Genomic DNA, 230686 nt, shown 5'->3' on the forward strand with positions numbered 1-230686 from the left:
GTCGAGACGTTCCGGTACGTGCCGGTTCCCGTCGTCGACGAGGGTCCCGCCTCGGTGGACCTCCGCGACGCGACCTGGACGAGCAGGATCGTCGTGGGTCTCCTCGCCACAGCCGTCGGCGGCCTCTTCGGAGCGATCGGCACCGTCTCGCACCAGGTCACGGCCGGAGCCTTCCCCTTGGGCATCGTCCTGGCGCTCGCTCTCGTGCTCGCGGCCCTCCTCGGCGCCCGCCTCGTGATCGACACGCGATGGGTCGCCGGTCTGCTGGCCGCCGGCCTCTACGCGGTCATCGTCCTCCTCCTCGGCACCGGAGCCGGCGGATCGGCGCTGATCCCCGCCAACCCGGCCGGCTACGCCTGGACAGTCGGCCCGGCCGTCATCGCGCTTCTCGTGATCGCCTGGCCCCGGATCCGGCGCGACCAGCGCGGTAGGATGAGAACCTCGTCGCAGGATGCCCAGGTCCTGCCCGACACGAAGGAACAAACCAGCCCGTGACGTACGTGATCGCCCTTCCCTGTGTCGACGTGAAAGACCGCGCCTGTATCGACGAGTGCCCGGTCGACTGCATCTACGAGGGTGAACGCTCGCTCTACATCCACCCCGACGAGTGCGTCGACTGCGGTGCCTGCGAGCCGGTCTGCCCCGTCGAGGCGATCTACTACGAAGACGACCTCCCCGACAAGTGGAGCGACTACTACAAGGCCAACGTCGAGTTCTTCGACGAGATCGGGTCGCCCGGAGGGGCCGCCAAGATCGGCGTCATCGCGAGGGACCACCCGGTCATCTCGGTCCTGCCCCCTCAGGCCGCAGCGCACTGACCCCGTGGCGCTGACGCTTCCCGACTTCCCCTGGGACACCCTGGCGGAGGCCGCCGCGACCGCCAGGAGCCACGACGGCGGCATCGTCGACCTCTCCGTCGGCTCGCCCGTCGACCCCACGCCGGAACTCGTCCGCGCCGCCCTCCGCGACGCCACCGACGCTCATGGCTACCCCCAGGTGGCCGGCACACCTGAGTTGCGCCGAGCGATCGCGTCGTGGTTCTCCCGTCGCCGCTCCGTCGACGGGCTGACCGACGCGAACGTCCTGCCGACCATCGGCTCCAAGGAGCTCATCGCCGGCATGGCCCTCTGGCTCGGCCTCGGCCCGGGTGACACCGTCGTCTACCCGCGGAACGCCTACCCGACCTACGCGCTCGGCGCAGCGCTCGTCGGAGCCACCGCCCTGGCCTCCGACGACCCCGACGAGTGGCCCGCCTCGACGCGACTGGTCTGGCTCAACAGCCCGGGGAACCCCGACGGGCGCGTCCTGTCCGTCGAGGAGATGCGCCGCGCCGTCGAGCGGGCCCGAGAGCTCGGGGCCGTGATCGCCGGAGACGAGTGCTACGCCGAGCTGGGCTGGGAGGGCGAGTGGGCGGACACCCCGACGCCGAGCATCCTGCACCCCTCCGTCGTCGGCGACACCCGTCGCGACGTCGTCTCGGTCTACTCCCTGTCGAAGCAGTCGAATCTCGCGGGCTACCGCGCGGGCTTCGTCGCCGGATGCTCGAGGGTCGTCGGAGAGCTGCTCGCCGTCCGCAAACACGCCGGTCTCATGCCTCCGGCCCCCGTCCAGTCGGCGATGGTCGCGGCTCTCGCCGACGACGAGCACGTCCAGGCGCAGAAGGCCGTCTACCGCTCGCGCCGCGATCGGCTCGGGGCGGCCCTCCGAGGAGCCGGCTTCCGCATCGACCGCAGTGAGGCCGGGCTCTATCTCTGGGCCACCCGCGGCGAGGACGCCTGGGCGACGGTCGCGTGGCTGGCCGAGCGGGGCATCCTCGTCGCCCCCGGCACCTTCTACGGCGACGACGGCGCCGAGCACGTGCGGATCGCCCTCACGACGACCGACGAGCGGATCGACGCGGCCGTGGAGCGACTCCGAGGCTGAGCGGGCGCCGTCGCGCTTTCCGACTCACGGGCGGCCCGGCGGCCCGTTTCGCGGGCTCAGGTGTCGGCGAGCCGTCGGAGCCGATTAGGCTGGGGAGGTGACTGACACTGCCAACGACGCCCAGAAGGCCACGCTGCAGTTCCCCGCAGGGCCGCACGGTCCGGGGGGATTGGCCGAGTTCCCCATCCACGCGAGTACGGAGGGGCCGGGGAGCGTCGACATCTCGACGTTCATGAAGCAGACGGGTCTGACGACCCTCGACGCGGGTTTCGCCAACACGGCCGCCACGCGGAGCGCCATCACCTACATCGACGGTGACGAGGGCATCCTGCGCTACCGGGGCTACCCGATCGAGCAGGTGGCCGCGAACTCCACCTACCTCGAGGTCGCCTGGCTCCTCATCTACGGCTCGCTGCCCACACCCGACGAGCTGGCGTCGTTCGACGCGCGCATCCGCCGTCACACGCTCCTCCACGAAGACCTCCGCCGCTTCTTCGACGCGCTCCCCGCGACGGCCCACCCCATGTCGGTGCTCTCGTCGGCCGTCGGAGCGCTCTCGACGTTCTACGAGTCGTCGATGGACGTCCACGACCCGGAGCAGGTCGAGCTGCAGACGGTGCGGCTCCTCGCGAAGCTCCCCGTCATCGCGGCCTACGCCCACAAGAAGAGCCTGGGGCAGGCCTTCCTCTACCCCGACAACAGCCTGTCGTTCGTCGACAACTTCCTGAAGCTCAACTTCGGCACGATGGCGGAGCCGTACGTCGTCAACCCGGTGCTCTCCAAGGCGCTCGAGCGCCTGCTGATCCTGCACGAGGACCACGAGCAGAACGCCTCGACGTCGACGGTCCGCCTCGTGGGCTCCACCGAGGCGAACATGTACTCGTCGATCTCGGCCGGCATCTCGGCGCTCTACGGTCCGCTGCACGGCGGGGCCAACGAGGCCGTTCTGAAGATGCTCGCCGACATCCGCGACTCCGGCCAGGGCGTGGCGCGCTTCGTCGAGCGCGTGAAGAACAAAGAAGAGGGCGTGAAGCTCATGGGCTTCGGCCACCGGGTCTACAAGAACTACGACCCGCGCGCCAAGCTCGTCAAGGAGAGCGCCGACGAGGTGCTCGCCGCCCTCGGGGTGAAAGACGAACTGCTCGACATCGCGCTGGAGCTCGAGCAGATCGCCCTGGCCGACGAGTACTTCATCTCGCGCCGCCTCTACCCGAACGTCGATTTCTACACGGGCATCATCTACAAGGCCATGGGCTTCCCGCCGCGGATGTTCACGGTGCTCTTCGCCATCGGCCGGCTTCCCGGCTGGATCGCGCACTGGCGGGAGATGAACCTCGACAAGGCGACCAAGATCGGCCGCCCCCAGCAGCTCTACATCGGCGAGACCGCCCGCGACTGGCCCGCGCAGGGCTGAGCCGCCCGGTCACCCGCCCGGCCGGGTGGCGCCGGGGCTGGCGCCGCCCGTCGGGCGCAACCCGACGGCCGCGTCAGGCGTGGAGCTGCTCGTTGAGCGTGACGCCGAAGCCCTTGCGCTGAAGCACCTCGACGGCTCCCGTCAGGGAGTTGCGCCGGAAGAGGAGCCCGGGACGCCCCGAGAGCTCGACGGCCTTGACCGTCTGAGGACGCCCGTCGGTGTGCGCCGCCTGGCCCACGAGGACCACCTTCGTGCCCGCCGTGACGTAGAGGCCCGCCTCCACCACGGTGTCGTCGCCGATCGAGATGCCGACGCCGGAGTTGGCGCCGAGGAGAGCCCGCTGGCCGATCTGGACGCGCTGGGTGCCGCCGCCCGAGAGCGTGCCCATGATCGACGCGCCCCCGCCGATGTCGCTGCCGTCGCCGACGACGACGCCCTGCGAGATCCGGCCCTCGACCATCGAGGCGCCGAGCGTGCCCGCGTTGTAGTTGACGAAGCCCTCGTGCATCACGGTCGTGCCCGGAGCGAGGTGCGCGCCCAGACGGACCCGCGACGCATCCGCGATGCGCACGCGCTCCGGGACGACGTAGTCGAGCAGCCGGGGGAACTTGTCGATGCCGCTGACCGCGATGCCGGCGCGCTGCAGCGTCGGTCGGAGCGCGGTGAGGTCGTCGGGGTGCACCGGGCCCGCGGTGGTCCACGCCACGATGGGCAGGGCCCCGAAGACCCCGTCGAGGTTGATGGTGTTGGGCTTGACGAGGAGGTGGCTGAGCAGGTGCAGCCGCAGGTAGGCGTCGGGGGTGGACGCAGGAGCCGCGGCCAGGTCGATCCGGACCGTCACCGGCTCGAGCCGGACCCGACGACGGGCGTCCTCCCCGGAGAGGGCGTCGACGTCGGCCGGCGCGATGTCGGGGTCGCGGTCGTCGGGAAAGGCGCCGAGGTGCGGCTCGCGGAACCAGGTGTCGAGGACGGTGCCGTCCGAGGCGATCGTCGCGAGGCCGTAGCCCCAGGCGTGCGTGGGGGCGTGGGCGGTGTCGTCGAGGCTCATGAGTACGAGGGTATCGGGGTGCGGTCCACCGTCGGATCAGCCTGTGGACAACTCCGGAACCCCCCGAGAAGCCCCGGCTAGGCTGTCGACATGCCAGCTCTCGACGTCACCGCCACCTCGATCGATCTCACCCGTCAGCTCTGCGACATCGCGTCGGTGTCGGGCGACGAGAAGACCGTCGCCGACGAGATCTGGGCGACCCTGTCGGGCCTTCCGCACCTCGATCTCTTCCGTGACGGAGACGCGATCGTGGCGCGGACGAACCTGGGGCGCGACAAGCGCGTGGTCATCGCCGGTCACATCGACACGGTGCCGATCAACGGCAACGTCCCGACCCGCTCCGAGACGATCGACGGCGTCGACTACCTCTGGGGGCGAGGCACGGTCGACATGAAGGCGGGCTGCGCCGTCGCGCTCAAGCTCGCCGTCGAGGTCACCGATCCCGTGGTCGACATCACCTGGGTCTGGTACGACCACGAGGAGGTCTCCGACGCTCTCAACGGGCTCGGCCGTCTCTCGCGACTCCACCCCGAGACCCTCGCGGCCGACTTCGCCATCCTGATGGAGCCGAGCAACTCCAGCGTCGAGGGCGGCTGCAACGGCAACCTCCGCGCCGAGATCCGCACCCGGGGCCTGCGGTCGCACAGCGCCCGCTCCTGGATCGGCGAGAACGCGATCCACAGGGCGGCGCCCATCCTCGACGCGCTGGCCGCCTACGAGCCGCGCTCCGTCGAGGTCGACGGCCTCGTGTACCGCGAGGGACTCAACGCGGTCGGTATCACCGGCGGGGTCGCGGGCAACGTGATCCCCGACGAGTGCATGGTCCACATCAACTACCGCTTCGCCCCCAGCCGGAGCGCCGAGGAGGCCGTCGCCCACATCCAGGAGCTCTTCGGCGACTACGAGGTCGAGATCGTCGACCTGGCCCAGGGGGCCCGTCCGGGTCTCGACGCCCCGCTGGCCCAGCAGTTCCTCGCGGCGGTCGGCGGCGAGGCCAAGCCGAAGTACGGCTGGACCGACGTCGCGCGCTTCGCCGGCCTCGGCATCCCGGCGGTCAACTACGGCCCGGGCGACCCTCAGAAGGCGCACGCCGACGACGAGCGGGTCGCGCTGCACCAGATCACCGACTGCGAGCGCGGACTCCGGGCGTGGCTGACGGCCTGATCACGCGAAGCCCTCCCGAGAACGCCCGGGAGGAGGGCCTCCGCGACACTCTTCCGGCGCGCATCCGACTCGGCTATCGGCTGACGCCCTGGTGGGTGCGCGTGCTCGTCGTCTTCGGGCTCTCCCGGATCGTCAGCACGGTCTTCCTCCTGGGCTTCGCGCGGGTCCAGCAGATGAACCCGTGGACCCTGTCCAGCCCCGACTACGGCTCCTACGCCAAGATCTGGGACGGCACGTGGTACGAGATCGTCGCGCAGAGCGGGTACCCGAGCATCCTGCCGTTCACCGTCGACGGTCACGTCGGGCAGAACGCGTGGGCGTTCCTCCCGCTGTACCCGGCGCTGATCCGCGGGCTCATGGTCCTCACCGGCGCGGCGTTCGCGCCGGTGGCCGTGTTCGTCTCCCTCGTGGCGGCCGCGGGAGCCGCGCTCGTGATCTACCGCCTGCTGAGGCGGTTCCTGCCCGAGGGCTCCTCGCTCTTCGCCATCCTCCTCTTCTGCGTGGCGCCCCTGTCGCCCCTGTACCAGGTGGCGTACGCCGAGTCGCTCTTCCTGCTCCTGCTCGCGACCGCGCTGCTCCTGCTCCTCCAGCGGCGCTACTGGTCGATGCTCGCGGTGATCGCCGTCGCCGCCTTCACCCGGCCCGGTGTGGTCGCCTTCGCCCTGGCCCTCGCTCTCTACGGCGTCGTTCGCTGGGTGCGGCGGGAAGACGAGCCGTTCCCGCGTCGTGAGCGTGTCACCGTCGCCGTGACCGCGGTGGCGTCCGGGCTCCTGGGGTTCGCGTGGCCCGCCATCGCCGCCCTGGCCACGGGGCGCCTGAGCGCCTACACCGACACGGAGCTCTCGTGGCGCGCCGACTACATCGGGTACGGGGAGCTGTTCCCGTTCGCCTCGTGGGTGCAGGGGGCGAACTGGTGGTTCCCGGGCGGATCGGGGCTCCTGTTCCTCGGGGTGACGCTGGTGCTCTTCGCGCTGTTCCTCGTGTCGCCGTGGGTGCGACGGATGCCCGTCGAACTCCGCCTCTGGGTCGTCGCCTACTCCGTCTACCTCCTGGCCGTGTTCTTCCCGCAGTCGAGCACGTTCCGGGTGCTGATGCCCCTCTTCCCCCTGCTGGGTGCGCTCGCCGTTCCACGGTCGAGGCTGTTCCGGGTGGGTCTCGTCCTCGTCTGCGTCGCGGGCCAGTGGATCTGGCTCTATGCCTGCTGGTGGGTGAACGGCGCCGACTGGACTCCACCGTGATCCGGCTGTCGGAGCCCGCGTTTAGGGGTTCGCGAACAAATCACGGATAATAGGAATGAGCATTCCGCGAAAGGGGACAATCATGGCAGCCATGAAGCCGAGGACCGGCGACGGACCAATGGAGGCCGTCAAGGAGGGTCGGCTCATCATCGTTCGAGTTCCGCTCGAGGGTGGAGGGCGCCTCGTGGTGTCAGTCAACGACGACGAAGCCAAGGAGCTTCACGACGCCCTCGCGGGTGTCGTGTCCGCAGCCTCCTGACGTCTCGAAACGCCCCGTCCGTGCACGCTCGTCGTGCCGGGCGGGGCGTTTCGTCTGTCCGGGGGGTACGCCCGTGACGAGACTCCACGACACGCCACTCACGTTCGCCGATAGGTGCACATCGTGGAGTCCCGGCGAGCCGAGACGCCCGATCGCGGCCGACCCGTCAGCGCTTGACGAGCTGCAGGAGCCCGTCTCCGGCCGTCGACAGCGAGCTGATCACCGCGGGCGACGTCGACACCTCCGTGAGAAGCGTGCGGAAACCCGTCGTGACCGGCTCCCGCGCCGCAGGATTCGCGACCCGACCGTTCCAGAGGGCGTGGGCGACGAGGACGACGCCGCCGGTCCGGGCCAGACGGAGCCCGTGCTCGACGTACTCGATGACGCCCTCCGGGTCGGCGTCCACCAGGACGACGTCGTAGGAGTTCTCGTTCATCCGCGGAAGGACATCGGCGGCCCGCCCGGTGATGAGGCGGACGCGGTTCGCGGGGACGCCGGCGAGGGCGAACGTCTCGCGGGCGGCCTGCTGGTGATCGATCTCGACGTCGATGGAGGTCAGCGTGGCCTCCGGCGCTCCCTGCAGGAGCCACAGGCCCGAGACACCGAGGCCCGTCCCGATCTCGATCATGCTCTTGGCCCCGATGAGGGCGGTCGTGACGGCGAGCTGCGCTCCGACGCCGGGAGACACGGTCTCGACCCCGGCTTCGAGGGAGTGCTGGCGGGCGAGACCGATGGCGTCGCTCTCGGTGACCAGTTCTTCGGCGAACTTCCAACTGGACTCTTTGTGTGGCACTCTCACTCCTCGTCGGTCAACTCTAGGGGCAGGATCGGCCCGGAACGGGTTAGTCTTCTCACGTGTTCGAATCCTTCGACAAGCTCTTCGTGGTGGCGATCATCGCCGTGCTCCTCCTGGGGCCGACGAGGCTGCCCGTCTACGCGCAGAAACTCGCCCAGCTTGTGAAGACGGTCCGCGCCATGGCGGACAGCGCCCGGGGCCGCATGCGCGAGGAGATGGGCGACGATTACGTCGACGTCGACTGGCAGAAGCTCGATCCCCGGCAGTACGACCCCCGGCGCATCATCCGAGATGCCCTCCTCGAGGATCCCGCGCCCGCGCTGGCGACCCCGGCCGCGGCCGATGCCGGTGCCGCGACAGCCGGCGCCGTGACGGTCGGCCTCGCGTCGGAGGCGACGGACGCGCCGCGCGTGCCGCTGCGGCTCGCGATCGGTGAGGCGCCCCCGTACGACAACGAGGCCACCTAGAGCGTCCCGCACGCTCCCACCCGAGGAGCGAGCCTGCCGTCGAGCCCTCAGACGGCTCCGTGGAGTGCGGCGACGCGAGACGCCTCGGCGCGGAGCGCGTCGACGACGCGGCGGACCGACGGCCGCTCCGCACGATCCGGCCGCATCAGCACCGAGAGGTGTCTGACGGCCCGGATCCCCTCGACGGGAATGACGACCATGTCGTCGCGCGCCCCCTTGGAGGTGAATCGCGGCAGGACGGCGATCCCGAGGCCCGCGCCGACGAGCGCCTCGGTGATGCGGGTGTCGCTGAAACGCTGCGCGATGCGCGGCGCCGTGCCGGTCAGCCGCTCGATCTCGCGGTAGACCCAGTCGTACGGGTACCCGGCGGGCACCCCGATCCAGGTCTCGCCCTCGAGGTCCGCGAGCGAGAGCCAGGCTCGACCCGCGAGTCGGTGGTCGGCCGGAAGCGCGATGTCGAGAGGCTCCCTCAGCAGCGGCACGGTGGTGAGCCCGCGCCCTCGCCAGCTGCGCGCACCGTCGGGCGAGTGGGCCACGACGACGTCGAAGTCGCCCGTAAGATCGGCGAACTGCAGGGTCGCAGGATCATGGTCCGTCGCGTGCACGACGAGGCCCGGGGTCTCGGCCACGGTCCTGAGGAGCCCGGGGAGGAGCATTTGCCCCGCCGTGGGGAAGATGGCCACGCTGACCTCTCCCTGGGGTGCGACGACGAAGTCGTCCCAGACGGCCTGCGCGCGCTCCAGGGCCACGGCCACATCGGTGGCGGTCTGCGCGAGGACGCGCCCCGACCCGGTGAGGGCGAGCCCGCGTCCCCGGCGCTCGGTGAGGGGCGTCCCCGCTTCGCGCTCCAGGATCTTCAGCTGCTGTGACACGGCGGAGGGGGTGCGGTGCGTGGCCTTCGCCACGGCCGCGACGCTGCCTCGCTCGGCGAGCTCCCGGAGCAGTTCCAGACGTCGAACATCCATGTAGTAAAACTACACGATCACTGAAGAAGCATGAGATTGTTCTTTGCAATGGACAGGCGGATACTGGATATCACAGCCGGTCACCACCGGTTGCGTCATCACCAGCAGAAACAGACACGACCATGATCATCGGATTCGGAATCCTCGCTCTCGCAGCCATCGCCGGCATCGCCGGCACCATCGTCAGCACCGCGCACGACGGCTACCGCCAGGTGCCCACGCGCAGCTTCGACCGCTGACAGCGCGCCGCCCCGGCGGCACCCCCGACCGGCGACCCTCGTCTCGACGAGTGGTCGCCGCCGTGCGTTAAGGCGAGTCGACGGCCCGAGACCCGAGCGGCCCGAGACCCGGGCGGGCCGTCAGCCGACGCTGAGCCCGAGCTTCCGGCCGGCCAACCCGCGGCGCCTCACGGCGAGCTTGCCCGCCAGGGCCTCGATCGCCACGGCCGCCGGGTCGTCCGGGTGTCCGACCACGATCGGGATTCCTGCGTCGCCGCCCTCTCGGAGGCCGATGCTCAGCGGGACGCTCGCGAGCAACTCGACTGGCGACTCCTGCCCGCGTGAGAGCCGGCGCGCCGCCTCGGCGCCGCCGCCGGAACCGAAGAGGTCGAGCACCGACCCGTCGGCCTGGGGAAGACCCGCCATGTTCTCGACGACGCCCAGGAGGCGCTGTCCCGTCTGCCGCGCGACGAGGCCGGAGCGCTCGGCGACATCGGCCGCGGCCGGCTGGGGCGTGGTCACGACGAGGACCTCGGCGTTCGGCAGGAGCTGGCCGACCGAGATCGCGACGTCGCCCGTGCCGGGCGGGAGGTCGAGCAGGAGCACGTCGAGGTCGCCGAAGTAGACGTCGGTGAGGAATTGCTGGATGGTCCGGTGGAGCATCGGGCCACGCCAGGCGACGGCCGTCGAGGTGTCGTCGACGAACATCCCGATGGAGATGACCTTCACGCCGTGGGCGACGGGCGGCAGGATCATGTCGTCCACCTGCGTCGGTTTCACGGCCCGGCCCTCCGCGTCCACGAGCCCCAGGAGCCCCGGGATGGAGAACCCGTAGACGTCGGCGTCGACGATGCCGACGCGCAACCCCCGACCGACGAGAGCCACGGCGAGGTTCGCCGTCACCGTCGACTTGCCCACGCCGCCCTTGCCGCTCGTCACGGCGTAGACGCGCGTGAGGGAGTCGCCGTCGAACGGCATGGTGCGTGCGGCTCGTCCGCCGCGCAGTTTCTCGGTGAGGGCGCTGCGCTCCTCGCGGGTCATCACCGTGACGTCGACGGTGACGCCGGTGACTCCTGCGACCCCCGCGGCGGCCTTGCGCACGTCGCGCTCGATGGTGTCGGCGGCGGGGCAGCCGACGATCGTGAGCTTGACACCGACGGTGGCGTGGCCGGAGGCGTCGACGCGGACGTCGCCGACCATGTCGAGCTCGGTGACGGGTTTCCGGATCTCGGGGTCGATGACGCGGTTCAGAGCGTCGCGGACGAGTGCGGCGACGTCGTCAGCCACGCGTCGACCCCCGGGAGATCGCCCCGTCGCGCGAGGTCGGGCCCGAGGGGTCGCGCCGATCGAGGTCCTCGAGGAGCGAGCGGAGCTCGTCGCGGATGAAGTCCTTCGAGGCCATGTCCTTGATGGCGAGTCGCAGCGCCACCACCTCGCGAGCGAGGTACTCGGTGTCCGCGAGGTTCCGCTCGGCCCGCTGGCGGTCCTGCTCGAACTGGACGCGGTCGCGGTCGTCCTGGCGGTTCTGGGCCAGCAGGATGAGGGGCGCGGCGTACGAGGCCTGCAGGGACAGCACCAGGGTCAGGACCGTGTAGCCGTTCGCCTGAGAGTCGAACCGGACGGCCACGGGCGCGACCGTGTTGTAGGTGATCCAGACGACGCAGAAGAGGGTGAGGGCGATGAGGAAGTACGGCGTCCCCATCCCGCGGGCGATCGCCTCGGTCGCGCGACCGAAGCTGTCGCGACTCGGCCCGGTCCGCCCGGGGAGGACGCGGACGCGGAGGCCCTTGGGGGAGTCGAGACGGACGTCGTTGCGGCTATCGCGTGCCATTGGTCGTCCTCCTTCCGGTGCTGGTCGCGGGGGCTCTTCTGATGCGGGTGCGGGTTCGGCCCAGGGGTTGCTCGGGATCCTGGCTTCGCCAGTCTTCGGGCAGCACGTGGTCGAGGACGTCGTCGATGGTCACCACCCCGACCAGTCGATGGTTGTCGTCGACGACCGGCACGGACACGAGGTTGTACGTCGCCATGACGCGCGTGACCTCGAGCGCCGAGGCACCGACGTTGACCGGTTCGAGCTGCTGGTCGAGCAGGGTGCCCAGCCGCTCGTTGGGCGGGTACCGGAGCATCCGCTGGAAGTGGACCATGCCGAGGAACCGGCCGGTCGGGGGCTCGTAGGGCGGGAGCACGACGCAGACCGCGGCGCCGAGGGCGGGGGCGATCTCGTGTCGCCGGATCATGGCGAGTCCCTCCGCGACCGTCGCGTCGCCCGACACGATGACGGGCTCGGTGGTCATCAGACCGCCGGCCGTGTCGGCGTCGTAGCTGAGGAGCATGCGGACGTCTTCGGCCTCTTCGGGCTCCATGAGGCCCAGGAGCGCCTCTCCGCGCTCCTCCGAGAGCTGGGCGATCAGGTCGGCCGCGTCGTCGGGCTGCATCTGGTCGAGGACGTCCGCCGCGCGGTCGTCCTGAAGGCGGTTCAGGATGGAGACCTGCTCGTCTTCGGGCATCTCCTCGAGGACGTCGGCGAGGCGGTCGTCGCTCAACTCCTCGGCCACCTCGTAGCGGCGCTCGGCGGAGAGATCGAGGAGCGTGTTCGCCAGGTCGGCGGGCAGGAGGTCGGCGTAGGCCGCGATGACGTGCTCGGCGCTCTGGGCCTCGCCCGCGCGAGCGGCGTCCTCGTCGACGTCGCTCCAGGCGGCGAAGATGGTGGCGCCCTTGCCGAAGGGGGAGGGGCTGGTGCGGGGCTTGCGGAGGAAGACCTGGCCGACGACCCATTCGCCGCCGTCGGTCTCCTCGATGGCGACGTCCTCGATCGTGCCGCGAGACGCGTCGTGTCGGAGGGTGACCTTCCGCCCGAGGAGCTCGGCGATCACGCGCACCTCGCCTCCGCGCTGCTCGAAGCGGCGGAGCGTGACGGTGCCGGTCGTGATGATCTGCCCGGATCCGATGCTCGTGACGCGGCCGATGCTCACGAAGACGCGGCGCTTGCCCGGAACCTCGACGACGAAGCCCACCACGCGGGGCGACTCGTCGCGGCGGTAGACCACCAGGACGTCGCGCACTTTGCCGACCCGATCGCCCGCGGGGTCGAAAACGGAGCACCCGGCAAGACGGGCGACGAAGACTCTCGTGGCGCTCACGTGATCAATTTAGCCTGTGCGGCTGACCGGCCGCGACAGCGACGGCGAGCGACGACGGCGAGCGGCGACGGCGAGCGGCGGCTACGACCGGCGGCGGCTGCAGGATCAGCGCCGACCGGCCACCCAGTCCTCGACGTCCGCTGCCGTGCGGGGGATCGCGATCGAGAGGTTCTCGGCACCGTCGGCGGTCACGAGGATGTCGTCCTCGATGCGCACGCCGATGCCGCGGAACTCCTCGGGCACGGTGAGGTCGTCCGGCTGGAAGTAGAGGCCGGGCTCGATCGTGAAGACCATGCCGGGCTCGACGACGCCGTCGAGATAGAGGTCGCGCCGGGCGGCCGCGCAGTCGTGCACGTCGAGACCGAGGTGGTGGCTGGTGCCGTGGACCATGTAGCGGCGGTGGTACTGGCGCTCCGGCTGGATCGACTCCGCGGCCGAGACGGGCAGGAAACCCCACTCGGCCGTCTTCTCGGCGATGACCGCCATGGCCGTCGCGTGGATCTCGCGGAAGCGGATGCCCGGCTTGACGATCGCGAAGGCCGCGTCGGCCGCTTCCAGCACGGCGTCGTAGACGAGTCGCTGCACGTCGCTGAAGCGACCGGAGACGGGCAGGGTGCGGGTGATGTCGGCGGTGTAGAGGCTGTCGAGCTCGATGCCGGCGTCGATCAGGATGAGGTCGCCGGGGGAGACGGTGCCGTCGTTCCTCGTCCAGTGCAGGATGCACGCGTGCTCGCCCGACGCCGCGATGGTGTCGTACCCGACCGCGTTGCCGTCCGCCCGAGCGCGTCGGTTGAACGTGCCCTCCACGAGCCGCTCGCCGCGCGGATGCGCGAGGACCTCGGGGAGGTCCGCGATCACGTCGTCGAAGCCCCGCTGCGTGGCCGCCACGGCGAGACGCATCTCGGCGATCTCGAACGGGTCCTTGACCAGGCGCAGCTCGCTGAGGTCGCGGGTCAGGGTGTCGCTGGCGGCGGCGCGGTCGGCCACGGTGTCGAGGGTCTCCGATCCGGGGCGCTCGTCGACGAGGGCGTCGACGCGCCGGGTGAGGTCGGGGTCGGCGTCGCGCACGAGGAGCGTGTCGGCGTCGGCGACGCCCACCATCGCCTCGAAGTCGGCCAGGTCGCGCGTCTCGAGGCCGAGGTCGGCGCCGACCTGGACGAGCGATGGGCGCGGTCCGATCCAGAACTCCCCGATCTCCGGGTTCGCGTAGAACTCGTCGGAGTCGCGGCCGGCGCTGGCACGGAAGTACAGGGTGGCCTCGTGGCCGTCGGCCGTGGGCTCGAGGACCAGCACCGATCCGGGCACCGTGTCGGAGCCCCATCCGGTCAGGTGCGAGAACGCCGCGTGCGCGCGGAACGGGTAGTCGGTGTCGTTCGATCGGACCTTCGTCTGCCCGGCGGGGACGACGAGGCGCTTGCCCGGGTGGAGGGCGGAGAGACGCGAACGCCGTTCCAGCGCGAAGGCGGACTGCTCCCGCGGCGTCACCGCCTCGTCGGGGCGCTCGGCCCACTGCGTGGAGATGTAGTCCTTGAAGACGTCGGAACCCGGCGTCGTGGAACGGTTGGAGGTGGCGCGGGGAGCCTGCGAATCAGCCATGCCCCCATTATCGCCCCGGAGCCTACGACGTCGGGGTCAGCTGCGCGACGACGGGGCGGTGATCGCTCCCCGCGCCGTCCTCCGACGTGATCACGCGCATCCCGCTGACCCGCCAGTCGACGGTCGCCATCACGTGATCGATCGGGGTCCCGACGAGCGTCGGGACGTTCGTCGGCCAGGTCCCGACCCCCGCGCTACCGGCCGCCTTCGCCGCGTCGCGGCACTTGCCGAGGGCGTCGCTCTTCGAGCCGAGTCCGGCCTGGTGGTCGAGAGTCGAATTGAAGTCGCCGGCCATGATCATGTTCTCGCCCGAGCAGAGCTTCGCCAGGTAGGAGAGGTCGGAGCGCCACTCGGCCATGTAGGCCTTGACGGGCGCGACCGGGTGGACGGCGACGATGACGGGTCCGGTGCCGTCCTCGGGGCGGGCGACGACGGTGGGCAGGATCTTCGTCGTCTCGGCTCCGCTCTCCATCCCGTAGCGGCCCAGCTTCGACGAGACGAGCAGCGACGTCGAGTCGGCGGGGGAGAGCTGGTCGTACGCCAGCGTCAGCACGGTCATCGTGATCCCGGACTTCTTCAAGAGCGCGGCGACCTGGTCGGCCGTCGCCTTGCGGGTCTCCGGCAGGCTGACGATGTCGGCGTGCGTCGACGCGGCCAGCTCGGCGATGGCCGCGGCTCCGGGGGCCCCGCCCTTGGTGTTCCAGGCGAGGACGGTGACGTCGCCGGCGTCTTTAGCGCGGAACTTCGTGCCGCCGAGCCCGCGCTCGACGACCACCCCGCCCGTGACGGCTGCGAACACCACGAGGAGGACGGCGACGGCCGCGAGGAAGCGCCTGAGCGGTCGGATGACGATGCCGGCGAAGAGGAACACGATCGTCAGGACGACGGCCACGGCCGCCAGAGCACCCCGGAAGGCGACCGCCTGCGCCACGACGTACTCGCGCTGGAACCCGAGGCCCTGGGGGTAGACCGCGACGAAGAGCGCCGCCGCGATGGCGAGCAGCAGGAGGAAGGAGACGAGTCGGCGAAGCACGGTGCGACGAGCATAGGGGAGAGCGGGCCACCCGTGCCTGAACGAGTCGTGACGGGCCGGGTCATACGATGGACGAATGACCTCCGGCCCCATCGACCTGCACACGCACAGCAGCGTGTCGGACGGGACCGAGACTCCCGGCGACCTGGTCGCCTCCGCCGTCCGCGCGGGGCTCGGCGTCGTCGCCCTGACCGACCACGACAGCACGACGGGCTGGCAGGAGGCGGCGGCCGCGGTCCGGGGGACGGGCTTGACGTTCGTCCCCGGGATGGAGCTCTCGACCCGGATCGGGCCGATGAGCGTCCACATGCTGGCCTACCTCTTCGATCCGACCTCGCCCTCGCTCGTCCGCGAGACGGAGCGGCTCCGGAGCGACCGGCTCCACCGTGCGGAGCGGATGGTGTCCCGGATCGCCCGCGACTACGACATCACGTGGGACGACGTCCTCGCCCAGGCGACGGTCGGGGCCACGCTCGGCCGCCCGCACATCGCCGACGCCCTCGTCGCCCGGGGGTACGCCCGAGACAGGAGCGCGGCCTTCGCGGGCATCCTGCACTGGCGGAGCGGCTACTACGAACCGCACGAGGCGCCCAGCCCCCTGACGGGCGTGCAGCTCATCCGCGAGGCCGGGGGAGTGCCGGTCCTCGCGCATCCGGCGACCCGCGGTCGGGAGCCGAGCATTCCGCAGACGCACCTGCTCGAGCTGATCGAGGCGGGGCTCGGAGGCGTCGAGGTCCACCACCGCGACAACACGGACCCCGGCAGCGCCCGCCTCGCGGAGATCGCCCGGCGCCACGACCTCATCATGACCGGATCGAGCGACTACCACGGTGCGGGCAAGCCCAACCGGCTCGCGGAGAACTCGACCGCGCCCGACCAGCTCCAGCGGATCGTCGACCAGGCGACCGGGTCCGTGATCGTCGTCGGCTGAGACCTCCCCGGTCGCTCGCCGGAGACGACGATGCGCCCCTCGCCGGGCGGCGGGGGCGCATCGAGACGGACGTCAGGAGTCGCTGGGCTGGGCCTGACCCGCTTCACCGGCGGGACGACGACGGCGGTTGCGGCTGCGCTTCCGCGGAGCGCCGGAGGCGTCGCCCTCGGCGGCGGCACCGACGGCCGGCGCTGCGGCGGCCTCGCGGGGACGCTGGTCGCCCGAGCTCTCGCCGGTTCGGCCCTCTCCCGATCGCGGGCGGTTGCGGTTGCGCGAACCGGTGCTGCCGGTGCCGCCTGCGCTGCGGCCCGCCGGAGCGGTGCTGCGCGCCGGAGCGGCCTCGCGCGACGTCGGCTTGAGGCGTCCGCGCGTGCCCTCGGGGATGTCGAGGTCGGCGAAGAGGTGCGGGCTGGACGAGTACGTCTCGACGGGCTCCGGGATGTTCATCTCGAGAGCCCGGTTGATGAGCGCCCACTTGTGCAGGTCGTCCCAATCGACGAAGGTGACCGCGATGCCGGTCTTGCCCGCGCGGCCGGTGCGGCCGGCGCGGTGCAGGTAGGTGTCGTGGTCGTCCGGCACGGTGTGGTTGATCACGTGCGTGACGTCGTTGACGTCGATGCCGCGGGCGGCGACGTCGGTCGCGATCAGGATGTCCTTCTTGCCCGCCTTGAAGGCGGCCATGGCGCGCTCGCGCTGCTCCTGGTTGAGGTCGCCGTGCACGGCGGCAGCGTTGAAGCCGCGGTCGTTGAGCTCCTCGACGAGCTTGGCGGCGGCGCGCTTCGTCCGCGTGAAGATGACGGTCCGGCCGCGACCCTCGGCCTGCAGAATGCGCGCGATGACCTCGTCTTTGTCGAGGTTGTGCGCTCGGTAGACGACGTGCTTGATGTTCGCCTGTGTGAGACCCTCGTCGGGGTCGGTCGCGCGGATGTGGATCGGCTTCGACATGAAGCGGCGGGCCAGGGCGACGATCGGCCCGGGCATCGTCGCCGAGAAGAGCATCGTGTGGCGGGTCGCCGGCGTCATGGCGAAGATCTTCTCGATGTCGCCGAGGAAGCCGAGGTCGAGCATCTTGTCGGCCTCGTCGAGGACGACCTCGGTGACCTGCTTGATGTCGAGGAGTCGCTGACCGGCGAGGTCGAGGAGGCGGCCCGGCGTTCCGACAACGATCTGCGCGCCGGCCTTGAGCTGCTCGACCTGGCCCTCGTAGGCCTTGCCCCCGTAGATCGACACGACCTTGGTGTCGGGGCGGTTGGCGGTCGCGACCTGGAGGTCCTCCGTCACCTGCACGCAGAGCTCGCGCGTCGGGACGACGACGAGCACCTTGACGCCCGGCGCCGGATGGAGGCCGATCCGCTGGATGATCGGGAGGCCGAAGCCGAAGGTCTTGCCGGTGCCGGTCTTGGCCTGGCCGATGATGTCCTGGCCGGCGAGGGCGAGGGGGATGGTCTGGTTCTGGATCGGGAAGGGTTCGATGATGCCCTTCGCCGCCAGAGCGTCGACCATGTCCTGGTCGATCGAAAGGTCGCTGAATGTCACGTATGGCCCACGTCTCGTGTATAGGGGTAAGCCGCCAGTTTAGCCGCACGGGGCGAACCGACCGCCCTGCCCCTCCCGGCGGGACCCTCTAAGGTGGTGCCGTGCTGTCATGGAGGGCCTTCCGGGCGAGACGATCCGCGCCGAAGAACCCGCGTCCGCGGGTTTCGTCTCGGCCCCTCGTGGTGAGCCGCGTCGAGCTCGGCGACTTCACGCCCGACCTCGACGTCTACCTCGGTCAGGCCGCTTACCTCCAGCTCGCACTCTTCGAATCCCTCGGTCGCGCGGCGAGCATCGCGCCCAGCACGCGCGCCAAGGCCCTCACCGGTCTCATCGCGACCTCGACCCTGGAACGGCACCGAGGGCTCCTGCGCGAGATCGAGCGCTCGGGCGGCGACCCCGCCGACCTGATGCAGCCCCACCGCTCGGTCATCGACGACTTCCAGCGGCGGACGGGCGGCGGCGACTGGTACGAGACGATCCTCGCGACCTACGTCGCGGCCGGCCTCCTCGACGACGTCTTCTCGCGCCTGACGGCGGGTCTTCCGGCCGACTACCGCGACCGCGTCGTCGAGATCCTCGAGAGCGACGCCGAGGTCGACGAGGCCGAGATCGTCGCCGAGCTGTCTCTGGCGATCGGCGCCGATCCGAGACTCGCCTCGCGGCTCGCCCTCTGGGGCAGGAGGCTCGTGGGAGACACCCTCCTCGTCGCGCGCGCCGCCATCTCGGCCTCGCACCAGTCGGCCGACGACGAGCGGTTGGAGCCCGTGTTCACCGAGCTGATCGCCGCTCACACGCGACGGATGGACGCCCTCGGCCTGACCGCCTAGCGGTCGGCGGCGTCCGTCGGGCGGCTAGGCCGTCTCGCCGCGGAGCAGCCGCTCGTAGAGGTCGCGGTCGGCGGCCTCGCGTCGACGGGACGTGATGCGGGCCACGGCGACGGCGGTGAGCCCGGCGACGGCGAGATCGATCACCCAGATCCAGCCCCCACCGGGCGTGAGACCCGCCCAGAGGAGGACCTCCCACACCACGATCGCGGCGCAGGTGGACCAGCCGGCGACCCAGAGCGCCCCGCGGGTCGGCAGACCGGGCAGGGCGAAGTGGGCGATGAGGCCGAGCAGTGCGCCGCCGAGGGCGGCGAACAGGAGCTCCACGACTAGCTGACGAAGCCGACGCGGCCGCGCTCTTCGCTGCCGACCTCGACGTAGGCGACGCCCGCGGTCGGGACGAGGAAGACCTTGCCCTTGGTGTCCTTCAAAGTGAAGTAGGACTTACCGGAGTCGAGGGCGTCGGCGACGACCTTCTCCACCTCGGCCGGCGTCTGAGCCGACTCGAACGAGATCTCACGGGGGCTGTTGGTGATACCGATGCGAATGTCCACGAGGTCGACGATAACCGACTCGACCGCCGACCGCCGACACGTTCACTCACGGCAGAAGAGGGGGGCGCCGCGCTCGATGTCGGAAGCACCCGATAGCGTCGTCGACGTGGCTCAGACAGCATCCTCCCCGTCCTCGCGACCGGGGTTCCTCCCCGTCCCCGGGCGACCCGGTGCGCATCCGGGTGTGCGCGACTCCGACGCCGGCCTCGACCCGTCGCAGCTGCGGGTCCTGGCTCTCGCCGACGGCGAGTGCGCCGCGGTCATCGGTGCTCCGGGTTCCGGCAAGACCGCCGCTCTCGTGGAGTTCGTCGTCGATCGCGTGCACCGCGAGGGATGGGGCCCGTCGTCGATCCTGGCGCTCGCGCCGACCCGGTCGACCGCCACGCGGCTCCGCGACGTCCTGGCGGCTCGTCTCGACGTGCCGACGCCCGGTCCTCTCGCTCGAACCGTCGCCTCGCTGGCCTTCGACGTCGTCGGTCACGCGGCCCGGGTGGCCCTCAGCGGCCCGCCCACCCTCCTCACCGGCGGCGAGCAGGACTCCATCATCCGAGCCCTGCTCGACGGTCACGTCGAGGAGGGCACCGGTCCCGAGTGGCCGGAGAAGCTCGGTCCGTCGGTGCGCGCCCTCCGCGGGTTCCGGACCGAGCTCCGCGAGCTCCTCATGCGGGCGACCGAGCACGGCGTCGACGCCGACGGCCTGCGACGCCTCGGCCGGCAGACCGACCGTCCCGAGTGGGTCGCCGCCGCCGACTTCTCCGACGAGTACCACCGGGTCGTCGACGACCTCGGCTCTCGCGCCCTCGACGCCGCCGAGCTGGTCGACTACGCCGTCGCGGCGCTCGACCGCGGTGAGACGGCCCCCGTGGTCGACGGGCTGCGGGTCGTGGTCGTCGACGACGCCCAGGAGGCGACCGAGTCGACCCTGTCGCTCCTGCGCGCCCTCGTCCGCCGCGGCGTCGCGGTCGTCGCGTTCGGCGACCCCGATCTCGCCACCAACGCGTTCCGCGGGGGCTCGCCCGACGTCCTCGGCCGCCTCGCGCAGCGACTCGGCATCGAAGCCGTCACGACGATCCATCTCGAGAGCGTGCATCGGCACGCTCCCCGCGTGCGCGCGCTCGTGTCGAGCATCACCGATCGCATCGGGACGGCGGGGGCGGGTCGACAGCACGCCGCGCGATCCGACGTCGCCGACGATCCGACGGTACCGCCCCTCTGGCGGATCGAATCCGACACCCCGGCCCACGAGATCGCCGCCGTCGGGCGGGCGCTCCGCGAACACCACCTCTTCTCGGGCGTGCCGTGGTCGCGCATGCTCGTCGTCGTCCGCAACGGTGCCCTGGTGCCGTCCGTCGCGCGATCGCTCCAGGTGCACGAGGTGCCCACGCGCACCCCCGTGGCAGGCCGGGCCGTCCGCGACGAGTACGGCGCGCGCCACCTCCTGCTCGCCGCCTCCGTCGCGACCGGCAGGCAGGAGCTCGCGGCCGACGTCGTCTCCGAGCTGCTCTCCGGCCCGCTCGCCGGCTTCGACGCCCTCTCCCTCCGCCGCCTCCGCCTCGCGATCCGCGCCGAGGAGCTCGCCGCGGGAGGGACGCGGTCGGCCGATGCCCTGCTCGTCGAGGCGCTCTCCGGCCCGGGCCGGTTCGCCACCATCGACTCCCGGTTCGCCGCGCGCGCCGGGCGGTTCGCGACCAGCCTCGACAGCGCCCGCGCGGAGGCGGTCGCCGGCGGGAGCATCGAGGAGGTCCTCTGGGGGCTCTGGGAGCGCAGCGGACTCGCTCGCGACTGGAGCGAGCAGTCCCGCGGCCACGGCATCCTGGCGGCCGAGGCCGACCGGCACCTCGACGGAGTGGTGGCCCTGTTCACGGCGGCCAAGCGGTTCGTCGAGCGGAGCCCGGAGGCCGACGCCCGGTCCTTCCTCGATCAGATGCTCGGCGCCGACGTGCCCGAGGACACCCTCTCGCCGCAGGCCCTGTCCGACTCCGTGCTCGTGACGACGCCGTCCGGAGCCATCGGGCTCGAGGTCGACGTCGTCGCCGTCGTCCGCCTACAGGACGGCATCTGGCCGAACCTCCGCGTCCGCGGCGGTCTGCTCGAGCCGGACGGACTCGTGGAGGCGGCGCAGGAGGCGCAGGAGGTGCTCGGTTCCGACGGAGACACCGTCACCTCCGTCGCCGACTCGGTCGATCGGCGCGCGGGCGTCCTCTCCGACGAGCTGCGCATGTTCGCCCTGGCCACCTCGCGCGCCACCCGGCAGGTGATCCTGTCCGCGACGGTCAACGACGACGAGGCGCCGTCGATGTTCCTCCGGCTCCTCCCGGCCGACCTCCCCGCAGCCGACGTCCGGCCACCGCTGTCGCTCCGCGGCCTGGTCGGCCACCTCCGACACGCCGCCGTCGCCGACCCGTCGGCGACTCGACGCGACGAGGCCGCCTCGGCGCTCGCCCGGCTCGCGACGGAGGAGGTCGCCGGAGCCTCGCCCGACGAGTGGTACGGCCTCCTGGCCCCGTCGACGGAGGAGCCCCTCGTCGACCTCACCGACCCGGAGGCCCGGGTCGCCGTGTCGCCCTCGCAGATCGGCAGCTTCGAGGAGTGCCCGCTGCACTGGTTCATCGACCGCTTCGGCGGCTCCGCCCCGAGTTCCGCGATGGGCCTCGGAACCGTCATCCACGACGCGATGGAGCACGCCGTCGACATCGATCCGGTGTCCCTCTGGGCGAGCGTCGAGGCGCGCTGGGGCGAGCTCGAGTTCGAGTCGGCCTGGATGTCCGAGGCCGAGAGGAAGCGCGCGCGCACCATGACCGACGCCCTCGCCTCCTACCTGCGCGACTTCGTCCAGGCTCAGGGCGAATTGCTCGGGGCCGAGTCGAGCTTCCAGGTCGACGTCGGACAGGCGCTCCTCCGCGGCACCGTCGACCGCGTCGAGGGTCGAGCCGACGGAGCCGTCGTCATCGTCGACCTCAAGACCGGCAAATCCGTCCCCACCGTCGCCGAGGGGGCGACCAACCCGCAGCTCGCCAGCTACCAGCTCGCGCTCGCCGAGGGCGGCCTCGAAGCGGCTCCGAGCGACTCGGCGAGAGGCGGGGCGAAGCTCCTCTTCGTGGCCAAGGGCACCCGGGGCAAGCCCTACTCCGAGCGGTGGCAGGAGGCTTTCGGCGACGACGATCTCGACGCCTTCCGCCAGCGGGTCCGCGGCGACGCGGCAGGGATGGCCGACCGCGTCTTCCTCGCGCGGGTCGACGACCACTGCACCGGTCGCTTCGGGGGATCCTGCTCCATCCACGTCGTCGGAGAGGTGACCCAGTGACCGGTATCCGCTATTCGGCGCTCGACGTGGCCGCGCGCCTCGAGCTGCCGCCGCCCACCCTCGAGCAGCAGCGCGTGATCGAGGCGCCGCTCGCGCCCGCCCTCGTCGTCGCGGGCGCCGGGAGCGGGAAGACCGAGACGATGGCGGGCCGGGTCGTCTGGCTCCTGGCGAACGGTCTCGTGACCGTTCCGCAGGTCCTCGGTCTCACCTTCACCCGCAAGGCGGCCGGCGAGCTCGCCAAGCGCATCGAGAAGCGCATCCTGCTGCTCGGCGAGAAGGGCCTCCTCGACACGGAGCTCGACCCGTTCGACGCCCCGACGGTGTCGACCTACAACGCTTTCGCCAACACCATCTTCCGCGACAACGCGCTCCTCGTGGGTCGCGAGAGCGAGTCGCAGGTGCTCGGCGAGGCGTCCGCGTGGCAGCTCGCGCGCTCCCTCGTCGTGGCGAGCTCCGACGAGCGTCTCGCGGGTCTGGGTCGGTCCGTCGACTCGCTCACCGAGGCCGTCATCGCGCTGAGCCACGCCCTCGGCGAGAACGTGGCCGAGGCGTCGCGCGTCGAGACCATGGCCGAGAGGTTCCTCGACCTGGCGTCCCTCCCGTCCGCCAAGGGCTCGTCCTACCTCAGCGTCACGACGGCGACCGCCGCCGTCGCCGCCCTGCCGCCCCTCCTCGACCTCGCCGAGCGGTTCGCGCTCGAGAAGGAGCGCCGCGGCTTCGTGGAGTTCTCCGACCAGGTCGCCCTGGCGCTGCGCGTCTGCGAGACGCAGCCCGGCGTGCTGGAGGAGCACCGGGAGCGGTTCCGCGTCGTCCTGCTCGACGAATACCAAGACACCAGCGTCGTGCAGACGCGACTGCTCGCCCGCCTCTTCGCCGGGACGGGTGTCATGGCCGTCGGCGATCCGCACCAGTCGATCTACGGGTTCCGCGGGGCCAGCGCCGCGAACCTGGGCCGGTTCCCCGACGACTTCGGTGCCGCATCCGGCTCGACGTTCACCCTGTCGACGAGCTGGCGGAACCCGGTCCGGGTGCTCGACGCGGCCAACACGGTGGTCGACGAGCTCTCGCGGGCCTCGAAGGTCGAGGTCGGGCGTCTCCGGCCCCGCGACGGCGCACCCGAGGGAGCAGTCGAGGTCGCGTTCGGCGAGACCCTCGTCGACGAGGCCGACCAGGTCGCGCTCTGGTTCCGCCGCGCGCTGGAGGTCCCCGACGCCGACGGCGAGAAGCGCACCGCCGCTCTCCTCTTCCGCTCGAAGGCGACGCTGCCGGCCTTCGTCGAGGCTTTCACGCGGGCCGGAGTGCCCCATCACGTCCTCGGCGTGGGCGGGCTGCTCCGGCGCCCCGAGATCGTCGACCTGGTGAGCTGCCTTCGGGTCCTGCACGACCCCTCCGCCGGCTCCGAGCTGATCCGGCTGCTCGCCGGCGCGCGGTGGCGCGTGGGCGTCAAAGACATCGCCGTGCTCCGCCGGGTGGCGTCGTGGCTCTTCGCCCACGATCACGCGCAGAAGAAGCTCCCCGACGACGTGACAGATCGTTTCCGGTCATCGGTGTCTCCGGGCGAGCACGGATCGATCGTCGACGCCCTCGACTTCGTCGGCACCGCACCGACCTCGCACACCCAGTTGGAGGGCTTCACCTCCGAGGGCCTCGCCCGGATGCGCCGGCTCGCGCGTCAGCTCGCCTTCCTCCGCAACCGGATCGGGCTCGACCTCGTCGACCTGGTCGCCCTGGTCACGCAGGAGATGCTGCTCGACGTCGAGGTCGCGGCCGCGTCGGGGAGCCTCCACGGAGGCGGCTACCTCCAGGCGTTCGAAGACGAACTCGCCGGCTACGTGGCGACCGACGAATCGGCCAGCCTGGCCGGATTCCTCTCCTGGCTGGCCGCGGCCGAGCGCCGAGACGACCTCGGGCCGCGCTCGGACGCGAGCGAGCGCGGTGTCGTCCAGCTCCTGACGGTCCACGGCTCCAAGGGCCTCGAGTGGCAGATCGTCGGCGTCCCCCGGCTCGTCGAGGGCGAGCTCCCGGGTACCTCGCGCGAGGGGCGGGGCTGGCTCTCCTTCGGTCAGCTCCCGTTCGAGTTCCGCGGCGATGCGGGCGAGCTTCCCGTGCTCCCGTGGCGCGGCGTCGACGACCAGAAGGAATTCGACCAGGGGCTCAAGGTCTTCGAGGCCGAGCTCAAGGAGCGTCACCTGCAGGAGGAGCGCCGTCTCGCCTACGTCGCGATGACCAGGGCGCAGGACGACCTCCTGCTCTCGGGGTCCTTCTGGGCCACGCAGACGAAGCCGCGCAACCCCAGTCCCTACCTCGTGGAGCTGGTCGAAGCGGGGATCGTCCCGCAGGAGGCCCTGCCCGACGCCCCCGACTCCGACGAGAACCCCCTGGCCGAACTCTCCCGGACGCTCACCTGGCCGTTCGACCCGCTGGGCAAGCGCCGCGCGGCCGTGGAGAGCGCCGCCGAGGCCGTGCGCCGGGCTCCCGCCGACGCCGGCCGCTGGACGGGCGACCTCGAGCTCCTGCTCCGCGAGCGTGCGGCCGGGCGGGAGCGGGCCTCCCTCGTCGGGCTGCCGCAGCGCATCCCGGCGTCTCGGTTCAGGGACTTCGTGAACGATCCCGCGGCGGTCGCCCAGGCTCTCCGTCGGCCGCTTCCCGAGCGGCCCTACCGCGCGACGCGGTTGGGGACCCTCTTCCACTCCTGGGTCGAGGAGCGCTACCGACCGACCGGTCGCGGCGAGATGCTCGATGCCGGAGCCTTCGACCTCGACGTCGACCCGGAGGAGGGGCCGCAGCAGCGGGTCGCCGCCGACGCCCCCGTCGACGCCGACGACGCCCGGAGGCTCGCCGACCTCCAGGCGACGTTCGAGAGGTCGGAGTGGGCCGAGAGGGAGCCCGTCGACGTCGAGCTCGAGATCCACCTGCCCCTGGGCACGCGCACCGTCATCTGCAAGATCGACGCCGTCTTCGAGCGCGAGGGCCGGTTCCAGGTCGTCGACTGGAAGACGGGCAAGGCGCCGCGCGATGCCGCCGACCTCGCTCAGAAGCAGCTCCAGCTCGCGCTCTACCGCGAGGCGTACTCGGCCTACCGCGGGATCGACGCGGAATCCATCGACGCCTGCTTCTACTTCGTCGCCGACGACGAGGTGCTCGAACCCGACCGCGTCAGCGACCGCGACGAGCTGGAGCGGCTGTGGGCGGCCGTCGAGAGCGGCTCCGCGGGCCGGCCGGCCTAGCCGGGCTGGCTTCGCCCGGCTGGGTCGGCCTGGCTTGCCGGGTCAGCCCGGCTAGCCGTGCCGCCGCTCGGTCGCCGAGAGGAGGTCCTCCACGCCGTCGAGGTCGAGGGCCTCCGTCGTGCCCACCACGAGCGGGCGCTCGTCGTGGTGCTGCACAGCGTCGACGAGGCGCGACATCATGGCCACGGCGTCGTCGACGACCTGGGTGTTCTTGGTGTGCGTACCGTGCAGCAGGTACCTGGCCAGATCGAGCTCGTGATAGAGCGTGGCCCGGTGCCGGAGCTGGCGATCGCTCGTGCCGCGCGCTGCGCTGTACGCGTCGAAGACGGCGTCGACGCTGTCGGGCGTCGGCGCTCCGAGAACCCAGGCGAGGTCGCGCGCCGGGTCGCCGATCTGGAGATCGTGCCAGCCGAGCAGCCCCGAGATCCGGTCGTCCTCCACCAGGAACGACGACGCCTCGAGCGACCCGTTGATGACCGTGGGCTGGAACTGCCAGAGCAGGGAATCCTGGATGGCGGTCTCCCAGCGCTCCAGCAGCGCCGCGGGCAGGAGCCCCGTGGCGGCCGCCCGGTCGACGACGCTCGCGGAGGAGCGCATCGCCTCGAAGGGAGTGTGGCTCGTGAGACCCGCGTCGGTGACGAAGCTGGTCGGCAGCGAGTGGATCGCGGCGACGGCCGCGCCCACCGACGACGGGAGCCCCGTGCCCGCGAGGACCGCGGAGGCCTCGAGCGGTGCTCCTGCGACGTAGTCGTAGACGATCGCGCGCGTCTGCGCGATGGGGGCCTGGCCCCGGTAGGTGGGGACCTCGAACGAGAGGCGGCCGCGCACTCCGGCACTCAGGGAGCGGATCGCGACGAGGTCGGCGGACTGCTGCGCTTCGGCACGCTGGGTGCGGGGAACGCGGATGACCCACTGCTCACCGGCGGCCCCTGAGAGACGTGCGGAGTCGTAGTCGCCCGCGCCGAGGGAGCCGTGCGGACCGACCGCGCGGACATCGAGGTCGGCTACGGCGGCCGTTGCCAACGCGGCTAGAGTTAGGTGGGTTCTGGCCATGCCCTCAGGGTAGGTCGCTCCAGGCGGCTTCGTGCCGCGCGCCACGCTGTTACCCAAGACGATTGGTGGTCGGATGCCTGCACTTCCGTCCGAAAGGGACGCGCAGTCCTCCTTCACCTCGAAGCTCCCCCTCTCCCGGCACCAGGTCGATCGCGACTACCTCACCCGGGAGCGCGACGACCTCTTCTCCGAGCTGCTGGCCGACGAGGCCACGCGCATCCTGCCCGTCTGGCAGGGTCGCGCGCTGTTCCACACCGAGACCCAGCTCCGGCTGGTGGCACCCGACGAGGTGCCGGCCGAGGCCGAGCTGATCTACCTGGGCCGCTCCGTCGTGTCGGAGGGGCAGGAGCCGGCCGGCACGCCGTTCCTGGCCGCCATCCTCACCGACGAGCAGGCCGAGCAGGTCGCCTCGGCCGACGACTGGGGCAACCTGCGCATGTTCGCCACGGGTCTCAGCGCCCGCGACGCCGGTCTCGCCACCGAGGCCATCGCCGTCGCCAACTGGCACGCCTCCCACCGCTACTCGCCCCGCACCGGGCGTCCGCTCCGTTCCGCCAAGGGCGGCTGGGTTCGGCAGGAGCAGGAGGACGGTCACGAGATCTTCCCGCGCACCGACCCGGCGATCATCGTCGGAGTGACCGACGCCGACGACCGACTCCTGCTCGGCTCGAACGCGATGTGGGACACCAACCGCTACTCGCTCCTCGCCGGCTTCGTGGAGCCGGGGGAGTCGCTCGAGCAGGCCGTCGAGCGTGAGATCTTCGAGGAATCGGGCATCCACGTGACGAATCCGGTCTACCTCGGCTCGCAGCCGTGGCCGTTCCCGGCGTCGCTCATGATCGGCTTCCGCGCGACCGTCGACGCCACGGACCCGGGGAGCCTCACCCCCGACGGCGCGGAGATCGTCGACCTGCGCTGGTTCACCCGCGAGGAACTCGCCTCGGCCGGCGACACCGTCATCCTGCCGGGCCGATCGTCGATCGCGCGCGCGATCATCGAGGACTGGTACGGCGCCGAGCTCGAGGACTGACGTGGAGGCCGCCGATCTCATCGCGGGCCTCGACGATCAGCAGCGCCTCGCCGCCGAGACGCTCCTCGGTCCGGTCTGCCTGCTCGCCGGCGCGGGCACGGGCAAGACCCGGGCGATCACCCACCGCATCGCCTACGGCGTCGCGAGCGGCGTCTACGCTCCCGGCCGCGTGATGGCCCTCACCTTCACCTCGCGGGCCGCCGCCGAGCTCCGCGGGCGACTCCGCGGGCTCGGTGCCGGGGGAGTCTCCGCGCGGACCTTCCACGCCGCCGCGCTCTCGCAGCTGTCGTTCTTCTGGCCACAGACCATGGGCGGCACGATGCCGCGCCTACTCGACAGCAAGGCGAAGCTGCTCGCTCACGCGGCCGAGAGCCTGCGTCTCCGACTCGACACGGCCAGCCTTCGCGATCTGTCGGCCGAGATCGAGTGGCGGAAGGTCTCCCGGTTGACCTACGAGGAGTACGCCGCCGCGCTGCCGCGTCGGAGCCTCCCGCAGAGCGTCTCGCCCGAGCAGGCCCTCGACCTGCATCGCGCGTACGAGGACCTGAAGGACCAGCGGCGGCAGCTCGACTTCGAGGACGTCCTCCTCGCGACGGCCGGGATGCTGGAACTGGAGCCGCGCGTCGCCCAGCAGGTGCGCGAGCAGTACCGCTTCTTCGTGGTCGACGAGTACCAGGACGTCTCGCCCCTCCAGCAGGATCTCCTCGACCTGTGGCTCGGCGACCGGAACGACCTCTGCGTGGTGGGCGACGCGAGCCAGACCATCTACTCGTTCGCCGGCGCGTCGGCCGAGTACCTCCTGGGCTTCGGCACGCGCTACGAGAACGCCACGGTCCTCCGCCTCGAGCAGAACTACCGCTCGGCCACCCCGATCGTCGAGACGGCGAACGAGCTGATGCGCGGGCGACCGGGGGCCCTGCACCTGCACCCGGCCACGGCCGCCCCCGGGCCCCGACCCCGCGTCGTCGACCACCACACGGACTCGTCGGAGGCGCGGGCCGTCGCGGAGAGCATCGCCGAGGAGATCCGACAGGGGGCCGCCCCCGAGAGCATCGCGGTGCTCTTCCGCGTCAACGTCCAGGCGGCGCTTCTCGAGCGCGCCCTCGAGGACGTCGGAGTGTCGACCCGCCTGCACGGCTCGACCCGCTTCTTCGACCTCCGCGAGGTGAAGCAGGCGCTGATGATGCTCAAGGGAGCCGCCGTCAGCATCGTGGGCGAACCCCTCTTCAAGTCGGTCAGCGACGTCCTGCGCTCGCTGGGCTGGACGCAGGAGCCGCCGGAGCAGCGCGGTGCGGTCCGGGAGAAGTGGGAGTCGCTCAACGCCCTGATGAGCCTGGCCGAGGCGGCGGGACCCGAGACGACCCTCCGAGCCTTCGTCGAGGAGCTCTTCGCGCGCCAGGCCGGTCAACACGAACCGACCATGTCGGCCGTGACCCTCGCCACCCTCCACTCGGCGAAGGGCCTCGAGTGGCGGAGCGTCTACATCGTCGGGCTCAGCGAGGGGCTGATGCCCATCAGCTACGCGCAGACCTTCGAGGCGGTCGACGAGGAGCGGCGACTGCTCTACGTCGGGATCACGCGAGCGCGAGAACATCTTCAGCTCTCCTGGAGCCACGCGGGACAGGGTCGCGGAGGCTCGGACCGGCGACCCAGCCGGTTCCTGGAAGAGCTGCGCATCCGCACGAGGGATGCGGTCGGCTCACCGTCGAGGTGACGCGTCCCGTCTCGTGGTCGACGGTGTCGATCACGGCGTCGCGGACGGGGTCGCCGGGCGGGTCGAGCAGCCGGTCGCGGATGCGCCGGGCGGCCCGCGCGGCGACGTCGGCGACGACGACGGGCCCCTCGACGGTCGGCCTCCGCCCCCAGAGCTGACCCGCGATCACGCCCCAGCCGGGATCGACCTCCGAGCGGTGGAGGTCGAGGCAGTGCGCGCAGGCCGTCGCCCCGGGAACGACGACGGGCCCCACGCGCGTCGACCGATCTCCCATCACGACGCAGAGGTGGGGGACGTCCCGTCGGAGCCAGGCCCCGGTCACCTGCGGATCGTGGACGTGGTGGGAGACCGCGACGCCGAGGACGGGTGGGGGACGGACGGCCACCGACTCCGCGTCGACCCGCTCGGGGGAGAGTCCGCAGCCGACGAGCATCGCCACGATCGCGTCGAGGAGCGGCGAGGAGCCCGTGACGGCGATGCGGGAGGCGGCCGGCGGCTCCTGCGAGACGAGAGCGGGAGCGACGGCGTCGACGAGCGTGGACGCCTCCTCCTCGCTGCAGCGCGCGCGGTCGGCGAGCACGCCCAGACCGGCCCTGCCGTGGCCCGACGCGATCGCGGCCACGAGTCGCTCCTGGGTCGCGGAAAGGCCCGAGAGGACGACGACGGCCCGGTCGACGCCGATCTGCAGCGTGTGCGGATCGCGCCAGACGAGGGGGAGACGGGGATCGAAACGGATGTCCATGCCCCGAGGATGCCGGAGACCGGACGGAGCCCGCAGAAGTTGTCCACAGGCTCCTGCGGTGTCAGTGCTCGGGCTCCTCGGCCGTGCCGTCGTCGGCCTCGCGGGGTCGGTCGTCGCCGACGTCGTTCAGGAGGTCCTCGATGGCACGGTCGACGTCGTCGAGCGCGGGTTCCGTCGACGTGAGGCGGGCGACGAGGGCCTTCGGGTCGTCGATGTCGTCGCTGCCGGGGACGATGTCGGGGTGGGCCCAGAGCGCATCGCGGGCCTCGGCTCCGACGGCCTCGGTGATCGTCTGCCACATCGCGGCGGCCTCGCGGAGGCGCCGAGGGCGCAGCTCGAGGCCGACGAGCGTGGCGAACGCCGACTCGGCGGGGCCTCCTGCCGCGCGACGACGGCGGACCATCTCGGCGATGGCGGTCGACTTGGGGAGGCGCGCTGTCGCCTGCGCGGTGACCACGTCGACCCAGCCCTCGATGAGGGCGAGGGTCGTCTCGAGACGGCCGAGCGCGGCGAGCTGCTCGTCGGTCTTCGGCGGGATGAGGGCACCGCTGGCCATGGCCTCGCGGAGCTGGTCCGGGTTCGCGGGGTCGAAGTCGACCGCGAGCTCCTCGAGCCTCGACGTGTCGATCGAGATGCCCTGGGCGAACTCGCGGATCGAGGAGATGAGGTGGAGTCGCAGCCATCGGGCGTGCCGGAAGAGGCGGGCGTGGGCGAGCTCGCGCACGGCGAGGTAGAGCTGGACCTGGTCGGCCTCGACGTCGAGCCCCTCGCCGAACGCGGCGACGTTCTGGGGGATGAGGGCCGCCTGCTGGTCGTCGAGCAGGGGGATGCCCACGTCGCCGCCCGAGACGACCTCGGTCGAGAGCTGGCCGACGACCTGGCCGAGCTGCATGGCGAACAGGGCGCCTCCGACGCTGCGCATGACCTGGCTGGCGCCCTTGAGCATGTCGCGCATCTCCTCGGGAGCCTGCTCGCCCAGGACGCCGGTCAGGGAGTCGGCGATGGAGTCGGCGACCGGCTCCGCGAGCTGGCTCCACACGGGCATGGAGGCGGTGGCCCACTCGGCGCGCGTCATCAGACGGGGCTCGACGGTCAGCTCCGCCACGAACGTGACGTCGTCGAGCCAGAGGGCCGCCACGTGGAACGCCTGCTCCAGCGAGCTCACCTGGGCGGGCTGCGTCGCGACGGCGGACTGGCTCGCGATACCGGTGGCCTGCTCGGTGGCGAGCGACCAGTCGATGCCCTCTCCCGATCGGTTGACGGCCGCCTGGAGCTGGCTCATCAGACGGGCCATGAACGCCGGGTCGTTCGGCAGGCCGGCCGCGCCGACGAGCTTCGACGGATCGATCTCGGAGTCGCCCGAGAGGAACTGCCGCAGCATGTCGCGGAACTCGTCTTCCGGGCCGGGCTGCGAATCATCAGACATGGCAACTACGCTAGCCGGTGGCCACTCGAACAGTCTGGGTTTCCACCGCTTCTCGGGGCTCGGCCACTGCGCCCACGGCGAACACGCCCCGTTGCGACCGCTCCAGCCCATCGAAGGAAGAACCGAGTTGGCCTATTTCGCCGCCCCCGAGGCTCCGGAACCCGCCCCCGTCCGGCGTCGAGGACGCCTCGGTCTGGGCTTGATCGGAGTCGCCCTCGTCCTGGGCGTCGTGCTGTCGCTGCTCCCCGCGCCGTACCTCATCGAGCAGCCGGGGCCGGTCTTCAACACCCTCGGCTCGAACGACTTCGACGGCAAGCCCACGCCGCTCATCACGGTCGACGGCCACGAGACCTATCCCACGACGGGAACGCTCGATCTCCTGACCGTCAGCGTCGTCGGAAACCAGACCCAGAGGCCGAGCTGGGCAGAGATCGTCGGCGCCTGGTTCGATCCCAGCAAGGCCGTCATCCCGGTCGAGGCGATCTACCCCACGGGTGTCTCGAACAAGCAGGTCGACCAGCAGAACACCCTCGACATGCAGCAGAGCCAGAAGTCCGCGATCACCGCGGCGCTCGCCCACGAGGGCTACGACGTCGGCACCGACATCGCGGTCAGTGCGGTCGAGAAGGGGAGCCCCGCCGACGGCAAGCTCGAGAAGGGCGACCAGATCGTCAGCATCAACGGGACGAAGCTGACGCAGAACAGCGATGTCGATTCCCTGCGGGCGATCATCGCCGACAACGGCGCCGCACCCGCGACCGTGGTCGTCGATCGTGCCGCGTCCGGCGGCGGCGCCTCGACGCTCGTCACGGAGCGGATCACCCCGGTGGAGCAGCAGGGCACCTTCCTCCTCGGCATCGGAGCGACCGTCGACTACTCGTTCCCCTTCACGGTGACCCTCAAACTCGCCGACGTGGGCGGTCCGAGCGCGGGCATGATGTTCGCGCTCGGTGTCATCGACAAGACGACGCCCGGTTCGCTCAACGGCGGCAAGCGCGTGGCCGGCACCGGAACCATCTCGGCCGACGGCGCCGTCGGGGCCATCGGCGGCATCCGCCAGAAGATGTACGGCGCGCGAGCGGCAGGAGCGACGGTGTTCCTGGCACCGTCGGCCAACTGCGACGAGGTCACCGGTCACGTCCCCGCCGGCCTCGACGTCTACGCGGTGAGCACTCTCGACCAGTCGGTGACGGCGCTCGAGACGATTTCGGCCAAGGGCGACACCGGCAAGCTGCCGACCTGCCCGGCGGGCTGACGTCCACCCGCTCCAGGGCTTATCCACAGCCTCGAGGAACCCGGGCTCGGCGTGGAGGTTGGCCCCATAGGATGGCCGTTCAACCTCTCCACCAGCCAGGAGCAGCCTCTTGACTTCCTCTGCATCAGCCTCCTCCGGCACGGCTCGCGCCGGTCGGAGGTCGCCCCGCGTTCCCGTCCTGATCACGATCGGCATCCTCGCCGCTCTCGTCATCCTCTTCTTCATCTTCGCGGGGCTCGCGACCGACTACCTCTGGTACCAGCAGCTGGGGTTCACCGGCGTCATCATGACCCAGTGGGTGACCGGCACCGCACTGTTCTTCATCGGGTTCCTCGGTATGGCGGTCCCGGTCTACGCGAGCATCGACATCGCGTTCCGCTTCCGTCCCGTCTACGCGAAGCTCAACTCGCAGCTCGACCGCTACCAGCAGGTCATCGAGCCGCTCCGCCGGACCGTGATGTTCGGCATGTCCGCCGTCCTCGGCCTCTTCGGCGGCATCGCCGCCTCGAGCCGCTGGTCCGTCGTGCTGCAGTGGCTCAACCGCACCCCGTTCGGCAAGACCGACCCGCAGTTCCACCTCGACATCGGGTTCTACGTCTTCTCGCTGCCCTTCTACCAGGGCGTCGTCGCCTTCGCGTCGGCCGTGATCCTCCTGTCGGCCATCGCCGCGCTCGCGACGAGCTACCTCTACGGAGCACTGCGCTTCTCGGGTCGCGAGGTGCGCATCTCCCGCGTCGCGCGGATCCAGATCGCCGTCACCGCCGCCATCTACATCGCGCTCCAGGCCGTCAGCCTGTGGCTCGACCAGTACGCCACCCTCACCGACGGCTCGAACAAGCTCCTGACGGGTGCCACCTACACCGACGTCTTCGCGGGCATCCCGGCCAAGCAGATCCTCGCTTTCGCCGCCGCGGTCGTCGCTCTCCTCTTCATCGTGACGGCGATCGTCGGCCGCTGGCGTCTTCCGATCATCGGTACCGCTCTCCTGATCGTGATCAGCCTCCTCATCGGCGCCGTCTACCCCTGGATCGTCCAGCGCTTCCAGGTCGACCCGTCGGTCAAGAGCGTGGAGTCGACCTACATCCAGCGCAACATCAACGCGACTCGAGACGCCTACGGCGTCGCCTCCGTCAAGGAGACGAACTACGACGCCAAGGTGACCGCCACGCAGGGCGCCCTCGCCAACGATGCGACGACGACGGAGAACATCCGCATCATCGACCCGGCGCTCGTCACCGACGCCTTCGCGCAGCTCCAGCAGTACCGCCAGTACTACTCGTTCCCCGACAAGCTCGACGTCGACCGCTACAACATCGACGGCAAGGTGCAGGACGTCGTCATCTCCGTCCGCGAGCTGAACCAGCAGGGCCTCGGGTCGTCCAACACCCCCTACAACTCCACCTTCGTCTACACGCACGGCTACGGCGTGGTCGCGGCCTACGGCAATCAGCGGTCGGCGGACGGCCAGCCGGTCTTCCTCGAGTCCGGCATCCCGGTCAAGGGGTCGCTCGGCAGCGGAAGCGACTACGAGCCGCGGATCTACTTCGGCGAGTCCAGCCCGCAGTACTCCATCGTGGGCGGCAACGGCGACAACAAGGTCGAGCTCGACTACCCGTCGGGCACCGACTCGAACAACAACAACGCGACGACGACCTACAGCGGCGACGGCGGGCCCAAGCTCGACAACACGTTCAAGAAGCTGATCTACGCGATCAAGTTCCAGTCGGAGCAGATCTTCCTCTCGGACGCCGTCAACTCGAAGTCGCAGATCCTCTACGACCGCGACCCCGCCACGCGGGTCCAGAAGGTCGCTCCCTACCTCACGCTCGACAGCGACCCCTACCCCGCCGTCGTCGACGGCAAGGTGGTCTGGATCATCGACGGCTACACGGCGTCGGACAACTACCCGTACTCGGCCCAGCGCAGCCTCTCGCAGACCATCGCCGACACCTACACGCAGGCCCCGGCGTACGCGACCGATCAGGTCAACTACATCCGGAACTCCGTCAAGGCCACCGTCGACGCGTACTCCGGCAAGGTGACGCTCTACGCGTGGGACAAGAGCGACCCCATCCTGCAGACCTGGCAGAAGGTCTTCCCGTCGACCGTCGAGCCGATGTCCGACATGAGCGGGACCCTGCTGAGCCACGTCCGCTACCCCGAAGACCTGTTCAAGATGCAGCGCGAGATCCTGGCGACCTATCACGTCACCGATCCGGGCTCGTTCTACAACGGCGACGACGCGTGGACGACGCCGAACGAGCCGACCAAGTCGACGGGCGACACGGCTCTGCAGCCGCCCTACTACCTGACGATGAAGCTCCCCGAGCAGGACGCCGCGTTCCAGCTCTACACGACCTTCATCCCGCAGCAGACGGGCCAGTCCAACCCGCGGAACGTCCTCACGGGCTATCTCGCCGCGAACTCCGACGCGGGCACGACGAAGGGCACCATCTCGCCGGACTACGGCAAGCTGACGCTCCTCACCCTGCCGAAGACCGACAATGTGCCCGGCCCCGGCCAGGTGCAGGCGAACTTCAATGCCGACACGACGGTCGCGAACGAGCTCAACATCCTCTCCCGCGGTGGCGACACGCAGGTCAAGCGTGGCAACCTGCTCACCCTGCCCGTCGGTGGAGGCCTGCTCTATGTCCAGCCGGTCTACATCCAGTCGACGTCGAACACGTCCTACCCGATCCTGCAGAAGATCCTCGTCTCGTTCGGTGACAAGATCGCGTTCGAGGACACCCTGAAGGCCGCCCTCGACGATCTCTTCGGAGGGAACTCGGGTGCGCCGACCGGAGACGCCGGTCTCGGTAGCGGCAGCGGCAGCGGCTCCGGCGGAAGCGGGACGGGCAGCGGCTCGGGAACGGGCACGCCGACGACCGGTACCGGCTCGGGCAGCGGATCGACGGGTTCCGGCTCGACCGGAACGCAGAGCACCGCGCTCAAGACGGCTCTCTCGCAGGCGCAGACGGCCCTCGCCGACCGCAAGGCCGCCTATGCGAAGAACGACCTCGTCGCGGCCGCCCAGGCCGACGCCGACCTCCAGAAGGCGCTCGAAGCGGCCGTTAAGGCCTCGCAGTAGAGCCGAGACGGCCTCGATTAGACCAACGCTCCACCCCGTGCTAGAGTCACTTCTTGTGCCGCGGGGTGGAGCAGTTCGGTAGCTCGCTGGGCTCATAACCCAGAGGTCGTAGGTTCAAATCCTGCCCCCGCAACAAGAACGGTTGAGGCCTGTCCAGTCATGGACAGGCCTTTTCCGTTTTGTTGCGTGCTTGTCTGGCGCCTCTCGGCGCTGGACGTCGCTGCGCTCCGTCGGGGACGACGGGGTGCGCGGCGCTTCGCGCGCGTCGGGTGGAGATGCCGGGGGCGCGGCGCTTCGCGAGCGTCGGGAGGCGCGGCGCTTCGCGCGCGGCTGCGGGCGGGGGCTGGGCGGGCATCCTGCTGGCGACGGAGGGGTGCGGGATACCCTGGCAGCATGAGCGACAGCATCCTCGTCGGAGTCGGCCAGTTCGCCCCCGGCGCCGACAGCCAGGAGAACCTCGACCAGATCGAAGCCCTCGCGGAACGAGCGAGCCGGCGCGGTGCGCGCGTGGTCGTGTTCCCCGAGTACGCGTCCTACTTCGAGAAGAACCTCGGCCCCGCGTTCGTCGCCGCCGCGCAGGCCCTCGACGGCCCCTTCGTGACCGGCCTCGGACGCCTGGCCGAGCGGCTCGGGATCTTCGTGGTGGCGGGCCTCGTCGAATCGACCGGCACCGAGCGGTTCTCGAACACGCTGGTCGCCCTCGGGCCCACGGGCGAGCTCGTCGCCACGTACCGCAAACTGCACCTCTACGACGCCTTCGGTCAGACCGAGTCCGACTGGGTGGTGCCCGGCGTCGTCGAACCGCCGCAGATTTTTGACGTCGACGGCTTCAGCGTCGGCCTCCAGACCTGCTACGACGTGCGATTCCCCGAGGTCAGCAGGATGCTCGTGGACGCCGGCGCCGAGATATTGCTGCTCCCCGCCGAGTGGGTCCGCGGTCCGCTGAAGGAACACCACTGGCGAACGCTCGTCACGGCTCGCGCCCTCGAGAACACGATCTACATCGCGGCGGCCGACCACGCGCCGCCCGTCGGCGTCGGGAACAGCCTGGTCGTGGATCCTGCCGGTGTCGTCGTCGCCGGTCTGGGCGACGAGGCGTCGGGGGTCGCCGTGGCCGAGGTGCGGCGTGACCGGCTCGAGGCCGTGCGAGAGCAGAATCCGGCGCTGCGGCTCCGTCGGTTCCGGGTCGTCGAGGGGCGGCCTTCCGCCGTGTGACTCCACGGTTTACGTCGTTCGGCGAAAGTGAGCGGCGTGTTGTGGAGTCTCGCCGGGCGCGAGGTGCGCGAGGTGCGGCTGCGGGCGAGTGACTCCACGTTTTACGTCGCTCGGCGAAGGTGAGCGGCGTGTTGTGGAGTCTCGCCGGCGGGCGGGCGGGCGGACGGGCGGGCGCGCGGGCGGGCGGCAGGCGGCGGGACGGCGCGCCGCTAGCGTGCGGCGAGCGACGCCAGCCGCGCCGACGCCTCCTCGAGCACCTCGACGCGCTTGCAGAAGGCGAAGCGCACGAGCGACGCCTGCTCGGCGGCGAGCCCGGGGTGGCAGAAGGCGCTGATCGGCACCCCCACGACCCCGGCGAGCTCCGGGAGCCGCCGGCACAGGTCGACGGCGTCCGGGAAGCCCAGCGGGGCGGCGTCCGCCACGATGAAGTAGGAGCCGCGCGGGTGCGAGACGGCGAACCCCGCCTCCCGGAGCCCGCGGCCGAGGAGATCGCGTTTGCTCTGGAGGGCGAGCGCGGCACCGGTGAAGAAGCTGTCGGGGAGCCGCAGCCCCGCGGCGATCGCCGGCTGGAACGGCGCCCCGTTCACGTAGGTCAGAAACTGCTTCACGGCCAGGATCTGTGCGACGAGCGTCGCCGGCGCGGAGAGCCAGCCGATCTTCCACCCCGTCGTCGAGAACGTCTTGCCCCCGCTCGAGATCGTGACGGTCCGCCCGCGGGCGCCCGGCAGAGTGGCCAGCGGGACGTGGGCGATCCCGTCGAAGGTCAGGTGCTCGTACACCTCGTCGCAGACGAGGATGGCGTCGTGCCGTTCGGCGAGCTCGACCAGGAGCCGCCGGGTCGCGTCGTCGAGGACGGCTCCCGTCGGGTTGTGGGGGTCGTTGACGAGGATCACCCGGGTGCGGTCGCTCACGGCGGCGCGGAGTTCGTCGTGGTCGACCGCGAAGTCCGGCCCGCGGAGGGCCACGGTCCGATGGACGCCGCGGGCGAGGCCGATGACGGCCCCGTAGGAGTCGTAGAACGGTTCGAGGGTCAGCACCTCGTCGCCCGCGTCGACGAGGGCGAGGAGCGTCGCGGCGAGGGCCTCCGTGGCTCCTGCCGTGACGAGCACCTCGCTCGCCGGGTCGACCTCGAGTCCGTAGAAGCGCTTCTGGTGCTCGGCGATCGCCTCGAGCAGCACCGGCATGCCGCGACCGGGCGGGTACTGGTTGACGCCGTCGGTGATGGCCCGGCGAGCGGCTTCGAGGACCTCCTCCGGTCCGTCCTCGTCCGGGAAGCCCTGACCGAGGTTCAGCGACCCGGTCGCCGTGGCTAGGGCCGACATCTCGGCGAAGATCGTCGGCGCGAGGCGTCCGTCGGAGCCGAGGAGCATGGCTCCGCGCGCGGCGCGCTCCCAGGGGGCGAGAGGGGTCATGGCTGTCCTCGGTCGAGCGAGCGGTGGGATTCCACCGTAGACCGCGGCGCGGGGCGACAGCGAGGACCCGCACCTAGGATGGGCCAGACCGCTCACAGCTTCGCCTTGCGATTCGCACAGGTTGCTGGTGAAAGCTGGGCGGGCTTGAAAGGAGCACTCGCGCATGACGGAGACCCCTGGCAACGACCTGCCGGAACGACACGACTCGAAAGACTCGAACGACTCGAACGGCACCTCGACCCCCGGAGACGACCGGACCAGCGCGTCCTCCCGCCCCGACGCCTGGGAGGCGCCGAGCCCCGCCGCTCGTCGGCCGGTCGACGACCGACCCGATGCGGGTGCCCCGCCGCTGCCGACCGAGACCCCCGTGCCCCTCGCGCAGACCGAGACGCAGCCGACGACGCCTCTCCCCTTCACGGGCGACGAGCACCGCGCGCCGGCCTCCGCCGACCACGGCCCCTACGCCGGTGCCCATTCGGCGGCCTACGCCTCCGTCACGAACCCTCAGGGCGCAGGATCCGAGGCGGGCGGCTCGACCCCCGGCCAGTCCTCGTCCACCGGCTACGCGGCTCCTGCGGGCCTCTGGTCGGCCCCCTCCGCGCCGCGCCCGAAGAAGCGCGGCCTCGGCGCGTTCGTCGCCGTCGCGGTCGTGGCCGCGGTGATCGGCGCCCTCGTGGCCACCGGCGGCTACGCCCTCCTCGGCCGGAACGGCTCCACCGCCGTCGCCGGCGGCGGCTCGGGCAGCCTGACGGTCAACAACTACAAGGACGCCACGGTCGTCACGGCCGTCGCGGCGAAGGCGACCCCGTCCGTCGTCACGATCAGCGTCTCCTCCGGCAGCTCCGCGGGGACCGGTTCCGGCGTGATCCTCAGCGACGACGGCTACATCCTGACGAACACGCACGTCGTCACCCTCGACGGTCAGAGCGGCAGCGGAACGGTGAGCGTCACGCTCTCCGACGGCACCATCTTCCCCGCGACGATCGTCGGCACCGACCCGGTCGTCGACCTGGCGGTCATCAAAATCAAGGCGACGGGTCTCAAGCCCATCTCGTTCGCCGACTCCTCGAAGCTCAACGTCGGAGACACGGCCGTGGCCATCGGCGCCCCGCTCGGGCTGTCGAACACGGTCACCGACGGCATCGTGTCGACGCTGAACCGGAGCATCACCGTCGCCTCGTCCGCGGCCCCCGACTCGAGCGACAGCTCGAGCGGTTCGCAGGACAACAATGGCCAGGGCCCGTTCAGCTTCGACAACGGCTCCGGGTCGACGACGACCCCGTCGACGACGATCTCCCTGCCGGTCATCCAGACCGACGCGCCGATCAACCCCGGCAACTCCGGCGGCGCGCTGCTCGACTCCAAGGGCGAGCTGATCGGCATCAACGTGGCGATCGCCGGAACGGGGAGCTCCTCCAGCTCCGACTCGCAGTCGGGCAGCATCGGCGTGGGCTTCTCCGTGCCGGCCAACCTCGCCAAGCGGGTCTCGAGCGAGATCATGGCGTCGGGCAAGGCGAGCCACGGGCTCCTGGGGGCGAGCGTGGCCGACGCCACGAGCGACACCTCGGCCCGGCACACCGGCGCGCTGATCAAGTCGATCTCCTCGGGCGGAGCCGCCGAGAAGGCGGGTCTCCGGGCCGGCGACGTGGTGACGCAGTTCGACGGCGTCGCGATCACGGGGGCGACCGACATCACGGCGCAGGTGCGGACGCTCGCGGGTAACTCGACGGCCTCCGTGACCTACATCCGCGACGGTGCGACCAAGACGACGACGGTGACCCTCGGGACCCTGTCGAGCTGACGGCTCCTGCTAAGCTCGTCCGGATTTCCGCTGGGGACACCGCGCCCCTTCGACCCCGACGGCACAGGATCACATGAGCTCTGACGACACCGCCCCCGTGGGTGTCTCCTACGTGATGCCGGTCCTCAACGAGGTCGAGGAGATCCGCTCGGCCGTCGACAGCCTGATCGCCCAGGACTACTCCGGGCCGTTCGAGGTCATCCTCGCCCTCGGGCCGAGCGTCGACGGGACGAACGAGGTCGTCGCGGAGATGTCGCTGGCCGATCCGCGGATCCGCAGCATCCCCAACCCGGTGGGCTCGACCCCCGCCGGTCTCAACGTGGCGATCCTGGCCTCGCGGTACCCCGTGACGGTCCGGGTCGACGCCCACTCGGTGCTGCCGACCGATTACACCAGGATCGCGGTCGAGACCCTCCTCGAGAGCGGGGCCGACAACGTCGGCGGCATCATGCACGCCGAGGGTCGCACCCCGTTCGAGAAGGCCGTCGCTCGCGCCTACGGGAGCCGAGTCGGGCTCGGCGGCACGCCGCACCACGTCGGCGGCAAGGAGGGCCCGGCCGAGACCGCCTACCTCGGCGTCTTCCAGAGGCACCGCCTGGTCGAGGTCGGCCTCTTCGACGAGGACATCAAGCGGGGCCAGGACTGGGAGCTCAACCGCCGGCTCCGCTCGACCGGCGGCACGGTGTGGTTCACGCCCCGCCTCACGGTCACGTACCGACCGCGACCCAGCCTCAAGAAGCTCGTCCGGCAGTTCGTCGCGACGGGGATCTGGCGGGGTGAGCTCGTCCGGCGCTTCCGCTTCGCCAACTCGCTGCGCTACCTCGTCCCGCCGGTCATGGTGACGGGTGTCGCCCTCGGCCTGGTCGCCGGTCTCGTCGGAGTCGTCGGGGCGGTCGCGCACAGCCCGCTCGCCTGGCTCCTGCTCGGCTTCGCGGTGCCGGCCGTGTACGTCGTCTTCGTGGTCGTCGCGACCTTCGCCTCCGGCCGCTCGGACGACGCCCGGACGCGCCTCTGGTTTCTCGTAGTCTTGCCCTGCATCCATTTCGGATGGGGAATCGGATTCGTCGTCGGGTTCTCGAAGCTCGCGGGCAACATCACCGCGCACGTCGGAAGGTAGGCATGACGACGCCTTCACCCCCGCGGCCCGCACGGCCCTCCTCGATCGCCGAACTCCGACGCGTGGCGCAGCCGCCCGAGGTCCGCAGCCGCGCCAACGCCGAGCACTGGACGGCCTCGCTCTACCTGCGCGACGTCTCGCCGTACCTGACCTGGATCCTGCTCCGGACGACCATCTCCGCGAACGGCGTCACGGGGCTGATGATCCTCACGGGCTGGGCCACGGCCTTCTCCCTCCTCGTTCCCGGCATCGCGGGCCCCCTCCTCGCCCTCGTCCTCGGGCAGGCGCAGATGCTCGTGGACTGCTGCGACGGAGAGGTCGCTCGCTGGCGTGGCACGTCCTCTCCCGCGGGGGTCTTCCTCGACAAGGTCGGCCACTACACGACCGAGGCGCTCATCCCGACGATGCTGGGCCTCCGGGCGGCCGGTCTCGGCGCAGGCAGCCCCCTCGACTACTTCTGGACCACGCTCGGCCTCGGCCTCGCCGTCGTCATCGTGCTCAACAAGGCGCTCAACGACATGGTCCACGTGGCCAGGGCCAACGCCGGCCTCGACAAGCTGGAGGACAAGCGCGGGGGAGTCACTGTCCCGACCGGTCGTCTGCTCGCGAGGCTCCGCAGCGCCGCCCGCTTCGTGCCCTTCCACCGGCTCTACCACTCCGTCGAGCTCACGATCGTCATCTTCGCGCTCTCTCTCGTCGGGCTCGCGATCGGCCAGGTGACGGCTGACCGCATCCTGCTGGCCGTCCTCCTGCCGCTGTCGGTGCTGGCCCTGGTCGGCCACTTCGTGGCCATCCTCGCGTCCAAGCGGGTGCGCTCCTGACCGTGCGGACGACCGGGCCGACGACAGGGCGGACGACCGTGCCGACGATCGGCGTCGTCAGCCTGACGCAGGGTCGACGGCCGGCCGACCTCGCCCGGAGTCTCACGAGCCTCCTGGCGCAGGAGGGCGTGAGTCTCGACGTGGTCTGCGTCGGGAACGGCGGCGATCCGGGAGGGCTGCCCGAGGGCGTCCGTCCGCTCGTGCTCCCCGACAACGTCGGTATCCCCGCGGGGCGCAATCGCGGTGCGGACGCGGTCGCGGGGGAGTTCGTCTTCTTCCTCGACGACGACGCCTCGCTTCCGTCGACGACGTTCCTCCGCGACGCCGTCGCCGTGCTCGATGCCGACCCCGGCATCGGGCTCCTGCAGCCGCGGGTCACCGACCCGGGGGGGCGCGGGGATCCGCGCCGCTGGATCCCTCGCCTGAACAAGGGACGTGCCGACGAGTCGAGCGACGTCTTCAGCGTCTGGGAGGGAGCGGTCCTCCTGCCCCGCGCCGTCTTCGACGCCTGCGGCGGCTGGGGCGAGCCGTACTTCTACGCGCACGAGGGCATCGAGCTCGCCTGGCGCGTCTGGGCCGCGGGGCGCAGGGTCCGCTACGACGGTCGTCTCGTGGTGAACCACCCGGCCATCGACCCCGCGCGTCACAGCCAGTACTACCGGCTCAACGCGCGCAACCGCGTCTGGTTGGCGAAGCGCAATCTGCCTCTGCCCCTGATGCCCGTCTACGTGGGGAGCTGGACGCTCGTCCAGGTGCTCCGCTGGGCGCGACGACCCGAGCGGCTCCGGCCCTGGTTCGAGGGATTCCGCGAGGGCTGGGCGCGGTCGCCGGGCGGTCGCCGTTCGATGGGGTGGCGCACGGTGTGGCGCATGACCCGCGCCGGACGCCCTCCGGTGATCTGACCAGAGACGATATATGCATAGTGCATTCAGCACCTCGTTCTATATACTCTGGCGCTTCTCGCCGTAGCGACCTATACATGAGGTGTGTCAGAACCGTCGTCTCGTGCCAATCGCCTCTTCGGCGAACGACTGCGTGACGAGCGGGTGCGGCTCGGCCTGAGCCAGAACGAGCTCGCCGACCTGGCCGGGATGAACGTCTCCAACTACGGCAAGATCGAGCGCGGTATCGGGAACCCCGTGCTGCACACGATCGTCCGCCTCGCTTCGGTGCTCGGGATCGACCCGGGCGCCCTCGTCGCCGGCCTCTCGGGCGAGGACCTCCCGCCCGTCGTCGAGACCTTCTCGGCGGCCGACTACGTGCGGGAGCGTCGGAGCCGTCGCTCGACCGGCATCGCCTCCGACTGACCGCCCCTCGCCGCTCAGAAACTGAAGCGCCACAGGTACTCGTCGCCGTCGGGCCGGAACCAACGGACCACCACGATCGAGTCGCGGCTCAGGTCGCTGCCCACGATCGTCAGGGTGAGGCGGGAGCCGGGTGCGAGGCACGTCGCCGAGACGGGCACGAGGAGCCCGGATCCGAGGAGGGTCACGCGGAGGCCGCGCACCACCTCGTCGCCCATGTTGACGAGGCGGTAGAGCCGCGGGGCGAGGCTGCGGTCGATGACGAACGGAACGGCGTAGGCCGGTGGGTGGCTGCTCATGGGCCACACGTTAGGAGGGGCGTACGACCTTTGGTCGGGCAGCCTGTGGAGAGCGCCTCGCCTGTGGACGACGACCGTTCGTCCGCGGCTGTGGGGGAGGGGTGACCGCAGGATGCCCGGGGCTCAGCGCTCCAGCTCGCCCGGGAACACCGCCGGCGCCGGGCCGAACGCCGTCCGCGAACTGGTCACCACGCGGCGACCGAGCGTGTGGTTGCCGAACCCGCCGATGACCGCGCCGATGCCGAACGGGATGGCCCGACCGAGGATAGTCGTGCCCTGCGAGCGGACGAAGCGCTTGAGGAACTGCTTCCGGACGAGATCCGAGATCCCCGACATCGTGACCTTCGGGAGGCGCTGCGCCACGAGATCGCCCCAGAAGGCGGAGCGCGCCGGGCCGGTACCGATGGCCTCGCCCGCGAGCTGGCGCACCAGCTCGGCGCCGGGTCCACCGAGCATCATGGCCATGACGATCGTGCGGGCCCGCTCGGGATCGGTGACGGCGATGCCGTGCACCTCGGTCACCGACTGGGCGTAGAGCGCGCTGGCCTCGAGGAAGTAGGCCGTCTCGGCACCGGAGAGCGCCAGGGAGACGCCGATCCCGACGCCGGGGATGACGGCGCTCGCTCCCACCGCGGCACCGCCGGTCGTCACCGCGGCGAGGTACTCGCGCTCGAGCGTCCGGAGGATCTGAGCCGGCGTGTGGTCGGGGTGACGTCGACGGAGCTGTCGGACGTGCGCCTCCACGACGGGGTGCTGCACGGTGAGCACGCGGTTGAGGGCGCGCTGCCAGCCGGGGCTGTCGAGATCGCGCCCGAGTGCGGCCCCGGTCCGCGCGAGGTCGTCGCCCTGGACGGGCAGGGCCCGCTCGAGGTCGGTGGTGGCTTCGGAAGCGGAGGTCCTCGAGTTCTTGTCGCGTCGCATCCTGCGGACTCTACGCCGACGAGGTGGGAGGAGTCCTCGCCTGCAGGTCGGCCTCGTAGCGGTCGAGGGCCTCGTCGATGGGGCCGTCGAACACGAGGCTCCCGCGGTCGAGGTAGAGGCCGCGCGTGCAGAAGCGCCGGAGGTCCTTCTCGTTGTGGGAGACGAAGAAGAGGGTGCGGCCCCCCTCGAGCATCTCCTCGATGCGGCGGTAGCACTTCTCGCGGAAGGATTTGTCGCCGACCGCGAGGACCTCGTCGACCAGGATGATCGGCTCGTCGAGCCGGGCGATGACGGCGAACGCGATGCGCACCTTCATCCCGCTGGAGAGGTGCTTGTAGGGGGTGTCGACGAAGGCGGCGATCTCGGCGAAGTCGATGATCTCGTCGAAGCTCGCGGCGATCTCGGCCCGGCTCATGCCGTGGAGCCCGGCCGTGAGGTAGACGTTCTCGCGGACCGTGAGGTCGTTCACGAAACCGCCGGTGATCTCGATGAGCGGCGCCACGCCGTCGCGGACCTGGACGCGGCCCTCGTCGGGCAGCACGACCTCGGCGACGAGCTTCAGGAGGGTCGACTTGCCCTGTCCATTCCGCCCGACGACCCCGATCGACTCGCCGCGCTTCACGTCGAAGGAGACGTTGCGGAGGGCCCAGAACTCGTCGGGCCGCGCGCGACGGCTGCTGTCGGCGAAGAGGTCTTTGAAGGAGCGACCGGCGCGGCGGTTGCGGCGGAAGCGGATGCCGACGTCGGAGACGCGGATGACGGGGTCGAGGGCGGTCGTCGCGGGCCCCGCGGTGGTGGCGGTCATCAGATCTCCTTGAGGACGGCCCGCTCGCAGGCGCGGAAGACGAGGATGCCGATCGCGAGGACGACGAAGCACATGACGGCGCCCACGACGACCTCGTAGAGGGATATCTGGTCGGGGAAGAACGCGCCGCGGTACATGCCGAAGATCCCGCTCAGGGGGTTGAACGCCGCGAAGAAGCGGAAGTCGTGGGGGAGGTTCTTCGTCCCGTAGATGATCGGCGAGGCGTAGAAGAGGAAGCGCAGGATGAGTTTGACGGCCCTCTCGAGATCGCGGAAGAACACCACCAGCGGCGCGATGATCAACCCGAGGCCCGTGATCAGGACGGCCTGCAGGAGGATCGCGATCGGGAACAGGACGACCTGCCAGTGCAGGGTCGCCCCGGCGAGGATGGCGAAGAAGGCCAGCACGGGGAGGCTGAAGAGGAATTCGATCCCCTTCGACATCACGATGCGGTTGACCCAGATGGTGCGCGGGATCTTCGTGGACCGGACGAGCTTGGCGTCGCTCGTGAACGCCTTGGTCGCGTCGGACACCGCCCCGTTGAACCACTGCCAGGCGAGCACGCCGCTGAGGAGGAAGACGATGTACGGCGTCTCGCCGACGTTGCGCTTGAAGATCTGCGTGAAGACGAAGTAGTAGATCGCGCTCATCAGGAGCGGGTCGAGGATCGACCAGACGTAGCCGAGCTTCGAGGTGGCGTAGCGGACGCGCAGGTCGCGACTCGTGAGGAGCCACAGGATCTGGCGGTATCTCGCGAGCCCGGTAGCCCGGGGCCGCGCGCTCACGGTTGTCGTCACGGGTGTCCTCTACTGTTCAGGACATCCCGGCCGAGGCCGTCGACCGGGCTCAGACGAAGAGGTTCGCCCGCTCGAGGTCTTCGGCGAAGTCGACCTCGACGGCGTAGAGGTCGGAGATGTCCACCGGCACAAAGCGTAGGCCATTCTGCTCGATACCCAGCTCGATGCCGCGCTCGAAGTAGTCCTGGTTGTCGACCCGGCCGAGCTGGCGCGTGAGGGCGGCCTTGTCGGCCTTCGAGACGAAGTTGATGCCGACGGCCTCGCCGAGCCCGTGCTTGACCTGCTTGGAGAGCTCGTCGATGAAGCCCTCCGCGTCGGTGGTGTACTTGACCTCCTCGTCGGAGACCTTCGCCGTGTTGACGGAGACGAACGACTGGTCGGACGAGATGTAAGGGAGGGCGCGCTGGAGCGCGGCCGGGTCGAAGACGACGTCGCCGTTCATCCAGAGGACGCCGCTGGAGCCGGTGGCCTTCAGAGCGCGCATGAGGCTCTTCGACGTGTTGGTCTGGTCGTACTGCTCGTTGTAGACGAAGCTCGCGGTCGGGAAGGCTTCGACGATGTGCTCGTACTTGTAGCCGACGACGACGGTGATCTTCACGTCAGCGCCGAAGGCCTGGCGGATGTTCTCCATCTGCTGCTGCATGATGGTCCGGCCGTCGGCCAGCTCGGTGAGGCACTTGGGCAGCGAGCGCCCCAGACGGGTGCCCATGCCTGCGGCCAGGATCACGATTTGGGTGCTCACGGTTGTCTCCTCATAGTGGTCTCCGCCTGCCTTCGCCGTCGACCCCTGCCATCGTCGGCTGTCGCTGCGAGGGTGGCCGCGATGCTTCGCGGACCTGCCCGTCGGGCGACCCGGGGTACGAAATCGAAGGTGTTCACCGGAATCGCTCTCGGTGTTCACGAAGGGTTTCGAGCCTTGGACACGTCACTGTGCGTTATCAGCCTACGTGATACCCCCGAATCGCGGTCGGGATTGTCAGGGAGTCGTAGTCATTTCGTGACATGGCGGAAGTCGGCGAGGTTCCGGGGAAGACGGTTGGTACGGTTGGTCGATGGGTGGTGTCCGCGGTGGTCGTGGGCGACCGACCGAGCTCGCCGCGTCGTCGCACGCACCGGCGGACCGGCCGCTCGCGACGAATTCGCGCCCCGCATCCCGCCGTGACCGGGCGGATGCCGACCGGGGTACGCCCATCCATCACACGAGCCATCAGGACAACGGGGGAATCCAGTGAGCGACCACGACACCGGCGGATCGTCCGGAGCCGAAGACGCGCCTCGCGAGGAGGCGGATCGAGCCGCTCCGCGAATGGACACGCCCGGGGCCGCTCGGGAACAGGCAGCGAAGACTCCGTCCGTCCGCCAGCCCGCCGCCGCCCGGACGACGCCGGTCCGGCGCGCGCCCGCGAAGAAGGCCGCAGGGTCGACCACCGTCGCGGCCGTGTCTCCGACGTCCGCGCCGGCCCAGGCCGACGCCGAGACGGGTGATGCCGACGAGCAGGGTTCGACGACGAAGGCTGCGCGCCCCGCGACGCCGAAGGCGTCCGCGACGCCGCGCAGCACGGCTGCGCCTCGGACCACCGCCGCGCCTCGCACCACCGCCGCGCCGCGCAGCACGGCCGCGAAGAAGCCGGCGGCGAAGGCCCCCGCGCGGAAACCGGCGACCCCCCGGAAGACCGCCGCTCAGCGGGCAGCGGAGGTCGCGGAGGCCGCCGGGACCGCAGAGGCAACCGAGGCCCCGGGGTCGGCACCGGTCGAGGCGTCCACCGCGCCGTCCGGCGCCCCCGAGGCGACGGAGCCGAGCACGACTGCACGACCGTCCACGCGACCGACGACGCGGCGTCGCACCTCGCCGAGCAAGGCGCCCGTGCAGACCGTGAGCGTCGATCCGATGCCCGTCGAGTCGGAGCCGGTCGAGTCGGAGCCGGTCCAGTCTGATCGGGACGGGACCGAGCCGACTGCCGCGGCAGCTCCGAGCGCGGCTGACAGGGACGCAGCTGATCCGAAGGCAGCCGAGACGCCTGCGGAAACGCACGACGCGGCTGAGACGGACTCCGCAGAACCGGACCCCGCCGAAGCGGAGTCCGCCGACGAGGTCGCATCACCGGCCTCGGCGCCGAGCGCCCCGGAGACCCACGCGACCTCGCGTCCGAGCGCCGGAACCGGGGCCGCACTGCAGGGTGCCGCAGCGGCGACCTCGGCGAAGGTCGCCACGTGGTGGCGGGGTGCCCGGTCGGCCGTGCGACAGCGCGTCGACGCGGCCCGCACCCCGGGCGACGCGGTGACCGGCGCGGATCCCGCGGTCGTGACTCCTGCGGTGCCCGAGGCGGCTCCCGCCTCGCCCCGCAAGGCTCCCGCCTCGCCCCGGACGGCTCCCGCCTCTGCCGCCGCCGCGCAGCAGGCAGCACCCCTGCCGACGCCGACGCCCCGGACCGACGCGCCCGACCTCGACCCGGCCGACGCCCCGGTGGTGCTGTCGATCCACGGCCTCGTGAAGCGGTACGGCAGCACCCTGGCCGTCGAGAACATCGACCTCGACGTGCGCGCGGGCTCGTTCTACGGCATCGTCGGCCCCAACGGCGCGGGCAAGACGACGACGCTCTCGATCGCCACGGGACTCCTGCGCCCGGATTCCGGCACGGTGACGATCCTCGGCACCGACATCTGGAAGGCGGACGACGCGGCCAAGGCCAAGCGCGCCCTCGGCGTGCTGCCCGATCGCCTGCGCCTGTTCGACCGGCTGACCGGCGCGCAGTTCCTCTACTACGCGGCGACGCTGCGCGGTCTCGACGGCGCGACCGCGCGGAAGCGCTCCCTCGACCTCGCCGACGCCTTCGGGCTGCACGACGCCCTCGGGCGCCTCGTGAGCGACTACTCGGTCGGCATGACGAAGAAGGTCGCCCTCGCGGCGGCGATCATCCACTCGCCGCGCGTCCTGGTGCTCGACGAGCCGTTCGAATCGGTCGACCCCGTGTCGGCCGCGACGGTCACCCAGATCCTCCAGCGCTACGTGCGCGGTGGCGGAACCGTTCTCCTGTCGAGCCACAGCATGGATCTCGTCGAGCGCATCTGCGACTCGGTCGCCGTGATCGTCGACGGGCACGTCCTGGCGCAGGGCACCGTCGAGGAGGTCCGGGCGGGACGCTCCCTGCAGGATCGGTTCGTCGAGCTGGCGGGCGGATCGGCCACGACGGAGGGGATGGAATGGTTGCACGACTTCTCCGACTGAGGCTCCTCTCGATCGCCAACACCGTCCGCTTCGGGCTTCGCCCCGCGGCCGCGGCGCTCGTGACGGTCGCCGTCGTCCTCATCGCCTCGATCGTCGTGGCCTCCCTGGTGAGCGGCCTCCGATCGGCTCCGCTGGCCGAGGTCAAGGCGCTCGTCGTCGGCGGCGGCTCGCTCGTGCTCGTCGCGTTCGCGGTGGCGCCGTTCGCCTCGTCGCGCGCCGGCTGGGGCGACCCCCGCCGCCTCTTCGGTTACGGCGCCTCGACCGACCAGGCGGCGGTCGGGCTCGCTCTGGCCGGCGCGATCGGTCTCCCCGCTCTGGCGCTCCTCATCGTCGGTCCCGGGTACGTGCGGGCGTGGGGAACCGGGTCGGGAACGGCCTGGCTCGCGACCGTCGCCGCGGTCCTCGCCGGAGTCACGGCGCTCCTGCTCGCGCTCGTCGCGACGACCCTCAACGCGCGCATCACGGCCCGACGCTCGCGCGATCTCCTCGTCGGCGGGGGGATCGTCGTCGCCCTGCTCCTCGTGCCGCTCGTGGTCGATCTGGTCCGCATCGCCCTGCCCGGAGGGTACGACGGTTCCGGCGCCCTCGCCGACGCTCTCGCCTGGACCCCGTTCGGCGCCGCTCTGGCCCTCCCGGCGCACGCCCTGGCGGGTGACGGCGGCCGCGTCGCCGCCGACCTCGTCGTCGCGCTCGCGACCATCGCCCTCCTGTGGATCGGCTGGCGCGCTCTCGTCTCCCGTGCCCTCCACCGAGCCGAAGCCCCCGAACCGGCGGGTCGGCGAGTCGGTCTCGGCTGGTTCGACCTGGCCGTCGCGAGCCCCGCGGGCGCGGTCGCCGGTCGCAGTCTCACCTACTGGACGCGCGACGCGCGATACCGCTGGTCGCTGGTCGTCCTGCCGTTCCTGCCCGTGGTGGTCGTTCCCCTGGGGATCGCCGGCATGGACTGGCGCCAGCTCGCGCTGATCCCGGTGCCGCTGATGTGCCTCCTGCTCGGCTTCATCCCGCACAACGACGTCGCCTACGACAACACGGCGCTCTGGATGCACCTGGCGAGCAACGTCCGCGGCCTGGCCGATCGGGTCGGACGCCTCGCGCCGCCCCTGGTGCTCGGGCTGCCCATCGCCGTCATCGGCTCGCTGGTCGCGGTGTTCCTGCACGGGGACGTGTCGGCGTTCCCGGCCGAGTTCGGCCTCGGCCTGGCGCTCCTGCTGTCCGGTCTGGGCCTGTCGAGCATCCTCTCCGCCGCGCTCCCGTACGCCGCGGTGCGCCCGGGCGACGACCCGTTCCAACAGCCGCAGTCGACCGGCGCCGCGTCCGGCTGGTCGCAGTCGGTGATGTTCGTGGGGACCGTCCTGGTCTCGGCCCCGACCGGGTGGCTCGCCGTGCGGGCGACGGTGGGTGGGCAGCCGGAGCTGGCGAGCACGGCCCTCGTGGCGGGTGTCGTCACCGGTCTCGTCGTGCTGGTCCTCGGCGTCGCGATCGGCTCGGCGGTCTTCTCCCGGCGGGCACCCGAGCTGCTCGCGTTCGCGCTCCGCTCCTGATCTCCCGAGTCTCGCCCCGGAGGTCCGACGGCCCATTCGGCGCCTGGTGGGTCACCCCGGGGCGGCGTACGATGGGCGCATGAGTGACACAGGTATCGCAGGCGGCGGTGCGGGCGGCGGTCTCGACGTCCTCGACCGCGAACTCGAGAAGCTCCTCAACGACGAGCAGATCGACCCCGGCGACCACGAGCGCTTCTCGCACTACGTGCCGAAGAACAAGATCATGGAGTCCGCGCTGACCGGCAAACCGGTCAAGGCGCTCTGCGGCAAGAAGTGGACCCCGGGTCGCGACCCGGAGAAGTTCCCGGTCTGCCCGACCTGCAAAGAGATCTTCGAGAAGATGAAGTCCGACTAGGCGCTTCCGCCGTTCAGCCCTTCAGGTCGTATCGCGTCTGGATGACGGGCTCGCCTCGACCGAGGCTGAAGGCCGCGCGGGGGAGTTCGCCGACGGCCGCGGCCCGGTGCTCCCGGGCGAGGCGCGTCCCCTCCGGCCCCAGCCAGCGCTGGTCGACCACGCCGTCCACGACGAGCGGTACGAGCAGGGTCCGCTCCGACGGTCCCACCTCGGTGGATCCGACACGGACGATCTCCTCCGACGCGAAACCGTTGCGCCGGGCGCGCACGGGGAACTTGCGGCCCCCGACGGTGGCCTTCTCGGCCGACTTCTTGCCGACGGAGACCCAGTCGCCGGCGTCGTTCCGGTGCGCGACGAGCTTGAAGACCATCGAGGCCGCAGGATGCCCGGACCCGGTGACCACGCTCGTCCCGACGCCGTAGCTGTCGACGGGTGCCGCGCGAAGCGCCGCGATGGTGAACTCGTCGAGGTCGTTCGTGACGGTGATCTTCGTCGAGGTGGCGCCGAACGAATCGAGCTGGGCGCGCACCTCGGCGACGAGCTGCGGGAGGTCGCCGGAGTCGATCCGGACGGACCCGAGCTCCGGCCCGGCCACGCGGACCGCCGTCGCGACGGCCTCGGGGATGTCGTAGGTGTCGACCAGGAGCGTGGTCGAGGGGCCCAGGGCGTCGACCTGCGAGCGGAACGCGGCCTCCTCCGAGTCGTGGAGGAGAGTGAAGGCGTGCGCGGCCGTGCCCATCGTGGGGATACCCCAGGTGCGCCCGGCCTCGAGGTTGCTGGTCGCATCGAACCCCGCGATGAAGGCGGCGCGGGCGGCGGCGACGGCGCTCCACTCGCCGGTGCGGCGCGAGCCCATCTCCGCGAGCGGCCGGCCGTCGGCGGCGGCGACCATGCGGGCGGCGGCGCTCGCCACGGCGGAGTCGTAGTTGAAGACGCTGAGCGCGAGGGTCTCGAGGAGGACCGCCTCGGCGAAGCTGGACTCCACGACGAGGACGGGCGAGTTGGGGAAGTAGACCTCCCCCTCCCGGTAGCCGTGGATGGTGCCGGTGAAGCGGTAGTCGGCGAGCCAGTCGACGGTGCGCTTGTCGACGACGCTCTCGGCCTCGAGCCAGGAGAGCTCGTCGTCGCCGAAGCGGAAGCGCTCCAGTTCGGCGAGGAAGCGGCCCGTGCCGGCCACGACTCCGTAGCGCCGCCCCGACGGAAGCCGCCTGGTGAAGACCTCGAAGACGCTCTCCCGGAGCGCCGTCCCGTCGCGCAGGGCCGCATCGAGCATCGTGAGTTCGTACCGGTCGGTGAGGAGCGCGCTGGTCACGGTGTCAGCCTAGGTCACGGGTAGGCTTACGCACCGTGACGGACGCAGCGATCGGAGTCTTCGACTCGGGAGTCGGCGGCCTTACCGTGTCCCGCGCGATCATCGACCAGCTGCCCCGCGAGTCGATCGTCTACGTGGGCGACACCGCGCACAGCCCCTACGGGCCGAAGCCGATCGCCGAGGTGCGCGAGTACGCGCTGGAGGTCATGGACGACCTGGTCGCGCAGGGCGTCAAGCTCCTCGTGATCGCGTGCAACACGGCGTCGGCGGCCGTGCTGCGCGACGCCCGCGAGCGGTACACGGGTCCGCACGGCATCCCCGTCGTCGAGGTCATCCAGCCGGCCGTCCGGGCGGCGATGAAGCAGACCCGGTCGTCGCGCGTCGGCGTGATCGCGACGGAGGGCACGGTGACCTCGCGAGCGTACGAGGACGCCTTCGCCGCGGCTCCGGACCTGACCCTCTTCACGCGGGCGTGCCCGCGTTTCGTGGAGTTCGTCGAGGACGGCGACACCTCGAGCGCCGAGCTCCTCGCGGTCGCCGAGACCTACCTCGCCCCTCTCCGCGACGCACGCATCGACACGCTCGTGCTCGGCTGCACCCACTACCCGCTCATGTCGGCCGCCATCCAATACGTGATGGGCCCCGACGTGACCCTGGTCTCCAGTGCCGAGGAGACGGCGAACGACGTCTATCGCACGCTCGTCGCCCACGGGCTCGAGCGGCGGAGCGTCGAGCCGCCCACCTACGACTTCCAGGCCACCGCGATCGACCAGGCCCCGTTCATCCGGCTGGCCAAGAGGTTCCTCGGACCCGAGGTCTCGCGGGTCGGGCACCTGGAGACCGGCACCATCGACCTCCCGGCCGGCTTCGGTCGGGCCTCCCGCTGACCGCGTCGCCCGACGCCGCCACCCGCTTCGACCTCAGACGCCTCACCACACCAAGGAGACACCATGACGACACGCGCCGACGGACGCGCAGCCGACCAGCTGCGCGAGGTCACCATCGAGAAGGGCTGGAGCGCCCAGGCCGAGGGCAGCGCCCTCGTCAGCTTCGGCGGCACGAAGGTCCTCTGCACCGCCTCGTTCACGAACGGCGTCCCGCGCTGGCTGACCGGCAAGGGCAAGGGCTGGGTGACGGCGGAGTACGCGATGCTCCCTCGCGCCACGAACTCGCGAAACGACCGCGAGAGCGTCAAGGGCAAGATCGGCGGCCGGACGCACGAGATCTCGCGCCTGATCGGACGGAGCCTCCGCGCCGTCGTCGACACCAAGGCCCTCGGCGAGAACACGATCGTTCTCGACTGCGACGTCCTCCAGGCCGACGGCGGCACGCGGACGGCCGCCATCACCGGCGCCTACGTGGCGCTCGCCGAGGCCATCGAGTGGGGCCGCGCGAATCGCTTCATCGGGCAGAAGGCCGTGCCCCTCATCGACAGCGTGTCGGCCGTCTCGGTCGGAATCATCGACGGCGAGCCCATGCTCGACCTCGCCTACGTCGAGGACGTCCGAGCCGAGACCGACATGAACGTCGTCGTCACGGGCCGGGGTCTCTTCGTGGAGGTGCAGGGCACGGCCGAGGGTGCGCCCTTCGACCGGTCCGAGCTGAACTCGCTGCTCGATCTCGCCCTCGCCGGCGCCGTCGACCTCAGCAGGATCCAGACCGAGACGCTCGAAGCCACCGGGGCCGACTCGTGACCCGCGTCGTCCTCGCCACGCACAACGCCCACAAGGTCGCCGAGCTCCAGCGCATCCTGGGGGCGTCGCTCGTGGGCATCGAGCTCGTGACGTACGACGGCCCCGAGCCCGTCGAGGACGGCGACACCTTCGAGGCGAACGCGCTGATCAAGGCGCGCGCGGCCTCCGAGTACACCGGCCTGCCCGCGATCGCGGACGACTCCGGGATCGCCGTCGACGCCCTCGACGGGGCTCCGGGGATCCACTCCGCCCGCTACGCCGGCACCCGCGACGACACCGACAACCTCGAGCTGCTGCTGACGAACCTCGAGGGCGTCGCCGACCGGCGCGCGTCGTTCGTCTGCGCCGCGGCCCTCGTGGTCCCGCCGCCGACCGGGGCCGTCGGACCGGACGGACCCGCCGAGATGGCCGCCAGCGACGAGCACGTCGAGCTGGCGACCTGGCCGGGGACGGTGCTGACGGAGGCGGCAGGATCCGGGGGCTTCGGGTACGACCCGATCTTCCGTCCCGACGACGAGACCCGCAGCGCCGCCGAGCTCACGGTCGCCGAGAAGGACTCGACGAGCCACCGGGCGCAGGCGTTCCAGGCTCTCGCCCCGAGGATCGCCGCGCTCGCCTGAGTCTCGGCGTGGACGATCGACCGACGCGGACCCTCGACCGGCACGGCCGCTGGCGCGAGCCGGGCGGCTACGGCTGAGCGGGCGAGGAGTCGCCGGCCCTCTCGCCGGGCGTCGCGTCGCCGTCCGCCTTCTTGGCCTTGCGGCTCGTGCGGAAGACCTGCAGGAGCGCCGGCACCACGGAGACGAGGACAGCGGCCAGCAGGATGATGTCGATGTACTTCTCGACGAAGGCCGCCACGGGAGGGATGTGCCCGATCCCGTAGCCGAGCATCGTGATGCCGAAGCCCCAGGCGAGAGCGCCGATCGCGTTGTAGAGCGAGTATTTCCGGTACGGCATGTGCGCGATGCCGGCGGCGATGGGCGTGAACGTGCGCACGACGGGTACGAAGCGGGCGAGGATGACCGCGAACGCGCCGAACTTCACGAAGAACGCGTTGGTGCGTTTGACGTTCTCGGACGAGAAGAGCCCGCTCTCCTTGCGCTCGAAGATGCGCGGGCCGACCTTGTGCCCGATCAGGTAGCCGAGCTCGCCGCCGAGGAACGCCGCGAGGGCGATCAGGAACGCGATCAGCAGGATCGGCAGCCCGAGCCCGTAGGCGTCCTTCGCCGCGATGACGCCGGCGAGGATCAGGAGCGTGTCGCCCGGGAAGATGAAGCCGATGAGCAGGCCGGTCTCGGCGAAGATGATCGCGCAGATGCCGAGCACGGCCCACGGCCCGAAGGAGTGGATGAGCTCCTCGGGGTTCAGGAAGGGAATCGTCGCCAGGGGCAGCATCAGTGGTTCTCCGTTTTCGGTTCGCACCAGGGCCGGAGGCGGCACCAGACGCGCGACCGTCGGTGGGCGATGCGCTGATCGCGGCCCGACGTGTGATCGTGGTCAGCCTATTCGACCGGCACCGGCCCCGGGGCTGCCCCCGGACGAATGGGTACCCCAGACCGAGGGAGGAACGACCTCGGGATGACGAGCCGGCGCGGCCGAGGGAGGAACGACCTCGGGATGACAGGCGGTGCGGGAGAAGGGACTTGAACCCTCACGCTCGAAAGCACAGGAACCTAAATCCTGCGTGTCTGCCGATTTCACCACTCCCGCGGCGGTATCAGCTTAGCCAGCGGCTCCTGCGTCTCAGCGTTTCAGATGCGGCTGGTGCGGGGAGTACCGCGGGACGTACCGGAGCAGGATGCCCGCGCCGACGAACCCCAGGACGCCCATGACCCCGCTGGCGAACGAGATCGTCACGAGAGCCGTGAGCCCGGCGATGAGGAGCGGCGCGGCGGCGCTGCCGAAGTCGCCGGTGAAGCGCCACGCCCCGAGGAAGGGTGCGGGGTTCTCCTTGTCGGCGAGGTCGGCGCCGAGGGTCATCAGGATGCCCGAGCCGATGCCGTTCGCGACCGACATGAACAGGGCCACGCCGATGAACCAGCCGACGTTGTCGGGCAGCGCGTGGGTGAGGGAGAGGGCGAGGTAGCTGATCCCGAGGCCGACCATGCAGGGCATGGCGCTCCACAGCCGCCCCCAGCGGTCCATGATCTGGCCGCTCGTGTAGAAGAGGGCGAAGTCGATGGCTCCGGCGATCCCGATGATGAGGGCCGTCTCGGTCGACCCGAGGGCGATGCTGACGGCCCAGAGGGGCAGGATCACCTGGCGCCCGGCCCGCATCGCCCCGATCAGGGCCGCCCCGCTGCCGAGCTTGACGAGGACGCCGCGATGGCGCCAGAGGGTCGGGAAGAGACCCTGCGCCTCGGCGGCGACCTCGCGCTCGCCGGCCGTGCGGTCATCGGGGCCGGTCGCGGCCGACTCCCGCGCGGTCCGGGCGCGGAGGGCGCGGCGTTCGTCGCCGCGGGCGGCGGCCGTCGGATCCTTCAGGACGAGGAGGACGCCGGCGGCGGCGAGGCAGCCGGCGATGTGGATCCAGAAGGCCGACTGGGTCGACCCGGTGAGGTGGATGACCGCCGCCGAGAGGAGCGGCCCGACGAAGTAGCCGAACCGGAAGACGCCGCCGAGGCTCGACAGCGCCCTGGCGCGGATCTCGGGAGGCACGAAGCTCGTCATGAAGGCGTGCCGCGCCAGCGCGAAGACGGCCGTCGAGAGCCCGATCAGGAAGACGCCCAGGGCCAGCACCCAGACGTCCGGTGCGACGACGCAGACGAGGAGGCCGACGACGCTGACGAGGGCGGCTCCGATCATGGCGGTCCGCTCGCCGATGCGCGAGACGAGCCAACCGCTCGGGATGTCGCCGATGAGCTCCCCGACGAGGATGAGGGAGGCGACGAAGGCCGAGAGAGCGAGGGTCGCTCCGAGGCTGTCGGACACGACGGGGATGATCGGGATGATGGCGCCCTCGCCGATCGCGAAGAGGGCGGCCGGCAGGAATGCCGAGAGGGCCACCGACCTCATCGAGAAGGTGGAGGAGGTCGTCGACATGGCGTCCTCCACAGTACGCTTCCCGGCCCGCGCCTAGAATCGGGGGCATGAAGGTACTGGCAGCGATGAGCGGCGGCGTCGACTCGGCCGTGGCGGCGGCGCGGGCCGTCGACGCGGGGCACGACGTCGTCGGGGTGCACCTGGCACTGAGCAGGATGCCCGGGACCCTGCGCACCGGGAGCCGCGGCTGCTGCACCATCGAGGACTCCATGGACGCCCAGCGCGCCGCCAACATGATCGGCATCCCCTACTACGTGTGGGACTTCTCCGAGCGTTTCAAGCTCGACGTCGTCGACGACTTCGTCGCGGAGTACTCCGCCGGCCGCACTCCCAACCCGTGCATGCGCTGCAACGAGCGGATCAAGTTCGCCGCCCTCCTCGAGAAGGCGATGGCGCTGGGCTTCGATGCGGTCGCGACCGGCCACTACGCCTCCATCGTCACCGATGCCGACGGCAACAAGGAGCTCCACCGGGCCGCTGCCTGGGCCAAGGACCAGTCGTACGTTCTCGGCGTGCTCACGAAGGAGCAGATCGACCACTCGATGTTCCCGCTGGGCGCGACCCCGTCGAAGGCCGAGGTGCGCGCCGAGGCGGCCGCCCGCGGTTTCACCGTGGCGCAGAAGCCCGACAGCCACGACATCTGCTTCATCCCGGACGGCGACACTCGAGGGTGGCTGGCCGAGCGCGTGGGCGCCGAGCCGGGGGAGATCCTGGACCGGGCAGGAGCCGTCGTCGGCAGCCACGAGGGCGCGCACGCCTTCACCGTGGGGCAGCGGCGCGGCCTCAGCATCGGGACTCCCGCGGCCGACGGCAAGCCGCGGTTCGTGCTCGAGGTGCGCCCGAAAGACAACACGGTGGTCGTCGGCCCGAAGGAGGCACTCGACATCGCGGAGATCGCCGGTTCCGTCTTCTCCTGGGCGGGTCTGGCGCCCGAGGACCCGACCGTCGAGTTCGCGTGCGAGGTGCAGATCCGCGCCCACGCGGATCCCGTCGCGGCACGCGCGCGCGTGTCGGTGGTCGGCGGTAGAACAGAACTGGTCATCACGCCGGAGACGCCCCTCAACGGGGTCGCCCCCGGTCAGACCGCGGTCGTCTACGTGGGCACGCGAGTGCTCGGGCAGTGCACCATCGACCGCACCGTCAGTTCCGTCCCGGTCCCCGCTGTACCAATTACCGCTGGCGCGGCCGTTTCGTAGGAGAGCCCCATGTCGACCGCCGACCAGCAGACGGAGTCCGAGGCGGCGCGCGACGGGGCGGGAGGGCTCGAGGCGGCGCGCGACGAGGCGCAGGCGCTCACCACGCGCATCCTGGAGCTCCGCGACCAGTACTACGAGTCGAACGCCTCGACCGTCTCCGACGCCGACTACGACGCGCTGATGCGCCGGCTCGAGGCGCTCGAGCGCGAGCACCCCGAGCTGCAGAAGTCCGACAGTCCCACGCAGACGGTGGGCGGTCGGGCGGAGACGACGCAGTTCGCGCCCGTCGAGCACGCCGAGCGGATGCTCAGCCTCGACAACGTGTTCAGCCTCGAGGAGCTCCAGGAGTGGGCCGCCAAGGTCGAGCGCGACGCCGGGGCCGAGCGCGTGCGCTTCCTCTCGGAGCTCAAGATCGACGGTCTGGCCATCAACCTGCGCTACGAGAACGGTGTGCTCGTGACGGCCGCGACCCGCGGAGACGGCGTCGTCGGGGAGGACGTCACGGGCAACGTGCTCACGATGGGCTCGATCCCGGCGCGACTGTCGGGCACCGGGCATCCTGCGCTCGTCGAGGTCCGGGGCGAGATCTTCTTCCCGGTCGAGGAGTTCGACCAGCTCAACGCCGCCCAGCGGGAGGCCGGGGAGCGGGTCTTCGCCAACCCGCGCAACGCCGCCGCCGGGTCCCTCCGCCAGAAGGAGGAGGGCAAGAGCCCTGAGAAGCGCGCGCTCATGATCGCGCGGCTGCGGCGGCTCCGGATGCTCGTGCACGGGATCGGCGCCTGGCCGGTCCCCGAGCTGGAGCGCGACACCGACGTGACGAGCCAGTCCGAGATCTACGGGCTCCTCGGCTCCTGGGGTCTGCCCATCTCGACCCACTTCCGCGTCTTCGACACGGTCGACGAGGTCGGCGCCTTCATCACGCGCTACGGCGAGCGACGGGCCTCCGTCGAGCACCAGATCGACGGCATCGTCGTCAAGGTCGACGACCTCGGCCTGCACGAGGAGCTCGGCGCCACGAGCCGCGCGCCGCGGTGGGCCACGGCCTTCAAGTACCCGCCCGAGGAGGTCAACACGAAGCTCCTCGACATCGTGGTGAGCGTCGGCCGCACCGGCCGCGCCACCCCGTTCGCCGTCATGCAGAAGGTGGAGGTCGCCGGGTCCGAGGTCCGCCAGGCGACGCTCCACAACCAGCAGGTCGTGAAGGCCAAGGGCGTCCTGATCGGCGACACGGTCGTCCTCCGGAAGGCCGGCGACGTGATCCCCGAGGTCCTCGGCCCGGTCGTGGAGCTCCGCGACGGCAGCGAGCGCGAGTTCGTGATGCCCACGGTCTGCCCCGAGTGCGGCACCCCGCTCGCACCGGCGAAGGAGGGCGACATCGACCTCCGCTGCCCCAACTCCGAGAGCTGCCCGGCACAGGTGCGGGGTCGGGTCGAGCACATCGCCTCCCGGGGCTCGCTCGACGTCGAAGGGCTCGGCGAGGTCGCCGCCGCCGCGCTGACGCAGCCGTTCGAGCCGGCCGAGCCGCCGCTGCGCACGGAGGCGGGCCTGTTCGACCTCACCCTCGACGACATCGTGCCGATCCGGGTCGTCGTCCGCGACGCCGAGACCGGGATGGAGAAGCTCGAGTCCGACGGGCGCCCGAAGGTGATGACGCCGTTCGGGCGCGAGGTGAAGGGGCGGGGCGACCAGGCCGGAACCGTCAGCTTCCTCCCGTCGAAGCGGGCGGAGACGGTGCTCGCGAACCTCGAGAAGGCGAAGACGAGCCCGCTCTGGCGCATCCTGGTCGGCCTGAGCATCCGGCACGTCGGCCCCGTCGCGGCCCGCGCACTCGCCGACTACTTCGGCTCTCTCGACGCCATCCGCGCCGCCAGTCGTGAGGAGCTCGCCGCGGTCGACGGGGTGGGCGGCATCATCGCCGATGCGCTCCTCGACTGGTTCGACGTCGCCTGGCACCGGGAGATCATCGAGCGCTGGACAGCAGCGGGCGTCCAGTTCACGACGCCCGGCCACCCCGGGCCCGGTGCAGCGGAGGCGGCGGGCGGCGTGCTCGCCGGGCTCACCGTCGTCGCGACGGGCTCGCTCGAGGGCTTCTCCCGCGAGGGGGCGCAGGAGGCGATCCTGGCCGCCGGCGGGAAGGCGGGCAACAGCGTCAGCAAGAAGACCGACTTCGTGGCCGCGGGCCCCGGAGCGGGATCGAAGCTCACGAAGGCGGAGACCCTCGGGGTACGCATCATCGACGCGGCTCAGTTCGCGCTCCTGGTGACCGAGGGCCCGGCCGCGCTCGAGTCCTGAGGGGGCACCCCCAATGCGGGGGTTCCCGTGTCCCCAAAAAGGGGGGCAATATCTGATGAATCCGGCTATCCCCTGGTCAGGGGTAGACACGTCTCCCTAAACTCTGTGCTAGCGCACCGATCTCGTCTGTAGGGGTACGAGACCCAGGTGCGCTACGAGGGGATCGACCCGACGTGCTGTTCTTTGCCGCAGCCATCCTGTATTCCTCCGCCCACCTCTTCGGAGTGGTCGGGGCGTCGACCCTGCCCGAAACCGCCGTGGTCCACCAGGCCGCCGCGGTCTCCGACACCACCCCGCGGCTCCAGGCCCCCGACGAGGGCGCTCCCGTGTCGTCGTCCGCGCTCGACGGCTGCGGTGCCGAGCGGGGCACGGCCACGCAGGCGACCCGGGAGGGGCGCTTCGACGCCGCGACGTGCCTGCGGGAGCTCGGCGCGGCTCCGGCCTGGCGTCTTCTGGATTTCTCCTCCTCCCTCTCGCAGGATGCGGGTCAGGACGTCGACTTCGCCACCCACCTCTCGGAGGACGGCTCCGCGTCGGCGACCCGTCACTGGTGGGCCGGGCTGCCGGACTCGACCCGCGACTCCCTGATCGCCACGATGCCCGGCGTGGTCGGCAACCTCGAGGGCGTCCCCTACACGGTGCGCGACGAGGCGAACCGGTCGGTCCTCTCGGAGACCCTGGCGACGATCCAGCACCGGGACGACCGCGCCAGCGCGGGCCTGACGGGGTTCGGCGACGAGACGGCGCGGCTCACGATGCTCCAGCAGGTCGACCTGGCTTTGACCCCGGGGCGCGGCGGCGACGACACGGCTCGCCAGCTGGTCTCTCTGGACACGGTGTTCCCGGGGCGCGCCGCGATCTCGGTGGGCGACCTCGACACCGCTCGGGACGTCAGCGTCATGGTCCCCGGCATGCTCTACACGGTGTCCAACCAGATCACCTACTGGACCGATCACGCGGCGGCCCTCCACTCCGAGCAGGACTTCTGGACCAAGACGCTGGCGACCACGACGCGCAGACCGCAGTCGTCCGCCGTCGTCGCGTGGATGGGGTATCGCACGCCCGACCTGACGAACGTCACGAGTCTGGACCTCGCCCGGCAGGGCGCCGTGCACCTCGAGGAGTCCGTCACCGGGCTCGACGCCGTCCGGGCCGTGGACCGGCCCCGGCTCACGATCCTCGCCCACTCGTACGGCAGCACGACGGCCACGATCGCCCTCTCCTCGGGACGGATGCGAGCGGACGCCTTCGTCGCGCTCGGCTCTCCCGGAAGCGTCGTGGACTCCGCCTCCGATCTCAGCGTCACCCGCGGGAACGTCTACGCGGCGGCCGCGGCGCTCGACCCCGTCGCCGGTCTCGGGTTCTTCGGCAAGGATCCGGGCGCCTCCCTCTTCGGGTCGACGCTCCTCAGCGTCGCGGCGTCGACCGATCCCTTCACCGAGCAGCACCTCACCGGCACCTGGACGCACAACAACTACTTCGACCCGGGCAGCCGATCGATGCGGAACCTCGCCCTCATCGGGATCGGTCAGGGGGCTCTCGCGGGGGGCCGCCCGCCGCAGCCGGACGTGCCCCAGGTCGTCTCGGGCCCGTCGCTGGCCCTGGTGCGCCCTCAGGATGTCTACCGCGACTGACCGAATAGACTCGTCAGGATCCCCCGACAGACCATCCGACGGAGTCGCATGTCAGAAATCACGCGTGAGCAGGTGGAGCACCTCGCCGGTCTCGCCCGCATCGCCCTCACCCCCGACGAGATCGACAAGCTGACGGGCGAGCTCGGCCACATCGTCGACAGCATCGCGAAGGTCTCCGAGGTCGCCGGCGAGGACGTCCCCGCGACGAGCCACCCGATCCCGCTCACGAACGTCTTCCGCGACGACGTCGTGGGGGAGACCCTCACGCAGGAGCAGGCGCTCCGCGGAGCTCCCGAGCACGACGGCAGCCGTTTCAAAGTCAGCGCCATCCTGGGAGAAGAGCAGTGACCGACGACCTGACCCGCCTCTCCGCCGCCGACCTCGCCGGTCGCCTGGCCGACCGCAGCGTCTCGGCCGTCGAGGCCACGACCGCCCATCTCGACCGGATCGCCGCCGTCGACGGCGACGTCCACGCTTTCCTGCACGTGAGCGCCGACGCGCTCGCGACCGCGGAGCGCATCGACCGCCGCCGCGCGGAGGGCGAGGAGCTCGGCCCCCTGGCCGGCGTCCCGATCGCCATCAAAGACGTCCTCTGCACGATCGACATGCCGTCGACCTCCGGGTCGCGCATCCTCGAGGGCTGGATCCCGCCCTACGACGCCACCGTGGTGAAGAAGCTCCGCGCCGCCGATCTGGTGCCGCTCGGCAAGACCAACATGGACGAGTTCGCCATGGGCTCCTCGACCGAGTTCTCGGCCTACGGGCCGACGCACAACCCCTGGAACCTCGACCGCATCCCCGGCGGCTCGGGCGGTGGCTCCGCGGCGGCCGTGGCGGCCTTCGAAGCGCCCCTGGCCCTCGGCAGCGATACCGGCGGCTCGATCCGTCAGCCCGGCGCCGTCACGGGCACGGTCGGCGTGAAGCCCACCTACGGCTCCGTCAGCCGCTACGGGGCGATCGCCCTCGCCTCCTCGCTCGACCAGGTCGGTCCGGTCACGCGGACGGTCCTCGACGCGGGCCTCCTGCACGACGTCATCAAGGGCCACGACAAGCGCGACTCCACCTCGCTGACCGACGAGTGGCCGTCGTTCGCCGAGTCGGCGCGCGCCGGTTTCGCCCCCGACGCCCTCCGCGGCGTGAAGGTCGGCGTCGTCAAGGAGCTCAACGGCGACGGCTTCCAGCAGGGCGTGAAGACGCGGTTCGCCGAGGCGATCGCGCTCCTGGCCTCCGCGGGAGCCGAGATCGTCGAGGTCTCCGCACCCAGCTTCGAGTACGCCATCAGCGCGTACTACCTCATCCTGCCCGCCGAGGCCTCGTCCAACCTCGCCAAGTTCGACTCGGTCCGCTTCGGCCTGCGGGTGAACCCCGAGGGCGGCGGCACGGTCGAGGACGTCATGGCGGCGACCCGGGAGGCCGGGTTCGGCCCCGAGGTCAAGCGGCGCATCATCCTGGGCACCTACGCCCTCAGCGCCGGGTACTACGACGCCTACTACGGCAGTGCGCAGAAGGTCCGCACGCTGGTCCAGCGCGACTTCGCCCGGATGTTCGCCGAGGTCGACGTGCTGATCTCGCCGTCCGCGCCGACCACGGCGTTCCCCATCGGCGAGAAGATCGACGACCCGCTGGCGATGTACCTCAACGACCTCACCACGATCCCGGCGAACCTCGCCGGGATCCCGGGGATCTCGCTGCCGATGGGGCTCGCCGAGGAGGACGGCCTCCCCACGGGCATCCAGCTCATGGCGCCCGCCCGCGAGGACGCCCGCCTCTACACCTACGGCGCCGCGCTGGAGAGCCTCTTCGAGAGCACGTGGGGCCACACCCTCATCTCGCGGGCCCCCGAGCTCGCGTTCACCGAACAGTCCGCCGCAACCGAGGGAGTCGTCTGATGGCCGCCCGTCCCGAACTGATGGACTACGACAAGGCCCTCGAGCTCTTCGAGCCCGTGCTCGGCTTCGAGGTCCACGTCGAGCTGTCGACCAAGACCAAGATGTTCTCCGACGCCCCGAACTTCTTCGGTGGCGAGCCCAACACGAACATCACCCCCGTCGACCTGGGGCTCCCCGGGTCGCTCCCGGTGGTGAACGGCCAGGCCGTGAAGTACGCCATCAGCCTCGGCCTCGCGCTCGGCTGCTCCATCGCCCCGTCGTCGCGGTTCGCCCGCAAGAACTACTTCTACCCCGACCTGGCGAAGAACTACCAGATCAGCCAGTCCGACCAGCCGATCGCCTTCGACGGCACCGTCGAGGTGGAGATGCCCGACGGCACCCTGTTCCAGGTGCCCGTCGAGCGCGCGCACATGGAGGAGGACGCCGGGAAGCTGACCCACGTGGGCGGCGCAACCGGCCGCATCCAGGGCGCCGAGTACAGCCTCGTCGACTACAACCGCGCCGGCGTGCCCCTCGTCGAGATCGTTACCCGGCCGATCTTCGGGGCCGAGCACCTCGCTCCCGAGCTCGGGGCCGCCTACGTCTCGACCATCCGCGACATCGTGCGCGGGCTCGGCATCAGCGACGCCCGGATGGAGCGGGGCAACCTCCGCTGCGACGCCAACATCTCGCTGCGACCCCGCGGCCAGGAGAAGCTGGGCACGCGCACCGAGACGAAGAACGTCAACTCGTTCCGCTCGGTCGAGCGCGCCATCCGCTACGAGATCCAGCGGCAGGCCGCCATCCTGGCCAAGGGCGGCACCATCACGCAGGAGACCCGGCACTGGCACGAAGACACGGGCCGGACCTCGGCCGGTCGCCCGAAGAGCGACGCCGACGACTACCGCTACTTCCCGGAGCCCGACCTCCTGCCGGTCGAGCCCTCCGCCGAGCTGATCGAGGAGCTCCGCGCCGCGCTCCCCGAGTCGCCCGCGGTCCTGCGCCGCCGTCTCAAGGCCGAGTGGGGCTTCACCGACCTCGAGTTCCAGGACGTCGTCAACTCCGGTCTCGTCACCGAGATCGTCGAGACCACGAAGGCCGGAGCCTCGGCGCAGTCGGCCCGCAAGTGGTGGACCGGCGAGATCGCCCGGCTCGCGAACGCCGCCGGCCCCGACGTCGAAGCGTCGTCCCTCGTGTCGCCGCAGCACGTCTCCGAGCTCATCGCCCTCGTGGAGGGCGGCGAACTGACCGACCGTCTCGCGCGCCAGGTGCTCGAGGGCGTCATCGCGGGCGAGGGCTCACCGGTCGAGGTCGTCGAGAAGCGCGGTCTCAAGGTCGTCTCCGACGACGGTGCGCTCATCGCGGCGATCGACGCGGCGCTCGCCCAGCAGCCCGACGTGCTCGAGAAGATCCGCGACGGCAAGGTGCAGGCCGCCGGGGCCGTCATCGGCGCCGTCATGAAGGCCATGAAGGGCCAGGCCGACGCCGCGCGCGTCCGCGAGCTGGTCCTCGAGAGAGCGCAGGCCTGACCTGGCCGCCGTGAAGCGAGGCGCCACCTGGTGGCTCTCGCCGCTCCGACCGGTCGCGATCGGTGTCATCGCGTTCGCGGTGGCGCTGATCGTCGCCTCCCGGCTCCTGCCCGCGCACACGGTCGTCATCTGGGACTCCGCGGGGAAGCGCGCGCTCGACGCCTCGAGCGACGACTTCACGGTCGGCGTCCTCGTCGCCGGCTTCATCGTGCTCGCCGTCTGGCTCGTGGCCGGTCTGGTGCTGACGCTCGTTCCCGCGCGGCACGTTCTCGTGCCGCACGCGGCCCACTGGAAGAGCGCGGGGAACGTCCCCGAGATGAGGCATCGCTTCGCGACCTACCTCGGGCGGGCCATCGGGGCGACCTACGGCTTCATCGCCGTCGAGGTGCTCGTCGCGGTCGTGTCGCAGAGCACCTCGGCGCTCCAGACCTGGTGGCCGCCCGTGGTGGTCTCGATCCTGTTCATCGTCATCCTGCTGATCTTCGCCGTCTGGGTGTTCTCCGACGGGTTCCGGCCGCCGCGGCAGGCGTCCGCGCGGAGGTCCTGACGTGTCGCAGGGCGACACGGGCGGCGGTCCCGACCGGTACGGCTCCGACGTCCTGGCGGGCGACTGGAAGAAGGCCGGTCAGCGCCGGATCCGCGTGGTCGACGCCGTGAGAGACCTGGTCGTCGAGGAGGCCTCGTCGGGGTTCACCGGCGCCATCGTGCGGATCGCGTCGTCGACCGTCGAGCTCGTCGACTGGAAGGACCGCGTCCGCGCCTTCCCCCTGACGGCCCTGTTCCGGATCGACGGCGAGCCCGTCCACCTGCAGGTCCCGCGGGCGACCTCCGAGGGGCGGCTCCGCTCGGCGTCGGGCTCCTTCGCCGTGCAGGACGCCCGGGCCAGGACGGCCCTCGCCAGCCGGATCTTCGTCGAGGGCCGCCACGACGCCGAGCTCGTCGAGAAGGTCTGGGGTCACGACCTCCGGATCGAGGGCGTCGCCGTCGAGTACCTCGAGGGCGTCGACCACCTGGCCGACGTCCTCGCCGCGTTCCGCCCCGGGCCGAAACGCCGGGTCGGGGTGCTCGTCGATCACCTCGTCCCGGGGTCGAAGGAGAGCCGGATCGCCGAGTCCGTCGCCCGGGGCCCGCACGGGTCGAGCGTCCTCGTGGTCGGCCACCCCTACGTCGATGTCTGGCAGTCCGTGAAGCCGGGGCGCCTCGGCCTCGACGAGTGGCCGGTCGTCCCGCGGTCCGTCGAGTGGAAGCACGGCATCTGCGAGGCTCTCGGCTGGCCGCACGACGACCAGGAGGACATCGCGCGCGCCTGGCAGCGGATCCTCGGCCGGGTGCGCACGTTCGCCGACCTGGAGCCGTCTCTCCTCGGACGGGTCGAGCAGCTCATCGACTTCGTCACCGAGTAGCGTCCGGGGCGTCGTCCGGGGAGTCTCCGCGACGTCGGCGTCGCCGGGCCACCAGCAGGGCGGTGGCGGCTACCAACGCGGCGCCGAGGAGGGCGAGCCCGATCGGGAGCCACGGCACCCGGACGACGATCATCTCGACGCGAGGCCCGGCCGACGACGTCGGAGCGGTGGCCCGCTCGACCGCCGCCACCGTCCTGTCGGCCAGGAACGCGGCTCCTGCCGCCGTGGGGTGGAGGGAGCGAGGGTCGAGCGAGATCGAGGTGAGCCGGCTGGTGGCAGTGAGGGTGATCCCGGCGACGTAGGCGTCGGACCCGGCGCAGGCCGAGTGAGCCGACCCGGCAGCGAGGTTCGAGACGTAGGTGAAGCCGGCGCGGTCGCTCGCCGTCCTCGTGACCGCGTCGAGCGTCTCCTGCAGCCCCGCCAGATAGCGGACGTCGACGTCGGTGAAGGGGAAGCCGTTCGTCGGGAAGGTGCCGGAGACGCTCTCCGGGGTGACGACGGGGCGGAAGCAGCCGCCGGAGGGCGTGTCGGCCGGAGCGGGGAAGATCGCCGGGTAGCCGACGACGACGACCAGCGCGTTCGGCGCCTTCGACCGGATGGCGGCGAAGGCCTCGCGGAGCCCGGTCGCCGCCGTCGTCGCGACCGCGTCGCGGAGTCGATCGGAGCCACCCGAGACGAGCGTGCTGCGGCAGTTCTGCGCGGCGTCGCCGGAGAGCACGGGCCCCGTCCGCGAGAGGGCGATGCAGCCGGAGGCGGCACCGAGGAGATCGGCGTCGTTGCCGCCGATCGAGACCGTGACGAGGCGGGTGGCGGCGGAGAGCGCGTCGACCTGCGGCGGGGCGCCGTTCTGTCGACGATCGATCAGGTCGCGGGTCGTCGCGCCGGAGCAGGTGACGTCCGTCAGCCGAGCCCCCAGCGCCCGCGCGACGCGGTGCGGGTAGTCCGACGCGGTCTGTGCGCACGCCGGGACGGGCTCGCCCGTGGGATCGGACAGGCCGAGCCCGGCGGCGTACGAGTCGCCGAGGGCGACGTAGGACTGCCCGGAGGGCGCTGTCGCCGCACCGGCCGCGTCCGTCGCGCCGGGTCCGAGCGCGGTGATCGCCAGGATGGACGCCGCGACGAGGGCGGCGCTGCGGAGCGATCTCGACATCCGGCCAGGCTACTCACGACGCGGCGCGAGAACGCCCGGCGGCGTTCCTAGGAGGTCGGCTTCGCCGTGTGGCGGCCCCGGAGCTCCTCGAACTGGTGGTCGCGCCACTCGCCCGGGAACGGCGCCGCGCCGGTGGATGCCGCCAGCGCCTCGCGCTCCCGCAGTTCGACACGGCGGATCTTCCCGGAGATGGTCTTGGGCAGCGGCCCGAACTCCACCCGCCGCACCCGCTCGTAGGCGGGCAGCGCCGTGCGCGCGTGCCGGAGGACGGCCAGCGCCGTCTCCTCGGTGGGCTCCCAGCCCGCGGCGAGCGTCACGTACGCCTTGACCACGTTGAGGCGCACCTCGTCGGGCGCGGGCACCACCGCCGATTCGGCGACGGCAGGATGCTCGAGCAGAGCGCTCTCCACCTCGAACGGCGACACCTTGTAGTCGGACGACTTGAAGATGTCGTCGGTGCGGCCGATGAAGATGATGAAGCCGTCGGCGTCGCGCGCGGCGACGTCGCCGGTGTGGAAGAAGCCGTCGCGCAGGGCGTCGCTCGTCTTCTCGGGGTCGCCGAGGTAGTGCGACATGAGGTTCGTCGGCCTCTCCCGGAGGTCGAGGCAGACCTCGCCCTCCTCACGCGGTTCGCCGCTGACGGGGTCGAGGAGCGCGATCTCGACGCCGGGCAGGGGAACCCCCATCGAGCCCGGCTTGACCGGCGCCCCGGGCGGGTTGCCGATGACGGCCGTCGTCTCGGTCTGACCGTAGCCGTCGCGGATCGTGAGGCCCCAGCGCTCCTCGACCCGGGCGATCACCTCGGGGTTGAGCGGTTCGCCGGCCGAGACGATCTCGCGGAGCGCCGAGGGGCGCTCGCCGAGGTCGGCCTGGATGAGCAGGCGCCACACCGTGGGCGGAGCGCAGAAGGTCGTGACTCCTGCCCTCTCCAACCAGGTCAGGAGCGCCGGCCCGTCGAAGCGGTCGTAGTTGTAGACGAAGACCGTCGCCTCGGCGATCCACGGCGAGAAGAAGCAGCTCCAGGCGTGCTTGCCCCAGCCGGGCGAGCTGATGGCCAGCTGCACGTCGCCGGGGCGGAGGCCGAGCCAGTACATCGTGCTGAGGTGCCCGACCGGATAGGAGGTCTGCGTGTGGACGACCATCTTGGGCTTCGACGTCGTGCCGGAGGTGAAGTAGACGAGGCACGGATCGGAGGAGGCGATCACGAGGGCCGGGCGCTCCTCTTCGTCGTCCGATCGGGGCGCGAGCGAGTCGGGGTAGGGCAGCCAGCCCGTGACGCCCCCGCCGACGGCGATCCGGGTGAAGTCGCCGGTGACGGTGTCGAACTTCGCCGCCTCCGAGGCGTTCGTCACGACGTGGCGGACGTCGCCCCGGTCGATGCGGTCCTGCAGGTCGTGCGCCTCCAGCATCGTCGAGGTCGGCAGGATCACCGCGCCCAGCCTCATCACGGCGAGCATCGACTCCCACAGCTCGTACTGGTTCCCGAGCATGAGGACGACGTGGTCGCCGGGGCGGACTCCGAGCGCGTGGAGCTGCGTGGCGAGTCGGTCGGAGCGCGCGGCCAACTCGACGAACGTGGTCCTCGACTCCGAACCGTCCTCCTCGACGATCCAGAGCGCCACGCGATCGTTCCCCTCCGCGACGACGTCGAACCAGTCCGTCACCCAGTTGAACGCCTCGCCCACGTCGGGCCAGCGGAAGGCGCCGGCCGCCTCGGCGTCGCCGGGAGCGACCCCCAGGAGGAGATCGCGGGCGGCTCGGTAAGCGACGGTGCTCGGTTCGGAACGCATGAGGAGAATCATGCCCCACCCGCCGGTGACGGTGGTTCCGCTTACTGTGATGGGGATGCCCGACTCACCTGACGACCCCTCTTCCGCCTCTCCCGGCTTCGTCCGCGTCCGCGGCGCGCGCGAGAACAATCTCCGCGACGTCGACGTCGACGTCCCGCGCGACAGGATCGTTGCCTTCACCGGGGTGTCGGGGTCCGGCAAGTCCTCGCTCGCCTTCGGGACGATCTTCGCCGAGGCCCAGCGCCGCTTCCTCGAGTCGGTGGCGCCCTACGCGCGCCGCCTCATCGCTCAGGGGTCGACGCCGCACGTCGACTCGATCACCGGCCTCCCGCCCGCGGTCGCGCTGCAGCAGCGACGGGGCGCCCCCTCGTCGCGCTCGACGGTGGGCACCCTGACGACCCTCTCCAACTCGGTCCGGATGCTCTACTCGCGAGCCGGCCGGTATCCCGACGGGGCGTCCCGCCTCGAATCCGACTCGTTCTCGCCGAACACCGTCGTCGGCGCGTGCCCGCGCTGCCACGGCCTCGGCACCGCCCACGAGGTGACCGAGGCGTCGGCCGTGCGCGACGACTCGCTCAGCATCCGCGACGGCGCCATCGCCGCGTGGCCGGGCGCGTGGCAGGGCAAGAACCTCCGTGACGTGACAGCCGGGCTGGGCTACGACATCGACCGTCCCTGGCGCGACCTCTCCCGGGAGGATCGCGACTGGCTCCTCTTCACGGAGGAGCAGCCGGTCGTCGAGGTGACGCCCCAGCGCGACCGCGTGGCGAAGCCGTACCGCGGCCGTTTCTGGAGCGCGCGACAGTACGTGATGCACACCCTGGCCGACTCCGCGAGTGCGACCCAGCGCACCAAGGTGCTCCAGTTCGTCGAGTCGGGGGCCTGTTCGCTCTGCGGCGGATCCGGGCTCACCCGCGCGGCCCTCGACGTCACGGTCCGGGGTCTCACGATCACCCGGCTGAACGGGCTGCCGCTGACGGAGCTCGCCGAGATCCTGCGCTCCGTCGCCGCGACGGCCCACGCGACCGCCGCCACCTCGAAGGCCTCGTCGGGGGAGGAGTCGGAGGTCGCCGTCTCGATCGCCCGCGATCTCCTCGCCCGGGTCGAGGTGCTCACGGCCCTCGGCCTCGGCTACCTGAGCCTCGACCGGACCACCCCGACCCTCTCTCCCGGCGAGATGCAGCGGCTGCGGATCGCCACGCAGCTCCGGTCCGGCCTGTTCGGAGTCGTCTACGTCCTCGACGAGCCGAGCGCGGGGCTCCATCCCGCCGACACGGAGTCGCTGCTCGACGTCCTCGACGGTCTCCGGGCGGGCGGGAACAGCGTCTTCCTCGTGGAGCACGACATGGACATCGTCGCCCGCGCCGACTGGATCGTCGATGTGGGGCCCGGCGCCGGAGCCTCCGGCGGGACGGTCCTCTACAGCGGCCCCGTCCCGGGTCTCGCCGACATCGAGGAGTCGGTCACGCGGCGGTTCCTCGGCGCCGGGCAGGTGGCTCCTGCGGCACGGACCCGGCGCGAGCCTTCCGGCCTCCTCGAACTGCGCGACGTGACGCTCCACAATCTCCGCGGTCTCGACGTCGACGTGCCCCTCGGCGTCCTCACGGCCGTCACGGGTGTCTCCGGGTCCGGGAAGTCCACGCTCGTCGGGGGCGTTCTCGCCGAGCGTGCGCGTGACCACCCCCTGGTCGACCGGGTCGTCCAGGTCGACCAGAAGGCCATCGGCCGGACCCCCCGATCGAACCTGGCCACCTACACGGGCCTCTTCGACGCGGTCCGCGCCGTCTTCGCCGACACCGCGGAGGCGCGCTCCCGCGGGTGGTCGGCGGGCCGCTTCTCCTTCAACGTCGCAGGCGGCCGCTGCGAGGTGTGCCAGGGGGAGGGCTCCGTCACGGTGGAGCTTCTGTTCCTGCCGAGCAGCTGGGCGCCCTGCCCCGAGTGCCACGGATCGCGCTACAACGACGAGACGCTCCAGGTCACCTGGCACGGTGCCACCGTCGCCGATGTCCTCGGGATGACGGTCGACGAGGCGGCGGCCTTCCTGGCCGACGTGCCCGCCGCCTCCCGGGGCCTCACCACGCTCGCGCAGGTGGGTCTCGGCTACCTGCGGCTGGGTCAGCCGGCCCCCGAGCTCTCGGGTGGCGAAGCGCAGCGCATCAAGCTGGCCACCGAGCTGCAGCGCGCTCGCTCGGGCCACACGGTCTACCTCCTGGACGAGCCGACGACGGGTCTCCATCCGGCCGACGTCGAGCTCCTGGTGGCCCAGCTCGCCCGCCTCGTCGACACCGGCAACACGGTGGTCGTCGTGGAGCACGCCATGAGCGTGGTGGCGTCCGCCGACCACGTCATCGACCTCGGGCCGGCCGGGGGAGACGGCGGCGGCCGGGTGGTCGCGTCCGGCAGCCCGGCGGAGGTCGCGGTGGCATCCGGAAGCCGGACGGGGCCGTATCTGGCCGCGAGGCTCGCCGGGAGCGGCGACGCCCCGTGGTAGCGGCCCCGTCTTGCCCCGCGCGCCCCGCTGCACCAGGATCGAGAGCGTGACCGACCCCAGCTCGAACGCCTCCAGCTCGAACGACCTCAGCCCGAGCGCCCTCAGCGACACCGATCGCGCCCGCCTGCTGGACGCCGTGGCGGTCTCCCGCCGGGCGGTGAGCCACGGCAACCACCCCTTCGGCGCGGTGCTCGTCGACGCGAGCGGGGCCGTCGTCCTCGAGGCGGAGAACACCGTGAACACCGACGTCGACTGCACCGGCCACGCGGAGACAAACCTCGTCCGCAAGGCCTGGAAGGCCGCCTCGGGAGCGGGGCTCCGCGACCACACCCTCTACACGAGCTGCGAACCCTGCGCGATGTGCTCCGGTGCCATCTACTGGTCCGGGATCGGCCGCGTCGTCTACGCCCTCCCGGAGTCGGAGCTGCTCGTCCTCACCGGCGACAACCCCGAGAACCCCACGATGTCGCTCGATTGCCGCGACGTGCTCTCCGCGGGTCAGCGCGGCGTCGACGTCGCCGGCCCGGCCTCCGGAGACCTCTTCGACGCGGCCCGCGCGCCGCACGAGGGCTTCTGGGTCTGAGAAGGCGCGCGGTGAGCGGCGCGCTCACCGCGGATTCTCCCGTGCGTCGGCCTACCATGCACTATGGCCGATTCGATCGAGGGGCGCGTGCGCAGCTCTGTCGACGCCTTCCTCCGGTGGCTGCCGCGCTGGCAGGTCGGAACGTCGCGGTCGAGGCCGCGCGTGTGCCGACTCTGCCTCGGGTCGCCCGTCGCCACGGCTGCGGGTTTCGACCACGACGTGCCGCACGCCGTCCAGCACGCCCTGCTCAGCCGCATGCGCGTCATCGTCGACGAGTCGGTCGACGAGTACACGGCCCGCAACCTCCCGCTGGTTAGCCGCGAGCTCGCACGGTCGGAATCGCCGGATGCGCCGGGATACCGCCCCGAGGAGGGTCTCGCCCTCGAGTTCCAGGGGCTCGAGGTCGATCCCGAGCCCGAGCCCGGTCAGCCGTTCCTCTTCACCCTCGCCGAACTCGCGGAGGAGGATCGGCAGCGGTCCGAACCGATCGCGGTCGCCGAGGCTCCTGCGTCGCCCGCCGAGTACTCCGACGAGGCGAAGGCCGCCCTCCGCACCGAGCTCGAACTCGCCGACGACCACGCCCGCCAGGTGGGCACGGCCGTCTGCCTCGCGCTCGTCGAGCATCGGAGGCGCATCGCCGACGCCATCGACCGACTCGTCGAACCGCAGATCGACGAACTCCTCGCCGAGCTGTCCCTCGCCCTTGAGAACCCGAGGTCCCACTGATGTTCCGCAAGACCCCCTGGTGGTCGTTCGTGATCGACCTGGCGCTCGTCGCCGCCTTCGTCCTGATCGGGCGGCGCAGTCACGCCGAGTCCGACGCCTTCGTCGGCTTCCTCACGACGTTCTGGCCGTTCCTGTCGGGACTCGTCATCGGCTGGCTCAGCGTCGTCGGGGTGCGCTGGCCGTTCGTGTCGTTCCGGTCGGGGGCCGTGATCTGGATCGCCACGGTGATCGTGGGCATGCTCCTGCGGATCTCCTCCGGCCAGGGAGTCGCCTGGAGCTTCTTCGTCGTCGCGCTGATCGTCAACGCGGTCTTCCTGATCGGGTGGCGGGCGCTCGCGATCGGTCTCGCGCGTCGCTCCCGCCGTCGAAGCGAGAGCCGCTCGGCCTAGCGCCGCCCCCGGCCGCGCTCGGGACCCTGCCCGGCTAGGGCTTGACGCTGTTGTCGAGCGCGGGCTCCTCGGAGAGCACGAGTCCGCTGGAGCTGTTGGCGCTTGCGGTGAGCTCTGCCAGCCAGGAACGGCTGATGGACGGCACGCGACCGCCGGCGTACTTGAAGTAGAGGGGGATCGCGGGATCCATCCAGAGGCTGGACCGGCCGTCGCCGACCTTCTGCGGGTCGCGCCAGGAGAAGAAGAACGACTCCCGGCGCCGCAGCTTCGTCGCGATGACGATCTGGAGGTGCTCGAGGGTCCGGTCTTCGAACTCGATCTGGATGGAGGTCGAACCGTAGATGAGGGATCCCATGTGTCAGAGAGTACCGTCACCCACCGTCACTCAGGGCATCCCGGCGGCGGAGGACTAGCGTGAAACATCCGGAATCCGCACCACCCGTCGAGATCGCCCGAGGAGAACCATGAGCCAGGCCCCCGCCTCCCGACGCGACGTCATCCGGAGCTTCTCGTGACGGACGACGCCATCGTCGTCGGCGCCGGCCCCAACGGTCTGGCGGCCGCCGTAGTCCTGGCACGCGCGGGCCTCTCCGTGCGGGTCCTCGAGCGCAGCGACACCCTCGGCGGCGGCGCCCGAACCGCCGAGCTGACCCTGCCGGGGTTCCGGCACGACGTCTGTTCGGCGGTCCACCCGATGGGGGCCGTCTCCGGCTTCTTCCGGCGATTCGGGCTCGACCGCCGGATCCGGATGCTGACGCCCGACGTCTCCTACGCGCATCCGCTCCCGGGGGGTCGCGCCGCGGTCGCCCACCGCGATCTCGACCGGACGGTGGCGGACCTCGGCGTCGACGGCCCCGCCTGGCGCTCCCTCCTGGAGGCGCTGGTGCGCCGCGACGACGAGGTCGCACAGTTCACCCTGTCGCCGCTCCTTCAGCTCCCGCGCCATCCGGCCGCCCTCGCGACCTTCGGCCTGGCGGCGATCGACCAGGGCATGCCGTGGTGGAACGAGCGCTGGAAGGCCGAGGAGGCCCCCGCGCTGCTCGCCGGCGTCATGGCTCACGCCATCCGCCCGATGCCGAGCATGTCGGCCGCCGCGGCCGGCCTCGCTCTCGCCGTCCACGGTCACGCCCGCGGCTGGCCGCTGCCCGAGGGCGGGAGCCAGAGCATCGTCGACGCGATGGCCCGCGACGTCGTGGAGCACGGCGGCGTCATCGAGACCGGCGTCGAGGTGACCTCGCTCGACGAGGTCGCCGGCGCCCGGGCCGTCGTCTTCGACGTGACCGCGCGCGCTCTCGCGGACATCGCGGGCGATCGGCTGCCCCCCGCCTACGCCCGGGCCCTCCGCCGCTTCCGCTACGGCAACGCCGCCTCGAAGGTCGACTTCGCCCTGTCCGAGCCGGTGCCGTGGGCCAACGACGAGGTCCGACGCACCCCCACCGTCCACGTGGGCGGCACCAGAGCCGAGGTCGCGGCCGCGGAGCGGGACGTCGCCGCGGGGCGCCACAGCGCCGACCCGTACGTCCTCGCCGTTCAGCCGGGGGTCGTCGACCCGTCCAGGGCTCCCGAGGGCAAGGCGGTCCTCTGGGCCTACACGCACGTGCCCCGCGACTCCGACGTCGATCAGACCGAGGCGATCATCCGCAGGATCGAGGGCTACGCGCCCGGATTCCGCGACACGATCCTGGCCTCGTCGACACGGACCGCGAAGGACCTGGAGAACTACGACCCGAACTACATCGGCGGGGACATCGCCTCGGGAGCACCCAGCGTGGCTCAGCTCGTCGCGAGACCGACCCTCTCGGTCGAGCCGTGGCGGACACCGCTCCGGGGCGTCTACCTCGGGTCGTCGTCCGCGCCTCCCGGCCCGAGCGTGCACGGACTCGGTGGGGCCTACGCGGCCCGCAGCGCCCTGCGGCACGAGTTCGGGATCCACGAGCTGCCCGACCTCGCGCCCTGACGGGCGACGGCGTCACTTCTTCGCGCTGAGCTGCTCCTTGACCTTGCGGCGGATCACCTTGCCGATGAGCGACTTCGGGAGGTCGTCGACCTCGACGATCCGGCGCGGGACCTTGTAGGCGGCGAGGTTGTCGCGCGCGAAGTCACGGAGGGCCGCCTGGTCGAGCTCGGCGCCCTTCTCCACGACGACGGCGGCGACGACCTGCTCGCCCGACGGGCTCGGCAGGCCGACGACGGCGACTTCCTCGACGCCCTCGAAGCGGCGCAGGGTGTCCTCGACCTCGCTCGGCGACACGTTGAAACCGCCCGTGATGATGAGGTCCTTGATGCGGTCGACGATCGTGACGAAGCCCGTGTCGTCGATGGTGACGATGTCGCCCGTGCGGAACCAGTCGTCGACGAACACCTCGGCGGTCTCGTCGGGGCGCCCGTAGTAGCCGCTGAAGACCTGAGGACCGCGGACGAGGAGCTCGCCGGCGGAGCCCGGCTCGACGTCGCGGGTCGGCTCGTCGGGGTCGACGACCCGGCACTCGGTGCTCGGCAGGGGGAGCCCGACGGCTCCCGCGCGACGACTGTCGGCGACCGGGTTGGCGATGAGGACGGGCGACGTCTCGCTGAGACCGTAGCCCTCGATCAGCCAGCCGCCCGAGCGCTCCTCCCAGGGCTCCACCACGGAGGCCGACAGCGGCATCGCGCCCGAGATGGCGATCTCGATGCCCTCGAGGCTCACGCCCGCGTCGTCGGCCGCCCGCTGCAGGCGCTGATAGATCGGCGGGACGGCCGGGAGGAACGTCGGCGGGTGCTTCTTCATCGCCGCGAGGACGAGCGACGGCTCGAACGCCGGGAACAGGACCAGCCGGGCGCCCATGCGCATAGCGAACGTGAGGCAGAGGGTGAGGCCGTAGGCGTGGAACATCGGTAGAACGGCGTAGACGACGCTCGACCCCTCCTTGATCTGGGGGATCCAGGCCTGGCACTGGGCGGCGTTCGCCATCAGGTTGGCGTGCGTGAGCATGGCGCCCTTGGGGGAGCCCGTCGTGCCGCTCGTGTACTGGATGAGGGCGAGGTCGCCCGTCTCCGGGCGCGGGTGCGCGGCGTCGATGCGCGGCGAGGACGCGACCTTCTCCCAGGGGGTGGTGCCGGAGACCGTCGTCGTGAGACGGTCGCGCGACTCCCGGGCGCGCTTCACCGGCAGGCGGAGCTGAGCGCGCATGAGAAGGGGCATGGCCTTGGTGACGTCGATCGAGACGATCGCGTCGAGGGGCACCTCGTCGGGGAAGGCCTGAAGGGTGGCCACGGTCTTGTCCCACGCGATCGCCACGCGGGCACCGTGGTCCTCGAACTGGTGGCGGAGCTCGCGGGGCGTGTAGAGCGGGTTGTGCTCGACGACGATGCCGCCGAGACGCAGCACGGCGTAGAACGCCACCACGTGCTGCGGGCAGTTCGGCAGGATCAGGGCGACCGTGTCGCCCTTCTTCACCCCGAGCCTCCGGAGCCCCTCGGCCGCCCGCTGCACCTGCTCGACGAGGTCGGCGTAGCTCGTCTCGGCACCGAAGTACTCGAGGGCGGTCGCCTGCGGGTATTTCGCGGCGGTGTCGCGGACGAGGTCGATCAGCGAGCCCTTCACCTCCCCGATGTCGTGGGGGATACCGGGAGCGTAGGAGTCAAGCCAGGGACGGGCGCTGTCGATGGTCACTCGACCACTCTAAGAGGTTCGGGGGACAATCCCGCTGAAGACCGCCGGTCGGCCGGGGAGTTGACTCCCTGGTGGATCACCGATCGAAAGGACACACAGTGAGCAAGGTCTGGTTCATCACGGGAGCGTCGAAGGGCTTCGGCCGCGAGTGGGCGGAAGCCGCCCTCGAGCGCGGCGACAGCGTCGCCGCCACGGCGCGCAAGGTCGAGACGCTCGACGCCCTGGTCGAGAAGTACGGCGACCGCATCCTGCCCCTCCAGCTCGACGTCACCGATCGCGCGGCCGACATCGACGCCGTGAAGAAGGCCGCGGAGAACTTCGGCCACCTCGACGTCGTCGTCAACAACGCCGGGTACGGCCACTTCGGCATGATCGAGGAGCTGACCGAGGACGAGGTCCGCGCGCAGCTCGAGACCAACCTCTTCGGCGCCCTCTGGGTCACCCAGGCGGCCCTGCCGATCATGCGCGAGCAGGGCTCGGGCCACATCATCCAGGTGTCGAGCATCGGCGGCATCAGCGCCTTCCCGACCGTCGGCGCCTACCACGCCTCCAAGTGGGCGCTCGAGGGCTTCTCGCAGTCGCTGTCGCAGGAGGTCAAGGGATTCGGGATCGACGTCACCCTCATCGAGCCCGGCGGGTTCTCCACGGACTGGTCAGGACCCTCGGCGTCGCGCAGCGAGGAGCTCGAGGCCTACGCGGCCGTCCGCGAAGAGGCCGCGAAGCGCCCGTCCGCCAACGACCCGGGCGACCCCACGGCCACCCGCGGCGCCATCCTGAAGGTCGTCGACGCGGAGCAGCCGCCCCTGCGCATCTTCTTCGGCCGCGCACCGCTCGAGATCGCTACGAAGGACTACGAGTCGCGTCTCGCGACCTGGAACGAGTGGCAGCCCGTCTCTCTCGAGGCGCACGGGAAGTAATTCCCCAGGTGGCTGGCATTCAATCGAAGGATGCCTGCCATCACGGAGCCGATCCGCGCCCGTCTCCAGTACACCTTCAACGGCCAGAGCACGGGCATCCCGCAGTGGGTGCAAGACCTGGAGAAGGGCGACGACCCGGGCTTCTTCGGCCCCGGCTCCGCCGTCTGGGCGGTCCACGGTGGCATGTCGACGATCCCCGCGGGTGTCCGCGCTCTCCTCGTGCAGGCGCTGCACCCGGGAGCCCTCGCCGGGGTCCACGACCACTCGCGCTATCGGGAGGATCCGCTCGGTCGCCTCGCCGGGACGATCCGCTGGATCTTCACCGTCTCCTACGGCTCCCAGGAGGCGGCTCGCCACGCGTCCGACTGGGTCCTCCGCCTCCATGAGAAGGTCGTCGGCAGCTACGTCGACGGTCACGGCCGCGAGCACGACTACCGCGCCAACGACCCCGACCTGCTGGCGTGGGTCCACATGGCGTTCGCCGACTCGTTCCTCGAGGCCGCGTTGGCCTGGGGCGCCGACATCCCCGGCGGGCCCGACGCCTACGTGCGCGAGTGGGCGATCGCGGGAGAGCTGATGGGCGTCGAGGATCCGCCCCGGTCGGTCGCCGAGATGAAGGCCCAGCTCCGCTCGTTCGACGAGCGCGGCGTGCTGGAGCGCTCGGCTCGGACCGACGACGTGGTGCGGTTCCTCAAGCGGCCGCCGCTCTTCCCCGTCCTCCGGGTCGGCTACCCGGTGCTGTTCAACGGGGCCGTGGGAACGCTGTCGCCGCGCTTCCGCGAGCTGCTCGGTCTCGAGGCTCCCCGTCTCGGGCCGCTCGAACTGCCGACGAGGCAGCCGGCGCAGATCATGCTCGACGGCATCGAGGCGATCCTCGGCGCCGAGCCCGCGGCCGCGAAGGCCGCTCGCGCCCGGCGCGCGCGCCTCGGCGTCGCCTGACGCGCCCCGGGCCGTGCGAGCGGGCCCGCGGATGACCGCCGTCATCGGTCTTTGAAGTAGCGGAAGAGGTGCCGCTCGCGGGTGGCGAGGACGCCGAAAAGCGTTCCCGACACGGCCGCCAGCACTCCGGTCACGGTGCAGAGACCGCCCCAGGCGAGCAGCGCAGCGGTGTTCGCACTTCCGGATCCCGATCCGAGCGCGACGAGCGTCGGCGCCGCGAGCGCGCTCCCGGCGGCGATCCACACCATCGCCTGGAGACTCTGGCCGAGCGCGAGCGTGGTCCGAGTGACCCCGGCGTGCAGCGCGACGCCAGCTCCAGACGCCGCCGCCGCACCGCCGCCCATCCGAGCGAGCCACCCGTGACGAGGGCGATCAGAGGGGCTCGGGCACCGAGTCCTGCCGCGAGCTCCGACGAACCGTCGAATTCTCGACCCCATCGGGTGTTGAGTGCCCGGAGCGTCGGTCGATCGGAGTCGCCGCCGCCCGCGACGAGGCTCGTCCGGAGAAGGGCGGAGCTCGCGGGATCGGGGGGCCAGAACTCGACCCAGCACTGATCGTAGGGACGGGTGTCGCCGGTCGTCTGGGGCAGGAGGAGGGAGAAGGACAGATCGCCCTGTCGGCCGTCGTCGGGCACGGCGAAGACTCCCGCAACCGAGGCCGGCGAGGTGGCCGTCGGCAGGGGGTCGCCGGTTGCGAGGCCCAGAGTCCGAGCGACGTCCTCGGAGACGAGAAGCCCCGGGCGTGAGCCGCTGACCGGGGCGCCGATCAGACCCCGGAAGCCGGGGGTGATCTCCTTGGAGGGAATCGGGTTCGACACGAGTGCGGACGCGACAGTGTCCGATGGCGCAGCGCGGACGGCGCCCGCAGCTCGTGCGGAGGGGAGCGAGCGGAGGTGGTCGCACGCGTCACCCGCGATGCGTCCCGCCGCGGTGAGGACCATCGTCGATGCGCCGGAGTCGCGGAACCGCTGACCGTCGGCGATCACGCGGACGGCGTCGCCGAGCGACAGGGCGATGGTGGCCGTCATCGCGGTGCCGAAGACGACCCCCAGGAGGAGCGCCCGCGTCGTCCCGGATGTCACGTCGCGTCGTACCTCGTCGAGCACTGCCGCCAGGCGCATCGTGCCTCGTCGTCGCACCATCAGACGGACGCGCCCAGATCGAGGTGGTGCGTGCACGCGTCGCGCGCCCGCTGATCGTGGGTCGTGACGACGACGATGGTGTCTTCCGCAGCGAGGGAGCCGATGGTCGAAGAGACGGTCTCGGCCGTCGACGAATCGAGTTGCGCCGTGGGCTCGTCCACGAGGAGCAGATCGGGATCGGCTGCCAGGCCGCGCGCCAGCAGGAGACGCTGGGCCTCACCGCTCGACAACTCGCGGAACGGCCGATCGGCGACCTCCAGCAGACCGAAGTCGACGAGCAGTCGTCGTGCCTCGGCCTCCGCCCTCCGTCGACTCCGCCCCCGTGCGAGGAAGGGAAGCGCGACATGGTCGATCGCCGACCGGCGGGCGACACCGTGGGGATTCTGGAGGACCCAGCCGATCCGATCGATGCCCTCTCGCCGGAGAAGCCCCTCCGAGGGGGTGAGCCAGCCGGCGAGGAGGCAGAGGAGCGTCGACTTGCCCGAACCGCTGGGCCCGGTGACGGCCGTCACCGTCCCGGGCCTCAGATCGAGGTCGAGCGAGCGGAAGAGCGCGGGTCGACCCGGAAACGCGTGGCCCAGGCCCTGCGAGGTCACGCGCATGGTCGCCGCGCCGACTCGTCGAGGGAGACCCCGGGCAGTGGCGTGTCGCCGTCGGGAATCACGAGGGTCTGGCCGAGTTCGGAGGCGACGATCGTCACTCGGATCGCCCCGCCCTCCGACGAGACGCACGCGCGCGTGCCCTCGACGCCGTAGAGGGATGACGGCGGGACGACGACGACCCGCGCCGGATGCGTGAGGACGAGGCGCGCGGCGATGGTGGCCGGGGGGACGCCCTCCGTGCCGAGGGAGCCGTCCGCGATCGTCGCGAGCTCCGCCAGCGACGACTCGTCGGAGACGACGCCGCCCTCGTCGACGTCGATTCGGAGGTCGCCGACGACGAGCTGCCGTTCACCCGCCGCGAGATCGTCGGGCATCGCCCCGAGGGTCGCTCGCGTGGCCGCGGGCGGCAGAGTGGCCAGCGCGTCGCCGGGCTCCACTCTCGCCCCGATCGGAGCGTCGCAGGTCGAGGCCGTCACGGTCGAAGTCGGCAGCCACGCGATCGACTCGGATGCGACCGTCGTCCGGATGAGCCCTCGTGGCTCGATCGTCTGCCAGACGGCTGCGAAGGCCTGGATCGTCTCCGGGCCGACGACCCCGTCGGCCCGGACGGGATACCCGAGCCGGGAGAGTTCGCTCTGCAGGGAACGGACGTCGTCGCCGGAGTCACCGGCGGCGAGGTCGCGCCAGAGCGGCTCGGACGTGGCCAGGCCGAGCAGAGGCATCCCGTCGACGGACGCGATCCGGGTGCCGGACGTGAGCACTGCTCCCGGGGCGCAGCCCGACGCTGTAACCCAGCCGCCCTTCCGGCTCGTCACGTGACGATCCGGGCCCCGTTCGACCACGACCTCCACGGAGCGTGCGTCGTCGAACGTACGAGTCGAGGTCGGAACCGAACCGGAGACGGGGATGGACTCGAGGGACGACGGTGTCGGCTGGCTCGTCGTCGCCAGCGCGATAGCCGCCCCGAGCGCTCCGCAGGCGAGGACTGCGATGAGGCCCACCGACGGTGTCGCGAGTTCGCGGAGACGGATCACGACGACGAACTCGCCCAGAAGCCCCAGGGGTCGGTGAGACAGGCCTCTCCCCGGGGGTCGAACTGGTCGAAGGGAAACGAGAAGTCCCGGTTGTCGGCATCGAAATCGCGCACCGTGTACCCGGAAGGAACCAGCCGCTCGCGCACGAGGCAGCCGACGACGGCCGGACGGGTGTCCACGTTGTCGGGATTCCGCGTCGTGGTCTCGTAGAGGAACGAGATGTCGGTGTCGTACTCCCGTTCGCAGGCCTCCACGCGCGAGTTCAGCCGCTCGGACTCGGAGTCCGGCGTCGAACCGGTCGTGCGCTGCACATCGAATCCGCCGCCGTCGCGGTAGGAGATCGAGTAGCCGGAGTCGGCGAGGCAGGCCGTGACGTCGGCGTGGGCTTCCGCGTATTCCGCGGAGGAGACGACGCCGTCCGCGAGGATGGCGCGCTGCTTGGGCGACGTGGTGCGCCCGAGAGCGTCGGCGAACTCATCGGCCCACGGACCGCTGAACGCGCCGGCCGACGTCGCCGGAGGCCGTGACGGCCCTGCCGTGGCGGAAAGGGACGAGCATCCTGCCAGCGAGAGAGCGGCGACGCCGGCGAAGGCCGACCCGATCACGGCCGAGGGCCGTGGCAGCACGGTCAGGCTCCCTGAACGCTCACGCCCCGGGAGGCGACGTTCGTGTAGCAGACCTTCTGGGTCGACCACCCGCCGGGAGCGACGAAAGCCCCGTAGTGCGTGCCGCTCGACCGGGAGACGACCCAGTGCCGGGCCTTCGGTCGGCAGGAGGCGTTGTAGGCGCGCGTCTCGGTCAGGTTCGTGTAACAGGCCGCCTCGGCGGCCGGAGCGACCGCCGAGTCGATGCCCACGACGAAAGCCCCGGACGTGAGGGCGACGGCCGTCAGGGCGGCGACTCGGGGTGTGATCTTCATTGACTGGCTCCTTCGAACGGGTGGTGGCACCACGCTAGAAGAAGAGATTTATTAAGTCAATTAAATATATTACAGGGCTCCGTCAGGACGCCTCGGCGATCAGGCGGTCGCGGATCGCGCGCCGCTGAACCTTCCCGATCAGGGTCTTCGGAAGCTCGTCGACCACCAGAATGCGGCGCGGCACCTTGTAGGCGGCGAGGTGGGCCCGGCAGTGCTCGCGAGCTGCGGCCTCGTCGAGCGTCGCACCCTCGGCGAGCACCACGACCGCCGTGACGTCCTCGCCGCCGCCCGGCCGGGGGATCCCCACGACGGCGGCCTCGCGGACGCCCCGGACCCCGAGGACGACCTCCTCGACCTCCGACGGCGCCACGTTGAAGCCGCCCGTGACGATGAGCTCCTTGATCCGGTCGACGATCGTCACGAAGCCGTCGTCGCTCATCGTGACGATGTCGCCGGTGCGGAACCAGCCGCCTTCGAGGAAGACGGCCGCGGTCTCGTCCGGCCGCCGCCAGTAGCCCTGGAACACCTGCGGCCCGCGGACGAGCAGTTCGCCCGGCTCGCCGGGAGCGACCGCCACGGAGGGGTCATCCCGATCGACCACGCGGGCGGCGGTGGAAGGGAACGGGACGCCGACCGTGCCGGGCCGCCTGGTCGGCCCCACCGGGTTGCCGAGCGCGATGGGCGACGTCTCGGTGAGGCCGAAGCCCTCCACGAGGATCCCGCCCGTCACCGCCTCCCAGGCGTCCTCGACGCGCTGGGGCAGGTTCATCGCTCCGGAGATCCCGATCCGGCACGAGCTCAGGTCGACGCCTCGGGCCCGTGCGGCCTCGGCGAGGCGCTCGTAGATGGGCGGCACGGCGGGCAGGAACGTCGGCGGTCGTTTCCGGCTCGCCGCGAGGACGAGGTCGACGTCGAACTTCGGGAAGAGGACGAGACGGGCGCCGATGCGCATCGCGAAGGTGAGGCAGAGGGTGAGGCCGTAGGCGTGGAAGAACGGCAGCACGCCGTACACGGTCTCCTGCCCGTCCCGGAGGCCGGGGACCCAGGCGCGCCCCTGGTCGACGTTGCTCCGGAGATTGCGATGCGAGAGGATCGCGCCCTTGGGCAGCCCCGTCGTCCCGCTCGTGTACTGGAGCAGCGCGATGTCGTCGACGTCGGGCCGCGGGTGCCGCTTCGCCAGGCGTCGGCCCGAGACGAGGCTCTCCCAGGGGATCGAGCCGCGGGAGACCCTCGTGGGCGCGGCCGTGAGCGCGGCCCGCGACTCCCGGGCCCGCTTGACGGGAAGACGCAGCGCGGTGCGCGTCGACAGGGGCATCTCGCGGGTCAGATCGACGGTGACGACCTTCTCGAAGCGGATGTCGAGGGGCATCGTCGCCAGGCGGTCGGCCAGTTTGTCCCACGCGATCGCGACGGTCGCGCCGTGGTCCTCGAAGAGGTGCCGCAGCTCGCGGTCGGTGTAGAGCGGGTTGTGCTCGACGACGACGGCGCCCAGGCGGAGCACCGCGTAGAAGGCGACGACGTGCTGCGGGCTGTTGGGAAGCAGGAGCGCGACGCGGTCGCCCGGTCCGACCCCGATCCGGCGGAGGCCCTCCGCGGCCCGGGCGATCCGGCCACCGAGGTCGGAGTACGTCGTCTCACGGCCGAAGAACTGCAGGGCGACGTGCGAGCGGTACCGGTGGACGGCGTCGTCGATCAGATCGACGAGGGTCGCCGTCGCGGCCGGGATGTCGTGGGGGACCCCGTCGGCGTAGCTGCTCAGCCAGGGACGGTCGTCGTCGGTCGTCATGGCAGAAGCCAACCATGCGCTGCTGGTCGAGTGCCGAGGGGCGCCCCGGTACGGCCGGCCGCGCCGCGAGCTCCGGGTCAGGCGGCGTCGCGCCCGGTGAGGGCGAGCAGCCGGATGCGGAGGGGCGCGTCGTCCGGGACCGCGACCGCGGCCGCGTAGAGACCGCTGGCCTGCAGGACGTCCGCCTGCGGTTCGAAGACGGTCCACACGGCGCTCACCAGGGAGTCGTCGAGCGACTCGTCGGTGCCGGTGGCGCGAGCGAGGTCCCAGCTGTGGATCGTCACGTCGCCGACCTGCTCGGTGAGGTACTCCGACGCGGGGACCGTGTCGCTCGACAGGTGGACGTCCCCTTTGAGATCGGCTGCCTCCCACGCCGTCAGCGCCTCGGCCGACAGCCGCCGCCACTCCGCCGCCAGGTCGTCCCCCAGCGGGGCCAGGGTGCAGTCCGCGGGCGTCTTCCCCGAAAGGAGGAGCGGCACCCACTGCTGCTCCTCGGTCACGTGCGCGACCAGGTCGCGCACCGACCACTCGGTGTCCGGCGTGGGGGCCTCCCAGTCGGTGACGGCGTCGACACGGGCGGTGAACTCGCTGTGGGCGGTGCGGAGGAGGGCGATCCAGTCGGTCATCAGTCGTTCCTTGTCGAAGCGGCGGCGGGCGGGGGCGCTCCCGCTCTGCAGGGGGAACCGCCGAGTCGCCGCGGGTGTTCCCCGGTGGTTCCGCTCGAAGCGGAGCCTACCCGTCGCGCGGCTCCTGCTAGCGTCGAGGCGTGCTCCTCCTTCTCGATCTCGTCGCGCGCCTCGTGGGCGCGCCGATCTCGGTCGTCCCGACTTCGGGGGCACCGCTCGCTCTCGTCCTCGTCGGCGCGGTGGGAGTCGCGGGCCTGGCGGCGATGGTGGTCGCGGCGCGCGTCGTCTCGACCCCGGCGGTCACCGGGGCTCCGTCGAGTCCCTTCGGCGAGGCCGAACGCATCGAGTTGCCGACGCGGATCGTGCAGAGCGACCCCGACGCGGCGGGACACGTGCGCTCGCGGGCGCCCGGGCGGCGGGCCCGGACCGCCCTCACGCGTCCCGGCACCGCTTCCTAGCGGGCGGTCGGGCGACGGCGGTCAGACGACCCCGACCGCTCCGACCGAGAGAACCCCCGTGAACCCCTTCGACCTTCCACCCGCCGCCGCCCTCCTCGAGGGCCTCGCCCGGCTCGTCACCGATCTCGCCGCCCTCTTCGCCCCGTGGGCGGGGGCCTCCGCCACCGCCGCGGCGGTCGTCGCCCTCACCCTGGGCGTCCGCCTCGTCCTCCTCCCCGTCGCCGTCTCGCAGGTGCGGGCCGAGGTGGCTCGGCGCCGTCTCGCACCCGCCATCGCCGCGATCCGGCGTCGGCACTCCGGCGATCCCGTCCGCCTGGCGGAGGAGACGCAGCGACTGCACCGCGACGAGGGTGTCTCGCCCCTGGCGGGCGTCGGCCCGAGCCTCCTGCAGCTTCCCGTCGTCTCGGCGGTCTACTCGCTCTTCTCGCACCAGGCGATCGCCGGGCACGCCAACGCGCTCCTCTCCCACACGCTGTTCGGTGCCGTTCTCGGCGCGAACGTCGTGGCGGCGCTGCCGCACGTCCTCGTGCCCCTCGCCGTTCTGGCCGCGCTCGCCGTCGTCGTCGAGGCGAGCCGCCGCGCCGGTCTGCGATGGCTCTCCGTCGACGGCGAGGGGGCAGGAGTCGCGGCCCGGCGACTCGCGCGGCTCCTGCCGTTCGTCACCGTGCTCTTCGCCGCTGTGGCCCCGCTCGCCGCAGCCCTGTATCTCCTCACGAGCGGGGTCTGGGCGCTCGCCGAGAGGGAGGTCCTGCGGCGTCGGCTCTTCGGTCGGGAGCGCCGCCGCACTGCGACGACGTGACCCGCGCGGAGCGATCCGGAACGATCCGCCGAAAAGGGGCCAGAGTGAGCGCATGACGTTCACCGGGTTCGGCACGGGCGCGAGCGGGTTCCTGGCCGCGCTCGCGAAGGACAACTCCAAGCGGTTCTTCGACGCTCACCGCCAGGAGTACGAGGAGGCGGTGCGGCAGCCCCTGGAGGATCTGCTGGGCGAGGCGGAGCCCGCCTACGGCCCCGGTCGCGTGATGCGGCCGAACCGCGACGTCCGGTTCAGCGCCGACAAATCGCCGTACAAGACGAGCGCCAGCCTCTGGGCCGGCTCGGTCGGGGGCGTCTACCTCAGCCTCTCCGCCCAGCACCTCGAGGTCGGTGGCGGCCTCTACGAGCCCAGTCGCGACCAGCTGGCTCGCGGACGGGCCGCCCTCGACGCCGTCCCCACCGCCGCCTCGAGACTGTCCGAGATCGTCGACGCGCTCGTGTCCGCAGGATTCGAGATGGCCGGTCCGTCCCTGAAGACCGCCCCGCGCGGATACGACCGCGAGCATCCGCAGATCGAACTCCTCCGCCTCAAGCACTACGCGGCGCTGAGGACGCTCCCCGTCGACGCGTCGCCGGACGAGATCCGGCACGCCTGGACGGCCGTCGAGCCCCTGATCGACTGGGTGGGCGAGCACGTCGGGGCGGCGAAGTCGTGGCCGTGACGGTGGAGGAGCGTGGGACGACGGAGGGGCCCGGAGCCTCTCGGCACCGGGCCCCTCGGGGGTCGCGCGGGATTACTGGGCGAGGACGACCTGGACCTCGAGGTCGATCGTGACGTCGTTGCCGAGGGTGAAGCCGCCGGCCTCGAGGGCGGCGTTCCAGTTGACGCCGAACTCGGTGCGGTCGATCTTGGTCTTGGCGGAGAAGCCGGCCTTGGTCTGTCCGTAGCCGTCGGTGACGATGCCGCCGAACTCGGCCTTGAGCTGAACGGGCTTCGTGACGCCGCGGAGGGTCAGGTCGCCGTCGATGAGGAGGTCGTCGCCGTCCTCGGTGACCTTGGTCGAGACGAACTCGATGGTGGGGTGCTCGTCCGCGGCGAAGAAGTCGCCCGTGCGGAGGTGGTTGTCGCGGTCCTTCTGGTTGGTGTTGATCGACGCGATGTCGATGGACGCCTTGACGGTGCTGTCGACGATGGACTCGCCCGTGGTGAGGGTGACGTCGAACTTCTCGAACGTGCCCTTGACCTTCGAGATCGCGAGGTGGCGGACGCTGAACGAGACCTCCGAGTGGGTGGGGTCGAGGTTCCAGGTGCCCGCGACGTAGCCGGGGATGGATGAGGTGGTGATGGCCATGGTGTCTCCAAGAGGGTGAGTGGTTGAGGGTCTGCACGAGGTCGATGTCATGTCACCGACCTACGGTTGAATGCAATCGTATCGACTCGAGGTCTATTCCCGCGCACGCGGGATGAACAACGGGGTAATACGACGCGGCGTCAGGCGGGCCGGGACTCCGGGGAGACCGTCTTCGAGGAGTCGCGCTCGGCGAGGTGGCCCACCGCGGCGTCGATCTTCTGAAGGACCTCCGCGGGCAGCGTCACGCCCGCGGCCTTGACGTTGTCGGCGACCTGCTCCGGACGCGAGGCCCCGATGATGGCGGAGGCCACGTTGTCGTTCTGCAGGACCCATGCGACCGCGAGCTGCGCCATCGACATCCCGAGGTCTCGGGCGATGGGCTCGAGCTGCGCGACACCCGTGAGGACCTCGTCGGTGAGGAAGCGCTTGATCGTGGTGGCGCCGCCCTTCTCGTCGGTGGCGCGGCTGCCCGCGGGCAGCGGCTGACCCGGCTTGTACTTGCCCGACAGGACGCCCTGCGCGATCGGCGACCAGACGATCTGCGAGAGACCGTACTGGCGGCTGGCCGGCACGACCTCCTCCTCGATGACCCGCCAGAGGAGGGAGTACTGCGGCTGGTTCGAGATGAGCTGGATGCCCAGCTTCTCGGCCAGGGCGTGCCCCTTCTGGATCTGGGAGGCGCTCCACTCGGAGACCCCGATGTAGAGGGCCTTGCCCTGGCGGACGACGTCGGCGAACGCCTGCATCGTCTCCTCGAGCGGCGTCTCGGAGTCGAAGCGGTGCGCCTGGTAGAGGTCGACGTAGTCGGTGCCGAGGCGCGTGAGCGACCCGTCGATCGACTCCAGGATGTGCTTGCGGCTGAGGCCCACGTCGTTGTGCCCGCGCGGACCGGTCGGCCAGTAGACCTTGGTGAAGATCTCCAGCGACTCGCGCCGCTCGCCGGCGAGCGCGTCGCCGAGGACCTTCTCGGCCGCCGTGTTCGCGTAGGCGTCGGCCGTGTCGAAGGTGGAGATGCCGTTGTCGAGCGCGGCGCGGACGCACTGCGTCGCGACGTCGTTCTCGACCTGCGAGGCGTGGGTGAGCCAGTTTCCGTAGGTGATCTCGGAGATCTTGAGGCCGGAGTTGCCGAGGTATCTGAATTCCATGGCTCCCACGCTACGCGGCATGGGCGTCGCGGTCCTCTCGGCGGGCTGAACGCGGGGTGTCGGGTCCCGATGTGAACGCTGTGTGTCGTCAACCTGGCAAACCGCACAGAGCGGGGAGGAAATCCAATCCGGTCCCGTCTGGCCCCCGAATGAGTCACGTGCCTGCGCTCCGGTCACCCGACGGGGCGAGCATCCACCCGACCACCAACTTCCCCGAAGGAGTGTGATCCTGTGTCGTCTGACCCGACGCAAACCACCGCCTCTCTGTGGGCAGCGGGGGAGCCAGCTCCCCTTCTCACCCCTCAGGCACCCACCGACGGCTCCGTCGCGCCCAACCGCGGCGTCGTCGAGACCGTGCAGAACGCCGCCCCCGGCTTCCACCTCCCCGCCTGGACACCCATCGAGTGGGTCGGGTACTCCGCCCTCGTCATCGTGTCGCTCCTGCTCACGGCCGTCGCCGTCAGCACGCTCTGGTGGATGCTCCACGCCTGGCGGTCGCGCGACAACCTCGCCGGCACGCAGTTCCGCACGGACGACCCGCTGCCCGCGCGCCACTCCTTCACCCTTCTCGTCCCCGGGCGCCACGAGGAGGAGGTCATGGGCCAGACCCTCGACCGCCTCGCGCTCCAGGACCACCCCGACTTCGAGATCATCGCGATCGTCGGTCACGACGACCCGGGCACCGATCGCGTCGCTCGCGAGGCCGCCGCTCGTCACCCCGACCTGATCCGCGTGATCGTCGACGACACCGAGCCCAAGAACAAGCCGAAGGCCCTCAACCTCGCGTTGAAGAGCGCTCGCGGCGAAATCGTCGGCGTGTTCGACGCCGAGGACGAGGTCCACCCGCGCCTCCTGACGCTCGTCGACTCGAAGTTCACCGAGACCGACGCCGACGTGGTTCAGGGCGGCGTGCAGCTGATGAACTTCCAGTCGAGCTGGTGGAGCCTCCGCAACGTCCTCGAGTACTACTTCTGGTTCCGTTCGCGCCTCCACTTCCACGCCAAGTCGAAGTTCATCCCTCTCGGCGGCAACACCGTCTTCGTCACCAAGGAGCGGCTCGACTGGTCGGCCGGCTGGGACGCCGACTGCCTCGCGGAGGACTGCGAGCTCGGTGTCCGACTCTCGAGCGTCGGCGCGAACGTCGTCGTCGCCTACAGCCCCGAGGTCGTCACCCGCGAGGAGACCCCCGGCACCTTCATGTCGCTGCTCAAGCAGCGCACGCGGTGGAACCAGGGCTTCATGCAGGTGCTCGGCAAGGGCGAGTGGCGGAAGCTGCCGACCATGCGTCAGCGCTTCTACGCCCGCTACCTCCTCACGATGCCGTTCATCCAGGCCATCACGGGGCTCCTGATCCCCATCTCGATCCTGCTGATGTTCACCATCAAGGTGCCGACCGGCGTCGCGCTCATCTCGTTCATCCCGCTCGCGCCGACCCTGGTGCTCCTGGCGGTCGAGTTCACGGGTCTCGCCGAGTTCGGACGGACCTACGGGACGAAGGTGCGCGCCCGCGACTACTTCCGCCTCGTCTGGGGTCTCATCCCCTACCAGGTGTTCCTGGCGCTCGCAGCCGTGCGCGCCGTCTACCGCCAGCTGCGCAACCAGAACGGGTGGGAGAAGACCGAGCACACCGGTGCCCACCGCGACGCGGAGGAGACCGCCGACAACGTCATCCCGATCGGCTCCGCGCGCGCCGCGCAGCCCGAGGGCGCCTTCGCCATGGTCTCGGGGGAGGAGCGATGACGACGACCACGACCCGTCCCGAAGCACGCCCCATCGAGCGTCCGGCCGTCTCGGACGAGCCCCAGCGGCCCGTCGTGCCGCGCCGGCCCCACCGCGTCGGATCGTGGCTGCGGCGCCACGGGAACAGCCTCGTCTGGTTCCTGCCCGTGCTGGCCATCGCCGGCATCGTGCAGCGGCTCAACATGACCGGTGCGCCTCAGCGCATCGACGACGAGGGGACCTACACTGCCCAGGCCTACGCCCTCGGTCACCTCGGCGAGCTCACCCACTACACCTACTGGTACGACCACCCGCCGCTCGGCTGGATCCAGATCGCCGGCTACACCGGCCTGACGGGTGCTTTCGGGCGCTACGACCAGGCCGTCATGGCCGGTCGCGAGTCGATGGTCTTCTTCGCCCTCGTCTCGGTCCTCCTGGTCTGGCTCCTGGGACGCAGGATGGGGCTGTCCCGTCCGGCCGCGGCCGTCGCCTCGTTCGTCTTCGGAGTGTCGCCCCTCGCCGTGCAGTTCCACCGCACGGTGTACCTCGACAACGTGGCCGTGCCGTGGCTCCTGCTGGCCTTCCTCCTGGCGCTCAGCCGCCGCAACCAGCTCGCCGGCTTCATCGGCAGCTCGTTCGCGTTCGGTGTCGCCGTGCTCTCCAAGGAGACGTTCCTGCTGGCGCTGCCGTTCCTCGCGTGGACGATGATCCGCAACTCCGACCGCTCGACGAGGCGCTACACGCTCGCCACCTCCGGTGCCGTCCTGGCGCTGGTGGGCATGGGCTACGTCGTGTTCTCGATCGTGCGCGGCGAGTTCCTCCCCGGCAAGGGCCACACGAGCCTCATCGGCGGCCTGTCGTTCCAGCTCGGGACGCGCCAGGCGAGCGGGTCGATCTTCGACACGCAGAGCCTGTTCTTCCGGGTCGTCTCGCAGTGGTGGCAGCTCGACCAGGTCTTCATCGTCCTGTCGGTCCTCGCCGCCCTGGTGGGGCTGTTCTTCCGTCGCACCCGGCCGATCGCCGCGCTGATGGTGTTCGCGATCGCCGTGATGTTCCGCCCGAACAGCTACGTGCCGGTGCCGTACGTGATCATGCTGCTGCCCTTCGGCGCGCTGCTCATCGCCGCGGCCGGGGACAGCGCGGTCAAGGCCTACCGAGCCCGGCTCGGCGGCAGGGTCACCACGACCCTCAACCGCGTCGGAGCGACGGCGTGGCTCGCCCTCACGGCTCTCGCCATCGCCGCGATCGTGCCTCTCTGGACGATCCAGCTCCGAGGCTTCCTCCTGTCGAACCAGGACCAGCCGATGGTCAGCGCCGAGCGGTGGATCGACCAGAACGTGCCCCACGACTCCCGCCTTCTCGTCGACGACTCCATGTGGGTCGACCTGGTCAGGGACGGCTTCGCCCGCGACAACGTCATCTGGTTCTACAAGATCGACACCGACGGCGCGGTCCAGGCCCAGTCGCCCAACGGGTGGAAGGACTCCGACTACGTCGTCACGACGGACTCGATCCGAACCTCCGCCTCGGGCTCGCCCGACGTCCAGGCCGCCATCGCGAACTCGACCGTCGTCGCGACCTGGGGAACCGGGACGCAGCAGGTCGACGTCCGGCAGATCCACCCCGAGGGCGAGGCGGCCGCGACAGCGGCTGCCAAGACCGAAGCGGCGGCCCGGGCCGACGCCGGAGCCCAGCTCGCGGCCAACCCCAACCTCGTCGCGTCCAGCCAGGTCACGACCGCGCTCCGCGACGGTCGGGTCGACAGCAGGATGCTCGTGGTCCTGGGCCAGCTCCTCGGCACCGGCTCCGTGACCGTCTCCGACTTCACCGCGCTCGACGGCGAGGCCTCGCAGCCCTACCGCCAGCTCACGATCGCGAAAGCGGCCGGTGAGCCGGGAGCCTCCCTCACGGGCTGGCTCGACGCCGTCGGCGACACCTACGCACCCGCGAGCGTCGAGAAGACCGGGGCAGGGACCGTCGTCACGTTCCCCGCCGCCGAACCCACCGGCCTCCTCGGCTGACACCCGCACCCCCCACCTCCACACCGCCCGAACGGAAAGGAACCACCGTGACCTCCCTTCACACCACCGACAAGTCCGCCCGAGGGGGCATCCCCCGGAAGCTCGTCCTCGGGATCGTCGTCTGCCTCAGCGTCGTCCTCGCCGGAGCCATCGGCCTCTTCGCGGGACCGTCCGCGAACGCCGCGACGGCCCCCGGCAACGGCTGGGTCCGCGTCGGCCACCTGTCGCCCGACACCAAGTCCGTCGACGTGCGCCTGACGAAGTTCTCCGGCGGCCAGACCGTCTACGAGCTCGACAACGTCACCTACGGCCAGGTCAGCCCCTACAAGCAGCTGCCCGCCGGTCGCTACGCCGTCTCCATGACGGCGGCCGGAGCAGCGGCCACGTCGAAGCCGATCATCGGCGCCTCGATCACGGTCGCCGCCGGCAAGCCCATCACGGTCGTGGTCTACGGCAAGAACGACGCCCTCAAGACCACGGTCTTCGAGGACGACCTGACGCCCGCCGCCGCGAACTCGTCGCGCGTCCGCCTCGTGCAGGCCGCCACGGTCTCCAAGACCGTCGACGTCCAGACCTCGACCGGCACGGTCATCGCCAAGGACGCCTCCTACGGAAGCGCCTCGGGCTACGCCGCCGTCGGCTCCGGGAGCTGGACGCTCGACCTGACCGGCCGCGACAAGAACACCGAGGGCACCGCCAAGCTGCAGCTCGCCTCCGGCAGCATCAACACGCTGTTCGTGCTCGACAACTCCAAGGGTGGCATCACCGTCGTCCCCGTGGTCGACAGCGCTGCCACCCAGGCCACCCCGAAGGGCGGCGTCCAGACGGGCGGCGGCTACGAGGCGCTCCACCCGGGTGCCGACGTGACCTGGTTCGGCGGCTACTCGGCGTTCGAGGGACAGCGCTGATCGGGTCCCGCATCCTGCCCCGACCGTCGAGACCGAGCCCCGAGAGGAGACGACCATGACCCGCAGGACCACCGCACTCATCGCCGTCGCCGCGGCGGCCGCCGTCGTCGTCGCGGGCGGGATCGCGACCGTCGCCGTCGGGGGGTTCCCCTCCGCCGGCGGCCGGTCGGCCTCCGACCCGTCCACCTCGCTCGCTCCGACGGCCGGTGTCGACGCCTCGCGCAGCGCGTCCGAGATCGGCCGGGCCTTCCTGGCCGACTGGGTCGAGGGCGCAGGATCCGAGAAGGGTCGCGTCGTCCGCCGCGACCAGGGTGGCGACACCGTCAGCGAGGGCCAGGCCTACGGGATGCTCGTGGCTCTCGGTGTCCGCGACGAGAAGAGCTTCCGCTCGATCTGGTCGTGGACCAGGGACAATCTGCAACGGTCCGACGGCCTCCTGGCCTGGCGCTGGCAGGACGGCAAGATCGTCGACGACCAGCCCGCGAGCGACGCGGACCTCGACACGGCCCGCGCCCTCGTCCTGGCCGGCAAGACGTTCGACGAGCCGGCCTACACGAAGGCAGGCACCGCCCTCGGCAGCCGGATCCTCGACGAGCTGACGGCGTCGACGCCCGACGGCCGCATCCTGCTGCCCGGCCTCTGGGCCCAGGGAACCGGCCCGTGGTCGTACAACCCGTCGTACGCGTCGCCCGCGACGTTCGACCAGCTCGCGACCGCGACCAAGGACCCCCGGTGGCGCGAACTCGCGTCCGGGTCGCGCGCGGTGACCACGAAGATCCTGCAGTCCACGGCTCTGCCGAGCGACTGGGCGCAGGTGAAGGCGGACGGCTCCGTCGTGCCGCTGCCCAGCCCGACCGGGACCGCAGGGACCGTCCAGTACGGCTTCGACGCCGGTCGCGTCGCGCTCCGGTACGCGGAGTCCTGCAACGCCGCCGACGTGGCGCTCGCCGCGAAACTCGCGTCGCCGCTCGGAACGGCCACGCCGCTGACCATGCAGCTCGATCTGGGCGGCACGGCCCTCAACAAGGATCAGAGCCCCCTCGCCTACGTGGCCCGGTCCGCGGCGCGTGCCAGCGCCGGCGACAAGGACGGAGCCCTCCGGGACCTCCGCCAGGCCGACGTCCTCGCCCAGGCGACGCCGACCTACTACGGTGCCGCGTGGGACGCCCTCGGTGCCCTGCAACTCGAGGGCGACGCCTTCTGGACCTGCTCGCCCCTGAAGGGAGAGAACTCGTGATCACCCGTCGTCGCCCGCTTCTGGCACTCGCGGGCGCAGCCCTCGCCGTGACCCTCGGGCTCGCAGGATGCGCCTCGACGGGATCCTCGCCCGTCGCCTCGAAAGCGCCCACCGCCTCGGCCACGACGGGGATCGGTGCGGCGGACGGCGTCCAGGACCCGGACACGCAGCCCTACGTCGCCGCTCCCGCGGCCGGGGTCGTCCCGACCCGCGTCACCATCCCGGCGATCGGCGTCGACAGCGGCCTCGAATCGCTCGGAATCGGCGCGCAGGGGGAACTCGACCCGCCCAAGGCCTGGCTGAGCGCCGGCTGGTACTCGAAGGGCGTCGTCCCCGGGGCGGTCGGACCGGCGATCATCGCCGGGCACATCGACTCCCCGACGGGGCCGGCGGTCTTCCTGCACCTCAACAAGCTCCGGGCGGGAGACGCTGTGACGGTCACTCTCTCGTCCGGTTCGGTGGAGACCTTCCGCGTGACCGGTCAGACGGTCTCGCCGAAGAGCAACTTCCCGACGAGCAGCGTCTACGGACCGACGCCGACGCCGACGCTGCGCCTCATCACGTGCGACGGCGTCTTCAACCCGGCGATCGGCCACTACGACGACAACCTGATCGTCTTCGCCGACCTGGAGTCGGCCACCGCTCCCACCGCCGCACCGGCGAAGTAGGAGCCCCCGAAGCCGCAGCCGTGGTCGCCTGACAGGTCAGAGGTCGGGCGGCCGCGGCTGCATCACTCAGTCTGCGTCATCACGGCCTCCCGCGGTGCTCCCTTCTTCGGGGGGTGCCGCCGGTACGCTGTGCGACGTGTACTCGTTCTTCCGCGCGACGGTCGTCAGGCCCGTGCTGTTCCTGTGGTTCCACGTCCGCGTCACCGGCCGCGACAACATCCCGCGGCGCGGGCCGGTCATCATCGCGAGCAACCACCTCGACTTCCTCGACTCGCTCTTCCTGCCCGCCGTCGTGCAGCGCAAGATGACCTACCTCGTCGCCGCCGACTACTACGCGAAGAAGAGCCTTCTCGGACGACTCCTCGGCTGGTTCCTGACGCAGATCGGACAGCTCCCGATCGACCGGAGCGGTGGCTCGGCCTCGAAGGCGTCGCTCGAGACCGGGCTCCGCGTGCTCGAGAACGACGGGCTCATCGGGATCTACCCGGAGGGGACCCGGAGCCGCGACGGCCTGATGCACCGCGGGCGCACCGGGGTCGCCCGTCTCGTGCTCGCCTCCGGCGTGACGGTCATCCCCGCGGCCATCCAGGGCAGCGACCGGATCCGCGTCGCAGGATCGCGGCTCCCGAAGCGGGCGGACATCCAGATCACGTTCGGCCGCCCCCTCCACTTCGAGACCGTCGACGGCGACTACGACGCCAAGCGCCTTCGCGCCGTGACCGACGAGATCATGCAGGAGATCGCCCGGCTGACGCCGCAGGAGTACGTCGACAGCTACGCGCCGACGACGGAACGCGGCTGACGGACGTCGTCGACGAGGCGCGGTCGGACCGCGCCCCGTCGACCGCGCCCTGTCGACAATGCCCCGTCGACCGCCCTGCGTCAGCGGACGATGGCCACGGAGTGCGACGGAAGCGTCAACGTGTCGCCGGCCCCGATCGCGCTGTCGCTCTCGAAGAGGACCGTTGTCGATGAGAGGTCGAGCGTGACGGCACTCGGGCCGACGTTGACCGCGATCGTGATCGTGCCCCGGCGGATCGTGAGCCACCGGTCGCCTTCGGAGTAGTCGACCTCGACGTCGTCGAGCGACGGGTCGGTCAGCTCCGGCTCGGCTCGGCGGAGGGCGACGAGTCGACGGTAGGCGTCGAGCAGGAGCGCGTGGCGCCCCGACTCGAGTTCCGACCAGTCGAGCTTCGAACGGGTGAAGGTCTCGGGATCCTGCGGATCGGGGACGACGCTCTCGTCCCAGCCCATCTTCGCGAACTCCGCGATGCGACCCTTGGCGGTCGCCTCGCCCAGATCGTGCTCGGGGTGCGACGTGAAGAACTGCCACGGCGTCGACGCGGCCCACTCCTCGCCCATGAACAGCATCGGTGTGAACGGCGCGGCGAGCGTGAGCGCGGCGGCGATCTGGAGCTGACCGTCGTCGAGCGTCGCTGCGAGGCGGTCGCCGACCGCGCGGTTGCCGATCTGGTCGTGGTTCTGGTTCGCGACGACGAGTCGCCAGCCGGGCATCCGCCGCGTGTCGACGGGCCGCCCGTGATAGGCCTCGCGGAACGAGGACCAGGTGCCGTCGTGGAAGAAGCCGCGTCGCAGCACCTTCGCCAGCGCCCCGAGATGGGCGAAGTCGGCGTAGTACCCGGTGGTCTCGCCGGTCAGGGCGACGTGGACGGCGTGGTGGAAGTCGTCGCTCCACTGGGCGTCGAGACCGAACGCCGAGCCCGAGCGGCCGGCGGCCTCGCGGGGCGTGACGAGCGACGCGTCGTTCTTGTCGCTCTCGGCGATCAGGGTCTTGGGCACGCCGACAGCGGCCTCCAGCCGGTCGGCCCGGATCGCGAGCTCCTCCAGCAGGTGGACGGGGGAGTCGTCGACGAGGGCGTGCACGGCGTCGAGGCGCAGCGCGTCGACGTGGAACGTGTCGAGCCAGAGCTGCGTGTTGTCGGAGATGTAGGCCCGGACCTCCGCGGATCCGACGTCGTCGAGGTTGACGTTGGAGCCCCAGGTGTTGGCGTGCTTGTCGCTCAGATAGGGGCCGAAGAGCGGCAGGTAGTTGCCCGAGGGCCCGAGGTGGTTGTAGACGACGTCCTGGACGACGGCCAGACCGCGCTCGTGGCAGGCGTCGACGAAACGCTGGTAGGCGGCGGGACCCCCGTAGTTCTCGGTCACGGCGAACCAGCCGACACCGTCGTAGCCCCAGTTGTGCGTGCCGTTGAAGGAGTTGACGGGCAGGACCTCGACGAAGTCGACACCGAGGTCGACGAGATGGTCGAGGCGTGCGATCGCCGAATCGAGCGTACCCTCCGGGGTGAAGGTGCCGATGTGGAGCTCGTAGACGACGCGACCCGCGAGCGGGCGGCCGCGCCAGGCTCCGTCGGTCCAGTCGAACGCCGACGGGTCGAAGACCTCACTGAGCTCGTGGACCCCCTCGGGCTGCCGGAGCGAGCGCGGATCGGGCACCGGCTTCTCGGCGTCGTCGAGGAGGAAGCCGTAGCGGAGCCCGGGCGTCGTCGGGAGACCGGATGGCGCGCGCCACCAGCCCGCGTCGTCGCGCGACAGGTCGTGGACCCGGCCGTCGAGGACGAGCCGGACGCGATCGGGGAGGGGAGCCCAGACGTCGTAGAGACGGGGCTTCGGGGTCGGAGTCATCACAGGCTTTCGACGTCGGGAGCGGGAACGAGGAGGGCGACCGGGTAGGTCTCCGTGAGATCGGCGAGTCGGAGGCGCGAGCCCTCGAAGCGACGGCCGGTCAGCACGTCGACGCGCGGCCCGCTCGGCAGGTGCACGACGGTCTCGCGCCAGCCGCCGGCCTCGGCGAGCCCGACCGGAAGACGCGTGGCGACGACGATCGCGCCCCCGCGGTCGATCGCCACGGCGTTGACGGCCGCGTCGCCGAAGACGGGCAGCGGCACGTAGCGGGTGAAGAGCTCCGGTCGGTCGCGGCGCAGCGTGAGCGCGCGCTTCGTCAGGAGGAGCTTCGCCGCCCCCGTCTCGTCGACCTCCGGCACGGCACCGTCCTGGATCGCGGCCAGGTAGAGCCGTCGGAGGCCGAAGTCGACCTCCCGGCGGTTGTCGGGGTCGACGAGCGAGTAGTCCCACAGCTCGCCGCCCTGGTAGACGTCGGGGGACCCCGGGCCCGTCAGCTGCAGGAGCGCCAGAGCGAGGGAGTTGGACCAGCCGGCCTCGCGAACCACATCCACGAAGCGACCGAGCTCCTTGGCCACGCGCTCGTCGTCGAAGACGGAGTCGACGAGGTCGTGCATCCTGCCCTCGAAGGCCTCGTCGGGGGCGGTCCAGGTCGTCGCGGTGCCGGCCTCGCGCGAGGCCTTCTCGGCGTAGGCGTGGAGGCGCTCGCGGGAGGCCGGCCACGAGCCGACGATGCTCTGCCAGAGGAGGTTCTCGAACGGTCCGTCGCCGAGGGGGGCGAGCTCCCGGAGCCTCGAGAGGGTCGCCGCCCACTCGTCGGCGACCTCGGCGAGGACGGCGATGCGCGCCCGGACGTCGGCGGACCGCTTCGTGTCGTGGGTCGAGAGCGTGGTCATCGTGAAGGGCTGCGTCGCGAGCCGGTGCTGCTGGCGCGCGTGGAATCGGTCGGGCGACAGGCTGAACTCCGAGGGCTCCGCGCCGACCTCGTTGAGCGACACGAGACGGCTGTAGCGGTAGAAGGCCATGTCTTCGACACCTTTCGCCATCACCATCCCGCTGGTCTGCTGGAACCTCCGGGCCGCAGGATGCGCGGGGTCGCCGAGGACGGCCACCACCGTCGCGATGGCCTCGCTCAGTTCGGGCCGGGCACGCTCGGCCGCCGCGGCCGCACGGGCGAGCTGCTCGCCGCCCTGGGGGAGATAGCTGCGGTAGACCGGGAAGGTGGCCGTGAGCTCGGCGAGGGCGTCGACGATCTCGGGCGCGGGGGCCGCGCCCTCCGGGGTGACGAGCCTGGCGAGCCGGTTGATCTCGGAGCCGAGGATGCCGTCGGCGACGGAGCGCTTCGTGCCGCGGATCATCTCCTGCCAGTCGAAGGGACCGCTCTCGGACCGCAGCTCGGAATCGAGGGCGCCCAGCCTCTCGGCCCCGTCGGGGTCGACGAGCACCCGGTCGAACTCGCCGAGGGCGTCGTATCCGGTCGTGCCGGAGGTCGCCCAGTCGTGGGGCAGCTCCTCCTCGCCCTCGAGGATCTTCTCGACGAGGACGTGGGCCCCGCCGGTCAGTTCGCGCAGGCGGTCGAGGTAGCCCGCCGGGTCGGCGAGGCCGTCCGGGTGGTCGACCCGGAGCCCGTCGGCGATGCCGTCGCGGAACCACCGGGCGATCTCCGCGTGCGACTCGTCGAAGACCCAGGGCTCCTCGACGCGGATGCCGGCGAGGGTGTTGACGGCGAAGAACCGGCGGTAGTTGAGCTCGCCGTCGGCGCGCTTCCAGAAGACCAGCTCGTAGTGCTGCTTGGCGTGCACGTCGGCGGCCGTGTCTCCGTCGACCCGGGTCCCGGGGGCGATCGGGTAGACGTTGTCGAAGTAGTGGAGCTCGTCGCCCACGACCTCGAGGTCGTCGAGCGCGTCGGAGCCGTCGGAGCCGAGGACGGGGATCCGGATCCGGCCGCCGCCCGCCTCCCAGTCGACGTCGAACGCCGTCGCATAGCGCGACGAGCGACCGTGCGTGAGGAGGTCCCACCACCAGGAGTTTCTCTTCGGGGTCGCGACGCCCATGTGGTTGGGCACGATGTCGATGAGGACGCCGAGGCCGAACAGGTGAGCGCGGTCGGCGAGCGTGTGGAGCCCGACCTCTCCGCCGCGCGCGGGGTCGACGCGCGAGTGGTCGACGACGTCGTAGCCGTGGTCGCTGTCGGCCTCCGCCTCGAGCACGGGGGAGAGGTAGACCCAGTCGGCCCCGAGATCGCGGAGGTAGTGCACCACGTCGGCGGCCGCGTTCAGGTCGAACGCCCGGCGGATCTGGAGGCGGTACGTCGACGCGGGATAGGACGTCTTCGGGTGCTGCTGCGGGGTCACGGGGTCTCCTCGACCGCGGCACGGAGGACGAGGATCGAGCGCCCGGCCACGGGGAGGCTCTCGCCTGCCCGGAGCGCGTCGGCGGGCTTGAGGGAGGTCGTCGTGGTGTCGATGACCACCTCCCAGCACTCGGCGTACTCGTCGGACGGGAGGGTGAAGGCGACGACGTCGTCGTGCGCGTTGAAATAGACGACGAAGTTGACGTCGGTGACGCGGCCGCCGCGCTTGTCGCGACCGTGGATGCCGTTGCCGTTGAGGAACATGCCGATGGACCGGCCGAAGCCGCTGTCCCACTCGTCGGCGGTCATCGACTCGCCTTCGGGCGTCAGCCACACGATGTCGGGCAGGGGGTCGCCCTCCCCGCGCCGGACGTTCCGCCCGTCGAAGTAGCTCTGGCGTCGGAACGTCGGGTGCTCCCGACGCAGACGGATGAGGTCGGTGGTGAAGTGGACGAGGTCGGCGTCGGCGGTCTCCCAGTCGACCCAGCTCAGCTCGTTGTCCTGCGCGTAGGTGTTGTTGTTGCCCTGCTGGGTGCGCCCCAGCTCGTCTCCGTGGAGGAGCATCGGCACGCCCTGGCTGAGCAGGAGCGTCGCGAGGAAGTTGCGCACGCGCTGCTGCCGGAGCGCCACGATCTCGACGTCGGTCGTCGGCCCCTCGACGCCGGAGTTCCAGGAGCGGTTGTGGCTCTCGCCGTCGTTCCCGTTCTCGCCGTTGGCGTCGTTCTGCTTCTCGTTGTAGGAGACGAGGTCGCGCATCGTGAAGCCGTCGTGCGCGGTGACGAAGTTGATCGAGGCGACCGGTCGGCGGCCGTCGCGCTCGTAGAGGTCGGCGGAACCCGTGATCCTGCTCGCGAACTCGCCCAGGGTGGCGGGCTCTCCGCGCCAGAAGTCGCGCACCGTGTCGCGGTACTTGCCGTTCCACTCGGTCCACTGCGGGGGGAAGTTGCCCACCTGGTAGCCGCCGGGCCCGACGTCCCACGGCTCGGCGATCAGCTTCACCTGCGAGACGATGGGATCCTGCTGCACGAGCTCGAAGAAGGTCGACAGGCGGTCGACCTCGTAGAACTCCCGCGCCAGGGAGGCGGCCAGGTCGAAGCGGAACCCGTCGACGTGCATCTCGGTGACCCAGTAGCGCAGGGAGTCCATGATGAGCTGGAGCGAGTGCGGGTGGCGCACGTTCAGGCTGTTACCGGTGCCCGTGTAGTCCATGTAGTACTGCTGGTCGTCCTCGACCAGGCGATAGTAGGCCGCGTTGTCGATCCCCTTGAACGACAGGGTGGGGCCCAGGTGATTGCCCTCCGCCGTGTGGTTGTAGACGACGTCGATGATGACCTCGATGCCGGCCTCGTGGAGCACCCGCACCATCGTCTTGAACTCCTGCACCTGCTGACCGTGGTCGAGCACGGAGCTGTACTGCTGGTGCGGTGCGAAGAACCCGATGGAGTTGTAACCCCAGTAGTTGCGGAGGCCCTTCTCGAGCAGGGTGTTGTCCTGCACGAACTGGTGGACCGGCATGAGCTCGATGGCGGTCACGCCGAGGCCCTTGAGGTGGTCGATGATCGCAGGATGCGCGACACCGGCGTAGGTGCCCCGCTGCTCCTCCGGGATGTCGGGGTGCGTCTGGGTGAGGCCCTTCACGTGCGCCTCGTAGATGATCGACTCGTCGTAGCTGTACTTCGGCGGGCGGTCGCCCTGCCAGTCGAAGAACGGGTTGATGACGACGCCCATCATCATGTGGGGCGCGCTGTCTTTGTCGTTGCGGGAATCGGGCGCGCCGAAGTTGTACGCGAAGAGCGCCTCGTCCCAATCGATCTCGCCGCTCGTCGCCTTCGCGTAGGGGTCGAGGAGCAGCTTGTTGGGGTTCGCGCGCAGGCCGGCGGCGGGGTCGTACGGCCCGTGCACGCGGTAGCCGTAGCGCTGCCCCGGCTGGACGCTCGGCAGATAGGCGTGCCAGACGTAGGCGTCGACCTCGACCAGGTCGACTCGCGTCTCGACTCCGTCGTCGTCGAACAGGCACAACTGCACCAGCTCGGCGGCTTCGCTGTAGATCGCGAAGTTCGTTCCGCTGCCGTCGTAGTTGGCGCCCAAGGGATACGGGTTGCCGGGCCAGGTGATCATCGAACCTCCGTCAGGACTCGCTCCAGCCTAGGGGCAGGCGCTGACCGCGGTTCCGGACGGGGTACGGCCTGTGGAGAACTCGGGCGGGGTCGGCTCCGTCCGGCGTACTCTCGCCGCATGAACCTCCTCGCCCCCGCTCCGATCCATCCCAGCAGGGTCGTCGTCTCGTGAAGGTCGTCGTCATCGGCGCCACCGGTCACGTCGGCGGCTACCTCGTCCCGCGGCTGGTCCGCGCCGGCCACCACGTCGTGGCCGTCACGCGCGGCCCGAGCGAGCCCTATCGCTCCGACGCCGCCTGGGGCGTCGTGGAGAGGGTGTTCCTCGACCGGGAGGCCGGCGACGCCGCCGGCACGTTCGCCGGGGCGGTCGCCGCCCTCGACGCCGACGTCGTGATCGACATGGTCTGCTTCACGAGGTCCTCGGCGGAGCAGCTCGTCGACGCGCTGCGGGGGCGCGTGTCGCTCCTCGTCCACTGCGGAACGGTCTGGGTTCACGGCCCCGCCACCGAGGTGCCCATCACCGAGGAGGCGATCCGGACCCCGTTCGGCGAGTACGGCACCGGCAAGGCCGAGATCGAGGAGCTCCTGCTGCGGGAGTCCCGGTCGACGGGCGGCCTGCGCTCCGTCGTCCTCCACCCCGGCCACATCACGGGCCCCGGCTGGCCGATGATCAACCCTCAGGGCAACCTCGACCTCGAGGTGTGGCGTCGCCTGGCCTCGGGCGAGGAGGTGATCCTGCCCGGCTTCGGCCTCGAGACGTTCCACCACGTCCACGCCGACGACGTGGCGCAGGCCTTCCAGCTCGCGATCGAGCGCCAGAGCGAGGCGGTGGGCAACAGCTTCCACGTCGTCTCCGAGCGGGCGGTCACCTCGCGCGGCCTGGCCGAGGGCATCGCCCGGTGGTACGGGCAGGAGGCACGGCTCCGCTTCGTCCCGTTCGACGAGTTCGCCGCGACCCTCTCCGAGGACGACGCCGAGGTGTCCCTCGCCCACCTCTCCCGCAGCCACTCGATGTCGATCGAGAAGGCGCGCCGGCTTCTCGGGTACGCGCCGCGATTCAGCACGCTGGAGGCGGTCCAGGAGGGCCTGGCATGGCTCGCGGCCGACGGGAGGCTCGCTGGCCCGGTCGCCTGATCGGCACTATGCTCATCCGCACAACACACGGGAGTCCGGTGAGCCGGGCTGAGAGGAAGCGAACCACGCTTCGACCGTCGAACCTGATCTGGGTCATGCCAGCGCAGGGAGGAGAACATCATGGCTGTGTCCACGCCGTCCGAAATCATCCGGGAGTCGTCGTCGGCTCGTCCGCCTCGTCGCTGGCGCGTCGTCGACATCGTCGTCGCCAGCGTCCTCGGGGTCGCCGCCGGGGTCGTCTTCTGGGCCTGGGGCCTCGCCTGGACCCCGCTCAGCACCCTTCTCGCCTTCTCGCCGGGTCTCGAGGGGCTCCTCTCGGGGGGCTGGCTCTTCGCCGGGGTCCTGGGCGGGCTCGTCATCCGCAAGCCCGGTGCCGCGCTCTACACCGAGGTCGTCGCCGCCGTGGTCTCGATGCTCGTCGGCACCCAGTGGGGCTTCTCGACACTGATCTGGGGCATCCTCGAGGGCCTCGGCGCGGAGATCGTCCTGGCGCTCTTTCTCTACCGCCACTGGCGCCTCGGCGTCGCGCTCCTCGCGGGTGCGGGCGCCGGACTCGTGACGGGTCTCCTCGACACGAACTTCTCCAGCGTCGCCGCATACGCCCCCGAGTTCAAGGCGATCTACATCGTCTCGAGCGTCGTCTCCGGCGTCGTCGTCGCGGGCCTGCTCTCGTGGCTGGCCGTCCGCGGCCTCGCACGCACCGGCGCGCTCAGCCGCTTCGCCTCGGGGCGCAGCGTCCAGACCCGGGTCTGACGTGGCTCCTGCCGAGGGCGCCCGGATCCGGGCGCGCGGCTGGTCCTGGCGCCACGCGGGTCGGCTGCGACCGGCCGTCTCCGAGCTCGACCTCGACGTCGCGCCGGGGGAGCGGATCCTGCTGCTCGGAGCCTCCGGGGCCGGCAAGTCGACCCTGCTCGCAGGCCTCGCCGGCGTGCTCGGCGGCGATGACGAGGGCGACGCCACGGGGGAGCTCACGGTCGACGGGGCGCACCCGGCCGACCGGCGCGGCCGTGTCGGGCTCGTGCTGCAGGATCCCGACTCCCAGGTCGTTCTCGCGCGCGTCGGCGACGACGTGGCGTTCGGTCCGGAGAACCTCGGCGTACCGCGCGAGGAGATCTGGCGTCGCGTCGCGGAGTCCCTCGAGGCGGTCGGGCTCGAGCTGCCGCTCGACGCGTCGACCTCCGCCCTCAGCGGCGGACAGAAGCAGCGGCTCGCCCTCGCAGGGGCGCTGGCCATGCGGCCGGGGCTCCTGCTGCTCGACGAGCCGACCGCGAACCTCGACCCTCAGGGCGTCGAGGAGGTGCGCGACGCCGTCGGTCGCGTCGTCGCCTCGACGGGGGCGACCCTCGTCGTGGTCGAGCACCGCGTCTCGGTCTGGCTGCCCTTCGTCGACCGGGTCGTCGTCCTCGCCGCCGGCGGTGGCGTGCTCGCCGACGGGCCGCCGTCGAACGTGCTCGCGGCCCAGGGTGCGGCCCTCCGGGAGGCGGGGGTCTGGGTGCCCGGCGTCGAACCCCTCCGCCCGCGAAGGAGCGGCGCGTCGCCGGGCGACCTCCTGCTGAGCGCCGAGAAGCTCTCGGTCGGACGCCGGTCGGGCTCAGCCGTCGCCCGCGGCATCGACGCGCGCGTCGCGGCCGGGCGGCTCCTCGGGATCGCCGGGCCGAACGGCGCCGGCAAGTCGACCCTCGCGCTGACCCTCGCGGGGCTCCTGGCGCCCGTCGACGGCCGGCTCCTGGCGCACCCCGCGCTCGCCGGGGACGCGGGACCGACCCCGTCGCGCTGGCGCTCGCGGCAGCTCCTCACCCGCATCGGAACGGTCTTCCAGGACCCGGAGCATCAGTTCCTCGCGTCGACGGTCCGCGCGGAACTCGCCGTCGGGCCCCGCGCACTCGGCCTCGGCCCCGACGAGGAGAGCGCCCGCGTCGACGGACTCCTCGACCGGCTCCGGCTCGACCACCTCGCCGGCGCCAACCCGTTCACCCTCTCCGGGGGCGAGAAGCGGCGACTGTCGGTCGCGACGGTCCTCGCGTCGAGGCCGCGGCTCCTGGTGCTCGACGAACCCACCTTCGGGCAGGATGCCCGGACCTGGCGCGAACTCGTCGCGCTCCTCGCCGCCCTGCTCGACGAGGGCAGCGCCGTCGTCGCCGTCACGCACGACGCCGACTTCCTCGACGCGCTCGCCGACGACGTGCTCCGCATCGGGGCCGGCGACACCGCGGAGGTCCGCCCGTGACCGTCCTCGCACCCGTGACGGGCACCGGGGTCGTGTCGCGGATCAACCCCGTCGCGAAGCTGCTGGCCGCGGTCGTGCTGAGCCTGTCGCTCCTGCTCTCCATCGACTGGGTGTCGGCGGGGGTCGCGCTCGCCCTCGAAGCGGTCCTCCTGGGCTGGTCGGGTCTCACGGCCGGGCAGTTCTGGCGCCGCACCCTGCCGCTCTGGATCGCCTCGCCGGCGGCCGTCGTGGCCACGTCGCTCTACGGGCAGGATGGGGGCGCCACCCTCTGGCGCCTCGGCTTCGTCACGGTCACCGAGGGTTCCGTCGCCCTCGCCTTCGCGATCGGACTCCGCGTGCTCGCCGTGGGCATCCCCGGCATCGTCCTGTTCGCGACGACCGACCCGACCGACCTCGCGGACGGCCTCGGGCAGGTGCTCCGGCTGCCGGCCCGCTTCGTCCTCGGCGGACTGGCCGGGATCCGTCTTGTCGGGCTGTTCCTCGACGACTGGCGTCAGCTCGGCCTCGCGCGCCGAGCCCGAGGTGTGGCCGACTCGGGCGGCCCGATCGGCGCGCTCCGCCGCTTCGCGGGAATGGCGTTCGCCCTGCTCGTCCTCTCCGTGCGCCGCGGGAGCAAGCTCGCGACCGCGATGGAGGCGAAGGGGTTCGGATCGGATGCCCCGCGCACCTGGGCGCGGCCCTCGCGCTTCGGACGTCGCGAGGTGCTCCTCGTCCTCGTCGGCGTGGTCATCGCCGCCGTGTCGATCACCGTCGCCGTGGGAGCCGGGACGTGGCGGTTCGTCCTTGCCTGAGGCGTCGGCCACGGGCTCCGGCCGTGCCGCGATCATCGAGGAGCTCGCCGGGCGCGCGCAGGTCGCCGGACGACGCACGGTCGTCCTCGTCGACGGCCGATCGGGCTCGGGCAAGACCACGCTGGGCACGGCCCTCGCCGAGGCGCTCGACGCGCAGTACGTCGGGCTGGACGACGTGTACCCGGGCTGGAACGGTCTCGAGACGGCTGCAGGATGCGTGGCCCCGGGCATCCTGCGAGCCGACCGGCCGGGCTATCGGCGCTGGGACTGGGAGCGCGGCGCGCCCTCCTCGTGGCGGTCGCTCGACTCCGCGAGGGCGATCGTGGTCGAGGGGGCGGGCTCGCTCACGCCGGCCGCCGCCCCGCTCGCCACGCTCCGCGTGTGGCTCGACCTCGACGAGCCGACGCGTCGGGAGCGGGCGCTCGCGCGGGACGGCGACTCCTACGCGCCCTGGTGGGAGATCTGGGCCGCGCAGGAGGAGGCGCACCTCGCGGCGAACGACCCCCGGGCGCTGGCGGATGTCGTCGTCGACGTGTCGACGGGCCTCGTCGTCAGACGCTGACGGAGAGGCGGCTCAGGCCCAGCCGAGCTCGTGCAGCTTGTCGTCGTCGAACCCGTAGTAGTGGCCGATCTCGTGGACCAGCGTCACGTGGATCTCGTCCTTCAGCTCGTCGAGGTCGGCGCAGGCGGCCAGGTGCGGCTCGCGGTACAGGATGATGCGGTCGGGCAGCTCGCCGAAGCCGTAGGTTCCGCGGTCGGTGAGGTTGATGCCGTCGTAGAGGCCGAGGAGGTCGAGGGAGCCGTCCTCCGGGCGGTCCTCGGTGACGAAGGCGACGTTCTCGAGGCCGTCGAGCATGTCGTCGGGGAGGAGGTCGAGCTCGTCGATGACGAGGCGCTCGAACTCGTCCGCACTGATCCCATCCACGGGGACACTCTGGCATGCGCCGCTGGGCTCCGGCCCTGGAGGTGCGTGAGACTCCACGAAATACGGGTTCTCGAGAAGGTGAGTGGCGTGTCGTGGAGTCTCGGCGGGACGGGCGCGCGGCGGGCGCGCGGCCGGCGCAGGACACGCGAAAGGCCCCACCCCATCGGGGTGGGGCCTTTCGACTCCGGGTGAGTAACGGGGCTTGAACCCGCGGCCTCCTAGACCACAACCAGGCGCTCTACCAGCTGAGCTATACCCACCATGCGGCTCCGAACTGGGCGAGCAGAACGGAGCAACCAGAGAAGTCTATTACAGTCTGGAGGCCCATTTGTTCACGACGGCCTTCGAGATCTCCTGGACCTCCTCCGTCGAGGGGCCGGGCTCGCCCACGAAGCCGGCCAGACGGTAGTACTCGAGCTCCCGGATCGACTCGAGGATGTCGGCGAGGGCGCGGTGGCCGCCGTTCTTGGCGGGGGCGTTGAAGTAGACCCGGGGGAACCAGCGTCGCGCCAGCTCCTTGATCGAGGAGACGTCGATGCTCCGGTAGTGCAGGTGCTGGTCGACGCGAGGCATGTACTTCGCCAGGAAGGCTCGGTCGGTGCCGATGGTGTTGCCCGCGATGGGGGCCTGCTGGCCCTCCGGGACGTGGGCGATGATGTAGTTGAGCACCTCGTACTCGGCCTCCGCGAGTCCGACACCGTTGGGGATCTCCGTCAGGAGCCCCGAGCTGGTGTGCATCTGCGTGACGAAGTCGCCCATGTTGTCGAGCGCGGTCTGGTCGGGCTTGATGACGATGTCGAAACCCTCGTGCACGGGCTCGAGGTCGAAGTCGGTGATGACCACGGCCACCTCGACCAGTTCGTCGATGCCGAGGTCGAGCCCGGTCATCTCGCAGTCGATCCAGACCAGTCTGTCGCTTGATGCCATGCGGTGAGTCTAGCGGCGCGACCCTCGTCGCCCGGGGGCCGGTCGCCTAGGAGACCTCGCCGACCCCGATCGCCTCGGCCTCGACGCGCTCCGGCTCCGGGCCGTCGTCGACCCGGCGGAGATTCCTGCGGAACACGGTGACGACCGCGAAGCCGATCGCGACCGAGATCGCAGCGAACCAGTAGGCGGCGGAGGGGCTGAGGGCCGCGGCGATGCCGGTGGCGGCGGGCGGGGCGATGGCGCCGCCGATGAAGCGCACGGCCGAGTAGGCGGAGGAGGCGACGGCGCGCGGGAGGTCGGTCGCCTCCATCACCGATTCGGTGAGCACCGTGTTGAGCACACCGAGCACGAGCCCGCCGACGATCACGCACAGCACGAGCCCGACCTGCACGTGCACGAAGATCCCGGCGGCGACGAGGTCGAGGGCGAGCAGGGGCAGGGCGATCCGGAGCACGGTCGTCCGGCGCATCCGCGCGGTGAGGCGCGGGGCGACGAAGACGGACGTGATCGCGAGCCCGAGTCCCCAGCCGAAGAAGGTGAGCCCGATGCCGAGGGCGCCGAACCCGAGCGGGTAGGGCGTGTACGCCAGCAGGACGAAGAAGCCGATGTTGTAGAAGAGGGCGGTCGCGGCGAGGGTCGCGAGGGCCGGCCGCCCGAGCGCACGGAACGGCGCCGAGAGCCTCGTGGGCTCGGGCTTGGCGGTCTCGCCGCGCAGGAAGACCGCGATGGCGATGAAGGCCACGGCCATGAGCACGCAGACGCCGAAGAACGGCCCGCGCCAGCTCACGCTCCCGAGCAGGCCGCCGACGAGGGGCCCGATCGCGATGCCGAGGCCGAGGGCCGCCTCGTACAGGATGATCGCGGAAGCCGTGCCTCCTGCCGCCGCCCCGACGATCGTCGCGAGCGCCGTGGAGATGAAGAGGGCATTGCCGAGGCCCCAGCCGGCGCGGAACCCGATGACCTCTTCGACGGAACCCGACGTGGCCGCCAGGAGGGCGAAGAGCACGATCAGGGCCAGGCCGATCATGAGCGTCTTCTTCGGGCCGAGCCGGCTCGAGACCCAGCTCGTGAAGAACATCGCGACGCCGGTCACGAGGAGGTAGCTCGTGAAGAGGTACTCCGACTGCGTCGGCGTCGCGTGGAGCGAGGCGGCGATGGTGGGCAGGATGGGGTCGACGAGGCCGATCCCCATGAAGGCCACCACGCAGGCGAACGCGATCGCCCACACGGCGGTCGGCTGCTTCTGGATGCTGGGGCGGGGCTCCTGCCCCGTCGTCGTTCCGTGGCTCATGCGAACGCCACCTCCGTCCGGCTGCGCGCCTCGAGGAGGGAGGCGGTGCGCTCGAGGGCGCTCCAGTCGTCGGCGTCGAGGTCGTCGAAGAGCGGCCCCATGGCCGTCGCCAGGTCGCGGCGCCACTCGACGAGCGCGTTCACGCCCTTGGGGGTGATGCGGATGAGCCAGGCGCGGGAGTCGTCGACGTCGGCGATCCGGGAGACGAGCTCCTCCTCCTGCATGGAGCGGAGCAGCTTCGTCATGCCGGGCTGGCTGATGCGGCTGACGCGGGCGAGGTCGCCATTCCGCATCGGTCCGTCGGAGTGGAGGATCGAGAGGGTCCGCGCCGTCGCCGACGACATCGTGCGCCCCGTCGCCGGCGCGGCGATGCGGACGAGTCGGGTCGTCGACGAGATGAGGGATTCGAGGATTTCTGTGCGTTCTGAGGTCATCGTGAACCCAGTCTATAACCGAGTTATATAACTTGGCTATCCCGATCGGGAATCGGTCGGGTCCAGCAGTCCTGAGCACCCCCTGGGGCCCTCCTGGTAGAACTGACGCATGACAGACGAAAAGCCCACCGTGGCTGAAGGCTCCGAGTACGTCGTGTTCTTCGAGGGCGGCCCGAGCGACGGCCGAACCGACAAGCGCGTGAGCACGAACGGCAGCTACGACGACGAGATCACCGACTACGTCCTCATCGACGGCACCGAGACGGGCTTCGTCTACACGGCGACCCGCGCCCACATGATGGGCGAGCAGCTCCAGGTCCACTACTCGCTCGACGCGAAGGACAGCGACCCGGTCGAGGATCCGGAAGACCGCCGCGAGAGCACCAACTGACGACGAGGCGAGCAGCATGCAGGATGCCCGGGGGAATGCACCCCGGGCATCCTGCGTTTCCCGGGGTATGAAGCTCGAGCTCTACACGTCGGCGTTCTGCGGCGCCTGCCACGCGGCACGCGCCGTCGTCGACGAGGCGACCCGGCTCGTCCCGGGAGTCCACGCGGTCGACCTGGACGTGGCGTCGCACTCCGACCGGGCCGAGCGGCGTGACATCGTCGCAACGCCGACCGTCGTCCTCACCGACGACGACGGCGCCGAGCTCTTCCGGGCGGCCGGCGCCCCGTCGCTCCCGCAGCTCCTGACCGCGATCGCCGGGCACCTGCCCGCCTGAGCCGCGCGCGGGCGAACCGATTCTCATAGGCCACGCATAGGCCGCTCGGTCGAGCCTCATGGACGGGCACCGCATCCTCGTCCCATGCCCGAACAGACCGACACCCTCGACCTCGACATCGTCGTGCCCGTCTACAACGAACAGGCCACGCTGCGCTCGAGCATCACCGCCCTCCACGCGTTCCTCACGCGGTCGATGCGCGAGACCTGGCGCATCACGATCGCCGACAACGCCTCCACCGACGCCACCGGCGCCCTCGGGGACGCCCTCTCCGTCGAACTGCCCGGCGTCGTCGCCGTCCACCTGCCCGAGAAGGGCCGGGGCCGCGCTCTCAAGCAGGTGTGGTCCGACTCGACGGCCCGCGTGCTCGTCTACCTCGACGAGGACCTCTCGACGGACCTCTCCGCGCTGGGCCCGCTCGTCGCGCCGCTCCTCTCCGGCCACTCCGACCTGGCCATCGGCACCCGGCTCACCCGGTCGTCTCGCGTCACGCGCGGCGGCAAGCGGGAGTTCATCTCGCGCACCTACAACCTGCTGCTCCGGCAGGCGATGGGGGTGTCTTTCAGCGACGCGCAGTGCGGGTTCAAGGCCATCCGGGGGGACGTCGCCCAGCGGCTCCTGCCGCTCGTCGAGGACACCGGCTGGTTCTTCGACACCGAGCTCCTGATCCTCGCCGAGCGCTCGGGCCTCCGGATCCACGAGGTGCCGGTCGACTGGATCGACGACCCGCAGTCCTCGGTCGACATCGTCGCGACCGCGACGGCCGACCTCAGGGGCATGGTGCGGGTCGCCACCGGCATCGCCCGCGGCAGGATCCCGGTCGGCGCCCTCTACGACGAGATCGGCCGACACCCCTACGCCCCGCCGCGACCGCCGACGTTCTTCGGCCAGGTCGTCCGCTTCGGGGCCGTCGGCGTCCTGTCCACGGCGGCGTACGCGCTCATCTACCTGCTCCTCCAGCAGGTGATGACCGCCCAGGCCGCCAACTTCCTGGCGCTGCTCATCACGGCCGTCGGGAACACGGCCGCCAACCGGCGCTTCACCTTCGGTGTGCGAGGCGGCTCCGGCGTGGTCAGACACCAGGCGCAGGGCCTCATCGTCTTCGGGATCGCCTGGGTCATCACCGCGGGTTCGCTCGCCGGGATGCACCAGGTGAACCACTCGCCGGGAGTCCACCTGGAGCTCGTCGTGCTCACCGTCGCGAACCTCGTCGCGACCGTCGTCCGCTTCGTCCTCCTGCGCCTCTGGGTGTTCCGCCGTCACGCGCGGCCCGCCGCAGCAGAACCCCGGGCCGGCACCGACCGGCCCTCGTCCCCCGACACGTCCGAGATCCTCACGAAAGCGACCACCCGATGAGCACGACCACCTACCCGACGGCCCCGCCGCAGACGGCCACCGAGCAGTCGACGGGCGGATCCCGGGCGTCCGGCTTCCTCCGAAGGCTCGCCGTGGGCCGCGCCGACGCCCCGCGCTGGGAGCGACCCGCCCTCTGGGGACTCGTCGTCCTCTCCGCCTTCGTCTACATCTGGGACCTCGCCGTCTCCGGCTACGCCAACGCGTTCTACTCGGCGGCCGTCCAGGCGGGCTCGACCAACTGGGAGGCCTTCTTCTTCGGCTCCTCCGACGCGGCCAACTCCATCACCGTCGACAAGCCCCCGGCCTCGCTCTGGGTGATGGAGCTGTCCGTCCGCCTCTTCGGGCTCTCGTCCTGGAGCATCCTGCTGCCCGAGGCCCTGATGGGCGTCGCCACCGTGTTCCTCGTCTACGTGATCGTCCGACGGCACTTCTCCGCCGTCACGGCGCTCGCCGCGGGGCTCGCGATGATGCTCACGCCGGTCGCCGTGCTGATGTTCCGCTTCAACAACCCGGACGCGATGCTCCTGCTGCTGATGACGCTCTCCGTCTACCTGACCCAGCGCGGCATCGAGTCGGGCAGGATCCGCTGGGTCGTCTGGGCGGGCGTCGTCGTCGGCTTCGGGTTCCTCACGAAGCAGCTCCAGGGCTTCGTCATCCTGCCGGCGCTCGCGGGCGTCTACTTCCTGGCGTCGCCCGTGAAGGTGGGCAAGCGTCTCCTGCACCTCCTCGCCGCGTTCGGGGGCGTCGTCGTCGGTGCCGGCTGGTGGGTGGCTATAGTCACCCTCGTCCCGGCCTCCATGCGCCCCTACATCGGCGGCTCGCAGAACAACAGCTTCCTCGAACTCACCTTCGGCTACAACGGCTTCGGACGCCTCACGGGCAACGAGACCGGCAGCGTCACCGGGGGCGGAGGGACGGCGGGCGCAGGATCCTGGGGCTCCACGGGGCTCACCCGCCTGTTCTCCAGCGAGATCGGCGGCCAGATCTCGTGGTTCATCCCCGCCGCGCTGATCGTCCTCGTCGGCGCGCTCGTCGTGATCGGACGACGCCCCCGCACCGACCTCCGGCGGGCGACCCTGCTCCTCTTCGCCTCCTGGTTCGTCGTCACGGCCCTCGTCTTCAGCTTCGCCGGCGGCATCTTCCACCCGTACTACACGGTGGCGCTCGCGGCACCGTTGGCCGGGACGATCGCCATCGGCTTCTCGACGCTCTGGACCGCCCGCGCGGCGTGGTGGCCCCGCATCGTCATGGCCGTGGCCGTGCTCGCGACCGCAGGATGGGGCTGGGTCCTCCTCGACCGCTCGCCCACCTGGCTCCCGTGGCTGAAGGTCGTGGTCGCGATCGTGAGCGTCCTGGCCGCGGCCCTCCTGCTCCTGCCGCCGCTCGCGGACCGGCTGGGCCGGCGACGTGCGTCGGGTGTCGCCGCGACGACCGTGGCGCTGCTCGTGATCGGCGGGCTCGCGGCTCCGGCGGCGTACTCCGTCGAGACCGTGACGACGGCGCACACGGGGTCGATCCCGTCGGCCGGGCCGACCGTGGCCGGTGGCCGGGGCGGGTTCGGCGGCGGGGGAGCGGGCCGCGGCGGTTTCGCCCGGCCGGGTGGGACGGGTGCCGGGACGGGCACCGTGCCGGGCGGTGCGGGCTTCCCCGCCGGAGGCACGCTTCCCGGTGGCACGGCTCCCGGTGGCACTGCCGCTGGCGGCACCGGGACGACGACGGGCGGCTTCCCGGGACGCGGCGGCGCAGGAGGCGGCGGCTTCGGCGGTCTCTTCGGCGGCGGCGGCACGGTCAGCGCCTCGCTCAGGGCCCTCCTGCTCACCGACTCGAGCGACTACACGTGGGTCGCGGCGACGATCGGCTCCGACACCGCGGCGAGCTACCAGCTCGCCACACAGAAGTCGGTCATGCCGATCGGCGGCTTCAACGGCAGCGACCCGTCGCCCACGCTCGCCCAGTTCAAGGCCTACGTCGCGGCGGGCAAGATCCACTACTTCATCGGCGGATCGGTCGGCCGGTCCAACGGCGGCAGCGACACGTCGTCGCAGATCTCCGCCTGGGTCAAGGCCAACTACACGGCCAAGACCGTCGGGAGCGTCACGGTCTACGATCTGTCCGACTGACCCCGCCCGCCGACCCGGGCACCGGACGAACGACAGCGCACCACGGGAAACCGTGGTGCGCTGTCGTCGATCGGTGGCCGCTAGGGTGGAGGGGCGCCCTCGTAGCTCAGCGGATAGAGCAGGAGCCTTCTAATCTCTTGGTCGCAGGTTCGATTCCTGCCGAGGGCACCGTGTGACACCGCGCCACCGCGCGCCGCACGACGGAGCAGCTCTCGCGGTGCTTCTCATCTCTTGGTCGCAGGTTCGATTCCTGCCGAGGGCACCGTGTCACACCGCGCCACCTGCGCCACCGCGCCCCGCACGACGGAGCAGGCCTCGCGGTGCTTCTCATCTCTTGGTCGCAAGTTCGATTCCTGCCGAGGGCATCCCCGCCAGAACCCTCGCCTCACCCGCGCACGCGGCGACGGGGCGAAGCACGCGACCGGGCGCAGCGGAGGCTAGTCGCGGTCGGCGGCCTCGGGCGTCGTACGACGACGCACCTGGTGGGCGCTCACGGGGGAGCTGAACGCGGGCTCCCGGTCGCCCTCGTCGAGCGACTCCGCGTCGGCGGGGCTCATCGGGGCGACGGCGGCCGGAGGCTGGACGACCGGCGTCGACACCATCCCGGTCGCGCGGCGCACGGGCGCCTCGGCGGAGGCCGCAGGAGTCTCGGGCTCGGCGGCGACCGCTTCTCCCGTTTCGCGGCTGGTCGGCTCCGGCTCGACGTCGGCAGCTGCGGGCTCGACAGGCGCCGACACGACGGGCGCCGACACGACCGGCGCCGGTGCGATGGGCGCCGCGGCGACCCCGACCGGCTCCACCGTCGACGGGGCCTCGGCAACCGGGGTCGACGAACCCGATCGCGCAGCGGCCGCGTCGTCCTCCGCCTTCCAGCGCTCGAGGTCGACCCGGAACAGCTTGCGCGCCCGCGACGGCTTGGCCTGCCACTCGACGAGGCGGTCGCGCAGGTCGGCGAAGGTCTGCTCGGCCTGGAACGTGAAGGTGGCGGAGTTCGCCTTGATGGCTTCGATCTCGTGGTCGGCCCACGACGCGGCGAGGCCGGCGCCCGAGAGGGGGAGGAGGCGGAGCCGTACGCTGGCCTCCTCGCCGAGACGCTGCGAGAAGGAGCGCCCCTCGGCTCCGAGGGTCGCCCACTCCGTGGCCGTGCGAGCGGACGTGATGATGCCGGCGACCGCGGCGCTCTTGGCCTCGCGCTCGTGGAGGTCGAGGACGCGGCGCCCCGTGCTGCGGGCGATGAGGGCGGCCACGACGCCGGCGACCACGATGGCCACGAAGGGCAGGATCGCCTCCGTGACGATGCGGCTTCCGGTGTCGGACGTCAGCCAGGAGACGAAACTGTTCCACCAAGTCATGGGCCGCACCTTAGCCGCGGTCGTCCCCCAAGGCGGGGTACGACACCCGGATCAGGCGAAGCGGAAGCAGTCGGTGGCGTCGGCGCTGCTCCAGAACTCGCCGATCTCGACGAAGCGGCGCTGCCGGGCGAGGAAGCGCTTGGCGCGGAAGCGCTCGCCCTGCGGATCGACGAAGCGCTCGACGTAGCCGAGCACCTCGCCGGACGGGCGGGTGACCCGGGCGAGGTCGTCTCGGACCTGGACGAGCCGGATGCCTCCGCGCGTCGAATCGAGCGGGGTGGCGGTCGCGTACGAGCCGGGCGTCGTGGCGGTGAAGGTGATGTTCGTCATGGCTTGCTCCTCGTGGTGTCGTCCGGCCGATCGGTGATGGGTCGAACATACGTGCGACCACCGACATCCGGGACGCGTTCCGGGGGAGCGGTGCCGTCAGAGGAGCTGGGCGATCCGGTACTCGATCGGCTCCTCCAGCACGACCGAGGTCGAGGTCCGCTGGATCCCCGGCACCGAGAGGATCGCCTGGCTGATCGCGTGAAGGTGCTGGGTGTCGCGCGCGACGACGTGGCAGAGCAGGTCGTCCGAACCCGTCACGGCGAGGCACTCCACCACCTGCGGGATCTCGCCGAGACCTCTCATGGTGCGGTCCCTCTCGGACTGCAGGATGGTGGCGGTCACCACCGCCCGGAGCGGCAGTCCCAGTTCCGAAGGGCGCACCCGAGTGGAGTGCGCGCGCAGCGATCGGTCGGCGGACAGTCGCTCCAGGCGGTGCTGCACGGTCCCGCGGGCCAGGCCGAGCAGGTCGGCGAGCAGGGCGACAGGGGTCCGCGGGTTCCTCTCGAGGGCGAGGAGGAGACGGCGGTCGGTGGAGTCGAGCATGGCGGAATGTCCATTCGTCGTGCATCCTGCGGTCGAATATCGAGCATATCGATCAGTTCGCGGCCCCGGAATTGATCGATTCGAATTCGTCTGGTGGAGTCGAACCATGACGAGCGCATCCCGACGGACCCTCCCCGACATCGTGACGGTGGGCCAGTACCTCGCCCATCGCCTGCTGGAGGTCGGTGGTCCGCACGTCTTCGGCCTCCCGGGCGACTTCAATCTGACTCTCCTCGACGAGATGCTCACGGTCGAGGGCGTCGAATGGGTCGGCAACACGAACGAGCTCAACGCCGCGTACGCCGCCGACGCCTACGCCCGCACCTCGCGGGGCGTCGCGGCCCTCGTCACGACCTACGGCGTCGGGGAGCTCTCGGCCATCAACGGCATCGCGGGGAGTTTCGCGGAGGACGTCCCGGTCGTGCAGATCACCGGCATGCCGACCTCGGCGGCCCGCACCGCCGGCGCGCTCTCGCACCACACCCTCGTCGACGGCGACTACGACCATTTCGTCCGGGCCTACCGCGAGGTCACCGTGGCGAGCGCCGTCCTCCGCCCGGCCGACGCCTCCCGCGACATCGACCGGGTGCTCCGCGCGGCGCTCGACGAGTCGAAGCCGGTCTACCTCGGCATCCCGATGGACGTCGCCGCCGCGCCCGTGTCGTCGGCGCCGCTGCGGCATCCGCTCCGTCCCTCGCCGAGCGACGCCGTCGCGCTCGCCGACTTCGCGACCGCGCTGACCGACGTGCTGGCCGGGCAGGAGCGGGTCACCGTCCTGGCAGGGCCGCGGATCCACCGCCGTCGGGCCGAACACCTGCTGGAGCGCATCGCGGACCACCCGGGCGTGCGGGTCGCCACCCAGGCGAGCGCCAAGTCGATGCTGCCGGAGACGCACCCGGCGAGCCTCGGCATCTACCTGGGGCAGATGACCCCGTCCGAGACGACGCGTCGCGCCATCGACGAGGCCCCCGTCGTGATCCTGGCGGGGACCGTCCTGAGTGACGTGCTGACGGGCTTCTACAGCCAGGGCTTCGATCTCCACGCGGGCGTCGAGCTGGGCATCCTGCAGGCCCGTGTCGGCCAGGTGACGTTCCACGACGTGCGCCTGGAGGACAGCCTGCGCATCGTCGACGAGGTCGTCTCGGGGCTCGACCTGGGCCCGGTGCCCGTGACGGAGGAGACCTGGCCGTTCCGGGCGCCGCTGCCCGCGCGGGTCGCAGGATCGGCGCTGACGCAGCGCGAGCTCTGGACCACCGTGCAGGAGTGGCTCCCCGTCGACACGATCGCGATCGCCGACGCCGGGACCGCCATGTACGGCGCCCTCGAGCTGCAGATGCCGCGCGGCACCGACCTCCTCGCCTCGCCGATCTGGTCGTCGATCGGCTACACCCTCCCCGCGACGCTGGGGACGAGCCTGGCGTCGGAGCGGCGGAGCGTCCTCTTCATCGGCGACGGGGCCGCGCAGTTGACGGCGCAGGAGCTGGCCACGATCCTCCACCGCGGTCTCGCGCCGATAGTCGTGCTCATCAACAACGACGGCTACACCATCGAGCGGGTGATCCAGAGTCCCGCGGCGGTCTACCAGGGGATCACGCGCTGGAACTGGTCGGCGCTGCCTGCCGCCCTGGCGCCCGGTGTGCCGGTGCTCACGTCGCAGGTGACGACGGTCGAGGAGCTCCGCGCAGCCCTCGAGGCGGCGTCCGCGGCGACCGACCGGCTCGTGCTCATCGAGGCGCACCTCGACCCGAACGACGCGCCGCCCCTCCTGGCCGCGCTGGGGCGGCTCGCCGGAGGGGCGGCGGAGTCCGAGTAAAGGCGGTCGCTCCCGACCGGGCTTTTTCGCGATGGATCCGGACGAGATCATCGTTCGAGGCGGCACAGCGCTGAGGTGCCTGAGGCCTCGGCCCAGGCCGTTTGACACGGCCCGGATTTGCCCCTAATTTATGTCCCAACGAAGAAATATCTCATTTGGTCGACTGGATCGAACCCTGCTCTGTGATCGCTGAAGACGTCTTTCATTGACTTTCTTCGTCGCTCGACCCTCCCAGTTCGAAGAAGTGGAATGGATGCCATGAACACTGAGACATCTCGTTGGACCGTGTGGCACAAGTCGATTGCGGTGGCCGTCTTGCTCTCGCCGGGGATTCTCGGGGTCGCTTCGGCTTCTCCCGCTTCCGCTTCAACCGCTTCGCCCCTCTCGACGTCGCAGCATTCATCGGCAGCACGCGCATCCGTCTCTTTCGTCGGTGCCGACATCTCCGCCGGCACTGATTCGACCCCGGCAATGCCTCAGCCGGCACCCACGATGCCGAAGGCCGAGACGCGAAGCTGGATCAGCATCGTCGTCAACGCGATCAAGGGCATCCCCTCGCTCCTGAAGACGGTCGTCGCCGGTGCGAAGAACGCTGCCGCCTGGTTCACCAAGAACGTCTGGCCCACGGTCAAGAACGTCGTCGGAGCCGCTACGGCTTTCGTCACGGCGTGGGACATCTGGAACATCTTCCACTGATGTCGTCCGGGGTGGCCAGGGACTCCCGGTCACCCCTTCACACCACCCCGCCACGAAGGACAGCATGTTCTCCACCCCCGACCTCCTCGTCGTCGCGAAGCGTCTCCCCGCCCTGGGGTGGCTGTTCGTCTTGGCCCTGACACTCGGGCTGTGCTCGATCGTGCTGACGGCACTGGACCAGCCCCACTCGCTCATTCCACTCGCTGCAGGAATCATCATCACGTGCTCCAGCCGCGGCCCCTTCGCGGAGAAATGGGCCCCCATCTGCTTTCTGACCCTCGTCCCGGTGATCATCACCGTTGCCTTGCTCCTGATAGTCAGGAAGTGGTGATCCCGGGCGAAAGTGGAATCGAAGTGTCGAACCTGACGAAGACCTACAAGTCCAAAACAGTGGTCGACGACGTCTCTTTCGCGGCTGAGCGCGGGCAGATCACCGCGCTGCTCGGCCCGAACGGTTCCGGTAAGTCGACGACGATGCGGATGATGCTCGACCTCGCGCCTCCCACATCAGGGCGCGCCACGTTCTGCGGCACCCCCTACAGGGATCTGCCCCATCCTGGAACGCATGTCGGCGTATCCCTCGACGCTTCGGCCCAACATGAAGGTCGCTCCGTCTGGGAGACCGCCCGGCTCGCAGGACTCATGCTTCGCGTTCCACGCACCACGGTCCGCGACCACCTCGAGGCGGTGGGCCTCAGCACGGTTCACCGTCGCAGAGTCGGCGCGCTGTCGTTGGGGATGCGGCAACGCCTCGGCCTCGCCCTTGCACTTCTCGGATCACCCGCGTGCCTTGTCCTCGACGAACCCGGCAACGGGCTCGACCCGGAAGGGATGCGATGGCTCTCCGACCACCTCCTCTCCTTCGCTCGAGACGGGGGCGCCGTGATCCTCTCCAGCCACCACCTGCGCGAGATCGAAGTGATAGCCGACCACGCCGTCATCCTCGACCGCGGCCGAGTCTCCTACGACGGCCCCTCCCGACTCTCCGGCACGACCACGCACGTCGACTCGCTCGACAATGTCCGCTTGGCCAGCGCCCTCGAACGCAGAGGCATCACCACTCACCAGGCCGCGAACGGCCTGAACATCGACGCCGAGGCGGAAGTCGTCGGAGCCGTCGCTCTCACCGAGCAGATCGTCGTGACCCACCTCAGCTCCGTATCGACGCGGCTGGAGAGCTTCTTCCTCGAAACGACCTCCGGCGAGTTCTCCGGTACCGCAGCGCGATCAGATGCGTCGCCGGAAGAACGTCTCCGATGAGTTTCTGGTTCACCCTGGTCCTGGTCGAGATCCGCAAAGCGACCGACACTCGCGCCGCTCGCTGGCTCCTGGTGTGCATCGCTGGGCTGTCCGTCGGGGCGGCGCTTCTGAGTCAAAGTCTCTATTCGACTTTCGGCGAATTCGTTGCCGGTCCTGGACTGCCGTTGACAGCTCTTCTTCCGATCGTCTCGGTGCTTGCCATGGCCGGCGACTGGACCCAGCGCACCGCCATGACCACTTTCGCTCTCGTTCCCCGACGTCTCCTGATCCTGTCAGCACGGCTCGTCGCCGCAGTTCTCACCGTCCTGGGCATCACCGCCGTCGTCACCTCCGTGACCGGTATCGCATTCGCGATCCTCCACCCGGCCGAGATGGCCGACACTTCTGCACGACAGGTCGTAAGGGCCCTCGGCCCCGTCTTCGCTCTCGCGCTGTCAGCTGCCCTGACGGGAATCGCAATGGGCTCTCTGCTTCTGAACACGCCTCTGGCGATCGCGGTCACGCTCCTTGTTCCGTTCGGCTACGAGATCGCCATCACTGTGGCGTTCCCTCACGTCGGCCCCTGGATCTCCAGCCTCGCCTTCTCCTCCTGGTTGTCCGACCCGCACCTCACCTGGCAAGGATCAGGAGAGGCCCGCGGCCTCGGTCAAGCACTCACGTCCTTCGGGCTCTGGGTCATAGCCCCCATCGCTCTCGGCTGGTGGCGTCAGCTCCGCAAAGAAGTCCACTAGGCCCGGCGCGTCCGACCGGAACGATCTCGTGACCCGGATTCGTCGACTCCGCTGTCGCATCCTGCGTCGCCTGTGAGGCCGGGCAGGACCCTGACACGAACGGCCGGATAACGCACAACGACCACCGCGATCCTCCGCGAGGCGAGGTGTCGGTCTCCGAAAGAGATGAAGGCGGGCTGGGTCAGCGACCGGAACCGGTCCCGTCGACGGCGAGCGGCTCGATGGCCGCCAGCTCGTCGGAGCTGAGGGCGTCGCCGTGCAGCGCGTCGAGGCTGTCGTCGAGCTGCGCGACACTGGACGCGCCGATGAGCGCGGACGTCACGGCCTTCTGCCGAAGCACCCAGAGGAGCGCGAGCTGCGCGAGCGACTGACCGCGGGCCGCGGCGATGTCGTTCAGGGCGCGGGCACGGGTGAGGTAGGTCTCGTCGAGGTTGCCCTCCGTCATCCAGCGGCCCTCCGCGGCGCGCGATCCGGCCGGCGCGTGGCCGTCGAGGTAGCGACCCGTGAGGAGGCCGCCGGCGAGCGGCGAGAAGACGATCGCACCGATCCCGCGGGTCTCCAGCGTGTCGAACAGGCCCTGCTCGGGGCGCCGGTCGAACAGGTTGTAGCGCGGCTGATGGATCAGCAGCGGAACACCCTCGGCGGCGAGCGCCTCGATGGCGGCCTCGGTCTCGGCCGGGCCGTAGTTCGAGATGCCGGCGTAGAGGGCCTTGCCCTGGCGCACGGCCGTCGCGAGGGCGCCCATCGTCTCCTCGATCGGGGTCTCCGGGTCCGGCCGGTGCGAGTAGAAGACGTCGACGTAGTCGAGCCCGAGGCGCGCGAGGCTGTCGTCGAGCGACGACAGGAGGTACTTCCTGGAGCCGCCGTCGCCGTACGGACCGGGCCACATGTCGTAGCCGGCCTTCGACGAGATCACGAGCTCGTTGCGGTACGGGCGGAGGTTCTCGTGGAAGATCCGACCGAACTGCCGCTCGGCGGAGCCGTAGGGCGGACCGTAGTTGTTCGCGAGGTCGAAGTGGGTGACGCCTCGGTCGAAGGCGCGGAGCACGATGTCGCGCTGCGTCTCGAGGGCGCGGTCGGTCCCGAAGTTGTTCCAGAAGCCGAGCGAGATGCGGGGGAGGCGGAGGCCGCTCCGGCCCACCCGGTCGTAGGGGAGCTTCGAGTAGCGGTCGTCGTCGGCCACGTAGGGCGAGAAGGGGGAGTTCACGTTCACGACCCTAGTGGCGCCTGGGCCGCATCGTCGGCGCCCGATCAGGCGGAGTCGCGCCAGACGATCTCGGTCGAGAGCAGGATGCCCGGCTCCGTGGCCGCGACCCCCGCGAGCTGGCTCAGCACCTGTTCGGCCGCACGGCGACCGAGGGTCTCCGCCGGCTGCCGCACCGTCGACAGCGGGGGCACGCAGCGGAGAGCCCACGAGCTGTCGTCGAATCCGACGATGCCGATGTCCTCCGGGATGCGGATGCCGCGACGGTGCAGGACGTCCATCGCCCCGGCGGCGACCGCGTCGGACGCCGCGAAGACGCCGTCGACGTCGGGCGCCCGCTCGAGGAGCTCCGTCATGCCCTCGACGCCCGCGCCGTAGCTGTAGAAGGGGTGGCGGACGACCAGGTCTCCGTCGAACCGGTCGCCGAGGGCCGCGCGGAAGCCCGCGAGGCGGTCCTGGCCGGAGTCGCGGTCGAGGCCGGTCGCGAGCATCCCGATCCGGCGGCGGCCCGTCTCGACGAGCCGGGTGACGATGCTCTCGGCGGCGGCGCGGTTGTCGATGCCGATGTAGGGGATGTCGGGGGCGTCGGGCGGGTGGCCGACGAAGGAGGCGGGGAGGCGGAGTTCGGCGATCGCCTCGGAGATGGAGTCGCCGGTCCTGGCCGAGAGGATGATCGCACCGTCGACGAAGCCCCCGCGGAGGTACTCGACGACCCGGTCGCTGTCGCGCTGCGAGTCGACGATGAGCGTGACCATCTGGTGGTCGGCTTCGCTGAGGACGGCGTTCGTGCCGATAAGGATGTTCCCGATGTTGGGGTCGTCGAGGACGAGCGAGTGCGGCTCGTGCACGATGAGGGCGACCGCGCGGGACTTCTGCGTCACGAGGTTGCGCGCCGCCGAGTTGCGCACGTAGCCGACCTTGGCGACGGCCGCCTCGACCGCCCGCCTGGCGCCCTCGGACACATACGGCTCGTTGTTCAGGACGCGCGACACGGTTCCGCGCGAGATGCCCGCCTCGGCGGCGACGTCGTGGATCGTCGCCCGGCGTCGAAGGGAGCGCTCACGGGGCATGTCGTCACTGTAGCCGAGGCGCCGGGGCCCGGGAACATGCCGATCGGAAGAGGGCTTTGACAAATCGACGAAAGTGGTATTGACTCTGGGAACGTTCCCAGGAAATCGCATCGGGTCAAGTTCCGATGCGATCTGTGAACGATCACAGACAGATGTTGTGAACCTTCACAGTCGAAGGGCCGTCCGGCCGCTCGGAGTGGGGGAGTCACCCGCCAGCGAAGCCGAGGACACCGTGCTACTCCAGACCCAGCCGAAAGAGACCGCCCTCGGTCTCGGCCTCGACGGCCTCCTCTTCGGCTGCGACTACAACCCGGAGCAGTGGTCTCCCGAGACCTGGCGCGAGGACGTCGCGCTGATGCGCCAGGCCGGCGTCAACCTCGTCGCCATCAACGTCTTCGGCTGGTCGCACGTCGAGCCCCGCCCGGGCGAGTTCGACTTCTCGGGGCTCGACGAGGTCGTCGACCTGCTCCACGCCAACGGCATCGGGGTCAATCTCGGCACCGGCACCTCGTCCCCGCCGCCGTGGCTCACGACCCTCCACCCCGAGGTGCTCCCGGTCACGGCCGACGGCACGACCCGCTGGCCCGGCGGACGCCAGGCGTACTGCCCGAGCTCGCCGGTCTTCCGGGAGCGGGCCCTCGCGCTCGTCCGCGCGACCGCGGAACGCTACGGCGCGCATCCTGCGGTCCGCCTCTGGCACGTCTCGAACGAGCTCGGCTGCCACAACGCGCTCTGCTACTGCGACGTCTCGGCCGCGTCGTTCCGACGGTGGCTGGAGAACCGCTACGGCACGATCGAGGCGCTCAACGAGGCGTGGGGCACGGCGTTCTGGAGCCAGCGCTACTCCGCGTGGGCCGAGATCCTGCCGCCTCGCGCGACGCTGTCGTTCATCAACCCGACGCAGACCATCGACTTCCACCGCTTCTCCTCCGACGAGATCCTCGACCACTACCGGGCCGAGGCGGCGACGATCCGCGAGACGAGCGCGATCCCCGTCACGACGAACTTCATGGTGACCGCGCACATCAAGAACCAGGACTACTGGACCTGGGCCGCCGACATGGACGTCATCGCGAACGACCACTACCTCGACCACCGGCTCGAACGCCCCCACGTCGAGCTCGCCTTCGCGGCGGACGCGACCCGCGGCCTCGCGGGCGGTGCGCCGTGGCTGCTGATGGAGCACTCCACGAGCGCCGTCAACTGGCAGCCCCGCAACATCGCCAAGGCACCCGGCGAGATGCTGCGGAACACCATGTCGCACGTCGCCCGCGGGGCGGACGGCACGTGCTTCTTTCAATGGCGCGCGTCGCTCAAGGGCACCGAGAAGTTCCACTCCGCTCTCCTGCCGCACGCCGGCACCCGCTCGAAGGTCTGGAAGGAGGTCGTCGAGCTCGGCGCCCTCGCGGGCCGGCTCGGCGAACTCCGCGGTTCCACCATCGACGCCACGGTCGCCCTCGTCTTCAGCTGGGAGTCGTGGTGGGCCGGCGACCTCGAGGCGCACCCGACCACCGACTTCTCCTACATCGCCCAGGTCCACGCGGCCTACGAGGCCCTCTGGGACCTCGGCGTCACCGTCGACGTGGTCGCGCCCGGCGCTCCCCTCGACGGCTACTCTCTCGTCGTCGTCCCGAGCCTCTACCTCGTCTCCGACAGCGACGCGAAGGTGGTCACGGACTTCGTCGACGCGGGCGGCCACGCCGTCGTCACCTTCTTCAGCGGCATCGTCGACGAGACCGACGGCGTCCGCCCCGGCGGCTATCCGGGCGCCTTCCGCAGGATGCTCGGGGTCACCGTGGACGAGTTCGCCCCGCTCGCCGTCGGCTCGTCGGTCGCCCTGTCCGACGGCAGCCGCGGCACGCTCTGGTCCGAGCCAGTCGAGCTGGTCGGCGCCGAGGCCGTGGTGAGCTACGCGTCCGGCCCGCTCGCGGGTCGACCGGCCGTCACTCGGGCGACGGCGGGAGCCGGGACCGCCTGGTACCTGTCGACCGTCCTCGAGCCCGACTCGCTCATCGCCCTGCTCACCCGCGTCGCCGACGAGGCCGGCGTGCTCCCCGTGGCCGCGCCCGGGACCGGCGTCGAGGTCGTGCGACGCCGCGACTCGCAGAACGAGTGGGTGTTCCTGCTCAACCACACCGACGAGACCGTCCACCACGACGTCTCGGGCTTCGACCTCGTCACGGAGCAGCCCGTCTCGGGCCGCGTCGCCCTCGCCCCCGGGGGCACCCAGATCATCCGCCAGGACAGGAAGGCATCATGACCTCGACCACCGTTCGCGCGCGTCGGCCCAAGCCGGCCGTCGACGCCAAGCCCAAGGGCGGCTTCCGCTACCGGCGGGCGATCGCCATCTTCATCGTCCCGTTCGCCGTCCTGTTCCTGGCGTTCTACCTGGTCCCGATCCTCTACGCGGTCTACCAGTCGCTCCTCAAGGTGCAGCGCGTGGGCACCTTCGGCGCCCCGACGCAGGTCTTCGGCGGGCTGAGCCAGTACGTCCTCGTCTTCCAGGACAACGAGTTCTGGTCGTCGGTGCTGCGCGTCCTCCTCTTCGGCGTCGTCCAGGTGCCGGTGATGCTGGGCCTCGCGCTGCTCTTCGCCCTGCTGCTCGACTCGCCGCTCCTGCGGGGCAAGCGCTTCTTCCGGCTCGCGTTCTTCGCGCCCTACGCCGTGCCGGGCGTCATCGCCGCGATCATGTGGGGCTACCTCTACTCGCCGAGCCTCTCGCCCTTCCAGTTCGTCACGTCGAACGTCGACCTCCTCGGCGGAGGCACGATCCTCTGGGCCATCGCCAACGTCGTCACCTGGGTCTACGTCGGCTACAACATGCTGATCATCTACTCGTCGCTCCTGGCGATCCCCACGGAGATCTACGAGGCCGCGAAGCTCGACGGGGCGTCGCAGTTCCGCATCGCGGTCGCCATCAAGATCCCGCTCGTCGTGCCGGCGATCATCCTGACCGCGGTGTTCTCGGTGATCGGGACCCTGCAGCTCCTGACCGAGCCCATCGTCTTCCGCCAGTTCACGTCGTCGATCACGTCGACCTTCACGCCGAACATGCTCGTGTACTCGACCTCCTCGGTGCCGAACTTCAACCTGGCAGCCGCCTTCTCGGTCGTCCTCGCGGTGGCCACCTTCATCCTCTCGATCGGATTCCTCCGACTGACCCAGCGGAAGGCCTCCCAGTGACCGTCAACGCACCCATCCGCCCCGCCAGCAGCTTCGACGACGCCAGCGCTCCCACCCCGCAGAAGGGGCGCGGGCCGCGCGAGAGCGTCCTGTCCCGGTCGGCCGCGATGGTCATCATGGGCGTCTTCACGCTCTACTTCCTGATCCCGATCTTCTGGCTCCTGGTGTCGTCGACGAAGACCGTCGGCAACTTCAACTCGGGCTTCTCGCTCTGGTTCTCCGCCACCTCCCTCCAGGACGGCATCGGCAACCTCGGCAAGCTCTTCACCTACCAGGGCGGGGTCTACCTGCGCTGGATGGGCAACTCGATCGTCTACGCGACCGTCGCCGGAGCCCTCGGCACGATCCTCTCCGCGATGTGCGGCTACGCCCTGGCGAAGTACCGCTTCTGGGGCCGCGAGGCGCTCTTCAACATCTTCCTCGGCGGCGTCCTCGTCCCGGCGACGGCTCTCGCGCTGCCGCTGTTCCTCATCTTCAGCCAGGTGCAGCTGACCGACACCTTCTGGTCGGTGTTCCTCCCCTCGATCGTGAGCCCGTTCGGCGTCTACCTGGCCCGCATCTACGCGGCGTCGAGCGTCCCCGACGAGATCGTCGAGGCGGCCCGGATCGACGGGTCGGGCGAGGTCCGCACGTTCTTCACCGTCTCGATCCGGCTCATGTCGCCGGCCCTCGTGACCGTCTTCTTGTTCCAGTTCGTCGCCATCTGGAACAACTTCTTCCTGCCCCTCGTGATGCTGCGCACTCAGTCGCTCTTCCCCGTCACGCTCGGGCTCTACACCTGGAACTCCAACGTGAGCCAGTACCCCGACCTCCGCACGCTCGTCCTCATCGGGGCGTTCGTGTCGATCATTCCTCTCCTCGTCGCCTTCCTGAGCCTCCAGCGGTTCTGGCGGAGCGGCCTGGGGTCAGGCGGCCTCAAGTAGGCCGTTGCTCCTCCCACACAGCAGTACCCGTTCCACCCGCTTCACCTCTCGGTAAGGCAACGACGTCGTTCCCTCCGGCACCGGCCCTCCCGCCGGCACCGCTCCCTTGATTGGAAATCACATGAAGAAATCGAAGTACCTGCGGATCGCGGCCGTCGCCGTGGCCGCGTCGATCGCCCTCGCCGGCTGCAGCGCCGGCTCGGGCTCCGGGTCGTCGACGACCTCCGCCGACGCCTGCAAGCCGTCCTCGGGCAAGGTCACCCTGAACTTCACGACCTGGGTGCCGAACATGGACAAGGTCGTCGCCATCTGGAACAAGGCGAACCCCGACATCCAGGTGAAAGCCTCCGTCGTCGCCAACGGGAACAGCGGCACGTACCAGAACTTCTTCAACCAGCTCAAGGCCGGGAACGCTCCCGACATCGGGCAGGTCGAGTACGACACGCTGCCCGCCTTCCGCATCCAGGACGGCCTCACCAACATCGCCTCCTGCTCCGGCGTCTCGGCGGTCAAGTCCGACTTCGCCGACGGTCTCTGGAACCAGGTCACCTTCGGCGAGGCGAACTCCGTCTACGCGATCCCGCAGGACTCCGGTCCGATGGCGCTCTACTACCGCAAGGACCTCTTCCAGAAGGCGGGCCTGTCGGTCCCGACGACCTGGGAGGAGTACGCCCAGGACGCCGTCAAGATCAAGGCTCTCGGAGGCAACATCACCAACTTCGCCAAGGGCGACGTCAACCAGTTCGCCGGGCTCGTCTCCCAGGCCGGGGGTCAGTGGTTCTCGACCAAGGACGGCACCTGGGACGTCAACCTGACCGACGCCGCCTCCACCAAGGTCGCGAACTACTGGCAGGACCTCATCTCGAAGAAGCTCGTCAACACCCTGCCGAGCTTCACCGACCAGTGGAACGCCGCCTACGACTCCGGCCAGGACTGGACCTGGGTCTCCGCCGTCTGGGGTGCCAACACCATCTCCAGCGGTGCTCCCAAGACCACCGGCCAGTGGGCCGTCGCCCCGATGCCGCAGTGGACCGCAGGCGAGACGAAGGCGGCCGCCTGGGGCGGTTCGTCCAGCGTCGTCTTCAAGGGCAGCAAGCACCCCGCCGAGGCCGCGAAGTTCATCACGTGGCTGAACACCTCGGAGGAGGCGCTCTCCGCCCTCAACAAGGAGGCCAACCTGTACCCGGCCTCCTCGACCGGGACCAAGCTGGCCGCGCTCAACGAGGGCGTCCCGTTCTACGGCAACCAGAAGATCTACCAGGAGTTCGCCACCGCCGGTGAGAACATCCAGCCGTTCACCTGGGGCCCGACCATGACGCAGACCTACAGCGACGTCTCCGACGGGTTCGGCTCGGCCGCCTCCGGCCAGGGCACGCTGCTCGACGCTCTGAAGGCCGGTCAGACGAAGACCATCGCCGCCCTCAAGGCGCAGTCGATCACGGTCAAGTAGTCCGTCTCACCGAAGAGGCATCGCGCCGGGATCCCCTCCCGGCGCGGTGCCTCTTCCTCGTCGGTGCTCGCGGCGGTAGGCGGCCGGCGTCGTGCCGCACGCGGCGCGGAACCGGTCGTAGAACTGGCTCTGCGACCCGAAGCCCGCGAGGTGGGCGATGTCGCCGATCGGCTCCGCGGTGGCGATCAGGAGCCGCTGGGCCTCGGCCACCCGGCACTGGGCCAGGTACGCGCCGATGCTCGTCCCCGTGACCCTCCGGAAGACGGCCATCGCGTGAGAAGGATGCACGTGCGCGGCGGCCGCGACGTCCTCCACCGTGAGCGGGCGCGCGAAGTTCTGCGCCAGGAAGCGGGCCATGCCGGCCGCGTGCGCCAGCGACTCCGTCCCCGGGCCTCTCGGGTCCGGCGCGCGGGCGCCCGCGGCGGCCGGTGTCGGCCGGCTCGTCACCGCCGTCCGGGAAAGACGCCGGACGAACGCCTCGATCTCGAGCTTCGCGGTGTCGCGGAGGAAGTCGTCGCCGGAGGCGAGGTCGACGCTCCAGCCGGCGAAGCGCGCGACGAGCTCGGGTACCGGGCCCCGCGGCTCCTGCGCGACGAGGTCTCCGCTCACGACGGCGGCGACGAACGGCTCCGGCAGCGACCAGGAGAGGAACACGTCGAGGGGGATCGTCAGCCAGGTGACCCTCGCGCCCTCGGGCACCTCGACGAGCTGGTGCGGCCGCGCCGCCCAGAACCCCGCCACGGAGCCGGCAGGCAGCGTCACCCGCCGCCCGCCGAGCAGGTAGGCGAGATCGCGCTCGGCCAGGTTGAACTCGATGTCGTCGTGCTGGTGCGCCACGGTCATCGGACCGGTCTCGTCGTTCCAGCAGGAGAAGCCGAAGCTCGGCCTCGTCGTGTCGATGAGCATCGGATCCCGGAATCCCTGTCGAAGAAAGCGGAAGAATCCCAGAATCCTACTGCCTAGCCTGGGGTCATGACCACAGACACCGCCGTCTCCACCGTCGCCGTCGAGCGGTCCGAGTACCGGTTCACCTGGTCGCCGTCGACCGACCGCTTCGTCCTGCAGGATGCCCGGGGCCTCGAGATCGTGTCGGCGCCGCTCCAGCCCGCGGTCGTCCTGGAGAACGCGACGGTCGCGTCGGGGATCGTCGAGGAGGTCGACGTCGACGACGACGCCCTCGTCGTCCGCTACGCCGGCGTCAACGGCAGCGGACGCCTCGAGGTCACCGTGCGCTTCCGCGACGACGGCCTCCGGTTCGAGGCGCCCGTGTACCGCTCCGACGTCGTCGACGAGGTCGTCTCCCTCCTCGCCTTCGCCGAGACGGCTTCGGGGATCGCTCAGCCGGGCCTCGCGATGGACTACCTCGTGCACCCCGGGGGGAGCGAGTCGTCCGTCCTCGGCCCGGTCATCCCGGCCGGGCTCCGGCTCGACCTCACCACCTGGCTCGGCCGCGGCTCCAACGACTCGGCCGACATCGTCGCGGCGCAGTGGGGACTGCCGATCCACTACCTCGCCGGCTTCAGCATCGAGGGCTCCATGTGCGAGCGCGGCGCCCTCACCGACCGGCTCTCCGCGTCGTTCTGCCTCGGGCTCGCGGAGGTCCCGACCGGAGACCTCGTCCTCCGGCACCGCGCGGGCCGGGTCTCGCCGGAGCTCCGCCTCCACTCCGACCTCTGGCACCAGGCCACGGCGGGTCAGGGCGAGCTGCGGCTCGGTGCCCCGTGGCTCCTGACCGTCGCTCCCACCTACGACGAGGCCGTCCGCGCCTACTACCGACTCGCCGCCCTGTCGGGCGCGACCACGGTGCGCGAGCGCTCGCCGCGGCAGCTCGACCTGCTGCGGCGGTCGCAGTTCAACACCTGGGGCGCCCAGTGCGCCGCCGGGACCGCCGTGGAGCACTTCGATCAGGCCGCCCTCGAGTCGATCCGTCGGGATCTGGTCGAGAACGACCTCCGTCCGGGGATCTTCGTCGTCGACGACAAGTGGGAGGGGGAGTACGGCCTCCTGGAACACGACGAGGGGCGCTTCCCCCGGTTCGAGGAGTTCCTCGACTCCCTCCGCGACGACGGGATCGAGGTCGGGCTGTGGGCCGCGTTCCTCCGCTGCGACGATCCCGCGAGCCATGGGCTCGGCCTCGAGCACATGCTCTGCGATCCGTCCGGCCGGCCCGTCACGCGCGGCAACCAGGGACACACCTACTACCTCTTCGACGTCACGCAGGAGCCGGTGCGGCGTCGGCTCCGGACCCTCGCGCAGCGATTCGTCCGCCGCTACCGCCCCGCGCTGGTGAAGTTCGATTTCGGCTACGAGCTGCCGTCGCTCCGCTTCGCCGCCCCGCGGGATCGGTCGTGGTCGGGCGAGCTCCTGCTGGTCAAGGCGCTGGAGGCGGTCATCGGGGCCATGCGCGAGGTCGACCCCGACCTCCTCTTCATGTACTACAACCTGTCGCCGCTCCTTCTCGAGTGGGTCGACCTCCACTCGACGGACGACATGTACCTCGACGCCGACGAGTACCACCTCGAGGCCAACCGGCGGCTCTTCTTCAGCTCCCTGCTCGGCGAGATCGGCGTTCCGAGCTACGGCTCGGGCGGCTACGAGTGGCTCCGGATGCAGGACATCTGGTTCGACACCGCCGCGTTCGGCCCGATCGGCTCGCTCGGGAGCTTCCACGGGGACCCGCGGGACTCCAGCCCGACCGACGTCGACCTCGCCCGCTACGCCGGACTCGCAGCGCTGACGCGGTCCGGCACGACCTTCACCGCCCGGGCCCTCGCGCCGGCCTACCTCGGCGGGTCGAGCGGCGCCCGCTCGGCGTCCTGGGCGCGGTTCGAGGTCGGCGCCGCGACCGTCGTCGCGCTCCGCACGCTGACGCTCGACGGCGGACGGCAGGAGGCGGCTCTCCCGGGGGTCGTCCACTCCACCGGCGCCGTGGTGGTGGCGTCGCTCACCGAGACGGGGATCGCCGCTGCGGGCCGGATCGGGATCGTGGCCGTCGAGGAAGCGCGGGTCGCGCTGGTCGGGCGGGGCGGGTCTCCCGCGCACGCCGTCGCCCACCTGCGGGGCGGCGACGTCGTCGAGGTCCCCGTGGAGACGGTCGGCGACGACCTCGTCGTGACGACCGGCCCTCGGGACGCGTCGGGGACGCCGGTCGAACGCGTGGAGGTCGTCGTCGAGAGCCGGTGACGGAATGCGCCGCTCTGGGAAAACGTTGTGACGTCGGGGTGCACCGCAGGGGTGCACCAGCACGGAGAGTAGGTTTTCCCCATGACGACTTTCACGCTCGCAGGTGGCTGCTTCTGGTGTCTCGACGCCGTCTACCGCACCCTCCAGGGGGTGAGCGACGTGGTCTCCGGTTACACCGGCGGTCAGGTCGGCAACCCGAGCTACGAGCTCGTCTGCACCGGCACCACCGGTCATGCCGAGGCGGTCCAGGTGACGTTCGATCCCGAGGTCATCCCGGCCGACGTCATCCTCGACGTGTTCTTCACGCTCCACGACCCGCGCCAGCTCAACCGCCAGGGCGCCGATGTCGGCACCCAGTACCGCTCCGCCATGTTCTTCACGGACGACGCCCAGAAGGCCGAGTTCGAGGCGGCCCGCGATCGTGCGTCCGAGTACTGGGAGGGCGGGATCGTCACGACCATCTCGCCGCTCGAGGAGTGGTTCGCCGCGGAGGAGTACCACCAGGACTTCTTCGCCAAGAACCCCGGTCAGGGCTACTGCCTCGCCGTCGCCCTTCCCAAGGTGAACAAGATCCGCAAGTCGTACGGCAAGTACGTGCTTGCTTCGTAGGAGGTCCGCGCGGGTCCTCCGCGCCGTCTCCGCGTCGATAGAAAAGGAGCTCGATGATGAGCGACACCGCCAGTACGACGACCAACCGCACCTGGGTGGCCCAGGGGCCCGCAGGGGTCGTGGGGTCCATCCACCGGACGCACGACGGATTCTCCATCCGCGTCGGCCGGGCGGAAGAGTACCACGGCGACTTCCCTACTCTCGACGTGGCGAAGAGCGCGCTGCACGCGGCGCTCGGGCCCGGCGCCGACAGGCCCGAGTTCAGCGAGCACTGAGGCGCTCGATCGGGGAGCGCTAGGTCGCGTGCCCGGTGCCGAGTGGGTCGCGCGCTCCGTGCACGCCGACCGTCCGCCTCCGGCGGCGGGATCCCTCCACAGCACGGCCCGGTAGGCGAGTTCTCCCCAGAGGGAGTCTCGGCGGCCGGGCCGTTCTCCGTGCGGCGGGAGACTCGCTGCATGACAGACACGATCTCCCTCACCGGCGTCGTCGGCACGACGCCCAAGTCCCTCCAGACGCAGACCGGCCTCTGGATCGCGAGCTTCCGGCTGGCGTCCTCGCAGCGACGCTTCGACCGGCAGAAGAACGAGTGGGTCGAGTCCGATCCCAACTGGTACACGGTCAACGCCTTCCGGCAGCTCGCCGACAACGTCTCCGTGTCGCTCTCGAAGGGCGACCGGGTGGTCGTCACGGGGCGGCTCCGCATCCGAGCGTGGGAGTCGGGCGACCGCACCGGCACGACCGTCGAGATCGATGCCGAATCCGTCGGCCACGACCTCTTCTGGGGAACGACGACGCTGACGCGCATCTCCCCGGCGGGCGGCTCCGCCCGCTCCGACGCGGTCCCGCAGGAGTCGCGGGTCGCCGCGTCGGCTGCGCTCGCGCCCGCGGGCGGCGCGTCGTCCCCGGGGGTGGCGCCCGGCGGTGGCGCGGCGTCTGCCGGTGGGGCCGCGGCCTCGTGGGGCGTCGGGCTCGTTCCGGTGTCTCCGGGGTCGGGCGTGGCAGAGGCTGTGGGTGCGGCGGGTGCGGCGGGTGCTGTGGGTGCGACCGGTGACGTCGGTGCGCTCGCCGCATCCGGGGCGGCCCTCGTCGGGGCGGTCTCGATCGGAGGGGCTGCGGCTGAGTCCGCGGGCGCCGACACGGTCGCGCCGGATCTCGTGACGGCCGGTTCCGGCCCCGGGGCCCGGGAGCGCTGGCACGGCGACGACGCCGAGGCCCCCTTCTGACGTGGCTACCCGTCGCAGCCCGGGGTGGCCCGTAGACTCGCCCCGTGTTCCTCCGTTCTCCGCGCCTCACCATCGCGGGCATCGTCTCGCGGGTCGCCGTCGTCGGGCTGTGTGCGGTCGCCCTGACGTCCTGCACGAGCCAGGCGCCGGATCCTGCGGTCTCGAGTTCCGCGGCGTCGTCGGCCTCGGCCCGGCCCTCCGCGACACCCGCGCCGCGATTCAGCGCCGACGCGTCGACGCCCGAGGCCCTGCGCTTCTTCGACGCCACGGTGACGACGCTCCTGAAGACCGACCCGAAGCCGCACGGACGCGACGTGATCGACGCTCTCGTCAAGGCCGGTTTCGACAAGAAGGCCATGGAGATCACGGCCGACCAGACCACGCTCGGGCGCGACGTCGACTCGATCGAGTTCTCGGTGCTCTGGAAGAAGAAGGACTGCCTCGTCGGCCAGGTCGGCTCGTCGGGGTTCGGGAGCGCCTCGTCGCGCGTCCTCGGCACCGGCAAGTGCCTCGTCGGCCAGACGCGCGCGATCGACTGGTAGGAGGCACCGCCTCGTCGCCGGCTGCGGGCGACTCCTCCGACATCGGGAGGGGCGGGGCGCGCGGCGGCTCCCGGGCCGTCCGGTGCCGCGGCGCGAGCCAATAGACTCGACGCATGGCCGAATACATTTACTCGATGGTCCGTGCTCGGAAGACGGTCGGCGACAAGCTGATCCTCGACGACGTGACCATGTCGTTCCTGCCGGGTGCCAAGATCGGCGTCGTGGGCCCGAACGGCGCGGGCAAGTCGACGATCCTGAAGATCATGGCGGGTCTCGACACCCCGAGCAACGGCGAGGCCAAGCTGTCGCCGGGTTACTCGGTGGGCATCCTCATGCAGGAGCCCGAGCTCGACGAGACGAAGACCGTCCTCGAGAACGTCCAGGAGGGCGTCGGCGAGATCAAGGGCAAGATCGACCGCTTCAACGAGATCTCCGCCCTGATGGCCGAGCCCGACGCCGACTTCGACGCGCTCCTCGCCGAGATGGGCACCCTCCAGGAGGAGATCGACACCGCCGACGCCTGGGATCTCGACTCGCAGCTCGAGCAGGCGATGAGCGCCCTCCGCACGCCGCCCGGAGACGCCCTCGTGGTCAACCTCTCCGGTGGTGAGAAGCGTCGCGTGGCGCTCTGCAAGCTCCTCCTCCAGCAGCCCGACCTCCTGCTCCTCGACGAGCCCACCAACCACCTCGACGCGGAGAGCGTGCTCTGGCTCGAGCAGCACCTGACCAAGTACCCCGGCGCCGTCCTCGCCGTGACCCACGACCGGTACTTCCTCGACCACGTGGCCGAGTGGATCGCCGAGGTCGACCGCGGTCGTCTCTACCCCTACGAGGGCAACTACTCGACCTACCTCGAGAAGAAGGGCGAGCGGCTCCAGATCCAGGGCAAGAAAGACGCCAAGCTGGCCAAGCGGCTGTCGTCCGAGCTCGAGTGGGTCCGCAGCAACTCGAAGGGCCGCCAGGCCAAGTCGAAGGCCCGTCTGGCCCGCTACGAGGAGATGGCGACCGAGGCGGAGCGCACCAGGAAGCTCGACTTCGAGGAGATCGTGATCCCGGTCGGCCCGCGCCTCGGCAATCAGGTCATCGACGCGAAGAAGCTCGAGAAGGGCTTCGACGGGCGTCGCCTGATCGACGGGCTGTCGTTCACCCTGCCCCGCAACGGCATCGTCGGAGTCATCGGCCCGAACGGCGTCGGCAAGACGACGCTCTTCAAGACCATCACCGGTCTCGAGCCTCTCGACGGTGGCGACCTCAAGGTCGGCGAGACGGTCGACATCTCCTACGTCGACCAGAACCGCGGCGGCATCGACCCGAACAAGAACCTCTGGGAGGTCGTGTCCGACGGGCTCGACTACATCCAGGTCGGCAAGACGGAGATCCCCTCGCGCGCCTACGTGTCGCAGTTCGGATTCAAGGGCCCCGACCAGCAGAAGAAGGCCGGCGTCCTGTCCGGTGGTGAGCGCAACCGCCTCAACCTCGCGCTCACGCTCAAGCAGGGCGGCAACCTGCTCCTGCTCGACGAGCCCACCAACGACCTCGACGTCGAGACCCTGGGTTCGCTCGAGAACGCGCTTCTGGAGTTCCCCGGCTGCGCCGTGGTCATCACTCACGACCGGTGGTTCCTCGACCGGATCGCGACCCACATCCTCGCCTACGAGGGGACCGCCGACAACCCGGCCAACTGGTACTGGTTCGAGGGCAACTTCGAGGCCTACGAGGAGAACAAGATCGAGCGTCTCGGTGCCGACGCGGCCAAGCCGTCCAGCACGACGTACCGCAAGCTGACGAGAGACTGACGATGGCACGGCTGCACGTCCCCACCGTCCTGCGGTGGGGAGATCTCGACGCGTACGGGCACGTGAACAACGCCGAGATGCTGCACCTGCTCGAGGAGGCCCGCATCCAGGCGTTCTGGGCGGTGGGCGACGAGTCCGACGACCACGCGTCGACGGCCATCCTCGACTCGAGCCCCGACACCGAGACCTGGAGTCTCATCGCCCGGCAGGAGGTGGAGTACCTCGCGCCGATCGCCTACACGCGGCAGCCGCTCGACATCCAGCTCTGGATCGGTCACCTCGGCGGTGCGAGCCTCGAGATCTACTACGAGGTCTTCTCCCCGGTCGGGGTGGAGCCCCGCATCCTGCACACCCGCGCCGCGAGCACGCTCGTGCTCGTCGATGCGGCGACGCAGCGCCCCCGGCGGATCAACGACGCCGAGCGCGCCGCCTGGTCGCCCTTCACGGACGAGCCGCTGACGTTCCGTCGCCGCTGACGCGCCCCGGCGCTCGCGCCGGGGGTGCGGCTCGCGCCGCCCGCGGCTCCTGCGTGACTCCACGACTCGCCGCTCATGTTCGTGGAACGCGGCCAATCGTGGAGTGTCGCGCCCTGCGCGGAGGCGCTGCGGCACGTGCCTCCGGCGAGACTCCACGACTCGCCGCTCATGTTCGTGGAACGTGCCCAATCGTGGAGTGTCGCGCCCCGGGCGGAGGCGGTGCGGCACGCGGCTCCTGCGTGACTCCACGACTCGCCGCTCATGTTCGTGAAGCGTGGCCAATCGTGGAGTGTCGCGCCCCGCGCGGAGGCGGTGCTGCACGCGCCTCCTGCGAGACTCCACGATTCGCCGCTCATGTTCGTGGAACGTGGCCAATCGTGGAGTCTCGACGGAGGCTAGTACCCCGGAACCCGCGTCATCCCCTCCTGCGCCACACTCGCCAGGAGCCGGCCGTCGCGGTCGTAGAAGCGGCCCTGCGCCAGGCCCCGTCCGCCCACCGCGGTCGGCGACTCCATCGCGTAGAGCAGCCACTCGTCGGCGCGGCCGGGCCGGTGCCACCACATGGCGTGGTCGAGGCTGGCGATCTTCATGCCGGGCGTCGACATCGGGAGGCCGTGCCGGCGGAAGATCGGCTCGAGGATCCCGAGGTCGCTCGCGTAGGCCAGCGCCGCCCGGTGGAGAGCGGGGTCGTCGGGGAGAGGCCCGATGGTCTTCATCCAGAGCGCCTGGTGGGCGACGTGGGCGCCCTCGACGCGCACGAAGATCGGCGAGGGCACGTGGCGCACGTCGAAGGGGCGGCCGTTGGCCCAGAACCGGGCGGCAGGATGCTCGATGCCCGCGAGCGACTCCGCGAGCGTCGGCAGCGACTCCGGATCGGGGAGGTCGGCGGCCATCGGCAGCTGATGGTCGAGTCCGCTGTCGACGGTCTGGAACGACGAGATCGTCGACATGATCGGCACGCCGTTCTGGAGGGCCTCGGTGCGCCGGGTGGCGAAGGACCGGCCGTCGTGACTCCGGTCGACCTGGAACTCGATCGGGAGCTCCACCTTGCCGGCCCGCAGGAAGTAGGCGTGCATCGAGTGCGCGACCTTCTCGTCGGGCACGGTGCGCTGTGCGGCGATGAGCGACTGCGCAAGCACCTGCCCGCCGAAGACGCGCCCGTTCGGCTGCCACTGGCTGGGACCCTCGAAGACGTCGAGCGGAGCGGACGAGCCGCGCCCGGCGGATCCTGCGGGACGAGGCGTGAGCTCGAAGACGTGGAGGAGGTCGGCGAGGGGATCGTCCGGCGCGGAGCCGGGCTCGGAGTGTGCGGTCATCAGCGGTAGTTTAGAGCGCCCATGTTTACTGCATTCACGCTTCCGGATTCGCTGTCGCTCGACGACCTCCACACCTTCCTCGGGCGCGCGGCGACGGTGGACGACGGCTCCACGCGTCTCGTCGGCGCCGGGGGAGTGCTGGCGGTGTACGTGGGCGTGCTCGCTCCCTCCGGCATCCTCGACCGGGCTCCGACCGTTATGGGACTCCGCACGTACGCCGTCGCCGACGAGCGGGACTTCGACGTGGTCGTGCCGATCCGCGCACTCCTCGACCGTGTGGCGCGGCTCCGGAACGACATCCAGGATCCGACGGCACCGATCCAGATCCTCGTCCCGCCGGTCGTCACCGCGGCCTCCTGGGCGGCGATCACCCCGCCTCGGGGCGGCTGGACTCCCGAGGCCGACGTGGACGCCGACCTCCTCGAGAGCGCGGCCAAGGCGGGCATCGACGAGGTGGCCGCCACGATCCCCGCGGGGACCGGCGAACAGATCGTCCACCGCGTCCGGTCGGAGGTGTGGTCTCGGCCCGTCGTAGGGGCCGACGCCGTTCCGAGCGGTGCCGCCTTCGCGGCGCTTGCTCTCGGGTTTCTCGGCGCCGACGACCGGGTGCGCCTCTTCTCGTCCGGTCCGTGGCTGCGCGTGAGCACGAGCCGCGGTCACGTCCTGGTCAAGCAGCGCGGCGGTCCGGGCTCCCTCTGACGCCAGCGCGCGGCCCGCTCGCCATCGCCGGCCCGCAGGATGCCCGACCTCTGCCGCAGCGGCGCCCGACGACCCGAGCGGCTCTGCACCCGCCCGGCGTAACGTCGAAGCATGTCACTTCTCCTCACCGGTGCCACCGGTTACATCGGGTCCTCCGTCCTCCGCTCCCTCGTCGAGCGCGGCCACACCGTCACAGCCCTCGTCCGCTCCGAGGAGAAGGCGGCGCAGGTCGGCGCCGCGGGGGCGAACGCCGTCGTCGGCAGCATCACCGACCTCGACCTCCTGCGGCGTCTCGTCGCGGAGAGCGACGGCGTCATCCACACGGCGTCGCCGGGCGACGAGACGAGCGCCGCCGTCGACGGTGACCTCGTCGATGTCGTCGTCGGGGAGTTCTCCGGCACCGATCGCCCGTTCGTCCACACGGGCGGCATCTGGATCTTCGGTGCGGGCGACGACCTCGACGAGTCGACGCCCCCGAAACCGCTCCCCATCACGGGCTGGCGGCTCGACGTGGAGAGGAAGGTCCGCGAGTCGGACGTCCACACGACGATCATCGCGCCGGGAATCGTCTACGGGCGCGGCGCCGGCATCCCGAGCATGCTGATCGGGCAGGGCGAGGTCCGTCTGGTCGGCGACGGGTCGCAGCACTGGACCTCCGTGCACGTCGACGACCTCGGCGTCCTCTACGCCCTCGCCTACGAGAAGGCCGCGGCGGACGAGTACTACCTCGGCGCCTCCGGCGAGAACCCGACCGTCCGGGAACTCGGCGAGGCCGTGTCGCAGGGCGCCGACGTGGTGGCGGAGAGCGCGCAGGAGTCGCGGGACCGCCTGGGCGAGGCCTTCGCCGACGCCCTCCTCCTCGACCAGCAGGCGAGTGGGTCGCATGCCAAGGAGAGCCTCGGCTGGACGCCGAGCGGCCCGTCGCTCGTCGACGATCTCGCTTCGGGCAGCTACACGCGCTGAGCTCGCGGCTGGAGCGGGGGCCTACGCGTCGAAGGTGTTGACCATCGCGTGGGCGGCCCGCTCCAGGTAGTCCCAGAGAGTGGCGTCGTCGAGCGGCGAGAGGTGGAGCGAGTCGACCGCCTCGCGCATGTGGAGGAGCCAGCGGTCGCGGGCCTCGGGGTTGACCTTGAACGGCTGGTGCCGCATCCGGAGCCGCGGGTGACCGCGCTCCTGGCTGTAGGTCGTCGGGCCGCCCCAGTACTGCTCGAGGAATCCCGTCAGGCGCTGGATCGCCCCTTCGAGGTCGTCGGCCGGGTACATGGGCCACACGACCGGATCGGCGCGGATGCCCTCGTAGAAGGTCCTGACGAGCGCCTCGAAAGTCGGCCGCCCGCCGATTCTCTCGTAGAAGGTCTGGGTGGGGGCGTCGGTCATCGGGGCTCTCCGGGATCGCGCGGCGGACGGGAGTCGGGCCGTCCCGACTCGCCGGGTCGCTCCGTGGTCGTCTTCGGGGCGCGGGGTGCGCGAGGGGCCGACGGCGCCTTCCGCTTCGCGATCGGGGTGGGCGCCGTCTCGACGGGGCGAGCGCCCCGGACCGACGTCGCCTCGTCGAAGCCGGTGAGGACGACGCTGTGCAGGCTCGGGAGGACGAGGCCGAGGTCGTCGGTCGTCTTCTTCAGACGGGACCGGAGCTCTCGCGCGACATTGTCTTTCTCCGCCGAGCGGGTGCGGACGACGAGACGGACGACGAGCGCCGACTCCGAGATCGACTGGAGCCCCCACAGCTCGGGCTTCTCGACGACGCGGTTCCGCCAGCGCGGCTGATTCGTGAGTTCCGTCGCCGTCGCGAGGATCCGCTCCTGCACCGTGTCGATGTCGGCCTCGTAGGGGATCGCCAGGTCGATGATGACCCGCGCCCAGCCCTGCGACATGTTGCCGACGCGCAGGATCTCACCGTTCCGGACGAACCAGAGGGTGCCGTTCACGTCGCGCACCTGCGTCACCCGGATGCCGACGGCCTCGACCACGCCGGTGGCGAGTTGGACATCGACCACGTCGCCGACGCCGAGCTGGTCCTCGACCACCATGAAGACGCCGCTGAGGAGATCTTTGACGATGTTCTGCGCGCCGAACGCGAGCCCGGCGGCGACGACTCCGGCGGCGCTGACAATTCCGACCGTCGGGATCTCGAGGATCCCGATGATGGTCGTCAGGGCGATCACCACGACGAGGACGCTGACGACATTGCTGAGAAGGCTGCCGAGGGTGCGCGTGCGCTGCACGACGCGGACCGCCTGGAGCGGGGACGCCACGAGCGCCTGGGTGTCCTCGACGTTCTGCTTCTTCTTGACACCGTTGACGATCTGGTCGACGCTGCGCCGGATGGCGAAGTGCGCGATGACCCGCACGATGATGGCGCCGACGACGACGCCCAGGATCTTGATCGGAATGCCCCACATCGACCAGAACGCGTCGACACCGCTGGCGGCTGCCACGACGACGCTCGGGGTCGATGAGGCGGCGAGGAGAAGGGGGGAGGAGATCATCCGAACCATGCTAGGGCCGTCGTCGACGGAGAGGCTGAGGGCGGGCGGGGGCCGCGCCCGCGGAGAGGCGCGACCCCCGCCCGGCGATCACTGGTCGGCGGCCTGGACGCGCAGCGCGCGTTCGGTTCCCGCGACGTTCTCCGCGACGAGTCGGCGGAGCGCAGGAGTCTCGGGGTGGCTCTCGAGCCACGCCTGAGCTGCCGTCACGAGCTCGGCGTCGGCCAGACCGGCCGGGTAGAGACCCGCCACGAGCGTCTCCGCGATGTGATAGCTGCGACTCTCCCAGATGCCGGTCAGCGAGTCGAAGTACTTCGACACGACCGGTCGGAGGATCGACGGGTCGTTCGTGTGCTGGAAGCCCATCGACGTGGCGCGGACGATCGCGTTCGGGAGCTCGTCGGAGTCGACGACACTCGCGAAGGCGCGCAGCTTGCCGTCGGACGTCGGGATCGTCGCGCGAGCGCGAGCGGCAGCCTGGGCGCCGTTGGCGGTGTTGTCCGCAGCCAGGGCGGCGTCGATCTCGGCGTCGCCGGCCCGACCGACGAGCACGAGGCCCTCGAGGAGCTCCCAGCGCAGGTCGGTGTCGATCTCGAGCCCCGGAAGCGAGACGGTTCCGTCGACGAGGCCCTGGAGGGTGTCGCCGTGCTCCTCGGTCGAGGCGACGTTCGCGAAGAACTTGACGAACTGGAACTGCGCGTCGGATCCCGCCTCGGCCCCCTGGGCGAGAGCCCAGAGCCCATCGCCGACGGCCGTGATGGTCTCCCCGCGGCGCGACGGCGCCACGTAGCTGCGCGCGACCTGCGCCAGCTGCGTGAGCGTCGTACGGATAGTGGTCGACTCGGTCTCCGTCGCGATGTTCGCGAGGACGAGGCGCACGTAGTCGCTCGGTGCGGTCTCGGCGTCGCGGGTCGCGTCCCAGACCGAGCCCCAGACGATGGCGCGGGCGAGGGGGTTGTGGATCTTCGAGAGGTGCTCGATGGCGGTGGCCAGGGACTCCTCGTCGAGGCGGACCTTCGCGTAGGCGAGATCGTCGTCGTTCGTCAGGACGAGGGCGGATTTCGCCCTGCCGACGAGCTCGGGGACCTCGGTGCGCTCACCGTCGACGTCGATCTCGACGCGGTGCACGCGCACGAGGCTCTCGCCCCGCTCGTCGAGGTCGTAGAAGCCGATGGCGAGGCGGTGGGGGCGGATCGTCGGGTAGTCGGCCGGCGCCTCCTGCAGGATCGCGAACGACGTGATGACGCCCTCCGCGTCGGTCTCGATCGCCGGGCGGAGGGTGTTGACGCCGGCCGTCTCGAGCCACTTCTCGGACCAGCTCGTCAGCTCGCGGCCGCTGGTGGTCTCGAGCTCGGTGAGGAGATCCTTCAGCTCGGTGTTGGAGTGGTGGTGCTTCTTGAAGTAGGCCGCGACCCCGGCGTAGAACGCGTCGATCCCGACCCAGGCGACGAGCTGCTTGAGGACCGATCCGCCCTTGGCGTAGGTGATGCCGTCGAAGTTGACCTGGACGTCTTCGAGGTCGTTGATCGTGGCGACGACGGGGTGGGTGGAGGGCAGTTGGTCCTGGCGGTAGGCCCAGCTCTTCTCCATGGCCTGGAAGGTCGTCCATGCCTCGGTCCACTCGGTGGCCTCGGCCGTCGAGATCGTGGAGGCCCACTCGGCGAAGGACTCGTTGAGCCACAGGTCGTTCCACCACTTCATGGTGACCAGGTCGCCGAACCACATGTGGGCGAGCTCGTGGAGGATCGTGACGACGCGGCGCTCCTTGATGGCGTCGGTGACCTTGCTGCGGAAGACGTAGGTCTCGGTGAAGGTGACGGCGCCGGCGTTCTCCATGGCGCCGGCATTGAATTCCGGGACGAAGAGCTGGTCGTACTTGTCGAAGGGGTAGGGGTAGTCGAACTTCTCCTCGTAGTACGCGAAGCCCTGGCGGGTCTTCTCGAAGATGTAGTCGGAGTCCATGTGCTCGCTGAGCGACTTGCGCGTGAAGATGCCGAGGGGGATCTCGCGACCGTCGGAGCTCGTGAGCTGCGAGCGGACGACGTCGTACGGGCCTGCGACGATCGCCGTGATGTAGCTCGACATGACGGCCGTGGGCGGGAAGACCCAGGTGGCGACGGCCGTCGCGGGATCGGACCCCTCGACGGTGGGCTCGGGCGTGATCGAGTTGCTCACGACCTCCCAGCGCGCCGGGGCCGTGACGGTGAACTGGAACGTCGCCTTGAGGTCGGGCTGCTCGAAGACGGCGAAGACACGGCGGCTGTCCGGCACCTCGAACTGCGAGTAGAGGTACACCTCGTCGTCGACCGGGTCGACGAAACGGTGGAGTCCCTCACCGGTGTTCGTGTACTCGGCGTCGGCCACGACCGTGAGGACGTTGTGCTCGGCGAGGCCGTCGAGCTGGATGCGCACGCCGTCGGAGACGGTCGACGGGTCGAGAGCGTCGCCGTTGAGGGTGACGCTGTGCACCGTCCGCGTCAAGGCGTCGATGAAGGTGGAGGAGCCGGGCTTGGCGGAGAAGGTCACCGTGGTCGTGCTGCCGAAGACCTCCGCCCCGCGCGTGAGATCGAGGTCGACCTCGTACGACTGGACATCGAGGAGGCTCCTGCGCTCCTGCGCTTCGACTCGGGTGAGGTTCTCTCCAGGCACAGCGGTCTCCTTCTTCGATGACGGGGATGTGGGCTCGTGGCCCACAGCCACATTACCGGCGGGGGACTTCGCCGATCCGGTTATCCACAGGCAGCGCGGCGAGGACGTCCGCGATCGTCGTGATCTCGATCAGCGGCGCGTAGAGGGACAGGGCGTCGAGCGCCCGCTGGTGGTCGAGCGGCGTGAGCCCCGCGCAGGCGTCGGCCACGACTCGGACCCGCACGCCGGCATCCGCCGCGGCGAGCGCGGTCGACAGGATGCAGCAGTCGGTCGAGACTCCCGTGAGGACGATGTCGGTGGGGTGACCCAGGGCATCCTGCGTGCCGTCGTCCCACTTGCCGAAGGTCGTCCGGGTCACGATCGTGGCGTCGCCCGCCGGGATCTCCGCCACCAGGTCGTAGAGCGGATCGTCGGCGGGGACGAGGGCGAACGGCCAGTCGCGGTAGTAGGGGATCCAGGCCCCCGCGGGCTCGGCCGGGGCCACGAAGCGGGTGAGCGCGACCCGGGTGCCGAATGCGGGACGGAGGCGTGCGGCTCCTGCGCTCGCGACCGCGAAATCAGGGGTGAACCATTCGCTGCCGGTGTCGCCGAAGACGTTCTGGAGATCGACGGCGACGAGCCAGGGCGGGGCGTCGAAGGAGAGCGTCACGCGATGTCCCGGTCGAGGAACGCGAGGCCCTCCTGCTGCTGCACGACGGGCCGCATGAACAGGAGCGTGCCCAGGTAGCCGATGACGAGGGCGGCCAGGACGCCGAGGTTGGCGCCGCCCCACTGGGCGCCCAGACCGAACAGCAGGTAGCCCTGCCAGCCCAGCCAGGTGGCGTAGGTGTTCTGGACGAGGCCCCAGCCGACGAACGTCCCGAGGACGATCAGGCCGACGGTCACCCACTGGACGCTGCCGTACCGGCCGCGGGCCGTGAAGAGGTCGGCCGTCGAGTAGTCCTTCCTGCGGAGCTGGACGTCCGCGAGGAAGATCCCGGCCCAGGCGGCGATCGGGACGCCGAGCGTGATCAGGAAGCCCTGGAACGGCCCGATGAACGAGGTGGCGAAGAACGCGACGTAGACGGTGCCCGCGATCATCACGACGCCGTCGACGGCGGCCGCCGCATAGCGCGGGATCGGGATCCCGGCGTTCAACAGGGAGAAGCCGGAGGAGTAGATGTTCAGCACGGAACCGCCCACGAGTCCCAGGACGGCCACGAGGGCGAACGGGATGAGGAACCAGGTCGGCACGATCGTCGCGAGGGCCCCGATCGGGTCGGCGCCGATCGCGGCGGAGAGGTCTTTCGAGCTGCCCGCGAGGAGGAGTCCGAAGATCAGCAGGATGACGGGTGCCAGCGACGACCCGAACGTCGTCCAGAAGACGACGCCCCGGCTCGAGGCCGAGCGGGGGAGGTAGCGCGAGTAGTCGGCCGCCGCGTTCACCCAGCCCAGGCCGAAGCCGGTCATCATGAAGACGAAGCCGCCGATCACGGCCGGCAGCGACCCCGCCGGAAGGGACGAGACGGCACCGAGGTCGATCCGGTGGGCGGTCAGGACGATGTAGAACACCGTGAGCACGCCGGTGGCCACGGTGATCCACTTCTGCAGCCGCATGATGAAGTCGAACCCGAGGATCCCGCCGATCACGACGAGGACGGCCACCACGACGAGGGCGACGATCTTCGTGAGCACGCCGCCGTGGAAGCCGAGCGTGTCGAAGACGGTCGCGGTCGCGAGCACGGCGAGCGAGGTGAGCGCCGTCTCCCAGCCGACCGTGAGCACCCAGGAGATGACGGAGGGCAGCTTGTTGCCGTGCACGCCGAAGGCGGCACGGCCGAGAGTCATCGTGGGGGCGTTGCCGCGTTTCCCGGCGAGGGCGATGAGGCCGCAGAAGAGGAACGAGACGACGATCCCGAGGACGCCGATCACGACCGCCTGCGCGAACGAGACCTGGAACGCCAGGAGATACGCTCCGTAGCCGATCCCGAGGACGGAGACGTTCGCGGCGAACCACGGCCAGAAGAGCTGCCGGGGCGATCCCCGGCGCTCCGACTCGTCGACGACGTTGACGCCGTTCTGCTCGATACCGGCAGCGGGGACCGCGTCGGGCACGGCGAGGGACCTCTCTGATGGAGCTTCGGTCGTCATGACATCTCTTCTCGCTCACGGCCGGACGTCGAGCCCCGCGTTCTAGGCTCAACCTATGACCGATACCGTAGCTTCCGAAACGCCCCCCGTGGCCACCACGACCGCCGTCGACTTCTGGTTCGACCCGTCGTGTCCGTGGGCCTGGATGACGAGCCGCTTCGTCGACGAGGTGGCCCTCCACCGCGACCTCGACGTCACCTTCCACGTGATGAGCCTCGCGATCCTCAACGAGGACAACGAGGCGATGCAGGATCGCCTGCCGAAGCTCCTCCGCTACACCCGCCTCGTGGCGGCGGCCGCCGAACTCCACGGCCAGCAGATCGTCAAGCCGCTCTACGACGCCCTGGGGCAGCGGATCCACGTCGAGGCCATCGACGACCAGGACGCAGTCATCGCAGGAGCCGTGGCCGAGGTCGGCCTTCCCGACGACTTCGCCCGGTACGCCGACAGCGACGAGTACGACGCCCAGCTCCGCGCCAGCCACAAGGACGGCATCGACCGGGTCGGGCAGGATGTGGGCACCCCCGTCATCGCCGTGAACGGCACGGCCTTCTTCGGCCCCGTCATCTCGCCCGCGCCCAAGGGCGAGGTCGCGCTCACCCTCTGGGACGGCGTCGTCGCCGCCGCCTCCTACGACGGTTTCTTCGAGCTGAAGCGCTCGCGGACCCGCGGCCCGGACTTCAGCTAGCCCGCTCGCAGCGAGGTCGGTGGCCGCCGGACGCCGTCGGTGGTCGTCAATAGAATGACGACCATGCGCATCCACGTGGCCACCGACCATGCTGGGCTGGAGTTCGCCCAGACCCTCATCAGGCATCTCGAGGAGCAGGGGCACGAGGTGACCGACCACGGTCCCGCGACCTACGAGCCGCTCGACGACTACCCCTCCTTCTGCATCGCCGCGGCGCGGGCGGTCGTCCGCGATCAGAGCGAGGGCCTCGAGAGCCTCGGGGTCGTGTTCGGCGGGTCCGGCAACGGCGAGCAGATCGCGGCCAACAAGGTCGAGGGCGTCCGGGCCGCACTCGCCTGGAACACCTCCACCGCGCAGCTCGCCCGGCAACACAACGACGCCAACGTGGTCGCCATCGGCGCCCGCCAGCACACCGAGCAGGAGGCCATCGCGCTCATCGACGAGTTCGTGAAGACGCCGTTCTCCTTCGAGGAGCGACACGAGCGCCGCATCGCCCAGCTGGCGGAGTACGAGGAGACCGGCGCGATCCAGGGCCACCCGGTCGACTGATGCCCGAAGGTCATTCCGTCCACCGCATCGCCAACCAGTTCGCGGCGAGTTTCGTCGGCGACACCGTGGCCGTCTCCTCGCCGCAGGGTCGCTTCGCCGATGGCGCGACGCGCATCGACGGCGCCCGCATGGTCGACGCCAAAGCCGTCGGCAAGCAGATGTTCCTCGAGTTCGACAACGGCCTCTTCCTCCATGTCCACCTCGGCCTCTACGGCTCGTGGGATTTCGCGGGCGACTTCTCGCTCGACCCCACCACGAAGAGCTCCAAGGGTCGGATGGGGCAGACCAATCAGCGAGGCACGGTCGTCGACGAGGCGGGCGAGGACAGCTGGACGAGCATCGGTGCTCCCCGCCGGTCGCGGCTCGTCCGCGTCGGCAAGCCGCTCTCGGCCGCGCGCATGCGCATGGCCGAGCAGGAGAAGCAGGAGGACGACGTCGACCTCGAGGGTTTCCCGCCGGAGCCCGTCGGCGCCGTCCGGGTCCGCCTCCTCGCCGAGACCGTCGTCGCCGACCTGCGGGGGCCGACGAAGTGCGAGGTCCTCGACGCCGCCGAGGTCGATGCCGCCATCGCGAAGCTGGGCCCCGACCCTCTCGTCGACTCGCCCAAGAAGGGCTCCGATCGGTTCTTCGAACGCGTGCACAAGACCCGCACCGCCATCGGTCTCCTCCTCATGGATCAGTCGGTCGTGAGCGGGATCGGCAACGTCTACCGGGCCGAGATGCTCTTCCGAGCCCGTCTCAACCCCCACACCCCGGGCAAGGACGTCCCCGAGGAGACGGTCCGCGCTCTCTGGAAGGATTGGACGAAGCTCCTGCGGAGCGGAGTCGAGCTCGGTCAGATGATGACGATGGACGGCCTGTCCAAGGCCGACTACCGGAAGGCGCTCGCCCGACGCGACGACCGTCACTGGGTCTATCACCGCGAAGGGCTGCCGTGCCGGGTCTGCGGCACGCACATCACGATGGAGGAGGCGGCCGGCCGCAAGCTCTACTGGTGTCCGGTCTGCCAGGCTTGACGACATGCGCCGCACCCCGCACTTCCTGCTCGAGGACACCCTCGAGGTCAAGCGCCTGATCCGCGAGAACCCGTGGGCGACGCTGGTGTCGCACACCGCCCACGGTCTGGTCGCGTCGCACTACCCGATCGTGCTGGAAGAGACCGCCGACGACGAGATCAGCATCGTCAGCCACGTCGGCCGCCCCGACGAGACGTCGCACGAGCTGGGCCGGCACGAGCTGCTCGTGATCGTGCAGGGCCCCCACGGCTACGTGTCACCGGCGTGGTACCCCGCCGATCAGATCATCCCGACGTGGAACCACGTGACGGCCCATCTCTACGGCACCCCCGAGATCCTCTCCGACGACGAGAACTTCCGGGTCCTCACCGACCTGGTCGATCACTTCGAGCGCCGCATGCCCGAGCCGGTCTCCCTCGCCCTCGACGAGGAGGGGTCCCGTCGGGTGGCGCGCGGGACCGTGGGCATCCGCCTGCGCGTGACCCGGTTCGACGCGCGGCTCAAGCTGAGTCAGAACAAGGCTCCCGAGGTGGCCGAGCGGATCATCGGCGCCCTCGAGGGGGACGGCCCCTACGCGCATCCTGCTCTCGCCGACGAGATGCGTCGAGTCCACCGGCCGACCGACGAAGGCACCGCGTGAGCACGCTGTTCCGACGCGCCCGCCTCGTCGGGCGCGACGACACCCCGGTCGACGTCCTCGTCGAGGACGACGTCGTCTCGGCGATCGCCCCGTCGATCGCGGCGGGCTCCGCCGAGGTGGTCGAGGCGGACGGCCGCTATCTCGCCCCCGGCCTCTGGGACAACCACGTCCACATGACCCAGTGGGCCCTCGACCGCCAGCGGCTCGACGTGTCGCAGGCGACCAGCGCGCAGGAGGCGGCCGACACGGTGGGAGCGCGCCTCCGGCGAGGCCTCGCGGGCGACCGCGACCTGCTCGTGGCCTCGGGATTCCGCGACGCGCTGTGGCCCGACGAGCCGACGTCCGGTCTCCTCGACGCGGTGAGCGGGCCCGTGCCCGTGGCCGTGGTGAGCGCCGATCTCCACTCCGTGTGGCTCAACAGCGCGGCGCTCGCTCGCGGCGGTCTGGCCGGACATCCGACCGGTCTCCTGCGCGAAGCCGAGGCCTTCGACGCGACGGCCGCGGTCACCAGGGTCGACGACGGCGGCATGGACGCCCTGATCGCCGACGCCGCGACCGCGGCGGCCGCCCGAGGGGTCGTCGGCATCGTCGACCTCGAGATGACGCTCGGGCTCGACGCCTGGGTGCGTCGCGTCGGGTCCGGCGTCGACTCCCTCCGCGTCCGCGCCGGCGTCTACCCCGACCGGCTCGACGAGGTGATCGCGCGACGCCTGCGGACCGGCGACCCCGTCCCCGGCGGGGAAGGGCTCGTGACCATGGGGCCGTTCAAGGTCATCACCGACGGCTCGCTCGGCACGCGCACCGCCTACTGCCACGACCCCTATCCGGGTTCCGCGGGGGAGCCGGAAGCGTTCGGGCTCAGCACCTACGACGTCGACTCCCTGACGGCGCTGCTCGTCCGCGCCTCGGCGGCCGGCCTCGTGCCCGCCGTCCACGCCATCGGCGACCACGCTCTCGACGACGCCCTCACCGCCTTCGAGAGGGCAGGATGCCCGGGCAGCATCGAGCACGCCCAGCTGATCACCCCCGCCGCCCTGCCCCGGTTCGCCCGGCTCGGTCTCGTCGCGAGCGTCCAGCCGGAGCACGCCATGGACGACCGAGACATCGCCGACCACTTCTGGGCGGGCCGGACGGAGCGCGCGTTCGCTCTCCTCGACCTGCACGCCGCCGGGGTCCCGCTCCGGCTCGGCTCCGACGCCCCCGTCGCGCCGCTCGACCCGTGGGTGTCGCTGGCCGCGGCACTGTCCAGGTCGCGCGACGGTCGCGAGCCCTGGCACCCGGAGCAGCGGCTCCCCGCCGCGGTCGGGCTCGCGGCCTCGACGGACGGCCGCCTCGCGGTCACGGAGGGCGACGTCGCCGATCTCGTGCTCGTCGAGCGCGACCCGCTGACGGCGACGGGCGACGAGCTCCGCGAGTTCGCCGTCTCCGCGACGATGCTCGGCGGGCGCTTCACCTTCCGGCAGCCCTGATCCGTCTCGCTCCGCGCGCTGCGCTCCGCTCCGCGTACTCGCACGTGTGCTGTCACGTTTCGTGCACGATGTGCCGTTGAGACGCGACATCGCGCACCAGACGTGACATCGGGCTGCGCGCGGGCGCAGGCGCGGGCATAGGCGCAGGCGGAGTCGAGGCTCAGCCGGCGACGGGCGTGGCGACCGAACGCAGGATGGCCGAGCGGAACTCGCGACCGACCGCGGCGTAGCCCCGGGTCGTCGGGTGGATGCCGTCGAGCGTCGTGCCCGCTGCGTAGCGACCGCCGGAGCCGCGGGCGAAGCCCCAGGGGTCGACGAACTCCCACTTCTTGGCCGCCGCGTAGCTCTTGAGCTGCTTCTCGTAGGCGGCAGCACCGGCCGGGTTGCGGTCGTAGGGAGGGATCGCACCGACGATGACGTGCTTCGGCTCGAGCGTCGCCACGATGGCGTCGTAGTAGGGGGCGGCCTGCGCGAACGAGTAGTGGAGCCGTACATCGTTCGTCCCGGCCATCAGCACGAGCACGTCGACGGGGCCCGCAGGATGCACGTGCTGGGACATGATCTGCACGGTCGTGCCGCCCTTGGCCCACCCGCCGACCCACTTCACGCCGTGGCCCTGCGCGTACGTCATCCAGGTGTTGCGGTCGAGGCCCATCTCCGGGATGGTTCGACGCCCTCCGGCGGTCAGCGAGTCTCCGACGATGGCCACGCGGACGGGATCCTCCTCGGTGCCGAGGGGCGCCGTCTCGGGGGCGGAGGAACCGGGCGCGGGGGAGGCGGACGGCGGGGCGACGGTGGCCGTCGATCCTGCTTCGGGGAGGGAGGAGGGGGTGGTGGAGCAGCCGGCGACCGCGACGAGCACCGCGGCCGCGAGGGCGCCGACGAGAGCTCGGGAGACGGTTCGCATGGAGTCATTATGACGTGGGCGGACGGGGCCCCGTGACCCGCGAACGCGGGCCTGTGGACAACTTCCTCGCGCGTCCGTGACAGTGAGTACGGTGTCCGACATGACGAGCACGTCGCCCCGCGCCTCCCTGCGCCGCATGGTCATGCGAGACCCCACCGAGCCGCACCGCGCGGCGAGCCCCCTCGAGCTGCTCTTCGACCTCGTCTTCGTCGTGGCGGTGTCGTTCGCCGCTCAGGGACTGCATCACGATCTCGCCGGCGGGCACGAACTCGACGGCGTCGTCTACTACGTGATGGCATTCTTCGGCATCTGGTGGGCGTGGATGAACTTCACCTGGTTCGCCACCTCGTTCGACACCGACGACTGGCTCTACCGGATCGTGACCATCGTCCAGATGGGTGGTGCGCTGACGTACGCGGCGGGCATCCCCGGCTTCCTCGACGTCGAGCATCCGCGGTTCGCTCTCGGCGTGGTCGGCTACGTGATCATGCGCCTGCCGATGGCGTTCCAGTGGTTCCGGGCTGCTCGCGACGACCCCTCGATGAGGCCGACGACGCTGCGCTACGCCTGGGCGATCCTGGTCGTGCAGGTCTTCTGGGTCGCGCTGCTGCTCGTGCCGCCGGGCCTCCAGGTGCCGACCTTCTTCGTGGGGGTCGCGCTGGAGCTGCTCGTGCCCGTCTTCGCGGAGCGCTTCGGCACGACGGCCTGGCACCGGAGGCACATCACCGAGCGCTACGGGCTGTTCACGATCATCGTGCTGGGCGAGTCGATCCTCGCGTCGACGAACGCGGTGGTCGACGCGGCGAGCGTGGCCGAGCACCTGCCCACCCTGATCCTGCTGGCCGCGACGTCGCTCGTCATCGTCGCCGCCTTCTGGTGGCTCTACTTCGCCCTCCCGCAGCACGACCTGCTCCGCGGGATCGCGACGGCGCTCGGCTGGGGGTACGGGCACTATCTCGTGTTCGCCTCGGCCGCCGCGCTGTCGGCGGGCATCGAGATCGCGATCGATGCGAGCGAGGGGCGGGGCGGACTGCCCCCGGCGGCGTCGGCGGCCGCTCTGGCCCTGCCCTGTGCGATCTACGTCTTCGCGGTGTGGCTGCTCGTGATCCGGCCCCAGGCGTCTCGCGGAGTGAACGTCGTCGTGCCGCTCCTCGCCCTCGCGACCGCGGTGGCCACCTTCGCGCCGTTCTCGGCGCAGGTGGTGGCGGCGCTCCTCGTGGCAGCCGTGATCGTCGTCTCGCGGGGGAGGAGGGTGCCCGCAGCCGTCTTCGAGCCGACCGCCGTCGCCGCCCCGACCCTGCCGTGACGGCGGCCCGGGGCGCTCCTCGTGGCGCATGCCGCTCACCGGTGGCGCTCTCTCGGACGTCCTCCGAGATTGTGTGTCGTTTCGTATCGGCGATGCCGCGGTGAGGCGAGACCCGGTGCTGGACAATTACGGGAGCCTTCGATCCGCGGGAGAGCGCCTGCGGCGCCGGCGCAGAGTCGCCCCGAAGTAGGCCATGCCGGGAACGAGCCAGATCAAGCTGGCAGCCTGACGCCAGAACCCGCTCGGGATCAATTCCATCGAAACCGCAGTAGCGGCGGCGATGGTCGCGAAAGTGACGATGAGAGCGGCGAATGGGCTCCAGGCGAGCGCCCGGACTAGACGCATTTCGGCTTGCTCGATCCGTTGACCCACACCCGAAGTTGTTTCGCGTTGGCGCACGTCCCGCCGTTCGTGCTGATCGCGACGGTCGTGGCGGTCGTCACAGCACCGACGATGACGCACGCGGCACCGCCGGACGCGAGACCGAAAGCCGCGCAGATCCCGGCTGACATCATCCACGCGCCTCCGGAGAGGATGAGGTTCTGATCGATCGTGTTGAGCTGGATCCAGACGCCGTGGGAGTCCTTGCCGCCTGAGATGCGTTCGCTCGACTCGCCCGCGTGCTCGACCAAGTCGAACTCGAGACCGTGGCCGAGGTCGAAAGTGGAAGTGAGATCGCCCGAGGCTGTCTTCCGCTGGGCAGTGACGACTCCAGCCGCTCGAAGTTCCGGCATGGCGGCTTCGATCTCGGGACCCGCGAAGGAGTCGTTGGCCTTGTGGGCGGCCGCCGACGCCGGTTGAGCCGCAACGACACTTCCGATGACGATGCTTGCGCGCAGACGGCAGACACGAGATTCTTCTTCACATTTCCTCCGATCGACTCCCTGCGGTACGACCTGTCTACTTGTCAAAATGTGACGTGTCAAAGCCAAAATGTGTTCTTTGGGCGTCGTGATGCGTATCCGGCCAAGGTCGCGTTGGTGTGAAGAGACCAGTGACGGCTCGCCATGGCAGAAGTCCGTGGACATGCGGCGGCACACCGAAATCCCAGCGGCCTTCCGGGCGGAGGCGGTGCAAATTTGTGCGGGCGGCAGCGAAGTCACGATGAGTGCGCAGCAGGGGCGGCGGCATACCAGCGAGCACCGAAACTCTTGGCGAGCCCTGCGAAGCAGGCCTCACCCACGTCGAGCCGGGCGGAGCCCGGCGAAGTCGTGTGCAGCAGGGGCGGCGGCGCACCAGAAGGCACCGGAAACCCTCGGCGAGCCCTGCGAAGCAGGCCTCGCCCACGTCGAACCGGGCGGAGCCCGGCGAAGTCGTGAGCAGCAGGGGCGGCGGCGCACCAGAAGGCACCGGAACCCTCGGCGAGCCCTGCGAAGCAGGCCTCACCGAGGGGATGACGGGAATCGAACCCGCGTAATCAGTTTGGAAGACTGAGGCTCTACCATTGAGCTACATCCCCGCGCGTGCTCCTCCGGTCGTGAGACGCGGGGCGAACCTGCGGTAGCAAGCATAGAGCATGCTCGCGGGGTGATCTCGCCCGGGCATCCTGCGCGGGTTTGCGCTCTCCCGGTTTCTCGGGCCGTGCTCTGGGCTAGACTTCACGAGGCCTTTTCGCCCGTCCTCAACGGGTCGGAAGCTCAGGGTCCGAAGCAGCACACACCATGGGATGCACTATCCCGGGGCGTAGCGTAGTGGCTAGCGCGTCCGTTTTGGGGGCGGAAGATCGCAGGTTCGAGTCCTGTCGCCCCGACTCCCACGGCACCGCGCCTCCCGCGCACGACGTGGCCCAGGCGCACCGCCAGGCGCACCGCCAGACGTACCGATCGACACACGCGACACCGACACAGGAGAAACACGACATTGGTCAAGACCACGGTTGAGCAGCTCAGCCCCACGCGCGTCAAGCTCAACATCGCGGTGAGCCCCGACGACCTCAAGCCCGGCATCACTCACGCCTACGGCCACATCGCCGAGCAGGTGTCGATCCCCGGCTTCCGCAAGGGCAAGGTCCCGCCGCCCATCATCGACCAGCGCGTCGGTCGCGAAGAGGTCCTCAACCACGCCGTCAACGAGAGCATGGACTCCTTCTACCGCGCTGCGGTCGAAGAGGTCGAGCTCCGTCCTCTGGGTCGTCCCGAGGCCGACGTCGTCGAGTGGCCGAACGTCAAGGACTTCTCCGGCGACCTCCTGATCGCCGTCGAGGTCGACGTGCGTCCGGAGTTCGACCTGCCCGACTACGAGGGCCTCGAGCTCACGGTCGACTCGGTCGACATCACCGACGAGGAGGTGGAGGAGGAGCTCACGAACCTCCGTACCCGCTTCGGCACGCTCATCACGGTTGACCGTCCGGCCGCCACGGGTGACTTCGCGCAGATCGACCTGGTCGCGACCATCGACGACGACGAGGTCGACAACGCGAAGGGCATCTCCTACGAGATCGGCTCCGGCGACCTCATCGAGGGCATCGACGAGGCTCTCGACTCGCTCACCGCCGGCGAGTCGACGACGTTCGAGTCGAAGCTGCTCGGGGGCGACCGCGAGGGCGAGACCGCTCAGATCGCCGTCACCCTGACCGCCGTCAAGGAGCGCGAGCTTCCCGAGGCCGACGACGACTTCGCTCAGATCGCCAGTCAGTTCGACACGATCGACGAGCTCAAGGCCGACCTCAAGGAGCAGCTCGGCCGCTCGAAGACCTTCGGTCAGGGTGCTCAGGCGCGCGACCAGGTCGTCGAGAAGCTCCTCGAGAAGGTGGAGATCCCCGTTCCCGAGAAGCTCGTGGAAGACGAGGTGCACCGTCACCTCGAGCAGGAGAACCGCCTCGAGGACGACGAGCACCGCGCCGAGGTCAAGGAGTCCAGCGAGACCGCGTTCCGCAACCAGATCCTCCTCGACGCGATCGCCGAAAAAGAAGAGGTCAAGGTCGAGCAGGACGAGCTGACCCAGTACCTCATCCAGGGCGCCGCACAGTACGGCATGGAGCCCGGCGAGTTCATCAAGGTCCTCGACCAGAACGGCCAGATCCCGGCCATGGTCGGCGAGGTCGCCCGCTCCAAGGCGCTGGCCGTCGTCCTGTCGAAGGCCAAAGTCGTCGACGACAAGGGCGCCGACGTCGACCTGTCCGCGTTCACCGCCACGGCGGGTGTCGGCGGCGGCGACGACCACGAGGGTCACGACCACGAGTAGTCGGTAGCGCTTCGAGGGGCAGGATGCACGGCATCCTGCCCCTCTCGCGTTCCGGGGGCAGGATGCCGGGCATCCTGCCCCCTTCGTGTCTCCGCCTCCGTGCCCGTTTCCGCGCGCGTCCGTGCCCCAGCGAGTGGGGTCGGGGGCCACTCGTCGGCGTCCTCATCTCTGCCGTGGGCGAACAGCCCGACCCGGCGGCGTTGGACCCTATAGATTCGACCGCAAGCGACAACCGAATGGGAGCACCACATGGCCGACGTAACACTGCCCAACAGTGTTTTTGACCGACTTCTCAAAGACCGCATCATCTGGCTCGGCTCCGAGGTGCGCGACGACAACGCCAACGAGATCGCTGCCAAGCTTCTCCTGCTTGCCGCCGAGGACTCCGAGCGCGACATCTTCCTCTACATCAACTCGCCCGGCGGGTCGATCACGGCGGGCATGGCGATCTACGACGCCATGGAGTTCGTGCCGAACGACATCGTCACGGTCGGGATCGGCATGGCCGCTTCGATGGGCCAGCTCCTCCTGACGGCCGGCACCAAGGGCAAGCGCTACATCACGCCGAACGCCCGCGTCCTGCTGCACCAGCCGCACGGTGGCTTCGGCGGCACGTCGTCGGACATCCAGACGCAGGCTCAGCTCATCCTCTCGATGAAGCAGCGCCTCGCCGAGATCACGGCCGCTCAGACGGGCAAGACCGTCGAGCAGATCAACGAGGACGGCGACCGCGACCGCTGGTTCACCGCCCAGGAGGCCCTCGAGTACGGCTTCGTCGACCACATCCGCGCTTCGGCCTCGGACGTCACCGGCGGCGCCGGAACCGACCAGGCCTGACCACCGATCATCGCTAAGAAGGACACAGACGACATGGAACTGCCAATGATGGGTGGAACCCCCCGGTTCGAGGCCCCGAGCTCGCGCTACGTGCTCCCCAGCTTCGAGGAGCGCACGGCCTACGGCTACAAGCGTCAGGACCCCTACGCGAAGCTCTTCGAAGACCGCATCGTCTTCCTGGGCGTGCAGGTCGACGACGCGTCCGCCGACGACGTGATGGCTCAGCTCCTCGTGCTCGAGAGCATGGACCCCGACCGCGACATCACCCTCTACATCAACTCGCCCGGTGGCTCCTTCACGGCCATGACGGCGATCTACGACACGATGCAGTACATCCGCCCCGACATCCAGACCGTCTGCCTCGGTCAGGCGGCCTCGGCGGCGGCGGTCCTGCTCGCGGCCGGAACCCCCGGCAAGCGTCTCGCTCTCCCGAACGCGCGCGTCCTCATCCACCAGCCCTCCACGGGTGGGCAGGGTGGCGGCCAGGCGTCCGACATCGAGATCCAGGCGGCGGAGGTCCTCCGGATGCGCACCTGGCTCGAGGAGACCCTGTCGAGGCACTCGAACAAGACGCCCGAGGAGGTCAACCGCGACATCGAGCGCGACAACATCCTCGGTGCCGAGCAGGCCCTGGAGTACGGTCTGATCGACCAGGTCCTCACCTCGCGCAAGAACCTCGCGGCGATCGCCCGCTAGTCGAGTCGCACACGAGAGCCCCGCACCCCGATTCCGGGGGTCGGGGCTCTCGTCGTTCGGGGCGGAGAGCAGGATGCACTCCAAGCGTTTCGCCCGTCGGGACCGAACCAGAGTCAGCCTCCGTCGCCACCGGCGATTCCCGAGTCACGATGCTTCGAGTGTCTGCGGTTCGGGTTAGGCTCGTTCAACGACGACCTCGCGGTCACCACGACAGAAGGCTTAGGGAGGCCGAGCATGGCACGCATAGGGGAAAGTGCCGATCTGCTCAAGTGCTCTTTCTGCGGGAAGAGCCAGAAGCAGGTCCAGCAACTCATCGCCGGGCCCGGTGTCTACATCTGCGACGAGTGCGTCGAACTCTGCAACGAGATCATCGAGGAGCGTCTCGCCGAGGCCGGCGAGGAGACCACCAGCGAGTTCGATCTCCCCAAGCCCCGCGAGATCTACGACTTCCTCGAGGAGTACGTCATCGGGCAGGCTCCCGCCAAGAGGGCACTGTCGGTCGCCGTCTACAACCACTACAAGCGCATCCGCTCGATGAACACCCTCGCGTCGGCCGACTCGCTGGGCGACGACATCGAGATCGCGAAGTCGAACATCCTGCTGATCGGCCCGACGGGCTGCGGCAAGACCTACCTCGCGCAGACCCTCGCGAAGCGTCTCAACGTCCCGTTCGCCGTGGCCGACGCCACCGCTCTGACGGAGGCCGGCTACGTCGGCGAAGACGTCGAGAACATCCTCCTCAAGCTGATCCAGGCCGCCGACTACGACGTCAAGCGGGCCGAGACCGGCATCATCTACATCGACGAGGTCGACAAGATCGCCCGCAAGGCCGAGAACCCGTCGATCACTCGCGACGTCTCCGGCGAGGGCGTGCAGCAGGCGCTCCTGAAGATCCTCGAGGGCACCGTCGCCTCGGTTCCGCCGCAGGGTGGTCGCAAGCACCCGCACCAGGAGTTCATCCAGATCGACACGACGAACGTCCTGTTCATCGTGGCGGGGGCGTTCGCAGGCCTGGAGGAGATCATCTCGTCGCGTGCGGGCAAGCGCGGCATCGGCTTCGGCGCCCCCCTCTACAACAAGGGCAACGACGTCAACCTCTTCAGCGAGGTCCTCCCCGAAGATCTGCACAAGTTCGGCCTCATCCCCGAGTTCATCGGTCGTCTCCCCGTCGTCACGACGGTGTCGCAGCTCGACCAGGAGGCTCTCATGGAGATCCTCACGAAGCCGAAGAACGCTCTCGTGCGCCAGTACCAGCGGATGTTCGAGCTCGACGGCGTCGAGCTGGAGTTCGAGCAGTCGGCCCTGGAGGCCATCGCCGATCTCGCCGTCCTCCGGCAGACGGGTGCCCGCGGTCTGCGGGCGATCATGGAGGAGGTCCTCGGGCCGATCATGTTCGACGTGCCATCGAACGACGACGTCGCCGGTGTGGTCGTCACGAAGGCCTCGGTTCTCGAGAACGCTGCCCCGACCATCGTGCCCCGCGTGGCGGAGCGGACCGAGAAGAGCGCGTAGCGCTCCGGCGCCTGCGGTGCCGCTGGCTGCGCGTGCGGCTGCGGCGGGGTTGGCGTCGGCGGGTGGTGTGTGTGCCCGGTGGGGGCGTGGGTCGGGCATCCTGCGCGGCGGGCACGTGGTGTACCGGACCGTGCCGCGGGCGTATCGTGCCGGGCCATGCCGGCGAAAGGCTAGGCGCTAACACAGGAGTCGCTGGCTGCTTGGCAGGAGAAGGACGGGATTCCGGGCGGTAACGCAGGAGATCGGCCCCAGACGTGTGCCCGGTGGAAGAGGGACCGGGCAAAACTCCTGCATTAGCGAAGGTGAGTCCCCAGCGCCCGGCCCGGCGCTAAGTCAGGAACTGCTGCTCGCAACTCAGGAGGAGTAACGGAAATCGCGCGGTAACGCAGGAGATCGGCCGCAGACGTGAGCCCTGTGCAGGAGGGACGGGGTGAAACTCCTGCATTAGCGAAGGTGAACTCCAAACGCAGGCCGGCTGCCGATGTAGGGCCGACGCCCCGCCCGGAGCGAAGTCAGGAACGGCTGTGCCCAACTCAGGAGTAGCAGCAGGGTTTGCGCGATAACGCAGGAGATCGGCCGCAGACGCGAGCCTGAGCAGGACCGACCGGGCGAAACTCCTGAATTGGCAAAAGTGTGCAGGCAGCGCCCCACCGGCGCCGGCCCACGTCCCGGGCGCGGACGCAGGAGCCGCCGTGCGCAACGCAGGAGACGGGCCCCTGCCCGCGCGCTAACGCAGGAGAGCGGTCGCAGACGCAAGCCCCGTGCAGGAGGGAACGCCTGCATCAGCGCACGCGAGCGCCCAACTCGCAGCCGGCGATCCGAAGCAGACGCCGCATCCACGCCGCACCAGCGACGTCGTGCCCCGCCGCCGCGGGCCGACCGTCAGGTCAGCCGACGCCGCACCAGCAGCGGCTCCACCTCGGCGTCGCGTCCGCGGAAGTCACGGTAGGCCTCGATTGGATCCTTCGAGCCGCCGACCCCGAGCAGCCGCGACCGGAACCGGTCGCCGTTCTCCCGCCGGAGTCCGCCGTTCTCCTCGAACCAGGCGACCGTGTCGGCGTCCAGCACCTCGCTCCAGATGTACGAGTAGTAGCCGGCGTCGTAGCCGCCCGAGAACGTGTGGGCGAAGTAGGTGCTGGCGTAGCGCGTCGGGACGGCGGGGTTGTCGAGGCCGACGCGGGTGAGGGCGGCGGCCTCGAACGCGGCGACATCGGCGGGGTCGGTGATGCTCGAGGCCTCCTCGAAGCTCAGCGAGTGCCAGGCCTGGTCGAGAAGGGCCGCGGCGAGGTACTCGGAGGTGGCGAAGCCCTCGTTGAAGCCCTCCGCCGCGGTGATCTTGGCGACCAGCTCGCGGGGCATCGGCTCGCCCGTCGCGTGGTGGACGGCGTAGTTCGCCAGCACCTCGGGCCAGAGGAGCCACATCTCGTTCACCTGGCTGGGGAACTCCACGAAGTCGCGGTAGACGTTCGTCCCCGAGAACTTCGGGTAGGTCACGCGGGCCACGAGGCCGTGCAGGGCGTGACCGAACTCGTGGAACATCGTGGTGACCTCGTCGAGGGTCAGGAGCGTCGGGGCTCCCGCCGGCGGTTTCGGCACGTTGAGGTTGTTGACGACCACCGGGATGTGCCCGAGGAGCGCGGATTCGGAGACGACCGGGTTCATCCAGGCACCGCCCCGCTTGGAGTCCCGCGTGTAGAGGTCGAGGACGAAGAGCCCGACGGGAGAGCCGTCGTCGTCCGTGACCTCGAAGACGCGCGCGTCGGGGTGATAGGCGACGAGGTCGGTGCGCTCGGCGAAGCGCAGGCCGTAGAGCGATGTGGCGGCGAAGAACACGCCGTCGCGGAGGACCCGCTCGGCCTCGAAGTACGGCCGCAGCTGCGAGGCGTCGAAGTCGTACCTCGCGCTCCGCACCTTCTCGGTGTAGTACGCCCAGTCCCAGGACCGGATCTCGCCGTCGAACGAGTCGTCGCCCGCGGCGATCTCCAGGAGCGCATCCGCCTCGGCGCGCGCGTTACGAGCGGCGGGGGGTGCGAGGCGGCCGAGCAGCTCGGCGACGGCCCCGGGAGAGCCCGCGGTCTCTCCGGCGGTGACGTAGGCGCCGTGGGAGGGGAACCCGAGCAGGGCCGCGCGTTCGGCTCGCAGCCGCACGATGTCGAGGAGCACCTGCCGGTTGTCGTGGGGGCCGCCGCGGGTGCCGCGGGCGCGCGACGCCTCCATGATCCGGCGACGCAGGGAACGGTTCGTCAGCTGCGAGAGGAGCGGGTGGCCCGTGAAGAGGACGAGGGTGATGAGGTACTTGCCGTCGAGCCCTCGATCCGACGCCGCGGCGGCGAGCGAGGCGATCGTCCCCTCGTCGAGCCCGTCGAGCTCGGCGACGTCGTCCACGACGACGGCGAGCTCGTTGGTGTCGGAGAGCAGGTTCTTCTCGAACTGCGTCGTCAACGTCGAGAGACGACCGTTGAGCTCACGGAGCCGGACCTTCTCGCCCTCGGCCAGCCCCGCTCCTGCGCGGCTGAACTCGTCGTGGTAGCGCTCGACGAGGTAGACCTCCTCGGGCGTCAGCTCCGCCGCCTCGGGCTGCCCGAGGATGTCGTTGACCGCGCGGACGCGAGCGAACAGCTCGGTGTTCAGCGTGATCGCATCGGTGTGCGCCGCGAGTCGGGGAGCCAGCTCGAGTTCGAGCGCGTTGGTCGCGTCGCTCGAGTCGCTCGACTGCTTGTTCCAGAAGACGTGCTCGACCCGCGACAGCAGCTGCCCGCTCCGCTCCAGGGCCACGATCGTGTTCTCGAAGGTCGGGCTCGCAGGATCCGCGACGATCGCCTCGACCTCGGCCAGCTGCTCCGAGAATCCCGCTTCGAACGCCGGCAGGTAGTCGTCGTCGGTGATCTCCGCGAAGGGCGGGAGCGAGTAGGGGAGGGCGCTGGGCGTGAAGAAGGGGTTGCTCATCGCTCCACCCTATTCCGCCGCCCTCTCCGGTGATCCGGTCGGCCTGCGCTCAGCGCGGTCGGCGCGCGCTCAGCCCGGTCGGCCCGCGCTCAGCCGTCGAGATCGACGTCGTCGTCGACCGGGGCCGACACGACGACCGCGCCCGAGGCATCCTGCCGGATGACCGTCCCGTCGTCGAGCTCGACGACCGGCTTGCGTTCCAGCCACGTCAGGGTCCAGCGCCAGGTGGACGCGTCGACGCCCTCGTCGCGGAGCTCCCGCTCGACGTCGTCGACGGCCGCCTGCACCTCGGCGGGGAGCCGGTCGGGCTTCGCGCCGCCGACCGGCCACCTGGTTCCGAGCTGCACGGTCTACGCCCCCGTCGGCTGCTCGTCGAGCACGATGTCGCTCACGACGAGGGCATCGCCCTCCGCGAACGTCAGCTCGGCGATGCGACCGACCGCGCGGAGGTCGTCGGCCGCCTGCCGGACGAGAGCCAGCGTCTCCTGCGGTGCCCGGACGACGGCAGACGTCACCGGCGTCTTCTGCGAGGCCTTGGCGTCGGTCTTGGCGCGACGGATGCCGATGAGGGTCTGACCGACGGCCTCGACCAGCCCGGACGGGCGATCGACCGAGCCGAGCTCGGCCGTGGTCGGCCAGGAGGCACGGTGCACGGAGTCGTCGTGGGTCCACGACCAGACCTCTTCGGTCGCGAAGGGCAGATAGGGGGCCAGGAGCCGCAGCAGACCGTTCACGGTCGACTGCAGCGTCAGCACGGCCGAGGCCTGACCCGCGGCGGAGTCGGCCCCGTAGGCGCGCTCCTTCACCAGCTCGAGGTAGTCGTCGCAGAAGGTCCAGAAGAACTTCTCGATCGTCTCCAGCGCCTTCGCGTGGTCGTAGCTCTCGAGGGAGGCCGTCGCGGACTCGATGACGGCGGCGAAGTTCGCGAGCAGGTCGCGGTCGAGCGGAGCCGTGATCCCGTGCTCGCCGGACGGCAGCTCGAACGAGTAGACGAACTTGGCCGCGTTGAGCACCTTGATGGCGAGGCGGCGGCCGACCTTGATCTGCTTCGGGTTCTGGGGGTCGAAGGCCGCGTCGGTACCGAGCCGGGACGAGGCGGCCCAGTAGCGCACCGCATCGGAACCGTGCTCGTCGAGCATCGCGGCCGGAGTGACGACGTTGCCCTTCGACTTCGACATCTTCTTGCGGTCGGGGTCGACGATGAAGCCGGAGATGGCCGCGTTCCGCCACGGGACCGAGTCGCCCTCGAGCTGCGCACGGAGCACCGTCGAGAAGAGCCAGGTGCGGATGATGTCCTGGCCCTGGGGCCGGAGTGAGTACGGGTAGACGAGGTCGAAGAGCTCCGGGTCGTGCTCCCAGCGGCCGGCCAGCTGGGGCGTGAGCGACGAGGTCGCCCAGGTGTCCATCACGTCGACCTCGCCCTGGAAGCCGCCCGGGACGCCCCGCTGCGACTCCTCGTAGCCGGGAGCGGTGTCGCTCGACGGGTCGACCGGCAGCGACTCCTCGTTCGGCACGATCGGGCTGTCGAACACGGGGTTGCCGTCCGCGTCGAGGGGGTACCAGACCGGGATCGGCACGCCGAAGAAGCGCTGGCGCGAGATGAGCCAGTCGCCCGAGAGACCCTTGACCCAGTTCTCGTAGCGGACGCGCATGAAGTCGGGGTGGAAGTCGACCTCCTCGCCGCGGCGGAGCAGTGTCTGGCGGAGCTCCTCGTCGCGAGCCCCGTTGACGATGTACCACTGGCGGGTCGAGACGATCTCGAGGGGCTTGTCGCCCTTCTCGAAGAACTTCACCGGGTGCGTGATCTTCTCGATCTCGCCGACGAGTTCGCCCGAGGCGGTCAGCTGCTCGACGATGGCCGTCTTCGCGCTGAAGACGGTCTTGCCGGCGAGCTGGGCGTAGGCCTCGCGACCGGCCTCGGAGGTGATCGCGGCGGGAGCCTCGGAGACGAAGCGCCCGTCGAAGCCGAGGACCGCGCGGTTCGGCAGGTCGAGCTCACGCCACCAGACGACGTCGGTGGTGTCACCGAAGGTGCAGATCATCGCGATGCCGGAGCCCTTGTCCTTCTGCGCGAGGTGGTGCGCGAGCACCGGGACCTCGACGTCGAAGAGCGGGGTGCGGACGGTCGTGCCGAAGAGCGGCTGGTAGCGCTCGTCCTCAGGATGCGCGACGAGGGCCACGCAGGCGGGGAGCAGTTCGGGGCGCGTCGTCTTGATGAGGATGCCGTCGCCGTCGGCCCGGTGGAAGGCGAGCGTGTGGTACGCGCCGGGCATCTCCTTGTCTTCGAGCTCCGCCTGGGCGACGGCGGTCCGGAACGTGACGTCCCAGAGCGTCGGGGCGTCGGCCTGGTAGGCCTCGCCGCGGGCCAGGTTGCGGAGGAACGTCTTCTGGGCGATGGCCTGCGACTCGTCGCCGATGGTGCGGTACGACTGGGTCCAGTCGACGGAGAGGCCGAGCTTCCGCCAGACGTCCTCGAACTGCTTCTCGTCCTCGACGGTCAGGCGCTCGCAGAGCTCGACGAAGTTGCGGCGCGAGATGGGCAGCTGATCGGCGGCCTTGGAGGACTTGTTGTCGCCGCCCTCGAAGGGAGGAGTGAAGTCGGGGTCGTAGGGGAGCGACGGGTCGCAGCGGACGCCGTAGAAGTTCTGGACGCGGCGCTCGGTGGGGAGCCCGTTGTCGTCCCACCCCATCGGGTAGAAGACGCTCTTGCCGCGCATCCGCTCGAACCGCGCCTTGACGTCGGTGTGGGTGTAGCTGAACACGTGGCCGATGTGGAGGCTGCCGGAGGCCGTGGGGGGAGGCGTGTCGATGGAGAAGAGCGTCTCGCCGCTCTCGCTCCGACGGGCCAGAGCGGTCGCACGATCGAAGAGATAGGTGCCCTCGGACTCCCACCGGGGACCCCAGCGCTCCTCGAGGCCTTCGAGGGCGGGCTTGTCGGGCATGGGTGTCGTCATGGCGCGGTCTCCGATCGTATGGGCGGCACCGTGTCGATGGTGAGGTGCCTGGATGTCGTGCATCGAGTGTATCCGGAGCGGCCGGGGCCCGTTGGTGGGGTGCGTGCCTGTGTGCCTGCGTGCCCGCGTGCGGCCCGGGCCGCGGCGCGCCGCTCGGTGGGACTCCACGTTTGGCCACGTTTCGCGAAAGTGAGTGGCGAGTCGTGGAGTCTCGGCCTGGGCTGCCGGGGCGCCGCTCGGTGAGGCTCCACGTTTGGCCACGTTTCGCGAAAGTGAGTGGCGAGTCGTGGAGTCTCGCGGAGCGCGGGAGCGCGGGAGCGCGGGAGCGCGGGAGCGCGGGAGCGCGGGAGCGCGGGTCGGCGGGCCGAGCCGGGCGGCCGGGGGGAGCGGCGCGCTACGCGCGCGAGCGCACCCTCGGGTCGACGAGGCCGTAGACGATGTCGACGACGAAGTTCGCGAACACGATGAGGAACGCCGCGAACAGCGTGAACCCGACCACGACCTGGAGATCGAGGGTCGACACCGCGCTGATGAGGAGCGACCCGAGGCCCTGCATCGAGAACACCTTCTCGGTGATCACGGCGCCGCCGAGCAGCGAGCCGAGGTCGAGCCCGAAGAGGGTGACGACGGGCAGGAGCGCGTTCCGGAGCCCGTGCCGCACGACGACCTGCGACTCCCGCAGCCCCTTGGCCCGGGCGGTGCGGATGTAGTCCTCGCCCATGACCTCGAGCATCTGCCCGCGCGTGAGGCGCGCGTAGATCGCCCCCGACACGAACGCCAGCGTGAACCACGGCAGGATCAGGTGCGTCAGCCAACCGACCGGGTCGTCGGCGAACGCCACGTAGCCGCTCGCGGGCAGGATCCCGAGGGTGAAGCCGAAGAGGAGGATCGCCAGGAGCCCGACGAGGTAGGTCGGCGCCGAGACTCCTGCGATCGCGACGGTCATGATGCCCCGGTCGACGAGGGACCCGCGCTTGAGAGCGGAGGCGACGCCCCCGGCCACGCCGAAAACGAGCCAGACGATTGCGGCGCCGACCGCGATCGAGACGGTGACGGGCAGGCGCGAGGCGATGAGGTTCGTGACGGTGTCGTTGAGCTGGAACGAGTAGCCGAAGCACGGGGCGCCGCAGACGATCGCCGCCTGGCCGGAGCCGTAGGTGCGGCCGACGACGACGCCGCGGAGGTAGTCGAGGAACTGCTGGTACCAGGGCAGGTCGTAGCCGAGGAACGACTTCACCCGGGCGAGGTTCTCGGGGGTGCAGGGCTTCCCGCAGCTAAGCTGTGCCGGGTTCGTCGGGAGTGCGTAGAACAGCGCGTACGTGACGGCGGCGATCACGAGGAGGACGGCGAGCATCCCGACCAGGCGGAAGGCCACGAAGCGGACGGTGGTCATCGGAGGCGGCCTCCCCGGCGAGGGTCGAGGGCGTCGCGGAGCCCGTCGCCGAGCACGTTGAACGCGAAGGTGACGAGGAAGAGCGCGAGGCCCGGGAAGACGAGGTAGAGCGGGTCGGTCTGGACCCACGTGATCGCGTTTCCGATGGTCCGGCCCCACGAGGGGGTGGGCGGCGGGACGCCGACGCCGAGGAACGACAGGGCCGCCTCGACGCCGATCATGCTCGGGATCGAGATGGTGGCGAACACGACGATCGTCGCCGTGACGTTCGGCAGCACCTGGCGGCCGATGACGTGCCACGGCCCCGCACCCATCGCGGTGGAGGCCACGACGTAGTCGCGCTCCCGGAGCGAGAGCACCTGCCCGCGGACGACCCGGGCGATCGACGGCCAACCGAAGAAGCCGATGACGAGCACGATCAGGACCGGCTTCGGGAACGACGTCGGCACGATGGCGGTCAGCGAGATCATGAAGACGAGGCTCGGGAATCCGAAGAGGACGTCGACGACACGGCTGAGCACGCGGTCGTACCAGCCGCCGAAGAACCCGGTGGTGACGCCGACGAGGACGCCCACGGCGACGGCGAGGACCGTCGCACCGAGGCTCACGAGAAGCGAGATGCGCGCCCCGTAGACGACGATCGCGAAGAGGTCGCGTCCCGTCGACGGCTCGACGCCGAACCAGTGCGTGGCCGAGATGCCGCCGCCGAAGCCGAGGGGGACCCCGGAGTCGTCGAGAGTCGAGAGGTGGTACGTGTAGGGATCCTGCCCGGTGATGGCGGTCAGGAGCGGCGCGAAGACGGCCGAGAGCACGATGACGGCGATGATGATGACCCCGGCCACCGCCCAGCGGTCGCGACGGAGGCGCTGGACGACGCGGCGGAAGCCGGTGGCGCTGGGGGCGACCGCGTCGTCGGCGGCGGTCGTGAGGGTGCTCATGCGCTCTCCGGAAGCGTCGTCGTGGTCGTGCGGTCGTCGGTCGGGAGTGCCCGCCAGGCCTCGCGACGGGTGCGCTGCGCGACGGGGTCGGCGACCGGCGCGGCCGCGAGCAGTCGCCGCGTGTAGGCCTCCGTGGGCCGCCGCAGCACGTCGTCGACGGGACCGCGCTCGACGATGCGGCCGGCGCGCATCACGGCCACCTCGTCAGCGAGCTCGGAGACGACCGCGAGATCGTGACTGATGAAGAGGCAGGCGAAACCGAGGTCGCGCTGGAGGTCGCGGAGGAGGTCGAGCACGAGGGCCTGCACCGAGACGTCGAGGGCGCTGGTCGGCTCGTCGGCGATCAGGAGCGCCGGCCCGAGCGCGACGGCGCGGGCGATGGCGACCCGCTGCCGCTGCCCGCCGGAGAGCTCGTGCTGGTAGCGCGTCGCGGCGTCGCGGGGGAGGTGGACGCTCTCGAGGAGCTCGGCGACCCGGGATCGCCGCGCCGCCTGGTCGAGCGACGAGTGGAGTCGCAGCGGCTCCGCGACGCTGTCGCCGATGGTCTGGCGGGGGTTGAGCGACGAGGCGGGATCCTGGAAGACCGTCCCGATCGAGGCGCGCGCTCGACGCAGTTCCCGAGCCGAGGCCCGCGCCAGGTCGACACCGCCGACGCTCACGCTCCCCGACCGCGGCTGGAGCAGCCCCAGCAGGGTCCGCCCGACGGTCGACTTGCCGGATCCGGATTCGCCGACGAGCCCGAGGATCGAGCCGCGCGGGATCGCCAGCGACACGTCGTCGACGGCCTTCGCCGACGTCGCCCGGAGGCCCCGGCCGGCGTAGACGACGTCGACGCCGGCCAGCTCGGCCGCGAGCGGACGGCCGTCGTGGGCGCCCGCATCGTGGGTCACCGCAGGAGCCGCGGGGCGCTCCGCCACGTCGAGCTCGCCGAGCTTCGGCACGGCCGCGAGCAGGTCTTTCGTGTAGTCGTCGCTCGGGCGCGAGAAGAGCGTCGCCACGTCGGCCCGCTCCACGATCCGCCCCTCGCGCATCACCACGACGTCGTCGGCCAGGTCGGCCACGACGCCCATGTCGTGCGTGATGAGCAGGACGGCCGTGCCGAGGCGGTCGCGGAGTTCGCGAAGGAGCTCGAGGATCCCCGCCTGGACCGTCACGTCGAGCGCCGTCGTCGGCTCGTCGGCGATCAGGAGCGACGGATCTCCGGAGAGCGCCATCGCGATCATGGCGCGCTGGAGCTGGCCACCCGAGAGCTCGTGCGGGAAGGCCCGGCGCACCCGCTCGGGGTCGCGCACGCCGGCCGACCGCAGAAGCTCCAGGATGCGGTCGCGCACCGCGTGCCGGGAGCCGCCGCCGTGGGCGCGGATGGCCTCGGCCATCTGGCTGCCGATCGAGAGGACCGGGTCGAACGCGGTCATCGGCTCCTGGAAGATGGTGCCGATCCGGCCGCCGCGGACCGACCGGAGCAGCTCCCCGGAGGCACCGACCAGCTCGTCGGAGCCGAGCCGGATGCTCCCTTCGACGGAGGCATCCGGCGGCAGGAGCCCGAGGGTGGACATCGCCGTGACGCTCTTGCCCGACCCCGACTCCCCGACGAGCGCCAGCACCTGGCCGCGCCGCACCTCGAACGAGACGTCGTGCACGACCCGGCGCACGGGTTCGCCCGACCCGTCGGCGAAGGCGACCCGGAGGCCCTTCACCGACAGGACGGCGGGGGAGTGGGTGCTCACGGTCACTTCGACAGCGAGAGCGTGAGGTAGTTCGGGTAGGCCGGGAACGACGCGATGAAGAAGTTCTGCACGTTCGAGCCGTGGAGGAACGACTGCTTCGCGTAGGTCAGCGGGACGACGGGGGCATCCTGCAGGATGAGCTTGTCGGCCTGGGCCCACAGCTTCTGCGCCGCCGCCTGGTCGACGGTCGCCGACGCCTTGGCGATCAGCGCGTCGACCTCGGGGTTCGAGTAGTGCGAGACGTTGTTGCCGCCGGAGCCGATCTCGCTCGACGCGAAGAGCGGCTGGATGTTCGCGTTGGCGCTCGGGAAGTCGGGCTGCCAGCTGTACAGGGCGAGGTCGTAGTTCGCCGAGGTGGCGGTCGCGTCGGAGTAGAAGGACGTCTGATCCTCCGGCTTCAGGGTGACCTTGATGCCGGCGCGCTCGATGCCCTGCTGGAGGGCCTGCGCCTGAGCGAGCGACGCGGAGTCGTTCTGCGTCAGGAGCCGCAGGCTGAGCCCGGACGACCGGCCCGCCTTCTCGAGGAGCGACTTCGCCTTCGCGACGTCGCCGTCGGCTCCGGCCGGGTAGAGATCGTAGCTCTGGCGGCCGGCGATTCCGGGAGTGATGAGCGTCGAGGCGGTCTGACCGGCCGAGGACCCGCCGGAGGCGATCAGGAACGACTTCTTGTCGACGGCGTACTCGAGGGCCTGGCGCACGGCCAGGTCTTTCAGGGCACCGCTCTGCGTGTTGATCGCGAGGTACGACAGGGGGCCGGCCTGGGAGGTGGCGAGGCGCTTCGCGGCGTCGGGGTTGGCCTTCACCTGCGCGAGCTCCGCCGCACCGAGGTAACCGGCGCCGAAGCTGTTCCGGGCGTCGCCGTTGTCGGCGATGAGCGTCTGGGTGGTCGTGCTCTCGTCCTGGCCCATCTTGAAGACGACCTGGTCGGGACCGGCCGTCCGGACGGAGTCGGTGGCTTCGCTCCAATTCGGGTTGCGCTTCAGCGTGAGCTGGCTGCCCTGCGAGAACGACGCCACCTGATACGGGCCCGAGGCGACCGGGTTCTGGCCGTAGGTGGCCGGTTTGTCCTTCGCCTTGGGCACGGGCGTGAAGGCGGGCATCGAGGCGATCCACGGCCAGTCGCCGTAGGCGGCGTCGAGGTGGAAGACGATCGTCTTGGAATCCGGCGTCTCGATGGAGGAGAGCTCCTTGCCGGAGTACGGACCCTTGTAGTCGGAGCCGCCCACGAGGAGGGTTTTGTGGTAGCCGAGACCGCCCGCGAGCTGGTCGGCGAAGGACCGTTCGATGCCGTACTTGATGTCGGCCGTCGTGATCGGGCTGCCGTCGGCGAACTTCAGGCCGTCCTTCAGCGTGTAGCTCCAGGTCTTGCCGTCGTCGCTCGCGGTGCCGGTGGTCGTGGCCAGGTCGGGGACGACCTCGGGGGTCTTGCCCGGCACGATCTTCCACGTCGTCAGGCGGCGCTCGACGAGACCGAGGGTCGTGATGGCGAGGTTCTGGCTCTTGGCCGGATCGAGGTCGATCTTCGGCGCCGCGGTGAGGATCGTCAGGGTCCCGCCGGCGGAACCCGTGGCGGACCCACCGCCGGAGGTGGAGGTGCAGCCCGTGACGAGGAGGGCGGCGGTGAGAGCGACGGCTCCCGCGCGGACGACGTTTTTCATGAGCGATCCCTTGCATCTGCTGAACGGGTGGTGCTGAGCGGCCGGAGCCGACCGCGGTGGGCGGCCCTCCGGTGACGATCTGTGCGGCTCCACCCTTTCGAGCGTCGCCTCCGTAACCAAATCGCGTGACCTCCCGTGGCATTCCCGATTCGCCGCAATCGTCGCATCCGGGACTGACATTTCGGCGTCTGGTAGGCTCGACGGGTTTTTTGCCACGAAACCAGGAGATGCGTATGAGTGATCAGCTACCCCGTTCCACCCCGTCGAAGATCCGCACGACCAGGCAAGGGCGCCGGCAGCTGACCACAGGAGACGTCACGGTCGTGGAGGAGCCGCTGCTGAAGCGGGCCGTCGCGGCCGCCGCCCTCGGAAACGGGATGGAGTGGTTCGATTTCGGCGTCTTCGCGTACCTGACGACGACGCTCGCGAGGGTCTTCTACCCGGACCTCGATCCGACGCTGAGCGTCATCCTCACCTTCGCGACCTTCACCGCCGCGTTCATCGTGCGTCCGATCGGCGGTGCCTTCTTCGGCCCCCTGGGCGACCGGATCGGGCGGCAGAAGGTGCTGGCCGTGACGATGATCATGATGGCGGCGGGCACCTTCGCCATCGGGCTCCTGCCGGACTTCTCGACGATCGGGGTGTGGGCACCGCTGCTCCTGCTGCTCGCGCGTCTCGTCCAGGGCTTCTCGACGGGTGGCGAGTACGGGGGCGCCGCGACCTTCATCGCCGAGTACTCCCCGGATCGGCGCCGCGGCTTCATGGGGTCGTGGCTCGAGTTCGGGACCCTCGGCGGTTACGTCCTCGGCGCCTCGCTCGTCACGGTGCTGCAGGTCGCCATGCCGGAGGACGCCCTCCTCGGCTGGGGCTGGCGCATCCCGTTCCTCGTCGCCGGGCCGCTGGGCCTCGTCGGGCTCTACCTCCGCCTCAAGCTGGAGGAGACGCCGGCCTTCCAGCGGCAGCAGGAGGAGGCGTCGCAGCGCGAGGCCGTCAAGACGCCCGTGCTGCGCCTGTTCGCCGAGAACTGGCGCGCGCTCATCGTCTGCATCGGTCTCGTGCTCGTCTTCAACGTCACCGACTACATGCTGCTGTCGTACATGCCGACGTACCTCACGACCACTCTGGGCCGCGACGCGACCAACGGGCTCGTCCTGATCATCGTCGTGATGGTGCTGATGATGGCCGTCATCGGGCTCGGCGGACGCCTCTCCGACCGCTTCGGTCGACGCCCCGTGCTGTTCGCCGGTTGCCTCGGGTTCCTCGTGCTGTCGTGGCCCGCGCTCAAGCTGGTGCAGACGGACTCGACGGTGCTCGTGTTCGTGGGGCTGCTCCTGCTCGGCCTCGTGCTCGTGACGTTCACGTCGACGATGCCCTCCACCCTGCCGGCGCTTTTCCCGACGATCATCCGCTACGGGGCGCTCGCGATCGCGTTCAACGTCTCCGTGTCGCTGTTCGGCGGGACCACGCCGCTCGTGACCGAGTCGCTGGTCGCGTGGGCGGATCGACAGGGCTTCCCCTGGGCGAACGACATCCCCGCGTTCTACCTGATGATCGCGGCGGTGATCGGGCTGGTGGCCGTGTGGTTCACCAAGGAGACGGCGAACACGCCGCTGCTCGGATCCGGCCCGTCCGTCGCCACGGACGAGGAGGCCGAGGCCCTCGTCGCGGCGTACGCCGACGAGTCGAGCGAGGTCGCGCGGTCGGAGTGGGCCGTCGAGTTCGCGCAGTCGGGGCCGATCGACATCGTGCGCCCCGCTTCGCCGCCCGTGGTCGATGAGGCGGTGTCGCGGACGGCGCACTGACTTGGGGCGGTGGCCGGCGAGACTCCACGTTTGGCCACGTTTCGCGAAGGTGAGTGGCGTGTTGTGGAGTCTCGCCGGGTGGGGCGGCGCGGGCGCCGGTCGGGCGCAGACGCGTCAGCGCGCCGCGAGGAGCGACCGCGTGTAAGGGTGCTCGGGCGCGGCGAAGAGCTGCTCCGTCGGCGCCTGCTCGACGACACGCGCCTCGTGCATCACGGCGACGTGGTCGCTCACGTGCCGGATCACCTCGAGGTCGTGCGAGATGAACAGCAGGGCGAGGCCGCGCGACTCCTGCAGCTCGTCGAGGAGGTCCAGCACCTGCGCCTGCACGGTCACGTCGAGGGACGACACCGGCTCGTCGCAGACGAGCACGAGCGGCTCAGGAGCGAGAGCCCGCGCGATCGCGACGCGCTGACGCTGCCCGCCGGAGAGGGAGGCGGGGGAGCGGTCGGCGAGCGAGGCCGCGAGTCCCACCTCGCCGAGCAGCGTCTCGACGCGGGCGCGGACGGGACCGGTCCGGGTGCTGCGCCCGGCCGTGAGGGCGTCGGCCAGGATCCTGCCCACCGTGAATCGGGGATCGAAGGAGCTGAGGGCGTCCTGGTAGATCGCCCCGAGAGCGGCCCGGCGCGCGCGGCGCTCGTGTTCCGAAAGCGGGTTCCACGCTTCGCCCAGCAGCTCGACCGATCCCTCGTCGGGCGTGTCGAGGCCCAGCAGGATGCGCGCCGTCGTCGTCTTCCCGGAACCGGACGCGCCGACCAGCCCGAGGGTCTCCCCGGCGCGGAGTTCCAGCGAGACGTCGTCGACCGCGGCGCGGTCGCCGAAGCGCCGCACGAGGCCCGTCGCACGGAGGAGGACCCGGGGGAGAACGCGGTCTTCTCGGTCGGAGGCGGCTCTCGCGGGACTCGTCGGACCGGAAAGACCGCGTTCTCCGACGCCGTCACCGACTCCGACGCCGTCACCGACTCCGACGCCGTCACCGACTCCGTCACCGACTCCGTCACCGACGCCGGGCCGAGACCCGCCCGGGGACAGGCGCGTGCCCCGCGGCTTCCCGGCCGGGAGCGCCGCGACCAGGCTGCGCGTGTACTCGTGCCGCGGCGCGTCGAGGATCTGCTCGACCGGCCCCTGCTCCACCACCTCGCCGTCGCGCAGGACGACGACGCGATCGGCGAGCCGGCGGACGGCGCCGAGGTCGTGGCTGATCGCGAGGACCGCGGTCCCGGCGTCGCGCAGGGCGGCGAGCCGGTCGACGACCTGCCGCTGCACCTGGGCGTCGAGGGCCGTCGTCGGCTCGTCGGCGATCACCACGTCGGGGTCGAGCGCGAGAGCGGCGGCGATGAGGGCCCGCTGGCGGAGGCCGCCCGACAGCTCACCGGAGCGCTGCGAGCGACGCCTCTCCGCCTCGGGCATGCCGACCTCGTCGAGGACCTCGAGGACGCGCCTCCGACGCTCGGCCGCGGAGAGGCGCGTGTGGAGGCGGAGCGAGTCGTCGATCTCGCGTCCGATCGGTCGGAGGGGGTCGAGCGAGACCAGAGCGTCCTGCAGCACGAGCCCGATGCGGGGTCCGCGCAGCCGGCGCCAGGCGCGCTCGCCGAGCCCGAGGAGCGTCCGCCCGTCGAGCGAGAGCTCGTCGGCGGTGACGTCACCGCCCGTCAGACCGAGGAGCGCGCGAGCCGTGACGCTCTTGCCGGAGCCGGACTCGCCGACCAGGGCGACGCACTCGCCGCGCGCGAGCTCGAACGATACGTCGCGGACGGCCGCCGCCCCGTCGAAAGCGACCGACAGCCGCTCGACGACGATCCGGCCGACCCCGGCGACGCCGTTCGAGCCGTCGTCCTCGCGCCCGCGCCCCGTCACCGCGCACCTCCGCGCCGGGCGAGCCGTCGCCCGATCACCGTCGTCGCCGACGCCGTCAGCACGATGGCGAGCCCCGGGAACACCGTCATCCACCACGCCACGGCGAGATAGGTCCGCCCTGCCTCGAGCATCGCGCCCCACTCGGGAGCGGGCGGCGGCGAGCCGAGTCCGAGGTAGCTGAGCGACGACGCCCAGACGACGGCCTGGCCGACCCCGAGGGTCGCGAGCACGACGACGGGCGCGAGCGCGTTCGGCAGGATGTGACGGGTCAGGATCGTCAGCGGCGACCGCCCCAGCACGCGCGCCGCCTCGACCATCTCGGAGGCCCTCACGCATCGGATCTGAGTGCGGAAGATCCGCGCGTAGCCGGGCGCCGTGGCGAGTCCGACGGCGATCGTGGCGGGCAGCGGTCCCGGGCCGACGAACGCGATGATGACGAGGGCGAGGAGGAGCCCCGGTAGCGCGAACATCACCTCGAGGAGTCTCCCGACGGCGAGGTCGGTCGCCCGGCGGCCGACCCCCGCGGCGATTCCGAGCAGGAGCCCCAGTCCGACGCCGATCGCGGTGGCGGCGACTCCGATCAGAAGCGACGCCCCCGTCCCGTGCACGACCCGCGCGAGCAGGTCGCGGCCGGAGTCGTCCGTCCCGAACGGGTGGGCGAGCGACGGCGCCCGGAACGCGTCGGCGGGCGAGATCGCGAGGGGATCCCCGGGCGCCAGGAGCCCCGGCGCCAGCGCCGCGAGAACGACCACGGCGAGCACGGCCACAGCGGCGCCCTCCACGACCGTGAGTCGACGCCGGCGGCCGGGGCCGGGGCGACCGAGGGTGCGCGGGAGCTCGGGCAGAGCGGTCACGCGGTCCGCCCCCTCGGGTCGACGATCTTCTCGGCGAGGTCCCCGAGCGCGGTGACGACGACGTAGGCCAGGGCGGAGAGGAGCGCGACGCCGGTGACGAGCGGGATGTCGCGCAGAGTGACGGCGTCGAGGAGGGTGCGGCCGAGGCCGGGTCGGGCGAACACCGACTCCACCACGATCGCGCCGCTCAGCAGCGAGCCGAACGCCCAGCCCGACAGGGCGAGCCCGGGCAGGGCCGCGTGCCGCAGGAGATGGCGGGCGAACACCCCCGACGAGCTCTCGCCGCGTGCCCGTGCCGACAGGGCGAACGGCGCCGACGAGGCATCCAGCAGGGAGTCGCGGGTCACCTGCCCGAGGAACCCGGCGACGGGCACCGCGAGGGTCACGACCGGCAGCACGAGGCCGGCCGGGGTTCCGGTGCTCACCGGTGGCAGGAGACCGAGCTGGGTCGAGAAGACGATGATGAGGACGCTCGCGAGCAGGAAGTGCGGCACGGCGGAGGCGACCACCTCGAGGCCCGCGGCCACGGTGTTCGCCGCGCGTCCGCCTCCGGCGCTCCACCACGCGACGGCGACGGCCAGGATCCAGGCGACGACGAGGGCGAGCAGGGCGAGCAGGAAGGTGGGCGGCACCTGGGCCCGGAGGACGCTCGCCACGCTCTGCTTGAGCGAGTACGAGGTGCCGAGATCGCCCCGGACGAGCCGGCCGAGCTGGTCGACGTACTGGACGGCGAGCGGCTGATCGAGCCCGTACTGACGGCGCACGAGGGCGAGCGCCTCGGCCGACGCCTGCGATCCGGGTCCGCCGAGGATCGCCTCGGCCGGGTCGCCGGGCACGAGCCGGATGGCGAAGAAGATGAGCGTCGCGACCGCCCAGAGGACCAGCGCCGCTCCCGCGAGCCGGGTGACCAGCCAGACGAGAGCGGCCCTGATCACTTCTGGAGCCAGGTGTCGTAGAGCGTCGGGGTCGAGACCGTCGGCAGGGCGCGGAGCCCGTGCACGCTCGTCCGGGAGAGGAAGTGGTTCTGCTGGTCGTAGAGCGGCAGGACGTAGTAGCCGTCGAGCACGAGCTTCTGGGCCTGCTGGTAGAGATCCTTGCGCAGGGTGGCGTTGCTCTCGGCTCCTGCCTTCGCGAGCAGCGTGTCGAGCTGCTTCGAGTCGACCTGCGCGTTGTTGGCGAAGTAGCCGCTCGGAGCGGGCGTGATGCTGGCGGAGTCGTAGAGGATCCCGAGGACGCCCGGGCCGACCTTCGTGTAGGGGGCGCTCACGATCTCGTACTTGTGCGCCGCGAGGGCGCCGTACCAGCTGGACAGGTCGAGCTGGCTGATCTCGACGTCGAAACCGAGGTTCTTCGCGTTGGCCTGGATCTGCTCGAAGAGCGACCTCTCGGCGGGGATCGACTGGTTCGTCGACACGGGGAACCGGACGGTCAGGCGCTTGCCGTCCTTCACCCGGTAGCCGGCCGAGTCGCGGCTCGTCCAGCCCGCCTCGTCGAGGAGGGTGTTCGCCTTGGCGGTGTCGACGGTGAAGAGCGAGGGGGCGGAGTAGCCGTCCTTCTCGACGCTGGAGAGGAGCGAGTAGGAGCGCTTGGCGGTGCCGAAGAAGAGGCTCGTGATGCCGGCGTTCACGTCGACACCCGTGATGAACGCCTGGCGGACCTTCTCGTCGTCGAACGGAGCCTGAGCGGAGTTGAGCTCGAGGCGGTCGGAGGCGCCGGGGCGGGGCGCGTCGATCGCCGTGATCTGGGAACTCTTCGCGGCGGCGACGAGCGTGTCGGGCTGCGCGTTGTCGATCACGTCCACGTCTCCGGCCTGGAGGGCCGCGTAGCGCGTCGCGGAATCGGGGATGAACCGCCAGGTGATCTGCGACAGATAGGCCTTGCCGGTGTGTGCGGCGTCCTTCGGGGGCGAGGTGTATGAATCGTTCCGCACCAGGGTGATCGCCTGCTGCTTGACCCACTTCGTGACTTTGAAAGGACCGGTGCCGACGGGCGACTCGCAGTTGACCGCCTGCGTGCGCTTCAGCGCCGTGGGTGACTCCATGGCGAGCCAGGGCTGCGACAGGGAGTCGAGGAGCGAGCTGTCGGGGCTCGACAGGCCGAGCGTCACCGTGGTGGCGTCGACGGCCGTCGCGCTCTTGACCTTGCCGAGGGCGAGGTACCCGGTCGACGAGAGAGTCGAGGGATCCTGCACGTGCTTGATGTTCGCCACGACCGCGGCGGCGTCGAAGGGGGTGCCGTCGGTGAAGGTGACGCCCTTCTTGAGGGTGAAGGTCCAGCTCAGGCCGTCGTCGGAGGCTTTCCACGACGTGGCGAGCCAGGGGATGATGTCGCCGGCGGAGTTCTTCGACACGAGCTCCTCGAGGTACTGCGTCGCGACGAGGGCCTGCGGGTAGTTGCCTCCGACGTGCGGGTCGAGGCAGGTGGGCTCCGCGTCGCCCGACGCGTACGTCAGGGTTCCTCCGGCGACCGGGGTGCTCGACGCAGAGGGGTTCGCACCGCTCGTGCATCCGGTGAGGACGAGGGCGCTGGCGGCGGTGACGGCGAGGAGGGGCAGGAGCGGGGTGCGCACGGGAACTCCGATGTTGATTTATGGACTCGGTACAATAAGCGGCCCATCGAGTCTACAGCGGAGAATGCTGACGTGACATCCACTTCCCGCGCCGGCCGGCCTCGCCGCTCCTCCGCCGAGATGCTCGCCGACGCCGCGTCGGAGCTCTTCCTCGAGAACGGCTACGCGGGCACGACGGTCGACCAGATCGCCCAGCGCGCCGGCGTCAGCCGGGCCACCTTCTTCAACTACTTCCATGGCAAGGCCGACCTCCTCTGGCTCGATCTGGACAGGAGCCTCGTCGGTCTCGCGAGCGCCCTCCGCGAGGCCGCCGCGCTCGCCGACGTCGCCGCGGTGGCGGCGGCCCTCGTGGCGGTCGCGCGCTCGCACGACGACGCTCGGGTGCCGTGGGCGCTGTCGCAGGGCGAGGCGATGCGCCTGGGGGACGACCTGACCGCATCCGGCGCGGCCCGCTTCGTGGCCCAGCACCAGACGGTCGCCGCCTACGTCGCCGAGCGCCGCGGCGAGCGGCAGGATGCGCTCGGCCCCCAGGTCGTGTCGGCCGCGCTCCTCGCCGCGGCCGGTGCCGCGACGGTCGCCTGGGCCCGCGCCGGCATCGGTCGGGGCCCCCTCGCCCCCTTCGTGGAGCGTGCCGTCGACCCCGTCGCCCGGGGTCTCGCCGACACGTCGTTCTGAGCCTCGGGACGAGCTGACGCATCTGCCCTAACGACGGGGGACATCCGGGGGACGCGCCGGGGCCGACTTCCCTGTTACTGTCGCACGACCGGCTGCGATCACCAGGCGGTCTTCCTCGCTCGGGGGTGGGTCGGAGCGCGCGGAGGGTTTCCCGACTCACGCGAAAGAACCGTGCCCCGTGAAGAAATCCTCCCTCGCGAAAGCGGTCGCCTGGCCGACCGCTCTCGTCCTCGGGCTCGCAGGATCCGCGCTGGTCGCGGCTCCTGCCTCGGCCGCCGCTCCCGTCGGGGCGTCGTCGGCCGTCGCCACGTCCTCGTCCGCACCGGCCGCGACTCCGGCGCCGACCGCCTCGGCCGTGCCGAGCGCCGCTCCGACCTCGGTTCCGACGCCGGCTCCGACCAACGCCCCCACGCCGCCCGCGCGCGTCGCGAGCCCCGCGACCCCGGCGCTGGCACCGGCCCCGACCGACCTCACCGTGACGTCGCCGGTCTCGAAGTTCCCGGGCGTGCCGATCGTCGTCGCGTCGCGCACCGTCGACATCACGGGCATGGCTCCGGTGGGCAGCGAGATCGTCGTCGAGGACTGGAGCGGCACCGATCTCGCCCACATCCGGAAGACGACCACCACGTCGTTCACCGCGACCGTCGTGTTCCCCGCCGACGTGCCCTACCAGCAGTTCGTCGACGTCTACGGCGTCCACGGCAAGGACGACCTGACGGACGTCCCCCTGGCGCTCGAGCTCCCCGCTCCCGACAGCGTCGTCCCCGCCGTGTCGACGCCCGCCGCGGGTGCCTCGTTCGCGGCGATCGCCCTGCCCTTCACCACCCGGAGCGACACCGGAACCGAGTTCGGGGCGGTCGACGTGTCGGGGACGGGCACGGCCGGCGAGAACATCATCTTCTTCTTCACCGCTCCCGGCGCCGCCCCCGACACGAACGAGTTCGACGAGTTCGGGTCCTACACCGACGACGGCGCGTTCGGCTCGATGACCCAGCCGATCCTGGTCGGGCCGGACGGGACGTGGTCGAGCCAGGTCTTCATCCCCATGGGATCCACGTCGCTGCAGGCCGTGCAGCAGAAGTACGACCAGACCGACGAGTACTTCGACGAGGCGCTCAGCCACGCATCCGACCTCACGGCGCCCGTCGTCATCACCGTCACGAAGTCGGTCGTCGACGTCGAGGCGCCCAGGATCACCACTCCGGCCTGGGACCCCACTGCCGCATCGCAGGCCGCCGTGGCCTCGTCGTCGCTCGCGTCCCCGCTCGACCGCGCCCGTCAGGCGACGAAGGCCCGAGCGGCCGTCCTCGAGGCGCGGAAGGCGGCCTGGGCCTCACCGACGCGCGGCATCTCCGTGCCGAAGGACGGGTGGAACCTCCGGACGCCGGCCGCCGAGGCCGACTTCACCTACGACGACCTCATCAGTGAGATCGGAGCCAGGGTGACCGGGACGGCGAGCTCGACCCGGCACGGTTTCCTGGAGACCACCGTCGCGGGAACGGGGACGCCCGGGGATCACATCGCCCTCTACGCCCAGGACGGCAACACCGCGATCGAGTACCTGTTCCGCCTCTACCCGAACTACCTCCGCGCGATTCTGGGCGGAGATCTGACGGGCATCTCGGACGTCGACGCGTCCCTGCTGCCGGAGGACGACGGCTCGATCGTTGTCGACGCCACCGGGCACTGGTCGACGACGCTCACGCTCAAGCCCGGCAACTACCTCTACACGGCGTTCGCCGTCGACCCGACATCCGCCGAGTACTCGCTCGCGGGCAACGTCGTGCTCGTGCACCTGAGCGGCACGCCGATCGTCGACCCGGCGGCCGTGTCGACGCCGGTCGAGCTCGCGTTCACCGGGTCGCGGACGCCCTGGGCGGCTCTCGTCGGGGCGGTCGGAGCGCTCGTGGCAGGCGCCTCCCTGCTGGTGGTCGCCGCGCGGCGTCGCCGGACGGAGTAGTCCGCTCGCAGAGCGGCCGGGTCCGGGCGACCGCACCCGACACGAACGACGCCCCCGCCGGAGATCGGCGGGGGCGTCGTCGTCTCACCGGCGGGCGGTCACGACACCGAACCCGGCAGGGCGTCCTTCGTCGTCGGCACGATGCTCTTCTCGTCCGGGGTCGACAGGGTCAGGACGGCCTCCTCGACGATGTCGTGCTCCTCCAACTCGCGCTCGACGCGGCGGAGCGCCACGGCGACGTGCTCCTCGTCGTCGTTGCCGATCATGTCGACGGCGGCGACCAGGTAGAGACGGCTCGGCCCGACGAACTCGGTGTGGAGGTAGGTGACACGCGCGATGTCGGGCCGCTCCAGGAGACGACGGAGGACGGTCGACTCGACCTCGTCGGTCGGGCTCTCGCCGATCAGGAAGCGCCGGTTGCGATCGATCAGCACGAGGGCGACCAGGCCCAGCAGGATGCCCACCAGGATCGATCCGACGGCGTCGAAGGCCGCGAGGCCCGTGAGCTGGTGCAGCAGGATGCCCAGGAACGCGATGACCAGGCCGATCAGTGCCGCGGCGTCCTCCGCGAAGACCGCCCGCAGCGTCGAGTTCGACGAGCTGAGCACGTGCCGGACCACGGGGATCCTGCGCGTCTTGGCGGTTCCGCGCGCCTGCCGCAGCGCCTGGAGGAACGACGTGCCCTCGAGCACGAAAGCGATCGCGAGGACGATGTAGTTGATGAGGTAGTCGGTCTCGGGCTCCGACTCGGTGAGCTGCTGGAACCCGTGGTAGGTCGACACGACGGCGCCGACGGTGAAGAGGCCGAACGCGGCGAACATCGACCAGACGTAGGTCTCCTTGCCGTAGCCGAGCGGGTGGTCGCGGTCGCGGACGCGCGCGCCGCGGCGGTCGGCGATGAAGAGGAACACCTCGTTGCCGGTGTCGGCCCAGGAGTGCGCCGACTCGGCGACCATCGACGCCGAGCCGGTCAGCACCGCCGCCACCGTCTTGGCGATCGCGATGAGGAAGTTCGCCGTGAAGGCGACGATCACGGTGAGGGCGCTCTCGGGCTTGGCGGTCTCGGTCTTGGCGCTGTCGGTCGGGGCTCCGGTCGCGGAGTCGGCTGTCGTCATGTTTCCAGTCTGCTCCTCCGCGGGTAAGATCGATGCTGCACCGATCCGGCCATCACCGGGGAGCACCCGGAAGAATGCGAGGGCCCGCCCTCGTCAGTAGAACCGGGCGGGTCAGGCCCGTCACAGCCGCAGTGGAGAGGTCGTCCCCGGTCACGGGGAGGGCAAGCGGGGTGGTACCGCGACTCCCGAGATCCTCGGGGGCCGTCCTCGTGCACGAGCACCTGCACTGGAGAGACGTTGCCGCAGTCATCGAAGAGCTTCCGCCGACAGGTCCCGGCGTCGCCGAACTTCCCCGCCATCGAGACCGGCATCCTCGCCTTCTGGAAGGGCGACGACACCTTCCAGGAGTCGATCCGCCGTCGCGAGGGCTCCGACGAGTGGGTCTTCTACGACGGCCCGCCGTTCGCCAACGGCCTCCCGCACTACGGTCACCTCCTCACCGGCTACGCGAAGGACGTCTTCCCGCGCTTCCAGACGATGCGCGGCAAGCAGGTGCATCGCCGCTTCGGCTGGGACACCCACGGCCTGCCCGCCGAGCTCGAGGCCATGCGCCAGCTCGGGATCACCGAGAAGCACGAGATCGACGACATGGGGATCGCGGAGTTCAACGCCGTGGCCCGCCGCTCCGTCCTCGAGTACACCGCCGAGTGGGAGGAGTACGTCACCCGCCAGGCGCGCTGGGTCGACTTCGAGAACGACTACAAGACCCTCGACGTCTCCTACATGGAGAGCGTCCTGTGGGCGTTCTCGCAGCTGCACGAGAAGGGCCTCGCCTACGAGGGCTTCCGCGTGCTTCCCTACTGCTGGCACGACGAGACGCCGCTGTCGAACCACGAGCTGCGGATGGACGACGACGTCTACAAGATGCGCCAGGACCAGACGGTCACGGTCACCTTCCCGCTCGACGGAGCCAAGGCCGAGGCCCTCGGGCTGACCGGCGTCAAGGCTCTCGCCTGGACGACGACGCCGTGGACCCTGCCGACGAACCTCGCGCTCGCGGTCGGCCCCGACATCGACTACGCGGTCGTCCCCTCCGGCCCGCTCGGCGCCTCCGACGGCAGCGCCGAGGGCGTGGCGTCGTTCCTCCTGGCGGCCGACACGGTCGCCGCCTACGCGAAAGACCTGGGCTACGCCACGGCCGACGAGGCGCAGGAGGCGGTCGCTCGCACGATCGCCGGTCGCGACCTCGACGGGGTCGCCTACGACCGGCTCTGGGACTGGTACGCCGACACCGCGACCTGGGGCACCGAGAACGCCTGGCACATCCTGGTCGCCGACTACGTCGCCACCGGGGAGGGCACGGGCATCGTCCACCAGGCCCCGGCCTACGGTGAGGACGACCAGGCGGTCTGCGCCGCGGCCGGGATCCCGGTCATCGTCTCCGTCGACGAGGGCGGGCGCTTCCTGCCGATGTTCGGCGACATCGCCGGCCTCCAGGTCTTCGACGCGAACAAGCCGCTGACGCAGAAGCTCCGCGCCGAGGGGCGGCTCCTGCGCCAGGCGAGCTACGAGCACAGCTACCCGCACTGCTGGCGCTGCCGCAACCCGCTGATCTACCGGGCCGTGTCGAGCTGGTTCGTGCGCGTGACCGAGTTCCGCGACCGCCTCGTCGAGCTCAACCAGGAGATCACCTGGGTGCCCGAGAACGTCAAGGACGGCCAGTTCGGCAAGTGGATCCAGGGCGCCCGCGACTGGTCCATCTCGCGCAACCGCTACTGGGGCTCGCCGATCCCGGTCTGGAAGAGCGACGACCCGCAGTACCCGCGCGTCGACGTCTACGGGTCGCTCGCCGACCTGGAGCGCGACTTCGGCCGCCTGCCGACGAACGCCGAGGGCCTGCCCGACCTCCACCGCCCGTTCATCGACGAGCTGACGCGCCCCAACCCCGACGACCCGACGGGGCGCTCCACCATGCGCCGGATCGAGGACGTCTTCGACGTCTGGTTCGACTCCGGCTCGATGCCGTTCGCGCAGGTGCACTACCCGTTCGAGAACCAGGAGTGGTTCGACTCGCACAGCCCCGCCGACTTCATCGTCGAGTACATCGGGCAGACGCGCGGCTGGTTCTACCTCCTTCACGTGCTCTCGACGGCGCTCTTCGACCGCCCGGCGTTCTCGAACGTCATCAGCCACGGCATCGTGCTCGGCTCCGACGGTCAGAAGATGTCGAAGTCGCTCCGCAACTACCCGAACGTCAACGAGGTCTTCGACCGCGACGGCGCCGACGCGATGCGCTGGTTCCTCATGTCGTCGAGCGTGATCCGCGGCGGCAACCTGATCGTCACCGAGGAGGGCATCCGCGAGTCCGTCCGGCAGTTCCTCCTTCCGCTGTGGAGCACGTACTACTTCTTCACGCTCTACGCGGCCTCGGCCGACGGCTACGAGCCGCGCCTCCGGACCGACTCCGACGACGTCCTCGACCGGTACCTCCTGGCGAAGACCGGGCGCATGATCGACGACGTCGCCCGCGACCTCGAGCGCCTCGACTCGCCCCTCGCCACGTCGACCCTGCGTGACTTCGCCGACGTGCTGACGAACTGGTACGTGCGCCGCTCGCGCGGTCGCTTCTGGGCAGGATCCGACACCGCCGCGTTCGACACGCTCTACACGGTCCTCGAGACCCTCACCCGCGTGGCCGCACCGCTGGCGCCCCTCGTCGCCGAGGAGGTCTGGAAGGGGCTCACCGGCGGGCGGAGCGTCCACCTGGAAGACTGGCCGGACTCGTCGCTCTTCCCCGTCGACGACGCTCTCGTCGACGCCATGGACCGCGTCCGCGAGATCGCCTCGTCGGGTCTGGCCCTCCGCAAGTCGACCGGGCACCGCGTCCGGCTGCCGCTCCCGGCCCTCACCGTCGTCTCCGCCGATCCCGACGGCCTCGCGCCGTTCCAGGGCATCCTGGCCGACGAACTGAACGTCAAGGACGTGCGCTTCGCGACCCTCACCGAGGAGAGCCTCGGCGAGTACGGCGTGACCCGGCGGCTGACGGTCAACGCGCGGGCCGCCGGTCCCCGCATCGGCAAGCAGGTGCAGCAGGCGATCCCGGCCGCCAAGAAGGGCGACTGGGAGGCGCGCGGCGAGAACGTCGTCGCCGGCGGCATCGAGCTCCTCCCGGGCGAGTTCTCGCTCGAGTTGACGGTGGCCGACGCGTCGAACGCGATCGCCTTCACGGGCGACGGCGGCTTCGTGCTGCTCGACACCCGCACCACGCCCGCCCTCGAACGCGAGGGCCTCGCGCGCGACGTGGTGCGTGCCGTGCAGCAGGCCAGGCGCACCGCCGATCTCGACGTGAGCGACCGCATCCGGCTCGCCCTCACGGTCGACCCGGTGGCCGAGGCCGCCGTCGAGGAGCACCGCGACCTGATCATGAGCGAGACGCTCACCACCGCCCTGACCCTCACGCTCCGTGAGGGAGAGGCCCCCGGAGAGGCCGTCGAGGTCGGCTCCGGATCGAAAGTGACTGTCGAGGTCCAGCGCCATGAGTGACACCCCCAACACCCCCCGTGACGACGAGGACGACGAGACCGTCGACACCGGAGCCCTCGCCGACGTCTTCGGGACGCGCGACGACTTCGGCGACTTCCCGACTCTCGGCGACGACGACGAGCGCGACCACGACGACCGAGACGACGCCCGTCCGGCGTCCCCCGACGAGTCGGCCGACCAGGCCGCGGCCCGGACCGTGTACGAGGAGCTCCTCGCGCGGATCGGCGAGAACGCCCCGCAGCCGCGGCTCGGGGCGACGCGGCGGGCGGTCGAGCTGCTCGGCGACCCGCAGCGCTCCTACCCCGTGATCCACATCACGGGCACGAACGGCAAGACGTCGACGAGCCGCATGATCGAGAGCATCCTGCGGGCCTACGGCCTGCGGACCGGCCTCATGACGAGCCCCCACCTCACGAGGGTCAACGAGCGCATCGTCATCGACGGGGAGTCGATCTCCGACGCCGCCCTCGCGGAGAACTGGCGCGACATCCAGCCCTACCTCCTCATGGTCGACACCGAGCTCGCGGCCGCCGCCGAGGAGCCGCTGACCTACTTCGAGGCCCTGACGGTCCTCGCGTTCGCCTCGTTCGCGGACGCCCCGGTCGACGTCGTCGTGCTGGAGGTCGGCATGGGCGGCGAGTGGGACTCCACGAACGTCGCGGACGGCCAGGTCGCCGTCTTCACGCCGATCGCCCTCGACCACACCAAGCGCCTCGGCGACACCGTGACGGAGATCGCGCGGACCAAGTCGGGCATCATCAAACCCAGCGCGAACGTCGTCACGTCCGCGCAGCTGCCGGAGGCCCTCGCCGAGCTCGAGCGCGCCGCCGACCTGACGGAGTCGACCCTCGCCGTCGAGGGGACGGGCTTCGAGGTGCTCTCCTCGGCCGTCGCGGTCGGCGGGCAGCTCATCTCGGTGCGGGGCATCGCGGGGCGCTACGACGACCTGGCGCTGCCGTTCTTCGGGCGTCACCAGGCGCAGAACGCGGCGACGGCCATCGCCGCCGTCGAGACCTTCCTCGGCAACGGGAGCCAGGCGCTCGACCCGGAGATCCTGGCGACCGGCCTGTCTCAGGCGACCTCCCCGGGCCGGCTGCAGATCCTCGCGAACGACCCGCTCATCCTGCTCGACGCCGCGCACAACCCGCACGGGGCGAGGGCGCTGGCCGACGCGCTGGGGGAGTACTTCCAGCTCGATCGCGTCGTCGCCGTCCTCGCCGTCCTCGCCGACAAGGACGCCGCGGGCATCATCCGGGCGCTCGCGCCCGCCGTCGAGCAGTTCGTGATCACGCAGTCCGACTCCGACCGGTCTCTCGACGCCGACGAACTCGCGTCGATCGTGGTGGGTATCGTGGGCCCCGACCGCGTCACCGTCGAGACCAACGTCGTGACCGCCCTCGGCGTCGCCCGCGACCTGGCCGAGGAGTCCGAGAAGGGCGGCGTCGTCGTCACCGGATCGATCACCCTCGTGGGCGAGGTCCTCGCGCTCACCGAAGAAGACGGATGGAAATGACCGACACCCCCGCCGGCGCCCCGGGCGGAGACTCGCCCGACCAGGTGGCGGCTCCCGCGAAGACGCGTCGGCCGCGCCGCGAGCGGAGCCTGACCGAGAGCCTGCTCTCGATCATGCTCGTGCTCGAGGCCTTCGTGCTGTTCTTCGTGATCCTCAACGTCGCGGGTGCGCGCATCCTGCCCACCGGTGTCGCCTGGGGCGGCGGACTCGCGCTCATCGCCCTGATGCTGCTCACCTCGGGCGTCGTGCGCTACCGCTGGGGCGTCGTCCTCGGCTGCGTCCTCCAGGTCGCCATCGCCCTCACCGGGCTGCTGGTCGGGTTGATGTGGGTCGTCGCCGCCCTGTTCATCGGCCTCTGGATCTTCTGCCTCTACAAGGGCGTCACGATCGACCGGCGCAACGCCGCCTACCGAGCCTGGCTCGAGCAGAACCCCGGCGCCTCCGCCTGACCAGACCTCCCTACCGCCTCCCACCCCTCACCGAAGGAGACACGTGTCCGACCTCGAAGAAACCCTGGTGCTCGTCAAGCCCGACGGCGTCGCCCGCAACCTGACCGGCGAGATCCTGCGCCGGATCGAAGCCAAGGGCTACGGCCTCGTCGACATCAAGTTCGTGGAGGCCGACCGGGCCCTCCTCGCGGCCCACTACGAGGAGCACGTCGGCAAGCCGTTCTACGAGCCCCTCGTGGAGTTCATGGAGTCCGGCCCCATCGTCGCGATCCGCGTCGAGGGCAACGGCGTCATCGCCGGGTTCCGCTCGCTCGCAGGAGCCACGGACCCGACGGCCGCCGCGCCCGGCACCATCCGCGGCGACCTCGGCCGCGACTGGGGCCTCAAGGTGCAGCAGAACCTGGTGCACGGCAGCGACTCGGTCGAGAGTGCGGCCCGCGAACTCTCCCTCTGGTTCAAGTAAGAAGGCCCCGGCACGGCCGCTCGCGGCGTTGTCGTCGGTTGCGATAGCGCCGCTATCGCCGCCCTCCTCCGCCTTGCGTTCGGTCGCACCGGAGCCTTCTTGAGATCGACCGCGCACGACGAAGCCCCGCACCTATGGGTGCGGGGCTTCGTCGTGCTGCGAGACCTACTTGGCCGTCGCCTGCGACGTGACGAACGAGGCGAAAGCGGCCGCGTCGGTCAGCGAGCCGCCGTACTGCTTGCCGTTCACGAGGACGGTCGGGGTCCCGGTCAGCTTCGCGACGGAGGAGTTCGGCAGCTTCTGGGTCAGCGCTCGCTGCGTGGCGTCGCCGACCCATTTCTCGAACGTCTTGTCGGTGATGCACTTCGGGATCGACGCGTTCGTCGCCCCCGCGGTCTTCACCATGCTGACGAGTTTGTCGTCGCCGAGCCCGTTCGACTGCTCCGGCGGCTGGTTCTTGTAGAACTCCGCCACGACGTCGAGGAACTTGTCGGGCTCGTAGTTGGCGACGCACGCCGCGGCGTTCGCCGAGCGGGTCGAGTACTTGTTGCCGAGCGAGGACGCGTCGAGGATGGCCAGGGGGTGGATCTCGTAGGTGACCGCGCCCTTCTTCAGCCACTCGTTGATCTGCGTGGCGTTCGTCGTCTCGAACTGGTTGCAGTAGGGGCACTGGAAGTCGACGTACGCCGTGATGTTGACGGTCTTCGTCATCGCCTTCTGGTCGGTCGCCTTCGGCGCCTCGCCGCCCTTGAGGGCCGCGGTCTGGACGGCCGTGACGGCGCCGGTGCTGGCGTTCCCCTGGAGCAGGATGCCGTCGCTCGCCATGTTCTTCGGCCCCGGCGCTCCGGGACCGGTCGCGTTGACGATGATCAGCACGACCACGGTCGCGACGGCGAGGACGCCCACGACGAGCCCGCCCTGCGCGAAGACGCGATTGCGACGCTTCTTCTTGGCGGCGGCCTCGCGGGCGACGCGCGCCTTCTCGCGGGCTTCCTCACGCCGATCGCGCTTGTTGGGACCGTTGTCGGGGGGCGGAGTCATGTGTCCTCGGATCTGCGGTGGGTATCGGTTCTCGGCCGGCGTCCGCCGACTCGCCGGGCCAGGGGGCCCACGGGCAGGACTTTACGGGGGCCCGACTGGTGTTCCCTGAAAGATCGCGGCGTGGCTCCTGCGGTCTCGCCCGCGGGCCCCGGGCGGGCGCTCAGCCGAACAGGTACGACGGCAGGAGCGGGAAGTGCTGCAGGATGATCGCCACGATCACGAGGTAGTTGATCGCCGGCACGATCCACGAGTAGGGCAGGAAGGCGCGGGCACGCCTCCGCAGCGTCTCGTTGCCCGTCAGACGCCCGGTGGCGACGTTCCAGACGGTGAAGATCCAGAACATCGGGATCGTCACCGACCAGACGAGCATGCACCAGGGGCAGAGCGATCCGATGGCGTAGACGGTCTGGGTGAAGAGCCAGGTCACGAAGACCCAGGAGAGGAAGAGCCCGACGTTGAAGGCCACCCAGTACCAGCGGGCGAACCGGGCACCGGCGAGGAGGCCGATGCCGACCGCGACCGGAGCGACGAATCCGGAGACGCCGAGCAGGGGGTTCGGGAAGCCGAAGAGGTGCGACTGCGCGCTGTTGATGACGTTGGTGCAGGAGACGAACGGGTTGATGTCGCAGCTCAGCGCCTGCTTCGGATTCTCGAGCAGACCGATCTTCTCGACGACCAGCGTGAACGACCCGTAGAGGCCCACGAGCCCCGCGACGATCAGCAGGATCGCCGCGACGAAGGGCGGCTTGGCAGTGGTGGGGGACGACACCCTGGGATTATGACATGCGTCGAATCGCCGCCCCGGGGCATCGCGTGCGATAATCGGGGGAGTCCCAGGGTGAGAGCCGGGCGAGCTTTCCGGTCGCCGTGTCCAAGAACGGCACGGAGCCGTGATTTGACGGCGAAGGCCGGTAGACAGATTTTTCTCATGCGGCCCAGACGGCCCGCGTGACAGCACAGATTTCGCGAGATCGTGACAACGCAGCCGGTGCTCCGGTTCGCGGCACGACGCTCGCCGAAGAAGATTTCCCGGCGGGGGCTGACGCACCGTGTCAGGTCGCCCCGGGACGAGGAGTTGCACCACCGATGGTGGAGAAGAACGACACACCGAAGAACGGCCCGAAGAAGAGAAGTCGGTTGTTCGCGGGTTTCCGCTCGCGACAGACGACGCCCGCGGCGGAACCAGCGCCCGAGTCCCCCCGGGTCGAAGCCCTTTCCCCCCTTTCTCGCGCAGCCGGAGAGGTCCCCGCGACCCCGGCAGCCGATGCTGACGTGCCCCAGGAGGCCCACGCCGTGACCGACGAGAACGGCTCCGCGCCGTCCACCCCCGTCCATCTGATCGACACCGAGGCGCTCGAGCGCGACGAGGCGGATTCGACCCCCGAGGTCGCTCCCGCCCTGGCGTCGCCGTTCCAGGCCCCGCTCACGACGACGAGCCTGATCTTCCACGCTCCCGAGATCGCGCCGCTCCCGCCGCGCGACCGCCGCGACGCCGACGACGACGACGATGACGACGACGAGCGCGGAGCCCCCGGGCGTCGCCGCACCCGTCAGCGCAGCGGATCGCCCGACGGCCGGTCCGACGAGGTCACCTCGAGCCGGACCCGCAGCCGCGCGAACCGCGAGCCGCGCGAGCAGCGCGAACCGGAGCTCATCACCGAGCCCCAGCGGATCAAGGGCTCGACGCGACTCGAGGCGAAGAAGCAGCGTCGCCGCGACGGCCGCGACGCCGGCCGGCGTCGCCCGGTGGTGACCGAGGCCGAGTTCCTCGCCCGCCGCGAGAGCGTCGACCGCAAGATGATCGTCCGCTCGCAGGGCGAGAGCATCCAGATCGGCGTCCTCGAAGACGGGATCCTCGCCGAGCACTACGTCGCCAAGGCGCAGAACGTCTCCCTCATCGGAAACGTCTACCTCGGCCGCGTGCAGAACGTCCTGCCGAGCATGGAGGCCGCGTTCGTCGACATCGGGCGCGGTCGCAACGCGGTCCTCTACTCCGGCGAGGTCGACTGGGACAGCGTCGAGCACGGCAACCAGCCGCGTCGCATCGAGCTCGCGCTCAAGCCGGGCGACCGCGTTCTCGTCCAGGTCACGAAGGACCCGGTGGGCCACAAGGGCGCTCGCCTGACGAGCCAGATCTCGCTCCCCGGCCGCTTCCTCGTCTACGTGCCCAACGGCTCCATGAACGGGATCAGCCGCAAGCTGCCCGACACCGAGCGCGCGCGCCTCAAGAAGATCCTCAAGGAGGCTCTGCCCGAGAACACCGGCGTCATCGTGCGCACGGCCGCCGAGGGCGCCACGGAGGAGCAGCTCACGCTCGACGTGAAGCGCCTGCTCAACCAGTGGGCCGACATCTCCAAGAAGGTGGAGTCGGGCAACGCCCCGAACCTCCTGCACTCCGAGCCCGACCTCCTCATCAAGATCGTCCGCGACGTCTTCAACGAGGACTTCCACGAGCTCGTCATCGACGGCGAGGACGCCCGCGAGACCATCGAGCAGTACCTCTCGGCCGTCGCGCCCGACCTCCTCGACCGCCTCAAGCCCTACGAGGGCGACGGCGACAGCTTCGACGACTACCGGCTCAACGAACAGATCGACAAGGCCCTCGACCGCAAGGTCTGGCTCCCCTCCGGCGGCTCGCTCGTCATCGACCGCACCGAGGCCATGACCGTCGTCGACGTCAACACGGGCAAGTTCGTCGGGTCCGGCGGCAACCTCGAGGAGACCGTCACGAAGAACAACATCGAGGCCGCGGAGGAGCTCGTCCGTCAGCTCCGCCTCCGCGACATCGGCGGGATCATCGTGGTCGACTTCATCGACATGGTCCTCGAGACCAACCGCGACCTCGTGCTGCGCCGCCTCGTCGAGTGCCTGAGCCGCGACCGCACCAAGCACCAGGTCGCCGAGGTCACCTCGCTCGGCCTCGTGCAGATGACGCGCAAGAAGCTCGGCCTCGGCCTCATGGAGTCGTTCCAGGAGATCGGCGTCGACCGCCAGCAGGCGCAGGAGCAGCAGCAGCAGAACCGCCAGAAGTCGCAGGAGCGTCGCCGCGCCAAGGCGCAGAACGGCCCCGCCCGCACCGGTGCGCCCACGTCGCCCGCGCACCCGATCACGGCCTCCACCCACGCCATCACCGACGACGTCAAGAACGCGCTCGCGAAGATCGCGGCCTCGACGATCGCTCACGGCGACAGTGAGACGGCGGCGGCGGCGAGCGAGACGGCAGCGGCCGTCGAGGCGGCCATCGACGCGGTCGCGGCGAGCATCGCACCGGTCGAGGGCGGCAGCGCCCCGGCAGCCGACGACGCGTCGACCGCAGGAGCCGCGGCTCCTGCCCCCGAGTCCGGCTCCGGCCGCTCGCGGCGCGGCCGCGGTCGCCGCGCCTCCTCGTCGACGCAGGCGGCCGCCCCGCAGGCCGAGGCTCCCGCCGACGCCGCCGGCCTGATCGACGTGCCCGCGACCGAGCCCGCCGCCGTCGTGCCGCCGGTCGAGCCGACCTCCCCGGTCGTCGACATCGTCGAGGAGACCGCACCGACCGCGCGTCCCGAGAAGGCGTCGCGCCGCTCGCAGGCCACCGTCACCTCCTCCGAGGCGACCGTCGCGATCCTCGACATCCCCGTGGCGAAGGTGGAGCGTGCTCCCCGTCGCATCAGCACGCACGACGCCGAGCAGATCCTCGACTCGGTGCTCGGCGCGCTGCCCGAGCCGAAGCAGCCCGGTCAGGGGCGAAACCGGTCGCGTCGGGCCTCCAGCACCGGGACGGTCTCCGCTCCCGCGCCGGACGCCGCGGCCGACGCCGGCGCGACGGACGGCCCGTCGATCCTGGGTGTAGGAGTGGCGTCGGACGACCTGTGATCGTCCGAGCCTGAGAGGAACCCCGTGAGCACTCCGACCGCGCCCGCCGCCCGAGCGTCGTCGGAGGGCTCACGGTTCCCGCGGCTCCGTGGCCTGCTGGTCGACGCCGGGGCGAGCCGGGAGAGCGTCCTCGCGGCCGCGGTGGCCGTCGGCGTCCTCCTCGTGGTCAAATTCGCGGTGTCGCTGGTCCAGCTCCTGGGCAACGCGATCGCGTACGACCCGTCGCTCTACGCGAACGGCTTCCTCGCGTCGCCCGTGGGTCTGTTCCTCGGCTCGCTCGTGCTCTACCCGTTCTTCTTCTACCTCGTCGCGTTCGCCGTGCTGGCCTTCGCGACCCCGATCCTCCGCCGCACGCCGCTCGCCGTCGTCCTCGGCCGCGCACTGGTTGCCGGAGCCGCGGGCACGATCGCCCTCGCCCTCGCCGGCATCGTGACGGGCGTCGCGATGGCCGCCTCGACGCGGAACGCCGTGGCGATCCCGCTCTACGTGGTCTTCATCCCGCTGTCGACGGGGGTGCAGCTCACCGCGATCCTCGTGGCGGGGGCGGCGGTCGCCCGCGTCTGGCTCCGGCGGGTGGGCCCTCTGGGCCCGCAGGAGCCGCGGAGCACCGAGGCGTCCGTGGAGGCGTCGCCCGAGCATCCTGCGGCCCCGCCGTCGCACCCCTCCGCGCCGACCGACTCGCTCGCGGGGTCGCCGGGAGCCGCTGCCGAAGCGGGTCCGGTGTCGACCCCCCGGCCGCCCGCTCCACCCGCGTTCGTCGCTCCGACGCCGGTGCCGCAGGTCGGGCGCTCCGCGGACGAGGGCGACCACAGCCGCTTCGCGCCGCCCGCCGGCTGACCCCCGCCCGCTGGTGCGACATCACCGCGGTTCACCGCGTCAGCTCAGCTGCCGCTTCCGCCACTGCGGCACGCGCAGTCCGCTGGCCTCCAGGCGCACGGCGAGCTCCTTGCCTCCGACCGCCTGCGCACCGGCCCGGACGAGCTCGTCGTGGCGGGCCGCGGGGACGTCGTAGTGATCGTGGTCGAAGCCCCGGCGGGGGATCCCGTTCAGACTCGCGAACGCGTGGAGCTCCTCGTACGACTCGTCGCTGACCAGGTGGGCCCAGAGGGTGTCGTGCGCGGGCCAGACGGGCTCGTCGATCAGGATGGTCACCCGTGAGAGCGTACCCGGCGGCCCTTTGACCTGCCCTCGTCCGACCGGTATGCTGGGGAGTTGGTGCGCGCCGGTTTCGGTGCGCCGAACCGACTTCGTTCCCATCCCGACCCCCGGGCTTCGCGCTCGTGGGCCTCGATGCCCTGGAGCTTCCCGCTCCGGGGTCTCGTCGATGGGCGTCACCACGTCACGGCCGTTCCTCGTCGAGGAGCCGCCGCTAAGGAGAATCCATGGTCTACGCAATCGTGCGCGCCGGTGGTCGTCAGGAGAAGGTCGAGGTCGGGACGATCCTGACGGTCGATCGCCTGAAGGCGTCCGAGAGCGACACCGTCTCGTTCGTCCCCGTGCTGCACGTCGACGGCGACACCATCCTCGCCGGCGACAAGCTCGCGAAGGTCTCGGTCGAGGGCGAGGTCCTGAACGACCTCCGCGGCCCGAAAATCGTCATCCAGAACTACAAGAACAAGACCGGGTACAAGCGCCGCATGGGTTTCCGCGCCGACCTCACCCGCGTCAAGATCACCGCGATCACCGCCAAGTAAAGGGAGCCGACACCTCATGGCACACAAAAAGGGCGCATCGTCCACCCGTAACGGTCGCGACTCGAACGCTCAGCGCCTCGGCGTGAAGCGCTTCGGCGGCCAGGTCGTCCTCGCGGGCGAGATCCTCGTCCGCCAGCGCGGCACCCACTTCCACCCCGGCGTGAACGTCGGCCGCGGCGGCGACGACACCCTCTTCGCCCTCGCCCCCGGCTCCGTCCAGTTCGGCGCCAAGGGCGGCCGCAAGGTCGTCAACATCGTCGCCGCCGAGGCCTGAGCCTCCGAACGGCGACACCTTTCAAGCGACGGGCGGGCTTCGGCTCGCCCTTCGTGTTTTGACCCCCGAAAAGACTGAGAAAATCTCCCCATGGCCACATTCGTCGACCAAGTGACGCTCCACCTCAAGGCGGGCAACGGCGGAAACGGCTGTGTCTCGGTCAAGCGCGAGAAGTTCAAGCCGCTCGCCGGTCCCGACGGCGGCAATGGCGGTCACGGCGGCGACATCGTGCTGGTCAGCGACAACGGCGTCACGACCCTCCTCGGCTTCCACCGCAACCCGCACCGCTCGAGCCCCAACGGCGGACCCGGCATGGGCGACCACCGCAGCGGCAACAACGGTGAGACGCTCGAGCTGCAGGTGCCGGTCGGCACGGTCATCTCCGACGAGGACGGCAACGAGCTCATCGACATGAACGTCGCGGGTCTCCGCTACGTCGTGGCCGAGGGCGGGATCGGCGGCCTCGGCAACGCGGCCCTCTCGTCGACCAAGCGCAAGGCGCCCGGCTTCGCCCTCCTCGGCACCCCCGGGTGGCAGGGCGACGTGCGCATGGAGCTCAAGGTCGTCGCCGACGTCGCCCTCGTCGGGTACCCGTCCGCCGGCAAGTCGAGCCTCGTCGCCGCCATCTCCGCGGCCAAGCCGAAGATCGCCGACTACCCGTTCACGACGCTCCACCCGAACCTCGGGGTCGTCGAGTCGGGGACGACCCGCTTCACCGTGGCCGACGTGCCCGGACTCATCGAGGGCGCCAGCGAGGGCAAGGGGCTCGGCCTCGAGTTCCTGCGCCACGTCGAGCGCTGCTCGGCGCTGCTGCACGTCCTCGACTGCGCGACGCTCGACCCGGGCCGCGATCCGCTCACCGACCTCGACGTCATCCAGGCCGAGCTCGCGGCGTACCCGGTCCCGGAGGGCCAGTTGCCCCTCCTCGAGCGCCCGCAGCTGATCGTCCTCAACAAGATCGACGTGCCCGAGGCCCGCGAGCTCGCCGACTTCGTCCGGGGCGACCTCGAGTCGCGCGGCTACCGTGTCTTCGAGATCTCGGCCGTGTCGCACGAGGGCCTCCGCGACCTCTCCTTCGCGCTCGCCGAGGTCGTCGAGGCCGACCGCGCCGCCCGCGCGCAGGAGGAACTCGAGCGCCCGCGCATCGTCATCCGTCCGAAGGCGGTCAACGAGTCCAAGTTCGAGGTGCTCGTCGAGGGCGGTTCCTACGGGAACGTCTACCGCATCCGCGGGGCCAAGCCGGAGCGCTGGGTGCTGCAGACGGACTTCAACAACGAGGAGGCCGTGGGCTACCTCGCCGACCGCCTCAACAAGCTCGGCGTCGAGGACCGCCTCTTCAAGGCCGGGGCCATCGCCGGCTCGACCGTCGTCATCGGCGGCGCCGGCGGCATCGTCTTCGACTGGGAGCCGACGCTGACCTCGACCGCCGAGCTCATGACGGCGGCGCGCGGAACCGACCCGCGACTCCACCAGAGCTCCCGCCTCACCCGCAACGAGCGCCGCGAGGACTACTTCGCGCGGATGGACGCCAAGGCCGAGGCCCGTGCCGAGCTCATGCGCGAGCGCGCCGCCGGCCTCTGGACCGACGACGACGGCTTCGAAGTGGGATCCGCGGCGCTCGGCGACGAGGTCGACGACACCGACGTCGACGTCGACGAGACGGACCTCGACGACGCGAGCGTCGCCCGGATGGGCCCCGACGCGGACGACGAGGCCAAGTGACCCGGAACGACGAGGCGCAGGCGACCAGGCCGCTCGGCCGCGTTCTGACGCGCGCCGACATCCCGACCGCCCGCCGCGTCGTCGTCAAGGTCGGCTCCTCGTCGATCAGCGGGCCGAACGCCGACCAGATCGGCCCCCTGGTCGACGCCCTCGCCGAGAGCCACGGGCGGGGCACGGAGGTCGTCCTGGTCTCGTCGGGTGCCATCGCGACGGGGATGCCCTACCTCCGTCTCGACAGCAGACCGACCGACCTCGCGACGCAGCAGGCCGCCGCCGCGGTCGGCCAGAACGTGCTGATCTACCGCTACCAGGAGAGCCTGCGCCGGTTCGGCATCGTGGCGGGCCAGGTGCTCCTGACGGCGGGCGACATCGACAACCCGACCCACCGGTCGAACGCCCAGCGCGCGATGGAGCGGCTGCTGAAGCTGCGCATCCTGCCCATCGTCAACGAGAACGACACGGTCGCGACGCACGAGATCCGCTTCGGAGACAACGACCGCCTCGCCGCCCTCGTCTCGCAGCTCGTCGAGGCCGATCTGCTCGTGCTGCTCTCCGACGTCGACGCGCTCTACACGAGGCCCCCGCACGAGCCGGGCGCCGTCAAGATCGACGAGGTGCCGTTCGGAGACGCCCTCGCGGGCATCTCCTTCGGGGCGGCAGGAGCCGCGGGCGTCGGCACCGGGGGAGCGGGCACCAAGGTCGCGGCCGCCCGCCTCGCCGCCGACAGCGGTACGCCCGTGCTCGTCACCTCGACCACCCGCGTCGCCGAGGCGCTCTCGGGCGCCGACATCGGGACCTGGTTCGCCGCGCATCCCTGACGTCGTCGAGACCGCTGCGGCCGCCGTCCCGCCGGGGTGCGGTGCTGGGCGTCGTCGCTAGAATCGCGTCATGACGACCGAGGCCGCGCTGACGCAGGAGACCGACACCGACGGAACGGCGCCGGACCTCTCGCCCGCGCTCGTGGCGAAACTCGTCGCGGCCAAGCTGGCCTCCCGGCAGCTGTCCACGGCGACGGCTCAGTCGAAGAACGACGGGCTGCGCGCCATCGCCCGAGCGGTCCGCGACAACGCGGCCCGCATCGTGGCGGCGAACGACCTCGACCTCGCTCGCGGTCACGACGGCGGACTCGCCCCGGGGCTCCTCGATCGGCTCCGCCTCGACGACGCCCGCCTCGACGCTCTGGCGACGGCCACCGAGCTCGTCGCCGACCTGGTCGACCCCGTCGGCGAGGTCCTGCGCGGCAAGGTCCTCCCCAACGGCCTGTCGCTCACGCAGATCCGCGTTCCCTTCGGCGTCGTCGGCGCGATCTACGAGGCGCGACCCAATGTCACGATCGACATCGCCGCTCTCGCGCTCAAGAGCGGCAACGCGGCCGTCCTCCGGGGCGGGAGCGCGGCGGAGGAGACCAACCGGGTCCTCGTCGGGATCCTCCAGGAGGCCCTCGTCGAGGTCGGCCTCCCGCGCGAGGCCGTCCAGACCATCGACGAGCTCGGCCGTCAGGGAGCCACGGAGCTCATGCGCGCCCGCGGCCACGTCGACGTGCTCGTCCCGCGCGGGAGCGCGCAGCTGATCGACACCGTGGTGCGCGAGTCGAAGGTGCCGGTGATCGAGACGGGCGCGGGTGTCGTCCACGTCTACCTGGACGAGTCGGCCGACGCCCGGTGGGCCGAGGACATCGTGCGGAACGCCAAGGTCCAGCGCCCCAGCGTGTGCAACGCCCTCGAGACCCTGCTGGTCCACCGTGACGCGGCCCCGCGGCTCCTGCCGGGCATCCTGGCCGCGCTCCGCGAGGACGGCGTGACCATCCACGGCGACGAGGCGACGCGGTCGCTCTTCGCGGACGCGGTCGCCGCCACCGAGGAGGACTGGTCGACCGAGTACATGAGCCTCGACCTCTCCGTGCGCATCGTCGACGATCTCGACGGGGCGCTCGCTCACATCGAGCGCTACTCGACGAAGCACACCGAGTCGATCGTCACCAACGACCTCTCCCGCGCCGAGCGGTTCCTCGCGGAGGTCGACAGCGCCGTGGTCATGGTCAACGCCTCCACCCGGTTCACCGACGGCGGCGAGTTCGGCTTCGGCGCCGAGGTGGGCATCTCGACGCAGAAGCTCCACGCCCGCGGGCCCATGGGCCTCCCGGAGCTCACGAGCACCAAGTGGGTCGTCCGCGGTTCCGGTCAGGTGCGCGGGTAGCCCTGCCCACGCGACTAGACTCGTCTCGTCGCACGCTTCGAAACGGAGAATCCATGCTGTTCGCCACGGCCGTCCTCACCAGCCTCGCCGCTGTCGAAGAGAAGGCGCCCACCATCGCCCCGGCCTTCGTCATCGCCCTCTTCGCCGCGGCGGTCTTCTTCGTCCTCGGCTTCGTCGTCTTCAGCTACAAGAACGTCGCGAACCGCCAGATGCCGCAGAACGCTCCTCGTCGCCCCGAGTCCCCGGTCGACGAGTTCGGTCACGCCGAAGAGCACTAGCCTCAGCCCTCGTCGACGACCGTGACGATCGCACCAGCTGAGCGCAGGGCCCGTATCGGGGTCATGGGCGGAACATTCGACCCCATCCACCACGGGCACCTCGTGGCCGCCAGCGAGGTCGCGACCGAGTTCGGCCTCGACGAGGTCATCTTCGTCCCGACCGGTCAGCCGTGGATGAAGCACACGGTCACGGCGGGGGAGCACCGCTACCTGATGACCGTCATCGCGACGGCGTCCAACCCGCGCTTCACGGTCAGCCGCGTCGACATCGACCGCGCGGGCACCACGTACACGATCGACACGCTCCGCGACATCCGAGCCGTGCACCCCGACGCCGACCTCTTCTTCATCACCGGCGCCGACGCCGTCGCCCAGATCCTCGACTGGAAAGACGTGCAGGAGCTCTGGGACCTCGCCCACTTCGTCGCCGTCTCCCGGCCCGGTCACGACCTCACCGTCAGCGGTCTCCCAGCGAGCGAAGTAAGCTTGCTCGAAGTCCCTGCACTGTCGATATCGTCCACCGACTGTCGCAGCCGCGTCGGCCGGGGCTCCCCGGTCTGGTATCTGGTTCCTGACGGTGTCGTGCAGTACATCTCCAAGCACCACCTGTACCGGGCCGAGAGCCCGGTCGCGAGCGAATCCGTATCGGAGAGTGCATGAGTTCGACCAACGGCCAGCCGCCCCTCACCCGGAGGCAGGTGCGCGAGCTCGAGCGAGCGCGTGAGGCCGGCGAGGCGATCACCGGCAGCATCTCGGTCGTCTCCGGTTCCCCCGTGCCCTCCGCCATGCCGGTGACCACGCCGTCCCCCGTCTCCGCACCGAAACCCGCCTCCGTTCCCGCGCCGGCATCGGTGCCCGTGGCCGGGCACGCGCCCACGAGGCGCGAGCTGCGAGCCCAGCGGGAGGCCGAGGCTCCTGCGGGCCAGAGCCCGGTGCCGTTGAAAGCCCCCGCGCCCGAGCACGAGCGCGACCTCTCCGAGGCGCTCAGCCACGTCGCCGACATCGAGAACGGGCAGGCGTCGACGCCGCGTCCGCCGCAGGAGGCGCCGCGGGTGGCCGGGCCCGGAGCGGCTGCCTCGGGTGCCGCTGGTCCCGGCGCCGCCATTGCTGGTGCCGCCGTTCCCGGTGCCGCGTCGCCCGCCGAGCCCGCGTCACCGCCGCAGAGCGAGCTACCGGCTCCCGTGTCGGTCAGCCGCGTCGACGCCCCGTCCGCTACGGCGCCGGCCGACCTCTCCGTCGTGCCCGAGGCCGACTCCGGTCGTCCCGGCGCCGGTCCCGTGTTCGAAGACGTCCCCGGGCCGCGCCGCACCGGCTCGACCGGTCCCGTTCCCGAGACCGCTTCACCCCGCTCCGGGCCTCCTGCGCCCTCGTCGACGCCGACCGTCTTCCCGTTCGTCCTCTCCGGCGGACAGTCACCGCAGTCGGCTCCGGCGACGACCGGTTCGTCGCGCATCGGCGCGGCCGAGGTCGCGCCGTCCGCCGCCGCATCGGCTCCCGCGGCATCCGCCGCTGCGGCGTCCGCACCGGCACCGGCCGCGGCATCATCGTCAGGCACCTCGGCTCCCGCTGGTGGCCGCGCCGCCGCCGCAGCCGCGCCGGTCGAGCCCCCGAGAGCCGCGCAGGAGCCCCGAGCCACCGCCTCCCGCCCCGAGGAGTCTCCGTCTCCCCGGCGCCAGCAGCCCCCGCAGATCCCGGCGTCCGTCCCGGAGCCCAGCGGCTACGTGCCTCCGACGGGCCACTGGTCGACGCAGGGCGACGTCGATGACGACACGATCGACACCGTGGGGTCCCACTTCGGCACCGTCACCGGCCAGCAGAACGCCCTGATCCTCGACGACGACAAGCTGCCCGACGTCACGGGTGCGCTGAACGCCACCGGCGAGATCATCATCACGGGCTCGATCGACCTCCCCCGCAGCCTCGCGGCGACGGGCTCGCACCACGCGCAGCGCATCGACGGTGCCGACATCGACCGGATGCTCGAGGAGAGCGATCGGGACGCTCCCGACTCCGACGCGACGCCGGTCAGGGCGTCGCGCGCGGTGAGCGCGAACACCTCGACCCGCGCGGTCGTGCTGACCGCCGGCAAGCCCAAGACGAACCGGGCACCGATTATCGCCGCGGTCTGTGCCAGCGTGGTCGGTGTTGGTATCGTGGTCACGGTCATCGTCGCTTTCGCGAACGGCATCATCTAACCGCAGCCGTTCTGCTCGCCGAGTTCCACCCCCAGTCTTCTCCTCTCTCGTCGTTCTTCCCCCTTCTCCAAAGGAATCCGTGACAGCCACCCCCGAATCCATCGAGCTGGTCCAGCTCGCCGCGCGTGCCGCCGACTCGAAGCAGGCCGACGACCTCGTCGCCCTCGACGTCAGCGAGCCCCTCGCCCTCACCGACATCTTCCTCCTCGCCTCCGGTCGAAACGAGCGCAACGTCGTCGCGATCGCCGGCGAGATCGAAGACAAGATGATCGAGGCCGGCGTCAAGCCGCTGCGTCGGGAGGGTCGCGCCGAGGGGCGCTGGATCCTGCTCGACTTCGGCGACATCGTCGTGCACGTCTTCCACGACGAGGACCGCCAGTTCTACTCGCTCGAGCGCCTCTGGAGCGACTGCCCCGCGATCGCCCTCGACCTCGAGACGACGTCGCAGGCCGCCGAGGCCTGAGCACGGGCATCCTGCCGCGCGGTGCCGCTTTCTGCGGTCCGCGCGGCTTTGCTGTGCGCGCAGCAATTCAGGGTGCTCCTCGGGGCGTCTGGTGCAGTGGAGGGCAGAGCGCCCCGCCCGACGGGTGCCCGAGGAGGACCCGTGAAGTGCCCCATCGACAACCAGACCCTCGTCATCAGCGAGCGCGGCGGCATCGAGATCGACTATTGCCCGGACTGCCGTGGCGTGTGGCTCGACCGCGGTGAGCTCGACAAGATCATCGATCGGGCCGGTCCCGGTCCCGGTTCGGGGTCGGGGTCGGGGTCGTCGTCGGCGTCGTCCGCGTCGTCCGGCTCGTTCGCGTCCGGCTCGTTCCCGGGGTCGGCGGGCTCGGTGGCCGTCGGCGGGCAGGCGCCGCACGAGGTGCGGCAGGCGCAGTACGAGCGCGATCAGCTCGAATGGCATTGGCAGGAGCAGGAACGGCTCCGGGCGGGCGCCCGCGGCCGGGACGATCGGGGCGGGTACGACGACCGAGGTCCAGGCGACCAGCGAGGCGGCGATCGGGGCTTCGACGACCAGCGGGGCTACGGTGACCAGCGGGGCTACGGTGACCAGCGGGGCTACGGCGACCGAGGTGGCTACGGCCAGCGTCGCAAGAAGAAGGACAACTGGCTCAGCGAGCTCTTCGACTGACGCGGTCCGCGGTGGCGGGTGGTCTTGCGTCGCTCGAAAGTGTAGTAATCTTGACAAGTTGCTTCTTCGGGAGCAGCGAAGTCTGGGTCTGTGGCGCAGCTGGTAGCGCACCTGCATGGCATGCAGGGGGTCAGGGGTTCGAGTCCCCTCAGATCCACCCTCACGAAGAAGCCCCGCCTCGAGCGGGGCTTTTCCGTTCCCTCGGCAGCGTCGGGCCGGCCCGCCCCTGAACCATCGGGCTCGGTCCGGTCCGCCGCGGCCCGTGCCTCCTGCCCCCGCGCCGGTGCCGGCGCTCCGGCGCCGCGGCCCCGTCGCCCTGTCGGCGGGAGACTCCACGTTTTGCGGGTTCTGGGGAAACTGAGCGGCGTGTCGTGGAGTCTCGCGGAGTGAGCCGGCGGTGTCGGATGGCGGCACCGGGCGGGAGACTCCACGTTTTGCGGGTTCTGGGGAAACTGAGCGGCGTGTAGTGGAGTCTCGCGGGGCGGGGTGCGGCGGCGTCGGTCGGGCGACTCCACGACTTGCGGGTTCTGGGGAAAGTGAGCGGCGAGTCGTGGAGTCTCACCGGGCGGGCGGGCGGGCGGGCGGCCGGACGCGGCGGGCGCGCAGGGCGCAGCGCAGCGCTCAGGCGTCGCGCGGGGCGGCGAGCTCGAGGTTGATGTCGTCGGGGTCCTGGAGCGAGAGGACCACGAGGCCGAACGCCGGGAGATCCAGGACGTCGCCGTGCGTGATCCCGGCCTCGGTGAGGCGTGCGGCCGCGGCGCGGATCTCCGCGGGGGAGTCGACGCGGAGGCTCAGGTGGTCGAGGCCGACGCGGTCCGGGTCGAACCGGTCGCCGGGCTTCGCCACCGGCCGGAGCCCCAGCGTCTGCCCGCCGAACGTGAACGAGCACCCGCCGTAGGTGCGGTCGGGGTCGTCGTGGATCGTCGGGTCGTCGATCTGGTCGCTGAAGTCGCTGCCGGGCGGCATGCCGAAGAGGCGCTCGTAGAACGCCTTGCTCCGGTGGATGTCGGTGACGGTCAGACGGACGTGCGCGAACCCGCGCGGGGTGACGAGAGCGGAAGCCATGCTCCGAGTCAACGCCGTCCGCGCGGGCCCGTCCCGCCGCCGCTCTCGTCGGACCGCAGGATCCGCTCAGCCGACGATCGCCGGAACGCGCGCGTACTCGAAGACCAGGCGCGCCGGGATGCTCCCCGACAGGACCTCCGCGATGGCCTCGTTGACGTCCTCGAGCTGACGCGTCTCCGCGATGACGCGCGTCTTGCCCGCGGCGTGGAGGGCGAACACCTCGGCGAGATCCTGCCGGGTCCCGACGATCGACCCGAGGATCGAGATCCCCTTGATGACCGTGTCGAAGATCGGGATGCTCATCGTCCCCTCGGCGGGGAGCGCCACGCAGACGAGTCGTCCGCCGCGGCGCAGCGACGCGAACGCCTGCTCCAAGACCCGGGGCGACGCTGCCAGGACGACCGCCACGTCGAGCCCGCCGAGCGCCTGGATCGCCTCGACCGGGTTCACCGTGGCCGCGTCGACGACGTGCTCGGCTCCGAGCTCCTTCGCCAGGTCGAGCTTCGGCTGCTCGATGTCGACGGCGACGACGGTGCCGCCCATGATCCGGGCGTATTGGACGGCCAGGTGACCGAGCCCGCCGATTCCGAAGATGCCGACGTGCTCGGTCGGCTGCACCTTCGCCACCTTCAGGGCCTTGTAGGTGGTGAGGCCCGCGCAGGAGAGGGGCGCGGCGTCGAGCGAGGAGATGCCGTCGGGCACGGCGACGACGTACTTGGCGCTCGCGACGGCGTACTCCGCGAAGGCGCCGTCGATCGAGTAGCCGCTGTTCTCCTGCTTCTCGCAGAGCGTCTCCCGGCCGTCGATGCAGTAGCGGCACTCGCCGCAGGCCTCGCCCAGCCACGGGATCGCGACGCGGTCGCCGACCGAGCGGTCCGTGACTCCTGCGCCCAGCTTCTCGACGATGCCGATGCCCTCGTGTCCGGGGACGATCGGCAGCGGGGGCTTGACGGGCCAGTCGCCGCCGGCGGCGTGGATGTCGGTGTGGCAGAGGCCGCACGTCTCCAGGCGGACGAGGACCTGGCCCGGGCCGGGATCGGGGACAGGACGCTCGACGATCTCAAGGGGTGCACTGAACGAGGTGACGACGGCTGCCTTCATGGGGGACCCTTTCGACGAAGCCGCCCCGGCGCCCGGCTCGGACGAGCGGGCGGTGCGGGGTGTCCTTCGATGACACGCTCGCAGGATGCGCGGGGGCGCGGCAGGGCCGAACGTCCCCGGGACTCCACGACACGCTGCTCATGTTCCGGCGGGCGCGGCGTGTCGCCGTGGGCTCCCGACGGAGCGGCCCGCAGGATCCCCGGGGCGACGTCGGCGCGCCCGCGAGACTCCACGATGCGGCGTTTACCCCGAACGTGAGCAGCGTGTCGTGGAGTCTCGCGGAGGGGCGTGCGGCGGCCCCGCGCCGAGACTCCACGACGCGCCGCTCGTGTCCCGGGGGGCGCGGCGTGTCGTGGAGTCTCGGGTCAGTTGAGGCAGGGCACGCCGGCGGCCGGCGCCGCGGCAGCGGCCGGCGCGGAGGCGCCCGACGCGGCACCACCGGACGAGCCAGCACCCGCACCAGCGGACGCCTTCGTCGTCGCCACCACACCGTCCGTCCCGAGCACGAGCGTCACGCTCGCGACGCCCGTCACCGCCTCGAGGGTCGCCCCCGGCACGTACTTCGCGAGCGTCGACGCCTGCGACCCCATCGACGCGGGGTACTGGATCGTCGTGCCCGAGCGCGTGCTGACGGTGCCCGGGGTGCCGACCGCGAAGCCGACCTTCTCGAGCGTCGAGGAGTTCGTCGCCGCGGCCCCGCTCTGCCCGCTCCCGTTGAGCACGGTGACCTTCACCGACGACGGCGCGACGGCCGCGGGAGCGGCCGGAGCCGCACTCGACCCCGACGAGGTCGCCTTCTGGTCGAGCTTGGCCACGAAGGCCGGCATGGCCTCCTCGTCGACCTTGACGATGGAGACCGCCGAGCCGTCGTAGTAGATCGTCGGGGTCCCGGAGATCGGGATGGTGGCCGACTGGAGGTTGCCCCCCGCGAGGTCCTTGAGCTGCGTCGCGAGGCCGAGGAAGTCGAGCCCGGGATCGGTCTGGATCGCCCCGCTCACGGCGGTCAGGAGACCGTTCAGCTTGCCCGGGTTCAGGAGCGTCGACGGGGAGAGGACGTTCTTCATCTCGGCGCTGAGGAAGTAGCGCTGGCGAGCCTCGCGGTCGAGGTCGCCGCCCGGGAGCCCGTGCCGTTGGCGCACGAACGCGAGCGTCTGCATGGCATCGAGCGTCGACTCGCCCTTCGGGGCGACGAACGTCGAGTAGGGGTCGTCCACAGCGTCGTTCAGGCACACGCGGAGCGGGTCGAGGGCCTTGGCGACGTCGTAGAAGCCGAGCATCGAGATGCGGACGAAGTGGTCGATGTGCAGCCCCGAGACGTTCTCGACGGTCTTCACGAGAAGCTGCGCGCCTCCGGCGTCTCCGCCCGAGGCGGACCCGTAGGCGAACGCCGCGTTGAGCTTGCCCATCCCGTGGCCGGGGATCGAGACCCAGGAGTCGCGGGGCAGCGAGACGAGCGTCGCCTTCGCGCCGTTCGAAGGGATGTGCAGCACCATCATCGAGTCGGTGTTCGTCCCGCCGCCGTCGGCCGTCGTGCCGAGTTCCGCGAGCTCCTGCGCCGACGCGTTCGCCGGCCGGTGGTCGTCGCCGACGAGCAGGATGTTCTGGCCCGAGGACGAGGACGCCGCGGACGACGCCGCGGGGATGGCGTCGATGTGCGTGATGCCGCCGACGAAGTGCTGGTAGTTGTACACGGCGTAGGCGACGGTCGCGGCCAGGACGAGGACGACCACGACGGCGATCCAGCGGACGACGTGGCGGGGGCGGACGCGGAGGCGCGAGCGGGGCGTGTCGGACATTCCGCAACCTCACCATCGAAAACAGGGATGGACCCGCACGTTACCTGACAGCGCCCCCGCCGACGAGGCCGCCGCACCGGGGTCCATACTGGTCAGGATGCTCCGTCCAGCCCGCCGTCGCGCCGAGACGCCCGCCCTCGCCCTCCTCGTCGCCGGCTGTTTCTTCATGGAGAACCTCGACTCCACGATCGTCACGACGGCCGTGCCGAGCATCGCCCGCGACCTGGCGGTGACGCCCGCGTCGGTGGGGATCACGATCACGGCGTACGTCATGACGGTCGCGGTGCTCATCCCCGTGAGCGGGTGGCTGGCCGACCGGTTCGGGAGCCGCCGGATCCTGCTGGTCGCCATCGCCCTGTTCACGCTCGCGTCGATCGCGTGCGCGCTCAGCCCGACCCTGCCGGTGCTCGTCGCGGCCCGCATCCTGCAGGGTGTCGGCGGCGCGATGATGGTGCCCGTCGGGCGCATGACGGTGCTCCGGGTGACCCGCAAGGAGGACGTCATCCGAGCCGTCGCCCTCCTCACCTGGCCCGCGCTCGTGGCCCCGATCCTGGCGCCGTTCCTCGGGGGGCTGATCACGACGTCGGCGTCCTGGCACTGGATCTTCCTCCTCAACGTGCCGCTCGGGATCGTCGGGTTCGCCGTGGCGCTGCGCGTCGTCCCGGCCCCGGGGGCGTCCGCCGACGCCGAGCACGTCCCGACGCCGCCCGACTGGGTGGGCCTGTCGCTGACCTCCGCGGGCATCGCCTCGCTCGTCTGGGCGACGACCCTGCTGACGATGCCGCCGATCGACGTCGGTCAGACGGTCGCCTTCGGTGTCGCGGGGCTGATCCTGCTGTCCGTCGCCGTCGGGTACCTGCTGCGGGCCGAGCGCCCCTTCGTGGACCTGCGGCTGCTTTGGATCGAAACGTACGGGACGGCCCTCGGCGGCGGGGGCCTCTACCGGTTCGTGATCAGCGCCATCCCGTTCGTCCTGCCCCTGCTCTTCCAGGGCGCCTTCGGCTGGACCCCCGTCGAGGCGGGCAGCGCCGTCCTGTTCCTCTTCGCGGGCAACCTGGCGATCAAGCCGACCACGACCCCGCTGCTCCGGCGCTTCGGCTTCCGTCGCCTCCTCGTCGCGTCGCACCTCCTCGGCGTCGCGTGCCTCGCCGCGATGGCGTTCTTCCGGCCCGAGACGCCGTTCGGGCTGATGGTCGCCGTGCTCGTCGTCTCCGGTGCGGCGAGGTCGGTCGGATTCACGGCCTACAACACCATCACCTACGCCGATGTGGAGCCGCGCGACATGACGGGCGCGAACGTGCTCGACTCGACGGTGCAGCAGATCGCGATCGGCAGCGGCATCGCGCTCGGCGCCGTCGCGATCTCGGCGGGGCTCGCGCTGACCTCCGGGGCCGGCGCCGCCCCCGTGCTGGCCTACGACTTCGCTTTCGCGGTGATCGCGGTCGTCCTGCTCGCCGCCCTCGTGCCGGCCTGGCGTCTGGCGCCGACCGCCGGCGACTCGCTCACGCGCTCGCGCGGCTGACCGCAGGATCCCCGGCCGTCGCCGCTCAGGTGATCGTGACCCCGGCCGCCGTCAGCACCAGCTCCACGTCCGAGACGATCTCGGCCAGCGGGCGCGAGCCGCCGTGCGTGGCGTGAAGGGCGGACGGCACCTGGACCGCGAAGCCCGCGTCGTGCGCCGCGATGCTCGACTCCTGGACGCAGGACTCGGAGCGCATCCCGACGACGACGATCGTCGCCACTCCGGAGGCGGCGAGCTCGGCCGCGAGCGCGGGGTTCGACTCGAAGACGTCGACCGTGGTCTTGCGGACGACCCAGTCGTCCTCCTCCGGCTCGAAGAAGAGCTCCCACCCCGGCGTGCGGGGTTCGTCGAGGTCCCCGGGGGCGCCGTCGTGCTGCACGAAGACGACGAGGCGGCCGTTCGTCCGGGCGACCTCGAGGGCCGTGCCGAGGCGCGTGACCATGATCGCGGCGGTGGGGAGGGCATCCTGCCCCTCGAGGAAGTGGCGCTGAGCGTCGAGCACCATCAGAGCGGTGTCGGGCATGGGCGCCTCCTCGTCGAGTGTCCTGACCGCACAGTACTCGTGCGGGAGGTCCCTGCGGAAGACGTCGGGACGGCGGCCCCACCCGTTCTGGGGCGTGCGCACGGCGACCGGGCGCGCCTACCGTGAGGCCACGATCACGACTCGGCGGGAGACCCCCGCGCAGAGAGGGGCACGACATGACCACCGTCACCCGCCGCTGGACCCGCACCGCCCTCCTCGCGCGCCTGAGGGCCTCCGACGCGATCGACCGCGACACCCTGCTGACGCCCCGCGAACGGGCCGAATGCCGGGTCGAGCTGTTCCGCATCGCCTCCGACGTCGACGCCGGACGGCTCGACTCCGTCGAGGCCGAGGAGCGGTTCTCCCGCCTGAGCGGGCTGCTGCTCGTCGCCTAGGAGATCGCGGCGGCCCGGGTCAGCACCATCACGTCCATCCGGCCCTCCTGGACCGTCTCGCCCCGCTGGTTGCGGAGTGTGAGGCGCCGCTCGACGATGCCCGTCGTGCCCTTCGACGTGAGTCGCGTCGACAGGATCTCGACCGTGCAGGTGAGGGTGTCGCCGATGAAGACGGGGCCCGTGAAGCGCCAGCCGTCGATCCCGAGCAGCGCCACGGCGGACCCCTCGAACACGCCCGTGCGCGCGATCAGGCCGAGGCAGAGCGACGCCCCGAGGAGGCCGTGCACGATCCGCTGCCCGTACCGGGTGCCCCTCGCGAATTCCGCGTCGGTGTGCACCTGGTTGTTGTCGTTCGTCCACGCGGCGAACGACACGACGTCGGCCTCCGTGATCGTCCGGCCGGGCGTGACGAACGTCTGGCCCCGCTCCAGGTCTTCCAGGTAGTGCGTCACGGGGTCAGCCTCTCGCTCGGACGGGCAGGAGCACGCGGCCGAGGACGGCCGCGCCGGAGCCGATGATCGCCCCGCCGGCGACGTCGGAGAGCCAGTGCGCTCCGACGTGGAGCCGGGAGTACGCGACCGCGAGGGCGACCGGTGCCACCACCGCGCCGCGCAGCGGGCTCTCGAGGGCGACCCCCGTGGCGAACGCGAGGGCGCTCGCCGTGTGCCCGGACGGGAACGACGCCGAGGTCGGGAACACCCGGAGGCGGCGCGCGAGGGGGATCTCCTCGATCACCGGTCGCGGGCCGCCGAACACGGGCTTGGCCACGATGTTCGCGAAGGCGCTCGCGCCCGCGAGCGAGAGCAGTCCGCGCACGGCCGCGCGGCGGCCTCGCCGACCGGTGCACGCGAGGATCGCGGCCGCGACGTACCAGAGCACGGCGTTGTTGGCGGACGTCGAGAGGCGCACCAGCGCCGCGTCGGTGCGCGGTCCCGCCGGGATAGCGGCGATCCCGGCGTTCACCCGGCGGTCGAAGAGACCGACGACACGGGGCAGGATGCTCGGGGCGGACGACGACGAGGGAGGACGCAGCTTCACCCGCCCACCTAACCACGAGCGTCCGTTCACCCGGCGTTTCCACGCGGCACCTACCGTCCGTCCATGGCAAAGAGTGTGGATCAGACCGTCGACGTGGCGATCGTCGGGGCCGGGATCGTGGGGCTCGGGCACGCGCTCGCCGCGATCGACCGGGGCCTGTCGGTCGTGGTGATCGACCGGGGGAGCGTGCAGACCGGCTCGTCGATCCGCAACTTCGGGCACGCGTGCATCTCCGTCCAGTCTGGGGCCGCGCAGGTCCACGCCGATCGCACGCGGGAGCTGTGGCTCCGGCTCGTCGAGGAGGCGGGTCTCTGGCACCGGGCGGACGGCGGCTTCGTCGTCGCTCGGGCCGAGGACGAACTCGACGTGCTCCGTGAGTTCCGCGCCCGCCGTCCCGACCGGGTCGAGCTGCTGTCCGCCGAGGAGACCGCCGCATCGACCGGCACGGGTCCGGGCGTCGCCGTGGGGGGTGCACGCCTCCTCGACGATCTCCAGGTCGATCCGCGCGAGGCGGTGCTGCGCATCACCGACCACCTGCGCTCGCGCGGCGTCGAGTTCCAGTTCGGCACGGCCGCTCGCACGATCCGCTCGGGGCGGCTCCACACGACCAGGGGCCGCATCGCCGCCGATCAGGTGATCGTCGCCGTCAACTACGACGTCGACCACCTCTTCCCCGAACTCGGCGACCGCTACCAGGTGGAGCGCTGCGCGCTCGACATGCTCCGCGTCGAGATCCCCGGCCTGCGGGCACCGCTCCGCGGCCCCGTGCTGACCGGGTGGTCGATGCTGCGCTACTCCGGGTTCGCGGGGCTGCCGTCGCTCGGTCGGGTCCGCGAGAGGCTCCACTCCGGGCATCCCGCGTTCGCGGCCCTCGACGTCAACCAGATGTACACGCAGTGGCGCGACGGGAGCGTGATCGTGGGCGACACGCATCACCGGGGCGACGCCGTCGACCCGTTCCAGCGCGAGAACGCCTTCGACGAGCTGCTCGACGCGACCGCGTCGCTCTTCGGGCAGGAGTCGCGGCGCGATCTCCGGGTCGTCGAGCGCTGGCAGGGCGTCTACGCGTCGGCACCGGAGGAGTTCCTCGTCGACGAGCCCCTCGACGGCGTGCACGTCGTGTCGGTGACGACCGGCATCGGCATGACGACCGGCCTCGGCCTCGCCGATCGCGTCGTCTCGGAGATCTACGAGCCCGTCGGCGCCTGACCCGCCAACGGACGACGGGACACCACGCCGCGGCGTGGTGTCCCGTCGTCGATCCGGTGTCGGGTCAGGAGCCGCGGGTCAGTGAGCCGCGACGGGCTCGGCCGGTGTCGGGGTCGCCGTCCCCGCACCGCGGCCGCGGCGACGGAAGAGCAGCGCCGCCATGATGGCGCCGAATGCGAAGAACCCGGCACCCCACCAGTACGCGGTGGCGTAGCTGTGCACGGCGGCCTCGGCCATCGTGGTGGCGGTCGGGGGCAGGTTCGAGGCCAGGTAGTCGGTGGCAGCCGTCGCCGCGAGGGTGTTGAGGAGGGCGGTGCCGATCGACCCGCCGACCTGCTGGCTCGTGTTGACCATGGCGGAGGCGACTCCGGCGTGGCCGCGATCGACGCCGAGCGTCGCCGTCTGGATCGACGCCGGCATGATCGAGCCCATTCCGAAGCCGAGCACCATCAGCGCCGGGAGGACGTCGTGGGCGTAGGTGCTGTCGAGTCCGAGGCGGGTGAGGTACGACATGCCGATCGCGGCGAGGACCATGCCGAAGGGCACCATGATCTTCGGGCCGAATCGCGGAACGAAGATGTTCGTCGAGAGCTGCGCGGCCAGGATGAGCATGCCGATCATGGGCAGGAACGACAGGCCGGTGCGGATCGGCGTGTAGTGGAGCGACGTCTGCAGGTAGTAGGTGACGAACAGGAAGACGCCGAACATGCCGGCTCCGGCGATGAGGACGGAGGCGTAGGCGGCACCGCGGTTGCGGTCGAGGACGATCGACAGCGGGAGCAGCGCGTGCTCGGCCCGGCGCTGCCAGAGGACGAAGGCGACCAGCAGCACGCCGGCTCCGGCGAGGAAGCCCCAGGTGAGCGGGGAGCCCCAGCCGTCGGTCTCGGCATTGGAGAAGCCGTAGACGAGCGAGAAGAGGGCGCCGGAGACGAGGATCGTTCCGGGCACGTCGAGCTTCGGCCGGGGGCCCTGGCGCTCCTGGTGGGAGACGAAGACGATCGCGCCGATGACGGCGATCACGGCGATGAAGACGTTGATGTAGAGGTTCCAGCGCCAGTTGAAGTTCTCGGTGAGGACGCCGCCGAGGAGCAGGCCGATGGCGCCGCCGGCTCCCGCGATGGCGCCGAAGACGCCGAACGCGCGAGCGCGCTCCTTGGGGATGGTGAACGTCGTCGTGAGGACGGCCAGGGCGGTGGGGGCGAGCATCGCGCCGAACGCCCCCTGGAGCGCGCGGGCGAACACGAGCAGGCCGAAGGTGCCGGCGGCGCCGCCCAGGGCGGAGGCCAGCGCGAAGCCGATGAGGCCGATGATGAACGTCCGCTTGCGGCCGATCAGGTCGGAGAGGCGTCCGCCGAGGAGGAGGAGGCTGCCGAACGCGAGGGAGTAGGCGGTGACGATCCACTGGCGTTCTCCGTTGGAGAAGCCGAGATCCGCCTGGGCGCTGGGGAGGGCGATGTTGACGACGGTGGAGTCGAGCACGACCATGAGCTGCGCGAGGGCCACGGTGGAGAGGGTCCACCAGCGGCGAGAGGAGACCGCGGGAGCGGAGGTGGCCGTTCCCGGTCGAGAGGAGGTCTGAGTCATGGGGACGACTCTATACGGTTCTGACGAGTTTCGGATATGGTGAGTTTCGGAACTCGCGAGACTACACTGGGGGCGTTCCAGTCAACCGCACCGGTGAGAAAGGGGAGCAGCGATGACGCTCGCAGACCCGACCGCCTCGCGCCTCGGTCGCAAGCGCGACCACACGCGCGACCCCGAGATCCTCCAGTGCACCCTCGAGGTGCTGGCCGAGACCGGCTACGACGGCATGACCATCGAGATGGTCGCCGCCCGGGCCAAGGCCGGCAAGGCGACCCTCTACCGGCGGTGGGCGTCGAAGGGCGAACTCGTGCTCGACGCCGTCGCGTGCATGAAGAAGGGCGACTTCGACGAGGCCAACCTCCCCGACACCGGGACGCTGCGCGGCGACCTCGTGGCGATGATCCGGCCCCCCTCGCTCGAGGAGGCCGAGAAGAAGCTCCGCGTCATGGCGGGGCTCATGGCGATGCTCTCGCAGGCGCCGGAACTCGCCGACGCCGCCAACAGGGCCATCGTGGAGCCGCGGGCCGCGATCAACCGGATGTTCTTCCGGCGGGCGATCGAGCGCGGCGAGATCGCACCGGACTGCGACGTCGAGACGCTGTCGCTGATCACTCCCGCCATGGCCGCGCACCGATCGCTTCTGCAGAAGAAGCCCGTCGACCGCGACTTCCTCGTGTCGATCATCGACGGCGTGCTGCTCCCGGCCGTCGGCCTGCGCCCGCCCGTCCACTGACGCGCGCGACCCGCGACGTCTGCCCCCGAACGGGCGCGCCCCGAACGAGCGCGACCCGAAAGTGGACTCGTGACGAGCATCCTGCGCCCGTAGTTTCGATGGCGGAGGTAACAGTCATGGACGTCGAACCGCTTCACGATCTGCTCGGTTCCACCGAACCGTTCGGCCAGGCATTGGAAGCGCGAGACTTCGGGCTGTCCTTCGTCGGAGACGCCTGGCTCGAGGCGCATTCCCGCCAGATGGGCTCCGACTGACCCTCGGGTCGAGCACCGTGCGGCGGCGACCCCTACTCGCCGCTGCACGGGTTCGCCCCGGTCAGCGGTCGCGGTCGAGCTCGTCGATCGTGATCGCCGCGGTGACGAGGGCGAGGTGGCTGAGCCCCTGCGGCAGGTTCCCGAGGAAGGAGCCGTCCTCCGCCACCATCTCGGCCATCATGCCGACGTCGTTGGGCACCTCGACGAGCTCGTCCATCAGCGTCTTGGCCTCGTCGATCCGGCCGACGCAGGCGAGGGCCGCGGCCAGCCAGAACGCGCAGGCGAGGAACGTCCCCTCCTCCTCGGGCATCCCGCTGTAGCGGTAGAGGAGGGCGCCGCGACCGAGTTCGTCGCGGAGCGCGTCGATCGTGCGCGACATCCGCTCGCCGCGGTCGAAACCGCTGGGCGCGTGGAGCAGCACGGACGCGTCGAGGGCGTCGCTCCCCGGGTACATCAGGTAGGCGCCCCGCTCCTCCGACCACCCGTTCTCGGCCACCCACTCCTCGATTAGGCGCTTGTTCCGCTTCCAGGCCTCGAGGTCGGCAGGATCCGGGTGCACCTGCCCGATGTCGGCGAGGTGCAGGGCCGCGTCGATGGCCTGCCAGCAGGCCATCTTGCTCGAGACGTAGTGCTGGGGGTCCTCGAGCTCCCACATGCCGGAGTCCTTCTCCTGCCACCGGCGACAGGCGTCGTCGGCGAAGGAGCAGAGCAGAGCGTCGGAGGACGCGTCGAGGATGTTGCCGCCCGAGACGTACTGGCGGAGCAGGGTCAGGATGTCGGCGTAGACGCCGAGTTGGAGCTGGTCGCCCGCGGGGTTGCCCGAGTAGACGGGCCCGATGCCGCGCCAGCCCTCGGCGGACGCCTCGTGCGTGCCGTCGGTGAGGTCGCCGTTCAGGTCGAAGAAGATGTGCATGTCGCGGCCGTTGCGCTTGAGGCTCGACAGGATCCAGGAGACGGCGGCGTGGGGCTCCTCGCGGAGGCCGAACTTCAGGAGCGCGCTCACCGTGTAGGCGAGGTCGCGGACCCAGGCGAAGCGGTAGTCCCAGTTCTTGCCGCCCTCGAGGTTCTCCGGGAGCCCCGACGTCGCGGCGGCCGCGATGGCGCCCGTGGGGCTGTAGATCAGGAGCTTGAGCGCGAGCGTGCTGCGCTTCACGGCCTCCTGCCACGAGCCGTCCCAGGTGAACGCCTTCGACCAGGTGCGCCAGTTGTCGATGGTGCGGTCGACGCCCTGGTCGACGATGTCCGCGTTGGGGAGGTGGACCGGCTCGTCGTCGGTGCCGCAGAGGCAGAGGATGTGGCGGGAGCCCTCCTGCGTCGTGAAGGCGCCCTCGAAATAGGGCGGCCCCGTGGGGGAGACGCCGTCGCCGGCTCCGGTCGGGTCGGTGCGACCGTGATCGGAGCCGATCAGGAGCAGGTTGACGTCGCCCACGCGCAGCACGGGCCCGTGGACGGTGTCGACGCGCTCGACGGCGTCGTCGCCGAAGACGTCGCCGGGGTGCACGGCCCACCGCAAGTCGACGGAGCCCTCGACGCCGTCGACCCTCCGCACCAGCTCCGCCCAGGGGAGTCGACCGGCGACACCGGTGACCAGGGCGTCCGTGATCTCCACGACACCCGTCGCCGTCCGGAACCGGGTGGTGAGGACGTTGGTGCCGTCGATGTAGGAGCGGTCGACCTCGAAGTCGTCGTCGACCGGACGGAGCTCGAAGCGGCCGCCGCGCCCGGAGTCGACGACGCCTGCGATGACGGGCCTCGTGAAGAGATCGGGCAGGGGAAGCCAGTCGATCTGGCCGTCCCGCGCGACGAGCGCGACCGTGCGGCCGTCGCCGATCGCGGCGTAGGAGCGGAGGTCGACGTAGCCGTCGACGCGCTCGTCGGGCGCCGAGAAGTCCCGCCCGGGATCCTTGGAGCCGTCCTGGAGCTGCTCCACCCGCTAGATCCGGCCGCGGAGGTCGGCAGGATCCACGGGCTCGGCCTTCGCGAGGACCTCGCGTGCCGCATCCGTCGCGTCCCACACGTTCCACAGCAGGACGCCCACGGGCACCCCGTCGTCGAGGTAGTAGACGACGACGCTCTCGTCGTCCTTCCAGTCCTCGACGGTGGTCAGGCTCGAGTCGAGCTTCCCGACCGCCTCGTAGCCGAGGTCGAAGACGTCGGAGTAGTAGTACGGCGTGTGCGCGTAGGTCTCGTCCGACCCGGCGAGGATCCGGCCGACCGCGGCGCCCTGCTCGTAGGCGTTGTCGACGTGCTCGACGCGGCGGCGTCCCAGGATGGGGTCGGGGTAGGAGGCGACGTCACCGGCGGAGAAGACGTCGGCGTCGTTCGTCCGTAGGCGTTCGTCGACCACGATGCCGTCGTCGACGGTGAGGCCCGCGGCTTCGGCGAGCTCGGTGGCCGGCTCGATGCCGAGACCGATCACGACCGCGTCGGCGTCGACGGTGGACGCGTCGTCGAGGGTGAGGTGGACCCCGTCTCCGTCGACGGTCCCCGACTCCAGACGACGACCCGACAGGAGCTCCACACCGGCGTCGGTGAACGCGCCCTCGTACAGATCGACGACCTTCTTCGGGAAGACGGAGTCGCCGAGACGATCGCCGGGGAAGACGACGGTGACCCTCGTCTCGTTCTGGGCCAGGGCCGAGGCGATCTCCGAGCCGATGTAGCCGCCCCCGACGACGACGACGTGGCGGCCGTTCCCGGCGACGCTCCGGAGGGCCCGGTAATCCGCGGCCGTCCGGAAGTAGATCACGCGATCGTCCTCGGGGAGGTCGAGGCGCGTCGGACGTCCACCGGTGGCGAGCAGGAGCCGCCCGTAGCCGACCGTGTCGCCCGAGGCGGTCGTGACCGTCTTCGCCGACCGGTCGATCGAGGCGACGCGCGTGCCGAGTCGGAGCTCGGCCGATGTCGTCTCGACCGTTCCGAGGTCGTTGTCGTCGGGGGTGAACTCGTCGTCGATCCAGAGCTTCTTCGACAGGGCGGGGCGCGTGTAGGGGGCGTCGACGTCCTCGCTCAGGATGAGGACGGATCCTGCCTCGTCGCGCTCGCGGATGCCCTTGGCGGCGGAGTCGGCGACCATGCCGCCGCCGATGATGACGTAGTCGTAGGCCTCAGCCATGTGGTGTCTCCTGTTGTCAGATCGTTGCGACCGAGCCGGAATCGACCCGGTAGTTGCTGCCGTTGACGAAGCTTGCGCGATCGGAGCAGAGGAACACGATGACGTTCGCGACCTCCTCCGGCTCGCCGCGGCGCTTCAGCTCCATGTACGGGCGCTCTTCGTCGAGGAACGACTCGATGGCCTCCTCGACCGAGGAACCCCTCTCGTCGGCGCGTTTCGCCATCATCGCGTCGGTCATCGGGGTGTTGATGAACGCGGGGCCGACCGTGTTGACGAGGAGGCCCTCCTGCGCGTAGGAGCGGGACAGCCCCTTGGCGAACGACATGACGCCCGCCTTCGCCGCGCAGTACGGCAGCTCGTCGTCGTACGGCTGCAGCGCGTCCTCCGAGGCGGTCAGGACGAGGCGCCCCCATTCGCCGGTGCGGAGATCCGGGAGGAACTCGCGGACCAGACGGACGGGGCCGAGGAGGTCGACCTCGAGCGTCGAGGTCCACCCCTCGTCGTCGATCTCGTGGAACAGCCCCTGGGCGCCGGTTACGCCGGCGCACTGCACGAGAATGTCGATGTCGCCCACGGCGCCCTGCGTCTTCTCGTGCAGCTCCCGCAGGTCGTCGACCTTCGTGATGTCCGCGGCGAACGCGTGGAGTCGGCCCTCGTCGGCGGACAGCCGGGCCGCGGCCGCCTCGAGCCTCTCCGGGTCGCGGTCGCTGATCACGACCGTGGCACCCTCCTCGAGCAGGAGCCGCGCCGTGTTCCAGCCGATGCCCGAGTCGGCCCCGGTGACCAGGGCCTTCCTACCGGTGATTCCGAGATCCACGATCGCCTTCCAGTGGGGGAGCGGTCAGGAGTTCGCGACGGCGCCGACGCGGTCGAGACCGGCGTCCTCGGCCTTCGCGTCGCGCGTGCGCGTCGACTCGTCCTGGGCGTCGCGGTCGGGGTGGCGATTCTCCGCACCGACCATCCACGCGAACTGCTCCAGCTTCTCGATGATGCCGTGCAGAACGTCGGCGGTCGTCGGGTCCTCGTCGTCGACCTCGTCGTGGACGTCGCGCATGGTGCCGACGGCCGCGTAGATGCGGTCGACGATCAGGTCGACGGTCTCGGTCGTCTCGACGGGACCGGCGGGGAACTCGCTGAGGCTCGTGCCCTTCGAGACGGTGCCGGAGCGGCCGTCCGGAACCAGGTAGACGGCGCGCATGCGCTCGGCGACCTCGTCGCTGAACTCGCGGGCCGCGTCGATGATCTCGTCGAGCTGGAGGTGCAGATCGCGGAAGTTCGAGCCGAGGAGGTTCCAGTGGGCCTGCTTGCCCTGGATGTGCAGCTCGATCAGGTCGACGAGGACCTTCTGCAGGTTGTCGCGGAGGGTTTCGGATCCTTTGAACACGGTTCGTCCTTCTTCCTGGTCGGGGCCTCCGACGGTACGCCTGACGCCTCTTCAGGGGCTGCAGGGCTGTACCCCTGCCGGTGTAGTCTTCCGACATCACGGGCCTTGAGGGGGGCGACCATGGCGACGACGCGCACGACCGACGAGGGGGACGGTATGGACGACACGCACGAGGACGCCCTGCCCCCGACCGTGCAGAGCCTCATCCGGGGGCTCGACACGGCGCGCCACGCCTTCGACGGGCTCGGCGACGTCGACGAGGCGCACCACGGCCGGATCCTCGAGGACCTCGTCAGCACGGTCCCCGACCTGGCGAGCGCCGCGGCGCGCGCGGGGCACGGGGCGTGGGCGTCGATGATCGTCCTCGCCGCGGCGGACTGCCCGCCGGAGTGGGCGACCGGCTGCCCGCGCTGGAAGGCGCTGGTCGAGTCGTCCTTCGCCGCCATCGACGCGGCGAACCGGGCCGCGGCCGACGAGCAGGCGCGCCTGGTCGAAGTGCGCAGGCGGCGCCTAGCCTGAGGGGATGACCGTCCCGCATCTCCCGCGCGTGCCGTTCCTCTCCGGAGGCCCTCGCGGCGGCGTCCGCCACTACCTGAGGATGCTTCCGCCCGACTACGCCTACTCGGCGCGGACGCACCTCCGCAGCCTGCTCGGGACGAGCGTCCCGCGGGTCTACCGCGAGGGCGCCAAGGCGCCGATCCTGCTCCTGCCCGGCGTCTACGAGTCGTGGCGCACCCTCCGCTGGTTCGCCGACGTGATGAACCGCGACGGCCATCCCGTCGTGGTCGTGCCGGGCCTGGCCCACAACCGGCGGCCGATCGCCGACACCGCGGTGCTGGCGCAGCGGATCCTCGACGCCAACGACCTCCGCGACGTGGTGATCCTGGCGCACAGCAAGGGCGGGATCATCGGCAAGAGCATGATGCTCGACACCGACGCCTCCGGACGGATCGCGCGCATGGTCGCCGTCAACAGCCCGTTCCAGGGGTCGCGGATGGCCCGCTACATCCCGACCCGCGCGTTCCGCGCCTTCCTGCCGACCGACCCGCTGCTGACCCGGCTCACCGCCGAGCAGGAGGTCAACGCGCGGATCACCTCGGTGTTCTCCGACTTCGACGGGCACGTGCCCGAGGGCAGCGTCCTCCCGGGAGCCCGGAACGTCACGGTGCCGGTCGACGGCCACTTCCGTCCGCTCGGCCACCCGGTCGGACGGGCCATGATCCTGGCGGCGCTCGCCGGCTGAGGCGACGACGACCGCGTCGACAGCGACGACAGCGGTTTCCGCGATGTTTGCGGCGTCCGCGCGGCCGCTCGGTCGTCGAGAGCGCTAGCCGCCCTGCAGCTCCTCGCGCACGCGTCGGAGATCCTCCAGCATCGAACCGATCAGGATCCAGTGGTCCGGGTCGGGGCGGACCACCTCGAGCGGCGCGGTGAGGGCGGGGAGGTCCGTCTCGGGCGCGTCGGTGCCGGAACCCCCGGCGGCCTCCTCCTCGCGGTCGTGCACGAGCAGCCGGACGTCGTGCGCCGCCCGACGCAGCTCCCGAGCGATCCCCGACACGACGGCGTCGTCGACGAGCGCCGGATCGTAGTTGTCGCGGAGCGTGCGGGTCATGGCGACGACGCGGTGCACGAGGTTCGAGAGCGAGGCCAGCAGGAGCCGGTCCGCCTCCAGGATGCGCCGCTGCCTGCTCGCGCGCGGGTTCAGCGTGAGGCTCTCCTCGCCCGTCTTCACCGCGACGGCGGCCCTCGCCTGGAGCCCCCGGAGCTCCCGGGCGCGCAGGAGCATCGCGTCGAGCTGCGACTGCCCGGTCGCCTCCTCGAGGGCGCCCGCCAGGTCGTCCAGGCTCGCGCCCAGGTCGCGGGCCAGCCGCGCGACGGCCAGGTGCGCGGGCCCGAGCAGCACCGGCGGCACGATCAGGGCGTTGACGAGGAGGGCGACCACCGCGCCGATGACGGTCTCGATGACGCGGTCGACCGCGTAGTTCGGCGTCACGACCCCGACCGACAGGACGAGCATCGCGGAGATGGGCACCTGTGTCGTCGACGTCGGGGTGAGACGGATCACCCAGGCCAGCAGCAGGGCGAGGATGATCGCCACGAGCACGACCCAGGTGGACCCGTGCCCGAGGACGACTCCGACGACGTAGGCGAGACCCACGCCGAGCACGACTCCGACGCTCCGCTCGAGGCCCCGGCCGAACGACTGGTTGATGCTCGGCTGGACGACGAGGAGCGCCGCGATGGCGGCGAAGATCGGCAGCGGTTGGTGCACGAGGGCGCCGGCGACGAGCCAGGCGACCACGACGGCGATCGACGTCTTGGCGACCTGCAGCAGCGGCAGCCGGGACGGCTGACGCAGGCGGGAGGCCAGGGGGATCGGAGGACGCGGCACGACCCCCAGGGTAGGACCGCGGAGCGCACCCCCGGCGCGCCCGCTGGGAGGATCTCCGGCGAACCGGGTTGACTGTGCCCTGTGTGGCCCAATTCCGGAGAGATCCTCCCCGCAGCGTTCGCGGACAGCGGGGTCACCGTCGTGTCGTTCCGCCCCCACTCCGTCGAGCCCTCGGGAGGGGGATTCCTCTTCGGCTACGAGGTCGACACCGTCGACGCGGCGGGGAGCCAGTCCACCGTGCTCACCTTCATCGACACGGACCCCGCCTCGGTGGAGGCCTCGCGCACCGCGGGCGGCTCGGTGGTACCCGACCCGCAGACCGGCCGGCCCGTCCGCGTCTGGGCCTACCCCGCGGATCCTGCGCTGCCGGCCCTCGCCCTCGTGACCTACCCCGAGCGCGTGACGGAGCTGCTCGACGGGCTCGGCATCCGCGTGACGGAGCCGCTCCTCGAGGTCGCCGCCTACCGCCCGGGCAAGCGCGCGGTGATCCGCGTGGACGCCCGCGAGCGGACCCTCTTCCTCAAGGTCGTCCGTCCCAGTCGCGCGGAGCCGATCGCCGAGCAGCACGAGGCCTTCACCGCGCGCGGGCTCCCGGTGCCGGGCGTCCTCGCGGCGCTGCCCGACGGGCTGCTCGTGCTGGAGCGCGTCGCAGGCGTCCCGGCGGGCACGCGGGTCGTCCAGATCGCGGAGGGACGCGGTTTCGTCGACCAGCTCGTGGCGCTCGGCGCGGCGGTCGCCTCCGTGGACCTCGACCAGCGCGCGCAGGCGGACGCCCTCGACAACGGGGCCTGGCACCGCAGGAGCCTCCGCTCGTCTCTGCCCGAGCGCGCCGACGACATCGAACGGGTCTACGACGAGATCGAGGCGCGCGCGTCGACGTGGGGGGCCGACGAGCGGCAGGTCGTCCACGGCGACCTCCACCTCGAGCAGCTCTTCGTCGATCCCGACGATCCGAGCCGGATCACGGGACTCCTCGACATCGACACCGCAGGATGGGGTCACCCGGCCCGGGACGCCGGCGCCCTGATCGCGCACCTCGTCGTCACGGCCCAGTGGCACCGCGGGAACAGCGCGGGCGCCGAGGCCCGGGCCTGCGAACGGATCGCGGACGAGGTCGTCGCCGCCTGGACCAGGAGATTCCCGGGACTGGCCGACCGGCTCGCGCCGACGATCGCGTCGCAGCTGCTCGCCCACGCGGGCGGGCAGGCGACGCTCGGCACCGACCTGGCCCGGACCAAGGCCCTCCAGCTCCTCGACGCCGCGGCGGGGACCCTCTGGCCGCGCCGTCCCGACCAGGATCCAGGCGAGCCGCCTAGCCTGGCGTCACGGGGCACGTCCGACTGACCCGCTCCCTCGCCGCTTTCCACCGCTCTCGCACGGAGGTCCCGATGACGTCGTCGCTCTGGCTCGACAAGGTCCGCACCATCCCCACCGACGATTTCGAGCCGGAGGCGCGCTACGACGACGTCGTCGTCGGCGGCGGGCTCACCGGGCTCGTCACCGCCCTGCTCTTCGCCCGGCGCGGCCACACGGTCGCCGTGCTCGAGGCGGGGAGGGTCGGCGGGCTCTCGACGGCGTCCTCCTCCGCCATGGTGAGCATCCTGCAGGGGGCTCAACTCCAGAAGATCCGGCGCCGTACCTACCAGGGCGTCGTCGACGCCTACGTCGAGGGAACGCGCGAGGCCTTCGACTGGCTGATCGACTACGCCGAGGAGTCGGGGGTCGACGTCGAGCGCCGGGACGCGTTCAGCTACGCCACGAGCCGCGCCGGCCTCGCTCGCGTCGACGCCGAGTACCAGGTCGGCCGGCGCGCGGGGCTCGACCTCCGGAAGACCGTCGACGTCGACATGCCGTTCGCCACGCTCGGCGCCGTCCGGCTCCGCGACCAGGCGCAGCTCGACCCGGTCGACCTCGTCGCGGCGCTCGTGGCCGATCTCCGCGCTCTCGGAGGCGTCATCGTCGAGAACGCGCGCGTCACGGGCGTCCACGCGGGCGACCCCGCCGTCACGACGACGCTCCTGGGCGACGTGCGCTCCGAGCGCGTCCACCTGACGACGGGGGCCCCGATCCTCGACCGCGGCCTCTACTTCGCGAAGATCGCTCCGCGCCGCTCGCTCGGCATGGCGCTCGCGGACGTCGCGCCCGATCACCTCCCGAACGCCCTGTACCAGTCGGTCGACGAGCCGCAGCGCTCGGTCAGGCGCTACCGCGACCAGCTCGTCGTGGGCGGGAGCGCCCACGGGGTCGGCCGGGCCCGGTCCGAGCTCCAGCTCGCCGAGGAGCTCGAGCGCTGGGCCGAGTCGCACTGGCCGGGCGCCCGACGGCGACGCGTCTGGAGCGGCCAGGACTACGCGACGCCGCACGGCGTGCCGTTCGTCGGCTGGCTTCCGCGCGGCAGGCGCCGCGTCTACCTGGCGACGGGCTTCGACTCCTGGGGCATGACCGGGGCCGTCTCGGCGGCCCGGATGCTCGTCAGCGACGTCGTCGGCGACAACAGCCCGTGGATGACGACGCTGCACCACCGCATCACGACCCCCGTCGCCATGGCATCGGGTCTCGGCGAGAACGCCGCGGTCGCCTGGTGGTTCGCCCGCGGCTGGACCAAGGCGCTGACGAACCCGCTCGAGCCGGGCGAGACCCCTCCGGAGGGGCGCGGTCTGGTCGGCGTGGAGGGGCTCTCCCCGGTGGCCCGCTCGACCGTCGACGGCGAGACCTGCGCCCTCTCCGCCGTGTGCCCTCACCTCGGTGGCATCGTCTCCTGGAACGATCTCGAGTCGACCTGGGACTGCCCGCTCCACGGCTCCCGGTTCACCGCCGACGGACGCGTCATCGAGGGTCCCACGAAGAACCCCATGAGGCCCCGACGCGCCTGACTCGAGCACTCCGCGGCGCGCCGGGCGACCCTGGTAGCAGACCGCGAGCCCACGGGCGTAAACTGACGGGAGCACCACCACCCGAGCTGTCTCCACGGTCGCCTGTCGTCACGGCGGCGACCGGGCGAGGTACCTCTTCGTACGGGTGGCGGTGGCTCAGACAAGGCCCTCGAAGCCTCCGACGTCGCCCACGTGCGTATCTGCGCACCTGGTCGTGTCGACAGCCCGGGGGCCGAACGGGGGCACGTCGTCGGGCAGGAGCAGCATCCTCCCTCGACCGCCGCTTCCGAATCGCGACGACCCGGCGTCGTCGCACGGCGGTCGTACCATCGGCCGCGCGTTTCGTCCTTCCGCCTCGGCGCAGCCGCGGCACCACCTAGGAGGAGCCTTGGCTCGACCAGGCCAGCGCCAGTCCGGCGGTACCCGTACCGCCTCCCGTTCGAACCACCGTCGCGTCCGCGACCTCGACAACGACGGCATCATCCCCGTCCTCGCGAAGGCGGTGCGCGAGGTCGAGGCGGGAGCCCAGCGCGGCCCCGTCAAGCCCTCGGGGCGCACCAAGTTCCAGGTCGTCGCCCTCCTCATGCGCGAGGAGCGGGCCCGCGTCAAGGCCGACAAGACCGTCAGCGACGCCGACCGCGCCGAGCAGCTCAAGCGCCTCGACGGCGTCGCGACGATCCTCGCCAAGGCGGCTGCCCGCGACACCTCGCTCATCGCGCTCCTCGCGGAGGAGGTCGTCGTCTCCGAGACGGCCCGCGCCCTCAAGCGCGACATGCTCCTCGCCGCGGGCACCGAGCTCAGCCCCGACGACCTCATCATCACGAGCGAGCCCGTCGCCGCGCCCGTCCAGACGGAGCGCCAGGTCATCCCGCAGTCCGTGATCTCGCGCCAGCTGGCGAACCCCTTCCTCGCACCCGACTTCGCCCTCGCCGAGCACCGCGACGTGCATCCGGTGCGCCTCGCGAACTGGGAGCTCTTCGGCCCCCTCTTCAAGTCGTTCGAGTACGGCTCCGGCGGCTCGGCCGCGTGCATGGAACTCCCCGAGCCGACGACGCTCCGGGCCGCAGGAGGCACGGAGATGATGCGCCACCAGGCGCAGGTCGTCCAGGCCGCCGCCGACGGCCACCGCACCTTCCTCCTCGCCGACGAGCCGGGTCTCGGGAAGACGGCCCAGTCGCTCCTGGCAGCCCAGGCCGCCGGCGCGTACCCGCTGCTCGTCGTCGTGCCCAACGTCGTCAAGACGAACTGGGCCCGCGAGGTCGGACTCTGGACCCCGAACCGCACGGCCACCGTCATCCACGGCGACGGCGACACCATCGACGGCTTCGCCGACATCGTCATCGTCAACTACGAGGTGCTCGACCGCCACGTCGGCTGGCTGGGCGACCTCGGCTTCCGCGGGATGGTCGTCGACGAGGCCCACTTCATCAAGAACAAGGAGTCGCAGCGCTCGCGCAACGTGCTCCAGCTCTCGTCGAGGATCCGCTCGCGCACCGCGCACCCGCTCCTGATGGCCCTCACCGGGACGCCGCTGATCAACGACATCGAGGACTTCCGGGCGATCTGGCAGTTCCTCGGCTGGATCGACGACAAGAAGCCGGGGCCGGAGCTGATGGAGGCCCTCGAGGAGACCGGCCTCACCCCGGCCGAGCCCGGCTTCTTCGCCTCGGCCCGCGCCTCCGTCATCGACCTCGGGATCGTCCGCCGACGCAAGGTCGACGTCGCCTCCGACATCCCCGCGCGTCGCATCGCCGACCTCCCCGTCGAGCTCGAAGACGAGGTGGGACGCTCCATCCGCGAGGCCGAACGCGAGCTGGCCCGGAAGCTCGTGGCCCGCTACCAGACCGCGCTCGCGACCCGCACCTCGGGCGTCCGCGTCGAGGGGATCGACCACGACCTGGTGCGCCAGGTCGCCAAGTGGGAGCTGGAGGACGGCGACGGCGCCAAGACCGGTGAGAACGTCTTCAGCATGGTCCGCCGCATCGGCCAGGCCAAGGCGGGTCTCGCCGCCGACTACACGGCGCAGCTCGCTCGGAACGTCGGCAAGGTCGTCTTCTTCGCGAAGCACATCGACGTGATGGACACCGCCGAGGAGACGTTCGCCAAGCGCGGCATCCGCTACGCCTCGATCCGGGGCGACCAGACCCCGTCGGTGCGGCAGAAGAACATCGACGCCTTCGTGAACGACCCCGACGTCGAGATCGTCGTCTGCTCGCTGACCGCCGCGGGTGTCGGCCTTAACCTCCAGGTCGCCTCCAACGTCGTGCTCGCCGAGCTCTCGTGGACCGACGCCGAGCAGACGCAGGCCATCGACCGCGTGCACCGCATCGGACAGGAGCTGCCCGTCACGGCCTGGCGCGTCATCGCCGCGCAGACGATCGACACGAAGATCGCGGAGCTCATCGACAGCAAGGCCGGCCTCGCGGCGCGCGCCCTCGACGGCGACGACTCCGAGATCGTGTCGTCCGGGGACGTGCAGCTCGGCGCGCTCGTCGCGCTCCTGACGGACGCGCTCGCCGCGTCGCCCGCGGCGCGCCGCGCGGCGCCGCAGCGCCGCCGCTAGCCCCGCGCGCCAGCCCCGCGCTTCGCGCGCTCTCAGGTTTCGTGCGTGATGTCACGTCTCGACGCGACACCACGCACGAGACGTGACATCACAGCGGGAGACTCCCGCGCGGGCGAGGAGGGTGGGCACCTGCGCGGGAGTGAGGGCGTCGCGCCAGGACCACCGGACGAAGGCCCGCACCCCGGGAACACCGCGGATGGCGTCCTCGCGGTACTTCTCGCGGAGGACCGTCTTGGCGGCGGACCGGCCCGACCACCGGTCCGACTCGAGGTACTTCGTCTCGCCGTCGAACTCGCCGACGTCGCCGACGGCCGGCCACCAGAAGTCGACGACGAAGCGGCCCCGATGCGTCGAGAACGCGTGCTGGAGGTGCGGGGGCTCCAGCCCCGCCTCCGCGATGACCAGTCGGCTGAGCGACTCCCCGGGGCTCTCCGCGAGAGGCGTGGCGAAATCGATCGCACGCCGGGCGCGCTTCCTGTTGCGGCAGTTCCCCCTCGCCAGGAGTCGATCGACCAGGTCTTCCGTGTCCGTGAGCCCTGTTCGGAGCGCGTGGTCGAGGACGACGACGGCCTGTCGGAGGGTTCCCGAGACGACGAGGTCGAGTGTCGTCCGCGCCGCGGTTGTCACCGGGACTCCGTATCGCTCGACGACGTCGCCGGCACCGAGCGGCCCGGCGTGCTTCCGCGCCGTCGAGGTCGTCTGGGGGATCGTCGCTGCGGGGTCGATCACCTCGACCCGAGCGGGGAGCGGGCCGAGGCGGGGGAAGCCCCACGCCGCGCCCGCCGACGCGTGCGAGAGGACTTTGGGCGACGCCATCCGCGACACGACGGCGATGGCGCGCATCGCGTGCCGCGCGTTCTCGTCGTAGGTCTCCCAGTGCTCGCTCCGGACGTGGCGACCCGACGCCACGCGGACGAGGTCGCCACGCGCCGTGGCACGACGGAGGGCGGCGTCGTCGAGGCCGGAACGGACGAGCAGGGCGGGGTGCGGTGCGGTCATCCCGACACTCTGGCGGGGCCGGCCCACCCGCGGGGCTCCCGAGGCCGAGCTGTGGACAACCCGCCCCGACATCCGCCCCGGGGATGACGCATCGCCCGGCGATCGACGCTACGGTCGATGTCGGGGAGAGGGGGCCAGCGGTGGCCGAGGGCGGCAGCAGGGCGCGACCGGCGGTGTCGGGGCTCGTCGTGACGGGCATCCTGCTCGCAGGATGCACGGGCCTCACCCGCCCGGGCCCCGACCCCACCCCGCCGATCCCCACCCCCACGAGCACCGCCGGGCGCGCCGACAGCGTCGCGACGACCGTGCCGCCCTACCCGAGGATCCCGACCGACACCGTCGTCGCCCGGGGGACCCTGACGGCGCCCGACGGCACCCCGGTCGGCACCGTGCACCTCACCGCGTTCGTCGACACCGACTTCACGCTCACGATCACCGGTCTCGCCGTGCCCGGCACCGGGGTCGTGCAGCTCGCCTTCGCGAAGCGGAGTCTCGCGGCGGGCGCGACGTGCGCCCCGGATCCTGCCGGCCTCGCCGTCGGCGCCACGTCGAGCCGCGCCGCGACGCAGACGTTCGACGTGCCGCTGCCCGATGCGTTGACGGCCGGGGACCCGACCAACCTGACCGGTCTGACCGTGACGGGACAGCCGAGCGGGTCGTGCGCCCGGCCCGTCCTCGCTCGGGCATCGCTCGCCTGGACCTGGCCGAAGGCGCGCTACACGGCCGGGACCCTCCGCGTCGTCGACCGGGGACCCCGCGACGGGGCGCGCGGCCGGAGCATCACCGAGGCCGGGGCGCCGATCCGGTACGTGGTGGCGGACGGCGACCGGCAGAGCGCCGTCCTGGCGCGCTTCGGCATCGACCTCGACCAGCTGCAATACCTCAACCCCGGCTCGTTCCGCGACCAGCAGTCGGCCGTCCCCCTGGCGGGTTTCACCTGGAACCTCGACCTCGCCGACCGCTGAACCCCGACCGCTGAACCCCGACCGCTGAACCCCGACCGCGGAATCCCGGCCGCCGACCACCGCACCTGCGTCCTCCCCGGCCCCGGGGGAGTTGACTGGCCGGACACCCGAGAAGAGAGCAGGATGCCCATGACCGAGTCCACCGGCTACGCCCACGTCGCCATCACCGTGTCCGACCACGCGGTGAGCCTTCCGTTCTACGAGAAGGTCCTCCAGAGCGGCCCCGTCGGCGAGATCGTCACCGACGACTTCGACCGCAAGATCTTCCCCGTCGGAGGCGGCAGCATCCTCGGCGTGACGCAGTACCGCGAGAAGTCCTCCGGCTCGTTCGATCCGCTGGTTCCGGGCCTCGACCACATCGGCTTCGGCGTCGAGACGGCGGAGGAGGTCGTCGCCATCCAGGAGCGCCTCGCCGGGGTCGGGATCGACTCCGACCTCACCGATGCCCCCTTCGGCACGGCCCTGATGCTCAAGGACCCCGACGGGACGCAGATCGAGTTCTTCTCGGCTCAGAAGCGCTGACGGGGAGACCGGGGGTGGCGGAGCGGGACGGCATCGCGGCCGGATGGAGACTGTACCGGGAGTGGGCGGCGGAGCACTCCGACCCGCCTCTGTTCCGGCGTGCCGTAGCCGTGGGGATCGCGACGGCGATCGTCACCGGAGTCGCGGCCGCGCTGCTCCTGCCGCCCGGCTTCCTCGGGGGAGCCCTGTTCACGGCCGCCGCCGTGCTCTGGATCGCCGTCGCCTTCGGGACCCTCGCGGCCGTCATCGTCGTGTGGGCGTGGTCGCGCGCCCATCTGACGGCGGCGGAGCGCCGCGCCCTGCGCACCGAGAACGCGATCCCGGTCGGCTCCGTCGCCTACGGCACCGACGGCAGGATCCGAGAGGCCTGGCTCGAGGGCCGGGAGCCGGACGTTCCGGTGCAGCAGCGTCTCGCCGCGGCCGCCGCCGCCCGTCGCACACGCGAGGTCAGGCCGACGATGGTTCGCAGCGCCCTCATCGGCATCCCCTTCGGGATCGCCTCGCTCCTCATGAGCGCTACCTTCCTGATCCGACCCGAGCGCACCGTCTCGCTCGGCTTCACCGGCATCTACGCCCTGTTCGGACTGGGAGGACTCCTGACGAGTCTTCACGCGCTCGGGCGCACCACGGCGCCGCTCGCGACGGAGCCCGAGGTGCCGGAGCGACTCCTGCCCGACGGTCGCAAGAAACCGGTGCCGAGGAAGCTCCTCGGCACGGATCACCCCTACGACCACACGTAGCGGGCCCTCGGGCGCCGCGGCCTACAGGCGGGACTTGACCTCGGCCAGCGACGGGTTCGTCGCGGACGAGCCGTCGGGGAAGATCACGGTCGGGACCGTCTGGTTGCCGCCGTTGACGCTCTCCACGATCTCGGCGGTGCCGGGGACCTCTTCGATGTTGACGTCGGTGAACGCGATGCCGTCTTTCGTGAGCTGCTGCTTCAGGCGGGCGCAGTAGCCGCACCAGCCGGTCGAGAACATCGTGATGGTGCCGGCCTCGGGAACGTACTGGGCGGGGGTGGTCGTCGTCATGGGGAAAGCCTACGACGCGATGGCGGGGGACACCCGGGTGTCGGGCGGGAGTTCACTGGACGGAGGAGACCACCCGTCGTCCCCGCCTTCGACCCCCAGAGAGGCCTCACCCATGGCTCAGACCGTCGCCGATCAGCTCATCGCCCAACTCGTCGAGGCGGGAGTGCGACGCATCTACGGGATCGTGGGGGACAGCCTCAACCCGGTCGTGGACGCCGTGCGAAGGACGGGCGGATCCGCGAAGGGCGGCATCGACTGGATCCACGTGCGGCACGAGGAATCCGCGGCGTTCATGGCATCGGCCGATGCGCAGCTCACCGGCGAGCTGGCGGTGTGCGCGGGCTCCTGCGGTCCGGGCAATCTCCACCTGATCAACGGCCTCTACGACGCGCACCGGTCGGGCGGCCCGGTCCTCGCGATCGCGAGTCACATCCCCGCGAACCAGATCGGCTCCTCCTACTTCCAGGAGACGCACCCCGACCGGCTCTTCGTCGAGTGCTCCGGGTACACCGAGATGATCTCGACCGCCGAGCAGGCCCCGCGAGTGACCGCGAGCGCCATCCGACACACCCTGGCCGGCGACGGAGTCAGCGTCATCACGCTGCCCGGCGACGTGGCGGAGTTCCCTGCGACGGCCTCGGCACCCGCGTACACGGCTCCCGCCCGCGCCACCCTCGTCCCCGACCGGGGTGACCTCCAGCGCCTCGCGGACGCCCTCAACGACGCGAAGACCGTGGCGATCTTCGCAGGAGCCGGGACCATCGGCGCGCACGACCTCCTGATGGACCTCGCGGAGACGCTGAAGGCGCCGGTGGGGCATTCGATGCGCGGCAA

207 protein-coding genes, 7 tRNA genes, 1 pseudogene and 1 riboswitch (2 of these 216 running past the window's edge) are annotated in these 230686 nt (G+C 70.8%); of the genes and pseudogenes, 126 read left to right on the forward strand and 89 right to left on the reverse strand.

What is annotated here, in order from left to right; all coding sequences use genetic code 11:
- The 4 genes from AS850_RS04245 to AS850_RS04260 form a co-directional block, all read left to right on the forward strand.
- A protein-coding gene (locus tag AS850_RS04245) for a PIG-L family deacetylase (protein WP_164088384.1) crosses the window boundary here: on the forward strand, positions 1–495 show its 3' portion. Its footprint begins 777 nt before the window's first position; 495 of the gene's 1272 nt are visible here — the last part of the coding sequence; its start codon lies beyond the left edge, outside the window; its stop codon occupies positions 493–495.
- The gene (gene fdxA, locus AS850_RS04250; RefSeq protein ID WP_119868007.1) at positions 492–818 is read left to right on the forward strand and encodes a ferredoxin; all 327 of its coding nucleotides are present in this window, start codon (positions 492–494) and stop codon (positions 816–818) included. Before AS850_RS04245 ends, fdxA begins: the two co-directional genes overlap by 4 nt.
- Before the next feature lie 4 nt (positions 819–822).
- On the forward strand, positions 823–1923 hold the full coding sequence (gene dapC / locus AS850_RS04255; RefSeq protein WP_119868008.1) for a succinyldiaminopimelate transaminase: 1101 nt from the start codon (positions 823–825) through the stop codon (positions 1921–1923).
- A 97-nt stretch (positions 1924–2020) separates the two neighbouring features.
- Positions 2021–3337: a citrate synthase gene (locus tag AS850_RS04260; protein ID WP_442856898.1), complete on the forward strand. Its 1317-nt coding sequence runs from the start codon at positions 2021–2023 to the stop codon at positions 3335–3337.
- Between the two features lie 73 nt (positions 3338–3410).
- On the opposite strand, the gene dapD is transcribed toward AS850_RS04260, so the two are convergent.
- A complete protein-coding gene (dapD, locus tag AS850_RS04265; RefSeq protein WP_119868009.1) occupies positions 3411–4385 on the reverse strand; it encodes a 2,3,4,5-tetrahydropyridine-2,6-dicarboxylate N-succinyltransferase in 975 nt (324 codons plus the stop codon).
- A gap of 90 nt (positions 4386–4475) precedes the next feature.
- Here dapD and dapE point away from each other — a divergent pair, with 90 nt between their 5' ends.
- The 3 genes from dapE to AS850_RS04280 all read left to right on the forward strand — a co-directional run bounded on the left by dapE (position 4476) and on the right by AS850_RS04280 (position 7046).
- The gene (dapE, locus tag AS850_RS04270) at positions 4476–5549 is read left to right on the forward strand and encodes a succinyl-diaminopimelate desuccinylase (RefSeq protein WP_119868010.1); all 1074 of its coding nucleotides are present in this window, start codon (positions 4476–4478) and stop codon (positions 5547–5549) included.
- A complete protein-coding gene (locus AS850_RS04275) occupies positions 5534–6787 on the forward strand; it encodes a hypothetical protein (RefSeq protein ID WP_236940816.1) in 1254 nt (417 codons plus the stop codon). Before dapE ends, AS850_RS04275 begins: the two co-directional genes overlap by 16 nt.
- 82 nt (positions 6788–6869) lie before the next feature.
- Positions 6870–7046: a DUF3117 domain-containing protein gene (locus tag AS850_RS04280; RefSeq protein ID WP_119868011.1), complete on the forward strand. Its 177-nt coding sequence runs from the start codon at positions 6870–6872 to the stop codon at positions 7044–7046.
- Positions 7047–7212: 166 nt separating this feature from the next.
- On the opposite strand, the gene AS850_RS04285 is transcribed toward AS850_RS04280, so the two are convergent.
- Positions 7213–7839, reverse strand: a complete 627-nt coding sequence (locus AS850_RS04285; RefSeq protein WP_119868012.1) for an O-methyltransferase — start codon at positions 7837–7839, stop codon at positions 7213–7215.
- Positions 7840–7901: 62 nt separating this feature from the next.
- Here AS850_RS04285 and AS850_RS04290 point away from each other — a divergent pair, with 62 nt between their 5' ends.
- A complete protein-coding gene (locus tag AS850_RS04290) occupies positions 7902–8309 on the forward strand; it encodes a Sec-independent protein translocase TatB (RefSeq protein ID WP_119868013.1) in 408 nt (135 codons plus the stop codon).
- A 47-nt stretch (positions 8310–8356) separates the two neighbouring features.
- On the opposite strand, the gene AS850_RS04295 is transcribed toward AS850_RS04290, so the two are convergent.
- The 6 genes from AS850_RS04295 to AS850_RS04320 all read right to left on the reverse strand — a co-directional run bounded on the left by AS850_RS04295 (position 8357) and on the right by AS850_RS04320 (position 15261).
- Positions 8357–9274: a LysR family transcriptional regulator gene (locus tag AS850_RS04295; protein WP_119868014.1), complete on the reverse strand. Its 918-nt coding sequence runs from the start codon at positions 9272–9274 to the stop codon at positions 8357–8359.
- 359 nt (positions 9275–9633) lie between these two features.
- Positions 9634–10779, reverse strand: coding sequence for an Mrp/NBP35 family ATP-binding protein (locus AS850_RS04300; protein WP_119868015.1), 1146 nt, complete (start codon positions 10777–10779; stop codon positions 9634–9636).
- Positions 10772–11323 (reverse strand): DUF1003 domain-containing protein, encoded by a 552-nt coding sequence (locus AS850_RS04305; RefSeq protein ID WP_119868016.1) that lies wholly within the window; start codon positions 11321–11323, stop codon positions 10772–10774. Before AS850_RS04305 ends, AS850_RS04300 begins: the two co-directional genes overlap by 8 nt.
- Complete coding sequence (locus AS850_RS04310; protein ID WP_119868017.1) at positions 11310–12632, reverse strand: magnesium transporter MgtE N-terminal domain-containing protein; 1323 nt, start codon at positions 12630–12632, stop codon at positions 11310–11312. The genes AS850_RS04305 and AS850_RS04310 overlap by 14 nt, the downstream gene beginning before the upstream one ends.
- A gap of 105 nt (positions 12633–12737) precedes the next feature.
- Positions 12738–14228 (reverse strand): aminopeptidase P family protein, encoded by a 1491-nt coding sequence (locus AS850_RS04315; protein WP_119868018.1) that lies wholly within the window; start codon positions 14226–14228, stop codon positions 12738–12740.
- Positions 14229–14250: 22 nt separating this feature from the next.
- The gene (locus tag AS850_RS04320; RefSeq protein WP_119868019.1) at positions 14251–15261 is read right to left on the reverse strand and encodes an endonuclease/exonuclease/phosphatase family protein; all 1011 of its coding nucleotides are present in this window, start codon (positions 15259–15261) and stop codon (positions 14251–14253) included.
- Between the two features lie 76 nt (positions 15262–15337).
- Between AS850_RS04320 and AS850_RS04325 the strand changes: the two genes are divergently transcribed.
- Complete coding sequence (locus tag AS850_RS04325) at positions 15338–16192, forward strand: PHP domain-containing protein (RefSeq protein ID WP_119868020.1); 855 nt, start codon at positions 15338–15340, stop codon at positions 16190–16192.
- Between the two features lie 72 nt (positions 16193–16264).
- On the opposite strand, the gene AS850_RS04330 is transcribed toward AS850_RS04325, so the two are convergent.
- Entirely contained in the window at positions 16265–17728 is a 1464-nt protein-coding gene (locus AS850_RS04330) for a DEAD/DEAH box helicase (RefSeq protein ID WP_119868021.1), read from the reverse strand.
- 182 nt (positions 17729–17910) lie between these two features.
- On the opposite strand from AS850_RS04330, the gene AS850_RS04335 reads away from it, so the two are divergent.
- A complete protein-coding gene (locus AS850_RS04335; RefSeq protein ID WP_119870115.1) occupies positions 17911–18555 on the forward strand; it encodes a ferritin-like fold-containing protein in 645 nt (214 codons plus the stop codon).
- 24 nt (positions 18556–18579) lie between these two features.
- Here the strand turns inward: AS850_RS04335 and AS850_RS04340 are convergent, their stop codons facing one another.
- Entirely contained in the window at positions 18580–18879 is a 300-nt protein-coding gene (locus AS850_RS04340; RefSeq protein ID WP_119868022.1) for a hypothetical protein, read from the reverse strand.
- 2 nt (positions 18880–18881) lie between these two features.
- Positions 18882–19106 carry a DUF3107 domain-containing protein gene (locus AS850_RS04345; protein ID WP_119868023.1) on the reverse strand — a complete coding sequence of 75 codons (225 nt, stop codon included), beginning with the start codon at positions 19104–19106 and terminating at the stop codon, positions 18882–18884.
- A 106-nt stretch (positions 19107–19212) separates the two neighbouring features.
- Here AS850_RS04345 and AS850_RS04350 point away from each other — a divergent pair, with 106 nt between their 5' ends.
- Together AS850_RS04350 and AS850_RS04355 are read left to right on the forward strand one after the other, a co-directional pair.
- Entirely contained in the window at positions 19213–22410 is a 3198-nt protein-coding gene (locus AS850_RS04350; RefSeq protein ID WP_236940817.1) for an ATP-dependent helicase, read from the forward strand.
- Positions 22407–25637, forward strand: coding sequence for an ATP-dependent DNA helicase (locus tag AS850_RS04355; protein WP_236940818.1), 3231 nt, complete (start codon positions 22407–22409; stop codon positions 25635–25637). The genes AS850_RS04350 and AS850_RS04355 overlap by 4 nt, the downstream gene beginning before the upstream one ends.
- Positions 25638–25688: 51 nt before the next feature.
- Here AS850_RS04355 and AS850_RS04360 read toward each other — a convergent pair whose 3' ends face one another.
- The gene (locus AS850_RS04360) at positions 25689–26690 is read right to left on the reverse strand and encodes a phosphotransferase (protein WP_119868025.1); all 1002 of its coding nucleotides are present in this window, start codon (positions 26688–26690) and stop codon (positions 25689–25691) included.
- A 73-nt stretch (positions 26691–26763) separates the two neighbouring features.
- Here AS850_RS04360 and nudC point away from each other — a divergent pair, with 73 nt between their 5' ends.
- Together nudC and AS850_RS04370 are read left to right on the forward strand one after the other, a co-directional pair.
- Positions 26764–27720 (forward strand): NAD(+) diphosphatase, encoded by a 957-nt coding sequence (gene nudC, locus AS850_RS04365; RefSeq protein WP_119868026.1) that lies wholly within the window; start codon positions 26764–26766, stop codon positions 27718–27720.
- Position 27721: 1 nt separating this feature from the next.
- A complete protein-coding gene (locus AS850_RS04370) occupies positions 27722–29434 on the forward strand; it encodes an ATP-dependent helicase (protein WP_119868027.1) in 1713 nt (570 codons plus the stop codon).
- A gap of 25 nt (positions 29435–29459) precedes the next feature.
- On the opposite strand, the pseudogene AS850_RS17000 reads toward AS850_RS04370, so the two are convergent.
- Both AS850_RS17000 and AS850_RS04380 read right to left on the reverse strand, forming a co-directional pair.
- Positions 29460–30176, reverse strand: a pseudogene (locus AS850_RS17000) (hypothetical protein); the annotation flags it as partial.
- Between the two features lie 61 nt (positions 30177–30237).
- Complete coding sequence (locus AS850_RS04380; protein ID WP_119868029.1) at positions 30238–31602, reverse strand: zinc-dependent metalloprotease; 1365 nt, start codon at positions 31600–31602, stop codon at positions 30238–30240.
- 127 nt (positions 31603–31729) lie between these two features.
- Here AS850_RS04380 and AS850_RS04385 point away from each other — a divergent pair, with 127 nt between their 5' ends.
- The 4 genes from AS850_RS04385 to AS850_RS04400 all read left to right on the forward strand — a co-directional run bounded on the left by AS850_RS04385 (position 31730) and on the right by AS850_RS04400 (position 37160).
- Entirely contained in the window at positions 31730–32857 is a 1128-nt protein-coding gene (locus AS850_RS04385) for a YlbL family protein (protein ID WP_119868030.1), read from the forward strand.
- Positions 32858–32966: 109 nt separating this feature from the next.
- A complete protein-coding gene (locus AS850_RS04390; RefSeq protein WP_236940819.1) occupies positions 32967–35945 on the forward strand; it encodes a UPF0182 family membrane protein in 2979 nt (992 codons plus the stop codon).
- A gap of 59 nt (positions 35946–36004) precedes the next feature.
- Positions 36005–36078, forward strand: a tRNA-Met gene (locus tag AS850_RS04395).
- A gap of 260 nt (positions 36079–36338) precedes the next feature.
- The gene (locus tag AS850_RS04400; protein WP_164088385.1) at positions 36339–37160 is read left to right on the forward strand and encodes a carbon-nitrogen hydrolase family protein; all 822 of its coding nucleotides are present in this window, start codon (positions 36339–36341) and stop codon (positions 37158–37160) included.
- 209 nt (positions 37161–37369) lie between these two features.
- Here AS850_RS04400 and AS850_RS04405 read toward each other — a convergent pair whose 3' ends face one another.
- The gene (locus AS850_RS04405) at positions 37370–38572 is read right to left on the reverse strand and encodes an aminotransferase class I/II-fold pyridoxal phosphate-dependent enzyme (protein WP_119868032.1); all 1203 of its coding nucleotides are present in this window, start codon (positions 38570–38572) and stop codon (positions 37370–37372) included.
- 163 nt (positions 38573–38735) lie between these two features.
- Here AS850_RS04405 and AS850_RS04410 point away from each other — a divergent pair, with 163 nt between their 5' ends.
- The 5 genes from AS850_RS04410 (at position 38736) to AS850_RS04430 (ending at position 43618) form a co-directional block, all read left to right on the forward strand.
- Positions 38736–40373, forward strand: coding sequence for a S1C family serine protease (locus tag AS850_RS04410; protein WP_119868033.1), 1638 nt, complete (start codon positions 38736–38738; stop codon positions 40371–40373).
- Between the two features lie 73 nt (positions 40374–40446).
- A complete protein-coding gene (locus AS850_RS04415; RefSeq protein WP_119868034.1) occupies positions 40447–41490 on the forward strand; it encodes a glycosyltransferase family 2 protein in 1044 nt (347 codons plus the stop codon).
- Between the two features lie 2 nt (positions 41491–41492).
- On the forward strand, positions 41493–42311 hold the full coding sequence (locus AS850_RS04420; RefSeq protein WP_119868035.1) for a CDP-alcohol phosphatidyltransferase family protein: 819 nt from the start codon (positions 41493–41495) through the stop codon (positions 42309–42311).
- Positions 42312–42349: 38 nt separating this feature from the next.
- The gene (locus AS850_RS04425; RefSeq protein WP_119868036.1) at positions 42350–43213 is read left to right on the forward strand and encodes a glycosyltransferase family 2 protein; all 864 of its coding nucleotides are present in this window, start codon (positions 42350–42352) and stop codon (positions 43211–43213) included.
- Between the two features lie 84 nt (positions 43214–43297).
- Positions 43298–43618 (forward strand): helix-turn-helix domain-containing protein, encoded by a 321-nt coding sequence (locus AS850_RS04430; protein WP_119868037.1) that lies wholly within the window; start codon positions 43298–43300, stop codon positions 43616–43618.
- Between the two features lie 14 nt (positions 43619–43632).
- Here the strand turns inward: AS850_RS04430 and AS850_RS04435 are convergent, their stop codons facing one another.
- From AS850_RS04435 to AS850_RS04455, 5 genes are all read right to left on the reverse strand, one after another.
- Entirely contained in the window at positions 43633–43914 is a 282-nt protein-coding gene (locus AS850_RS04435) for a hypothetical protein (RefSeq protein WP_119868038.1), read from the reverse strand.
- Between the two features lie 123 nt (positions 43915–44037).
- Entirely contained in the window at positions 44038–44835 is a 798-nt protein-coding gene (locus AS850_RS04440) for a hypothetical protein (protein WP_119868039.1), read from the reverse strand.
- Between the two features lie 10 nt (positions 44836–44845).
- Positions 44846–45640, reverse strand: coding sequence for an ABC transporter ATP-binding protein (locus AS850_RS04445; RefSeq protein WP_119868040.1), 795 nt, complete (start codon positions 45638–45640; stop codon positions 44846–44848).
- Positions 45640–46437, reverse strand: a complete 798-nt coding sequence (locus AS850_RS04450; protein ID WP_236940820.1) for an ABC transporter permease — start codon at positions 46435–46437, stop codon at positions 45640–45642. The genes AS850_RS04445 and AS850_RS04450 overlap by 1 nt, the downstream gene beginning before the upstream one ends.
- Positions 46438–46486: 49 nt before the next feature.
- Positions 46487–47179 (reverse strand): phosphocholine cytidylyltransferase family protein, encoded by a 693-nt coding sequence (locus AS850_RS04455; RefSeq protein WP_119868042.1) that lies wholly within the window; start codon positions 47177–47179, stop codon positions 46487–46489.
- Positions 47180–47875: 696 nt separating this feature from the next.
- Here AS850_RS04455 and AS850_RS04460 point away from each other — a divergent pair.
- The 3 genes from AS850_RS04460 to AS850_RS04470 all read left to right on the forward strand — a co-directional run bounded on the left by AS850_RS04460 (position 47876) and on the right by AS850_RS04470 (position 51559).
- Positions 47876–49663 (forward strand): ATP-binding cassette domain-containing protein, encoded by a 1788-nt coding sequence (locus tag AS850_RS04460; RefSeq protein WP_236940821.1) that lies wholly within the window; start codon positions 47876–47878, stop codon positions 49661–49663.
- Positions 49639–51204, forward strand: coding sequence for an ABC transporter permease (locus AS850_RS04465; RefSeq protein WP_119868043.1), 1566 nt, complete (start codon positions 49639–49641; stop codon positions 51202–51204). The genes AS850_RS04460 and AS850_RS04465 overlap by 25 nt, the downstream gene beginning before the upstream one ends.
- Before the next feature lie 79 nt (positions 51205–51283).
- Positions 51284–51559, forward strand: a complete 276-nt coding sequence (locus AS850_RS04470; protein ID WP_119868044.1) for a DUF3039 domain-containing protein — start codon at positions 51284–51286, stop codon at positions 51557–51559.
- 13 nt (positions 51560–51572) lie between these two features.
- On the opposite strand, the gene AS850_RS04475 is transcribed toward AS850_RS04470, so the two are convergent.
- Positions 51573–52832 (reverse strand): nicotinate phosphoribosyltransferase, encoded by a 1260-nt coding sequence (locus AS850_RS04475; protein ID WP_236940886.1) that lies wholly within the window; start codon positions 52830–52832, stop codon positions 51573–51575.
- Between the two features lie 74 nt (positions 52833–52906).
- On the opposite strand from AS850_RS04475, the gene murI reads away from it, so the two are divergent.
- The 3 genes from murI to rdgB all read left to right on the forward strand — a co-directional run bounded on the left by murI (position 52907) and on the right by rdgB (position 55185).
- Positions 52907–53758: a glutamate racemase gene (gene murI, locus AS850_RS04480; RefSeq protein WP_119868046.1), complete on the forward strand. Its 852-nt coding sequence runs from the start codon at positions 52907–52909 to the stop codon at positions 53756–53758.
- A gap of 63 nt (positions 53759–53821) precedes the next feature.
- Positions 53822–54565 carry a ribonuclease PH gene (rph, locus tag AS850_RS04485; protein WP_119868047.1) on the forward strand — a complete coding sequence of 248 codons (744 nt, stop codon included), beginning with the start codon at positions 53822–53824 and terminating at the stop codon, positions 54563–54565.
- On the forward strand, positions 54562–55185 hold the full coding sequence (gene rdgB / locus AS850_RS04490; RefSeq protein ID WP_119868048.1) for an RdgB/HAM1 family non-canonical purine NTP pyrophosphatase: 624 nt from the start codon (positions 54562–54564) through the stop codon (positions 55183–55185). Before rph ends, rdgB begins: the two co-directional genes overlap by 4 nt.
- A gap of 67 nt (positions 55186–55252) precedes the next feature.
- On the opposite strand, the gene AS850_RS04495 is transcribed toward rdgB, so the two are convergent.
- The 3 genes from AS850_RS04495 to AS850_RS04505 form a co-directional block, all read right to left on the reverse strand.
- Positions 55253–55960, reverse strand: a complete 708-nt coding sequence (locus AS850_RS04495; RefSeq protein WP_119868049.1) for a DedA family protein — start codon at positions 55958–55960, stop codon at positions 55253–55255.
- Between the two features lie 233 nt (positions 55961–56193).
- A tRNA-Leu gene (locus AS850_RS04500) sits at positions 56194–56275 on the reverse strand.
- A 33-nt stretch (positions 56276–56308) separates the two neighbouring features.
- Positions 56309–57607, reverse strand: a complete 1299-nt coding sequence (locus AS850_RS04505) for an MFS transporter (protein WP_119868050.1) — start codon at positions 57605–57607, stop codon at positions 56309–56311.
- Between the two features lie 47 nt (positions 57608–57654).
- Here AS850_RS04505 and mnmA point away from each other — a divergent pair, with 47 nt between their 5' ends.
- The 8 genes from mnmA to AS850_RS04545 all read left to right on the forward strand — a co-directional run bounded on the left by mnmA (position 57655) and on the right by AS850_RS04545 (position 67529).
- Positions 57655–58803 carry a tRNA 2-thiouridine(34) synthase MnmA gene (mnmA, locus tag AS850_RS04510; protein WP_119868051.1) on the forward strand — a complete coding sequence of 383 codons (1149 nt, stop codon included), beginning with the start codon at positions 57655–57657 and terminating at the stop codon, positions 58801–58803.
- Between the two features lie 9 nt (positions 58804–58812).
- Entirely contained in the window at positions 58813–61095 is a 2283-nt protein-coding gene (ligA, locus tag AS850_RS04515; RefSeq protein ID WP_119868052.1) for an NAD-dependent DNA ligase LigA, read from the forward strand.
- Positions 61096–61268: 173 nt separating this feature from the next.
- The gene (locus tag AS850_RS04520; protein WP_119868053.1) at positions 61269–62729 is read left to right on the forward strand and encodes an alpha/beta hydrolase; all 1461 of its coding nucleotides are present in this window, start codon (positions 61269–61271) and stop codon (positions 62727–62729) included.
- A 48-nt stretch (positions 62730–62777) separates the two neighbouring features.
- On the forward strand, positions 62778–63077 hold the full coding sequence (gene gatC, locus AS850_RS04525; RefSeq protein WP_119868054.1) for an Asp-tRNA(Asn)/Glu-tRNA(Gln) amidotransferase subunit GatC: 300 nt from the start codon (positions 62778–62780) through the stop codon (positions 63075–63077).
- Positions 63074–64618, forward strand: a complete 1545-nt coding sequence (gene gatA / locus AS850_RS04530) for an Asp-tRNA(Asn)/Glu-tRNA(Gln) amidotransferase subunit GatA (RefSeq protein ID WP_119868055.1) — start codon at positions 63074–63076, stop codon at positions 64616–64618. The genes gatC and gatA overlap by 4 nt, the downstream gene beginning before the upstream one ends.
- The gene (gene gatB / locus AS850_RS04535) at positions 64618–66126 is read left to right on the forward strand and encodes an Asp-tRNA(Asn)/Glu-tRNA(Gln) amidotransferase subunit GatB (protein ID WP_119868056.1); all 1509 of its coding nucleotides are present in this window, start codon (positions 64618–64620) and stop codon (positions 66124–66126) included. Before gatA ends, gatB begins: the two co-directional genes overlap by 1 nt.
- Positions 66127–66136: 10 nt before the next feature.
- Positions 66137–66673 (forward strand): hypothetical protein, encoded by a 537-nt coding sequence (locus AS850_RS04540; RefSeq protein WP_119868057.1) that lies wholly within the window; start codon positions 66137–66139, stop codon positions 66671–66673.
- A 1-nt stretch (position 66674) separates the two neighbouring features.
- Entirely contained in the window at positions 66675–67529 is an 855-nt protein-coding gene (locus tag AS850_RS04545) for a DUF3097 domain-containing protein (protein WP_119868058.1), read from the forward strand.
- Here AS850_RS04545 and AS850_RS04550 read toward each other — a convergent pair.
- Together AS850_RS04550 and AS850_RS04555 are read right to left on the reverse strand one after the other, a co-directional pair.
- Positions 67519–68679, reverse strand: a complete 1161-nt coding sequence (locus AS850_RS04550; RefSeq protein WP_119868059.1) for an SGNH/GDSL hydrolase family protein — start codon at positions 68677–68679, stop codon at positions 67519–67521. The genes AS850_RS04545 and AS850_RS04550 overlap by 11 nt on opposite strands.
- Positions 68680–68726: 47 nt before the next feature.
- On the reverse strand, positions 68727–70469 hold the full coding sequence (locus tag AS850_RS04555) for an AMP-binding protein (protein ID WP_119870119.1): 1743 nt from the start codon (positions 70467–70469) through the stop codon (positions 68727–68729).
- Between the two features lie 55 nt (positions 70470–70524).
- Between AS850_RS04555 and AS850_RS04560 the strand changes: the two genes are divergently transcribed.
- The 4 genes from AS850_RS04560 to AS850_RS04575 all read left to right on the forward strand — a co-directional run bounded on the left by AS850_RS04560 (position 70525) and on the right by AS850_RS04575 (position 74658).
- Positions 70525–72960: an excinuclease ABC subunit UvrA gene (locus tag AS850_RS04560; protein WP_119870120.1), complete on the forward strand. Its 2436-nt coding sequence runs from the start codon at positions 70525–70527 to the stop codon at positions 72958–72960.
- 46 nt (positions 72961–73006) lie between these two features.
- A complete protein-coding gene (locus AS850_RS04565; RefSeq protein ID WP_236940822.1) occupies positions 73007–73543 on the forward strand; it encodes a nucleoside deaminase in 537 nt (178 codons plus the stop codon).
- A 63-nt stretch (positions 73544–73606) separates the two neighbouring features.
- Positions 73607–74269 (forward strand): spermidine/putrescine ABC transporter substrate-binding protein, encoded by a 663-nt coding sequence (locus AS850_RS04570; RefSeq protein WP_119868060.1) that lies wholly within the window; start codon positions 73607–73609, stop codon positions 74267–74269.
- Positions 74269–74658: a DUF3054 domain-containing protein gene (locus tag AS850_RS04575; protein ID WP_119868061.1), complete on the forward strand. Its 390-nt coding sequence runs from the start codon at positions 74269–74271 to the stop codon at positions 74656–74658. The genes AS850_RS04570 and AS850_RS04575 overlap by 1 nt, the downstream gene beginning before the upstream one ends.
- Positions 74659–74692: 34 nt before the next feature.
- Here AS850_RS04575 and AS850_RS04580 read toward each other — a convergent pair whose 3' ends face one another.
- Positions 74693–75013 carry a DUF7882 family protein gene (locus AS850_RS04580; protein ID WP_119868062.1) on the reverse strand — a complete coding sequence of 107 codons (321 nt, stop codon included), beginning with the start codon at positions 75011–75013 and terminating at the stop codon, positions 74693–74695.
- 156 nt (positions 75014–75169) lie between these two features.
- On the opposite strand from AS850_RS04580, the gene AS850_RS04585 reads away from it, so the two are divergent.
- Positions 75170–76615 (forward strand): phytoene desaturase family protein, encoded by a 1446-nt coding sequence (locus AS850_RS04585; RefSeq protein WP_119868063.1) that lies wholly within the window; start codon positions 75170–75172, stop codon positions 76613–76615.
- Between the two features lie 12 nt (positions 76616–76627).
- Here the strand turns inward: AS850_RS04585 and AS850_RS04590 are convergent, their stop codons facing one another.
- Entirely contained in the window at positions 76628–78310 is a 1683-nt protein-coding gene (locus AS850_RS04590; protein ID WP_119868064.1) for a long-chain-fatty-acid--CoA ligase, read from the reverse strand.
- Between the two features lie 98 nt (positions 78311–78408).
- On the opposite strand from AS850_RS04590, the gene AS850_RS04595 reads away from it, so the two are divergent.
- Positions 78409–79227 (forward strand): SDR family oxidoreductase, encoded by an 819-nt coding sequence (locus AS850_RS04595; RefSeq protein ID WP_119868065.1) that lies wholly within the window; start codon positions 78409–78411, stop codon positions 79225–79227.
- Positions 79228–79257: 30 nt separating this feature from the next.
- Positions 79258–80166, forward strand: a complete 909-nt coding sequence (locus AS850_RS04600; RefSeq protein ID WP_119868066.1) for an oxygenase MpaB family protein — start codon at positions 79258–79260, stop codon at positions 80164–80166.
- Positions 80167–80207: 41 nt separating this feature from the next.
- Here AS850_RS04600 and AS850_RS16255 read toward each other — a convergent pair whose 3' ends face one another.
- The 7 genes from AS850_RS16255 to AS850_RS04635 all read right to left on the reverse strand — a co-directional run bounded on the left by AS850_RS16255 (position 80208) and on the right by AS850_RS04635 (position 86274).
- The gene (locus AS850_RS16255) at positions 80208–80414 is read right to left on the reverse strand and encodes a hypothetical protein (protein WP_123955446.1); all 207 of its coding nucleotides are present in this window, start codon (positions 80412–80414) and stop codon (positions 80208–80210) included.
- A gap of 892 nt (positions 80415–81306) precedes the next feature.
- Positions 81307–81909, reverse strand: a complete 603-nt coding sequence (locus AS850_RS04610) for an ATP-binding cassette domain-containing protein (RefSeq protein ID WP_119868068.1) — start codon at positions 81907–81909, stop codon at positions 81307–81309.
- Positions 81900–82943 carry a peptidoglycan-binding domain-containing protein gene (locus AS850_RS04615; RefSeq protein ID WP_119868069.1) on the reverse strand — a complete coding sequence of 348 codons (1044 nt, stop codon included), beginning with the start codon at positions 82941–82943 and terminating at the stop codon, positions 81900–81902. The genes AS850_RS04610 and AS850_RS04615 overlap by 10 nt, the downstream gene beginning before the upstream one ends.
- Positions 82940–83569, reverse strand: a complete 630-nt coding sequence (locus AS850_RS04620) for a hypothetical protein (protein ID WP_123955447.1) — start codon at positions 83567–83569, stop codon at positions 82940–82942. Before AS850_RS04620 ends, AS850_RS04615 begins: the two co-directional genes overlap by 4 nt.
- A 2-nt stretch (positions 83570–83571) precedes the next feature.
- A complete protein-coding gene (locus AS850_RS04625; RefSeq protein WP_119868071.1) occupies positions 83572–83862 on the reverse strand; it encodes a hypothetical protein in 291 nt (96 codons plus the stop codon).
- 82 nt (positions 83863–83944) lie between these two features.
- Complete coding sequence (locus AS850_RS04630; protein ID WP_119868072.1) at positions 83945–85648, reverse strand: long-chain-fatty-acid--CoA ligase; 1704 nt, start codon at positions 85646–85648, stop codon at positions 83945–83947.
- A 77-nt stretch (positions 85649–85725) separates the two neighbouring features.
- Entirely contained in the window at positions 85726–86274 is a 549-nt protein-coding gene (locus AS850_RS04635) for a TIGR03086 family metal-binding protein (RefSeq protein WP_119868073.1), read from the reverse strand.
- A gap of 140 nt (positions 86275–86414) precedes the next feature.
- On the opposite strand from AS850_RS04635, the gene AS850_RS04640 reads away from it, so the two are divergent.
- Genes AS850_RS04640 through AS850_RS04650 form a run of 3 tightly spaced genes read left to right on the forward strand, consistent with a single transcriptional unit; the run spans position 86415 to position 88210 of the window.
- Positions 86415–86732: a DUF6412 domain-containing protein gene (locus tag AS850_RS04640; RefSeq protein ID WP_119868074.1), complete on the forward strand. Its 318-nt coding sequence runs from the start codon at positions 86415–86417 to the stop codon at positions 86730–86732.
- A gap of 58 nt (positions 86733–86790) precedes the next feature.
- Complete coding sequence (gene yidC / locus AS850_RS04645) at positions 86791–87531, forward strand: membrane protein insertase YidC (RefSeq protein ID WP_119868075.1); 741 nt, start codon at positions 86791–86793, stop codon at positions 87529–87531.
- Positions 87532–87583: 52 nt separating this feature from the next.
- Complete coding sequence (locus tag AS850_RS04650; protein WP_119868076.1) at positions 87584–88210, forward strand: DUF2461 domain-containing protein; 627 nt, start codon at positions 87584–87586, stop codon at positions 88208–88210.
- Between the two features lie 72 nt (positions 88211–88282).
- Here the strand turns inward: AS850_RS04650 and AS850_RS04655 are convergent, their stop codons facing one another.
- Positions 88283–88840 carry a YceI family protein gene (locus AS850_RS04655; RefSeq protein ID WP_119868077.1) on the reverse strand — a complete coding sequence of 186 codons (558 nt, stop codon included), beginning with the start codon at positions 88838–88840 and terminating at the stop codon, positions 88283–88285.
- 140 nt (positions 88841–88980) lie between these two features.
- On the reverse strand, positions 88981–89985 hold the full coding sequence (locus AS850_RS04660) for an aldo/keto reductase family protein (protein WP_119868078.1): 1005 nt from the start codon (positions 89983–89985) through the stop codon (positions 88981–88983).
- A 231-nt stretch (positions 89986–90216) separates the two neighbouring features.
- Between AS850_RS04660 and AS850_RS04665 the strand changes: the two genes are divergently transcribed.
- From AS850_RS04665 to AS850_RS04690, 6 genes are all read left to right on the forward strand, one after another.
- Positions 90217–91725, forward strand: a complete 1509-nt coding sequence (locus AS850_RS04665) for a glycosyltransferase (protein WP_236940823.1) — start codon at positions 90217–90219, stop codon at positions 91723–91725.
- Positions 91722–93725, forward strand: coding sequence for an ArnT family glycosyltransferase (locus AS850_RS04670; RefSeq protein WP_119868079.1), 2004 nt, complete (start codon positions 91722–91724; stop codon positions 93723–93725). Before AS850_RS04665 ends, AS850_RS04670 begins: the two co-directional genes overlap by 4 nt.
- Before the next feature lie 47 nt (positions 93726–93772).
- The gene (locus AS850_RS04675) at positions 93773–94633 is read left to right on the forward strand and encodes a DUF4397 domain-containing protein (protein WP_164088386.1); all 861 of its coding nucleotides are present in this window, start codon (positions 93773–93775) and stop codon (positions 94631–94633) included.
- Between the two features lie 55 nt (positions 94634–94688).
- Positions 94689–95870, forward strand: coding sequence for a glycosyl hydrolase family 8 (locus tag AS850_RS04680; RefSeq protein WP_119868081.1), 1182 nt, complete (start codon positions 94689–94691; stop codon positions 95868–95870).
- On the forward strand, positions 95867–96538 hold the full coding sequence (locus AS850_RS04685) for a sortase domain-containing protein (protein WP_164088387.1): 672 nt from the start codon (positions 95867–95869) through the stop codon (positions 96536–96538). The genes AS850_RS04680 and AS850_RS04685 overlap by 4 nt, the downstream gene beginning before the upstream one ends.
- Before the next feature lie 136 nt (positions 96539–96674).
- Positions 96675–97340: a lysophospholipid acyltransferase family protein gene (locus AS850_RS04690; protein ID WP_119868082.1), complete on the forward strand. Its 666-nt coding sequence runs from the start codon at positions 96675–96677 to the stop codon at positions 97338–97340.
- An 80-nt stretch (positions 97341–97420) separates the two neighbouring features.
- Here the strand turns inward: AS850_RS04690 and treZ are convergent, their stop codons facing one another.
- From treZ to glgX, 3 genes are read right to left on the reverse strand one after another with little or no spacing between them, the layout of a single operon-like run.
- On the reverse strand, positions 97421–99184 hold the full coding sequence (treZ, locus tag AS850_RS04695; RefSeq protein WP_119868083.1) for a malto-oligosyltrehalose trehalohydrolase: 1764 nt from the start codon (positions 99182–99184) through the stop codon (positions 97421–97423).
- Positions 99184–101535 (reverse strand): malto-oligosyltrehalose synthase, encoded by a 2352-nt coding sequence (gene treY / locus AS850_RS04700; protein ID WP_119868084.1) that lies wholly within the window; start codon positions 101533–101535, stop codon positions 99184–99186. The genes treZ and treY overlap by 1 nt, the downstream gene beginning before the upstream one ends.
- Entirely contained in the window at positions 101532–103652 is a 2121-nt protein-coding gene (glgX, locus tag AS850_RS04705; protein ID WP_119868085.1) for a glycogen debranching protein GlgX, read from the reverse strand. Before glgX ends, treY begins: the two co-directional genes overlap by 4 nt.
- Before the next feature lie 167 nt (positions 103653–103819).
- Between glgX and AS850_RS04710 the strand changes: the two genes are divergently transcribed.
- The 5 genes from AS850_RS04710 to AS850_RS04730 all read left to right on the forward strand — a co-directional run bounded on the left by AS850_RS04710 (position 103820) and on the right by AS850_RS04730 (position 108365).
- The gene (locus AS850_RS04710; protein ID WP_119868086.1) at positions 103820–104785 is read left to right on the forward strand and encodes an NAD-dependent epimerase/dehydratase family protein; all 966 of its coding nucleotides are present in this window, start codon (positions 103820–103822) and stop codon (positions 104783–104785) included.
- Between the two features lie 18 nt (positions 104786–104803).
- A riboswitch (TPP riboswitch) is annotated at positions 104804–104912 on the forward strand.
- On the forward strand, positions 104906–105538 hold the full coding sequence (locus tag AS850_RS04715) for an ECF transporter S component (RefSeq protein ID WP_119870124.1): 633 nt from the start codon (positions 104906–104908) through the stop codon (positions 105536–105538). Its footprint overlaps the riboswitch before it by 7 nt.
- Position 105539: 1 nt before the next feature.
- Entirely contained in the window at positions 105540–107012 is a 1473-nt protein-coding gene (locus AS850_RS04720) for an ABC transporter ATP-binding protein (RefSeq protein WP_119868087.1), read from the forward strand.
- The gene (locus tag AS850_RS04725) at positions 107009–107803 is read left to right on the forward strand and encodes an energy-coupling factor transporter transmembrane component T family protein (protein ID WP_119868088.1); all 795 of its coding nucleotides are present in this window, start codon (positions 107009–107011) and stop codon (positions 107801–107803) included. The genes AS850_RS04720 and AS850_RS04725 overlap by 4 nt, the downstream gene beginning before the upstream one ends.
- Positions 107796–108365: an ATP-binding protein gene (locus tag AS850_RS04730; protein WP_236940824.1), complete on the forward strand. Its 570-nt coding sequence runs from the start codon at positions 107796–107798 to the stop codon at positions 108363–108365. Before AS850_RS04725 ends, AS850_RS04730 begins: the two co-directional genes overlap by 8 nt.
- A gap of 12 nt (positions 108366–108377) precedes the next feature.
- Here AS850_RS04730 and AS850_RS04735 read toward each other — a convergent pair whose 3' ends face one another.
- The 5 genes from AS850_RS04735 to AS850_RS04755 form a co-directional block, all read right to left on the reverse strand.
- Complete coding sequence (locus tag AS850_RS04735; RefSeq protein ID WP_119868089.1) at positions 108378–108728, reverse strand: metallopeptidase family protein; 351 nt, start codon at positions 108726–108728, stop codon at positions 108378–108380.
- 187 nt (positions 108729–108915) lie between these two features.
- Positions 108916–108988, reverse strand: a tRNA-His gene (locus AS850_RS04740).
- Between the two features lie 49 nt (positions 108989–109037).
- Positions 109038–109655, reverse strand: a complete 618-nt coding sequence (orn, locus tag AS850_RS04745) for an oligoribonuclease (protein ID WP_119868090.1) — start codon at positions 109653–109655, stop codon at positions 109038–109040.
- Positions 109656–109701: 46 nt separating this feature from the next.
- Positions 109702–110946, reverse strand: a complete 1245-nt coding sequence (locus AS850_RS04750; RefSeq protein WP_119868091.1) for an MFS transporter — start codon at positions 110944–110946, stop codon at positions 109702–109704.
- Positions 110943–111380 carry a MarR family winged helix-turn-helix transcriptional regulator gene (locus tag AS850_RS04755; RefSeq protein ID WP_119868092.1) on the reverse strand — a complete coding sequence of 146 codons (438 nt, stop codon included), beginning with the start codon at positions 111378–111380 and terminating at the stop codon, positions 110943–110945. The genes AS850_RS04750 and AS850_RS04755 overlap by 4 nt, the downstream gene beginning before the upstream one ends.
- Before the next feature lie 109 nt (positions 111381–111489).
- On the opposite strand from AS850_RS04755, the gene AS850_RS04760 reads away from it, so the two are divergent.
- From AS850_RS04760 to AS850_RS04780, 5 genes are all read left to right on the forward strand, one after another.
- Positions 111490–111771: an oligoribonuclease gene (locus tag AS850_RS04760; protein WP_123955448.1), complete on the forward strand. Its 282-nt coding sequence runs from the start codon at positions 111490–111492 to the stop codon at positions 111769–111771.
- A gap of 67 nt (positions 111772–111838) precedes the next feature.
- Positions 111839–112105: a thioredoxin domain-containing protein gene (locus tag AS850_RS04765; protein ID WP_119868094.1), complete on the forward strand. Its 267-nt coding sequence runs from the start codon at positions 111839–111841 to the stop codon at positions 112103–112105.
- Positions 112106–112189: 84 nt separating this feature from the next.
- Positions 112190–113461 (forward strand): bifunctional glycosyltransferase family 2/GtrA family protein, encoded by a 1272-nt coding sequence (locus tag AS850_RS04770; RefSeq protein WP_119868095.1) that lies wholly within the window; start codon positions 112190–112192, stop codon positions 113459–113461.
- Positions 113458–115581, forward strand: a complete 2124-nt coding sequence (locus AS850_RS04775; protein WP_119868096.1) for an ArnT family glycosyltransferase — start codon at positions 113458–113460, stop codon at positions 115579–115581. Before AS850_RS04770 ends, AS850_RS04775 begins: the two co-directional genes overlap by 4 nt.
- Before the next feature lie 95 nt (positions 115582–115676).
- Positions 115677–115749 (forward strand) — tRNA-Arg (locus AS850_RS04780).
- Positions 115750–116018: 269 nt separating this feature from the next.
- Here AS850_RS04780 and AS850_RS04785 read toward each other — a convergent pair.
- From AS850_RS04785 to AS850_RS04795, 3 genes are all read right to left on the reverse strand, one after another.
- A complete protein-coding gene (locus AS850_RS04785; RefSeq protein ID WP_119868097.1) occupies positions 116019–116933 on the reverse strand; it encodes a hypothetical protein in 915 nt (304 codons plus the stop codon).
- A gap of 51 nt (positions 116934–116984) precedes the next feature.
- Entirely contained in the window at positions 116985–117263 is a 279-nt protein-coding gene (locus tag AS850_RS04790) for a hypothetical protein (RefSeq protein WP_236940825.1), read from the reverse strand.
- Positions 117264–117359: 96 nt separating this feature from the next.
- On the reverse strand, positions 117360–117806 hold the full coding sequence (locus AS850_RS04795; RefSeq protein ID WP_119868098.1) for an Lrp/AsnC family transcriptional regulator: 447 nt from the start codon (positions 117804–117806) through the stop codon (positions 117360–117362).
- Positions 117807–117912: 106 nt separating this feature from the next.
- Here AS850_RS04795 and AS850_RS04800 point away from each other — a divergent pair, with 106 nt between their 5' ends.
- The 5 genes from AS850_RS04800 (at position 117913) to AS850_RS04815 (ending at position 122306) form a co-directional block, all read left to right on the forward strand.
- Positions 117913–119619, forward strand: coding sequence for an alpha-keto acid decarboxylase family protein (locus AS850_RS04800; RefSeq protein ID WP_164088388.1), 1707 nt, complete (start codon positions 117913–117915; stop codon positions 119617–119619).
- A 471-nt stretch (positions 119620–120090) separates the two neighbouring features.
- On the forward strand, positions 120091–120315 hold the full coding sequence (locus tag AS850_RS04805; RefSeq protein WP_123955449.1) for a hypothetical protein: 225 nt from the start codon (positions 120091–120093) through the stop codon (positions 120313–120315).
- 64 nt (positions 120316–120379) lie between these two features.
- Positions 120380–120646, forward strand: coding sequence for a hypothetical protein (locus tag AS850_RS16455; RefSeq protein WP_164088389.1), 267 nt, complete (start codon positions 120380–120382; stop codon positions 120644–120646).
- Positions 120640–121575: an ABC transporter ATP-binding protein gene (locus AS850_RS04810; protein WP_236940826.1), complete on the forward strand. Its 936-nt coding sequence runs from the start codon at positions 120640–120642 to the stop codon at positions 121573–121575. The genes AS850_RS16455 and AS850_RS04810 overlap by 7 nt, the downstream gene beginning before the upstream one ends.
- Entirely contained in the window at positions 121572–122306 is a 735-nt protein-coding gene (locus tag AS850_RS04815) for a hypothetical protein (protein WP_119868102.1), read from the forward strand. The genes AS850_RS04810 and AS850_RS04815 overlap by 4 nt, the downstream gene beginning before the upstream one ends.
- A 181-nt stretch (positions 122307–122487) precedes the next feature.
- Here AS850_RS04815 and AS850_RS04820 read toward each other — a convergent pair whose 3' ends face one another.
- Complete coding sequence (locus tag AS850_RS04820; protein ID WP_119870127.1) at positions 122488–123513, reverse strand: aldo/keto reductase; 1026 nt, start codon at positions 123511–123513, stop codon at positions 122488–122490.
- A gap of 44 nt (positions 123514–123557) precedes the next feature.
- Positions 123558–124580, reverse strand: coding sequence for a LacI family DNA-binding transcriptional regulator (locus AS850_RS04825; protein WP_119868103.1), 1023 nt, complete (start codon positions 124578–124580; stop codon positions 123558–123560).
- 232 nt (positions 124581–124812) lie between these two features.
- On the opposite strand from AS850_RS04825, the gene AS850_RS04830 reads away from it, so the two are divergent.
- The 4 genes from AS850_RS04830 (at position 124813) to AS850_RS04845 (ending at position 130136) form a co-directional block, all read left to right on the forward strand.
- Complete coding sequence (locus AS850_RS04830; RefSeq protein WP_119870128.1) at positions 124813–126840, forward strand: beta-galactosidase; 2028 nt, start codon at positions 124813–124815, stop codon at positions 126838–126840.
- Entirely contained in the window at positions 126837–127763 is a 927-nt protein-coding gene (locus AS850_RS04835; protein WP_119868104.1) for a carbohydrate ABC transporter permease, read from the forward strand. The genes AS850_RS04830 and AS850_RS04835 overlap by 4 nt, the downstream gene beginning before the upstream one ends.
- A gap of 14 nt (positions 127764–127777) precedes the next feature.
- Complete coding sequence (locus tag AS850_RS04840) at positions 127778–128686, forward strand: carbohydrate ABC transporter permease (RefSeq protein WP_236940887.1); 909 nt, start codon at positions 127778–127780, stop codon at positions 128684–128686.
- Positions 128687–128807: 121 nt separating this feature from the next.
- Positions 128808–130136 (forward strand): ABC transporter substrate-binding protein, encoded by a 1329-nt coding sequence (locus AS850_RS04845; RefSeq protein ID WP_119868105.1) that lies wholly within the window; start codon positions 128808–128810, stop codon positions 130134–130136.
- Positions 130137–130142: 6 nt separating this feature from the next.
- Here the strand turns inward: AS850_RS04845 and AS850_RS04850 are convergent, their stop codons facing one another.
- Positions 130143–131042: a helix-turn-helix domain-containing protein gene (locus AS850_RS04850; protein ID WP_119868106.1), complete on the reverse strand. Its 900-nt coding sequence runs from the start codon at positions 131040–131042 to the stop codon at positions 130143–130145.
- Between the two features lie 66 nt (positions 131043–131108).
- On the opposite strand from AS850_RS04850, the gene AS850_RS04855 reads away from it, so the two are divergent.
- From AS850_RS04855 to AS850_RS04885, 7 genes are all read left to right on the forward strand, one after another.
- Positions 131109–133319, forward strand: a complete 2211-nt coding sequence (locus AS850_RS04855) for a hypothetical protein (protein WP_119868107.1) — start codon at positions 131109–131111, stop codon at positions 133317–133319.
- Between the two features lie 81 nt (positions 133320–133400).
- Positions 133401–133928, forward strand: a complete 528-nt coding sequence (gene msrA / locus AS850_RS04860) for a peptide-methionine (S)-S-oxide reductase MsrA (protein WP_119868108.1) — start codon at positions 133401–133403, stop codon at positions 133926–133928.
- A gap of 56 nt (positions 133929–133984) precedes the next feature.
- Positions 133985–134203: a methyltransferase gene (locus AS850_RS04865; protein WP_119870130.1), complete on the forward strand. Its 219-nt coding sequence runs from the start codon at positions 133985–133987 to the stop codon at positions 134201–134203.
- Between the two features lie 180 nt (positions 134204–134383).
- The gene (gene ssb, locus AS850_RS16665) at positions 134384–135151 is read left to right on the forward strand and encodes a single-stranded DNA-binding protein (RefSeq protein ID WP_216819855.1); all 768 of its coding nucleotides are present in this window, start codon (positions 134384–134386) and stop codon (positions 135149–135151) included.
- Between the two features lie 44 nt (positions 135152–135195).
- Positions 135196–135693, forward strand: a complete 498-nt coding sequence (locus AS850_RS04875; RefSeq protein ID WP_119868109.1) for a DUF6993 domain-containing protein — start codon at positions 135196–135198, stop codon at positions 135691–135693.
- Between the two features lie 113 nt (positions 135694–135806).
- On the forward strand, positions 135807–137489 hold the full coding sequence (gene ettA / locus AS850_RS04880; RefSeq protein ID WP_119868110.1) for an energy-dependent translational throttle protein EttA: 1683 nt from the start codon (positions 135807–135809) through the stop codon (positions 137487–137489).
- A 2-nt stretch (positions 137490–137491) separates the two neighbouring features.
- The gene (locus AS850_RS04885) at positions 137492–137965 is read left to right on the forward strand and encodes an acyl-CoA thioesterase (protein WP_119868111.1); all 474 of its coding nucleotides are present in this window, start codon (positions 137492–137494) and stop codon (positions 137963–137965) included.
- A gap of 395 nt (positions 137966–138360) precedes the next feature.
- Here the strand turns inward: AS850_RS04885 and AS850_RS04890 are convergent, their stop codons facing one another.
- The gene (locus tag AS850_RS04890) at positions 138361–139281 is read right to left on the reverse strand and encodes an acyl-CoA thioesterase (protein WP_119868112.1); all 921 of its coding nucleotides are present in this window, start codon (positions 139279–139281) and stop codon (positions 138361–138363) included.
- Positions 139282–139302: 21 nt separating this feature from the next.
- On the opposite strand from AS850_RS04890, the gene AS850_RS04895 reads away from it, so the two are divergent.
- On the forward strand, positions 139303–139980 hold the full coding sequence (locus AS850_RS04895) for a hypothetical protein (protein ID WP_119868113.1): 678 nt from the start codon (positions 139303–139305) through the stop codon (positions 139978–139980).
- A gap of 111 nt (positions 139981–140091) precedes the next feature.
- Positions 140092–140943, forward strand: coding sequence for an NAD(P)H-binding protein (locus tag AS850_RS04900; protein WP_119868114.1), 852 nt, complete (start codon positions 140092–140094; stop codon positions 140941–140943).
- A gap of 21 nt (positions 140944–140964) precedes the next feature.
- On the opposite strand, the gene AS850_RS04905 is transcribed toward AS850_RS04900, so the two are convergent.
- The 5 genes from AS850_RS04905 to AS850_RS04925 form a co-directional block, all read right to left on the reverse strand.
- Entirely contained in the window at positions 140965–141357 is a 393-nt protein-coding gene (locus AS850_RS04905) for a globin (RefSeq protein ID WP_119868115.1), read from the reverse strand.
- Positions 141354–142469, reverse strand: coding sequence for a mechanosensitive ion channel family protein (locus AS850_RS04910; RefSeq protein WP_236940827.1), 1116 nt, complete (start codon positions 142467–142469; stop codon positions 141354–141356). The genes AS850_RS04905 and AS850_RS04910 overlap by 4 nt, the downstream gene beginning before the upstream one ends.
- Positions 142470–142556: 87 nt before the next feature.
- Positions 142557–145115 carry an aminopeptidase N gene (gene pepN, locus AS850_RS04915; RefSeq protein ID WP_119868116.1) on the reverse strand — a complete coding sequence of 853 codons (2559 nt, stop codon included), beginning with the start codon at positions 145113–145115 and terminating at the stop codon, positions 142557–142559.
- 52 nt (positions 145116–145167) lie between these two features.
- Positions 145168–145764: a cysteine hydrolase family protein gene (locus AS850_RS04920; RefSeq protein WP_119868117.1), complete on the reverse strand. Its 597-nt coding sequence runs from the start codon at positions 145762–145764 to the stop codon at positions 145168–145170.
- Positions 145761–147245 (reverse strand): purine-cytosine permease family protein, encoded by a 1485-nt coding sequence (locus AS850_RS04925; RefSeq protein ID WP_119868118.1) that lies wholly within the window; start codon positions 147243–147245, stop codon positions 145761–145763. The genes AS850_RS04920 and AS850_RS04925 overlap by 4 nt, the downstream gene beginning before the upstream one ends.
- A gap of 55 nt (positions 147246–147300) precedes the next feature.
- On the opposite strand from AS850_RS04925, the gene AS850_RS04930 reads away from it, so the two are divergent.
- The 5 genes from AS850_RS04930 to AS850_RS04950 all read left to right on the forward strand — a co-directional run bounded on the left by AS850_RS04930 (position 147301) and on the right by AS850_RS04950 (position 151607).
- Entirely contained in the window at positions 147301–147933 is a 633-nt protein-coding gene (locus tag AS850_RS04930; RefSeq protein WP_119868119.1) for a mycothiol-dependent nitroreductase Rv2466c family protein, read from the forward strand.
- 63 nt (positions 147934–147996) lie between these two features.
- Positions 147997–148482: a ribose-5-phosphate isomerase gene (locus AS850_RS04935; protein ID WP_119870132.1), complete on the forward strand. Its 486-nt coding sequence runs from the start codon at positions 147997–147999 to the stop codon at positions 148480–148482.
- Positions 148482–149498 carry an Fpg/Nei family DNA glycosylase gene (locus AS850_RS04940; RefSeq protein WP_119868120.1) on the forward strand — a complete coding sequence of 339 codons (1017 nt, stop codon included), beginning with the start codon at positions 148482–148484 and terminating at the stop codon, positions 149496–149498. The genes AS850_RS04935 and AS850_RS04940 overlap by 1 nt, the downstream gene beginning before the upstream one ends.
- A 4-nt stretch (positions 149499–149502) precedes the next feature.
- Complete coding sequence (locus AS850_RS04945; RefSeq protein ID WP_119868121.1) at positions 149503–150138, forward strand: FMN-binding negative transcriptional regulator; 636 nt, start codon at positions 149503–149505, stop codon at positions 150136–150138.
- Positions 150135–151607, forward strand: a complete 1473-nt coding sequence (locus AS850_RS04950) for an amidohydrolase (protein ID WP_119868122.1) — start codon at positions 150135–150137, stop codon at positions 151605–151607. Before AS850_RS04945 ends, AS850_RS04950 begins: the two co-directional genes overlap by 4 nt.
- 160 nt (positions 151608–151767) lie before the next feature.
- Here AS850_RS04950 and AS850_RS16260 read toward each other — a convergent pair whose 3' ends face one another.
- Positions 151768–152514 carry an SGNH/GDSL hydrolase family protein gene (locus AS850_RS16260; protein WP_164088390.1) on the reverse strand — a complete coding sequence of 249 codons (747 nt, stop codon included), beginning with the start codon at positions 152512–152514 and terminating at the stop codon, positions 151768–151770.
- A gap of 100 nt (positions 152515–152614) precedes the next feature.
- Here AS850_RS16260 and AS850_RS04960 point away from each other — a divergent pair, with 100 nt between their 5' ends.
- On the forward strand, positions 152615–153820 hold the full coding sequence (locus AS850_RS04960) for a low temperature requirement protein A (protein ID WP_236940828.1): 1206 nt from the start codon (positions 152615–152617) through the stop codon (positions 153818–153820).
- 335 nt (positions 153821–154155) lie between these two features.
- Here AS850_RS04960 and AS850_RS16270 read toward each other — a convergent pair whose 3' ends face one another.
- On the reverse strand, positions 154156–154848 hold the full coding sequence (locus AS850_RS16270; protein WP_216819857.1) for a hypothetical protein: 693 nt from the start codon (positions 154846–154848) through the stop codon (positions 154156–154158).
- Between the two features lie 360 nt (positions 154849–155208).
- Positions 155209–155279 (reverse strand) — tRNA-Gly (locus AS850_RS04975).
- Between the two features lie 218 nt (positions 155280–155497).
- Between AS850_RS04975 and AS850_RS04980 the strand changes: the two genes are divergently transcribed.
- The 5 genes from AS850_RS04980 to clpX all read left to right on the forward strand — a co-directional run bounded on the left by AS850_RS04980 (position 155498) and on the right by clpX (position 160048).
- Positions 155498–155570, forward strand: a tRNA-Pro gene (locus tag AS850_RS04980).
- A gap of 110 nt (positions 155571–155680) precedes the next feature.
- The gene (tig, locus tag AS850_RS04985; protein WP_119868126.1) at positions 155681–157003 is read left to right on the forward strand and encodes a trigger factor; all 1323 of its coding nucleotides are present in this window, start codon (positions 155681–155683) and stop codon (positions 157001–157003) included.
- A 249-nt stretch (positions 157004–157252) separates the two neighbouring features.
- The gene (locus tag AS850_RS04990) at positions 157253–157840 is read left to right on the forward strand and encodes an ATP-dependent Clp protease proteolytic subunit (protein WP_119868127.1); all 588 of its coding nucleotides are present in this window, start codon (positions 157253–157255) and stop codon (positions 157838–157840) included.
- Positions 157841–157873: 33 nt separating this feature from the next.
- Positions 157874–158536, forward strand: a complete 663-nt coding sequence (locus tag AS850_RS04995) for an ATP-dependent Clp protease proteolytic subunit (RefSeq protein WP_119868128.1) — start codon at positions 157874–157876, stop codon at positions 158534–158536.
- Positions 158537–158770: 234 nt separating this feature from the next.
- On the forward strand, positions 158771–160048 hold the full coding sequence (clpX, locus tag AS850_RS05000; protein ID WP_119868129.1) for an ATP-dependent Clp protease ATP-binding subunit ClpX: 1278 nt from the start codon (positions 158771–158773) through the stop codon (positions 160046–160048).
- 882 nt (positions 160049–160930) lie between these two features.
- Here the strand turns inward: clpX and AS850_RS05005 are convergent.
- The 7 genes from AS850_RS05005 to AS850_RS16780 all read right to left on the reverse strand — a co-directional run bounded on the left by AS850_RS05005 (position 160931) and on the right by AS850_RS16780 (position 171664).
- Positions 160931–162994 carry a M3 family metallopeptidase gene (locus AS850_RS05005; protein ID WP_119868130.1) on the reverse strand — a complete coding sequence of 688 codons (2064 nt, stop codon included), beginning with the start codon at positions 162992–162994 and terminating at the stop codon, positions 160931–160933.
- Between the two features lie 89 nt (positions 162995–163083).
- Positions 163084–163341: a hypothetical protein gene (locus AS850_RS05010; protein ID WP_119868131.1), complete on the reverse strand. Its 258-nt coding sequence runs from the start codon at positions 163339–163341 to the stop codon at positions 163084–163086.
- Positions 163342–163344: 3 nt separating this feature from the next.
- On the reverse strand, positions 163345–165948 hold the full coding sequence (gene valS / locus AS850_RS05015) for a valine--tRNA ligase (RefSeq protein WP_236940829.1): 2604 nt from the start codon (positions 165946–165948) through the stop codon (positions 163345–163347).
- A gap of 394 nt (positions 165949–166342) precedes the next feature.
- Positions 166343–167341, reverse strand: coding sequence for an ABC transporter permease (locus AS850_RS05020; protein WP_119868133.1), 999 nt, complete (start codon positions 167339–167341; stop codon positions 166343–166345).
- Positions 167338–168279, reverse strand: coding sequence for an ABC transporter permease (locus AS850_RS05025; protein WP_119868134.1), 942 nt, complete (start codon positions 168277–168279; stop codon positions 167338–167340). The genes AS850_RS05020 and AS850_RS05025 overlap by 4 nt, the downstream gene beginning before the upstream one ends.
- On the reverse strand, positions 168276–170006 hold the full coding sequence (locus AS850_RS16775; protein ID WP_236940830.1) for a dipeptide ABC transporter ATP-binding protein: 1731 nt from the start codon (positions 170004–170006) through the stop codon (positions 168276–168278). The genes AS850_RS05025 and AS850_RS16775 overlap by 4 nt, the downstream gene beginning before the upstream one ends.
- 2 nt (positions 170007–170008) lie before the next feature.
- The gene (locus AS850_RS16780; protein WP_236940831.1) at positions 170009–171664 is read right to left on the reverse strand and encodes an ABC transporter substrate-binding protein; all 1656 of its coding nucleotides are present in this window, start codon (positions 171662–171664) and stop codon (positions 170009–170011) included.
- Between the two features lie 233 nt (positions 171665–171897).
- Between AS850_RS16780 and proP the strand changes: the two genes are divergently transcribed.
- The gene (gene proP, locus AS850_RS05035; protein ID WP_119868135.1) at positions 171898–173466 is read left to right on the forward strand and encodes a glycine betaine/L-proline transporter ProP; all 1569 of its coding nucleotides are present in this window, start codon (positions 171898–171900) and stop codon (positions 173464–173466) included.
- Positions 173467–173580: 114 nt separating this feature from the next.
- Here proP and AS850_RS05040 read toward each other — a convergent pair whose 3' ends face one another.
- From AS850_RS05040 to AS850_RS05055, 4 genes are read right to left on the reverse strand one after another with little or no spacing between them, the layout of a single operon-like run.
- Positions 173581–175320 (reverse strand): dipeptide ABC transporter ATP-binding protein, encoded by a 1740-nt coding sequence (locus AS850_RS05040; protein WP_236940832.1) that lies wholly within the window; start codon positions 175318–175320, stop codon positions 173581–173583.
- On the reverse strand, positions 175317–176165 hold the full coding sequence (locus AS850_RS05045) for an ABC transporter permease (RefSeq protein WP_119870136.1): 849 nt from the start codon (positions 176163–176165) through the stop codon (positions 175317–175319). The genes AS850_RS05040 and AS850_RS05045 overlap by 4 nt, the downstream gene beginning before the upstream one ends.
- Before the next feature lie 5 nt (positions 176166–176170).
- Positions 176171–177109 carry an ABC transporter permease gene (locus AS850_RS05050; RefSeq protein WP_236940833.1) on the reverse strand — a complete coding sequence of 313 codons (939 nt, stop codon included), beginning with the start codon at positions 177107–177109 and terminating at the stop codon, positions 176171–176173.
- Complete coding sequence (locus AS850_RS05055; RefSeq protein ID WP_236940834.1) at positions 177106–178743, reverse strand: ABC transporter substrate-binding protein; 1638 nt, start codon at positions 178741–178743, stop codon at positions 177106–177108. Before AS850_RS05055 ends, AS850_RS05050 begins: the two co-directional genes overlap by 4 nt.
- A 72-nt stretch (positions 178744–178815) precedes the next feature.
- Between AS850_RS05055 and AS850_RS05060 the strand changes: the two genes are divergently transcribed.
- Together AS850_RS05060 and AS850_RS16460 are read left to right on the forward strand one after the other, a co-directional pair.
- On the forward strand, positions 178816–179418 hold the full coding sequence (locus AS850_RS05060; RefSeq protein ID WP_236940835.1) for a TetR/AcrR family transcriptional regulator: 603 nt from the start codon (positions 178816–178818) through the stop codon (positions 179416–179418).
- 178 nt (positions 179419–179596) lie between these two features.
- Complete coding sequence (locus AS850_RS16460; RefSeq protein WP_164088391.1) at positions 179597–181378, forward strand: hypothetical protein; 1782 nt, start codon at positions 179597–179599, stop codon at positions 181376–181378.
- Between the two features lie 98 nt (positions 181379–181476).
- Here AS850_RS16460 and AS850_RS05070 read toward each other — a convergent pair whose 3' ends face one another.
- On the reverse strand, positions 181477–182493 hold the full coding sequence (locus AS850_RS05070) for a cation diffusion facilitator family transporter (protein ID WP_119868138.1): 1017 nt from the start codon (positions 182491–182493) through the stop codon (positions 181477–181479).
- Between the two features lie 237 nt (positions 182494–182730).
- On the opposite strand from AS850_RS05070, the gene ileS reads away from it, so the two are divergent.
- From ileS to ndk, 4 genes are read left to right on the forward strand one after another with little or no spacing between them, the layout of a single operon-like run.
- The gene (gene ileS / locus AS850_RS05075) at positions 182731–185976 is read left to right on the forward strand and encodes an isoleucine--tRNA ligase (RefSeq protein WP_119868139.1); all 3246 of its coding nucleotides are present in this window, start codon (positions 182731–182733) and stop codon (positions 185974–185976) included.
- Positions 185969–187489: a bifunctional folylpolyglutamate synthase/dihydrofolate synthase gene (locus AS850_RS05080; protein ID WP_119868140.1), complete on the forward strand. Its 1521-nt coding sequence runs from the start codon at positions 185969–185971 to the stop codon at positions 187487–187489. The genes ileS and AS850_RS05080 overlap by 8 nt, the downstream gene beginning before the upstream one ends.
- Complete coding sequence (locus AS850_RS05085) at positions 187486–187938, forward strand: DUF4233 domain-containing protein (protein WP_164088392.1); 453 nt, start codon at positions 187486–187488, stop codon at positions 187936–187938. Before AS850_RS05080 ends, AS850_RS05085 begins: the two co-directional genes overlap by 4 nt.
- Before the next feature lie 43 nt (positions 187939–187981).
- Positions 187982–188401, forward strand: a complete 420-nt coding sequence (gene ndk, locus AS850_RS05090) for a nucleoside-diphosphate kinase (RefSeq protein WP_119868142.1) — start codon at positions 187982–187984, stop codon at positions 188399–188401.
- Positions 188402–188566: 165 nt separating this feature from the next.
- Here the strand turns inward: ndk and AS850_RS05095 are convergent, their stop codons facing one another.
- Both AS850_RS05095 and AS850_RS05100 read right to left on the reverse strand, forming a co-directional pair.
- The gene (locus tag AS850_RS05095; RefSeq protein WP_119868143.1) at positions 188567–189442 is read right to left on the reverse strand and encodes a DsbA family protein; all 876 of its coding nucleotides are present in this window, start codon (positions 189440–189442) and stop codon (positions 188567–188569) included.
- A gap of 160 nt (positions 189443–189602) precedes the next feature.
- Entirely contained in the window at positions 189603–190211 is a 609-nt protein-coding gene (locus AS850_RS05100; RefSeq protein ID WP_119868144.1) for a vitamin K epoxide reductase family protein, read from the reverse strand.
- 179 nt (positions 190212–190390) lie between these two features.
- Here AS850_RS05100 and AS850_RS05105 point away from each other — a divergent pair, with 179 nt between their 5' ends.
- Together AS850_RS05105 and AS850_RS05110 are read left to right on the forward strand one after the other, a co-directional pair.
- The gene (locus AS850_RS05105) at positions 190391–193294 is read left to right on the forward strand and encodes an Rne/Rng family ribonuclease (protein ID WP_442856900.1); all 2904 of its coding nucleotides are present in this window, start codon (positions 190391–190393) and stop codon (positions 193292–193294) included.
- A 24-nt stretch (positions 193295–193318) separates the two neighbouring features.
- Positions 193319–194131, forward strand: a complete 813-nt coding sequence (locus tag AS850_RS05110) for a hypothetical protein (protein ID WP_119868146.1) — start codon at positions 193319–193321, stop codon at positions 194129–194131.
- A gap of 39 nt (positions 194132–194170) precedes the next feature.
- Here AS850_RS05110 and AS850_RS05115 read toward each other — a convergent pair whose 3' ends face one another.
- Positions 194171–194446, reverse strand: a complete 276-nt coding sequence (locus tag AS850_RS05115) for a DUF4031 domain-containing protein (protein ID WP_119868147.1) — start codon at positions 194444–194446, stop codon at positions 194171–194173.
- Between the two features lie 230 nt (positions 194447–194676).
- Here AS850_RS05115 and rplU point away from each other — a divergent pair, with 230 nt between their 5' ends.
- From rplU to AS850_RS05170, 11 genes are all read left to right on the forward strand, one after another.
- Positions 194677–194988: a 50S ribosomal protein L21 gene (gene rplU, locus AS850_RS05120; protein WP_119868148.1), complete on the forward strand. Its 312-nt coding sequence runs from the start codon at positions 194677–194679 to the stop codon at positions 194986–194988.
- A gap of 16 nt (positions 194989–195004) precedes the next feature.
- Positions 195005–195262, forward strand: coding sequence for a 50S ribosomal protein L27 (gene rpmA / locus AS850_RS05125; RefSeq protein ID WP_119868149.1), 258 nt, complete (start codon positions 195005–195007; stop codon positions 195260–195262).
- Between the two features lie 90 nt (positions 195263–195352).
- Entirely contained in the window at positions 195353–196984 is a 1632-nt protein-coding gene (gene obgE, locus AS850_RS05130) for a GTPase ObgE (protein WP_119868150.1), read from the forward strand.
- Positions 196985–197028: 44 nt separating this feature from the next.
- The gene (gene proB / locus AS850_RS05135; RefSeq protein ID WP_119870139.1) at positions 197029–197802 is read left to right on the forward strand and encodes a glutamate 5-kinase; all 774 of its coding nucleotides are present in this window, start codon (positions 197029–197031) and stop codon (positions 197800–197802) included.
- A 70-nt stretch (positions 197803–197872) separates the two neighbouring features.
- A complete protein-coding gene (locus AS850_RS05140; RefSeq protein WP_119868151.1) occupies positions 197873–199180 on the forward strand; it encodes a glutamate-5-semialdehyde dehydrogenase in 1308 nt (435 codons plus the stop codon).
- Between the two features lie 53 nt (positions 199181–199233).
- Entirely contained in the window at positions 199234–199458 is a 225-nt protein-coding gene (locus tag AS850_RS05145; protein ID WP_119868152.1) for a hypothetical protein, read from the forward strand.
- A 27-nt stretch (positions 199459–199485) separates the two neighbouring features.
- Positions 199486–200118, forward strand: a complete 633-nt coding sequence (nadD, locus tag AS850_RS05150; protein ID WP_257788675.1) for a nicotinate-nucleotide adenylyltransferase — start codon at positions 199486–199488, stop codon at positions 200116–200118.
- On the forward strand, positions 200115–201653 hold the full coding sequence (locus AS850_RS05155; RefSeq protein WP_119868154.1) for a hypothetical protein: 1539 nt from the start codon (positions 200115–200117) through the stop codon (positions 201651–201653). The genes nadD and AS850_RS05155 overlap by 4 nt, the downstream gene beginning before the upstream one ends.
- Positions 201654–201732: 79 nt before the next feature.
- The gene (gene rsfS, locus AS850_RS05160) at positions 201733–202116 is read left to right on the forward strand and encodes a ribosome silencing factor (protein ID WP_119868155.1); all 384 of its coding nucleotides are present in this window, start codon (positions 201733–201735) and stop codon (positions 202114–202116) included.
- A 141-nt stretch (positions 202117–202257) separates the two neighbouring features.
- Positions 202258–202788, forward strand: coding sequence for a TFIIB-type zinc ribbon-containing protein (locus AS850_RS05165; protein WP_119868156.1), 531 nt, complete (start codon positions 202258–202260; stop codon positions 202786–202788).
- Between the two features lie 84 nt (positions 202789–202872).
- Positions 202873–202945: transfer RNA gene (locus AS850_RS05170), tRNA-Ala, on the forward strand.
- A gap of 464 nt (positions 202946–203409) precedes the next feature.
- Here the strand turns inward: AS850_RS05170 and AS850_RS05175 are convergent.
- The 3 genes from AS850_RS05175 to AS850_RS05185 all read right to left on the reverse strand — a co-directional run bounded on the left by AS850_RS05175 (position 203410) and on the right by AS850_RS05185 (position 206750).
- Positions 203410–203853 (reverse strand): VOC family protein, encoded by a 444-nt coding sequence (locus tag AS850_RS05175; protein ID WP_119868157.1) that lies wholly within the window; start codon positions 203851–203853, stop codon positions 203410–203412.
- A gap of 66 nt (positions 203854–203919) precedes the next feature.
- Positions 203920–204954, reverse strand: a complete 1035-nt coding sequence (gene adhP, locus AS850_RS05180) for an alcohol dehydrogenase AdhP (RefSeq protein ID WP_119868158.1) — start codon at positions 204952–204954, stop codon at positions 203920–203922.
- 365 nt (positions 204955–205319) lie between these two features.
- Positions 205320–206750, reverse strand: a complete 1431-nt coding sequence (locus tag AS850_RS05185) for an LCP family protein (RefSeq protein ID WP_119868159.1) — start codon at positions 206748–206750, stop codon at positions 205320–205322.
- A gap of 97 nt (positions 206751–206847) precedes the next feature.
- On the opposite strand from AS850_RS05185, the gene AS850_RS05190 reads away from it, so the two are divergent.
- Positions 206848–208272 (forward strand): MFS transporter, encoded by a 1425-nt coding sequence (locus AS850_RS05190; RefSeq protein WP_119868160.1) that lies wholly within the window; start codon positions 206848–206850, stop codon positions 208270–208272.
- A 25-nt stretch (positions 208273–208297) separates the two neighbouring features.
- On the opposite strand, the gene AS850_RS05195 is transcribed toward AS850_RS05190, so the two are convergent.
- The gene (locus AS850_RS05195; protein ID WP_119868161.1) at positions 208298–208795 is read right to left on the reverse strand and encodes an isochorismatase family protein; all 498 of its coding nucleotides are present in this window, start codon (positions 208793–208795) and stop codon (positions 208298–208300) included.
- A gap of 176 nt (positions 208796–208971) precedes the next feature.
- On the opposite strand from AS850_RS05195, the gene AS850_RS05200 reads away from it, so the two are divergent.
- Positions 208972–209190 (forward strand): hypothetical protein, encoded by a 219-nt coding sequence (locus tag AS850_RS05200; RefSeq protein WP_119868162.1) that lies wholly within the window; start codon positions 208972–208974, stop codon positions 209188–209190.
- Here the strand turns inward: AS850_RS05200 and AS850_RS05205 are convergent.
- Both AS850_RS05205 and AS850_RS05210 read right to left on the reverse strand, forming a co-directional pair.
- Positions 209187–209642, reverse strand: a complete 456-nt coding sequence (locus AS850_RS05205) for a MaoC/PaaZ C-terminal domain-containing protein (RefSeq protein ID WP_119868163.1) — start codon at positions 209640–209642, stop codon at positions 209187–209189. The two genes, AS850_RS05200 and AS850_RS05205, sit on opposite strands and share 4 nt — an antisense overlap.
- 4 nt (positions 209643–209646) lie before the next feature.
- A complete protein-coding gene (locus tag AS850_RS05210; RefSeq protein ID WP_236940837.1) occupies positions 209647–210228 on the reverse strand; it encodes a phosphatase PAP2 family protein in 582 nt (193 codons plus the stop codon).
- A gap of 63 nt (positions 210229–210291) precedes the next feature.
- Between AS850_RS05210 and AS850_RS05215 the strand changes: the two genes are divergently transcribed.
- Positions 210292–211437: a TIGR03364 family FAD-dependent oxidoreductase gene (locus AS850_RS05215; RefSeq protein WP_173795176.1), complete on the forward strand. Its 1146-nt coding sequence runs from the start codon at positions 210292–210294 to the stop codon at positions 211435–211437.
- Between the two features lie 78 nt (positions 211438–211515).
- Here AS850_RS05215 and AS850_RS05220 read toward each other — a convergent pair whose 3' ends face one another.
- Complete coding sequence (locus tag AS850_RS05220; RefSeq protein WP_119868165.1) at positions 211516–213021, reverse strand: MFS transporter; 1506 nt, start codon at positions 213019–213021, stop codon at positions 211516–211518.
- Positions 213022–213133: 112 nt separating this feature from the next.
- Between AS850_RS05220 and AS850_RS05225 the strand changes: the two genes are divergently transcribed.
- Both AS850_RS05225 and AS850_RS16465 read left to right on the forward strand, forming a co-directional pair.
- Positions 213134–213754 carry a TetR/AcrR family transcriptional regulator gene (locus AS850_RS05225; RefSeq protein ID WP_119868166.1) on the forward strand — a complete coding sequence of 207 codons (621 nt, stop codon included), beginning with the start codon at positions 213134–213136 and terminating at the stop codon, positions 213752–213754.
- A gap of 116 nt (positions 213755–213870) precedes the next feature.
- Complete coding sequence (locus tag AS850_RS16465) at positions 213871–214008, forward strand: hypothetical protein (protein WP_164088393.1); 138 nt, start codon at positions 213871–213873, stop codon at positions 214006–214008.
- Positions 214009–214069: 61 nt separating this feature from the next.
- Here the strand turns inward: AS850_RS16465 and AS850_RS05230 are convergent, their stop codons facing one another.
- The 4 genes from AS850_RS05230 to AS850_RS05245 are packed head-to-tail and all read right to left on the reverse strand — an operon-like array spanning position 214070 to position 218507.
- On the reverse strand, positions 214070–215938 hold the full coding sequence (locus AS850_RS05230) for a glycoside hydrolase family 15 protein (RefSeq protein WP_119868167.1): 1869 nt from the start codon (positions 215936–215938) through the stop codon (positions 214070–214072).
- Positions 215939–215941: 3 nt separating this feature from the next.
- Positions 215942–217123 (reverse strand): NAD(P)/FAD-dependent oxidoreductase, encoded by a 1182-nt coding sequence (locus AS850_RS05235; RefSeq protein WP_119868168.1) that lies wholly within the window; start codon positions 217121–217123, stop codon positions 215942–215944.
- Between the two features lie 16 nt (positions 217124–217139).
- Positions 217140–217940 (reverse strand): SDR family NAD(P)-dependent oxidoreductase, encoded by an 801-nt coding sequence (locus AS850_RS05240; RefSeq protein ID WP_119868169.1) that lies wholly within the window; start codon positions 217938–217940, stop codon positions 217140–217142.
- A gap of 24 nt (positions 217941–217964) precedes the next feature.
- Positions 217965–218507 carry a Dps family protein gene (locus AS850_RS05245; protein ID WP_119868170.1) on the reverse strand — a complete coding sequence of 181 codons (543 nt, stop codon included), beginning with the start codon at positions 218505–218507 and terminating at the stop codon, positions 217965–217967.
- A 120-nt stretch (positions 218508–218627) separates the two neighbouring features.
- Here AS850_RS05245 and AS850_RS05250 point away from each other — a divergent pair, with 120 nt between their 5' ends.
- The gene (locus AS850_RS05250; RefSeq protein WP_119868171.1) at positions 218628–219026 is read left to right on the forward strand and encodes a hypothetical protein; all 399 of its coding nucleotides are present in this window, start codon (positions 218628–218630) and stop codon (positions 219024–219026) included.
- A gap of 4 nt (positions 219027–219030) precedes the next feature.
- Positions 219031–219750 (forward strand): esterase/lipase family protein, encoded by a 720-nt coding sequence (locus AS850_RS05255; protein WP_119868172.1) that lies wholly within the window; start codon positions 219031–219033, stop codon positions 219748–219750.
- Between the two features lie 84 nt (positions 219751–219834).
- On the opposite strand, the gene AS850_RS05260 is transcribed toward AS850_RS05255, so the two are convergent.
- Positions 219835–220899: an FUSC family protein gene (locus AS850_RS05260; protein WP_236940838.1), complete on the reverse strand. Its 1065-nt coding sequence runs from the start codon at positions 220897–220899 to the stop codon at positions 219835–219837.
- A gap of 81 nt (positions 220900–220980) precedes the next feature.
- Between AS850_RS05260 and AS850_RS05265 the strand changes: the two genes are divergently transcribed.
- The 3 genes from AS850_RS05265 to AS850_RS05275 all read left to right on the forward strand — a co-directional run bounded on the left by AS850_RS05265 (position 220981) and on the right by AS850_RS05275 (position 226335).
- Entirely contained in the window at positions 220981–222243 is a 1263-nt protein-coding gene (locus AS850_RS05265) for a phosphotransferase enzyme family protein (protein WP_119868173.1), read from the forward strand.
- A 44-nt stretch (positions 222244–222287) separates the two neighbouring features.
- A complete protein-coding gene (locus AS850_RS05270) occupies positions 222288–223772 on the forward strand; it encodes an FAD-dependent oxidoreductase (RefSeq protein ID WP_119868174.1) in 1485 nt (494 codons plus the stop codon).
- Between the two features lie 388 nt (positions 223773–224160).
- Positions 224161–226335 carry a DEAD/DEAH box helicase gene (locus tag AS850_RS05275; protein ID WP_119868175.1) on the forward strand — a complete coding sequence of 725 codons (2175 nt, stop codon included), beginning with the start codon at positions 224161–224163 and terminating at the stop codon, positions 226333–226335.
- Positions 226336–226386: 51 nt separating this feature from the next.
- Here the strand turns inward: AS850_RS05275 and AS850_RS05280 are convergent, their stop codons facing one another.
- Positions 226387–227334, reverse strand: a complete 948-nt coding sequence (locus AS850_RS05280; protein WP_119868176.1) for a hypothetical protein — start codon at positions 227332–227334, stop codon at positions 226387–226389.
- A 140-nt stretch (positions 227335–227474) separates the two neighbouring features.
- Between AS850_RS05280 and AS850_RS05285 the strand changes: the two genes are divergently transcribed.
- From AS850_RS05285 to AS850_RS05295, 3 genes are all read left to right on the forward strand, one after another.
- Entirely contained in the window at positions 227475–228299 is an 825-nt protein-coding gene (locus AS850_RS05285) for a hypothetical protein (RefSeq protein WP_119868177.1), read from the forward strand.
- A 129-nt stretch (positions 228300–228428) separates the two neighbouring features.
- Positions 228429–228821, forward strand: a complete 393-nt coding sequence (locus tag AS850_RS05290) for a VOC family protein (protein ID WP_164088394.1) — start codon at positions 228429–228431, stop codon at positions 228819–228821.
- Between the two features lie 110 nt (positions 228822–228931).
- On the forward strand, positions 228932–229561 hold the full coding sequence (locus tag AS850_RS05295; RefSeq protein WP_119868179.1) for a hypothetical protein: 630 nt from the start codon (positions 228932–228934) through the stop codon (positions 229559–229561).
- 21 nt (positions 229562–229582) lie between these two features.
- Here the strand turns inward: AS850_RS05295 and AS850_RS05300 are convergent, their stop codons facing one another.
- Positions 229583–229852: a mycoredoxin gene (locus AS850_RS05300; protein ID WP_119868180.1), complete on the reverse strand. Its 270-nt coding sequence runs from the start codon at positions 229850–229852 to the stop codon at positions 229583–229585.
- 112 nt (positions 229853–229964) lie between these two features.
- On the opposite strand from AS850_RS05300, the gene AS850_RS05305 reads away from it, so the two are divergent.
- Positions 229965–230686, forward strand: the 5' portion of a protein-coding gene (locus AS850_RS05305) for a pyruvate dehydrogenase (protein ID WP_119868181.1). The gene runs 1036 nt beyond the window's last position; only the first 722 of its 1758 coding nucleotides appear in the window; its start codon is at positions 229965–229967; the stop codon falls past the right edge of the window.

This window comes from Frondihabitans sp. 762G35 (assembly GCF_002074055.1).
GTDB lineage: Bacteria > Actinomycetota > Actinomycetes > Actinomycetales > Microbacteriaceae > Frondihabitans.

Excerpts from the sequence above, each read along its gene's own strand:
- dapD (WP_119868009.1), bottom strand. The coding sequence starts at position 4,385 with ATGAGCCTCGACGACACCGCCCACGCCCCCACGCACGCCTGGGGCTAC.
- dapE (WP_119868010.1), top strand. The coding sequence starts at position 4,476 with ATGCCAGCTCTCGACGTCACCGCCACCTCGATCGATCTCACCCGTCAG.
- AS850_RS04280 (WP_119868011.1), top strand. The coding sequence starts at position 6,870 with ATGGCAGCCATGAAGCCGAGGACCGGCGACGGACCAATGGAGGCCGTC.
- AS850_RS04295 (WP_119868014.1), bottom strand. The coding sequence starts at position 9,274 with ATGGATGTTCGACGTCTGGAACTGCTCCGGGAGCTCGCCGAGCGAGGC.
- AS850_RS04305 (WP_119868016.1), bottom strand. The coding sequence starts at position 11,323 with ATGGCACGCGATAGCCGCAACGACGTCCGTCTCGACTCCCCCAAGGGC.
- AS850_RS04315 (WP_119868018.1), bottom strand. The coding sequence starts at position 14,228 with ATGGCTGATTCGCAGGCTCCCCGCGCCACCTCCAACCGTTCCACGACG.
- AS850_RS04325 (WP_119868020.1), top strand. The coding sequence starts at position 15,338 with ATGACCTCCGGCCCCATCGACCTGCACACGCACAGCAGCGTGTCGGAC.
- AS850_RS04360 (WP_119868025.1), bottom strand. The coding sequence starts at position 26,690 with ATGGCCAGAACCCACCTAACTCTAGCCGCGTTGGCAACGGCCGCCGTA.
- nudC (WP_119868026.1), top strand. The coding sequence starts at position 26,764 with ATGCCTGCACTTCCGTCCGAAAGGGACGCGCAGTCCTCCTTCACCTCG.
- AS850_RS04380 (WP_119868029.1), bottom strand. The coding sequence starts at position 31,602 with ATGTCTGATGATTCGCAGCCCGGCCCGGAAGACGAGTTCCGCGACATG.
- AS850_RS04400 (WP_164088385.1), top strand. The coding sequence starts at position 36,339 with ATGAGCGACAGCATCCTCGTCGGAGTCGGCCAGTTCGCCCCCGGCGCC.
- AS850_RS04405 (WP_119868032.1), bottom strand. The coding sequence starts at position 38,572 with ATGACCCCTCTCGCCCCCTGGGAGCGCGCCGCGCGCGGAGCCATGCTC.
- AS850_RS04410 (WP_119868033.1), top strand. The coding sequence starts at position 38,736 with ATGACGGAGACCCCTGGCAACGACCTGCCGGAACGACACGACTCGAAA.
- AS850_RS04415 (WP_119868034.1), top strand. The coding sequence starts at position 40,447 with ATGAGCTCTGACGACACCGCCCCCGTGGGTGTCTCCTACGTGATGCCG.
- AS850_RS04420 (WP_119868035.1), top strand. The coding sequence starts at position 41,493 with ATGACGACGCCTTCACCCCCGCGGCCCGCACGGCCCTCCTCGATCGCC.
- AS850_RS04435 (WP_119868038.1), bottom strand. The coding sequence starts at position 43,914 with ATGAGCAGCCACCCACCGGCCTACGCCGTTCCGTTCGTCATCGACCGC.
- AS850_RS04440 (WP_119868039.1), bottom strand. The coding sequence starts at position 44,835 with ATGCGACGCGACAAGAACTCGAGGACCTCCGCTTCCGAAGCCACCACC.
- AS850_RS04445 (WP_119868040.1), bottom strand. The coding sequence starts at position 45,640 with ATGACCGCCACCACCGCGGGGCCCGCGACGACCGCCCTCGACCCCGTC.
- AS850_RS04465 (WP_119868043.1), top strand. The coding sequence starts at position 49,639 with ATGGTTGCACGACTTCTCCGACTGAGGCTCCTCTCGATCGCCAACACC.
- AS850_RS04470 (WP_119868044.1), top strand. The coding sequence starts at position 51,284 with ATGAGTGACACAGGTATCGCAGGCGGCGGTGCGGGCGGCGGTCTCGAC.
- AS850_RS04475 (WP_236940886.1), bottom strand. The coding sequence starts at position 52,832 with ATGCTCGATGCGGCCCTGCGCGACGGGACGGCGCTCCGGGAGAGCGTC.
- rph (WP_119868047.1), top strand. The coding sequence starts at position 53,822 with ATGACGACACGCGCCGACGGACGCGCAGCCGACCAGCTGCGCGAGGTC.
- AS850_RS04495 (WP_119868049.1), bottom strand. The coding sequence starts at position 55,960 with ATGCTGCCCCTGGCGACGATTCCCTTCCTGAACCCCGAGGAGCTCATC.
- AS850_RS04505 (WP_119868050.1), bottom strand. The coding sequence starts at position 57,607 with ATGTCGACGACCTCCTCCACCTTCTCGATGAGGTCGGTGGCCCTCTCG.
- mnmA (WP_119868051.1), top strand. The coding sequence starts at position 57,655 with ATGAAGGTACTGGCAGCGATGAGCGGCGGCGTCGACTCGGCCGTGGCG.
- ligA (WP_119868052.1), top strand. The coding sequence starts at position 58,813 with ATGTCGACCGCCGACCAGCAGACGGAGTCCGAGGCGGCGCGCGACGGG.
- gatC (WP_119868054.1), top strand. The coding sequence starts at position 62,778 with ATGTCAGAAATCACGCGTGAGCAGGTGGAGCACCTCGCCGGTCTCGCC.
- gatB (WP_119868056.1), top strand. The coding sequence starts at position 64,618 with ATGGCCGCCCGTCCCGAACTGATGGACTACGACAAGGCCCTCGAGCTC.
- AS850_RS04550 (WP_119868059.1), bottom strand. The coding sequence starts at position 68,679 with ATGTCGAGATCGCTCCGCAGCGCCGCCCTCGTCGCGGCGTCCATCCTG.
- AS850_RS04555 (WP_119870119.1), bottom strand. The coding sequence starts at position 70,469 with ATGCGTTCCGAACCGAGCACCGTCGCTTACCGAGCCGCCCGCGATCTC.
- AS850_RS04560 (WP_119870120.1), top strand. The coding sequence starts at position 70,525 with ATGCCCGACTCACCTGACGACCCCTCTTCCGCCTCTCCCGGCTTCGTC.
- AS850_RS04570 (WP_119868060.1), top strand. The coding sequence starts at position 73,607 with ATGGCCGATTCGATCGAGGGGCGCGTGCGCAGCTCTGTCGACGCCTTC.
- AS850_RS04575 (WP_119868061.1), top strand. The coding sequence starts at position 74,269 with ATGTTCCGCAAGACCCCCTGGTGGTCGTTCGTGATCGACCTGGCGCTC.
- AS850_RS04580 (WP_119868062.1), bottom strand. The coding sequence starts at position 75,013 with ATGGGATCCCTCATCTACGGTTCGACCTCCATCCAGATCGAGTTCGAA.
- AS850_RS04600 (WP_119868066.1), top strand. The coding sequence starts at position 79,258 with ATGCCTGCCATCACGGAGCCGATCCGCGCCCGTCTCCAGTACACCTTC.
- AS850_RS16255 (WP_123955446.1), bottom strand. The coding sequence starts at position 80,414 with ATGGTGTGGATCGCCGCCGGGAGCGCGCTCGCGGCGCCGACGCTCGTC.
- AS850_RS04610 (WP_119868068.1), bottom strand. The coding sequence starts at position 81,909 with ATGCGCGTGACCTCGCAGGGCCTGGGCCACGCGTTTCCGGGTCGACCC.
- AS850_RS04625 (WP_119868071.1), bottom strand. The coding sequence starts at position 83,862 with ATGAAGATCACACCCCGAGTCGCCGCCCTGACGGCCGTCGCCCTCACG.
- AS850_RS04630 (WP_119868072.1), bottom strand. The coding sequence starts at position 85,648 with ATGACGACCGACGACGACCGTCCCTGGCTGAGCAGCTACGCCGACGGG.
- AS850_RS04635 (WP_119868073.1), bottom strand. The coding sequence starts at position 86,274 with ATGACCGACTGGATCGCCCTCCTCCGCACCGCCCACAGCGAGTTCACC.
- AS850_RS04650 (WP_119868076.1), top strand. The coding sequence starts at position 87,584 with ATGACGTTCACCGGGTTCGGCACGGGCGCGAGCGGGTTCCTGGCCGCG.
- AS850_RS04655 (WP_119868077.1), bottom strand. The coding sequence starts at position 88,840 with ATGGCCATCACCACCTCATCCATCCCCGGCTACGTCGCGGGCACCTGG.
- AS850_RS04660 (WP_119868078.1), bottom strand. The coding sequence starts at position 89,985 with ATGGAATTCAGATACCTCGGCAACTCCGGCCTCAAGATCTCCGAGATC.
- AS850_RS04670 (WP_119868079.1), top strand. The coding sequence starts at position 91,722 with ATGACGACGACCACGACCCGTCCCGAAGCACGCCCCATCGAGCGTCCG.
- AS850_RS04680 (WP_119868081.1), top strand. The coding sequence starts at position 94,689 with ATGACCCGCAGGACCACCGCACTCATCGCCGTCGCCGCGGCGGCCGCC.
- treZ (WP_119868083.1), bottom strand. The coding sequence starts at position 99,184 with ATGACTCCGACCCCGAAGCCCCGTCTCTACGACGTCTGGGCTCCCCTC.
- glgX (WP_119868085.1), bottom strand. The coding sequence starts at position 103,652 with ATGATCACCTGGCCCGGCAACCCGTATCCCTTGGGCGCCAACTACGAC.
- AS850_RS04715 (WP_119870124.1), top strand. The coding sequence starts at position 104,906 with ATGGCTGTGTCCACGCCGTCCGAAATCATCCGGGAGTCGTCGTCGGCT.
- orn (WP_119868090.1), bottom strand. The coding sequence starts at position 109,655 with ATGGCATCAAGCGACAGACTGGTCTGGATCGACTGCGAGATGACCGGG.
- AS850_RS04750 (WP_119868091.1), bottom strand. The coding sequence starts at position 110,946 with ATGAGCCACGGAACGACGACGGGGCAGGAGCCCCGCCCCAGCATCCAG.
- AS850_RS04755 (WP_119868092.1), bottom strand. The coding sequence starts at position 111,380 with ATGACCTCAGAACGCACAGAAATCCTCGAATCCCTCATCTCGTCGACG.
- AS850_RS04760 (WP_123955448.1), top strand. The coding sequence starts at position 111,490 with ATGACAGACGAAAAGCCCACCGTGGCTGAAGGCTCCGAGTACGTCGTG.
- AS850_RS04765 (WP_119868094.1), top strand. The coding sequence starts at position 111,839 with ATGAAGCTCGAGCTCTACACGTCGGCGTTCTGCGGCGCCTGCCACGCG.
- AS850_RS04770 (WP_119868095.1), top strand. The coding sequence starts at position 112,190 with ATGCCCGAACAGACCGACACCCTCGACCTCGACATCGTCGTGCCCGTC.
- AS850_RS04775 (WP_119868096.1), top strand. The coding sequence starts at position 113,458 with ATGAGCACGACCACCTACCCGACGGCCCCGCCGCAGACGGCCACCGAG.
- AS850_RS04785 (WP_119868097.1), bottom strand. The coding sequence starts at position 116,933 with ATGACTTGGTGGAACAGTTTCGTCTCCTGGCTGACGTCCGACACCGGA.
- AS850_RS04790 (WP_236940825.1), bottom strand. The coding sequence starts at position 117,263 with ATGACGAACATCACCTTCACCGCCACGACGCCCGGCTCGTACGCGACC.
- AS850_RS04795 (WP_119868098.1), bottom strand. The coding sequence starts at position 117,806 with ATGCTCGACTCCACCGACCGCCGTCTCCTCCTCGCCCTCGAGAGGAAC.
- AS850_RS04800 (WP_164088388.1), top strand. The coding sequence starts at position 117,913 with ATGACGAGCGCATCCCGACGGACCCTCCCCGACATCGTGACGGTGGGC.
- AS850_RS04805 (WP_123955449.1), top strand. The coding sequence starts at position 120,091 with ATGCCTCAGCCGGCACCCACGATGCCGAAGGCCGAGACGCGAAGCTGG.
- AS850_RS16455 (WP_164088389.1), top strand. The coding sequence starts at position 120,380 with ATGTTCTCCACCCCCGACCTCCTCGTCGTCGCGAAGCGTCTCCCCGCC.
- AS850_RS04815 (WP_119868102.1), top strand. The coding sequence starts at position 121,572 with ATGAGTTTCTGGTTCACCCTGGTCCTGGTCGAGATCCGCAAAGCGACC.
- AS850_RS04825 (WP_119868103.1), bottom strand. The coding sequence starts at position 124,580 with ATGCCCCGTGAGCGCTCCCTTCGACGCCGGGCGACGATCCACGACGTC.
- AS850_RS04835 (WP_119868104.1), top strand. The coding sequence starts at position 126,837 with ATGACCTCGACCACCGTTCGCGCGCGTCGGCCCAAGCCGGCCGTCGAC.
- AS850_RS04845 (WP_119868105.1), top strand. The coding sequence starts at position 128,808 with ATGAAGAAATCGAAGTACCTGCGGATCGCGGCCGTCGCCGTGGCCGCG.
- AS850_RS04850 (WP_119868106.1), bottom strand. The coding sequence starts at position 131,042 with ATGCTCATCGACACGACGAGGCCGAGCTTCGGCTTCTCCTGCTGGAAC.
- AS850_RS04855 (WP_119868107.1), top strand. The coding sequence starts at position 131,109 with ATGACCACAGACACCGCCGTCTCCACCGTCGCCGTCGAGCGGTCCGAG.
- msrA (WP_119868108.1), top strand. The coding sequence starts at position 133,401 with ATGACGACTTTCACGCTCGCAGGTGGCTGCTTCTGGTGTCTCGACGCC.
- AS850_RS04865 (WP_119870130.1), top strand. The coding sequence starts at position 133,985 with ATGAGCGACACCGCCAGTACGACGACCAACCGCACCTGGGTGGCCCAG.
- ssb (WP_216819855.1), top strand. The coding sequence starts at position 134,384 with ATGACAGACACGATCTCCCTCACCGGCGTCGTCGGCACGACGCCCAAG.
- ettA (WP_119868110.1), top strand. The coding sequence starts at position 135,807 with ATGGCCGAATACATTTACTCGATGGTCCGTGCTCGGAAGACGGTCGGC.
- AS850_RS04885 (WP_119868111.1), top strand. The coding sequence starts at position 137,492 with ATGGCACGGCTGCACGTCCCCACCGTCCTGCGGTGGGGAGATCTCGAC.
- AS850_RS04890 (WP_119868112.1), bottom strand. The coding sequence starts at position 139,281 with ATGACCGCACACTCCGAGCCCGGCTCCGCGCCGGACGATCCCCTCGCC.
- AS850_RS04895 (WP_119868113.1), top strand. The coding sequence starts at position 139,303 with ATGTTTACTGCATTCACGCTTCCGGATTCGCTGTCGCTCGACGACCTC.
- AS850_RS04900 (WP_119868114.1), top strand. The coding sequence starts at position 140,092 with ATGTCACTTCTCCTCACCGGTGCCACCGGTTACATCGGGTCCTCCGTC.
- AS850_RS04905 (WP_119868115.1), bottom strand. The coding sequence starts at position 141,357 with ATGACCGACGCCCCCACCCAGACCTTCTACGAGAGAATCGGCGGGCGG.
- AS850_RS04910 (WP_236940827.1), bottom strand. The coding sequence starts at position 142,469 with ATGATCTCCTCCCCCCTTCTCCTCGCCGCCTCATCGACCCCGAGCGTC.
- AS850_RS04925 (WP_119868118.1), bottom strand. The coding sequence starts at position 147,245 with ATGACGACCGAAGCTCCATCAGAGAGGTCCCTCGCCGTGCCCGACGCG.
- AS850_RS04930 (WP_119868119.1), top strand. The coding sequence starts at position 147,301 with ATGACCGATACCGTAGCTTCCGAAACGCCCCCCGTGGCCACCACGACC.
- AS850_RS04935 (WP_119870132.1), top strand. The coding sequence starts at position 147,997 with ATGCGCATCCACGTGGCCACCGACCATGCTGGGCTGGAGTTCGCCCAG.
- AS850_RS04940 (WP_119868120.1), top strand. The coding sequence starts at position 148,482 with ATGCCCGAAGGTCATTCCGTCCACCGCATCGCCAACCAGTTCGCGGCG.
- AS850_RS04945 (WP_119868121.1), top strand. The coding sequence starts at position 149,503 with ATGCGCCGCACCCCGCACTTCCTGCTCGAGGACACCCTCGAGGTCAAG.
- AS850_RS16260 (WP_164088390.1), bottom strand. The coding sequence starts at position 152,514 with ATGCGAACCGTCTCCCGAGCTCTCGTCGGCGCCCTCGCGGCCGCGGTG.
- AS850_RS04960 (WP_236940828.1), top strand. The coding sequence starts at position 152,615 with ATGACGAGCACGTCGCCCCGCGCCTCCCTGCGCCGCATGGTCATGCGA.
- AS850_RS16270 (WP_216819857.1), bottom strand. The coding sequence starts at position 154,848 with ATGTCCACGGACTTCTGCCATGGCGAGCCGTCACTGGTCTCTTCACAC.
- AS850_RS04990 (WP_119868127.1), top strand. The coding sequence starts at position 157,253 with ATGGCCGACGTAACACTGCCCAACAGTGTTTTTGACCGACTTCTCAAA.
- AS850_RS04995 (WP_119868128.1), top strand. The coding sequence starts at position 157,874 with ATGGAACTGCCAATGATGGGTGGAACCCCCCGGTTCGAGGCCCCGAGC.
- clpX (WP_119868129.1), top strand. The coding sequence starts at position 158,771 with ATGGCACGCATAGGGGAAAGTGCCGATCTGCTCAAGTGCTCTTTCTGC.
- AS850_RS05005 (WP_119868130.1), bottom strand. The coding sequence starts at position 162,994 with ATGAGCAACCCCTTCTTCACGCCCAGCGCCCTCCCCTACTCGCTCCCG.
- valS (WP_236940829.1), bottom strand. The coding sequence starts at position 165,948 with ATGACGACACCCATGCCCGACAAGCCCGCCCTCGAAGGCCTCGAGGAG.
- AS850_RS05020 (WP_119868133.1), bottom strand. The coding sequence starts at position 167,341 with ATGACCACCGTCCGCTTCGTGGCCTTCCGCCTGGTCGGGATGCTCGCC.
- AS850_RS05025 (WP_119868134.1), bottom strand. The coding sequence starts at position 168,279 with ATGAGCACCCTCACGACCGCCGCCGACGACGCGGTCGCCCCCAGCGCC.
- AS850_RS16780 (WP_236940831.1), bottom strand. The coding sequence starts at position 171,664 with ATGAAAAACGTCGTCCGCGCGGGAGCCGTCGCTCTCACCGCCGCCCTC.
- proP (WP_119868135.1), top strand. The coding sequence starts at position 171,898 with ATGAGTGATCAGCTACCCCGTTCCACCCCGTCGAAGATCCGCACGACC.
- AS850_RS05070 (WP_119868138.1), bottom strand. The coding sequence starts at position 182,493 with ATGACGACAGCCGACTCCGCGACCGGAGCCCCGACCGACAGCGCCAAG.
- AS850_RS05080 (WP_119868140.1), top strand. The coding sequence starts at position 185,969 with ATGAGTGACACCCCCAACACCCCCCGTGACGACGAGGACGACGAGACC.
- AS850_RS05085 (WP_164088392.1), top strand. The coding sequence starts at position 187,486 with ATGACCGACACCCCCGCCGGCGCCCCGGGCGGAGACTCGCCCGACCAG.
- AS850_RS05095 (WP_119868143.1), bottom strand. The coding sequence starts at position 189,442 with ATGACTCCGCCCCCCGACAACGGTCCCAACAAGCGCGATCGGCGTGAG.
- rplU (WP_119868148.1), top strand. The coding sequence starts at position 194,677 with ATGGTCTACGCAATCGTGCGCGCCGGTGGTCGTCAGGAGAAGGTCGAG.
- rpmA (WP_119868149.1), top strand. The coding sequence starts at position 195,005 with ATGGCACACAAAAAGGGCGCATCGTCCACCCGTAACGGTCGCGACTCG.
- obgE (WP_119868150.1), top strand. The coding sequence starts at position 195,353 with ATGGCCACATTCGTCGACCAAGTGACGCTCCACCTCAAGGCGGGCAAC.
- AS850_RS05140 (WP_119868151.1), top strand. The coding sequence starts at position 197,873 with ATGACGACCGAGGCCGCGCTGACGCAGGAGACCGACACCGACGGAACG.
- AS850_RS05145 (WP_119868152.1), top strand. The coding sequence starts at position 199,234 with ATGCTGTTCGCCACGGCCGTCCTCACCAGCCTCGCCGCTGTCGAAGAG.
- AS850_RS05155 (WP_119868154.1), top strand. The coding sequence starts at position 200,115 with ATGAGTTCGACCAACGGCCAGCCGCCCCTCACCCGGAGGCAGGTGCGC.
- AS850_RS05175 (WP_119868157.1), bottom strand. The coding sequence starts at position 203,853 with ATGGCTTCCGCTCTCGTCACCCCGCGCGGGTTCGCGCACGTCCGTCTG.
- adhP (WP_119868158.1), bottom strand. The coding sequence starts at position 204,954 with ATGAAGGCAGCCGTCGTCACCTCGTTCAGTGCACCCCTTGAGATCGTC.
- AS850_RS05185 (WP_119868159.1), bottom strand. The coding sequence starts at position 206,750 with ATGTCCGACACGCCCCGCTCGCGCCTCCGCGTCCGCCCCCGCCACGTC.
- AS850_RS05190 (WP_119868160.1), top strand. The coding sequence starts at position 206,848 with ATGCTCCGTCCAGCCCGCCGTCGCGCCGAGACGCCCGCCCTCGCCCTC.
- AS850_RS05195 (WP_119868161.1), bottom strand. The coding sequence starts at position 208,795 with ATGCCCGACACCGCTCTGATGGTGCTCGACGCTCAGCGCCACTTCCTC.
- AS850_RS05200 (WP_119868162.1), top strand. The coding sequence starts at position 208,972 with ATGACCACCGTCACCCGCCGCTGGACCCGCACCGCCCTCCTCGCGCGC.
- AS850_RS05215 (WP_173795176.1), top strand. The coding sequence starts at position 210,292 with ATGGCAAAGAGTGTGGATCAGACCGTCGACGTGGCGATCGTCGGGGCC.
- AS850_RS05220 (WP_119868165.1), bottom strand. The coding sequence starts at position 213,021 with ATGACTCAGACCTCCTCTCGACCGGGAACGGCCACCTCCGCTCCCGCG.
- AS850_RS05225 (WP_119868166.1), top strand. The coding sequence starts at position 213,134 with ATGACGCTCGCAGACCCGACCGCCTCGCGCCTCGGTCGCAAGCGCGAC.
- AS850_RS16465 (WP_164088393.1), top strand. The coding sequence starts at position 213,871 with ATGGACGTCGAACCGCTTCACGATCTGCTCGGTTCCACCGAACCGTTC.
- AS850_RS05235 (WP_119868168.1), bottom strand. The coding sequence starts at position 217,123 with ATGGCTGAGGCCTACGACTACGTCATCATCGGCGGCGGCATGGTCGCC.
- AS850_RS05250 (WP_119868171.1), top strand. The coding sequence starts at position 218,628 with ATGGCGACGACGCGCACGACCGACGAGGGGGACGGTATGGACGACACG.
- AS850_RS05255 (WP_119868172.1), top strand. The coding sequence starts at position 219,031 with ATGACCGTCCCGCATCTCCCGCGCGTGCCGTTCCTCTCCGGAGGCCCT.
- AS850_RS05270 (WP_119868174.1), top strand. The coding sequence starts at position 222,288 with ATGACGTCGTCGCTCTGGCTCGACAAGGTCCGCACCATCCCCACCGAC.
- AS850_RS05280 (WP_119868176.1), bottom strand. The coding sequence starts at position 227,334 with ATGACCGCACCGCACCCCGCCCTGCTCGTCCGTTCCGGCCTCGACGAC.
- AS850_RS05290 (WP_164088394.1), top strand. The coding sequence starts at position 228,429 with ATGACCGAGTCCACCGGCTACGCCCACGTCGCCATCACCGTGTCCGAC.
- AS850_RS05300 (WP_119868180.1), bottom strand. The coding sequence starts at position 229,852 with ATGACGACGACCACCCCCGCCCAGTACGTTCCCGAGGCCGGCACCATC.